At 74.8% G+C, this 228,334-nt stretch carries 199 protein-coding genes and 2 pseudogenes (2 of these 201 only partly in view); 109 read left to right on the forward strand and 92 right to left on the reverse strand.

Annotation, left to right across the window (positions count from 1 at the left end):
* From RVR_RS01200 to RVR_RS01210, 3 genes are all read right to left on the reverse strand, one after another.
* Positions 1–109: the start of a non-ribosomal peptide synthase/polyketide synthase gene (locus RVR_RS01200; protein WP_202231993.1), read on the reverse strand. It extends 23,966 nt beyond the left edge of the window; 109 of the gene's 24,075 nt are visible here — the first part of the coding sequence; it begins with the start codon at positions 107–109; the stop codon falls past the left edge of the window.
* A 102-nt stretch (positions 110–211) separates the two neighbouring features.
* Positions 212–2,524, reverse strand: a complete 2,313-nt coding sequence (locus RVR_RS01205) for an ABC transporter ATP-binding protein/permease (protein ID WP_237404500.1) — start codon at positions 2,522–2,524, stop codon at positions 212–214.
* Positions 2,525–2,721: 197 nt separating this feature from the next.
* Positions 2,722–3,027: a DUF5132 domain-containing protein gene (locus RVR_RS01210; protein WP_237404501.1), complete on the reverse strand. Its 306-nt coding sequence runs from the start codon at positions 3,025–3,027 to the stop codon at positions 2,722–2,724.
* 500 nt (positions 3,028–3,527) lie between these two features.
* Between RVR_RS01210 and RVR_RS01215 the strand changes: the two genes are divergently transcribed.
* The 6 genes from RVR_RS01215 (at position 3,528) to RVR_RS01240 (ending at position 11,669) form a co-directional block, all read left to right on the forward strand.
* Positions 3,528–5,108 carry an ABC transporter substrate-binding protein gene (locus RVR_RS01215; RefSeq protein ID WP_202231994.1) on the forward strand — a complete coding sequence of 527 codons (1,581 nt, stop codon included), beginning with the start codon at positions 3,528–3,530 and terminating at the stop codon, positions 5,106–5,108.
* A gap of 11 nt (positions 5,109–5,119) precedes the next feature.
* Positions 5,120–6,088 carry an ABC transporter permease gene (locus RVR_RS01220; protein WP_202231995.1) on the forward strand — a complete coding sequence of 323 codons (969 nt, stop codon included), beginning with the start codon at positions 5,120–5,122 and terminating at the stop codon, positions 6,086–6,088.
* Between the two features lie 2 nt (positions 6,089–6,090).
* Positions 6,091–7,956: a dipeptide/oligopeptide/nickel ABC transporter permease/ATP-binding protein gene (locus RVR_RS01225; protein ID WP_237404502.1), complete on the forward strand. Its 1,866-nt coding sequence runs from the start codon at positions 6,091–6,093 to the stop codon at positions 7,954–7,956.
* Entirely contained in the window at positions 7,953–8,771 is an 819-nt protein-coding gene (locus RVR_RS01230; RefSeq protein WP_202231996.1) for an ABC transporter ATP-binding protein, read from the forward strand. The genes RVR_RS01225 and RVR_RS01230 overlap by 4 nt, the downstream gene beginning before the upstream one ends.
* Positions 8,772–9,101: 330 nt before the next feature.
* A complete protein-coding gene (locus RVR_RS01235; protein WP_237404503.1) occupies positions 9,102–10,136 on the forward strand; it encodes a 3-oxoacyl-ACP synthase III family protein in 1,035 nt (344 codons plus the stop codon).
* A gap of 192 nt (positions 10,137–10,328) precedes the next feature.
* On the forward strand, positions 10,329–11,669 hold the full coding sequence (locus tag RVR_RS01240; protein WP_202231998.1) for a type I glutamate--ammonia ligase: 1,341 nt from the start codon (positions 10,329–10,331) through the stop codon (positions 11,667–11,669).
* 71 nt (positions 11,670–11,740) lie between these two features.
* Here the strand turns inward: RVR_RS01240 and RVR_RS01245 are convergent, their stop codons facing one another.
* From RVR_RS01245 to RVR_RS01255, 3 genes are all read right to left on the reverse strand, one after another.
* Positions 11,741–12,268, reverse strand: coding sequence for a GNAT family N-acetyltransferase (locus RVR_RS01245; RefSeq protein ID WP_202231999.1), 528 nt, complete (start codon positions 12,266–12,268; stop codon positions 11,741–11,743).
* On the reverse strand, positions 12,265–13,485 hold the full coding sequence (locus RVR_RS01250) for a type III PLP-dependent enzyme domain-containing protein (RefSeq protein WP_202232000.1): 1,221 nt from the start codon (positions 13,483–13,485) through the stop codon (positions 12,265–12,267). Before RVR_RS01250 ends, RVR_RS01245 begins: the two co-directional genes overlap by 4 nt.
* 368 nt (positions 13,486–13,853) lie before the next feature.
* Entirely contained in the window at positions 13,854–14,444 is a 591-nt protein-coding gene (locus RVR_RS01255; RefSeq protein ID WP_202232001.1) for a TetR/AcrR family transcriptional regulator, read from the reverse strand.
* 184 nt (positions 14,445–14,628) lie between these two features.
* Here RVR_RS01255 and RVR_RS01260 point away from each other — a divergent pair, with 184 nt between their 5' ends.
* On the forward strand, positions 14,629–15,606 hold the full coding sequence (locus tag RVR_RS01260; RefSeq protein ID WP_202232002.1) for an alpha/beta fold hydrolase: 978 nt from the start codon (positions 14,629–14,631) through the stop codon (positions 15,604–15,606).
* 33 nt (positions 15,607–15,639) lie between these two features.
* Positions 15,640–16,212, forward strand: coding sequence for a PH domain-containing protein (locus tag RVR_RS01265; protein ID WP_202232003.1), 573 nt, complete (start codon positions 15,640–15,642; stop codon positions 16,210–16,212).
* Between the two features lie 113 nt (positions 16,213–16,325).
* Here the strand turns inward: RVR_RS01265 and RVR_RS01270 are convergent, their stop codons facing one another.
* Entirely contained in the window at positions 16,326–17,927 is a 1,602-nt protein-coding gene (locus RVR_RS01270; protein WP_202232004.1) for a CYTH and CHAD domain-containing protein, read from the reverse strand.
* A 206-nt stretch (positions 17,928–18,133) separates the two neighbouring features.
* Here RVR_RS01270 and RVR_RS01275 point away from each other — a divergent pair, with 206 nt between their 5' ends.
* Positions 18,134–19,324, forward strand: a complete 1,191-nt coding sequence (locus RVR_RS01275) for a zinc-dependent alcohol dehydrogenase (protein WP_202232005.1) — start codon at positions 18,134–18,136, stop codon at positions 19,322–19,324.
* 151 nt (positions 19,325–19,475) lie between these two features.
* Positions 19,476–19,703, forward strand: a complete 228-nt coding sequence (locus tag RVR_RS01280; protein ID WP_202232006.1) for a hypothetical protein — start codon at positions 19,476–19,478, stop codon at positions 19,701–19,703.
* A 100-nt stretch (positions 19,704–19,803) separates the two neighbouring features.
* On the opposite strand, the gene RVR_RS01285 is transcribed toward RVR_RS01280, so the two are convergent.
* Positions 19,804–20,655: a LysR family transcriptional regulator gene (locus RVR_RS01285; protein WP_202232007.1), complete on the reverse strand. Its 852-nt coding sequence runs from the start codon at positions 20,653–20,655 to the stop codon at positions 19,804–19,806.
* A gap of 443 nt (positions 20,656–21,098) precedes the next feature.
* Here RVR_RS01285 and RVR_RS01290 point away from each other — a divergent pair, with 443 nt between their 5' ends.
* The 9 genes from RVR_RS01290 (at position 21,099) to RVR_RS01330 (ending at position 31,379) form a co-directional block, all read left to right on the forward strand.
* Complete coding sequence (locus tag RVR_RS01290; RefSeq protein WP_202232008.1) at positions 21,099–21,968, forward strand: alpha/beta hydrolase; 870 nt, start codon at positions 21,099–21,101, stop codon at positions 21,966–21,968.
* Positions 21,965–22,843: a sulfurtransferase gene (locus RVR_RS01295; protein WP_202232009.1), complete on the forward strand. Its 879-nt coding sequence runs from the start codon at positions 21,965–21,967 to the stop codon at positions 22,841–22,843. Before RVR_RS01290 ends, RVR_RS01295 begins: the two co-directional genes overlap by 4 nt.
* 321 nt (positions 22,844–23,164) lie before the next feature.
* Positions 23,165–24,145 carry a transporter substrate-binding domain-containing protein gene (locus tag RVR_RS01300; RefSeq protein ID WP_202232010.1) on the forward strand — a complete coding sequence of 327 codons (981 nt, stop codon included), beginning with the start codon at positions 23,165–23,167 and terminating at the stop codon, positions 24,143–24,145.
* Positions 24,146–24,220: 75 nt separating this feature from the next.
* Positions 24,221–25,171 (forward strand): amino acid ABC transporter permease, encoded by a 951-nt coding sequence (locus tag RVR_RS01305; RefSeq protein ID WP_202232011.1) that lies wholly within the window; start codon positions 24,221–24,223, stop codon positions 25,169–25,171.
* A 1-nt stretch (position 25,172) separates the two neighbouring features.
* The gene (locus RVR_RS01310; RefSeq protein WP_272933050.1) at positions 25,173–26,060 is read left to right on the forward strand and encodes an amino acid ABC transporter ATP-binding protein; all 888 of its coding nucleotides are present in this window, start codon (positions 25,173–25,175) and stop codon (positions 26,058–26,060) included.
* Positions 26,061–26,072: 12 nt separating this feature from the next.
* Positions 26,073–27,458 carry a CapA family protein gene (locus tag RVR_RS01315; RefSeq protein WP_202232012.1) on the forward strand — a complete coding sequence of 462 codons (1,386 nt, stop codon included), beginning with the start codon at positions 26,073–26,075 and terminating at the stop codon, positions 27,456–27,458.
* Positions 27,455–29,008: a carboxylesterase family protein gene (locus tag RVR_RS01320; RefSeq protein ID WP_202232013.1), complete on the forward strand. Its 1,554-nt coding sequence runs from the start codon at positions 27,455–27,457 to the stop codon at positions 29,006–29,008. Before RVR_RS01315 ends, RVR_RS01320 begins: the two co-directional genes overlap by 4 nt.
* Positions 29,005–29,970, forward strand: coding sequence for an NAD(P)-dependent oxidoreductase (locus tag RVR_RS01325; protein ID WP_202232014.1), 966 nt, complete (start codon positions 29,005–29,007; stop codon positions 29,968–29,970). Before RVR_RS01320 ends, RVR_RS01325 begins: the two co-directional genes overlap by 4 nt.
* A complete protein-coding gene (locus RVR_RS01330; protein WP_202232015.1) occupies positions 29,967–31,379 on the forward strand; it encodes an FAD-binding oxidoreductase in 1,413 nt (470 codons plus the stop codon). The genes RVR_RS01325 and RVR_RS01330 overlap by 4 nt, the downstream gene beginning before the upstream one ends.
* A gap of 161 nt (positions 31,380–31,540) precedes the next feature.
* Here RVR_RS01330 and RVR_RS01335 read toward each other — a convergent pair.
* Both RVR_RS01335 and RVR_RS01340 read right to left on the reverse strand, forming a co-directional pair.
* A pseudogene (locus tag RVR_RS01335) lies at positions 31,541–32,665 on the reverse strand (protein kinase family protein).
* A gap of 78 nt (positions 32,666–32,743) precedes the next feature.
* Positions 32,744–32,998, reverse strand: a complete 255-nt coding sequence (locus RVR_RS01340; RefSeq protein WP_202232016.1) for a hypothetical protein — start codon at positions 32,996–32,998, stop codon at positions 32,744–32,746.
* Positions 32,999–33,119: 121 nt separating this feature from the next.
* Here RVR_RS01340 and RVR_RS01345 point away from each other — a divergent pair, with 121 nt between their 5' ends.
* Positions 33,120–33,500 carry a VOC family protein gene (locus tag RVR_RS01345; protein WP_202232017.1) on the forward strand — a complete coding sequence of 127 codons (381 nt, stop codon included), beginning with the start codon at positions 33,120–33,122 and terminating at the stop codon, positions 33,498–33,500.
* A gap of 142 nt (positions 33,501–33,642) precedes the next feature.
* On the opposite strand, the gene RVR_RS01350 is transcribed toward RVR_RS01345, so the two are convergent.
* The 8 genes and pseudogenes from RVR_RS01350 to RVR_RS01385 form a co-directional block, all read right to left on the reverse strand.
* Complete coding sequence (locus tag RVR_RS01350; protein WP_202232018.1) at positions 33,643–34,461, reverse strand: class I SAM-dependent methyltransferase; 819 nt, start codon at positions 34,459–34,461, stop codon at positions 33,643–33,645.
* Positions 34,458–35,087 (reverse strand): TIGR04282 family arsenosugar biosynthesis glycosyltransferase, encoded by a 630-nt coding sequence (locus tag RVR_RS01355; RefSeq protein ID WP_202232019.1) that lies wholly within the window; start codon positions 35,085–35,087, stop codon positions 34,458–34,460. Before RVR_RS01355 ends, RVR_RS01350 begins: the two co-directional genes overlap by 4 nt.
* Before the next feature lie 302 nt (positions 35,088–35,389).
* A pseudogene (locus tag RVR_RS01360) lies at positions 35,390–36,073 on the reverse strand (glycosyltransferase family 2 protein); the annotation flags it as partial.
* Positions 36,074–36,663: 590 nt separating this feature from the next.
* Positions 36,664–37,740 (reverse strand): NAD-dependent epimerase/dehydratase family protein, encoded by a 1,077-nt coding sequence (locus tag RVR_RS01365; protein WP_202232020.1) that lies wholly within the window; start codon positions 37,738–37,740, stop codon positions 36,664–36,666.
* A gap of 181 nt (positions 37,741–37,921) precedes the next feature.
* Positions 37,922–39,616, reverse strand: coding sequence for a hypothetical protein (locus RVR_RS01370; RefSeq protein ID WP_202238302.1), 1,695 nt, complete (start codon positions 39,614–39,616; stop codon positions 37,922–37,924).
* Positions 39,617–39,729: 113 nt separating this feature from the next.
* Positions 39,730–40,371 carry a hypothetical protein gene (locus RVR_RS01375; RefSeq protein ID WP_430393090.1) on the reverse strand — a complete coding sequence of 214 codons (642 nt, stop codon included), beginning with the start codon at positions 40,369–40,371 and terminating at the stop codon, positions 39,730–39,732.
* Positions 40,368–41,765: a molybdopterin-dependent oxidoreductase gene (locus tag RVR_RS01380; protein WP_202232021.1), complete on the reverse strand. Its 1,398-nt coding sequence runs from the start codon at positions 41,763–41,765 to the stop codon at positions 40,368–40,370. The genes RVR_RS01375 and RVR_RS01380 overlap by 4 nt, the downstream gene beginning before the upstream one ends.
* 148 nt (positions 41,766–41,913) lie before the next feature.
* Positions 41,914–43,068, reverse strand: coding sequence for a spore photoproduct lyase family protein (locus RVR_RS01385; RefSeq protein ID WP_202238304.1), 1,155 nt, complete (start codon positions 43,066–43,068; stop codon positions 41,914–41,916).
* Positions 43,069–43,372: 304 nt separating this feature from the next.
* Between RVR_RS01385 and RVR_RS01390 the strand changes: the two genes are divergently transcribed.
* The 3 genes from RVR_RS01390 (at position 43,373) to RVR_RS01400 (ending at position 46,334) form a co-directional block, all read left to right on the forward strand.
* Entirely contained in the window at positions 43,373–43,921 is a 549-nt protein-coding gene (locus tag RVR_RS01390; protein WP_202232022.1) for a hypothetical protein, read from the forward strand.
* 147 nt (positions 43,922–44,068) lie between these two features.
* On the forward strand, positions 44,069–45,325 hold the full coding sequence (locus RVR_RS01395; RefSeq protein WP_202232023.1) for a sensor histidine kinase: 1,257 nt from the start codon (positions 44,069–44,071) through the stop codon (positions 45,323–45,325).
* 205 nt (positions 45,326–45,530) lie between these two features.
* Positions 45,531–46,334 (forward strand): response regulator transcription factor, encoded by an 804-nt coding sequence (locus RVR_RS01400; protein ID WP_202232024.1) that lies wholly within the window; start codon positions 45,531–45,533, stop codon positions 46,332–46,334.
* A gap of 45 nt (positions 46,335–46,379) precedes the next feature.
* Here the strand turns inward: RVR_RS01400 and RVR_RS01405 are convergent, their stop codons facing one another.
* Positions 46,380–46,658 (reverse strand): hypothetical protein, encoded by a 279-nt coding sequence (locus RVR_RS01405; protein ID WP_202232025.1) that lies wholly within the window; start codon positions 46,656–46,658, stop codon positions 46,380–46,382.
* 499 nt (positions 46,659–47,157) lie between these two features.
* On the opposite strand from RVR_RS01405, the gene RVR_RS38510 reads away from it, so the two are divergent.
* Positions 47,158–48,741, forward strand: a complete 1,584-nt coding sequence (locus RVR_RS38510; protein WP_202232026.1) for an alpha/beta hydrolase-fold protein — start codon at positions 47,158–47,160, stop codon at positions 48,739–48,741.
* A gap of 153 nt (positions 48,742–48,894) precedes the next feature.
* Here the strand turns inward: RVR_RS38510 and RVR_RS01415 are convergent, their stop codons facing one another.
* Entirely contained in the window at positions 48,895–49,344 is a 450-nt protein-coding gene (locus RVR_RS01415; RefSeq protein WP_202232027.1) for a MarR family winged helix-turn-helix transcriptional regulator, read from the reverse strand.
* A 104-nt stretch (positions 49,345–49,448) separates the two neighbouring features.
* On the opposite strand from RVR_RS01415, the gene RVR_RS01420 reads away from it, so the two are divergent.
* Positions 49,449–50,783 (forward strand): aminomethyltransferase family protein, encoded by a 1,335-nt coding sequence (locus tag RVR_RS01420; protein WP_202232028.1) that lies wholly within the window; start codon positions 49,449–49,451, stop codon positions 50,781–50,783.
* A gap of 20 nt (positions 50,784–50,803) precedes the next feature.
* Here RVR_RS01420 and RVR_RS01425 read toward each other — a convergent pair whose 3' ends face one another.
* A complete protein-coding gene (locus RVR_RS01425) occupies positions 50,804–51,715 on the reverse strand; it encodes an XRE family transcriptional regulator (RefSeq protein ID WP_237404504.1) in 912 nt (303 codons plus the stop codon).
* A 634-nt stretch (positions 51,716–52,349) separates the two neighbouring features.
* Here RVR_RS01425 and RVR_RS01430 point away from each other — a divergent pair.
* Both RVR_RS01430 and RVR_RS01435 read left to right on the forward strand, forming a co-directional pair.
* Complete coding sequence (locus tag RVR_RS01430) at positions 52,350–52,892, forward strand: hypothetical protein (RefSeq protein ID WP_202232030.1); 543 nt, start codon at positions 52,350–52,352, stop codon at positions 52,890–52,892.
* Between the two features lie 163 nt (positions 52,893–53,055).
* Entirely contained in the window at positions 53,056–53,634 is a 579-nt protein-coding gene (locus RVR_RS01435; RefSeq protein ID WP_202232031.1) for a GNAT family N-acetyltransferase, read from the forward strand.
* 38 nt (positions 53,635–53,672) lie between these two features.
* Here the strand turns inward: RVR_RS01435 and RVR_RS01440 are convergent, their stop codons facing one another.
* Positions 53,673–54,560 (reverse strand): UbiA family prenyltransferase, encoded by an 888-nt coding sequence (locus tag RVR_RS01440; RefSeq protein ID WP_237404505.1) that lies wholly within the window; start codon positions 54,558–54,560, stop codon positions 53,673–53,675.
* A gap of 158 nt (positions 54,561–54,718) precedes the next feature.
* On the opposite strand from RVR_RS01440, the gene RVR_RS01445 reads away from it, so the two are divergent.
* The 3 genes from RVR_RS01445 to RVR_RS01455 are packed head-to-tail and all read left to right on the forward strand — an operon-like array spanning position 54,719 to position 57,364.
* Complete coding sequence (locus tag RVR_RS01445; protein ID WP_202232033.1) at positions 54,719–55,792, forward strand: type III polyketide synthase; 1,074 nt, start codon at positions 54,719–54,721, stop codon at positions 55,790–55,792.
* Between the two features lie 7 nt (positions 55,793–55,799).
* Complete coding sequence (locus RVR_RS01450; RefSeq protein WP_202232034.1) at positions 55,800–56,351, forward strand: isoprenylcysteine carboxyl methyltransferase family protein; 552 nt, start codon at positions 55,800–55,802, stop codon at positions 56,349–56,351.
* A complete protein-coding gene (locus RVR_RS01455) occupies positions 56,348–57,364 on the forward strand; it encodes an NAD(P)/FAD-dependent oxidoreductase (protein WP_202232035.1) in 1,017 nt (338 codons plus the stop codon). Before RVR_RS01450 ends, RVR_RS01455 begins: the two co-directional genes overlap by 4 nt.
* 156 nt (positions 57,365–57,520) lie before the next feature.
* On the opposite strand, the gene RVR_RS01460 is transcribed toward RVR_RS01455, so the two are convergent.
* The 3 genes from RVR_RS01460 to RVR_RS01470 form a co-directional block, all read right to left on the reverse strand.
* Positions 57,521–59,143, reverse strand: a complete 1,623-nt coding sequence (locus tag RVR_RS01460; protein WP_202232036.1) for a phytoene desaturase family protein — start codon at positions 59,141–59,143, stop codon at positions 57,521–57,523.
* A 112-nt stretch (positions 59,144–59,255) separates the two neighbouring features.
* On the reverse strand, positions 59,256–59,723 hold the full coding sequence (locus tag RVR_RS01465) for an SRPBCC family protein (protein ID WP_202232037.1): 468 nt from the start codon (positions 59,721–59,723) through the stop codon (positions 59,256–59,258).
* A 360-nt stretch (positions 59,724–60,083) separates the two neighbouring features.
* Positions 60,084–60,746 carry a type III effector protein gene (locus RVR_RS01470; RefSeq protein ID WP_202238305.1) on the reverse strand — a complete coding sequence of 221 codons (663 nt, stop codon included), beginning with the start codon at positions 60,744–60,746 and terminating at the stop codon, positions 60,084–60,086.
* Positions 60,747–60,871: 125 nt separating this feature from the next.
* Between RVR_RS01470 and RVR_RS01475 the strand changes: the two genes are divergently transcribed.
* The 4 genes from RVR_RS01475 to RVR_RS01485 all read left to right on the forward strand — a co-directional run bounded on the left by RVR_RS01475 (position 60,872) and on the right by RVR_RS01485 (position 62,751).
* Positions 60,872–61,300 (forward strand): Hsp20/alpha crystallin family protein, encoded by a 429-nt coding sequence (locus tag RVR_RS01475; RefSeq protein ID WP_202232038.1) that lies wholly within the window; start codon positions 60,872–60,874, stop codon positions 61,298–61,300.
* Positions 61,301–61,489: 189 nt separating this feature from the next.
* Positions 61,490–61,924 (forward strand): DUF2267 domain-containing protein, encoded by a 435-nt coding sequence (locus RVR_RS01480; protein ID WP_202232039.1) that lies wholly within the window; start codon positions 61,490–61,492, stop codon positions 61,922–61,924.
* 306 nt (positions 61,925–62,230) lie between these two features.
* Positions 62,231–62,359: an LPFR motif small protein gene (locus tag RVR_RS38515; protein ID WP_272933051.1), complete on the forward strand. Its 129-nt coding sequence runs from the start codon at positions 62,231–62,233 to the stop codon at positions 62,357–62,359.
* Between the two features lie 98 nt (positions 62,360–62,457).
* Positions 62,458–62,751, forward strand: coding sequence for a DUF8129 domain-containing protein (locus RVR_RS01485; RefSeq protein ID WP_237404506.1), 294 nt, complete (start codon positions 62,458–62,460; stop codon positions 62,749–62,751).
* 305 nt (positions 62,752–63,056) lie between these two features.
* Here the strand turns inward: RVR_RS01485 and nrfD are convergent, their stop codons facing one another.
* From nrfD to RVR_RS01505, 4 genes are all read right to left on the reverse strand, one after another.
* Positions 63,057–64,118, reverse strand: a complete 1,062-nt coding sequence (gene nrfD / locus RVR_RS01490; RefSeq protein WP_202232040.1) for an NrfD/PsrC family molybdoenzyme membrane anchor subunit — start codon at positions 64,116–64,118, stop codon at positions 63,057–63,059.
* Entirely contained in the window at positions 64,115–65,164 is a 1,050-nt protein-coding gene (locus RVR_RS01495) for a 4Fe-4S dicluster domain-containing protein (protein WP_202232041.1), read from the reverse strand. Before RVR_RS01495 ends, nrfD begins: the two co-directional genes overlap by 4 nt.
* Positions 65,161–68,424: a formate dehydrogenase gene (gene fdh / locus RVR_RS01500; RefSeq protein WP_202232042.1), complete on the reverse strand. Its 3,264-nt coding sequence runs from the start codon at positions 68,422–68,424 to the stop codon at positions 65,161–65,163. Before fdh ends, RVR_RS01495 begins: the two co-directional genes overlap by 4 nt.
* A gap of 360 nt (positions 68,425–68,784) precedes the next feature.
* A complete protein-coding gene (locus tag RVR_RS01505) occupies positions 68,785–69,501 on the reverse strand; it encodes a DUF2470 domain-containing protein (protein ID WP_202232043.1) in 717 nt (238 codons plus the stop codon).
* Between the two features lie 290 nt (positions 69,502–69,791).
* Here RVR_RS01505 and RVR_RS01510 point away from each other — a divergent pair, with 290 nt between their 5' ends.
* Positions 69,792–71,594: a sensor histidine kinase gene (locus RVR_RS01510; protein ID WP_237404507.1), complete on the forward strand. Its 1,803-nt coding sequence runs from the start codon at positions 69,792–69,794 to the stop codon at positions 71,592–71,594.
* 17 nt (positions 71,595–71,611) lie between these two features.
* On the opposite strand, the gene rraA is transcribed toward RVR_RS01510, so the two are convergent.
* The 6 genes from rraA to RVR_RS01540 are packed head-to-tail and all read right to left on the reverse strand — an operon-like array spanning position 71,612 to position 78,673.
* Positions 71,612–72,094: a ribonuclease E activity regulator RraA gene (gene rraA / locus RVR_RS01515; RefSeq protein ID WP_202232044.1), complete on the reverse strand. Its 483-nt coding sequence runs from the start codon at positions 72,092–72,094 to the stop codon at positions 71,612–71,614.
* The gene (locus RVR_RS01520; RefSeq protein ID WP_202232045.1) at positions 72,084–73,802 is read right to left on the reverse strand and encodes a thiamine pyrophosphate-binding protein; all 1,719 of its coding nucleotides are present in this window, start codon (positions 73,800–73,802) and stop codon (positions 72,084–72,086) included. The genes rraA and RVR_RS01520 overlap by 11 nt, the downstream gene beginning before the upstream one ends.
* Before the next feature lie 53 nt (positions 73,803–73,855).
* Positions 73,856–74,605 (reverse strand): SDR family NAD(P)-dependent oxidoreductase, encoded by a 750-nt coding sequence (locus tag RVR_RS01525; protein WP_202232046.1) that lies wholly within the window; start codon positions 74,603–74,605, stop codon positions 73,856–73,858.
* A gap of 38 nt (positions 74,606–74,643) precedes the next feature.
* Positions 74,644–75,792, reverse strand: a complete 1,149-nt coding sequence (locus RVR_RS01530; protein WP_202232047.1) for an ABC transporter ATP-binding protein — start codon at positions 75,790–75,792, stop codon at positions 74,644–74,646.
* Positions 75,789–77,549 carry an ABC transporter permease gene (locus tag RVR_RS01535; RefSeq protein ID WP_202232048.1) on the reverse strand — a complete coding sequence of 587 codons (1,761 nt, stop codon included), beginning with the start codon at positions 77,547–77,549 and terminating at the stop codon, positions 75,789–75,791. The genes RVR_RS01530 and RVR_RS01535 overlap by 4 nt, the downstream gene beginning before the upstream one ends.
* Positions 77,546–78,673, reverse strand: coding sequence for an extracellular solute-binding protein (locus RVR_RS01540; RefSeq protein WP_202232049.1), 1,128 nt, complete (start codon positions 78,671–78,673; stop codon positions 77,546–77,548). Before RVR_RS01540 ends, RVR_RS01535 begins: the two co-directional genes overlap by 4 nt.
* Positions 78,674–79,270: 597 nt before the next feature.
* On the opposite strand from RVR_RS01540, the gene RVR_RS01545 reads away from it, so the two are divergent.
* The 3 genes from RVR_RS01545 to RVR_RS01555 all read left to right on the forward strand — a co-directional run bounded on the left by RVR_RS01545 (position 79,271) and on the right by RVR_RS01555 (position 83,352).
* Positions 79,271–80,665, forward strand: a complete 1,395-nt coding sequence (locus tag RVR_RS01545; protein WP_202232050.1) for a CapA family protein — start codon at positions 79,271–79,273, stop codon at positions 80,663–80,665.
* 140 nt (positions 80,666–80,805) lie between these two features.
* Positions 80,806–81,834 carry a LysR family transcriptional regulator gene (locus tag RVR_RS01550; protein WP_202232051.1) on the forward strand — a complete coding sequence of 343 codons (1,029 nt, stop codon included), beginning with the start codon at positions 80,806–80,808 and terminating at the stop codon, positions 81,832–81,834.
* 291 nt (positions 81,835–82,125) lie between these two features.
* A complete protein-coding gene (locus RVR_RS01555) occupies positions 82,126–83,352 on the forward strand; it encodes an SMP-30/gluconolactonase/LRE family protein (protein ID WP_202232052.1) in 1,227 nt (408 codons plus the stop codon).
* A gap of 83 nt (positions 83,353–83,435) precedes the next feature.
* On the opposite strand, the gene RVR_RS01560 is transcribed toward RVR_RS01555, so the two are convergent.
* On the reverse strand, positions 83,436–84,278 hold the full coding sequence (locus RVR_RS01560) for an SDR family oxidoreductase (protein WP_202232053.1): 843 nt from the start codon (positions 84,276–84,278) through the stop codon (positions 83,436–83,438).
* A gap of 146 nt (positions 84,279–84,424) precedes the next feature.
* On the opposite strand from RVR_RS01560, the gene RVR_RS01565 reads away from it, so the two are divergent.
* Complete coding sequence (locus RVR_RS01565; protein WP_202232054.1) at positions 84,425–84,865, forward strand: MerR family transcriptional regulator; 441 nt, start codon at positions 84,425–84,427, stop codon at positions 84,863–84,865.
* Between the two features lie 201 nt (positions 84,866–85,066).
* Complete coding sequence (locus tag RVR_RS01570) at positions 85,067–86,644, forward strand: hypothetical protein (RefSeq protein WP_202232055.1); 1,578 nt, start codon at positions 85,067–85,069, stop codon at positions 86,642–86,644.
* A gap of 141 nt (positions 86,645–86,785) precedes the next feature.
* Here the strand turns inward: RVR_RS01570 and RVR_RS01575 are convergent, their stop codons facing one another.
* The gene (locus RVR_RS01575; RefSeq protein WP_202232056.1) at positions 86,786–87,358 is read right to left on the reverse strand and encodes a hemerythrin domain-containing protein; all 573 of its coding nucleotides are present in this window, start codon (positions 87,356–87,358) and stop codon (positions 86,786–86,788) included.
* A gap of 451 nt (positions 87,359–87,809) precedes the next feature.
* Between RVR_RS01575 and RVR_RS01580 the strand changes: the two genes are divergently transcribed.
* Entirely contained in the window at positions 87,810–88,178 is a 369-nt protein-coding gene (locus tag RVR_RS01580) for a VOC family protein (RefSeq protein WP_202232057.1), read from the forward strand.
* Between the two features lie 66 nt (positions 88,179–88,244).
* Here the strand turns inward: RVR_RS01580 and RVR_RS01585 are convergent, their stop codons facing one another.
* Both RVR_RS01585 and RVR_RS01590 read right to left on the reverse strand, forming a co-directional pair.
* Complete coding sequence (locus tag RVR_RS01585; RefSeq protein WP_202232058.1) at positions 88,245–89,267, reverse strand: SDR family NAD(P)-dependent oxidoreductase; 1,023 nt, start codon at positions 89,265–89,267, stop codon at positions 88,245–88,247.
* A 111-nt stretch (positions 89,268–89,378) separates the two neighbouring features.
* Positions 89,379–89,804: a helix-turn-helix transcriptional regulator gene (locus RVR_RS01590; RefSeq protein ID WP_202232059.1), complete on the reverse strand. Its 426-nt coding sequence runs from the start codon at positions 89,802–89,804 to the stop codon at positions 89,379–89,381.
* 122 nt (positions 89,805–89,926) lie between these two features.
* Here RVR_RS01590 and RVR_RS01595 point away from each other — a divergent pair, with 122 nt between their 5' ends.
* Both RVR_RS01595 and RVR_RS01600 read left to right on the forward strand, forming a co-directional pair.
* Positions 89,927–90,397 (forward strand): STAS domain-containing protein, encoded by a 471-nt coding sequence (locus RVR_RS01595; protein ID WP_202232060.1) that lies wholly within the window; start codon positions 89,927–89,929, stop codon positions 90,395–90,397.
* Between the two features lie 95 nt (positions 90,398–90,492).
* A complete protein-coding gene (locus tag RVR_RS01600) occupies positions 90,493–90,996 on the forward strand; it encodes a DUF6328 family protein (RefSeq protein WP_202232061.1) in 504 nt (167 codons plus the stop codon).
* A gap of 88 nt (positions 90,997–91,084) precedes the next feature.
* On the opposite strand, the gene RVR_RS01605 is transcribed toward RVR_RS01600, so the two are convergent.
* A complete protein-coding gene (locus tag RVR_RS01605; RefSeq protein ID WP_202232062.1) occupies positions 91,085–92,077 on the reverse strand; it encodes a Rieske (2Fe-2S) protein in 993 nt (330 codons plus the stop codon).
* Between the two features lie 290 nt (positions 92,078–92,367).
* On the opposite strand from RVR_RS01605, the gene RVR_RS38520 reads away from it, so the two are divergent.
* The 7 genes from RVR_RS38520 to RVR_RS01640 are packed head-to-tail and all read left to right on the forward strand — an operon-like array spanning position 92,368 to position 97,020.
* The gene (locus RVR_RS38520) at positions 92,368–93,048 is read left to right on the forward strand and encodes a hypothetical protein (protein WP_202232063.1); all 681 of its coding nucleotides are present in this window, start codon (positions 92,368–92,370) and stop codon (positions 93,046–93,048) included.
* Entirely contained in the window at positions 93,045–93,341 is a 297-nt protein-coding gene (locus RVR_RS01615; protein ID WP_202232064.1) for an MrpF/PhaF family protein, read from the forward strand. Before RVR_RS38520 ends, RVR_RS01615 begins: the two co-directional genes overlap by 4 nt.
* 57 nt (positions 93,342–93,398) lie before the next feature.
* Positions 93,399–93,725 (forward strand): monovalent cation/H(+) antiporter subunit G, encoded by a 327-nt coding sequence (locus tag RVR_RS01620; RefSeq protein WP_202232065.1) that lies wholly within the window; start codon positions 93,399–93,401, stop codon positions 93,723–93,725.
* Positions 93,710–94,117 carry a hydrogenase subunit MbhD domain-containing protein gene (locus RVR_RS38830; RefSeq protein ID WP_202232066.1) on the forward strand — a complete coding sequence of 136 codons (408 nt, stop codon included), beginning with the start codon at positions 93,710–93,712 and terminating at the stop codon, positions 94,115–94,117. The genes RVR_RS01620 and RVR_RS38830 overlap by 16 nt, the downstream gene beginning before the upstream one ends.
* Entirely contained in the window at positions 94,114–94,860 is a 747-nt protein-coding gene (locus RVR_RS01630) for an MnhB domain-containing protein (protein ID WP_202232067.1), read from the forward strand. Before RVR_RS38830 ends, RVR_RS01630 begins: the two co-directional genes overlap by 4 nt.
* Complete coding sequence (locus RVR_RS01635) at positions 94,860–95,207, forward strand: sodium:proton antiporter (RefSeq protein WP_202232068.1); 348 nt, start codon at positions 94,860–94,862, stop codon at positions 95,205–95,207. The genes RVR_RS01630 and RVR_RS01635 overlap by 1 nt, the downstream gene beginning before the upstream one ends.
* Before the next feature lie 4 nt (positions 95,208–95,211).
* Positions 95,212–97,020, forward strand: coding sequence for a complex I subunit 5 family protein (locus tag RVR_RS01640; protein ID WP_202232069.1), 1,809 nt, complete (start codon positions 95,212–95,214; stop codon positions 97,018–97,020).
* Positions 97,021–97,062: 42 nt separating this feature from the next.
* On the opposite strand, the gene RVR_RS01645 is transcribed toward RVR_RS01640, so the two are convergent.
* The 12 genes from RVR_RS01645 to RVR_RS01700 all read right to left on the reverse strand — a co-directional run bounded on the left by RVR_RS01645 (position 97,063) and on the right by RVR_RS01700 (position 108,917).
* Complete coding sequence (locus tag RVR_RS01645; protein ID WP_202232070.1) at positions 97,063–98,076, reverse strand: iron-containing redox enzyme family protein; 1,014 nt, start codon at positions 98,074–98,076, stop codon at positions 97,063–97,065.
* Positions 98,063–98,362, reverse strand: a complete 300-nt coding sequence (locus tag RVR_RS01650; protein WP_202232071.1) for a CDGSH iron-sulfur domain-containing protein — start codon at positions 98,360–98,362, stop codon at positions 98,063–98,065. Before RVR_RS01650 ends, RVR_RS01645 begins: the two co-directional genes overlap by 14 nt.
* Positions 98,363–98,699: 337 nt before the next feature.
* A complete protein-coding gene (locus RVR_RS01655) occupies positions 98,700–99,386 on the reverse strand; it encodes a HemK2/MTQ2 family protein methyltransferase (RefSeq protein ID WP_202232072.1) in 687 nt (228 codons plus the stop codon).
* A gap of 57 nt (positions 99,387–99,443) precedes the next feature.
* The gene (locus RVR_RS01660; protein WP_202232073.1) at positions 99,444–100,406 is read right to left on the reverse strand and encodes a TIGR03557 family F420-dependent LLM class oxidoreductase; all 963 of its coding nucleotides are present in this window, start codon (positions 100,404–100,406) and stop codon (positions 99,444–99,446) included.
* Positions 100,403–101,161 (reverse strand): HAD family hydrolase, encoded by a 759-nt coding sequence (locus RVR_RS01665; protein WP_202232074.1) that lies wholly within the window; start codon positions 101,159–101,161, stop codon positions 100,403–100,405. Before RVR_RS01665 ends, RVR_RS01660 begins: the two co-directional genes overlap by 4 nt.
* 181 nt (positions 101,162–101,342) lie before the next feature.
* Positions 101,343–101,957 (reverse strand): flavodoxin family protein, encoded by a 615-nt coding sequence (locus tag RVR_RS01670; protein ID WP_202232075.1) that lies wholly within the window; start codon positions 101,955–101,957, stop codon positions 101,343–101,345.
* 172 nt (positions 101,958–102,129) lie between these two features.
* The gene (locus RVR_RS01675; protein ID WP_202232076.1) at positions 102,130–102,675 is read right to left on the reverse strand and encodes a cysteine hydrolase family protein; all 546 of its coding nucleotides are present in this window, start codon (positions 102,673–102,675) and stop codon (positions 102,130–102,132) included.
* Positions 102,676–102,788: 113 nt separating this feature from the next.
* Positions 102,789–103,895 (reverse strand): carboxylate-amine ligase, encoded by a 1,107-nt coding sequence (locus RVR_RS01680; protein WP_202232077.1) that lies wholly within the window; start codon positions 103,893–103,895, stop codon positions 102,789–102,791.
* Positions 103,896–103,946: 51 nt separating this feature from the next.
* A complete protein-coding gene (locus tag RVR_RS01685) occupies positions 103,947–104,996 on the reverse strand; it encodes an enolase C-terminal domain-like protein (RefSeq protein WP_202238307.1) in 1,050 nt (349 codons plus the stop codon).
* A gap of 116 nt (positions 104,997–105,112) precedes the next feature.
* Positions 105,113–106,936, reverse strand: a complete 1,824-nt coding sequence (locus RVR_RS01690) for a thiamine pyrophosphate-requiring protein (RefSeq protein WP_202232078.1) — start codon at positions 106,934–106,936, stop codon at positions 105,113–105,115.
* Positions 106,937–107,188: 252 nt separating this feature from the next.
* A complete protein-coding gene (locus tag RVR_RS01695; protein WP_430393091.1) occupies positions 107,189–108,424 on the reverse strand; it encodes a PP2C family protein-serine/threonine phosphatase in 1,236 nt (411 codons plus the stop codon).
* 169 nt (positions 108,425–108,593) lie between these two features.
* Positions 108,594–108,917, reverse strand: a complete 324-nt coding sequence (locus RVR_RS01700) for a plasmid stabilization protein (RefSeq protein ID WP_202232079.1) — start codon at positions 108,915–108,917, stop codon at positions 108,594–108,596.
* A gap of 360 nt (positions 108,918–109,277) precedes the next feature.
* On the opposite strand from RVR_RS01700, the gene RVR_RS01705 reads away from it, so the two are divergent.
* From RVR_RS01705 to RVR_RS01720, 4 genes are all read left to right on the forward strand, one after another.
* Positions 109,278–110,615: a PP2C family protein-serine/threonine phosphatase gene (locus RVR_RS01705; RefSeq protein ID WP_237404508.1), complete on the forward strand. Its 1,338-nt coding sequence runs from the start codon at positions 109,278–109,280 to the stop codon at positions 110,613–110,615.
* A 257-nt stretch (positions 110,616–110,872) separates the two neighbouring features.
* Positions 110,873–111,589 carry a hypothetical protein gene (locus RVR_RS01710; RefSeq protein ID WP_202232080.1) on the forward strand — a complete coding sequence of 239 codons (717 nt, stop codon included), beginning with the start codon at positions 110,873–110,875 and terminating at the stop codon, positions 111,587–111,589.
* A gap of 7 nt (positions 111,590–111,596) precedes the next feature.
* Positions 111,597–112,568 (forward strand): SRPBCC family protein, encoded by a 972-nt coding sequence (locus RVR_RS01715; protein WP_202232081.1) that lies wholly within the window; start codon positions 111,597–111,599, stop codon positions 112,566–112,568.
* The gene (locus RVR_RS01720) at positions 112,568–113,491 is read left to right on the forward strand and encodes a hypothetical protein (RefSeq protein ID WP_202232082.1); all 924 of its coding nucleotides are present in this window, start codon (positions 112,568–112,570) and stop codon (positions 113,489–113,491) included. The genes RVR_RS01715 and RVR_RS01720 overlap by 1 nt, the downstream gene beginning before the upstream one ends.
* Before the next feature lie 70 nt (positions 113,492–113,561).
* Here the strand turns inward: RVR_RS01720 and RVR_RS01725 are convergent, their stop codons facing one another.
* Positions 113,562–115,535 carry a lamin tail domain-containing protein gene (locus tag RVR_RS01725; RefSeq protein ID WP_237404509.1) on the reverse strand — a complete coding sequence of 658 codons (1,974 nt, stop codon included), beginning with the start codon at positions 115,533–115,535 and terminating at the stop codon, positions 113,562–113,564.
* A 109-nt stretch (positions 115,536–115,644) separates the two neighbouring features.
* On the opposite strand from RVR_RS01725, the gene RVR_RS01730 reads away from it, so the two are divergent.
* On the forward strand, positions 115,645–116,583 hold the full coding sequence (locus tag RVR_RS01730) for a hypothetical protein (protein ID WP_202232083.1): 939 nt from the start codon (positions 115,645–115,647) through the stop codon (positions 116,581–116,583).
* Positions 116,584–116,816: 233 nt separating this feature from the next.
* Here RVR_RS01730 and RVR_RS01735 read toward each other — a convergent pair whose 3' ends face one another.
* From RVR_RS01735 to RVR_RS01780, 10 genes are all read right to left on the reverse strand, one after another.
* The gene (locus RVR_RS01735; protein WP_202232084.1) at positions 116,817–117,638 is read right to left on the reverse strand and encodes a 2-phosphosulfolactate phosphatase; all 822 of its coding nucleotides are present in this window, start codon (positions 117,636–117,638) and stop codon (positions 116,817–116,819) included.
* Positions 117,639–117,697: 59 nt separating this feature from the next.
* On the reverse strand, positions 117,698–118,621 hold the full coding sequence (locus tag RVR_RS01740; RefSeq protein ID WP_202232085.1) for a putative PEP-binding protein: 924 nt from the start codon (positions 118,619–118,621) through the stop codon (positions 117,698–117,700).
* Between the two features lie 29 nt (positions 118,622–118,650).
* Positions 118,651–119,319, reverse strand: coding sequence for a hypothetical protein (locus tag RVR_RS01745; RefSeq protein WP_202232086.1), 669 nt, complete (start codon positions 119,317–119,319; stop codon positions 118,651–118,653).
* Between the two features lie 2 nt (positions 119,320–119,321).
* Entirely contained in the window at positions 119,322–120,503 is a 1,182-nt protein-coding gene (locus tag RVR_RS01750; protein ID WP_202232087.1) for a hypothetical protein, read from the reverse strand.
* Positions 120,503–121,882 carry a PLP-dependent transferase gene (locus RVR_RS01755; protein WP_202232088.1) on the reverse strand — a complete coding sequence of 460 codons (1,380 nt, stop codon included), beginning with the start codon at positions 121,880–121,882 and terminating at the stop codon, positions 120,503–120,505. The genes RVR_RS01750 and RVR_RS01755 overlap by 1 nt, the downstream gene beginning before the upstream one ends.
* Positions 121,879–122,664, reverse strand: coding sequence for a hypothetical protein (locus tag RVR_RS01760; RefSeq protein WP_202232089.1), 786 nt, complete (start codon positions 122,662–122,664; stop codon positions 121,879–121,881). The genes RVR_RS01755 and RVR_RS01760 overlap by 4 nt, the downstream gene beginning before the upstream one ends.
* Before the next feature lie 6 nt (positions 122,665–122,670).
* On the reverse strand, positions 122,671–123,483 hold the full coding sequence (locus RVR_RS01765) for a hypothetical protein (protein WP_202232090.1): 813 nt from the start codon (positions 123,481–123,483) through the stop codon (positions 122,671–122,673).
* Positions 123,484–123,562: 79 nt separating this feature from the next.
* Positions 123,563–124,411, reverse strand: coding sequence for a hypothetical protein (locus RVR_RS01770; RefSeq protein ID WP_202232091.1), 849 nt, complete (start codon positions 124,409–124,411; stop codon positions 123,563–123,565).
* Complete coding sequence (locus tag RVR_RS01775) at positions 124,408–125,439, reverse strand: PLP-dependent cysteine synthase family protein (protein ID WP_202232092.1); 1,032 nt, start codon at positions 125,437–125,439, stop codon at positions 124,408–124,410. Before RVR_RS01775 ends, RVR_RS01770 begins: the two co-directional genes overlap by 4 nt.
* Before the next feature lie 124 nt (positions 125,440–125,563).
* Entirely contained in the window at positions 125,564–126,400 is an 837-nt protein-coding gene (locus RVR_RS01780) for a hypothetical protein (RefSeq protein WP_202232093.1), read from the reverse strand.
* A 406-nt stretch (positions 126,401–126,806) separates the two neighbouring features.
* Between RVR_RS01780 and RVR_RS01785 the strand changes: the two genes are divergently transcribed.
* From RVR_RS01785 to RVR_RS01815, 7 genes are all read left to right on the forward strand, one after another.
* Positions 126,807–127,193: a transposase gene (locus tag RVR_RS01785; protein WP_202232094.1), complete on the forward strand. Its 387-nt coding sequence runs from the start codon at positions 126,807–126,809 to the stop codon at positions 127,191–127,193.
* 557 nt (positions 127,194–127,750) lie between these two features.
* A complete protein-coding gene (locus tag RVR_RS01790) occupies positions 127,751–128,698 on the forward strand; it encodes an ABC transporter ATP-binding protein (protein WP_237404510.1) in 948 nt (315 codons plus the stop codon).
* Positions 128,695–129,510 carry an ABC transporter permease gene (locus RVR_RS01795; RefSeq protein WP_202232095.1) on the forward strand — a complete coding sequence of 272 codons (816 nt, stop codon included), beginning with the start codon at positions 128,695–128,697 and terminating at the stop codon, positions 129,508–129,510. The genes RVR_RS01790 and RVR_RS01795 overlap by 4 nt, the downstream gene beginning before the upstream one ends.
* Positions 129,497–130,279, forward strand: coding sequence for an ABC transporter permease (locus tag RVR_RS01800; protein ID WP_202232096.1), 783 nt, complete (start codon positions 129,497–129,499; stop codon positions 130,277–130,279). The genes RVR_RS01795 and RVR_RS01800 overlap by 14 nt, the downstream gene beginning before the upstream one ends.
* Entirely contained in the window at positions 130,272–131,747 is a 1,476-nt protein-coding gene (locus RVR_RS01805; RefSeq protein WP_202232097.1) for a TldD/PmbA family protein, read from the forward strand. Before RVR_RS01800 ends, RVR_RS01805 begins: the two co-directional genes overlap by 8 nt.
* Position 131,748: 1 nt before the next feature.
* A complete protein-coding gene (locus tag RVR_RS01810) occupies positions 131,749–133,155 on the forward strand; it encodes a metallopeptidase TldD-related protein (protein ID WP_202232098.1) in 1,407 nt (468 codons plus the stop codon).
* Complete coding sequence (locus RVR_RS01815; RefSeq protein WP_202232099.1) at positions 133,140–134,225, forward strand: nucleotidyltransferase domain-containing protein; 1,086 nt, start codon at positions 133,140–133,142, stop codon at positions 134,223–134,225. The genes RVR_RS01810 and RVR_RS01815 overlap by 16 nt, the downstream gene beginning before the upstream one ends.
* A gap of 470 nt (positions 134,226–134,695) precedes the next feature.
* On the opposite strand, the gene RVR_RS01820 is transcribed toward RVR_RS01815, so the two are convergent.
* A complete protein-coding gene (locus RVR_RS01820) occupies positions 134,696–135,937 on the reverse strand; it encodes a PP2C family protein-serine/threonine phosphatase (protein ID WP_202232100.1) in 1,242 nt (413 codons plus the stop codon).
* Between the two features lie 252 nt (positions 135,938–136,189).
* Between RVR_RS01820 and RVR_RS01825 the strand changes: the two genes are divergently transcribed.
* A complete protein-coding gene (locus tag RVR_RS01825) occupies positions 136,190–137,398 on the forward strand; it encodes an ROK family transcriptional regulator (protein ID WP_202232101.1) in 1,209 nt (402 codons plus the stop codon).
* 49 nt (positions 137,399–137,447) lie between these two features.
* Here the strand turns inward: RVR_RS01825 and RVR_RS01830 are convergent, their stop codons facing one another.
* Positions 137,448–138,830 (reverse strand): alpha/beta hydrolase-fold protein, encoded by a 1,383-nt coding sequence (locus tag RVR_RS01830; RefSeq protein WP_202232102.1) that lies wholly within the window; start codon positions 138,828–138,830, stop codon positions 137,448–137,450.
* 530 nt (positions 138,831–139,360) lie between these two features.
* On the opposite strand from RVR_RS01830, the gene RVR_RS01835 reads away from it, so the two are divergent.
* Positions 139,361–140,989, forward strand: a complete 1,629-nt coding sequence (locus RVR_RS01835; RefSeq protein WP_202232103.1) for an alpha/beta hydrolase-fold protein — start codon at positions 139,361–139,363, stop codon at positions 140,987–140,989.
* Between the two features lie 81 nt (positions 140,990–141,070).
* On the opposite strand, the gene RVR_RS01840 is transcribed toward RVR_RS01835, so the two are convergent.
* Positions 141,071–142,600: an alpha/beta hydrolase-fold protein gene (locus tag RVR_RS01840; RefSeq protein ID WP_202232104.1), complete on the reverse strand. Its 1,530-nt coding sequence runs from the start codon at positions 142,598–142,600 to the stop codon at positions 141,071–141,073.
* Between the two features lie 347 nt (positions 142,601–142,947).
* A complete protein-coding gene (locus tag RVR_RS01845; RefSeq protein WP_237404511.1) occupies positions 142,948–143,646 on the reverse strand; it encodes a GntR family transcriptional regulator in 699 nt (232 codons plus the stop codon).
* 263 nt (positions 143,647–143,909) lie between these two features.
* On the opposite strand from RVR_RS01845, the gene RVR_RS01850 reads away from it, so the two are divergent.
* From RVR_RS01850 to RVR_RS01900, 11 genes are all read left to right on the forward strand, one after another.
* Positions 143,910–144,068, forward strand: coding sequence for a hypothetical protein (locus tag RVR_RS01850; RefSeq protein WP_202232105.1), 159 nt, complete (start codon positions 143,910–143,912; stop codon positions 144,066–144,068).
* A gap of 209 nt (positions 144,069–144,277) precedes the next feature.
* On the forward strand, positions 144,278–145,162 hold the full coding sequence (locus tag RVR_RS01855; protein WP_202232106.1) for an amidohydrolase family protein: 885 nt from the start codon (positions 144,278–144,280) through the stop codon (positions 145,160–145,162).
* On the forward strand, positions 145,155–146,060 hold the full coding sequence (locus RVR_RS01860) for a substrate-binding domain-containing protein (protein ID WP_202232107.1): 906 nt from the start codon (positions 145,155–145,157) through the stop codon (positions 146,058–146,060). Before RVR_RS01855 ends, RVR_RS01860 begins: the two co-directional genes overlap by 8 nt.
* Before the next feature lie 103 nt (positions 146,061–146,163).
* A complete protein-coding gene (locus RVR_RS01865; protein WP_202232108.1) occupies positions 146,164–147,090 on the forward strand; it encodes an alpha/beta fold hydrolase in 927 nt (308 codons plus the stop codon).
* A 48-nt stretch (positions 147,091–147,138) separates the two neighbouring features.
* Complete coding sequence (locus RVR_RS01870) at positions 147,139–147,984, forward strand: ABC transporter ATP-binding protein (RefSeq protein WP_202232109.1); 846 nt, start codon at positions 147,139–147,141, stop codon at positions 147,982–147,984.
* 12 nt (positions 147,985–147,996) lie between these two features.
* The gene (locus RVR_RS01875; RefSeq protein WP_202232110.1) at positions 147,997–148,863 is read left to right on the forward strand and encodes an ABC transporter permease; all 867 of its coding nucleotides are present in this window, start codon (positions 147,997–147,999) and stop codon (positions 148,861–148,863) included.
* A 77-nt stretch (positions 148,864–148,940) separates the two neighbouring features.
* Complete coding sequence (locus RVR_RS01880; RefSeq protein WP_202232111.1) at positions 148,941–149,954, forward strand: ABC transporter substrate-binding protein; 1,014 nt, start codon at positions 148,941–148,943, stop codon at positions 149,952–149,954.
* A gap of 69 nt (positions 149,955–150,023) precedes the next feature.
* Positions 150,024–151,106: an Ldh family oxidoreductase gene (locus RVR_RS01885; RefSeq protein WP_202232112.1), complete on the forward strand. Its 1,083-nt coding sequence runs from the start codon at positions 150,024–150,026 to the stop codon at positions 151,104–151,106.
* 7 nt (positions 151,107–151,113) lie between these two features.
* On the forward strand, positions 151,114–151,605 hold the full coding sequence (locus tag RVR_RS01890; RefSeq protein ID WP_237404512.1) for a cupin domain-containing protein: 492 nt from the start codon (positions 151,114–151,116) through the stop codon (positions 151,603–151,605).
* Positions 151,595–152,170 (forward strand): carboxymuconolactone decarboxylase family protein, encoded by a 576-nt coding sequence (locus RVR_RS01895; protein ID WP_202232113.1) that lies wholly within the window; start codon positions 151,595–151,597, stop codon positions 152,168–152,170. Before RVR_RS01890 ends, RVR_RS01895 begins: the two co-directional genes overlap by 11 nt.
* A gap of 55 nt (positions 152,171–152,225) precedes the next feature.
* Positions 152,226–153,683: an aldehyde dehydrogenase family protein gene (locus RVR_RS01900; RefSeq protein WP_202232114.1), complete on the forward strand. Its 1,458-nt coding sequence runs from the start codon at positions 152,226–152,228 to the stop codon at positions 153,681–153,683.
* A gap of 91 nt (positions 153,684–153,774) precedes the next feature.
* Here the strand turns inward: RVR_RS01900 and RVR_RS01905 are convergent, their stop codons facing one another.
* Positions 153,775–156,549 carry a ricin-type beta-trefoil lectin domain protein gene (locus RVR_RS01905; protein ID WP_202232115.1) on the reverse strand — a complete coding sequence of 925 codons (2,775 nt, stop codon included), beginning with the start codon at positions 156,547–156,549 and terminating at the stop codon, positions 153,775–153,777.
* A gap of 265 nt (positions 156,550–156,814) precedes the next feature.
* On the opposite strand from RVR_RS01905, the gene RVR_RS01910 reads away from it, so the two are divergent.
* Complete coding sequence (locus RVR_RS01910) at positions 156,815–157,399, forward strand: nuclear transport factor 2 family protein (RefSeq protein WP_202232116.1); 585 nt, start codon at positions 156,815–156,817, stop codon at positions 157,397–157,399.
* A 54-nt stretch (positions 157,400–157,453) separates the two neighbouring features.
* Here RVR_RS01910 and RVR_RS01915 read toward each other — a convergent pair whose 3' ends face one another.
* Both RVR_RS01915 and RVR_RS01920 read right to left on the reverse strand, forming a co-directional pair.
* A complete protein-coding gene (locus tag RVR_RS01915) occupies positions 157,454–158,170 on the reverse strand; it encodes a response regulator (RefSeq protein WP_202232117.1) in 717 nt (238 codons plus the stop codon).
* Positions 158,171–158,330: 160 nt separating this feature from the next.
* A complete protein-coding gene (locus RVR_RS01920) occupies positions 158,331–159,425 on the reverse strand; it encodes a nitroreductase family protein (protein ID WP_202232118.1) in 1,095 nt (364 codons plus the stop codon).
* Positions 159,426–159,707: 282 nt separating this feature from the next.
* On the opposite strand from RVR_RS01920, the gene RVR_RS01925 reads away from it, so the two are divergent.
* From RVR_RS01925 to RVR_RS01935, 3 genes are all read left to right on the forward strand, one after another.
* Positions 159,708–160,313: an Rv1733c family protein gene (locus tag RVR_RS01925; protein WP_202232119.1), complete on the forward strand. Its 606-nt coding sequence runs from the start codon at positions 159,708–159,710 to the stop codon at positions 160,311–160,313.
* A 328-nt stretch (positions 160,314–160,641) separates the two neighbouring features.
* Complete coding sequence (locus tag RVR_RS01930; RefSeq protein WP_202232120.1) at positions 160,642–161,313, forward strand: helix-turn-helix domain-containing protein; 672 nt, start codon at positions 160,642–160,644, stop codon at positions 161,311–161,313.
* The gene (locus RVR_RS01935) at positions 161,310–163,796 is read left to right on the forward strand and encodes a glycoside hydrolase family 65 protein (RefSeq protein ID WP_202232121.1); all 2,487 of its coding nucleotides are present in this window, start codon (positions 161,310–161,312) and stop codon (positions 163,794–163,796) included. Before RVR_RS01930 ends, RVR_RS01935 begins: the two co-directional genes overlap by 4 nt.
* 55 nt (positions 163,797–163,851) lie before the next feature.
* On the opposite strand, the gene RVR_RS01940 is transcribed toward RVR_RS01935, so the two are convergent.
* Both RVR_RS01940 and RVR_RS01945 read right to left on the reverse strand, forming a co-directional pair.
* Positions 163,852–165,549, reverse strand: a complete 1,698-nt coding sequence (locus RVR_RS01940; protein WP_202232122.1) for a GAF domain-containing sensor histidine kinase — start codon at positions 165,547–165,549, stop codon at positions 163,852–163,854.
* A 273-nt stretch (positions 165,550–165,822) separates the two neighbouring features.
* Positions 165,823–166,488, reverse strand: coding sequence for a CBS domain-containing protein (locus tag RVR_RS01945; protein ID WP_202238314.1), 666 nt, complete (start codon positions 166,486–166,488; stop codon positions 165,823–165,825).
* Between the two features lie 345 nt (positions 166,489–166,833).
* On the opposite strand from RVR_RS01945, the gene RVR_RS01950 reads away from it, so the two are divergent.
* The 6 genes from RVR_RS01950 to RVR_RS01975 all read left to right on the forward strand — a co-directional run bounded on the left by RVR_RS01950 (position 166,834) and on the right by RVR_RS01975 (position 174,078).
* Entirely contained in the window at positions 166,834–167,895 is a 1,062-nt protein-coding gene (locus RVR_RS01950) for a formylglycine-generating enzyme family protein (protein ID WP_202232123.1), read from the forward strand.
* A gap of 195 nt (positions 167,896–168,090) precedes the next feature.
* A complete protein-coding gene (locus RVR_RS01955) occupies positions 168,091–169,698 on the forward strand; it encodes an ROK family transcriptional regulator (RefSeq protein ID WP_202232124.1) in 1,608 nt (535 codons plus the stop codon).
* 26 nt (positions 169,699–169,724) lie between these two features.
* Positions 169,725–170,642, forward strand: coding sequence for an ABC transporter permease (locus RVR_RS01960; RefSeq protein WP_430393210.1), 918 nt, complete (start codon positions 169,725–169,727; stop codon positions 170,640–170,642).
* Positions 170,639–171,466, forward strand: a complete 828-nt coding sequence (locus tag RVR_RS01965) for an ABC transporter ATP-binding protein (protein WP_202232125.1) — start codon at positions 170,639–170,641, stop codon at positions 171,464–171,466. The genes RVR_RS01960 and RVR_RS01965 overlap by 4 nt, the downstream gene beginning before the upstream one ends.
* Positions 171,467–171,619: 153 nt before the next feature.
* Entirely contained in the window at positions 171,620–172,612 is a 993-nt protein-coding gene (locus tag RVR_RS01970) for an aliphatic sulfonate ABC transporter substrate-binding protein (RefSeq protein WP_202232126.1), read from the forward strand.
* Positions 172,609–174,078 carry a sulfatase family protein gene (locus RVR_RS01975; RefSeq protein WP_202232127.1) on the forward strand — a complete coding sequence of 490 codons (1,470 nt, stop codon included), beginning with the start codon at positions 172,609–172,611 and terminating at the stop codon, positions 174,076–174,078. The genes RVR_RS01970 and RVR_RS01975 overlap by 4 nt, the downstream gene beginning before the upstream one ends.
* Before the next feature lie 115 nt (positions 174,079–174,193).
* Here the strand turns inward: RVR_RS01975 and RVR_RS01980 are convergent, their stop codons facing one another.
* Entirely contained in the window at positions 174,194–175,255 is a 1,062-nt protein-coding gene (locus RVR_RS01980; protein WP_202232128.1) for a DUF5134 domain-containing protein, read from the reverse strand.
* Positions 175,252–176,724, reverse strand: a complete 1,473-nt coding sequence (locus tag RVR_RS01985; protein WP_202232129.1) for a PepSY-associated TM helix domain-containing protein — start codon at positions 176,722–176,724, stop codon at positions 175,252–175,254. The genes RVR_RS01980 and RVR_RS01985 overlap by 4 nt, the downstream gene beginning before the upstream one ends.
* A gap of 604 nt (positions 176,725–177,328) precedes the next feature.
* Here RVR_RS01985 and RVR_RS37265 point away from each other — a divergent pair.
* Positions 177,329–178,933: a ricin-type beta-trefoil lectin domain protein gene (locus RVR_RS37265; RefSeq protein ID WP_237404515.1), complete on the forward strand. Its 1,605-nt coding sequence runs from the start codon at positions 177,329–177,331 to the stop codon at positions 178,931–178,933.
* Between the two features lie 129 nt (positions 178,934–179,062).
* Here the strand turns inward: RVR_RS37265 and RVR_RS01995 are convergent, their stop codons facing one another.
* Entirely contained in the window at positions 179,063–179,632 is a 570-nt protein-coding gene (locus RVR_RS01995) for a TetR/AcrR family transcriptional regulator (RefSeq protein WP_202232130.1), read from the reverse strand.
* Positions 179,633–179,718: 86 nt separating this feature from the next.
* Here RVR_RS01995 and RVR_RS02000 point away from each other — a divergent pair, with 86 nt between their 5' ends.
* The gene (locus tag RVR_RS02000) at positions 179,719–180,651 is read left to right on the forward strand and encodes an NADP-dependent oxidoreductase (RefSeq protein WP_202232131.1); all 933 of its coding nucleotides are present in this window, start codon (positions 179,719–179,721) and stop codon (positions 180,649–180,651) included.
* Here the strand turns inward: RVR_RS02000 and RVR_RS02005 are convergent.
* The 5 genes from RVR_RS02005 to RVR_RS02025 are packed head-to-tail and all read right to left on the reverse strand — an operon-like array spanning position 180,638 to position 185,905.
* A complete protein-coding gene (locus RVR_RS02005; protein ID WP_202232132.1) occupies positions 180,638–181,513 on the reverse strand; it encodes an STM4011 family radical SAM protein in 876 nt (291 codons plus the stop codon). The genes RVR_RS02000 and RVR_RS02005 overlap by 14 nt on opposite strands.
* A gap of 4 nt (positions 181,514–181,517) precedes the next feature.
* Positions 181,518–182,864 carry an STM4012 family radical SAM protein gene (locus RVR_RS02010; protein WP_202232133.1) on the reverse strand — a complete coding sequence of 449 codons (1,347 nt, stop codon included), beginning with the start codon at positions 182,862–182,864 and terminating at the stop codon, positions 181,518–181,520.
* The gene (locus RVR_RS02015) at positions 182,861–183,676 is read right to left on the reverse strand and encodes an STM4013/SEN3800 family hydrolase (RefSeq protein ID WP_202238317.1); all 816 of its coding nucleotides are present in this window, start codon (positions 183,674–183,676) and stop codon (positions 182,861–182,863) included. The genes RVR_RS02010 and RVR_RS02015 overlap by 4 nt, the downstream gene beginning before the upstream one ends.
* Before the next feature lie 7 nt (positions 183,677–183,683).
* Positions 183,684–184,946 (reverse strand): STM4014 family protein, encoded by a 1,263-nt coding sequence (locus RVR_RS02020; protein WP_202238318.1) that lies wholly within the window; start codon positions 184,944–184,946, stop codon positions 183,684–183,686.
* Positions 184,946–185,905: an STM4015 family protein gene (locus tag RVR_RS02025; protein WP_202232134.1), complete on the reverse strand. Its 960-nt coding sequence runs from the start codon at positions 185,903–185,905 to the stop codon at positions 184,946–184,948. Before RVR_RS02025 ends, RVR_RS02020 begins: the two co-directional genes overlap by 1 nt.
* Positions 185,906–186,159: 254 nt before the next feature.
* Between RVR_RS02025 and RVR_RS02030 the strand changes: the two genes are divergently transcribed.
* Together RVR_RS02030 and RVR_RS02035 are read left to right on the forward strand one after the other, a co-directional pair.
* The gene (locus RVR_RS02030; protein WP_202232135.1) at positions 186,160–186,486 is read left to right on the forward strand and encodes a hypothetical protein; all 327 of its coding nucleotides are present in this window, start codon (positions 186,160–186,162) and stop codon (positions 186,484–186,486) included.
* Between the two features lie 374 nt (positions 186,487–186,860).
* Positions 186,861–187,964 carry a DUF6745 domain-containing protein gene (locus RVR_RS02035; protein ID WP_202238319.1) on the forward strand — a complete coding sequence of 368 codons (1,104 nt, stop codon included), beginning with the start codon at positions 186,861–186,863 and terminating at the stop codon, positions 187,962–187,964.
* A gap of 90 nt (positions 187,965–188,054) precedes the next feature.
* Here RVR_RS02035 and RVR_RS02040 read toward each other — a convergent pair whose 3' ends face one another.
* Entirely contained in the window at positions 188,055–188,570 is a 516-nt protein-coding gene (locus RVR_RS02040) for a PaaI family thioesterase (protein WP_202232136.1), read from the reverse strand.
* 68 nt (positions 188,571–188,638) lie between these two features.
* Here RVR_RS02040 and RVR_RS02045 point away from each other — a divergent pair, with 68 nt between their 5' ends.
* Positions 188,639–189,976 carry an aminotransferase-like domain-containing protein gene (locus tag RVR_RS02045; protein WP_202232137.1) on the forward strand — a complete coding sequence of 446 codons (1,338 nt, stop codon included), beginning with the start codon at positions 188,639–188,641 and terminating at the stop codon, positions 189,974–189,976.
* A gap of 221 nt (positions 189,977–190,197) precedes the next feature.
* Here the strand turns inward: RVR_RS02045 and RVR_RS02050 are convergent, their stop codons facing one another.
* Positions 190,198–191,166 carry an LLM class F420-dependent oxidoreductase gene (locus RVR_RS02050; protein ID WP_202232138.1) on the reverse strand — a complete coding sequence of 323 codons (969 nt, stop codon included), beginning with the start codon at positions 191,164–191,166 and terminating at the stop codon, positions 190,198–190,200.
* Positions 191,167–191,172: 6 nt separating this feature from the next.
* Positions 191,173–192,120: a non-homologous end-joining DNA ligase gene (gene ligD / locus RVR_RS02055; RefSeq protein WP_202232139.1), complete on the reverse strand. Its 948-nt coding sequence runs from the start codon at positions 192,118–192,120 to the stop codon at positions 191,173–191,175.
* Positions 192,121–192,381: 261 nt separating this feature from the next.
* Here ligD and RVR_RS02060 point away from each other — a divergent pair, with 261 nt between their 5' ends.
* Entirely contained in the window at positions 192,382–192,918 is a 537-nt protein-coding gene (locus tag RVR_RS02060) for a type 1 glutamine amidotransferase domain-containing protein (protein WP_202232140.1), read from the forward strand.
* Between the two features lie 102 nt (positions 192,919–193,020).
* Here RVR_RS02060 and RVR_RS02065 read toward each other — a convergent pair whose 3' ends face one another.
* From RVR_RS02065 to RVR_RS02075, 3 genes are all read right to left on the reverse strand, one after another.
* Positions 193,021–194,151: an SGNH/GDSL hydrolase family protein gene (locus tag RVR_RS02065; RefSeq protein ID WP_202232141.1), complete on the reverse strand. Its 1,131-nt coding sequence runs from the start codon at positions 194,149–194,151 to the stop codon at positions 193,021–193,023.
* A 343-nt stretch (positions 194,152–194,494) separates the two neighbouring features.
* Positions 194,495–197,035 carry a CBM35 domain-containing protein gene (locus RVR_RS02070; protein WP_202232142.1) on the reverse strand — a complete coding sequence of 847 codons (2,541 nt, stop codon included), beginning with the start codon at positions 197,033–197,035 and terminating at the stop codon, positions 194,495–194,497.
* Between the two features lie 490 nt (positions 197,036–197,525).
* Positions 197,526–198,563, reverse strand: coding sequence for an acetylxylan esterase (locus tag RVR_RS02075; protein ID WP_202232143.1), 1,038 nt, complete (start codon positions 198,561–198,563; stop codon positions 197,526–197,528).
* A 417-nt stretch (positions 198,564–198,980) separates the two neighbouring features.
* Here RVR_RS02075 and RVR_RS02080 point away from each other — a divergent pair, with 417 nt between their 5' ends.
* From RVR_RS02080 to RVR_RS02100, 5 genes are all read left to right on the forward strand, one after another.
* The gene (locus tag RVR_RS02080; protein WP_202232144.1) at positions 198,981–199,997 is read left to right on the forward strand and encodes an acetylxylan esterase; all 1,017 of its coding nucleotides are present in this window, start codon (positions 198,981–198,983) and stop codon (positions 199,995–199,997) included.
* The gene (locus tag RVR_RS02085; RefSeq protein WP_202232145.1) at positions 199,987–202,356 is read left to right on the forward strand and encodes an FAD-dependent oxidoreductase; all 2,370 of its coding nucleotides are present in this window, start codon (positions 199,987–199,989) and stop codon (positions 202,354–202,356) included. The genes RVR_RS02080 and RVR_RS02085 overlap by 11 nt, the downstream gene beginning before the upstream one ends.
* A gap of 269 nt (positions 202,357–202,625) precedes the next feature.
* Positions 202,626–203,636: a heavy metal-binding domain-containing protein gene (locus RVR_RS02090; RefSeq protein WP_202232146.1), complete on the forward strand. Its 1,011-nt coding sequence runs from the start codon at positions 202,626–202,628 to the stop codon at positions 203,634–203,636.
* A 156-nt stretch (positions 203,637–203,792) separates the two neighbouring features.
* A complete protein-coding gene (locus RVR_RS02095; RefSeq protein WP_202232147.1) occupies positions 203,793–204,623 on the forward strand; it encodes a heavy metal-binding domain-containing protein in 831 nt (276 codons plus the stop codon).
* A 61-nt stretch (positions 204,624–204,684) separates the two neighbouring features.
* The gene (locus RVR_RS02100; protein ID WP_202232148.1) at positions 204,685–205,134 is read left to right on the forward strand and encodes a hypothetical protein; all 450 of its coding nucleotides are present in this window, start codon (positions 204,685–204,687) and stop codon (positions 205,132–205,134) included.
* A gap of 59 nt (positions 205,135–205,193) precedes the next feature.
* On the opposite strand, the gene RVR_RS02105 is transcribed toward RVR_RS02100, so the two are convergent.
* The gene (locus tag RVR_RS02105) at positions 205,194–206,642 is read right to left on the reverse strand and encodes a glycoside hydrolase family 43 protein (protein ID WP_202232149.1); all 1,449 of its coding nucleotides are present in this window, start codon (positions 206,640–206,642) and stop codon (positions 205,194–205,196) included.
* Between the two features lie 193 nt (positions 206,643–206,835).
* Here RVR_RS02105 and RVR_RS02110 point away from each other — a divergent pair, with 193 nt between their 5' ends.
* Positions 206,836–207,423: a hypothetical protein gene (locus tag RVR_RS02110; RefSeq protein ID WP_202232150.1), complete on the forward strand. Its 588-nt coding sequence runs from the start codon at positions 206,836–206,838 to the stop codon at positions 207,421–207,423.
* A gap of 52 nt (positions 207,424–207,475) precedes the next feature.
* Here RVR_RS02110 and RVR_RS02115 read toward each other — a convergent pair whose 3' ends face one another.
* Positions 207,476–207,973: a hypothetical protein gene (locus RVR_RS02115; protein WP_202232151.1), complete on the reverse strand. Its 498-nt coding sequence runs from the start codon at positions 207,971–207,973 to the stop codon at positions 207,476–207,478.
* Between the two features lie 426 nt (positions 207,974–208,399).
* Here RVR_RS02115 and RVR_RS02120 point away from each other — a divergent pair, with 426 nt between their 5' ends.
* The 3 genes from RVR_RS02120 (at position 208,400) to RVR_RS02130 (ending at position 211,779) form a co-directional block, all read left to right on the forward strand.
* Positions 208,400–209,335, forward strand: coding sequence for a LysR family transcriptional regulator (locus RVR_RS02120; RefSeq protein WP_202232152.1), 936 nt, complete (start codon positions 208,400–208,402; stop codon positions 209,333–209,335).
* Between the two features lie 99 nt (positions 209,336–209,434).
* Positions 209,435–210,013: a MarR family winged helix-turn-helix transcriptional regulator gene (locus RVR_RS02125; protein WP_202232153.1), complete on the forward strand. Its 579-nt coding sequence runs from the start codon at positions 209,435–209,437 to the stop codon at positions 210,011–210,013.
* On the forward strand, positions 210,010–211,779 hold the full coding sequence (locus tag RVR_RS02130) for an MDR family MFS transporter (protein WP_202232154.1): 1,770 nt from the start codon (positions 210,010–210,012) through the stop codon (positions 211,777–211,779). The genes RVR_RS02125 and RVR_RS02130 overlap by 4 nt, the downstream gene beginning before the upstream one ends.
* Positions 211,780–211,939: 160 nt before the next feature.
* Here the strand turns inward: RVR_RS02130 and RVR_RS02135 are convergent, their stop codons facing one another.
* Positions 211,940–213,871 (reverse strand): Xaa-Pro dipeptidyl-peptidase, encoded by a 1,932-nt coding sequence (locus tag RVR_RS02135; protein WP_237405206.1) that lies wholly within the window; start codon positions 213,869–213,871, stop codon positions 211,940–211,942.
* Between the two features lie 350 nt (positions 213,872–214,221).
* Between RVR_RS02135 and RVR_RS02140 the strand changes: the two genes are divergently transcribed.
* The 7 genes from RVR_RS02140 to RVR_RS02170 all read left to right on the forward strand — a co-directional run bounded on the left by RVR_RS02140 (position 214,222) and on the right by RVR_RS02170 (position 223,242).
* On the forward strand, positions 214,222–215,187 hold the full coding sequence (locus tag RVR_RS02140; protein WP_202232155.1) for a hypothetical protein: 966 nt from the start codon (positions 214,222–214,224) through the stop codon (positions 215,185–215,187).
* A 187-nt stretch (positions 215,188–215,374) separates the two neighbouring features.
* Positions 215,375–216,667, forward strand: a complete 1,293-nt coding sequence (locus RVR_RS02145) for an ABC transporter substrate-binding protein (protein WP_430393092.1) — start codon at positions 215,375–215,377, stop codon at positions 216,665–216,667.
* Entirely contained in the window at positions 216,664–217,566 is a 903-nt protein-coding gene (locus RVR_RS02150; protein ID WP_202232157.1) for a carbohydrate ABC transporter permease, read from the forward strand. Before RVR_RS02145 ends, RVR_RS02150 begins: the two co-directional genes overlap by 4 nt.
* A 53-nt stretch (positions 217,567–217,619) precedes the next feature.
* Positions 217,620–218,384: a carbohydrate ABC transporter permease gene (locus RVR_RS02155; RefSeq protein ID WP_202238321.1), complete on the forward strand. Its 765-nt coding sequence runs from the start codon at positions 217,620–217,622 to the stop codon at positions 218,382–218,384.
* Positions 218,385–218,429: 45 nt separating this feature from the next.
* The gene (gene yicI, locus RVR_RS02160) at positions 218,430–220,706 is read left to right on the forward strand and encodes an alpha-xylosidase (RefSeq protein WP_202232158.1); all 2,277 of its coding nucleotides are present in this window, start codon (positions 218,430–218,432) and stop codon (positions 220,704–220,706) included.
* 41 nt (positions 220,707–220,747) lie between these two features.
* Positions 220,748–221,755 (forward strand): LacI family DNA-binding transcriptional regulator, encoded by a 1,008-nt coding sequence (locus RVR_RS02165; protein ID WP_202232159.1) that lies wholly within the window; start codon positions 220,748–220,750, stop codon positions 221,753–221,755.
* 221 nt (positions 221,756–221,976) lie between these two features.
* Positions 221,977–223,242 (forward strand): MFS transporter, encoded by a 1,266-nt coding sequence (locus RVR_RS02170; protein ID WP_202232160.1) that lies wholly within the window; start codon positions 221,977–221,979, stop codon positions 223,240–223,242.
* A 78-nt stretch (positions 223,243–223,320) separates the two neighbouring features.
* Here RVR_RS02170 and RVR_RS02175 read toward each other — a convergent pair whose 3' ends face one another.
* From RVR_RS02175 to RVR_RS02185, 3 genes are read right to left on the reverse strand one after another with little or no spacing between them, the layout of a single operon-like run.
* On the reverse strand, positions 223,321–224,118 hold the full coding sequence (locus RVR_RS02175; protein WP_202238322.1) for an FAD:protein FMN transferase: 798 nt from the start codon (positions 224,116–224,118) through the stop codon (positions 223,321–223,323).
* 46 nt (positions 224,119–224,164) lie between these two features.
* A complete protein-coding gene (locus RVR_RS02180) occupies positions 224,165–224,638 on the reverse strand; it encodes an FMN-binding protein (protein WP_202232161.1) in 474 nt (157 codons plus the stop codon).
* 7 nt (positions 224,639–224,645) lie between these two features.
* Positions 224,646–226,010, reverse strand: coding sequence for a ferredoxin reductase family protein (locus tag RVR_RS02185; protein WP_202232162.1), 1,365 nt, complete (start codon positions 226,008–226,010; stop codon positions 224,646–224,648).
* A 151-nt stretch (positions 226,011–226,161) separates the two neighbouring features.
* Here RVR_RS02185 and RVR_RS02190 point away from each other — a divergent pair, with 151 nt between their 5' ends.
* Both RVR_RS02190 and RVR_RS02195 read left to right on the forward strand, forming a co-directional pair.
* Entirely contained in the window at positions 226,162–226,905 is a 744-nt protein-coding gene (locus tag RVR_RS02190; RefSeq protein ID WP_202232163.1) for a response regulator transcription factor, read from the forward strand.
* Positions 226,902–228,334, forward strand: partial view of a sensor histidine kinase gene (locus tag RVR_RS02195; protein ID WP_237404516.1) — the 5' portion only. Its footprint extends 73 nt past the window's final position; the window shows 1,433 of its 1,506 coding nt (coding positions 1–1,433); its start codon is at positions 226,902–226,904; its stop codon lies off the right edge, out of view. Before RVR_RS02190 ends, RVR_RS02195 begins: the two co-directional genes overlap by 4 nt.

The raw sequence follows: 228,334 nt of genomic DNA on the forward strand, positions 1-228,334 counted from the left end.
ACTCACCGACGCGGTAGCCGGGGATCGGGGTCCGGGAGCTCTGCTCGGCGAGCCAGATCTCCCGCTGGGCCGCGGTCAGGGGCAGGGCGTCTCCGTCGCGACGGGACATGGGGGTTCCTCCAGAAGTGTGGGTGGGCGGGCGCGCGGGGGCGCGCCGGGCCGCGGCCGGTCGCGGTGGCGTCACGCGATCGGCGGGGGACGGCTTCCGCGGTCAGACGGCGAGTGCGCCGGCCTGGATCTGCCAGAGGGACGCGTAGTGTCCGTGCCGGGCGAGGAGTTCGTCGTGGGTGCCCTGTTCGGCGACGATCCCGCCCTTGTCCATGACGTAGATCCGGTCGGCCTGGCGGACCGTGGAGAGGCGGTGTGCGATGACGATCATCGTCCGGTCCGCCGCGAAGCTGCGCAGCGCGCGCTGGATGGCGGCCTCGGTCTCGTTGTCCACGGCGGAGGTGGCCTCGTCGAGGATGACGACCGGCGAGTCCCGCAGGATCGTGCGGGCCAGGGCGATGCGCTGCCGCTGGCCGCCGGAGAGCGAGGCGCCGCGTTCGCCGATCAGCGTGTCGTAGCCGTCCGGCAGCGCCGCGACGAAGGTGTGCGCCTCGGCCATGGCGGCGGCCCGGACCACGGCCTCGTCCGAGGCGTCGAACCTGCCGTAGCGGATGTTGTCGGCGATGGTCCCGTCGAAGAGGAACGGGTCCTGGGCGACGAAGCCGATGGCGTGGCGCAGGCTGCGGCGCCGCAGGTCGCGGATGTCGCGTCCGTCGAGCAGGACCCTGCCGGAGTCCGCGTCCTGGAAGCGCATCAGCAGCTTGGCGATCGACGTCTTGCCCGAGCCGGTGGCGCCCACCAGGGCGGTCACCCGGCCGGCCGGGATGGTCAGGGAGAGGTCCTCCAGTGCCGCGGGCCGGCCGGGGTAGGCGAAGGTGACGCGGTCGAGGACGATCTCGCCCCGCACGTCGGGGAGGTCGAGCGTCCCGTCGCCGGCGTCGGTCTCGACGGGCAGGGCGCGCAGTCGCCGGACCCGGTCGTAGCAGGCGAGGGTGCGCTGGTACTGGTCGGCGATGCCGCCGAGCCGGCTCATCCGCATCAGCAGCATCTGGGGCAGTCCGATCAGCGGGCTGAACACCTCGAAGCGCAGGGTGCCGCCCAGCACCGCGCGGCCGCCGACCAGCAGGGTGCCGGCCATCGACGCGGTGGTGCAGGCGCGCACGGTCTCGGCGTGGCGGGTCGTGTCCCGGTCGCTGTGCCGGCTGCTGGCCTGCGCCGCCTCGCTGAGGTCGTCGATGCGTGCGGCCTCGAAGTCCTCGGTGCAGAAGCTCTTGACGGTCGCGCCGGCCTCCAGCGAGTTGATCACCTGGCTGCCCAGCCTGGCCCGGCGCTCGCCGGTGCGGGCGTAGCCGGCCGCGGACTTGTCCTGGTGGCGCAGCGACAGCCAGGCGATGACCGGGATCGGCAGGAACGCGATCCACGCGATCTGGGGTGCCAGCAGGAGGAAGGCGGGCACCAGGATCAGCAGGCTGGTGGCGAGTTGCAGCACGTCGTTGGCCGGGCCCGCGAAGAAGGCGCCGAGTTGGCCGACGTCGTTGGTGAGGGTGCCGGCCACCCGGCTGGTCCGCTCGCCCTCCAGGTGCCGCGGTGCGAGGTGCTGGACGTGCCGGTAGGTGCGGCTGCGCCAGTCGTGTTCGATGTCCTGGCCGAGTCGGCGCCACTGGAGGTTCGAGGCGTACGACAGGCCGGCCACCGCCGCGCAGGCCGCGGCCACCAGCCCGGCCAGGCCGCACAGTTGGGCGCCGGCCGCGGTCAGGCCGAGTCGGGCCAGCGGAGCCGCCTCGCCCTTGATGAGGACCAGGCCGGTCCAGCCGAGGAAGGTGCCGAGCGCCATCTCCGCGGCCTGGCAGGCGATGGACAGGGCCGCGGCCCGGTACAGGCGGCGCCGGTGCGGTCCGACGATCTCCACCAGCGGGTGGCGCCCGGCACCGGGCCCGACGGCGTCACGGGAGGTGTCGACCGCCCTGCGCCAGTCCCTCCGCAGGACGAGCGCGGTCGCCGCGACGACCGCGCCCACCGCCGCCAACTGCCTGCTCGGCGCCGACCCCTTGGCCAGCGCGACGCCGACCGCGACCGCGCAGCCGATCCCGCCGCCGACGGCGAGCACCGGGCGGGCGGACCGGCCGCGGCCGGTCCGCGGCGGCGGGGAGGCCGCCGGGGTCCGGGGCGGGCCCGGACGTGCTGCGCGGGCCGTCCCCGCCGCGACCAGGGCGACGGCGGTGCGCACCATCCGCCCGATGTCCGTGGCCGGCATCCGTGCGTCGTGCCGGACCAGCACCCCGCCGGTCACCGGGTTGGCCTGCACGTCGGTGATCCCGGGAACGCGGCCCAGCGCGGCGGCGAGGGTCTCGGCCGCCCGGGGCCGCCCGCGCACCAGCTCGACGTCCCAGCGCTGGCGGCCCGGCGTGACCGAGCGCGGGCTCGCGCCTCGTTCCACGGACCGGAATCCGGCGGCGGCGCCCAGTAGCGATGGCATGTGTACGATCACCTGTTTTACGGGGGTCGCCGAAGACCGTCACGTGCACGACGGAACACTGCGGCGAGGTCGGGGAGTTCTGGAGGGGGAAGGTGCCGGCGGCGGGCGTACCCGCCGACGGCCGCCGCCCGCGTGCGGCGCGCCGCATCCGATCGGCGTGCGCGTCCGGCGGCGGCCGCCCGGTCCGTGACGGACCGTCAGTGCGCCTTCGCGGCGGCGGCGCGGGGCTTGGGTGCCTTCGCTCCCCCGGCGGCGTGGCCGGCGGACTCCTCCACGGCGCGGTTTCCGGCGTCGGCGGCCGCGATCTGGGCGGCCACCACGTCGGCGGTCACCTCGGCCGCGAGGTCGTTGATGTTCTCCCCGACCTCGTGGGCCGCCTTCTTCACCTCCATCGCGATGCCGACGGACGTCTTGACGACTCCGCTCACCAGCGGCCTGAGCAGGCGCTTGGCCAGCGGCGCGACGATGAGACCCACCAGGAAGGGCGGTACGACGGGCGGCATGATGCTCCATCCTTTCTACGGACACGCATGACAGGGAACCCGGAAACGGCGAATGCCGGAGCAGCGCACGGCCGGGCGGAGGGAAGCATCCCCTTCCGACGTCCGGAATTCCTCTGACGACGCGAATTCCCGGACATCGGAACCCGCCATCCGATCCCGTTGATCACCGTAGTCGAACCGCGCCCGCTTGAGCCAAATGACCGACGCCGAGTTCACTCGTGCGAGTGTTCATACCCTTACCGCGTGACCTGAATCCCGGCGCACCCGAACGCCAATTCTCATGATGAGCTGATGAATTGCGGCCCCTGAGCCCCACGCCCGCGTCAGCCCGGTGAGGACGGCCGGGACACCCCTCGTACAGGTGAATCCCAGCCGCCCGCCCCACCCGCCCCGAACAGGCCCCGGCCAGCGGCCACGCGGTGCGCGGCGAGGCCGACGCGTCCGCGGCGCAGGGCGGCCGGCCCCTCACACGACCGGGCCCCGGTGGCACCATGGCCCGCATGCCCCGACGCACCCCGGCGGTCGTCCTGGCGGCCGCCCTCGTCGCCTCGGCCCCCGCGCTGGGCGGCTGCGGCGACGGCGCCTCCTCCACGAGCACTCCCCTGGTGGACCACGGCACCGTCCGGATCGCGGAGTCCAGCGAGACGCCGAGTTTCGACCCGTACTCCGCCTTCGGCGCCTCCCAGGCCCGCTACGCCTACGACTCGCTGGTCGACCTCTCCCCCGACGGCTCGCTGGTCACCGGCCTGGCCGCTTCCTGGCGGGCCACGTCCACCACCGCCGCCTTCGTCCTGCGCCCGGGCGTCACCTGTTCCGACGGCACCCCCCTCACCGCCTCGGCGGTGGCCCGGGCCCTCACCTACGCCGACGACCCGGCCCGCCAACTCGCCGGCGCCCGGACCGTCCTGCCGGACGTCCCGTTCACCGCGAGCGCCGACGACCGGACCGGGACGGTGTCGACGACCACCGCGTCCCCGTACCCGTTCCTCACCCGCACCGTCGGGCTGCTGCCGATCGTCTGCCCGGCCGGACTCGACCGGCCCGGCTCGCTGGCGCGCACCACCCAGGGCACCGGCCCGTACGTGCTGACCCGCTACACCCCCGGCGGGCCCTACGAGTTCACCGTCCGCGACGGGTACTCCTGGGGGCCGGCCGGGGCGACCACCGCCGCGCGCGGGCTGCCCGCCCACCTCGTCGTCTCCGTGGTGCCCCAGTCCTCCACGGCGGCCAACCTGCTGCTGACCGGAGGCGTCGAGATCGCGGACGTGACCGGTCCCGACCGCGCCCGGCTCGGCGGCCACGGCCTGTCCCGCACCGACGTCGCCACCGTGATCGGGCTGACCTTCTTCAACCAGCGGCCCGGCCGACCGCTGGCCGACCCGGCCCTGCGCCGCGCCATGGTCTCCGCCCTCGACCGCCGGGCGCTCGCCAACGTCGCCGTCGGGGGCCGTGGCAGCCCCGCGACCGACTTCGGCGCCGAGGGCGCGCTCTGCCACGCCGACCTCGCCGACGCCAACCTGCCCGCCCTCGACGCCCCCGCCGCCCTGCGGGCTGCCGGCTGGACCCGCTCCGGAGACGGCCCGCTGCGCAAGGACGGCCGACGGCTGAAGCTCCGCCTCGTCACCAGCCCCGACCTCGGCCCCACCCTGCCGTCGGTGGCCGAGCTGATGGCCCGGGAGTGGACGGCGCTGGGCGCCCACGTCGAACTGGTCGGCGAGAGCCTGCCCGCCCTCGTCAACGCGATGTACCGCAGCGCCGACTTCGACGTGGTGGTCGGCAGCACCCCGGGCTTCGCCCTGCCGGTCGGCTTCGTCCCCTTCTTCTCCGGCCCCACCACCGCCGAGGGCCTCAACTTCGCGGGCGTGTCCAACCCCGCGTACGACGCGCTGGTCGCGAAGGCGCTCCGCGAGACCGACACGGCGGGCTGCGGCACCTGGAACCGGGCCGCCGCCGCGCTCCTCCGCTCCGCCGACGCGCTGCCGATCGCCGACGGCCGCAGCGGCGTCTACGGCCACCGGACCACCTTCGCCACCTCCTTCGGCGGCCAGATCGTCCCCACCAGCATCCGCCTCCACCAGTGACCGGACCCGCCATGCCCGCAACCCGACCGCCGCGGCACCCCTGGGCGGTGTTCCTCGGCCGCCGCGTCCTGCGACTGCTCCTGTCCCTCGGGGTGGTGCTCACCGCGTCGTTCTCGATGATCCGCCTCGTGCCCGGAGATCCGGTCCGGGCCGCGCTCGGTGTCGACGCCGCCCCCGACCTGGTGGCCGCCCGCCGGCACGCCCTCGGGCTCGACGCGCCGTTCGCGTCCCAGTACCGCCACTACCTGCTGGGCCTCCTGCACGGCGACCTCGGCACCTCGCTGGTCACCGGGACACCGGTCGCGGAGCTGGTCCGCAGCAGGCTGCCGGCCACCCTGGAGATCTCCGGACTCGCCTTCCTGGCCACCCTCGCCGTCGCCCTGCCCGGCGGCCTGCTGGCCGCCGTCCGCACCCGCGAGGGCCGCCGCCCGCGCACCGAGCTGGTGTTCACCGCGGTCACCGCCGGCGTGGCCGGCGTGCCGGACTTCGTCCTGGCCGCCGGGCTCACCGCGCTGCTGGCCGTCGGCCTCCGGGTGTTCCCGGTGGCCGGAGCGGCCGGCGCCGGGTCCTTCGTCCTGCCGGTCCTCGCGCTCTCCCTCGCCCCCACCGCCGTCCTGCTGCGCATCGTCCGGGTGGAGGCGCTGAAGGTCCTGGACGAGGACTACCTGCGCACCGCCCGCAGCAAACGGCTGTCCCCCGCCCGCCGCCACCTCCGGCACGCGGCGCCCAACACCGCCACCGCGGCGCTCACCGTCGCCGGGAGCCTGCTGCCCGCCCTGATCGCGGGCACCGTGCTGGTCGAGAAGGTCTTCGCCTGGCCCGGCATCGGCTCGGCCATGGCCCAGTCCGTGGTCGCGCAGGACTACCCGGTGGTCCAGGCGATGGTGCTGGTGCTCGGCACCACCCTGCTGCTCGCCGGCCTCCTGGTCGACGTGCTGCTCGCCTTGCTCGACCCCCGTTCGGCGATCCGGGAGATGTGAGCATGCGCCTTCCCCGCGGCCGGCGGCGCTCGCCCCTGGCCTGGACCACGGCGGTCATGATGGCCTCCCTCGTCGTGCTCGCACTGGTCGGCCCGCTCGTCTGGGGCGCCGCGGCCGACCGGCCCGACCCCGCGGCGGTGCTCCAGGGGCCGTCCGCGCACCACCCGTTCGGCACCGACGGCCTCGGCCGCGACCTGCTCGCCCGGGTACTGACGGCCACCCGCCCCTCCCTGCTGTTCGCGCTGGCGGCGGTCCTGCTCGGCGCCGGCCCGGGGGTCCTCCTCGGGGCGTGCACCGCCGTCCTCGGCCGGCGCGGCCGCCGGCTGACCGCCGGTCTGATCAACCTCCTGCTCGCCTTCCCGGCACTCCTGGTCGCGATGTTCCTCGCGGTCGTGTGCGGGGCGGGCGCCGCGGGGGCGGTGCTGGCCCTCGCGGCCGCGGGAGTGCCCGGCTTCGCCCGGCTCGCCCAGACCCTCGCCGCCGGGGTCGCGGGCACCGACCACCTGGCCTCGGCGCGCGTCCTCGGCCTGCGGCGCCACCGGCTGCTGTGGCGCCACGTCCTGCCCCACATCGCGGAGCCGCTGCTGCTGAGCGCCACCACGGCGGCGGGCACCACCCTGGTCGCGCTCTCCGGCCTGAGCTTCCTCGGCCTGGGCGTCCAACCGCCCGGCTACGACTGGGGGCTGCTGCTCAGTCAGGGACTCGACCGGATCTACGCCGACCCGCTGCCGGCGCTGGCCCCGGGCCTGGCCGTCCTCTACGCGGCCCTGGCCTTCCAGTTGCTGGGCGAGGTCCTCGCCGGAAGCGCGGCCAGGCGCCCCCCGGCCCCTCCGGTGCCCTCCCCGGCGCCCGCCCCGAGCGGCCCCGCCGAGGAGGGCCTGGTCCTCCAGGTCGAGGACCTCGGCGTCGAACTCCCCACCCCGGACGGCACCATCCGGCCGGTGCGCGGCGTGAGCCTGTCGGTCCGGGCGGGCGAGGCCGTCGGGCTCGTCGGCGAGTCGGGTTCGGGCAAGTCGCTGACCGCGCTCGCCGTCGCCGACCTGCTCCCGTACGGCGCCCGGGTGTCGCGGCGCACCCTGCGCCTGCTCGGCGCGGACCTCGCCGCCCTGACCTCCAGGGAGCGGGACCGGCACCTCGCGACGGGGCTGGCGATGATCTTCCAGAACCCCGCCTCGGCGCTCAACCCGACCTTGAGGATCGGCACCCAGCTCACCGAGACGGTCCGGGCCCACCGCGGGGCGAGCCGGGCGGTGGCCGCGGCGCAGGCCGCCGACGCCCTGCGCCGGGTCGCCCTGCCCCCGGAGCTGCTGCGCGCGCGTCCCCACCAGCTCTCCGGCGGCCAGCGCCAGCGCGTGATGATCGCGGCCGCCCTGATGGTGCGGCCCGGGCTGATCATCGCCGACGAACCGACCACGGCGCTCGACGCCACCGTGCAGCGGCAGATCACCAAGCTGCTCACCGACATCCGGCGGGAGACCTCCACCGCGGTGCTGTTCGTCAGCCACGACATCGCGCTCGTGGGCGAGTTCTGCGAACGGGTCCTGGTGATGTACGCGGGCACCGTCGTCGAGGAGCTGCCCGCCGGCCGCCTCGCCGACGGTGCCCGGCACCCCTACACGCGGGCCCTGGTCGACTCGGTGCCCGACCTCGCCGCCGACCGCGGGCAGCCGCTGCGGACCATCGGGGGCGCGCCGCCCGACCCGCTCACGCCCGCCCCGGGCTGCCCGTTCGAGCCGCGCTGCCCGCACCGCCGGGACGGCTGCGCCGAGCAGGCTCCCCCGTTGGCGGAGCTCGACGCCGGCCACCGTGTCGCCTGCTGGCACCCGCTCCCGGTGGCGGCGGTCCCTGAGCGGGCCACCGCGTCATGACCGCCCTTCAGGTCACCGGCCTCACCGTCCGCCACCCCGGCGCCCGCGACCGCCCCGCCGCCGTGGACGGCGTCTCGCTGGAGGTCGCCGCCGGCACGACCCTCGGCCTGGTGGGCGAGTCCGGCTCCGGGAAGTCCAGCCTGGCCCGCGCGATCGTCGGCCTCGTCCCCGCGCACGCCGGCCGGGTCCTGGTCGACGGGTGGGAGGTGCGCACCCGTACCGTCCGCGACCGGCGCCGGCTCGGCCGCCTCGTCCAGGTCGTCCTCCAGGACCCGGACACCGCGCTCGACCCGCGGATGACGGCCCGTCGGACGCTGATCGAGGCCGCCACCGCCTTCCGCCGCGTGGACCGGGCCGCCCGCGCCGGGCGCGTCACCGAACTCCTCGGCCTGGTCGGCCTGGACCCCGCGCTCGCCGACCGGCTGCCGCGGCAGCTTTCCGGCGGGCAGCGCCAGCGGGTCGCCCTCGCCCGGGCGCTGGCCGTCGAGCCGGGCCTGCTGATCGCCGACGAGATCACCTCGGCGCTCGACGCCTCGGTACAGGCCGGCGTCCTCAACACCGTCCGCGCACTCCAGCACCGGCTCGGCCTGTCCGTGCTGTTCATCGGCCACAACCTGCCGGCGGTCTGCCACGTCTCCGACACGGTGGCGGTCATGCGGCACGGCCGGATCGTCGAGACCGCCCCCACCGCGACGATCCTGCGTGCGCCGCGGCACCCCTACACCCGGACGCTGCTCGCCTCCGTCCCGTCCCTGCGCGCCCCGTCGCCCCGGATCGCCGGGCAGCGCGCCCGGCCGCCCCGGCCGAACGCCTGATCGGGCGGAGCCGTTCCCGCGCGGCGGGTCCGCGGCCGGCCGCGGGGCTCCCGGCGCGGGGCGGGAATCCGGCACGGCGCGCAGCCGGAAACAAAGGAATTCCCCGCCCCGGCGTCAACCAGCCGGGAATTCCTCACGCTCACGGATGACAAAGCGATCTTCACATCGGATTCCCGTGAGACGATGCGGCGGCATCGGCATGCGAACCGCCCGGCGGCGCCGGGGAATTCCCCGACCGTTCCGGGGCATTCACGAGCCGGTGGCGAAAGGAAGGAGAAAGACCATGGGAACCCTTCGAGGTGCGCCGATCGCGGCCGGGCGGAGCGTGGCGTGACCCTCGCCCTGGACCAGACCCTCTTCCACCAGACCGGCGTCGGCCTGTCCGTGCCGTTCGCCGTCGCCGGGACGGGGATGCACCTGCCCCCGGCGGTCGTCACCAACCAGGACCTCACGCGCACCCTGGACACCAGCGACGAGTGGATCACCAGCCGTACCGGCATCCGCGAACGCCGCCGCCTGGCCCCGCACCTGGCGACCTCCGACATGTGCGTCGCCGCCGCCCGCCCGGCCCTCGACGCCGCCGGCACCGAGGCATCCCGGCTGGACGCGGTCATCGTCGCCACCTACACCGGGGACCAGCCGCTCGTGTCGACCGCGCTGATCGTCAAGGACGCCCTCGGGGCGCACCGCGCCCTGGCCCTGGACGTCACGCAGGCCGCCTGCGCCTCCGGCATCCAGGCCATGCTGATCGCGGCGCACCTCCTCCAGAACCCCTCCATCACCACCGTCCTCCTTCTGGCCGCCGACTGCGCCTCCAGGGTCGCCGACCCCGCCGACCGCACCACCGGGGTCTTCTTCGGCGACGCCGCGGCGGCCGCCGTCCTCGCCCGCACCGACACCCCCGGAGCCGGGCTGCTCTCCTACAGCCTGGGCTCCCAGCTCTCCTACGACGTCCAGATCCCCGCCGGGGGCTCCCGGCGGCCCGCCGGCCCGGACACCGTCGCCGCCGGAGACCACTACCTGTCGATGGACGGTCGCGCCGTCTGGGACACCGCGACCACGCGCCTGCCCGAGAGCATCGCCGGCGCCGCCCACCGGGCCGGCGTGCCGGTCGACCGGATCCGCCACTTCTTCCTCCACCAGGCCAACCTGAACATCATCAGCGAGACCATGGCGGCCCTGGACGTCCCCCGGGACCGTGCCCCCGTCACCATCGACCGGCTGGGCAACACCGGGTCGGCCGGCCTGTTCACCGCGCTCCACACCACCCACACCGAAGGGGGCCTCCTGCCCGGGGACACCTACGTGCTGTCCGGGATCGGCGCGGGTTTCCAGTGGGGGACCCTCTGTCTGCGGCACGCCTGACCGCACCACGGGTCCGGCAGCCCTCCCGCGGTTCCCCCGTGGTTCCCCCGCGCCTTCCCCGGGCGCGCGTCCCCCGGCCCTCGCTCCCCGGTCCGCGCCCCGCGTCACGTCGCCGCCGCGGCCGCTCACGGACGGGTGAACCCCGGGCCGATTCCGGGCGCCCCACCCGCCGCGAGCACCAGCATGGACCGCATGACCACCACGCACTCCCGGGCCGAACGGGCCGCCCAGGCCCGGGCCGCCGAATCCCAGCTCGCCGCCGAGGGAATCGACGGGGTGGTGTTCGGCTGGGTCGACAACGCCGGGCTCACCCGGGTCAAGTCCGTCCCCCTCGCCCAGCTCGTTCCCGCCGCCGAGTACGGTGTCGGGGCCGCGCCCTGCTTCGACCTCGCGCTGGCGGACGACTCCTTCGCCACCACGCCGTCCGGCACCGGCCCGACGGGCGACCTGCGCCTCGTACCCGACCTCGACCGGCTCACCCCGCTTGCCGCCCAGCCCGGCTGGGCCTGGGCCCCGGCCGACCGCTACGCCCAGGACGGCACCCCGCACCCGGGATGCCAGCGCGGTTTCGCCCGGCGGTGCGCGGAGGCCGTCGAACGGCGCGGGCTGTCGGTGCGGGCGGGGATCGAGGTGGAGTGGGTGGTGGCCGACGCCGCCGGGACCCCGGCGACGGTCGCGCCCGCGTACGGCATGTCCCGCTTCGTCGAGCACTCGGACTACCTGCGCGAGGTGCTGCGCGCCCTCACCGGGCAGGGGCTGACCGTGCTGCAACTCCACCCCGAGTACGCCGCGGGGCAGTTCGAGGTCTCGGTCGCCGCCGAGGGGCCCGTCGAGGCCGCCGACACCACCATGCTGGTGCGCCACACCGTTCGCGCGGTCTCCGCCCGGCACGGCCTGCGGGTCTCGTACGCCCCCGTCTTCTCCGAGGACGCGCTCGGCAACGGCGGCCACCTCCATCTCAGCCTGTGGCGACAGGGCCGGAACCTCGGCCACGGCGGGCCCGGCCGGCACGGACTGCACCCGGAGGCCGAGCAGTTCCTCGCGGGCGTGCTGTCCGAACTGCCCGCGCTGCTCGCCCTCGGCGCGCCCAGCGCCGCCTCCTACCTCCGCCTGGTCCCCTCCCGGTTCGCGGGGGCCTACCGCTGCTGGGGACTGGAGAACCGCGAGGCGGCGCTGCGGCTGATCACCGGTTCCACCGCCGGACAGGCCAACGCCGAGGTCAAGTGCTTCGACGCGGCCGCCAACCCGTACCTGGTGGTCGGCGGCGTGCTGGCCGCGGGGCTCGCCGGACTCGACGCCGGGCTGGCCCTCCCGCCCGAGACCCGGACCGACCCCGCCACCCTCGACACCGCCGAGCGCCTCCCGGCGAGCCTGCCCGAGGCGACCGACGCGTACGAGAAGTCCGCCCCGCTGCGCAGGGCGCTCGGCCGCGAGCTGTACGAGGCGGTGCTGGCGGTGCGGCGGGCGGAGGCGGAGCGGTTCGCGATGCACTCGGACGCGGACGTCATCGAGGCGGTGCGCTGGCGCCACTGACAAGGCGCCGGCCGCGTCCCTCCCGCGCGCGGCGACGGACCGGTGCGGCGACCGGTCGGCCGCGCAGGGGTTCAGGAGGACAGGCGGGCCGTACCGGTGGGGTCGGGCTCCAGCGGCCGCGCCATGTAGACCGCCTCGGCGCCGTAGCTCGCGGGGAGCCCTGCCTCGGGCCGGACCCGGTAGCCCAGCGCGGTCCACAGCGCCCGCGAGCCCTGCACGGCGACCAGGGAGAGCGTCCGGTGGCCGGCCGCCCGCCCCGCCTCCTCCAGTCGCCGCTGCATCCGGCGGGCCAGGCCCCGGCCCCGCGCCCGCTCGGCGATCGCCAGGTCGTGGAGGTGCAGGTTGTCCCACCGCCCCGCGGCCTCCTCGGCGGCGCTCAGGTCCGGACAGCGCAGCAACGGGTAGGGCAGCGCCAGCAGGTACCCGGCGAAGCCGCCCGCGTGCTCCAGCACGAAGCAGGTCGAGGGCGAGGCACGCTGCCGGGAGCGCAGGTACTCCTCCCCCTCGGACAGGCCGCTCGCCGCGTAGGCGCGTTCCTCCAGCGCGACCACCTCGCTCCAGTCGTCCTCGCGGAGCAGCCGGATCCGGGTGCCGTTCACGCCCCTCCTCCGACCGGGGCGGCGCCTCCGACACAGGTGTACGGCAGCGGCGTGAAGCCGTTGAACCCCGCGGTGGCGTAGGCCGCGGCGTACGCGCCGCAGGAGTGGACCCACACCGGCTCGCCGGAGGAGATCGCGCGCGGGACCCGTACCGGGCCCTCCGGGGCGTAGGCGTCGTCGCTGTCACAGGTCGGACCGGCCACCACGGCGTCGGTGAACGGCCCGGCCGGGTGGGTCGGGAACTCCAGCCGGTACTGCAACTGGTCCATCTCGTAGAGGCCGTTGAACTTCCCGCAGCTGAGGTAGAGCCAGTCCTCGCGGGTGCCGTCGAGCCGGTGGCGGGAGGTGAGCCGGGCGACATGGGCGCGGATCGCGCCGTGGTCGGCCACCAAGTGGCGGCCGGGCTCGATCAGGAAGGCCGGCGGGGCGGCGTTGAGACCGCGCAGCCGCTCCATGCCCGCGCGGATCACCGTGAACATCCCGTCCAGCGGCGGGTCCAGGGGCCGGCCGCGCCGGTCGAGCACGCCGAGCGCGGGCAGTCCCCCGCCGAGGTTGATCCGGTCCGGGACGATGCCGCGCCGGTTGAGCGCCTCCAGGGACGCGGCCAGCGTGTCGAACGCCTCGGCCCAGGCTCCGGCCGTCATCTGCTGGGAGCCCACGTGCACCGACAGGCCGGAGGGCACCAGCCCGGCGTCCCGAGCCGCGCCGAGCACCGAGGGGACATCCTCGGGCGCGCAGCCGAACTTGCGGCTCAGGCCCCACAGGGCGCCGGCGCCGCTGGTCGCGATCCGACAGAACACCCTCGCGCCGGGGGCGTGCGCGGCGATCGCGGCGACGTCCTGGGGACTGTCCGTGGCGAAGTCGCGCACCCCGAGCCGGTGGGCCCGGACGATGTCGCGGTCGGACTTGACGGTGTTGCCGTAGTGGATCAGCTCGGGTGCCACCCCGGTGCGCAGCGCCTGCGCGATCTCCTGGGGGCTGGCCGCGTCGAACCCGGAGCCGAGCCGGGCGAGGTGGCCGAGCACCTCGTCCACCGGGCATGCCTTCATCGCGAACCGGACGAGGGCTCCGGGCAGTTCGGAGCACAGGGCGGAGTACTGGCGGCCGATGCCGTCCAGGTCGTAGACGACGGTGTCCTCGGCGGCAGCCGCGAGCGCGTCCCGCAGAGCGGAGCGGCCGTGTGCCGGGGAGCGGACGGACTGGGCGGGCAGGGACATCGTGACCGACGCGGTCGGGGTACGGTCACCGGTCCGGTCGCGGTCGGCGCTCCTGTCGCGGCCGCCGGTTGTGCCGCGGTGGGCTGTCCGGTCGCGGTCGCCGGTTGTTTCGCGGTCGGCGGTCCGACGCTGCTCGGCGGTCTGCCGCGGTGCCGCGCTCCGACGCGTGCCGGTGGCCTGAGGCCTCACGTGTGAACTTCCCCTCCGAAGGGACGACGGGCGCCGAAGGGCCTCGGCGCCCACGCGGTGAACGAGGGGATACCAAGATCGGTTATGACGTCCGCGTCGGATTCACCCGACGCCGCCTGGGCGCCGCCACCTCCTCGCGGGGATCGCGGACGGACCGCGGGGTCCGCCGGCCGGGGCTCTCAGCCGTCGGCGCGCAGGGTCCGCGCGAGCGCGCCGAGGGCCACCTCGACCACGGCGCGCAACTGCTCCGTGTCCGTTCCGGCTCTGCTCATGACGGCGAGGGACTGGTTCACGGCCGCGAGGTGGACCGCGAGGGGCCCGGCCGCCTCGTCGGGCAGCCGGGCGGCCGTGAGGGCGGCGCGCAGGCGGGTGTGCTGGAAGCCGATCGCCTCCCGTACACGGGCCGCGACGCCCGGGCTCAGCGCGGGGGTCGCCATGACGGTCTGGGCCACCAGGCAGCCGTCGGGCAGGGCGGGGTCCGCGATCCGTTCCAGGGTGACGTCGAAGAACGCCCGCGCGGCCGCAAGGGGCCGGTCGGCGGCGCAGGACAGCGCGGCGTCGTACCTGTCCCCGTAGCGCGTGGTGTAGCGCTCCAGGCAGCGCAGGAAGAGCGTGTCCTTGTCGCCGAGGGAGGAGTAGATGGAGCTGCGGTTGAGCCCGGTCGCGCGGGACAGGTCGTCCACCGACGTGTCCGCGTAGCCGGCCCGCCAGAACTGGATCATCGCGGCGTCGAGCGCCGTGGCGACGTCGAACCGCTTCTTGCCCGCCATGCCGCTCCTCGCTCTCGCTCGCCCTTCCCGGGTGAGGCCATCCTCCCATCTTGAACCATCCAGTTCAAGATGGGTTAGGGTGAGGCGTGGTCACGGCCCGGCCCCGCGGGTCTCAGGCGCACCCCGCCACCCCGCACCCCCGCACCCCCGCACCCCCGCACCCCCGCACCCGTGGAGGAGAACCATGAAGGCCCCCGCAAGCACCTCCGGCGCCTCCCGCACCTCCGGCAACCCGGTGGGCGACCTGCCGCTGCCCGACCTGGCCGGATTCGCCCACCGCTGGGTCGACGCGGACGGCGTCCGGCTCCACGCCGTCGAAGGGGGTCGGCCGGACGGTCCGGCGGTCGTGCTGCTCGCCGGGTTCCCGCAGACCTGGTGGGCATGGCACAAGGTGATACCGAAGCTGGCCGACCGGTTCCGCGTCCTCGCGATCGACCTGCCGGGCCAGGGCCACTCCGAACGGCCGGACATCAGCTACGACACGCACACGGTCGCCGCGCACGTCCACGCCGCGGTCGAGGCGCTCGGCGTCCGGACGTACTGGCTGGCCGCCCACGACATCGGCGCGTGGGTCGCCTTCTCCCTCGCCCTGAAGCACCCGGGCCGGCTGCGCGGCCTGGCCCTGCTCGACGCCGGCATCCCGGGCATCACGCTCCCCGACGCCGTTCCGACCGACCCCGCGCTGGCGTGGAAGACCTGGCACTTCGCCTTCCACCTCGTGCCCGACCTGCCGGAGGTACTGCTCACCGGCCGCGAACGGGAGTACGTCCGCTCGTTCCTGGAGGCCAAGGCCCTCTCCTCCGACGCCTTCGACGACGCCGACGTCGAGCGGTACGCGGCGTCCGTGGCAGCCGGCGGCGGCCTGAGCGCCTCCCTGGCCTACTACCGGCACGCCGCCGAGTCGGCGCGCGCGAACCGCCGGGCGCTGGAACGGCGGCGGCTAGCGGTCCCGGTCCTCGGGATCTCCGGCAGCCACGGCTCCATCCCCGACATGGCGGCTTCCGTCCGGCCGTGGGCCGACCACGTCACCGGGACCGTCGTGCCGCAGGCGGGCCACTTCATCCCGGACGAGCAGCCCGGCGCCGTCGCCGCCGCACTGACGGCCTTCGCCACCGAGGACCGGCACGGGAAGCGGCCCGCTCCCAAGTCCCCGACCCGCTGAGGACGTTCGAGGACCGCCGGTAGGGTGCGTGCCGTGGACGAACTGAGTTTCCGGGGGAAAGACCGGTACCACCTGTCCTGGCCGCATGTCCTCGCGGTCGGGGGCGGGGCGGCCGTCGAAGGAGTCGTCGCCTTCTCCAAGCTCGGCGCGACGGGATTCTGCTGGGTGCTGGGAGGGACGGGTGCGCTCGTCGGGGTCATCCTCTGCCTGGTGCTGCGCAGTTGGACCAGGGTCGGGGCCGGCGGGGTGGCCCTCTGCTGGGGTCTCGGGCGTGGTCGCGCCTACTCCTGGCAGGAGGTCAGGTGGATCGACGTGCGGGAGACCAGGAGCCAGTACGGGAACGTGCGCGTGGCCCGGCTCACTCTGGCGAACGGGCGGCGCCGCTCCCTGCCGGCGCTCCAGGACAGCAGTTCCCACCCCAACCCGGGGTTCGACACCGACTACGCGCGCATCCTGCGCTGGTGGAGGTCGGCCACCGAGCCCGCCGCGCGCTTCGAGCCGCAGCGGCGGTTGCGGAGCCGGGTGACGCCGGCGTGGGCCGGGATCATCCTCGCTGCGCTGATCACGGCCGTCGTCGGAGTCGTCGCCGTCGCGCTGGAGAACTGAACCGCCGGGCCGGGCGGGGAGGGCGCCGGGTGGCGTCGCCGGGCGTGGGGGCGTACGGCCAGGTGGCCGGGTCGCCCAGTGGTGGCCAGGTCGCCCGGTGGTGACCGGCTCGCTCAGTACGGACGCAGCCGCTTCCAGGCGGACGGCAGGGCTTCCAGCGCCGCGGCCGCGCGGCGGTCCTGCTCGGCCTGGAGCCGGCCGTAGCCGTAGGTGTCCGCCCCCTCGCGGTGGGCGTCCCGCGCCAGGCCGGGGAGTTCGGCCCTGGCCACGGCGGCGTCCTGGTGGGCGCCGAGCACGCCCTGTACGGCCTTGGCCCGCTTGCGGTACCGCTTCGCCCGCTTGCCGGCGTAGGGCAGCGCCGTCTCCGCGGCGTGCCGTGCCCTGCGGACCGCCTTGCGGGTCCGGTGGATCGCCTGCTCGCGAGCGGGCCCCTCGGGAGCGCGTCCCGCGGCCCTCATCCGCCGCACGAGGCGGTCGTGGTCGCGGCCGACGACCTTGCGCAGGTGCTTCGCCGCGGGCCGGCCGCCCTTCCCCGGCCGCAAGGGGGGTTCGGCCCGCAGCCCGTCGAGCGCGTCCAGCAGGGCGTAGTAGCGGGGCCGCTCCAGCCAGGCGACCGCGGCGCGGTGCGCCTCGGCGTGCCGCCCCGCCTCCTGCTCGGCGATGCGGCGGGCGAGCGCGGGATGATCGGGCCCGGTCAGGCCGGCCGCCTGCGCGGGCAGGTCCGCGGCCAGCACCTCGTGGTCCCTGGCTCCGGCGAGCGCCCGGGTGAGCCGGCGCAGGTCGTCGGCGACGGGGTCGGTACGCCGCCGGTCGAGCAGGGACCGGTTGTCGCGCAGCAGGTTGCGCAGGCGGCGGCTGGTGGTGCGCATCCGGTGCACCGCGTCGGGCTCGTCGGCCCGCACCGCCGCGTCGGTCTCCAGGAGGACGTCGATCTGGCGCGACAGCCGGCGCATGACGCACTCCCCGGCCGAGCCGGGGCGCGGGCGGGGCGGCGTGTCGGGTTCCGCCGGCAGGGACAGCGCGGCGCCCAGCGCGTGGTCGAGCTTGCCGGTCCGGGCGGGCCGGCTCCACCCGTGGGCGCGCAGCCAGCCGTCGGCGGCGCGCAGCAGCGCGTCGTCGCCCCGGTCCTTCTCCACCTCGACCTCGGACCAGTGCACGACCCGGGTGCTCGTGCCGCCGTGCGCCTTGGCTGCCCCGTCCACCCCGGCGGCCCCGTCCGCGCCCTCCGGGTCGGCGGGCGGCGCGGCCGCGGTACGGAGCCGTTCCACGTCGAGGACGTGCGCGTCGACCTCGTCCTGGGCGACCTCCGCGAGGGTGCGGCCGCTGCGGTCCAGCAGCAGGTGGCGCTGCCGGTGGGTGCGCAGGTGGGCGACCGGTCCCAGCGGGCGGCCCCTGGTGTAGGCCAGGACCCTGCGTTCCAGCTCGCGGGGCACCTTTCCGGGCCGGCCCGCCCGCAGGGGCGCGTGGACCTCGCGCCTGCCGCCGTCCGCGGGCAGCTTGAGGTGCCAGCCCTCGTCGTGGCCGCCGCTGCGGCGGCGCAGGGTGATGCCGCGGGAGAGCAGCCGCAGTCCGGCGGTGTCGTAGTAGACGGCGTCGAGTTCCTCGCGCGGCGCCTCCACCACCTTCCTCACCTTCGGCAGCGAGCGCAGGCGGGCGGGCTCCAGCGGGCCAGCGCCTTCGAGGGTCACTTCCTGTTCGAGAGGGGTTGCCGTCATGGTGTTCGCCTTCCCGGGCGCGGGCGGTCCGAACACCGCCGGCGGACCGTTGCGCGTGCACGGAAGGGCCGCGCGCCGACCGCCTCCGGGTGCGGGCCCTCCCCGCCGGATCCGCCCGGGGGGCTGTTTCGGTTCCGGGTATCGGGACACCCGGGTCGGGAAGCGCGCACGAGGGGACGATCCGACCCGTAGGAGAAGGAGCCGTCATGCGAGCCACCGTCTGGCACGGCAAACGCGACGTCCGCGTCGACAACGTCCCGGACCCCTCCGTCCAGGAACCCACCGACGCCGTCATCCGCGTCACCAGCTCCGGGCTGTGCGGTTCCGACCTGCATCTCTACGAGGTCCTGACACCGTTCATGACCGCCGGGGACATCCTCGGGCACGAGCCGATGGGCATCGTGGAGGAGGTCGGGCCCGCGGTGGGGGGCCTCGCGGTGGGGGACCGCGTCGTGGTGCCGTTCCAGATCGCCTGCGGCACCTGCTGGATGTGCCGCCGGGGCCTGCCCACCCAGTGCGAGACCACCCAGGTCACCGAGCACGGCATGGGAGCCCGCCTGTTCGGCTACACCAAGCTGTACGGGGCCGTGCCCGGGGCGCAGGCGGAGTACCTGCGCGTGCCGCAGGCGCAGTTCGGTCCGATCAAGGTGCCCGAGGGACCCCCTGACGACCGCTTCGTCTACCTCTCCGACGTCCTGCCCACCGCCTGGCAGGCCGTGAAGTACGCCGACGTCCCGGCCGGCGGCTCCCTCGCGGTCCTCGGCCTCGGACCCATCGGTGCCATGGCCTGCCGCGTCGCCCACCACCTGGGCGCGGAGACGGTGATCGGGATCGACCGCGTGCCCGAGCGCCTCGCCCGCGCCAAGCAGGACGGCACGATCGTCCTCGACCTCGACTCGTTCGACTCCGCCGCCGAGCTGACCGACACCGTCCGCCAGCTCACCGACGGACGGGGACCCGACAGCGTGGTCGACGCGGTGGGCACCGAGGCGCACGGCAGCCCCGTCGCCAAGGCGGTCCAGAGCGCCGCCGCCCTCCTGCCGCAGGAGTGGGCGGCGAAACTGACCCAGACGGCGGGCGTGGACCGGCTCGGAGCCCTCCACCTGGCCATCGGCCTGGTCAGGAGGGGCGGCACCGTCTCGATCAGCGGCGTCTACGGCGGAGCCGCGGACACGCTGCCGATGCTCACCCTGTTCGACAAGCAGCTCACCCTGCGCATGGGCCAGGCCAACGTCCGCCGCTGGAGCGACGACATCCTCCCCCTCCTCACCGACGACGACCCCCTGGGCGTCGACGACTTCGCCACCCACCACCTCCCGCTGGACAGGGCACCGGACGCCTACCGGATGTTCCAGAAGAAGGAGGACGGCGCCATCAAGATCCTCTTCACGCCCTGAGGGACGGCCCCGTGGTGGCGCCCGGGGCGGCGGCGGTGACGTTCACCGGATGTTCACACCTCGCCGGTGCGCGCCTTGAGAAGCCGGGTACGCGATCCGCGCCGGGCCTTCGTCCGCCCGCCCTCCTACCCGTGCCGAAGGGGTCCTTCATGTGATCATCGTCGCCGTACTCGTGCTGCCCGCCGCGGGATTCCTGCTGCTCGGGATGGACCGGATCGAGGAGTGGTTGTCCCGTCCCCCCGCCGATGCCCTCCAGCCGGACACCGCCGTCGCGGCCGCCCCGCGGACCGGCCTGCACCTGGTGCCCCGCAGTCCCCACGACCCCGAGGAAGCACTCGGCGGGACGGAACCCGCCGAGAAGCGGCGGCACGCCGCCTGACCGCCCGTACCCGGACCGGGGGCGCTCACCCCGCGGGCGTCCCGAAGCCGGAGCGCGGGCGTCCCGGAGCCGGAGCGCGGGCGGATCCGTGGCGCCGGCGTCACGCCAGGACGGCGCGGACGGTGTCGACCACCGTCGCCACGAGCCGGTCCGTCGCCCCTGCGCGCGCCCCTATGTGCAGGGGCTCGGGCGGTGCCGGGGGCAGGTCGTCCCGCCGCTCAAGGCCCTCCGGGGGGCGGCCGACGTCGGCGATCAGCGCGACGCCCACGCCGGCCCGCACCGCGTGCAGGACGCCGGCGAGATGGCCGGCCTGGCCGACGATCGTCACGCGGCGGCCGGCCTCCGCCAGGGTGCGCAGCGCCTGGCGGCGGATGGTGCAGGGGTCGTCGATGACGACCAGCGGCAACGGATGCGCGTCCGGGGGCGGTTCCCAGCCGGGCGCGGCGTACCAGGCCAGGGGCAGGTCGCCGACGTAGTGGCTCTTCGGGCCGCGGGCGGCGCCGATCAGCAGCGCCACGTCGAGGGTCCGCTGTCCGAGCGCGTCGGCGAGCCTGCTGCCCCGGTCGATCCGGAAGGTGACCTGGCAGTCGGAGAAGGCGGCGCCGAGGGCCTGGTTGATCCTGGGCAGCAGCCGGTCCGCGGCGTGCTCGGTCGAGCCGACGCCGATCGTGGGCAGGTCGCGCCGGGCCGAGCCGAGGCGTTCGAGCGCGTTGTCGTGCGCCTGGAGGATGACGCGGGCCTCGGCCAGCAGGATCTCGCCGTCGGGGGTGAACCCGGTTCCGCGGCCCCGGCGTTCCACCAGCGGGCGGCCCAGCGCGTTCTCCAGCCGGCGCACGTGCTGGCTGACCGTCGGCTGCGCCAGCCGCAGCGACTCGGCGGCACGGTGGAACCCGCCGCAGTCCGCGATGGCGGTGAAACTGCGCAGGGCGGGGATGTCGAGGACCGTCGGCATGGCCCGACCCTAGCAGAACCGATCGCAATTCATGATCGATGGACATTACGAATCCATATTGGACATTGCCGATGTTGTCGATCATTCTTACGGCTATGACCACGTTGCAGCACGAGGAGACCGCCGGTACGCCCGGCGGGCGGGGCACGGCCCCCTCGTCGCTGCCGGCTGCGTCCCCCTGCCTGACCAAGCGTCGGGTCATCGACTTCGGAACGGCGACGTCGAGCGCGTGTCGCTGTAGGTGACCGCCGCCGCCCGGCCCCTCGAACGGCACGGGCGCACCGGCGGTCCGGCGGCCGATGACGCCTCCTCGTTGTCCTTTCTCCGAGCTCTCCTTCCGCTGTCGGGCGGAACCGCTCCTCTCCCCCGTACAGGTGTGTCCGCCGCCGGTCCGCGCTCTCGCGGCCGCCGGCCGGGCACCGGACGAGAAACCAGGAACCCCCGTGAGCGCTGCCCCGACCGATCACCCCCTCGCCGCCTGGGACAACCCGCCGGCCATCGCACCCCGCGGCACCGTGATCGTGGTGCCGGGACGGGGCGAACACCCCGCGCTGTACGGCCGCTTCGGGCAGCGGATCAGCGCGGACGCCTACCTCGTCCGGGCGGTGGGCGACCCCGCGCAGGACCCCGACGCGGTCGCCGCGCAGATCCGGGCGCTGCTCAACGATCCGGCGCTGCCCGCCCCGCGGGTCCTGGCCGGCTCCGATGGCGGCGCCCTGTTCGCGGTGGCCCTGGCGGCCGGCGGTGCCGACGTCGACGGGCTCGTCCTGGCCGGGCTGCCGGTCACCGGCGCACCCGCGGCCCCGCCCGGCGAGGGGTCGTCCGAGATCGAGGCGCGCACCAGTTGTCCGACCCATGGCCGGCTGCTCGGCTCGGACCCCGGTTTCCGTCCCGGCGCCCTGAACGAGCCGCTGCCCGACGCGTGGTTCGACGCGGCCGACCTGTCCCGCGTCACGGTTCCGGTGCTCGGTCTGCACGGCCGGTCCGACACCGTCAGCCCCTTCGACGCGGCGCGCGAGCGCTACGCGGAGGGCGCGAACGTGGAGCTGTACGCCCTCGCCGAGGGCCCGCACGACGCGCTCAACGACCGCAACCACCGGGTGGCCGCGGCCACGGTGCTGCTGTTCCTGGAGCGGCTGCGGCTCGGCGCCGCGCTGCCCGAGATCGCGGTCCGCGAGCTGCCCGGGCCCGGCCCCGCGTCCACGCCCGGGCCCGTACCCACGCCCGGCACCACCCCCGCGGCCGCCACCGCGGCCGCCACCGTGCCCGCGGCCGGGTCCGCGGCCGGCTCCGGCGAGGTGAGCGGAAGATGACCGGCACCGACACCACCCGGCGGACCGTCCTGACCACGGCCGCCGAGCTGGAGCGGGACCTCGCCAGCCCGGCGCCGCCGGTGCTGCTCGACGTCCGGTGGGCCGTCGGCGCCACCGACGGCCGGCCGCGCTACCGCGCGGGCCACCTGCCCGGGGCCCGCTTCGTGGACCTGGAGACGGAGCTGGCCGCACCGCCGGCGCCCGCCCTAGGCCGGCATCCGCTGCCGTCCGCGGACCGGCTCCAGGCGGCGGCACGAGGGTGGGGCGTACGGGCGGACAGCCGGGTCGTCGTCTATGACGACACCTCCGGGCTGGCCGCCGCGCGTGCCTGGTGGCTGCTGCGGTGGGGCGGCGTCGGCGACGTCCGGCTCCTCGACGGCGGCCTCGGCGCCTGGACCCGGGCCGGCGGCCCGCTGGAGAGCGGCGAGCCCGCCCCGGCCGCGCCGGGGGACGTCGAACTCGCCGGCGGCCTCCTGCCGGTGCTCGACGCCCCCGGCGCGGCCCGCCTGGCCGAGCAGGGCGTCCTGCTCGACGCCCGCGCGGCCGAGCGGTACCGCGGGGAGGTCGAGCCGGTCGACGCCAAGGCCGGTCACGTCCCCGGCGCGGTCAGCGCCCCGACCACGGACAACCTCGCCGCGACCGGGGAGTTCCTGGACACCCCCGCGCTGCGGGAGCGCTTCCGGCACCTCGGCGCCACCGGCACGTCCGACGTCGGGGTGTACTGCGGCTCGGGCGTCACCGCCGCCCACGAGATCGCCGCCCTCGCGGCGGCGGGCGTCCACGCCGCGCTCTACGCCGGTTCGTGGAGCCAGTGGATCGGCGATCCCGACCGCCCGGTGGTGCTCGGCCCGACCCCGCAGGGCGGTCCCTCATGACGGTGTGACGCCCCCGATCCCGTGCGGGTGCCGCCTCCCCCGGCCCGCCCGAGCGCTCGGCGCACCCGGCGCCGCGGCCGCGGAGACCGCCGGGACGGCGTTCCCGCTCGGCGCGTGCACGTACGGGTCCGGCCGCCGTCCGCCGCTGCGACCGGTCCGGCGGCCGCCGCTCGACCCGGACCTCCCGCGGCCCGGCCCGCTCCCCGCGCGCGGCCGGCCCCCGCGCGGGGCGGTGCCGGGGTCCCGCGCCGCCGACCATCGCGGCGCACCGGGCCGCCACCTCCGCGCCCCTTCTTCCAGACCCCAGAAACGGAACCACCGATGAGCCCCTCCCCCGCACGCCACCGCCGCCTCCTCGTCCTTCCCGCGATCGCGGCGACGATGGCGGCCGTCCTGTCGGCCTGCAGCTCCAGCAGCTCCGGCAGCGGCGACACCCCGAGCGCCGCCTCCAGCGCGGGTGCCTCGTCCGGCTCGTACGCGAGCCTTCAGCAGATGGTCCCCGGCTCGTACAAGTCGGCCGGCACCATCCATCTCGCCACCGACTTCGCCGAGCCGCCGCTGATGTTCGCCAAGGGCACGTCCCAGCCGGGGCTGGTGTTCTCCGTCACGGAGGAGGCCGCGAAGCGTCTGGGGCTGACGGTCACGCCCGTGCTGATCGCCGACTCCAGCACCTGGCCGACCGCGCTGAGCGCCAAGCGGGTGGACATGCTGCCCACGTTCAACGACACCACCGAGCGCCAGCAGGCCGGCTACACGTTCGTCGACTGGGCCTACAACTCGATCGTCTTCGACGTGCCGAAGGGCAACCCGAAGAAGATCACCGGCTGGGACTCGGTCTGCGGCAGGACGATCGGCATGATCGCCGGCACCACCCAGGTGGCGATCACCAACGCCGAGAGCGCCCGCTGCGTCGCCGACGGCGACCCGAAGATCAACGTGCGCACCTACAGCGGCGGCACGCAGACCCTCGCCGCCCTCCAGAGCGGACAGATCGACGCCCAGATCGGCAGCGGCCTGAGCTCGCCGTACGCCGCCGAGCACGGCGCCAGCTACGAGGTCGTGTCGAACTTCCAGACCTACGCCCAGAACATGGGCTTCGGGTTCCGCAAGGACGACGCGGCGCTGGCCGACGCGCTGGCCGCCTCGCTCAACTCGATGATCAAGGACGGAACCTACCAGAAGCTGTTCCAGCAGTACGGCCTGTCGTCCAGCGCGAAGACCTCGGTCACCCGGGACAAGGCCGCGTCCGCCGTGCCGTCGGTGGCGCCGTCTCCGGCGCCCTCGGTGCTGACCGCCGGCTGACCGAGGCCGAGCGGGCGGGGCGGGCCGGCGGCCGGCTCCGGCCGGCCCCGACGCCCCATCGAGAAAGGGTCCACCATGACCGACACCGTTCCCCCGCAGCCGGCGGCCGCGCGCCGGCGGGAGGAGCTGTCCGCGCCGCCCGAGCGCTCCCGGCACCTGGGCCAGGTGGTCGCGTTCCTCGTCACGGCCGTCATCGCCTGGAAGGTCGTCGCGTTCGTGGCGGCCGATCCCAAGCTCACCTGGGGCGTGTGGCGGAAGTACCTCTTCAGCGGCGAGGTGCTGCACGGCCTGGTGACGACGGTCGAACTGTCCGTCATCGCGATGGCGGCGGGCATCGTGCTGGGCGTGGCGGTGGCGCTGATGCGGCTGTCGGCCAACCGCTACCTGCGCACCGTGAGCTGGATGTACGTGTGGGTGATCCGCTCGGTGCCGCTGCTGTTGCAGATCCTGATCATCGGCAACCTGGGCCTCTTCTTCGACACCGTCCACCTCACGGTGCCCCTGGTCCACCTGACCCTGGTGGACCAGCCGACGAACAAGGTGTTCACGCCCTTCGTCGCCTCCGTCGTCGCGCTGTCGATCAACGAGGCGCCGTACATGGCGGAGATCGTGCGGGGCGGCATCCTCTCGGTCGCCGGCGGGCAGACCGAGGCGGCCGAGGCCCTGGCGATGACCCGCGCCCAGACGATGCGGCACGTGGTCCTGCCGCAGGCGCTGCGCACGATCATCCCGCCGACCGGCAACCAGGTCGTGAACATGCTCAAGGCCACCAGCCTCGTCTCGGTGGTGGCCGGCGGCGACCTGCTCACGGTGACCACCAACCTGGCGGCCAACAACTTCCGCACCCTGGAGATGCTCTTCGTGGCGACCTTCTGGTACCTCGTGCTCACGGTGCTGGCCACCGCCGGGCAGAGCCTGCTGGAGCGGCGCTCGAACCGCTCCCGGCGGCAGGCCGAGGTCCGCGGCGGCAACGACCGGGCGGCGGCCGAGCTGGAGCTCATGACGATCGACGGGGGAGGTCGCTGACATGGCACCGGAGAAGTCGCCGGGCACGGCGGAGCCCCTGCTGGTCGTCGCGGGGCTGGAGAAGCGCTTCGGCCACACCCAGGTGCTGCGCGGCATCGACCTGGAGGTGCACCGCGGCGAGACGCTCGGCGTGATCGGGCCCTCGGGATCGGGCAAGAGCACGCTGCTGCGCTGCGTCAACCGCCTGGTCGACTACGAGGGCGGCGGCGTCTGGCTCGACGGGCGACTGCTCGGCCAGGAGCTGCACCGCGGCCGGCGGCGCAAGCTGCCGCACCGCCGGCTGGCCGCCCAGCGCCGCGCGGTCGGCATGGTCTTCCAGCACTTCCACCTCTTCGAGAACCACACCGTGCTGGGCAACCTGTGCCTGGCCCCGCAGCTCGTGCACAAGCGGAGCAGGGCCGAGACCGAGGCGCACGCCCGCGAGCTGCTCACGCGGGTCGGCCTGGCCGACAAGGCCGACCGCTACCCGTCCCAGCTCTCCGGCGGCCAGCAGCAGCGGGTCGCCATCGCCCGCGCGCTGACCATGCGGCCCGACCTGCTGCTCTTCGACGAGCCGACCTCCGCGCTCGACCCGGAGACGGTCGGCGAGGTGCTCGCCGTCATGCGCGACCTCGCCGACTCCGGCATGACGATGGTGGTCGTCACCCACGAGATCGGGTTCGTCCGCGAGGCGGCCGACCGTATCGCCGTCATGGACGACGGCCGGATCATCGAGCTCGGCGCCCCCTCCCAGGTCCTGGACACCCCGGCCCACGAACGCACGCGCCGCTTCCTGCGGCGCCTCGCGCCCGCGGCGTCCCCGAGCACCCCCGCGCAGCAGCCCGTACCCGCGCCCGCCGCCGGCGCCGAGCCCGCCGTCCGCGCCCGTCCCGACACCCCCTCACGCTAGGAGCCGCACCGCATGCGAATCGTCGCCGGTGGAGACGCGATCTTCGCCAGCCGTGGACTGGCCGACCGGCTGGACCCCGAGCTGGTCGACCTGATGACGAAGGCCGACGCGACCTTCGCCAACGCCGAGTTCTGCTGCCCGCGCGTCGGGACGCCGCCGATGCCGCGCAAGTTCCCGATGGGCAACCACGCCTGGGTGCTCGACGAGCTGCGTTCCGTCGGCGTCAACCTGCTCTCGACCGCCAACAACCACTCGGCCGACTTCGGGCCGCAGGGCGTGCTCGACACGATCGCGGCGTGCGAGGAGCGCGGCCTCGCCTTCGCCGGGACCGGGCGCAGCCTGACCGAGGCCCGCGCGGCGTCCTTCCTCGACACCCGCGCCGGGCGGGTCGCCCTCGTCGCGGCCTCGTCCACGCGCTCGTACGAGTTCCTCGCCGGTGAGGCGGGGCTCGACGTGGCGGCACGCGCCGGACTCAACCCCCTGCGCTGGGGGCAGGCGTACGTGCTTCCCGAGGAGCAGTTCGCCCAACTGCGCGCGATCGACGAGCTGTTGGGCACCGCCGCGGCCCACCGGGAGACCGACCGGGTGGAGGTGCGGCCCGATCCGGGGCCGGACGTGTTCGAGTTCGGTTCGGTCTTCGAGGGGCACGTCCGGATCGAGCGGGGCGCGCGCCCCGATGTCCGGTACTGGTGCGACGCCGGCGACCTCGCCTCGATCGTGGCCTCGGTCCGCGACGCCGCCCGGCGCGCGGAGGTCGTCCTGGTGAGCCTGCACTGCCACGAGGGCGTCGAGGACGGCTGGTACCACGACCGGTCCGCCTCCTTCGTCGAGCACGCCGCGCGGGCCTGCATCGACGCGGGGGCGACCGCCTTCCTCGGGCACGGCCCCCACATGCTGCGCGGTGTCGAGTTCCACCGCGGCCGGCCGATCTTCTACTCCCTGGGCAGCCTGCTCTACGAGTTCGAGATGGGCGAACGGCTGACCCCCGAGAACTACGCGGGCTACGGGCTCGGCCCGGACTCCCGGCCCTCCGACCTGCATCGGGGCAGGGCCCGCGACGAGGAGGGAACCCCGACCGGCTTCTACGGCGAGGCCCGGTTCAGCCGGGGCGCGCTGGCCGTGCTCGACATCGACGACACCGGCCGCGCCGCGGGCGACCACCCGGGCGGCGAAGGGCCGAGGGTCCGGGTCGAACTGGTCCCCACCGACCTCGGGCTCAACCGCGCCACGCCCTCCCGCCGGGGCATCCCGAGCCGCCCGGCGCCCGAGGAGGCCGCGGACGGCGTCGCCGAACTCGCCCGGATGAGCGCCGCTTTCGGCACGCGGGTGGACTGGGACGCCGAGCGGGGCGTGGCCACGCTGCGGCCCGGGACCGGCGCCGCGGGGGCCGCCCGATGACCGCCACCCGACGCCGGCCCCCCGGCGACCCCGCCGCACCGGTGATCGCCACCGGCGCCGGGGCGGTGCGCGGGCGGACCCGTGACGGGGTCACGCGCTTCCGCCGCATCCCCTACGCCGTGGCGCCGGTCGGGCCGCTGCGCTTCAAGGCGCCCGTCGCGCACCCCGGCTGGTCCGGGGTGCGCGACGCCACCACGCCCGGCCCGGTGGGCCAGCACGCGCCCGACTGGCTGGACACCCGGGTCGTGCGCGGCCACCCGCTGGTGGAGGACCCGCTCTACGTCAACGTGACGACGCCGGTGCCGGAACGCGGCGCGGGTTTGCCGGTGCTGGTCTGGATCCATGGCGGCGGCCTGATCTTCGGCTCGCCCAACGACCCCGACGACGAGCCGACCGCCACCGCGGCGTCCGGTGTCGTGGTGGTGTCCCTGTCCTACCGGCTGGGCCTGGAGGGCTTCATGCCGGTGGGCGGCGGTGACGACAACCGCGGGCTGCGCGACGTCCTCGCCGCGCTGGAGTGGGTCGCCGAGGAGATCGAGGCGTTCGGCGGCGATCCGTCCCGCGTGACGATCGCCGGCGTCTCGGCGGGGGGCTCCCTCGTGCTGGCGCTGCTGACGCTCCCGGCGGCCGGACGGCTGTTCCACGCGGCGATCAGCATGTCGGGGGCGCAGGAGTGCCTCTCCACGGCGGCGGCCGCACAGGCCAGCACGTCGGCGTTCGAGCGCTACACCGGCACCGAGGCGAGCCTCGACGGCCTGCGCGACGTCTCCCCCGCCGAACTCCTCGCCTGGAGCCGGACCCCCGCCGTGCGCCACCAGCCCGACCGCGCGCTGTGGATCGGGGTGCACCAGGACGGCGAGGCCGTGCCGGAGGACGTCGTCGAAGCGCTGGTCGCGGGGCGCGGGGCGCACGTGCCGGCGGTCCTCGCCTTCACGCGTGAGGAGAACGCGCACCGCAAGTGGGTGCCGGCCGCGTCCCTCGGTCCGGCGCGGGTGGCGTGGGAGCTCGGCCAGGTCGGTGTGCCGGCCGAGGCGACCGCCCGCTACCGGGCGCTCCACCCCGGGCTCGACGACGGCCGGCTGGTCGGCAGGGCCCGGGCCGAGACCAGCTTCCACGCGTTCGCGCTGCGGATCGCCGACGCGCGGGCCGCACGGGCGGGCGGGACGACTTGGGTGAGCCAGTTCGAGTGGACCGGGCCGGGCAGCGGCGCCACGGACGGGGTCGCCGCCCACGGTGCCGACGTCGCGCACTGGTTCGGCAACGGCGCGGCCGCCGGTGCCGCTCCGGGCTCGGTCTCCGGCCGGATGCAGGGGTCGCTGCGCGGCTTCCTGCACCGGCGCGATCCCGGCTGGGCGCCCTACGCCCCGCCCGATCGTGTCGTCCGCCGCTGGGACGACCCCGTACGCGACGAGCACGACCCGCTGGCGGACCTGCGCGCGTTCTGGGCCGGCCGCGACATCACCTGCCACTGGGCGGCGCCGGTCGACACCGACCGCGTCGAGGTCCGGCCGGGCGGCACGCGGGAGCCGTCGACCGGAGGCCGGCCGTGACGCGCGTCCTGACCACCGTCCAGGGGTTCGTCACGCAGTGCCCGGGCGCCGTGGAGCGGCTCGGCGCGGCCGGGTTCGACGTGGTCGAGCTCCCGTCGGCGGACGTCGACCGCCGCGACGACCTCGCCGACGTGGCCCACGTGATCGCCACCGGCGACCGGTGGGACGCGGCCCGGCTCGACCGGTTCCCGCGGCTGCGCCTGCTGCACCGCTTCGGCACCGGCTACGAGCGGATCGACCTGGCCGCGGCCGCCGCCCGGGGCGTGACGGTCAGCTACGCCCCGGGCGGCAACGCGCCGGCCGTCGCGGAGGCGACCGTCGCGATGATGATCACCGCTCTGCGGGGCCTGCACGAGATGGCCTCGGCCCTGGACCGCGGGCGGTGGGCGCCTCGCGCGGGCGGCGAGTTGTCGGGCCGGACCGTCGGTCTGTACGGCTTCGGCGCGGTCGCGCAGTCGGTCGCCCGGCTGCTGTCCGGCTTCGACGTCGAGTTGCTGGCCTGCACGCGCACGCCGGTCCCGGCCCTGGCCGGGAAGCTGGGCGTCACGCTGGTCCGCCCCGACGTCCTGCGCGCGCGCAGCGACGTCCTGAGCCTGCACCTGCCGGCCGTCCCGCGGGCCCCCGCGCTGGTGGACGCCGCGTTCCTGGCCGGGCTCCGCCCCGGTGCGGTCCTGGTGAACACCGCGCGGGGCGCGCTGATCGACGAGGGAGCCCTGCTGGCCGCGCTGGAGTCCGGGCGGCTGGCGGGTGCCGCCCTCGACGTGTTCGCCCGCGAGCCCGCCGAGCCGGGAGACCCGCTCCTGTCGCATCCCGCCGTCTACGCGCTGCCGCACGTGGGCGCCTCCAGCCACGAGACGTTCACCCGCAACGGCCGGACCGCCGCCGAGGCGGTGCTCGCCGCCGCCGCCGGACGCACGCCGCGCCATCCCCTCGCCGTGCCCGAGACCCAGGAGGCCCCGTGACCACCGAGGGCCCGGCCCTGCTCGACGGCCTGCGGGCGGTGCTTGCGGCGAACGACGTCATCACCGACCCCGACCTCGTGGAGACGCACCGCCACGACCGGGCGCCGGGCCTCGGCGCCGGGCATCCGCTCGCCGTCGTACGGCCGCGCACCACCGGGCAGGTGGCCGCAGTGGTGCGCCTGGCCGTCGAGCACGGCGTGCCGATCGTGCCGCGCGGCGCGGGCTCCGGGCTGTCGGGCGGGTCGAACGCCGTCGAGGGCGCGCTGAGCGTGGTGCTCGACCGGATGGACGCGATCGTGGAGATCGACCCGGTCGACGGCGTCGCCGTCGTGCAGCCCGGGGTGCTCAACGGCCGCCTGCGGGCGGCGGCCCGCGAGCACGGCCTCTGGTACGCGCCCGACCCCGCGAGCAGCGAGTTCTGCTCGATCGGCGGCAACGTCGCCACCAACGCGGGCGGGCTGTGCTGCGTGAAGTACGGCGTGACCCGCGACTGCGTGCTCGCGCTGGAGGTGGTGCTGCCGGACGGCTCCGTCACCCGGCTCGGCCACCGCTCGATCAAGGGCGTGGCCGGCTACGACCTGACCGGGTTGTTCGTGGGCAGCGAGGGGACGCTCGGCCTGATCACCGAGGCGACCGTACGGCTGCTCCCGCTGCCGGCCCCGGCGCGCACCGTCGTCGGCGTCCTGCCCTCGCTGGAGGCGGCCTCGGCGGCGGTGGGCACGATCGTCACGGCGATGCGGCCGAGCCTGCTGGAGCTGCTGGACCGCACCACGATGCGCGTCGTGGAGGAGTACCGGCCGCTCGGGCTCGACACCGGGGCCGCGGCGCTGCTCATCGGCCAGACCGACCAGCCCGGCGAGGCCGGGCGCGAGGAGGCCGTCCTGCTGGAGCGGGCCATGCGCGAGGCGGGCGCCACCGAGGTGGTGTCGTCCTCGGACCCGGCCGAGTCGGAGCTGCTGCTCGCCGCCCGCCGCCTGGCCTATCCGGCCTACGAACGCCTGGGCCGGCTGTTCCTGGAGGACGTGGCCGTGCCGCGCGGCCGGCTCGGCGAGCTGATCGCCCGGGTCGAGGCGCTCTCCGCCGACGGGCTGACCATCGGTACGTTCGGCCACGCCGGCGACGGGAACCTCCACCCCACGGTGGTGGCCCGGGCCGGGGACGAGGGCGCTCTCGCCGCGGCCTCCGCCGCCTTCGAGGCGATCATGGACGCCGCCCTGGAACTGGGCGGCACGGTGACGGGCGAACACGGGGTCGGCCTGCTGAAACGCGGCGGCCTCGCCCGGGAGCTCGACGCCGCCAACCGCCGGCTCCAGCGCGACATCAAGCGCGCCCTCGACCCGCGCGGCCTGTTCAACCCGGGAAAGGCGCTCGCCGCGGAGCCGCCCCGCCCCCGGGCGCCCCGCCCCTGACAGCACCCCGGTGACCGACACGGCCCGTTGCCGGCTTTGCCGGGACCCCGACGACGCGACCGCCTTCGAGCCGCGCCACGTGCCGCGATGTCCGGAAGCGTCGACGCGTTGCAGGACGCGGCCCCCTCCACCCGCAGCCGTGACCGCCCGGGGCGGCTCCGCTACGGCGAAGCGCACGTCCGCGCGAGGGCGCGCCGGACCTCGGCGGCGGGGAACGGGGTGCGCTTGCTCCGTGTGAGGAGGCGGTGGTGGAAGTCGTCCACGACGAGGGCGTGCCGGGCGTGCCGGTCGACGACCGCGCTGATGTCGGCGGGAACGCCGTCGGGTCTGCGCCCCTCCACCCACGCGCGCAGGAACGCTCCGTGCTCGCTGCCGCCCCGGACGCTGTCCGGCAGATGGTGGCGAAGCAGGTGGCCCAGAGCACGGCAGCGGTCGTACACCAGATGGTCGGCGAGGAACCCGGCCTCCTGTGTGGAGAGTTCGAACGCGCGGCTCGACGCGAGGCCGAAGTCCGCGAAGTAGACCCGCCGGCCGTCGGTGAGCAGGTTGGCGAAGTGCGCGTCGAAGTGGACCAGCCCGCGCGCGCTCATGAACTCCGTTCCCCTGAGCAGCTCGTCCTCGACCCACCGGTAGGACGGGGCTCCCGGTGGGTCCGGCCGGGCCGCGTCCCGCCTCCGCCCGAGCAGGTCGGCGAGCGTCTGGGGCACGTACTCCAGGAAGAGCACCAGGCTGAAGGCGGACCGGCCGATGGCCTCCAGCCGACGGCGCACGGCCGGCGACCCGTCCCAGTGGGCGACGGCGCCCTCGATGCCGCCGAACTCGTCGGCGAAGCCGCTGGGAGCACGGTCGGGCAGGATCCGCCAGTGCTACAGGAGGGGGAACCCCGCGTACTCGTCCTTCAGGACCCAGCCCGTGGTCATGAGGTGGGCCGCCAGCTCGCGCCAGGCGCCGAACCCCGCCGACCCCACTCCGTACTGGTAGAAGAGGGGGAGCTCGAAGACGTTCGCGGTCGACCGTCGGTGCTCCGGCCGCAACTCGGTGTCGGTCAGGGGGACCCGCTTGACGAAGACCCGCCGCCCCTCGACGTCCATCTCCGCCGCCCGCCCGCCGATACCGGAGCCGAGTCCCGGCGCGGCGGCCACGGCGTCCGCGAGGCGCCGATCGCTGAACAGGGACAGCCGTGCTCCCACGGTCGCGTACGCGAAGACGCGCGCGGCGTGATCCGACGAGGTCTCCTCCTTTGTCGGGGGCTCCAGCGGAGCATCAGGACTCACACCGCAGATCATGCCAGCCGGCCTCACCTCCGCCCCGGGACAATCCGCCGGCAACCGCGGGCGGGGTGGGGACCGGGGCTGGCGGGTGGGCTACGGCCGGTCGGTGGAGCGGAGTCGGTGGAGGCAGCCGAGGGGGTCGGGGCGGGCGTCGTCCTTGCCGTGGTCGCCCTCGGCCGACGCGCCCTCGGGGCAGTCGGGGTTGCGGCAGGTGCCGGGCTCCCACACGGGGACGACGATGCCCATCGTCTTGTACCGGGTGACCTCCTCCGCCACGGGCCGGCCGCAGACGGGGCACGCGGGCCCGGTGTCCGGGTCCGCCGCACGCTGGCTTCCGGCCGTACCCATATGTCCATGATACGTACCTTTCGCCCCTCCTCGCGGGCCCCGGCGGGCGCCTGGCGTCCGGCCCGCGACCGCCGCGCGCCCCGGCCGACCCACCGGCCCCGGCGCCCCGAGAAAGGCACCCGTGCACCGGAGCCGTGGCCACGCCCTGGTCATCGACGCCCGGGAGTCAACCGCCGCCGAGGCGGCGGACTTCCGGGCGGCGGCCCTGGGCGCCACCGCCCGCCCGTTCCCGCCGGCACCGCAGTTCACCACGCACCACCGGGCCCTGCCGGGTCTGGTCGCCGCCGTCCAGGCGGTCGACGACACCCCGCGGACGCACCTGGACGTCGAGACCGACGACGTGGTGGCGGAGACCGCGCGCCTGACCGCGCTGGGCGCCGAGGAGGTCTCGCGGTGGCAGGAGCGCCGCGTGCTGCGGGCACCCGGCGGTCACCTGCTCCGCGTCCTGCCCGTGGAGAGCGACGCCGGTGCCTTCCGGGCGCAGGGCAGGGTCTGGCCCTGACCGCGCACGGGGCGGCGTGAACCCGTCGCACGCGGCGCACCGCGCGCCCGTACGCCGCCGCCCGCCCTGCCGATCGTCCGGTCGCAGCCACCCGCCGCGCGGGACCGGCCCGCCCGACGGAACCGGCCCGCCCGACGGGCCATCAGGCCGGCAGGCCCCCGACGGCCGGGCGGAGTTGGAGGAAGTGGCGGTCGCCGTGGTGCCAGGCGCGGGTCGTCGTCCATCCCGCCCGGCCGGCGTGGCGGCGCAGCGCCGCGGGGCCGACGCGCGCCCACGGGAACGGGCTGCCGACGCCGCCGCGGCCGTCGTCGAGGCGCACCTCGCACCGCTCGTCCACGTCCACGGCCGCGGCTTCGGCGACCAGGCTGCCGCCGGGAGCGAGCAGGGCGGCGACGCGGTGCAGCAGCGCCGCGGGGTCGCCGCCGATGCCGATGTTGCCGTCGAGGAGGAGCACGGTGTTCCACCCGCCTTCCTCGGGCAGCGGGTGGAAGACGGAGCGGCACAGGGCGGCACCGCCGCGCAGGACGGTCCGGGCCACCGCGGCGGGGCTGACGTCGACGCCGAGGGCGCGGTGGCCGCGACCGGACAGGGCGGCCACCAGCCGGCCGGGCCCGCAGCCGATGTCCAGGACGGCGCCGCTGCACTGCGCGAGCACGCTCTCGTCGGTGGCGTCGGCGTCGGCGAGCCACCGGTCGAGGTCGAGCGGCAGCAGCCAGCCGTCGGGCCGGCGCAGGAAGAGCGGGCCGGCTCCCGCGCGCAGCGCACGGGCGTACGCGTCGTCGCCCCACGTCGGTCCGGTCGGGACGGTGCCGGCGGCCGCCGGACCACCGGGGCCGCCCGCCCGGTCGGAGGCGGGACGCGGCCCGCCCAGTCGCCCGGCCGGTCGCCCGGCCGACTGCCCGCCTCCTCGGGCGGCCGCGGCCGGGGCGCCGGCCACCGTGCCCGTCGTCGTGCCGCTCATCGCGCCCCCTCGGGCACGCCGGTGATGCTGCGGTACAGGGCGGCGAACCGGGTCGCCGGGGCGAGGGCGGCGACCTCGAGCGCGTCGGCGGCGGTGTCCACGTCACGCAGTTCCGGCAGCCGGCCCGTGCGCAGCCCCGCGGCACGCAGCCGCGCCTCCAGGAGCGCGCCCGTCCGCGGCTGCGACATCGGCACGCCGAGCAGCAGCGACGGGTCGGGAACGGCGAGTCCCAGCGCCCAGAAGCCGCCGTCCGCGGCCGGCCCGAACCAGGCGTCGTGGTCGGTGAAGTCCGCACCCGCGCACAGGAGTTCGGGGGTGACCTGCGGGGTGTCCATGCCGATCAGCAGCGCGGGTCCCGTGCAGTCGGCGAACGCCGCGGCGAGCCGCTGGTCCAGGCCGCCGCCGACCTGCGGAAGGACCGTGAACCCCGGCGGCAGCCAGGGCCCCGGTTCGCCCGCGAGGACCAGGACCCGCCGGGCGGCGGGTACGGCGGCCAGCGCGGCGAGCGAGTCGGCCAGCGCGGCCCGCGCCAGCTCCGCCGCCTCCTGTGGTGAGAAGGGCGGCGTCAGGCGGGTCTTGACCCGGCCGGGCACCGGCTCCTTCGCGATGATCATCAGGTCGGTCATCGCGCGCGCCCTCCCCCGGCGGTGTCCGCGCCCGAGCGAGCGGGCGCGACCGGACCGTGCGGCGCCCCGGGGTGGGGCGGTTCGCCGGGGTGGGACGGTTCGCCGCGGTCGAACAGCGCCGCCTCGCCGTGCGCCGCCGCGTCCCCGAGGCGCGCAGCTCCCGTGCCGGTGCCGCCCTCACAGGTGCGGCGCCGACCGTGGGACCCGTACTCGCCGCCCGGCCGGTCCGCCGTGGCCGGCGCGGGAGCGGGCACCGGCGCCGGAGGGGCGGAGGACGCCGGACGCGCCGGTCGGGCGTGCGCCAGGGGCGCCGTGGCGGGCTCCGCGAGCACCTTCCGCATGTCCCGGACCGCGTGCCAGGTGCCGCGCCAGGTCCCGGTCACCTTCGACGTGCCGGTACGCGGCAGGTACGGCACGTCCGTCTCGCGCACCCGCCAGCCGGCGTCGGCGGCGCGCACCACCATCTGGAGGGGGTAGCCGCTGCGCCGGTCGGTGAGGTCGAGGGCGAGCAGCGCCTCCCGGCGGGCGGCCCGCATCGGACCGAGGTCGCGCAGGCGCAGCCCCGTACGGCGGCGCAGCAGGTGGGAGAGTGCCGCGTTGCCGGCCCGCGCGTGCGCCGGCCAGGCACCGCGGCCGACCGGGCGGCGCCGGCCCAGCACCAGGTCGGTGCGGCCGGCGGCGATCTCCCGGACGAACCCGGTCAGCAGCCCGGGGTCGAGGGAGGCGTCGCAGTCGCAGAAGCACACGGTGGCGGCGGTGGCGGCGAGCAGGCCCGCGTGGCAGGCGGCGCCGAAGCCGCGCCGCGGCTCGTGCACCACCGTCGCCCCGAGCGCGCGGGCGACCTCGGCGGAGCCGTCGTCCGAGCCGTTGTCCACGACCACGGCCCGCCAGCCGGCGGGGATCCGTTCGAGGACCCAGGGCAGGGCGGCGGCCTCGTTGAGGCAGGGCAGGACGACATCGACGGAATCAGCAGTCACCTGCGCCACCGTAGTGATCGGATGCCGTCGTGACGGCCGGCAGACCCTTACGAAACGCGGACGGGCCGCGCCCTCCCCCGTCGCCGCCCGCGCCGGCCCGCGCCACGCGCCGAGCCCCCGGGCGGGCCGTCCGCACGCGCCGACCCGACCGGCGCGCGGCGCCCACCCGGCGTTCCGGCGCACCGGGCCTCCCTCCGCGTCGTCCTGACGGCCCGACAGCCCGCGCGCGCCGCCACCCGCGCCGCCACCCGCGCCGCGCGCCGGGCCGGAAGGCGGGCGGCCCCGACGCGCCGACGCGACCCTCCGGCGGCCCACACGTCCCGACCCGTCCGGCCCCGGGGCCGGTCCGGCGGATCGTGCCGGGCTCACGACGCCCGGCACCGCACCTCCCGGCGTGGTCGAACCATCCGTGGACCACCCGGTGCGAGGACAGGTCCGCGCCGTGCGGTGCACGGCACCGGACGCCGCGGGCCCGACCGGCACGATCCGCCGGACCGTCCCTGGCGCGGCGGCACGCCTCGGCCCGACAGGCCCGCCGGGCCGAGGAGTTGGCCCGGTGTCCGGCTCGGCGCGCACCGGCCTCGCTCCCGCCGGCGCCCTCACCGCGCCCCCGCACCGTCCGCCGCGCGCTGCGGGGCGCGGGCGAAGTCGGCCATGCCGTCGGTGAAACCGACGCGCGGCCGCCAACCGAGTTCGGCGCGCAGCCGGGCCGAGGAGGCGGTGATGTGGCGGACGTCGCCGAGGCGGAACTCGCCGGTGACGCGGGGCGCCGGTCCGCCGCTGGCGTCGGCGAGCGCGGCGGCCATCTCGCCGACGGTGTGCGGGGTGCCGCTGCCGGCGTTGTACGCGCGGTAGGAGCCGGGCGGGCGGGCGGCGACGGCCTCCAGCGCGGCCACGTTCGCGGCGGCGATGTCCGTGACGTGGACGAAGTCGCGCCGCTGCCCGCCGTCCTCGAAGACCCGGGGTGCCTGCCCGCGCGCGAGGGACGAGCGGAAGAAGGACGCCACGCCCGCGTAGGGGGTGTCGCGCGGCATCCCGGGGCCGTACACGTTGTGGTAGCGCAGTCCGGCGGCGCGGCCCCCGGTGGAGCGCGCCCAGGCGGACGCCAGGTGTTCCTGGGCGAGTTTGGTGGCGGCGTAGACGTTCCGCGGGTCGGCCGGGGTGTCCTCGTCGACCAGCCCGGGGAGCAGGGCGGCCCCGCAGCGGGGGCAGGGCGGTTCGAAGCGCCCCGCGGCGAGGTCCGCGGCCGATCGGGGGCCGGGCGCCACCCGGCCGTGCCGCGGGCAGTCGTACCGTCCCTCCCCGTAGACGACCATCGAGGCGGCCAGCACCAGGTGCCGTACGCCGGCCCGCGCCATCTCGGCCAACAGGACGGCGGTGCCGAGGTCGTTGCAGCCCGCGTACGCCGGGGCGTCGGCGAAGTCCTTGCCGAGGCCGACCATCGCCGCCTGGTGGCACACGGCGTCGATCCCCCGCAGCGCCCGTGCGACGGCCTCGGCGTCGCGGACGTCGTCCCGGAGGAACTCCGCGGTGCCCGGCGGAGGCCGGTCGGGCACCGTGGCGTGGGCGGCGGGCAGCAGGACGTCCAGGACCACGGCTTCGTGTCCTCGGGAGGCCAGGGCGGCGACGATGTGCGAGCCGATGAAGCCCGCGCCGCCGGTGACGAGTACGCGCATGCCACGACCCTAGGAGCCGCTGGTCCCGGCACCCGTGGCATCGGCGCGCACGCCAGCGTTTCGTAAGAACTCGGCGCCGCCCCCGGTAGGCGGACGCGCCGCCGGACCACCGACGGACCACCGCCGGACCACCGCCGGAGCCGGACCGCTGCCGGACCGGCGGGCGCGGGCGTGTGCCGGGCTACCAGTACGTGAGCAGCAGGTGGTTGAGCAGCAGCGCGAGGACGGCCTGCGCGGCGAGCCACGCGCGGCGGTCGCCTGCGGGCAGCAGGGCGGCGCCGGCCGGCAGCCACAGGGTGAAGGGCAGCCAGATGCGCTCGGTCTCGGCCTTGCTCATCCCCGACAGGTCGGCGGCGAGGACGGCCAGGACCATGGCGACGGTGAGCAGGACGACCGGGTCGAGGCGTTCGGCCAGCCGGAGCAGGCCGCGCGGACGCGCGCCCCCCGCGACGCCGCTTCCCGTACCGCCGGGACCGCGGGGACCGCCGGAACCGCCGGAAACACCGGGACCGCCGCCCCCCGGTCCGCCCGCGCGCACACCGCCCGGCAGGGCCGCGGCGGACCGGCGCAGACCCGCGAAGGACGCCAGACCGGCGGCGGCCACCACCGTGCCGATGTCGCCGAACAGCCAGTAGGCGTACGGTCGGACGCCTCCCGCGCCCTGGTAGTAGCGCACCTTCAGCAGCCGGTAGGCGTCCCACCAGTCGAACCCGGCGAGCGTGAAGCAGACCGGCACGACCAGGAACCCCAGCAGGGCGGCCGGGACGGGCCGCAGGGTGCGGCCCCGCCACAGGACCGCCGCCACGGGGACGGCCAGCAGGACCAGCCCGTAGGAGAGGTACACGGCGAGGCCGAACAGCGTCCCGGCGCCGAACGCGGCCGTCAGGCGCCGGAACCGGCCGGTCGCGGTGACGCAGAGGGCGAGGAGCGCGAGCGTCCAGGCGGCGACGGCGGCGAAGTACCCGTCCGCCGACGCGCCGACCCAGACCGCGCCCGGGGTGAGCACCAGGAAGGGCGCGGCGGCCCGCGCCCGGTCCTCCGCGCCGAGGGCGCGCAGCGCGACCAGGGCGGCCGCCGCGACCGACGCGCCGGTGGTGATGCAGAAGGCGCCGGCCCAGCCGCCACCGCCCAGTCCGATCCGGTCCAGGCCGACGAACGTCATGACGGCGGCGGCGGGGTGGCCGGCGACGTGGGCGTTCCAGTGGCCCGGTGAGTCGATGAGGATGTGGCCGGTGTAGCCGCGCAGGGCGGCGCCCGCGTCCCGGAAGCGGGGCACCTCGACGAGGTACTCGTTGCGGCTCGCGAGCCGGTGGGCGACCCCGCGCCACCAGCCGTCCACCAGCGCGAGCGACCACGTCCACGCCATGGCCGCGGCCCAGGCGGCCCACGGCAGCGCCCGCCACGGCAGCCGGGCCGCGACCTGTGGCCCGTAGGCGACGGCCAGGACGGCGACGGCGATCGCGGCGGGGGTCCCGGGGCCCACGTGCGGGTCCCACAGGGCGAGCAGCGGCGGCCAGGGCGCGCGCAGCGTTCCGCTGCGGTGCTCGATCACGCTGCCCACGACGGCGACGACCGCGAACAGCGCGGCGGCCGCGACCGCGGCGGCGACGTCCGCCCGGCGGCCGGCGACGGTGCGCCGTTCGCCGCGCGCGCGACGTCCGGGGCCACCGGAGTCCTCGTCGGAAGGCGCCGGAAGGCCGGTCCGGTCGCCGACCGGGCGGTCCTCGCAGGGGGCGCGGTCCTCGCAGGAGCCGTCCTTGGAAGGGCGGCCGTCCGAGGGCGGATCGGGGGCGGGCGGATCGGCGGCGGGCGGATCGGCGGCGGGTGAACGGGCCCCGGCGGCCTCGCCGGAAGGAGTCTGGCGCACCCGCGCCATCGTAGGGAGCGCGCGGCGCCGTACCCGGGGAGCGCCGGGTGACGTCATGGTTTCGTCATATCCTGCCGTCCGTTCGGCGGCCCTCGCGGACCGACCGGTGGTCCGCCGCGGGTTCACCGGGCCCGCCGCAGGGTGCGCCACCAGCGCAGGGCGAGGACCGCGGCCGAGGCGGCGAACAGCGCGGCGGTGAGCAGCAGCCAGCGGCCGGGGAACACGCCGGGGTCCAGGTCGGTCCCGGCCCGGTAGTGGGTCCGCGCTCCGCTGATCAGCGGCCAGTAGACGAGCAGCAGGAGCAGCGACAGCAGGGCCGGAACCCGGACGTGGTGCAGGACCGCCAGGCGCAGGGCGGCCGAACGCCCGGTCCGGCCGTGGTCGCTGCCGCCGGGCTCATTGCCGCCGGGCACGCTACCGCCGGTGTCGGTGCGGCCGGGCTCGCTGCGGCCGGGCCTGACCGGGAGGCGCAACGCCTTGTGCAGGGCCCAGTCCGCGCACGCGTACAGCGGCAGCAGCACCAGGTCGTGCACCAGGGCCGCGCCCACCACCCACTTCGCCACGTCGGCCCCGTCGCGCGCCAGCAGCCGGACCCCGGCGTACCCGCACACGGCGAAGGAGGCGAGCAGGACCAGCAGGTGCGCGGGCGGGGCGCCGTACAGCGTGCGGAACCGGTCGGCCCAGGTCCGCAGGCGGCGCGCGCGGGGGCGGTGGCGGTCGGCGCCCTGCCGGTGCGGGCGCGCGCCGGGCGCGGGGGCGCTCACGCGTCGTCCTGCGGGAAGGTCGTGGCGCCGAAGGTCAGCCGGTGCACCCACTTCGTGTTCATCACGCCGGGCGCGTCCGGCACGATCACCCGGGCGGGATAGCCGTGGTCCGGTGAGAGGTCGGCGCCGTTGACCCGCAGCGCGAGCAGGGCGCGGGGGTCGCGGACCTGGTTGTCGCGCAGGGCGACCGCCCGGAAGGACCCGGCCAGTTGGACCGACTCCACGAACACGCCGGGCGGGTCCGAGGGGTGGCCCACCAGGGCGGCGAGGTCGGCCAGCCGGACGCCCTCCCAGTGCTGGTCGTCGCTGGACCAGCCCTCGACACAGGCGATGGGCAGCGCGGAGGTGTGCTGGGCCAGCGCCCGCACCTCGTCGAGGGTCAGCTCCACGCGCCGGCCGCGGGTGGAGCTGTGCACCACCAGCCGCCAGCCCTCGCCGACGTCCTGCGCGCGGACGCGGGCCAGCGCGGCGGTCTTGTTGATCGGGAAGCCGTTCGGACCGGAGCCGGGGTTCCGCCCGTGCGGGGCCAGCAGCGCGGTCCGGCGCAGCGGTCCGCCGATGCTCTGGCCGGCGGTCACCAGGAACAGCACCAGCGAGCCCAGTCCCACCAGCCCGAGCGCGCCGCGCCGCGACATGGTCGGCGGCGCGGGATGTGCGGGGACCAGTCCGCTGTCGTCGGCCGGTTCGGGCACGGTACGGGCGGTGGGCGTGCGCAGCTCCGCGCGGAGGTCGCGGCCGCGCAGGGACCGTACGGTCCGGGGCAGCCGCAGCGCGACGTGGGCGGCGAGCGCGCCGGAGAACACCCAGGCGCCGTAGAAGTGCAGCGGGTAGAACGACCCCGGGAAGACGTAGTCGAGCTGCACGTTCAGGATGCCCGTCACGAACTCGAACAGGCCGCCGCCGACCAGCAGGAGCAGCGACAGCCGCTCCAGGGCGTGCGCGGCCGACCGGACCGGCGGCAGCGTGAACAGCTTCGGCACCACCGACCAGAGCTTGGCCAGGAGGACCGGCACCAGCACGATCCCGAGCGTGACGTGCACGCCCTGGGTGACCCGGTACAGCCAGTACGGGTGGGTCGGCCACGGGAACAGGAAGAAGCCCAGCAGGCCCTTGTCCGGGGTCTTGTCGTTGATCCGCGACAGGTCCGGGTTGTAGGCGGCGTACGACAGCAGGCCGGTGAGGAACAGCACCGGGAGGCCCACCAGCAGCACGGCCCCGAAGACCGACGTCAGCCACGGGCCGCGCAGCGGGCTGCGCCACGGACCGGGCGGGACGGCGGGAAGGCGGCGGGCCTGCCGGGCCACGCGCGCGCGGAACGACGTGCGCCGGTCGGCGTGTTCCGCCCCCTCGCGGGAGGCGGGCGGCTCGGGTGGGGGGCTCGGGGAGCTGTCCATACGCCCGGACTGTAGGTCCGGGAAGGTGCCGGTGAGCCGCAGCGACCCATGACGAAACCATGACGTCGTGCCGCCGGGCGCGGGACGGTTCGCGGGCACCGGCGCCCCGCACGCCTGGCGAGGAGCCCGGCGTCGGCCGGACAGGCCCCTAGAAGGCGTAGCGGACGCGCAGCCAGGGGGCGTGGGCGGCGATCAGCTCGCCGAGCCGGACCACCGCGGCGTGCTTCACCGGGGCGCGGTAGCGGAGGTTGGTGCCGCCGTTCTGCGAGTGCTTGGTCTCCTGGGCGGCGGGCTGCCACAGCACGTCCTCGGCGCGCGGGTGCCAGCCCAGGTTGACCTCGTGGAGCTCCTCGTTGTGGGTGAGCATGATCACCTCCGCGGCCGCCTGCGCCTTGACGGCCGCGGGCAGCACGTCGTCCATGTGCCGGAGCAGGTCCGCCCAGTCGGCCTGCCACCCGGGCCGCAGCACCACCGGGGAGAGGTTGAAGTGCACCTCGTAGCCGGCTTCGAGCAGGTCGCCGGCCGCCGCGATGCGGTCGGGCACGGGGCTGGTGCGGATGTCCAGCAGGCGGGAGTCGCGCGGCGGCATCACCGACAGCCGTACCCGGGTCCGGCCGCGCGGGTCGTAGGCGAGCAGGGCCGGGTTGACGAACTTGGTCGCGAACGACGCCTTCGCGGTGGGCCAGTGGCGGAAGGCCGCGACGAGGTCGAGGGTGTTGTCGCAGATCAGCGCGTCGGCGGAGCAGTCCCCGTTCTCGCCGATGTCGTACACCCAGGCCGCGGGGTCGCACTGGTTCGGCTCCCGTTTGCGGCCCTGGCGCGCGATGTGGCGGCCGAGGTGGCCGATGACGTCCCCGGGGTTGGTGAAGACGGTGACGGGGTTGGCGTAGCCCTTGCGCCTCGGCACGTAGCAGTAGGCGCACGCCATCGCGCAGCCGTTGGACAGGCCGGGGGCGATCCAGTCGGCGGAGCGCCCGTTGGGGCGGACCGTGAAGGTCTTGCGCACCCCCAGCACCAGTACCTCGGACTTCACCCGGACCCAGCGGGCCACGTTCCCCTCGTTGCCGTGCAGGTGCGGGATCCGCCAGTGCGAGGCGACCTCGACGACCCGTGCCCGCGGGAACCGGGCCAGGATCTCGAGGCCCCGCGGCGAGGCCGCCGCCTCCGGCTCCGCGTGGATCTCGCGGACGTCCAGCAGCCCGCGGGCGGCCGGGAGCGCGGGCTCGGCCGGTGGCGGCGTGCGGGGGCCGGCACCCGGGTCGAGGGCGTCCAGCTCGAAGAGCGCGTCGGGGCGCGGCGGCACGTCGGACCACCGCGGCTCCTCGGACCACCGCGGCTGGTCGGGGCGAGGCGTCACACGGCCCACCGGGACCGCCCGAGCCGTTCGCGGCGCGTGCTCCTGAGCCGTTCGCGGCGCGTGACCCGCGCGCGAGGGGTGGATGCCGTCACGTGATCACCCTACGGCGCCGACCGGCGCCGGCACGCGCGTACGCACCGGCGGTGCGGGGACCGCGGCGAGGAGTGGAGAAGGGTGGAGAGGGGATCTCCACCCGGGTTCCACCCGTGGGTCGAGGTCATGGAGCCCGCCGGAGCGGATGCTCGATGCCATGACCACCACCGACTGGATCATCGACATCGTCCTCGTGCTCATCGTCTTCCGCCAGATGCGCGAGGAGCGGCTGACCGCGCGGACCGTGCTGCTGCCGCTGGCCATCATCGGCTGGGCGGCGGTCAACTACCTGCACCCCGTCCCCACCGCCGGCAACGACCTGCTGCTGGCGGGCCTGTTCGCCGCCGCGGGCGTCGTCTTCGGCCTCTTCGGCGGCCTGCTCACCCGCGTCCGGCTCGCCGACGGCCAGGTACGGGTCCGCGCCTCCGTCGGCGCGGCCGCCCTGTGGGTGGCCAGCATGGGCTTCCGCCTCGGCTTCGCCGTGTGGTCCTCGCACGCCTCCGGCGCCGCCCACGTCGCCCACTTCTCCTCCGCCCACGACATCACCAGCGCCCAGGCATGGGTCGTGGCCCTCATCCTGATGGCCTTCGGCGAGGTCGTGGTCCGGCTGGGCACCATCGTCCTCCGCGGACAGCGCCTGCTCGCCCGCGCCCGCCGGGAGGAAACCGCCCCCGCACCGCAGGCCCGGCCCGGAGCGTACGTCTGAGCAGGACCGCGTCCGTCCCCCCCGCGGGCCGCGCCCCGGCGCCGGCTGCGGGGGGACGCGGGCGTGTGCGTAGGGTGCGCAGCGGTGGGCCGCGCGGTCGGCAGGGCGAGGGCGGCCCCCGTGGGGGCCGGTGGACGGAGAGCGGGAATGGCGAACACCTGGTTGGTGGCGGGGCCGGACCGCCGTCGTTTCACCGGCCGGGCCCTGGGGGCCGCGGCCGTCATGGTGCTGTGCATGGCGGTGTCGGTGGTCGCCGCGCCCGGGGCGGCGACCAAGGCGGCCGTCGGCGTGCTGGGGTTCCTCGCCGAGCTGGGCATGGTGCTCAGCCGCCGGATACTGCCGGCGGACCGGGCGGTGTGGGGCGTCCTGCTGACCATCGGCAGCGGCTTCGCCATCACGCTGCTGGCGCCCATCGGGCTGGGCGAGATCCCGGTCCTCGTCGGGGCGGCGGTGCTCCCGCTGTGCGTGCCGCCGGGGCCGGTGCGCAGCGCGGGTGTCGCGGTGGTCGCCGTCGGTTTCGGCGTCGCGATCATGGTGATCTCGGGCAGCGCGACCGGTCTGCTGGCGGCCGTCGGGGCGTGGTTCATCGCCGACCGGACGGCCGAGCACGCCGAGTTGCTGGCCGAGCGGGACCGGGTGGTGGCGCTGCTCGCCGAGGTCGAGGCCAACCGGCTGGCCCGGCAGGAGGCCGCCGCCGCCGAGGAGCGCGGCCGGATCGCCCGCGAGATGCACGACGTGCTGGCGCACAGCCTGGCCGGCCTGAACCTCCAGCTCCAGGCGGTACGGGCGGTGGCCGCGCGCGAGGGCGCGTCGCCGGCGCTGACCGGCCCGCTGGAACGGGCGGCGGAACTGGCCCGCGAGGGCGTTCAGGAGGCCCGCGCGGCGGTCGGCGCGCTGCGGGCCGGGCCGTCGCGCGGCGTGGACGACCTCGGGACACTGGTCCACGGTTTCCCCGGCGGCGCCCGGCTGCGGGTCACCGGCCGGCCCGGCCTGTTGTCCCCGGAGGCGGGGCACGCGGTGTACCGGGCCGTCCAGGAGGCGCTGACCAACGCGGCGCGGTACGCCACCGGCAGCGTCGTGGAGGTCAACGTGGCCTGGGACGCGGGCGAGGTCCGGGTGGCCGTGCGCGACCACGGCCTGCCCGCCGGACGCGACCCGTCCGGGGTGCAGGGCAGCGGCAGCGGGCTGCGGGGCATGGCCGAGCGGATCGGGCGGGCCGGCGGCACCGTGGCCGCGGGGCCGGTTCCCGGCGGCCCGGGCTGGCGGGTGACGCTGCGCGTGCCGGTGGCCCCGGCCGCCGCCACCGGGCCGGGGGCGGGACCCGCGGAAGGGCCGGGGGCGGGGCCGGTGGAGGGATCGGTGGAGGGATCGGCGGAGGGATCGGCGGACGGGCCGCCGACGTAGGGCGGGGGCCGTACGGCAAGCGGGGCCCTACGGCTGGCAGGGCCGGGCCGGACGAGGGGCCGGCCGGCGAGGCGGGGAGTCCCGCGGCCGGCCACCAGGTGGGTGGCGGCTCCGCCGGTGGCCGGGCGCGGGAGGATGGGGGCGTGACCGCCTCGGCCGCTCCAGCGGGCCGTGACGGCAGGAGGAAGACGAGGAAGAGGGACGCGTGACGATTCGGGTGCTGGTCGCGGACGACCAGGCGGTGGTGCGTGACGGCGTGGTGCTGCTGCTGACCCTGGCCGAGGACATCGAGGTGGTCGGGCAGGCGGGCGACGGCCGGGAGGCCCTGCGGCTGGCGACCGAGCAGACGCCCGACGTCGCCCTGGTGGACCTGCGGATGCCCGGCCTGGACGGGGCGCAGGTGACCGGGGCCATCCTGGGCGCGGGCCTCGGCACCCGGGTGCTGATCCTGACCACGTACGCCGACGACGACGCCGTCCTCCCCGCGCTGCGGGCCGGCGCCGCGGGCTACCTGACCAAGGACGCCACCGGCGAGGCGGTGCTCGCCGCGGTCCGTGACGTGGCCGCCGGGCGGACCGTCCTCGACCCCGCCGTCCAGCGCCGGCTGGTCCAGCTCGTCGTGGAGGAGCCGGCGGCGGGGGCGGCACGGGCGGCGACCGGGGCGGGGCCGTACCCCGGGGGCGGGGGCGGGGCCTGGGCCGCACCGGCCACCGCGACCGCCGGCGCCTCGGCCGTCGTCCCCGTTCCCGCGCCCGCCGCGTCCGCCGCGGCGCAGGCGGCCGGGACCGTTCTCCCGCCGGAGGCCGAGGGCCTGACCCGCCGTGAGGTGGACGTGGTCCGGCTGGTGGCCAGAGGGCTCAACAACCGTCAGGTCGCCCGTGAGATGGTCGTCAGCCAGGCCACCGTCAAGACCCACCTCAACCACGCTCTGTCCAAGCTGGCGTTGGACGACCGGGGCGCGCTCATCGCCTGGGCGTGGCGCAACCGGCTGGTGACCGCCGACCAGTAGCCGACCAGTAGCGGTGCCTGCGGGGTGGCGTGCCGCCCGCTCCTCTCAGCCCTTGCAGGTGGGGTCGGCCATCACCACGGGAGCCGCGTCGCGGGTGGTCACGAAGGCGCGGAACCCGGGGGCGCCGGCCACGCACTTGGTCGCGATGTTGGCGAACTGGTCGGGGAAGTTGGTCACGTTCGCGGGGCTGTCGTCACCGCGGTGGTTGGCCACGGGCGAGTCCCCGGTCCCCCGTTTGTCGCTGGAGCACCCGGCCACGGCGGGTATCGCGATGAGCGCCAGCAGCGCGGCCGCCACGAACCTCGTCACACGTCGTTGCTTCATCAGACCCTCGCTTCGCTCGCCCCCCGCAGTTGCAGTGAACGACATGCCCCCGGCCCGTCCGGTTCCCGCCGCCGGCCGTCCGCCGCGCACCCGACGTCCGGTGAGAGGTACAGACAGGGCCCGGCGACGGGTCCGCCGCTCGCTGAGCAGCGCCGACGACCGTCGCACCCATTGACGTTCCGGTTACAAGCAGGTTAGAAATGGCGACACCGAACGCAAGAATGCCTTCATCTCTTGAATTCAGTGCTCTCGCCATCCCCCCTCACTTCCCGTCAGCGGCGCACAACTCCGCTGGCAGCGAAGGTTGAGAGCCCTCCCCTGGTCACCCGTCAGCGCGCGCGGATCGTCTGGCTGCCGTTCAGAGTGCGAACGGAATGACTCGACGGCGAACCGGCGGACACGACGCCGGCACCCACCCTCTCCCCGAGTCGGCACCCGGAATCCGGCCGCCAGGAACACGACGGGATGGCACGCGGCACCTACAGAACGAGGATGAGACATGTCCAAGGCACCACGCAGAATCACGTTGCTGGTCGCACTGTCCCTGACCGCGGCGCTGGGCGTCGCCCTCCTGCCCGGGTCGGCGGACGCACGGGCCAAGGCACCCGAGGCGCTGGGGGCCACGGTCACCCACACCAAGAAGGGCCCGACGGGCTACGAGGTGACGTTCCGTATCAAGGACGCCTCGGCCACCTCGATGCGCATCAAGGGCGCGTGGTCCTTCGCGTCGACGGCCTCCTCCAGCACGGACCCGACGAACGCGGCGCCCATCCCCGCGGCGCAGTGGCAGCCCGGCGACTTCGCGCTCCAGTCGCCCGACATGCCCAGCGAGAACTGGCCCGTGGCCGACATGACCGAGGACGCCAGGACCGGGATCTGGTCGTACACGGTCCCGCTGCCCTCGGGCACCTTCGACTACCAGTTCTACCCGGACTGCACGGCGGCGGCCCCCGCGCTCAGCGGCTGCACCGCCGAGACCGATCCCACCGTTCCGGCGTGGAGCTCGGCCGCCGGGGCGTCGCCGGCGGTGTTCTCCCAGGTCTACGTGCCCTCGGACGCCAAGTTCGGCACCACCGACTCCTCCTTGCAGGCCGACGCCCCCAAGGGCGAGCAGGGCCGGATCACCGACGTCAGCTACCCGACCGCCAACACCAGCACCGGCACCCACCCGCTGGCGGTCTACACCCCCGCCGGCTACGACCCCAAGCGCTCCACCCCCTACCCGGTGTTCGTCCTGAGCCACGGCGGCGGCGAGAACGAGGCCGCCTGGCCCACCCGCGGCCGGCTCCAGCAGATCGTCGACAACCTCGTCGCGCAGGGCAGGATGCAGCCCGCGATCGTCGTCATGCCCGACGGCTCGGGGCTGACCAAGGGCACGGTCTACACCCAGGAGATCACCGACAACGTCCTGCCGTACGTCGAGAAGCACTACGACGTCAGCACCAGCGCCAGCGGCCGCGCCTTCGCCGGCACCTCCGCCTACGGCACCCAGGCCAACAACTTCCTGTTCCAGCAGACCACCGAGTTCGGGTACGTCGGCGCGTGGTCGCCGGCCTCCGGAGCGCCGGCCGTGACCGTCACCGGCAGCGGCAACACCCCGGTCGACCCCGCCTACACCAACCCCCAGCTCAAGCAGGTCCTCGGCATCCACCTCGCCATCGGCCAGGAGGACCTGGGCGGCAACGCCCCGATGATGACCGCCACCACCGAGCGCGAGGGCATGATCAACGCCGGCGTCCCCTTCACCTACTACTCCACCGGCGGCGGCCACACCTGGACCTTCTGGCAGTCCGCCCTGGCCGACTTCCTCACCCGCACCGGCTTCCGCACCACCTCCACCGCGGCCACCGCGGGCACGACGTCCCTCACCGCGACAGTGACCGCCTCCACCGCTGAGCCCGCCGCCCCGACCGGCACCGTGCAGTTCAAGGTCGACGGCGCCGACCTCGGCAAGCCCGTCGCCGTCAGGAACGGCAAGGCCACCCTCTCCGCCCGCACCGCCGCCGGAGCCACGGTCACGGCCGTGTACAGCGGCGACCGCTACTACAACGCCAGCACCTCGGCGGCGGCCTCGCGCCTCTAGCCTCCGCCCGGCCGCTGCGCCCGGCCGCTCCGCCCGGCCGTCCCTCGCACCGCTTCATCCGGCCGCTCCGCTCCCGTGCCAGGTGCCCGGGAGCGGAGCGGCCGCGTCGGTGTCCGCCCCCGGACGCCGGCCACGCGGGGCGGCCCGTACGCGTCATCGCGGGGTCGGCGGGTCGATCGTGTCGGTGACTGTGCCGAGCAGCCGGAGGAGTTGCGCGGCCTCGGCGGACGAGAGGCCCGCTGTCACCTCGGTGTTCACCTCCGTCATCGCCTGACGGCCCTTGGCGACGCCGGCCGCTCCCGTGGCGGTGAGTTCGTGGAGCACGACGCGGCCGTGGACGGGGTGGGGTCTGCGGCGCACCCATTCCACCTTCTCCAGGCGGCTCAGCGCCGTCCCCACGCTCTGCGGCGCGATGTGGAAGTTCCTGGACAGGTCCGCGGCCGACAGCGGTCCCAACTCGTCCAGGTGTACCGCCAGGCCGAGTTGGGTCGCCGTGACGCCGAACTCGTCCAGGGCCTCCTGCACCCGCCGGTGCACCGCGTTCTGGGCGCGCCACAGCACATGGGTCAACGCGCCGTCCCACGGCGTCAGGGCGTCGTTCACGACCGGTCTCCTTCTCGCGGCTTGTTAACAGACACCTTCTATGTTGTCATACGTCTGTCATCTAGTGGCCCGTGTCCACGCGAGCCAGGACGAGAGGATCAGCCATGCCCACTCCCAGCCTCCAGGACGGCATCGACAAGGCGGGCTCCGCCGTGCGCCTCCGCTGGACCGACGCACCGCAGGCGTGGACCCCTCCGGTCGTCCGGCCGGAGTACTCCGGCTGGCAGAAGGAACAGGCGGCCTGGAAGGACGGCGTCGCGCTCATGGACCTCTCGTACCACATGTGGGACACCTTTGTGACGGGGCCGGACGCCACCCGCATGCTCCGCGAGCTGAGCGCCAACGACTACGAGCGCTTCGCGGTCAACCAGGCCAAGCAGCTCGTCGTGGTCAACGAGAACGGCTACCTCGTCGGCGACGCCATCCTCCTGCGCCGCGGCGAGCAGGACTACGTGATCACCGGCCGCCCCACCGTCCAGAACTGGCTCACCTACCAGGCCCAGCAGCGCGGCTACGACGTCTCCCTGACCAGCGACCCCGACTGCTCCCGCGACCCCGCCCACATCCCGCCCTTCTTCCGCTACCAGGTCCAGGGGCCCTACGCCCAGCAGTTGATCGAGTCCGCCTTCGGGGGCCCGCTGCCGGAGACCCGGTTCTTCCACGCCTCCGACGTCACCCTGGCCGGGAAGACATTCCGCGCGCTGCGCCACGGCATGGCCGGCCAGCCCGGCTACGAGTTCATCGGGGACCACGCCGACCACACGCCGGTCAAGGAGGCCCTGATGCGGGCCGGGGAAGAGTTCGGGCTCGAACGCGTGGGCTCGCTCGCCTACCCGACCGCCCAGGCCGAAGGCGGCTGGATCCCGGCCCCGATCCCGGCGATCTACGACGACAGCGCCTCCCAGCGGGCCTACCGCTCCTGGCTGCCGCTCCACACCCCGGACGGCATGCAGCCCCTGAACGGCAGCTTCTACTCGCCGGAGATCTCCGACTACTACGTCACCCCGTACGAACTCGGCTACGGCCGGTCGATCTCCTTCCAGCACGACTTCCTCGGCCGCGACGCGCTGCGCGCCCTGAAGGACGCCGGCCGCCGCCACAAGGTGACGCTGGTGATGGACGCCGGCGACGTGGCCGCCGCCCTCGGCGCGGACCACGGCGCCGTCAACACCCTGGCGAAGCAGCGGGTCGAGAGCGACGGCACGCTGGTCGGGACCACCGAGTACACGGCGTTCAGCGACCCCTACGGCACCATGCTCTCCCTGGCCCTGGTCTCCCAGGACCAGGCCGCACCGGGCACCGAGGTGACGGTGGTGTGGGGCAACCACCCCGGCGGGGACACCGCTCCCGACGCGGACCTCGGACTGCCCCGCATCCGCGCGACCGTACAGCCCTGCCCCTACAACGAGTTCGCCCGCACCGGCTACCGCCAGGACTGAGCAGCGCGGCCCGAGGCCGCCTACGACGCGGGCCGGACCGTGCCGACCCGGAGGTACTTCGCGAACTCGATGTCGGTGAGGAGCGCGGAGGTGCCGGTCGGGTCGCCCGGCGGCTTCGATCCGTAGGCGGACATGAAGGCGAACTCGTCGGCGTTCTTCACGTCGTAGGCGCCGTACTCCTGCAGCGCTTTCGCCACCATCCGCTCGTACGGCTTGAGGGTGGTGTCGGCGTCGATGTCGTACGCCGGGTCGAGCCAGACGAACTGGCCCTCGCGCCAGCGGCCTTGGTCCCGGCCGTCGCTTCCCACCGCCGGGAAGACGTACCGGGCGTTGTTGTCGGGGGCGCCGAAGCTCAACGCGTGATCGATCCGGCCCGCCTTCCAGTCCGCTCCGGTGATCATCCCGGCGAGGCGGGACAGTCCGCTCCCGGTGGCCTGTCCCGCCTCGACGGCCGACGCGCCCCGGGTGTCGGTCACCGCTCCCCACTCACAACTCGGCCGGCCGGACTGCACCTCGATCCTCCAGCATTCCACCGCCCGCCCGTCCGGTGTGATCACCACCGTCCATTCACGTTTCGGCACCTTCCACGACGCGTCCCAGGGGAAGCCGACGCCCGTGAACGGGTCGGCGCCCCAGTCGCCGACGTGCTCGCGCGCGGTGACGTGGTAGGTCGGGGTGCTCGCCGCGGCCCGGTACACCGGCAGGCCGGCCGTGCCGGCGGACACCTGCGCCCGGCCCGCGGCGAGCAGGTCGCCCACCAGCTCCGCGGAGTCGGACGACAACTCGGCCCGCGGGCGCCGCCGGTTGAAGACGTCGTCCGCGGCGAAGTAGCGGGACGACGCGGCGGGGCCCGGGGACGGTCGCCGGTGCGACGGCCGGTCGGCGAGCAGGACCCCGGCGGCCACCAGCACGAGCGCTGTCGCTCCCGTCACCACGACGACCGGCCACCGGCGGCCCGTTGCCGGCGGTGGGTTCGGTGGAGTCGGTGCCGGCGGTGGCGGCGGTGGCGGCGGTGGCGGCGTCGAGGACGGCGTGGCCGTCTCCGCGGACGGCCGCGCCGACGGCGTGTCGAGTGCGTCCCTCGCCGCGCGCCAGCGCCGTTCCCATTCTCCCCGGTCCCCGCCGCAGGCTTCGGCGTATGCCAACGCGACGTCCAGGGACGGCAGTTCCGCGCCCTGCGCGGCCGCGGACAGGTCGCCGGACGACCGCCCCGTGCGCGCGGACATCTGACGGTGCGTCGGACTGCCGGCCGAGGTGCGCAGCGCCCGTAACTCGGAGGCGAACCGCCGCGCCGGATCATCCGCCGGGTCCTCCGACGGGTAAGGTGAGGTTGCGGACACCTGCTCGCCCTCCAAGCCCCATGGCCCCTGATCGCCCTCGGTCATGTGCGGGACGATTCCTCCGATTCTAGGGGTGATGTCCGACAGTCGGCGTTTCCGCGTCGTTCCCCGCCGGCCCTCCGGCCGCGCGCGTCCCCGCGACCCCTTTTCGCCGGGCCTGCCCCTCTGGACCGCCTGATCCGGGAAACCACCTCCCGCGAGCGGCGCCCGGCACGAGGATGGACCCATGGACCAGGGGTGGGCGGCCCTCGCGGGGGCCGGAGTCGGCGTCCTCGGCTCGCTGTGCACCGCGTGGCTGACGTCCGGTCAGGCCCGACGGCAGGCGCGCGACCAGGGGACGGCCGATCACGGCCGGGAGCTGAGGAGCGAGCGCCGCGAGGTGTACCTCGCCTTCATGGAGGCCGCGGAGCCGGTCGACGCCGTGCTGCACCGCGTCGCCCACCAGGACGGCGTACCGGAGGCGGTCCGGTCCGCTCCGCCTCCGGCCGGCGCGCTGCGCGAGGCCGTCGACGAACTGGGTACGGCCGTGCACACCCTCTACAAGGCACAGGCCCGCCTCGACCTCATGGGGCCGGAGGCCGTGGCCGTGGACGCGGTGAACGTGTGGTCGGACGTGCGGTCCCTGCGGACGTACCTCGAACGGGTGCTCCAGGGCGAGCTGCCGGCCGACGGCTACCGCGCCGGCCTGGAACGCGTGGTGGACGCGGTGGAGGGGAGCCGGGAGAGGTTCGCCCGGCGCGCCCGCGAGGTGATGGAGACCGCACCGTGAGATCGCCCCGCGAGGCCGTCCGGGGGCGGGACCGCATCCGGCCGGCGACCTCCCGCCGGTGGCTCCCGAACCCCCTCCCCGCTCCGGGTGCGCGGGGGGAACGGCCGAAGGCCGGGCGCCGTGAGCCCGGCAGGATCCGCCGGACAGGCTCTAGAATCACGGGATGGTCACGCTCACGACGTCCAGACTGGTCCTGCGCCGCTGGCGCGAGGAGGACGTCGCGCCCATGGCCGCCGTCCACGCCGACCCCGAGGTCATGCGGTGGATCCGGGACGGCGGCGTCCGCGACGAGCGGCAGACCCGCGACGGGATCCGGGCGTGGGAGAGCGAGTGGGAGTCGCGGGGCTTCGGCCTGTTCGCCGTGGAAATCCGGGCCACCGGCGAGTTGGCCGGGTTCACCGGCCTCTCGGTGCCCTCCTTCCTGCCGGAGGTGATGCCGGCGGTGGAGGTCGGCTGGCGGCTGGGGCGCTCCCACTGGGGACAGGGCCTGGCCACCGAGGCGGCCAGGGCCGCCGTGCGGTTCGGGTTCGAGGAGCGGGGGTTGCGGCGGATCGTCAGCATCACCCAGGTGGGCAACGTCGCCTCCGAGCGCGTCATCGTGAAGCTGGGGATGCTCCCGGTCCGCGAGACCGTCGCCCCCGCCGGCGGCCGTCGCGTCAGGGTGTACGCCTTGACGTCGGACCGGTACGCCGCCGACCGGGCACCGCGCCGGTCCGGCCCGCCCCCTGCCCCCGATCGCTGACACCGACGGGGCAGGGCGGAGCGGCGGCGCCGAGGCCGTCAGGCCAGCGCGCCACCGTTCAGCAGGAGCAGTGCCACGGAGGTCGCCGCCATCGCCAGGGTGGTGAGGAACGGCAGCCGGCTGCGCGCGTCCCCGCCCGCCGAGCGGACCGTGGCGAGCGCGAGCATCCCCGTCACGGCGAGCGCCGCCCAGCCGGTGCGGCCGACCGGTCCGGGCGGGCCGAGGACGAGGGCCACGGCCGCGGCCAGCAGCGGCACCGGCGCCAGCAGCCGGCTGCGGCGGCATCCGAGTCGCTGGGGCAGGCCGCGCACGCCCGCGGCCAGGTCCGCGTCGATGTCCGGCAGCACGTTCGTGACGTGCGCGCCCACGCCCAGGAGCGCGGCCGCCGCCACCGCCCACCCCGGCGGGCCCGGATGCCCGGGCAGCCCGAGCGTCACGAACGCGGGCAGCAGCCCGAACCCGACCGCGTACGGCAGCCAGGACCACGCGGTGCGCTTCACCCCCAGGTTGTACGCCCATGCCGCGGCCACGCCCGCCAGGTGGGCGGCGCCCGCGGCGGGTCCGCAGGCCAGCGAGGCCGCGACGCACACCGCGAGCGCCACGCGGGCCGCGACCGCCGCGTCACGCGGCCGCGGCGCCCCGGCCACCAGGGGCTTGTCGGTACGCCCGGCCGCCCGGTCGCGCGCCACGTCCACGACGTCGTTGCACCAGCCGACCGACGCCTGCCCGCTCAGCACCGCCGCCACGACCAGGGCGCACCCGCCGACGCCGCGCCCCGAGGCTGCCGCGAGCGCCGTCACCAGCACGGTCACCGCGACGGTGGGCTCCGGGTGGCACGCCCTGACCAGGCCCCGCAGGCTCCCGCGACCGGCCCCGGTTCCCGCCCCCGACCCGCCGCCGGCCCCGCTTCGCGCATCCACCGCCACGCCGGCAACGCTAGGCACCCCTCCCCCGCCGCTCGCGGCGGCTCGCCGGGCCGCCGCGAGCGTCACCCTCGGGGAGCCCGTTCGTCGTACAACCGAAGCTTTCCTCCGATACGGCCGCGTCCGGCCCGACATGACACCTTTCTTCCTATGCTGGGCGGATGAGTCGCATCGTGGGCGTCCACGGCGTGCTGCCGCCGTACCGGTACACGCAGCACGAGATCAGGGACGCCCTCGCGGAGATGGGCGGGCGGGGCACGGAGGGCCGCGGGGTGCTGGACCGCGTCCACGCCGCGTCCGGCGTGCGCAGCAGGCACCTGGCGCTGCCGTTGGAGCGGTACCGCACGCTCGGCGGGTTCGGGGAGGCCAACGCCGCGTACGTGAGCGCGGCGACGGAGTTGGCGGAGGAAGCCGTCCGGGGCGCACTGCGCCGCGCGGACATCCCGCCCTCCGCCGTGGAGTTGGTGGTGTCGACGTCGGTGACGGGCCTGGCCGTGCCGTCGATCGAGGCGCGCCTGGCCGGCCGCTGGGGCCTGCCGGCGCACGTGAAGCGCGTCCCGGTCTTCGGGCTGGGCTGCGTCGCGGGGGCCGCGGGTCTCGCCCGGGTGCACGACTACCTCGAAGGGCACCCCGAGGGCGTCGCGGTGCTGCTCTGCGTGGAGTTGTGCTCGCTGACGGTGCAGCGCGGCGACGCGTCCGCGGCGAACGTGGTGGCGGGCTCCCTCTTCGGCGACGGCGCCGCCGCGCTCGTGGCGGTCGGCCGGGCGCATCCGGCGGCGCGGGCGCGGCGCTCCGAGCGGGGCCCGGAGACCGTGGCGACCCGCAGCCGCCTCTACCCCGACACCGAGCACCTCCTCGGCTGGGACGTCACCGACAGCGGCTTCCGGATCGTCCTGGGCAGCGACCTGCCGGACACGGTGCTGCGCCGTCTCGGGCCGGAGGTACGGCGGTTCCTGGCCGACCACGACCTGAAGCCGGCGGACGTCACCGGCTGGATCTGCCACCCGGGCGGCCCGAAGGTCCTGGAGGCGGTGCGGGCGGGGCTCGATCTGCCCGCACGCGCGCTGGAGTCGGCACGGCGGTCGCTCGCGGAGGTCGGCAACCTCTCCTCCGCGTCCGTGCTGCACGTCCTGCGCGACACCCTCGACCGGTGCCCGCCGCTGGCCGGGACGCCCGGCCTCATGCTCGCGATGGGCCCGGGCTTCAGTTCCGAACTCGTCCTCCTGCGCTGGTAGGCCGCCGATGCCGTCGTCCTCGCCGTACACCCTGCTGGTGCTCCTGGTCGCCGCCGAGCGGCTGGCCGAGCTGGTCACCGCGCGGCGCAACGCGGCGTGGAGCCGCGCCCGCGGCGGCACCGAGCACGGCCGCGGCCACTACCCGGTGATGGTGCTGCTGCACACCGGGCTGCTGGCCGGGTGCCTGCTGGAGACGGGGTGGGGCGGGCGGCCGTTCGTGCCGGCGCTCGGCTGGCCGATGCTGCTGACGGTGCTGGCCGCGCAGGCGTTGCGCTGGTGGTGCGTGCGCACCCTCGGGCCGCGCTGGAACACCCGGGTGATCGTGGTGCCGGGGCTGCCGCTGGTCGGCGGCGGACCGTACCGGCTGATGAGCCATCCCAACTACCTCGCCGTCGTGGTGGAGGGGGCCGCACTGCCGCTGGTGCACGGCGCCTGGATCACCGCGATCGGCTTCACCCTCCTCGACGCCCCGCTGCTCGCGGTCCGGCTGCGCTGCGAGAACGCGGCGCTGGCGGCCGCGCCCGGTACGGTGCCCGCGCCCGCGGGGGCGGCTGCGTGATCGACCTGCTCGTCGTCGGCGGCGGACCGGCCGGACTGGCCACCGCGATCCACGCGGCGCGGGCCGGGCTCGACGTGGCGGTGGCCGAGCCCCGGCCGGGACCGGTCGACAAGGCGTGCGGGGAGGGGCTGATGCCCGGGGCCGTCCGCGCCCTCGCCGAACTCGGGGTGCCCCTCGGCGGGCGCCCGCTGCGCGGTATCCGCTACGTCGACGCCCGGCACGAAGCCGAGGCGCACTTCCGCGCCGAGCCCGGACGGGGGGTGCGGCGCACCGAGCTGCACGCCGCGCTCGCCGCACGGGCGGCCCGACTCGGCGTCCCCGTGGTGCCGTTGCGCGTGGACGGGGTGCGGCAGGGACCGGACGGCGTGCACGCGGGCGGGCTGGCGGCGCGGTATCTCGCCGCGGCGGACGGCCTGCACTCCCCCATCCGGCGCTCCCTGGGCCTGTCCGGGCCGCCCGCACCGGCGCCGGGCCGCTACGGCCTGCGCCGGCACTTCGCGGTGCCGCCGTGGACCGACTGCGTCGAGGTGCACTGGTCCGCCCGCGCGGAGGCGTACGTCACGCCCGTCGGGCCCGACCTGGTCGGCGTCGCGCTCCTCACCCGCGACCGCGCGCCCTTCGACCGCCAGCTCGCGGCGTTCCCCGCGCTCGCCGCCCGCCTGCCCGCGGTCGCGGCCACCCCCACCCGCGGCGCCGGACCGCTGCGACAGCCGGTCCGGGCCCGCGTCCTCGGCCGGGTCCTGCTCGTCGGCGACGCCGCGGGGTACGTCGACGCCCTCACCGGTGAGGGCGTCCTTCTCGCCGTACGGGGCGCCGCGGAGCTCGTACGGTGCGTGCGGGCGGGCCGGCCGGAGGCGTACGAGCGCGCGTGGCGCACCATGTCCCGCCGGCACCGCGCGCTGACGGCCCTGCTGCTGCGGGCCCGCGGCACCCCGGGGCTCGGCCCCCGCATCGTGCCGGCCGCGGCGCGCTTCCCGGCGCTGTTCACCGCGGTCGTCAACCAGCTCGCGTGACCTGAGCCGGGCCCGGCCCCGACGCCGCCGCGCGCAGCGCGCCGCTGCGTGCCGAAGGGGCGCGGGCCCGATCCGGGGGGGCGGGCCCGATCCGGGCGCCGGCCTGATATCGCAGGGCTTCTCCCGCGGCGCGGTCCAGCCTTCCCGCGGCGCGGTTCAGCCGCCGTCGTCGCGGGCACGCCGGCCGGCGGCGCGGCGCACGCAGCCGAGCACGGCCCGGACCGCGGGGCCGCGCAGGGCGGCGCGGGCGGCGTTGGCCCCGGGCGCGCCGTGGACGCCGCCGCCCGGGTGCGCGGCGGAGGACGCGAGGTACAGGCCCTCGACGGGGGTCTCTGGGCGGCCGCTCCCGGGGGTGGGGCGGAAAAGGAGCTGCTGGTGCAGGGCGGTGGTGCCGCCGTTGATCGCGCCGCCCCGCAGGTTGGCGTCCATCGCCTGGAGCGTCGGCGGCGCGAGGATGCGGCGGCCGCGGACGCGGTCCTGGAAGCCGGGGGCGTACCGCGCGACGCGGGCTTCGAGCCGGTCGGCCATCGCCTCCTGCTCGCGCCGGTCCCACGCGCCGGTCAGACCGTCGTCCCCCGCGTCGCCCCGGACGTCCTGGGGGACGTGCGTGTAGGCCCACGCGGCCTCGGTGCCCTCCGGGGAACGGGTGCGGTCGGCGGTGGTCATCTGCCCGAACAGGGCGAAGGGCCGGTCGGGCACGTGCCGGGTGGCGATCTGCGCCGCGAACCGGGTCAGGTCGTCCACGCCGTCCGCGAGGTGGACGGTGCCGGCCGACGCGGCGCCCTCGGCGGCCCACGGCACCGGCCCGTCCAGGGCCCAGTCGACCTTGAAGGTGGAGAAGTCCCACTGGAATCCCCGCCGCAGGTCCGCCAGCAGGCGCGGCGGCAGGTGCTCGGCGGCCACCAGGTGCGTGAACAGGGCGGGCGCGGACACGTCGGCGAGCACCGCGCGCCGGGCCCGTACGGCGTCGCCGGCCGCGGTCCGCACCCCGACCGCCCGGCCGTCGCGCACCACGACCTCGGTGACGCGCCGGCCGCAGCGTACGGCGCCGCCGCGGTGCTCCAGCCGGCGCACGAGCGCGCCGGTCAGCGCGGACGCGCCGCCGACCGGGACCGGGAAGCCGACCTGCTGGGCGAGCATCGACATCAACCAGCCGAAGCCGCCCCCGAGCGCGGACTCCGGCGACAGGTCGGCGTGCAGGGCGTTGCCGGCCACCAGCAGCCGGCCGCCTTCCCCGGCGAAGTGCTCCTCGCCGAACCGCCGGGCCGGCAGCAGGACCTGCCGCGCCAACCGCACGCCCCCGGCCGCGCGCGCCCTCGTGAGCAGCCGCATCCCGGCGCGCACCGGGGGGAAGGGCGTGAACAGGCAGTCCAGCAGGTCGGCTCCCACGCGGTTCCAGATGGCGCACAACTCCCGCCAGGCGTCCCCGTCGCCGGGTGCGAAGGCGTCGAGGCCCGCCGCGGTGGCGTCCGGGTCGCGGTCGAGCACGGCGCACCGGCCGTCGGGCAGGGGGTGGGCGAGCACGCGCGGCGCGTGGCTCCAGCGCAGCCCCTCGTCCTCCGGACGGAGGGCGCGCAGTACGGGGGAGGCGGCGGCCAGCGGGTAGAACGCGCTGAACACGTCGGTGACGAAGGCGGGATCGACCTCCCGGTCGCTGCGCACCGCGCCGCCCGGCTCCGGCTGCTCCTCCAGGACCTCCACGCTCCAGCCGGCGTCCGCCAGCAGGTTCGCGGCGACCAGGCCGTTGGGTCCCGCCCCGATGACCACGGCGTCCACCATGACGTGCTCCTGTTCCTCCGGAGGTCCCCCGGAAGCGGACGGCGGGTCCGCCGGGGGACGCGCGGCGGCCTCCCCGGGAGCGGACAGCGGGTTGCCCGGGAGCGGACGGGGGTCAGTGCGGGGACTGCCCGGCCTCCAGCGGCGGCCCGGACCGCTCGACGGTATACGCCAGCCGCTTGAGCATGCGGCGGTGCCGGAGCTGGAGGAACACGTCGAAGGCGGCGTTGTGCAGCGTGCCGGCGGTGCCCCGCAGGGGGTGTTCGTCGAGCGTCACGAGGCTGTCCCGCTCCCCCCACGGGCGGACGTCCACCGCGATCCTGGCGGTGCCCAGCGGTCCGCTGTGCGCCTCCAGTTCCAGCACATGGGGCTCCTCGCAGCGCCGGACCACGGTGCGCCCTCCGCCCTTCCAGGGGCCGAGCGCCACTTCGTAGCTCAGGTCCGCGCCGACCCTCGGCCAGTCGCCGCGACCGGGCGCGGAGCCTGTCACTCCGACGACCCAGTCGTCGTAGCGGGCCGGGTCGGCCAGCACGGCCCATACCTGCCCCGGTGGCCGCTCGATGAGCTGGTGCCGCCTCGCCATGGGTCCTCCCGGAGCGGCGATCGCCTGACGATCCGACGATGCCGCGGACGTCCGTGGAACGTGCAACGTGGTGCCCGAGCCCTCGGGCCTGTCCGGCGGAGCCCGCCGGGCGGCCCCTGGGCCGGCTCCCCGCGGCGGCCGCGCGCTCCCCCGTGGCCGCGTCCTTCCAGCGTAGGGCCGCTCCCACAGGATCGCGCGGCGAGTCCCGTCGGGGGGCGGGGCGGCCCCGGGCGGGGGCGGACGACCCCGCCGACAGGCACCCGGGGGATCACTCCGGGCAGCCCGGCAGACCGCCCGGGCGTCCGGCTCCACGCGGGTCGCGCGGAGCGCGGGCCCGCCCGGCGGGCGGACCCGCGGCCCTCACCGGTCGGGGTCGGCGGGGGGCGGCGCGGTGGAGGCCGTGAGGGCCTCGTCGAGACGCGCGGCGAGGCGGGGATGGGGGCCCGCCAGGTGGGCGCGGGCAGCGTGCAGGGGGGCGAGGAGCGCGGCGGGGTCGTCCTGGGCCAGCGCCTCGTCGAGCCGGCCGACGGGAGGCCCGGCCGCGGGCGGGAGGTCGGCGAGGGCGGTGATCTGCCCGGCGATGCGGCGCAGCTCCGCCGCATTGCGGCGGGCCCAGCCGGCGCTGGCGCGGTCGGCCGCGCGGCGGTCGCGGGTGGCCTGGACCCGCTGCTCGCCGGTGGCTCCGGCCGGCCCGGGCCGGTTGCGCAGATAACGGCGCTCGGCCGCCTGCCTACTGGCCACGCCGAGGGGGTGGGCGAGCTCGGCCCAACTGGCCCCGGCGCCGCGAGCCGTCTCGATCAGGCCGGTCTCCCACCCGGCGAGCTGCTCCCGGACCTGGCGCAGCAGGAGGAGGGAGGCCAGTGCCTGTTCCGGGGCGGTCGCGGCCACGGCGGCACCGGATGCCTCCCCCCGGGCGGTGCGCAGCGCGTCGTCGATGGCCTCCAGCGCCGCCGCGGCCGCCAGGAACGAGGCCGGCCCCTGGGCGTCCGAGAGGGACGGGGGCGGTTGGTCGGGCTCAGGCATGTCCACTTCTCCCTGCGTCATCGTCTCGACGACATCGCGTTTGTCATCCATTGGATGACATGGTACAACGGAATCGTTGAAGCGCATTGGCAGTTACTGCCCGAACCTTCTGGAGGTGTTTCGCGATGTTGATGCGCACCGACCCGTTCCGCGAACTCGACCGGCTGGCCCAGCAGCTCACCGGACCCGGAACCTGGTCACGTCCCTCCGCGATGCCGATGGACGCCTACCGCGAGGGCGACACGTACGTGGTGTCCTTCGACCTCCCGGGCGTCAGCACCGAGGCGATCGACATCGACGTCGAGCGGAACATGCTGACCGTCAAGGCCGAGCGCCGGCCGACCTCGAAGCGGGACGACGTGCAGATGGACCTGTCGGAGCGGCCCCTCGGCGTCTTCTCCCGCCAGTTGGTGCTGGCCGACACCCTCGACACCGAGCACATCGAGGCGGACTACGAAGCCGGGGTGCTGACGCTGCGCATCCCGATCGCCGAGCGCGCCAAGCCCCGCAAGGTCGCCGTCGGCGACGGCTCGCGCAGGCAGATCCCCGGCTGAGCCCGGCCCTCCGCACCCCGCAGGAGGGCGGGCCCGCGCGCTCCGGCCCGCCCTCCGCACCCCCGACGTCCCCGGTGCCCGTTCCCCCGAGGAACGGGCACCGCACCACGACCACGACCGCCCCCCCGGGTCGGACCGCCCCGCGCGGGCCGCGGCCGGGCACGGCGGCAGAAAGGCACCCCCGCAGAGATGTCCGCCCGGCACGCACCGCTCCCGCAGTCGTCCGTCACGACGTACGACCAGATGCTGGAGAGGGTCCGTTACGCAGGCGCCTACCCGACCCGGGCACGCGCCGAGGAAGCCGTCCACCTCGTCCTGTCGGGGCTCGGCCGGCAGCTCACCGGAGTCGAGCGCTCCGAACTGGCCGCCCGGCTGCCCGAGGAGGCCGCCCGCGTCCTCACCGCACAGGCTCCCGACTCCCGTCCCCTGACCGGCTGGGGATTCGTCAAGAGCCTGGCCACCCGCGCCGGCGCGGGGCTCGCCACGACCCGCTGGGACACCGGCTCCGTCCTCACCACCGTCGCGGACGCCGCCGGCCCCGACCTCCTCACGCGCATCCTGCGCCGGCTCCCCGGCGGCTACGCCCTCCTGTTCGGCCGCGCGGAACTCACCCAGGCCGCCTGACCGGTGGCCGCGGGCCGTGCCGCACGCCGCCGCGGGCCCGCGCACCCGCTTCGGAGCCTGCCGCCCCACGCGCCCCTACGCTTCCGGGGCGGGCGATGCCGACCGCCGCGCGGGCCCTCGGGGCCCTGTGTGCCGTGCCGGGTCCGGGCACGCCCGCGTGGGCGCCTCGGACACCGCGCGGTTCCGGGTGGTGACGATCCGGGTCCGGGCACGCCCGTGTGGGCGGCCCCACCGCGGGTAGGCGCGGGGAGTACGCCCGCCGGGCAGCCGGGTCCGGCCGGGCGTTCCGACCCGAGGAGGCCGGCCATGCTCAAGGCCATCGGCGATGTACTCGCGAAGATCGGGGGAGCCGTCGCCACCGTGGTGACGCTGCCCTTCCGTGCCCTCGCCCGCCTGTTCGGCGGAGCGTCGGACACCGCGCACGGCCATCACTGACCGTGGGCACCGGGCCGCGCCGCGAGAGCGCCGGCCACGCCCCGCCACGGCGACGCGCGCTCCGCGCCGCCGGGCCCCGACGCCGCAGGAGAGAGGTGATGCCGATGGACCGGTGCGAGGACGAGCCCCGACTCCCCGCCCCGCACGACCTGCCGATCGCCGGCTACGACCGTCTCCCCCGGGTCGCCATCGAGGCGCGCGTGGCGCGCCTCGACCGCGGCCAGGTGGAAGCGCTGCTCCGCTACGAGGGCGAGCACGCCGACCGCACCCCCGTGCTGCGGCTGCTGACCCGCAGGCTGCGGGAGTTGCGGGACGACAGCCATGACGCGGACGCGCCCGGCGGGTACGGCCCACCGCCGCGCCGCACCGTCCCGGGCAGCAGGACCCCATGAGCCCCGCTCTCCGCGACGCGCCCCCTGACGCCGCGACCTCCACCCACCGCACGCGCGCCGCCGCCTGAGCGGCTGAGGGCGAACCCCCGCACCGGCCGCCAACTGCCAGGAGCCACCCGCGCGTCCGCCGCGGCCCACCCGACGCGCCCGCCCGCGCCGCCCCGCCTCCCCACCTGCGCGGCCCGCCCCGCCCGCGCCCGCGCGGCCTCGTCCACCCGTCCGGCCCGAGAACGCGCCACCCCCGGCCTCCGGCCGCACACGTTCACCCCGTGAAGGCGCCACTCCACCGCCCCCGCGGGCGGCCCTCACTCCGCCGTGCTCGCGGCGGCGGCCTCCTCGGCCCGGCGGCGGAGGCGTTCGCGCTGCGGGAGCACCGTGTACTTGGGGTCGTCGGCCGACGCCACGCCCGCGTGGAAGACACCGAAGCGCGTGCAGGCCGAGGCCGCCAGCAGCAGCGCGCCGCTCAGCGCCGCCGCCGAGCGGCTGCGGCGGGCGCGCAGGACCGCGCCCGCCGCCCCCGCCGCGGACAGCGCGGTCGCCGCACGCATCAACCGTCCGCCGCGTCCGTGCCGGTAGGGCTCGGCGATCATGCCGAGCCTGCGTTCCATGGTGACGACGGCGGCGGTCTCCACCGCGGTGCCGAGCAGCGCGCCCGCGACGGCGGGGGCGTTCTCGCCGACGGGCGAGGCCAGCAGCGCCATCCCCGAGGCGGCCAGCGTGGCGGAACCGGTGAACACGAAGGGCAGTTCGCGGTACCCGTCGTGCCAGGCCGGGACGGCGGTGTCGGCGGCGAGCACCGCCGTGTACGCGGCGACGGCGGACCCGAGCAGCGCCGCGGACCCGGTGGCGGCGCGCCCCAGGCGCGGCAACCGTCCGGTCAGGTCCAGCACGGCGGCGGCGCCCGCGGCGGGCCCGTAGGCGGACAGCAGCCAGGAGCCGACGCTCATGGGCGAGGTGGGGCGCAGCACCCGCAGCATGTGGGCGAACCGGGCCGGGCGGCCGAGGTCGTGGACGAGCGCGGCGGCCGAGCCGGTGACGGCGGCCAGGGAGGACACCTTGAGCGCGCGGGCCATGACGGGGCGGCCGGTGGCCCCGGCGCCGGCCGCGACGACGGAGCCGGCGCCGGCGAGGCCGCCGAGGAAGAAGTAGCCGGCGATGTCCCGAGCCCGCCAGGTCGGCCGTTTGATGATCGGCCTGCCGTAGTAGGAGGTGAACTCGGCGCCGGGCACCATGAGTTCCTCTCCCCCGCGGCCGCGGCGGCGGCCGCGCGCCAGGGGGGCCGTGGTCGCGGTGCCCTGGCCGCCGGGTGCCTGCCGGCCGGGGCGTTCGCCGTGGACGCCGTCCCGGCGGACGGAGGATCTGCTCATCGAGGTCCCTTCCGGTGGGTGCCGCAGGCGGCGAAGACGGCGGCCAGGCCGCCGAGCAGCGACGCGGCGGCGTACCCGGCCTGCCGCCACATGGCCGGCAGGTCCCGGGTGGTGACGACCGGGTCGGGCGGCAGGCCGTAGACCTCGGGCGCGTCCAGCAGCAGGAAGAAGGCGCCGTCGCCGCCGACGCCGTCGCCGGGGTCCGCGCCGTAGAGGGCGGCTTCCGGCACGCCCGCCGCGTGCAGTTGGTCGACGCGGGCGGCGGCGCGCCGCCTCAGCTCGTCGAGCGGCCCGAACTGGATGGACTCGGTGGGGCACGCCTTGGCACAGGCGGGTTCCATGCCGGCGCCGAGCCGGTCGTAGCACAGGGTGCACTTGAAGACGCGGCCGTCCTGTTCGCGCTGGCCGATGACGCCGTAGGGGCAGGCGGGCACGCAGTAGCCGCAGCCGTTGCAGATGTCCTGCTGCACCACCACCGTGCCGAACTCGGTGCGGAACAGGGCACCGGTGGGGCACACGTCGAGGCAGGCTGCGTGCGTGCAGTGCTTGCACACGTCGGAGGACATCAGCCAGCGCAGTTCGGTGCGGCCGTCGGGCGACGGCGGCGCCGGTGCGGCGCCGGCCGCGGAATCCGCCGCCCGCGCCGGGAGGTCGGGCGCGCCGGCCGCGGCGGGCTGCCCGGCGGCCAGGGCGAACACGTCGACGCCGCTGTGGTCGGGCGCGGCCGCCGGGTCCACCGGCCGGTCGGCCGCGTCCGCGGGGGCGGGCGGTCCGAGCGGGCGGCTCTGCTCGACGAACGCCACGTGCCGCCACGAGTCGGCGCTCAGCCCCTGGGTGTTGTCGTAGGACATGCCGGTCAGGGCGAGGCCGTCCTCGGGAACGGCGTTCCACTCCTTGCAGGCCACCTCGCACGCCTTGCAGCCGATGCACACGGAGGTGTCGGTGAAGAAGCCGACCCTCGGCGGGTGGTCGGGGCCGTGGCCCGCGTCCCCGGCCGGGTCGGGCTCGGCTCCGGCGAGCAGGTTGCGACCGATGATCGAACTCATCCCGTCACCTCCGTTCCGGTGCCCCCGGTCGTCCCGGCGCGCCGCCGGTAGGAGGCGATCAGGTCGAGCAGTTCCGGACCGCGGGGGCGGCGCCCCGGGCGGATGTCGGCGGTCAGCGCCTTGACCTCCTGGATGTGCACGTTGGGGTCGAGCGCGATCGCGGTCAGCTCGTTGGCCGCGTCGCCGGTGCTGTAGCCGTTCGGCCCCCAGTGGTAGGGCAGTCCGATCTGGTGGATCGTCCGGCCGCCGACGCGCAGCGGGGTCATCCGCTCGGTGACCAGCACCCGTGCCTCGATGGCGCCGCGGGCGGTCACCAGCGTGGCCCAGCCGGAGTGCTCCAGGCGGCGTTCGGCGGCGAGTTCCGGGGAGACCTCGCAGAACATCTCCGGCTGGAGCTCGGCCAGGTACGGGGACCAGCGGGTCATGCCGCCGGCGGTGAAGTGCTCGGTGAGGCGGTAGGTCGTCACCACGTACGGGAAGACGTCCGCGCCCGGGTCCCGCCCGCTGGGGTGGAAGCGGTTCTGCTCGCGGGAGGGGACCCGGCGCACGGGGTTGCGCTGCTGGTCCGGGTGGACGGGGTTGCGCACCGGCGAGTCCTGCGGCTCGTAGTGCGCGGGCAGCGGCCCGTCGACCAGCCCGGCGGCGGCGAACAGCCAGCCCTTGCCGTCGGCCTGCATGATGAACGGGTCGGCGCCGCCGAGCGCGTCGGGTCCGGTGGCGCCCTCCGGCGGGCGGTGGGAGGGCGGCCGGTCGGCGATGAAGTCGGGCACGTCGTGGCCGGTCCACCTGCCCTGCTCGCCGTCCCACCACACGTACGCCTTGCGCTCGCTCCAGGGCCGCCCCTCGGGGTCGGCGGAGGCCCGGTTGTACAGGATGCGGCGGTTCGCCGGCCAGGCCCACGCCCATTCGGCCGCCACCCAGTCCTGTTCGGTGTGCGGCTTGCGGCGGGCGGCCTGGTTGACGCCGTCGGCGTAGACGCCGCAGTAGATCCAGCAGCCGCACGCGGTCGAACCGTCGTCCTTCAGCTCGGTGGAGGCCGACAGGTGCCCGCCGTCCGGGCCGCGGCCGTTGATCTCGGCGAGGACGGCCTCGGCGCTGGGCTCGGCCAGCTCCCCTTGCGTGGGGTAGTCCCAGGCCAGGTCCATGAACTGGCGGTCGGCCGGGTCGGTGGACCAGGCCAGGCGGTCCCTGACCAGGCGGCCCAGGTGGTAGACGAACCACAGGTCGCTGCGGGCGTCGCCGTCGGGCTCCTTGGCGGGGTGGTGCCACTGGAGCATCCGGTTGGTGTTGGTGAAGGACCCGGCCTTCTCGACGTGGGCGGCCGCCGGGAAGAAGAACACCTCGGTGCCGATGTCCTGCGTGCGCAGCTCGCCGGTCTCGATCTCCGGGCCGTCCTTCCACCACGTCGCGGACTCGATCAGGGAGAAGTCCCGGACCACCAGCCAGTCCAGCCGCGCCATGCCCAGCCGCTGCATCCGGGCGTTGGCGGAGCCGACCGCGGGGTTCTCGCCCAGGACGAAGTAGCCCTTGCACACGCCTTCGAGCTGGGCCAGGACCGTGTCGTAGGTGCTGTGCGAGCCGGTCAGCCGCGGCAGGTGGCCGAAGCAGAAGTCGTTCCGGGCCGTGGCCGCGTCGCCGTAGTACGCCTTCAGCAGGCTCACCATGTACGCGCGCATGTCGCCCCAGAAGCCCTTGTCGGTCCGCACCGCCTCCACGAAGGTGTCCAGGTCCTGGTGGGCGTGCGCGTGCGGCATCGGGAGGTAGCCCGGCAGCAGGTTGAACAGGGTGGGGATGTCGCTGCTGCCCTGGATGCTGGCGTGGCCGCGCAGGGCCTGGATACCGCCCCCGGGGCGGCCGATGTTGCCCAGCAGCAACTGGAGGACGCAGGCGGCCCGGATGTACTGGGCGCCGACGGTGTGCTGGGTCCAGCCGACGGCGTAGACGAACTCGGTGGTGCGCTCGCGGCCGGAGTTCTCCACCAGGGCGCGGCAGACCTCCGCGAAGGTCTCCCGCGGGATGCCGCAGACCTCCTCGACCATCTGCGGGGTGTAGCGGGCGTAGTGGCGCTTGAGGATCTGGTAGACGCAGCGCGGGTGGCTCAGCGTCGGGTCGCGGTGCGGCTCGGGCGCGACCCGGGGCCCGCCCGAGCCGTGCGACTCCGAGCCCCCCGCGGCGGCCCGCGCCCTGTCCTGCCCGGTGCGCCGAGCGTCCTGGGGGTCGCGTTCGCCCGAGGCGGCCTGGACGTCACCGCCTTCGTACTGCCAGGTCTCCGTGTCGTAGTGGCCGGTCTCCTCGTCGAGCCCGGAGAAGACGCCGCCGAGGTCCTCGGTGTCCTGGAAGTCCTCCCGGATGATCGTGGAGGCGTTGGTGTAGGCGAGGACGTACTCGCGGAAGTCCGAGCCGGTCTGGAGGACGTGGTTGATGAGGGCGCCGAGGAAGGCGATGTCGCTGCCGGCCCGGATCGGCACGTGCAGGTCGGCCAGCGCGCTGGTGCGGGTGAACCGCGGATCGACGTGGATCACCTTCGCGCCGCGCGCCTTGGCCTCCATCACCCACTGGAAGCCGACCGGGTGCGCCTCGGCGAAGTTGGAGCCCTCGATGACGATGCAGTCGGCGTTCTGAAGGTCCTGGAGGAACGTGGTGGCGCCGCCGCGCCCGAAGGAGGTGCCGAGGCCGGCGACGGTCGCGCTGTGGCAGACCCGCGCCTGGTTCTCCACCTGGATCACACCGAGCCCGGTGAAGAGCTTCTTGATCAGGTAGTTCTCCTCGTTGTCCAGCGTCGCGCCGCCGAGGCTGGCGATGCCCAGGGTGCGGTTGACGCGCACCCCGTCCACCTCGTCCTGCCAGTTCTCCCGGCGGGTGCGCACGACCCGGTCGGCGACCATCTCCATGGCCGTCTCCAGGTCCAGCCGTTCCCAGTCGGTGGCGTGCGGCCGGCGGTAGAGCACCTCGTACCGCCGCGCGTCGCCGGTGGTGAGCTGGAGGGTCGCGGAGCCCTTGGGGCACAGCCGGCCGCGGCTGACCGGCGAGTCCGGGTCACCCTCGATCTGCACGATCCGGTCGTCCTTGACGTAGACGTTCTGCGCGCAGCCCACCGCGCAGTACGGGCAGACGGACTTCACCACCCGGTCGGCGTCCTCGGTCCTGGCGGTGAGCGCGCGGGTGCGCGGCGACGCGGCGGCGGCCCCCCGCCCGAGCGGGTCGTCGCCGGTGAGCTGCCGGTACACCGGCCAGTCCTGGAGCCAGGTGCGTACGCCCATGAGGTCCTGCTTCCCTCCGTGCGCGGAAGTGGCGCCCCCCGCGCCGGGACGGCGACGGAGCGGTGCGGCGCCCCCGGGTGCCTTCGGCCGGCGCCCCGCGCGTGACGGCCGCCGGGCCGGTCGGTGCGGGGGTTCCCCCTCCCTGGTACCACGGGGGATGCCCCGGCCGCCCGGTGGGCGCCGCCGCCCGGCGGAGGCGCGGGGGCCGTTCAGGCGGTCGGCCCGACGGATGCGGCGACGCGCCAGGAGGGGCGGCGCAGCAGGAAGGGGCGGCGCAGCCGGGAGGGGCGGGACCGCAGGCGGGCGGGGCGCGTCGCGCGGGCCGGCCCGCGGCCGCGCGAGGGCCCCGCGGGCGGCCGTTCAGGCCAGGCCGCGGGGGCGGTGCCCCTGGGCGAGCAGGGCGTGCAGGTGGTGGCCGAGGTCGTCCGGGTCCGACAGCGGGCGGAGGAACCGCAGGCGGACGTCCTGCCGGCGGCGGCCGTAGTCCAGCCGCAGGACGATCCCGTACCGGTCGAGCGCCAGCGGGGTGACGCGCGTGACGCCCAGGAGCTGGCGGGTGTTCAGCAGGCGGGCCAGCGCCTCCACATGGTCCTGGTGGTCCTCGGCCAGGTGCAGCAGCAGCCGGGCCTCGGCGGTGGCGAGCGGGTCCGGCAGCGCGGTGGCCAGGGCCCGGGGCGCGACCAGGGCCGTCGCCCGGCCCTCGGTGGTGAGCCCGACCTGGCGGAGGTCGGCGCGCAACCGCACGGTTCCCGCGGGGCCGGGTTCCGGCGCGTACAGGCGGGCCAGGACGCGCACCTGCGCGCGGACCCGGACCGCCACCGGGACCGGCGCGACGTCGGTCCACTCCAGCACCGCCGGCATGCCGCCCGGCCCCGCGGCCCGGGCCTCGCCGGCCAGGTGGCAGTCGGCGGGCAGGCGCAGCCGGGTCCCGGCGCCGAACTCCACGGCCGCGCCGACCATCACCTCCTCGCACGCCCACACGGTCGTCGCGCTGAGCGAGTCGGCGGCCGCGAGGACGGTCCGCACCCTCTCGGCAGGCGTCGGTTCGCACACGGTGGCCGTCTTGAAGACGCTCACACATCCCTCCCAGGAAGTTAGGCAAGCCTTACCTTACTTATGCGGTGGGCATCCTGCCAGTACCGGAGGCCGCGCAATGGCCCGCCCCATTTCCCCGACCCGATTCCCCGCGCCGATTCCTCGCGCCGCTCCCCGCGGGGATCCCCGCGCGGATTCCCGCGACAGGACGGCGCCCGGACTCCCCGGCCGCCCGCGGCAGTTCGCCGAACAGCCGCGTGACGGCCCGGGGCAGCCGATAGCGTGGGACCGGCACCAGGTGTCGGGTCGGCTCGGCGGCGAGGGAGGGGACCGTGCCTGCGGATCGGACCACTGCGGGCGGGCAGTTGCCGCGGCTGCGACTCGACGAGCTGCTGGAGGAGCTCCAGGTCAGGATCGACGCCGTGCGGGGCACCCGGGACCGCGTCCACACCCTGCTCGAAGCGGTGCTGTCCGTCGGACGGGACCTGGACCTCCGCCAGGTGCTGCGGCGCATCGTGGAGACGGCCGCGGCGCTGGTGGACGCGGAGTACGGCGCGCTGGGCGTGATCGGCGAGGACGACCGGCTCGCGGAGTTCCTGACCGTGGGCGTCTCCCCGCAGCAGGCCGAGGCGATCGGCCCGCTGCCGTCGGGCCACGGCATCCTCGGCGAACTCATCCGCCACCCCGCGCCCTTGCGGCTGCGGGAGCTGTCCGAGCACCCGGCGTCCCACGGCTTCCCTGCGCACCACCCGCCGATGCACTCCTTCCTCGGCGTGCCCGTCCGGGTGCGGGAGGAGGTCTTCGGCAACCTCTACCTGACCGGGAAGCGCGGCGGGCGGGAGTTCGACGGCGAGGACGAGACGCTGCTGTCGACGCTCGCGGTCGCCGCAGGCGTGGCGATCGAGAACGCCCGGCTCTACAAGGCGGCCCGCGACGGCCAGCAGTGGATGTCGGCCAACGCCGAGGTGGTCGGCGCGCTGCTGTCGGGGGCGGACGAGAGGGAGGTCCTGCGGCTGATCGCGGAGCACGGGCGCCGCAACCTCGACGCGGACCTCGCCGTCGTGGCACTGCCGGTGAGCGGGACCGGCGACCTCCAGGAGGTGATCGCCGTCGGCGTGGACGCGGACGCGCACCGGGGCCTGGTGCTGCCGCGTGAGGGCAGCTTCATGGGGGCCGCGATGCAGGCGCGGCAGCCCCTGACCACCCGCCGGATCGCGACGGACCCGCGGGCGAGCGCGGGCCCGCCCCGCTGGGCCGGTCTCGGCCCCGTGGTCGCGGTGCCGATGGTCACCGACGACGGGGTGCGCGGCGCGCTGCTGCTGGGCCGCGCGGCCGGCTCGGCGGCCTTCACCGAGGCCGAGACGTCGCCGCTGCTCGGCTTCGCCGGCCAGGCCGCGCTCGCGCTGGAACTGGCCGAACGCCGCCGCGCCGCCGAGCAGGTGGCGCTCCTGGAGGACCGCGACCGGATCGCCCGGGACCTGCACGACCTGGCCATCCAGCGGCTGTTCGCCACCGGCATGACGCTCCAGAGCGCCCTGCGCTTCGTCGAGCACCCGGAGGCGGAGGAGCGCCTGGTGCGCGCGGTGGACGACCTCGACGAGACGATCAAGATCATCCGCTCGACGATCTTCGGCCTGCGGGCACGGGACGCCGGGCCCGGCGGGCACGGCCTGCGGGCCCGGGTCTCCGCCGCTGTCGAACAGGCCGCCCGGCCGCTCGGGTTCACGCCCGCCCTGCGGATGGAGGGGCTGATCGACACCGACGTGCCCGCGCCGGCGGCCGACGAGGCCCTCGCCGTGGTCACCGAGGCCCTGTCCAATGTCGCCCGCCACGCGCACGCCCGCTCCGGGGAGGTCTCGCTCGTCGCCGGCTCCGGTGTGCTGACCGTCAGCGTGACCGACGACGGCGTCGGAACCCCGGAGGGCGGGCGCCGCAGCGGCCTGCGCAACCTCGCCGAACGGGCCGAACACCTCGGCGGGGAGATGACACTCGGCGCCGGGGCGGGCGGGGGCACCCGCCTGGTGTGGCGCGTGCCGACCGCCGGGCCCGCGGCAACCCCTCCCCCGACCACCCCTTCCCCGACCGCCCGGGCCGCGGCAACCCCTCCCCCGACCGCCCGGGCCGACGGCCCCTGACCGTGGCCCGGGCGCGGTCAGGGAAGGACCACGACGCCGTCCTCGTCGACGTACACGGTGGCGCCGGGCCGGAAGGTGACGCCGCCGAAGGAGACCTCGCCGTCGCGCCGGCCGGTGCCCTGCTTGCCGCTCCGCAGGGGGTTGGAGCCCAGTGCGGCGACGCCGAGCGGCAGCCGGCGCAGCAGGGCGGTGTCGCGGACCGCGCCGTTGACCACGACCCCGGCCCAGCCGTTGGCCAGCGCCACCTCGGCCATCTGGTCGCCCATCAGGGCGCAGCGCAGCGAGCCGCCGCCGTCCACGACGAGCACCCGGCCCGCGCCGGGTTCGGACATCGCCTGGCGGGCCAGGACGTTGTCGTCCTCGCACCGCACGGTCGCGACGGTCCCGCGGAAGGCGCGGTGCCCGCCGTACAGCGTGAACTGGCCGGTGCAGGCGCCGATCGTTCCCTCGTGCGCGTCGCAGAGGTCGGCGGTGGACCAGGACGTCGGGTCAGCGGGCACGGGTGTCTCCTCCGGTGGCGGGCGTGCGGCGGCCGATGCCGGCCGGGACGGGGATCTGCCGCCAGCGCAGGTGCCGGCTCCGGACGGCGCGGGCGGTGCGGATCTCGACGACGGCGGTACGGGCGGCGAGCGCGTCCCGTGCGGCGTCGGGCAGTTCGGCGAGGTCGGTGACGAGCCGGCCCACGGCGCCCATGGCGGTGGCGATCCCGGCGATCCCGGGGGTCGGCACGACCGCGAGGTCGCCCCGGCCCGGGCCGGGGCCGAGCCGGTGGTACTCGGTGCCCAGCGCCTCGTCGTTGAGGACGAAGGTGGTGAGGTGCGCCCCGGCGCGGGCGGCGGTGTCGAGGTCCTGGGCGTGCATCATGAACCCGGCGTCGCCCTCGACGAGGACGACGTGGCGCTCCGGGGCGCCGAGGGCGACGCCCACGGCGGTGGTCAGGCCCTGGCCGATCGAGCCGAAGCCCTGGGCCAGGTGGAAGGAGCGCGGGGCGGCCGCCCGCAGCAGGGCCGACGCGAAGCCGGAGCAGTGGCCGTTGCTCACCACGATCACGGCGTCGTCGGGCAGCAGCGGGTCGAGGGCGAGGACCGCGTGGCGGGGATCGACCGTGCCGGGCGCGGGCTCGGGCGCGTAGCCGGCCAGTTCGTCGCTCCAGCACTCCGGCAGCGCACGCGCGGGCCGGAACCACGGCCGCGCCGGGGCCTCGTCCCGCAGCGCGTCGAGGAGCAGGGTGAGGGTGGCGCGGACCTCGCCGCGTACCGGCGCGTCGTCGGGGGCGGTCTCCGCGCCCGGGGCGGGCAGGACGTCGAGCCTGACCAGCCGGGCGTCGGGGAAGAGCGTGCCGGAGCGGGTGGTGCTGGCGCCGGCGCTCGACCCGAGGGCGAGGACGAGGTCGGCGTCGCGGAAGACCGGCTCGGCGTCCGGGTGGGACAGCCCGCCGGCGATGCCGAGGTCGAGCGGGTGGCCGTCGAACAGGCCCTTCGCCGGCAGCGTCGTCGCCAGTGCCGCGCCGGTCAGCTCGGCGAGTTCGGTGACGAGCGCGGCGGCGTCGCCGGCCGTCACACCGCGCCCGGCGAGCAGCACGGGGCGTGCGGCGTGCCGCAGTTCCTCGCGCAGCCGGGCCGCGGCGGCCCGGTTGGCGGCGTCGTCGACCAGGGCGGCGGGAGCGGGGTCGGGGACGCCGGCGGGGACGCCGTCGGGAGCGGGTACGGCGGGCGCCTTCACGTCCGCCTCGATCAGGTCCGCGGGGATGCCGACGACGACCGGGCGGCGGTCGCGGGCGGCCTCGGCGATCGCCGCCGCCACGACGGCGCCGGCGTCCTCCCGCGCGGTCACCGCCCGGTAGCCGGCCTCGCACGCCTCGACCAGGCGGCGCTGGTCGAACCGCTGGGCGCCCCGGTAGCCGGTGGGGGTCTCGCCGGCGAGCAGCACCAGCGGCGAGCGGTTGCGGGCGGCGACCAGCAGCGACGTGGCGGTGTGGCTGAGGCCGGGGCCGTGGGTGACCGAGCAGATGCCCACCCGGCCCGAGGACCAGCCGTAGCCCTCGGCCATCGCGACCGCGGCGCTCTCGTGGCGCACCTCGACGATCTCGACGCCCGCGTCCGCCAGCGCGAGCACGAGGTGCATGTTGCCGTCACCCATCAGGGTGAACACATGCGTGGTGCCGTGGTCGGCGATCACGCGGGAGACGGATTGGGCATGGGTCTGCACGGTGGTGCACCTTCTTCGTGTCGTCGGGCCCGGACGGCGGGCTCCGGTGCGGTTCAGAGCTGGTACCGGCGCAGACCGCCGTCGCAGGCGATCACCGTGCCGGTGACGTAGGAGGCGAGCGGCGAGCACAGGAAGACCGCCAGCGCCGCCAGTTCCTCGGGGCGGCCGTAGCGCCCGAGCGGGATCTCCCGCGCGTGTTCGGTGCGCTGCCGCTCGGTGTAGTTGCGGGACATCTGCTCGGTGAGGATGCGGCCGGGCGCGATGCAGTTCACGGTGACGCCGTGCGGGCCGACGTCGCGGGACAGCCCCTTGGACCAGGCGTGCACCGCGGCCTTCGCGGAGAACTCCGGGCTCATGCGGGGCGGTTCGGACTTGCCGGTGATGTTGACGACACGGCCCCAGCCGCGGGCGGCCATGTCCGGCACCAGTTGCGCGGCGAGTCGGCGCTGCTGGGTGAAGTTGAGCCGCATCGCGAGGTCCCAGTGCTCTTCCGTGGCGCCCTCGCGGGGCGACCGGTGCCCGCCCGCGCTGTTCACCAGGATGTCGACGTCGCCCAGGCCCAGGCGGGCCTGCTGCGCGACGCGCTCGGCGGCGTCCTGTGCCGTAACGTCCTGCGCGATGGTCACCGGGCGGGCGGCGCCGCGCCCGGCGAGTTCGTCGGCGAGCAGGTCGAGGGACTCCTGGCGGCGGGCGACGAGTGCCAGCCGCACCCCCTCGGCGGCCAGGAGCGTGGCGATGGCGCGCCCGATGCCGGCGCTCGCCCCGGTGACGACCGCGGTCTTGTCCTTGAGCTGGTGGTCCATGGCTTCCTTTCGTGCGGCGCGGGATCGAGGCGGGCGGGTCAGCCGACCGGCTGCCAGTGCGGGGCGCCGGCGCCGCGGTCCTCGCGCAGCGCGACGTTCACCATGTCGCCGCGTTCGACGCCGGTCAGCCGGCCGTCGAGGTCGATCCGGACCTCGCTGCCGCCCGCCGTGCAGGTCACCTCGGTGCGGTTGCCGAGGAACTCCACGACGCTGACGGTCGCGGGGAACTCGTCGGTGCCGGGCAGTCCGGCCGGCGCCAGGCGCAGCGCCTCCGGGCGGACGAGGACGTCGATCTCCTGCCCGGGTGCCGCGTCGTGGGTGCCGACCGCGATCGGCACCCGGGGGGCGCCCTCGACACCGGTGAGTTGGGCCGTCGGCGATCCGCCGGTCTCGGTGACCACCGCGCGCAGCACGTTGACCGGGCCGAGCGCCTCGGCGACGAAGCGGTTGACGGGCTCGTCGTAGAGGGTGCCGGGCGGTCCGACCTGCTGCACCACGCCGTCCCGCAGCACGATGACCCGGTCGGACAGGGCGAGCGCCTCGGCGCGGTCGTGCGTGACGTACAGGGTGGTCAGGCCGAGGGTGCGCTGGAGGGTGTGGATCTCGGTGCGCATCCGGGCCCGCAGTTCGGAGTCCAGGTTGCTCAGCGGCTCGTCGAGCAGGAGCAGCCGCGGGCGGGTGGCGAGTCCGCGGGCGAGCACCACGCGCTGCTGCTGCCCGCCGCTGAGCTGGCTGGCCGACCGGCTGCCGTAGCCGCCGAGGCCGACGAGCTCCAGCACCTCCTCGACGCGGTGGACGATCTCCGGCTTGGGGACCTTCTGGGCGCGCAGGCCGTAGGCGATGTTCTGGAACACCGTCATGTGCGGCCACAGCGCGTAGGACTGGAAGACCATGTTGAGGGAGCGGTGCTCCGGGCGGACGTGGGTGCGCCCGTCGGCGACCAGTCGGCCGTCGATCGAAATCGATCCGCCGGCCGCCCGGTGCAGGCCCGCCACGCAGCGCAGCGTCGTGGTCTTCCCGCAGCCGCTGGGACCGAGCAGGGTGACGAACTCCCCTTCCTGGATGCGGAAGGACACCCCGTTGACGACGCGGTTGGTGCCGTGCTCGGCGATGAGGCCGTCGACGTCGAGGATCGCCGGGCCCGCCGGCGCCGCCGCGGTCGCCGGTTGAAGGTGCTGAGGCTTCATGACGCTTTCTTCCTGTCGGGGTTGAGGACGAGCCGGAGGATGCCCATCCCGACGAACATGACGACGACCTGGAGCACGCCGACGGCCGCGGCCTTGGTCAGCGCGCTCTCGGAGTAGTTCCAGGCGACGACCGACAGCACGTTGGAGTCGGGCGAGTAGAGGACCACCGCGACGTTCAGTTCGCGCAGCGCCAGCACGAAGATCAGGGTGAACGCCGAGAAGACCGACGGCCGGATCAGCGGCAGCAGCACCGACCACACCGTCCGCAGCCGGGAGGCACCGCACACCAGCGACGCCTCCTCCAGGGTCGGGTCGATCTGGTGGAAGCCGTTGGAGATCAGCCGCACCGCGTGGGTCAGCGAGATCGACACGAGCCCGATGGCGATGATCGGCAGGGTCAGGTAGAGCGGGGTGCGGATGAACAGCAGCAGCACGCCCATGCCCATGACCAGGCCGGGCAGCGCGAGCGGCGCCGTGGCGATGTAGACCATCGCGCCGCTGGTCGGCATGCGCAGCCGGTCGGACAGGTAGACGACGGCCAGGCCGATGGCGATGCAGACCACCGGCACCACCACGGCGAGGATCACCGAGTGGAGCGTCGCGGTGCGGATCTCGCCGGTGTCGATGGTGTTCCACAGGTTGGCGAAGGACAGGTGCATGTCGCCGATGGACGGGGCGAGGTACTTCGACAGCGACATGAGCACCAGGGCGGCGAACGGGATCACGAACGCCACCAGTCCGTAGCCGGCCGTCAGCACCCACACCACGGCCGCGGTGCCGCGCCGGACCCGGATCCGGCCGTCGCGGTGCCCGCGGCCGCCGACCGAGACGTACCGGCCGCTGCTGCGGACGGTGCGCTGGTAGAGGTAGAGGCCGACCAGGCAGGTGATCAGCAGTTCCGCGCTGATCGAGGCGCCCAGCGGGATGTCCTGCACGTCGCCGTAGAGCGCCTTGTAGACCTCCACCGACAGCGGCTGGAAGGCGCCGCCCTGCCCGAGGATGCTCGGCACCGTGAACTCGCCCATCGACAGGATCGCGACGAACAGCGCCGAGGACAGGATCGCCGGGCGGATCATCGGCAGCGAGATGCGCAGCGTGGTGGACAGCAGGTTGCGCCCGTTGACGAGGGACGCCTCCTCCAGCGTGGGGTCCATCCCGCGCATCGCCGCGGAGACGAAGAAGTACGAGTAGGGCACGAAGTGCGTGACGAGCACGAAGACCATGCCGCCGACGGAGAGGACGTCCGGCTGGAGCCAGCCGGGGACGTGGGCGTCGTGCAGGTAGCGGTTGAGCACGCCGGTCTGCGGGGTGGCCAGCCAGATCCAGGCCACCGCGGTCACGAACGGCGCGACGAACAGCGACCCGATGCACAGCACCTCGCGCACCCGGCTGCCGCGCATCTGCAGCCGCGTGGTGCTCCACGCGAGCGCGGTGCCGATCACCGTGGTCAGGGCCGCGACGACGAGCGCGAAGACGATCGTCTCGCCGAGCAGCCTGAGCATGTGGGCGGTGGTGAAGACCTCCCGGGCGGCCGAGAAGTCGAACCCCGAGCCGAGGTCGGTGGGCTGGCTGAGCACCGAGGCCACCACGACGTAGAGCACCGGCCCCAGCACGAGCACCGCCAGCGCCGCCCAGGTCAGCGGGAGCAGGGCGAGGCCGGAGCGCGAGGCGGCCGGGGCGGCCGGCGGGGCGCCGGAATCGCGCGGCGCGGCGGGGGCGGGTGCCGGGGCGCCGGTGAGGTCGCCGACGGCGCTCATGACTGCACCCCGAAGACGGAGTTCCACTTTTTCAGGAAGGTCTGGAGCTTGTCGTCCTGGAGCCGCGGGTCGGTGCGCCACTCCAGCCACGGCTGCGCCACCGGCCGGTACCAGGGCTCGTCGGCGTAACTGGTGTTGTCCGTCCAGCCCTTGGCCGACGACTCGCCGCCGGTGGACTTCGTCATCGCCTGCTGGCCGGCGAGCGTGGCGGTCCACTCGCTCCACAGCCGGGCCGCGGCCGGGTGCGGGGCGGAGCTGGGGATGGCCTGCATGAACTGGGTGGCGTTCATCCGCGACAGCGAGGAGAAGCGCACCGGCGCGCCCTCGGCCGCCAGCGGTCCGAAGATCGACTCCTCACCGAAGTCCGTGGCGTAGTAGGTGCCGGCCGAGACCTGCTGGGAGATGGAGGCGATGCTGTCGGTGATGGCCGGCTTCTGCTTGGCGAGCTTCTCCAGGTACGACCAGCCGTACTGCGAGCCGAGGTTGTAGACGAGGTTGGCGTAGTACGCCATGCCGGAGCCGCCGTTGGACGGCGAGATCAGCATGATCTTCCCCTTGAGCGCCGGGTCGAGCAGCGCGTTCCACGGGTCGGCGGCGAGTTCGCGCTGGACCGCGGCCGGCGTGGTCTTGGTGTTCCACGCGACGCCGCCGTTGGACTGGTAGAGCGGGTAGAGGTAGCCGGGCACCACCCGGTCGCCCGGATACAGGTCCGCGGCCTGCGGGGTGTAGTGGGCGATCCACTTCTGCCGGCGGAAGCCCTCCAACTGGGAGAGGTTGCTGGTCTCCAGCACGTCCGCCTTGTTGCGGCCGGCCTGCTGCTGGGTCTGGAACGTGGTGCCCAGCGTCGCGCTCGACAGCCGGAGGATCTTCACCTTGACGCCGTACTTCTTCGTGAACGCGGCCGTCCAGCCCTTCATCTGGTCGGCCTGGATGGCGGTGTAGACGGTCAGCGTCCCCTCCGAGCGCGCCGTCTTCACCAGCGCCGCCAGGTCGGACGTGGACGTGAGCTTGGCGGCCTTCTTGGACGCCGGGGACAGGTTCGGTCCGCCGCACGCGGCGAGGACGGCCGAGCAGACCCCCACCGCGACCGCCGCGAGGGCACGTCGTCTCCAGAGTGTTGTCACCTGCGCTACTTCCCATCTGATCGATACGGGGACGCCCGTCCTCCGGGGCCGAGCGGGCGGGCCGGCTCGGCGCGGGACGCGCGGGCCGGCCGCCGGCGTGGCCGGGACGGGCAGCGGGCACCGGGTCGCGGAGGTGCGGGGTCGCCGCGGTCGCGTCGCCGGCCCTCGGCCCTCGGCCGTCGGCGCGGGGCCCGGACCGGCCGGGTGGCGGCCCGTCCTGCGTCGGGCGGGGTTTCGGCAACGTTCTCCCCGTGTTTCGCCGAGGTGTTGCGACGAACGAAACCGTCGGATTCGACGAGCGGTCAACCTAGAGACGCTGAGGTGGTGAGAAGCGCGGCTAATCACCCCGACCCGACGCGTGACGCAGGTCACTGCGCGGCAGGGGCCGTGACCACGGCGGATGCGCACCGGGCCGCCCGGCGCCGTGGCCAGGGGTGATCAGCGCGGCCTTTTCACCCCATCACCGAACGCTGCTTGACGCCTCCCCCCGGGGCGGCGGTTGATGGGTGAGGCCGCCGGCCCGCGCACCGCTCCAGCGGATGTCGCCGCCGTTGCCGGCCCTTGCAGCCGAACCGCCTACAGGTCACGAGGTCCCAGATGTCACGCAGCAAGAAGTGGTCCGTCGCGCTCGCCGGAGAGTGCATGGTGACCCGCCCGTTCGCCATGCACGACGAGCCCGAGTTCCTCTCCGTCCTGGAGAAGCTCCGGTCCAGCGACGTCACCTACGCCCACGTCGAGACCAACTTCGGCCACTTCGGTGAAGTGGACGCCCCCTCGCGCGGCGACCAGATCGGCAGCTACTTCCTCACCGACCCGCAGGTCGCCCACGACCTGCGCTGGGCGGGCGTGGACATCGCGTCGCTGGCCAACAACCACAGCTTCGACTTCGGGGCCAAGGGCCTGCTGTCCACGATCCGCCACTGCGACGCGGCGCAGATCGCGCACGCCGGCACCGGCCAGGACCTGGAGGAGGCGCGCGAGCCGGGCTACCTGGAGACCCGCAACGGCCGCGTCGCGCTGGTGTCGACCAGCTCGGGCAACAAGTCGCACGAGTGGGCGAGCCTGCCCAAGGCCACCCTCCCGGGCCGCCCCGGGGTGAACTCGCTGCGGCCGATCACCCGCTTCGTGGTGGACGAGGACGCCGCGGCCAAGCTGCGCGACATCGGCGGCAAACTCGGCATCCTGCGCGAGACCGGCATGAACGTCGAGGGGAGCAGCGGCCTGCTCATGAAGGCCGGCGAGGGCGAGTTCAGCCTCGCCATGCCGAGCGACCAGTCCACCACGGGCTCCAACATCTTCAAGGTCGCCGACCGCTTCGACGTCACCACCAGCAGCGACCGGCGGGACCTCGCCGGCAACCTCCGGGCGGTCGAGGAGGCCCGGATCATGGCCGACCTGGTGCTGGTGGCGCACCACTGCAGCATCTCCGAGGGCGGGCGCGGCGACCGGCCGCCGACCTTCATGCGGGACTTCGCCCACGCGGCCATCGACGCCGGGGCGGACATCTTCGTCGGCCACGGGTGGCACAAGACGCTGGGCATAGAGATCTACCGGGGCAAGCCGATCTTCTACGGCGTCGGCAACTTCTTCGCGCAGTCCGAGTTCGTCCGCCGCGTGCCCTTCGACGCGTACGAGTCGTGGAACCACGACACGGACCGGCTGCCCACGCTCACCCCGGCCGCGCACCCGCTGCACCCGGGCCTCACCGCGGGGAACCGGACCTGGTGGAGCTCGGCGGTGATCAACCTCGTCCTGGAGGACGGGCAGGTGCGCGAGATCGAGCTGCACCCCGTGGAGCTCGGCCGGGAGGTCAGCAAGGAGGCGCCGCTGCGCCGCTCCGTGGGCGGCGGCGACCGCCCGCTGACCGACGGGCGCCCGCTCACCGCCACCGGCGAGGACGCCGAGCAGATCCTCCAGCGGTACCAGCGGCTGTCCGCGGACTTCGGCACCACCGTCGTGATCGAGGACGGTATCGGGCGGATCAAGATCTGACGGAGCACTGCCCGGGGTCTGGTCCGCGCGGTGCCCCGCCCATATGGTGCACTCAGTGCGTACCAGACTCCCGCGGGGACCCGTGGGAGGCGATGTGCGGACACCACCCCGGACCGGACCGGCGGCGAAAGGAGCAGGTCATGGCCGAGCGGCAGAACCCGCACCGCCAGCAGATGCTCCGCGGCCTCAGCTTCGACCAGTTGTTCGCCGTCCGGACGATCGCGAGCGCCGGGTCCTTCCGCGAGGCCAGCAAGATCCTCTGCCTGACCCAGCCGGCGATCTCCCAGCGCGTCCAGCACATCGAGCACATCCTGGGGTCGCCGATCTTCGACCGGCACTCCGGGGTCGGGGTGAGCCTCACCGACGTCGGCCGCACCTTCCTCGACTTCTGCGACCGCTCGCTGCTGGACCTGGACCGGCTCTGCTCCGACATGGCGCAGAACGAGGAGCCGGAGAGCGAGTCCACGCTGAGCATCACCGCCCCGTCCGACAGCATCCAGTACTTCATCATCCGGCTGCTGCCGGTGCTGCGCGCCCGCTTCCCCCACCGGCAGGTGCGGGTCACCCAGTCGGGGTCGCGCGGCGAGAGCATGCAGATGATGCGCAGCGGGGCGGCCGACGTGGCCTTCTACCGGGTGCCGCTGGACCCGGCGCTGTCGGTCGTCGCGATCATGGACGAGAAGCTGCACCTGGTGGCCGCCCCCGGCCACGAGATCCTGCGCGTCCCCGCCGAACAGCGGGCCGCGGCGCTGGGCGCCTACTCGTTCGCCACCTACATCCCGTCCATGCGCTCGCGTCACCTCGTGGAGCGGTGGTCGCTCAAGATCGGCGCCAGGCTGCGGGTGGACATCGAGTCCCAGGGTCTGGACGTGATGAAGCAGGCGGCCGTGAGCGGTTCCGCGCTCACGGTGCTGCCGAGCACGTCCATCGGCGAGGAGCTGAAGGACGGCCGCCTGGTGGTGGTCGACGTCGACGGCATGCCGCTGGTGCGGGCCACCGCCATCGCGGTCCGCCCCGGTGACGAACGGCGCGCGGCCATCCAGGAGTTCATCGACCTGCTGGTCCGCATCAGCCGGGCCTCGACCGACCCGTCCATGCCCGGCTTCCGCTGGGCGAGCGACGCGAAGGTCGGCGGGGGTGCCGCGCCGCCGGCGGCCGCGGCGGTGTGACCGCGCCGCGCGGGCACACGGTTCCCTCCCCTCGGGCGTCCGACCGAGACTGCCCTGACGGGGTGCGCGTCCAGTCGTGACGCGCCGCCGGCCCGGACGAACCGGGTCGGGCCGGACGAACCGGGTCGGACGAACCGGGTCGGACGAACCGGGCCGGACGAACCGGGCCGGCGACAACGCCGGAACAGCACACGGAAAGCGATGACGCCGGTCCGCCCTGCCTTGCCGCGGGCGCGGCCGGTCGCACGTGCGGGACACCCATCGAGTCCACCGTGGAAATCGAGGCAGTCAATGGAGTTCATCACGCGTCGCCGGTTCCTCTCCACCGCGGGCGCCGTGGCCGCGGGCGCGGCCGGTGCGGCCGCACTCGCCGGCTGCGGGTCCGACGCGAAGCCGAAGGCGGCCGCGACGGCCAGGACGGCCACCACGGCCGCCACCAAGGACCCCGAACCGACGCTGACGGTCGCCGCGAAATCGCCCTGGATGGCCAACCAGGTGGCGCTGACCAGCACGAACACCCTCTTCCTCGGCCTTCCGCGCTTCCCCGGCCACGAGACGACCCCCTCGGTCGCACGGCGGGAGCCGGACGGGACCGTGGCGGCCTTCCCGGGCAACTCCTGGAACGCGTGGAAGGCCGGGGACGACGGGCGGAACAGCTTCGTCTACGTCAACTCCGTGCACGTCTTCGCCGACGACACGGTGTGGTGCGTCGACCAGGGCGGGCTGCGCGCGGACTCGGCGCCGAAGGAGCTGTCCACCCCGAAGCCCGGGGCGCAGAAGATCGTCCAGTTCGACCCGCGGAGCGGAAAGGCGCTGCGGGTGCTGCGGTTCGGCGACGACATCCTTCCGACCGGAGCGCAGCTCAACGACCTGCGCATCCACGGCACCACCCTGTACGCGACGGACTCCGGGCTCGGCGCCCTCATCGTGCACGACCTGGCGACCGGAAGGACCGCGCGCCGCCTCTCCGGGTACCCGCAGATGCTGGGCGTGGCGGCGCCGGCCGCGACCACCGCGCCGGGGAAGACGCAGAGCAGGCACAAGACGCCCAAGAGCGACATGATCGAGCTCACCGGAGACGGCGCGTGGCTGTACTGGGCGGCGCCCACCGGGCCGTTCTACCGCGTCGCGACCGATCTCCTGCGCGACGCGACCGTCTCCGACGCGCACCTGGCCGCGCACGTCCAGCACGTGGCGGACATACCGCTGTCCGGCGGCTGCGCGATCGACACGCTCGGCAACCTCTACCTGTCGGACATCGACAACAAGCGGATCGTGCTCCTGACGCCGTCGGGCCGCAGGACCGTCCTGGCCGCGAACCCCGGGCTGGTGAGCCCCGACGGGTCGTTCATCGGGGCCGACCGCCGGCTGTACGTCCCCGCGCCGCAGACCGAGCGGACCGAGCTGTTCGGCAACCCGAAGGACCTGACGGTGAAGCCGTTCCTCGTCTACTCCCTGCCGCTGCCGGCGGAGTTCGACGGGGTGAAGCTGGGGGACGCCGTGACCGGTCAGGGGTGACGGACCGCCGGGCGGCCCGGCTCGGGAGTGCGGCCCGGGGCTGGGCCCGCCCGAGGCAGGTCTCCTCCCCCCTCCCGACCGGGTCAGACGCGGTCGTCGTGCGCCACGGAGCGCGCCACCTCGCGATGGGACTCGTGCTCGGCCAGGCGCGCGGTCAGCGCCGCGCGGACGTCGTCGAAGGTGTCGGGGCCGAGCGGCAGCCGCAGCGGCGCCGCGCCCGAGTCCACGAGGTCGACCATCGCCGCGGCGATCTTGCGCGGGTCGTTGGGCAGGCCGAAGGAGCCGTCGGCGATCGCGCGGCGCACGTCGCCGGCCGGGGTGCCGTCGTACTCCGGCATGGTCGGCGCGGTGTCGAGCGAGCCGCCGAAGCCGGTCGGTGTCGCCCCGGGCTCCACGATGGTCAGGCCGATGCCGAACGGGGCGATCTCGCGGGCGACGGTCTCGCAGAAGCCCTCGATGCCCCACTTCGAGGCGTGGTAGTAGCCGAAGTTGGGGTAGGTGGCCTGGCCGCCGGCGGTCGAGACCTGGAGGATCCGGCCGTGCCCCTGCGCGCGCAGGTACGGCAGCGCCGCGCGGATGACGTGGATCGAGCCGAGCAGGTTGGTGTCGATCACCCGCCGGATCTGCTCGTCGGCGGCTTCCTCGACGGAGGCGAAGACGCCGTAGCCGGCGTTGTTCACGATCACGTCGATCGTGCCGAGCGCCGTGAAGGCGTCGGCCACGACCCGGTGCACCCGCGCGGTGTCGGTGACGTCCAGCCGCGTGACCCACAGACGGTCGCCGTGCTCGGCGCGCAGGTCGTCCAGCGCCTCGGGCCAGCGCAGCGTCGCGGCGACCCGGTCGCCGCGGGCCAGCAGGAGTTCGGTGAGCAGGCGCCCGAAGCCGGAGGAGGTGCCGGTGATGAACCAGGTGGTGGGTGTGGGCATGATGCCCCTTCCTTTGGTCGCCATCAGGTATGGGCGGCATATCCGGTGAAAGCTCCGCCGAGCAGCGGTTTCGCCGGGGTCCGCCGGTATCGTCCGAGACCCTAGGAGTTCCAGTCGACTCGAAGTCAAGCTCGTAGACTGGCGGCATGACCACCGCGGAGAGCACGTTCACCATCGGCGAGGTCAGCGAGCTGACCGGCCTGACCACGTACACCCTGCGCTTCTACGAGCAGGAGGGGCTGTTCTTCGCGCCCGTGCGGCGCAACGCGGCCGGGCGCCGGACCTTCACCCAGGACGAGGTGGAGTGGCTGAAGGTGTGCACGAAGCTGCGCTCGTCCGGCATGCCCCTGCCCGACATCCAGCGGTACGCCCAGCTCGCCCGCGAGGGGGCGGGGAACGAGGCCGAGCGGTTCGAGATCCTGCGCCGCCACGAGGCGCGGGTGCAGCAGCAGGTCGCCGACCTTCAGGCGGCCCTCGGCGTGATCCACCACAAGGTCGAGCTGTACGCACGCCACCTCGCCGCCGGCACCGCCGACACGCTGTGGCGCGACGGCCCGGAGTGCGAACCGGTCCCCGACCCCGGGTAGCGGCCGTCCGGCCGATCGTGCGGTCCGCCGTCCGCCTCCCCCTCCTGCCGGGAGGCGGTTCCGCACCCGCTCCGGGGCGTACGCGCCGCTCCCCGCGGCGCGTACGGAAGTCGCCGCGCGGTGTTTCCCCGCCGCTCCCGCTGCGTTCGCCCGGCCTGGTTAGCGTCCTCACGCCCGGTCAGGCACAGGAGAGGCGCGTCCATGAGCACCCCGGTCCACCGCACGTCCGCACCGCAGGCCGGAGGTGCGCCGAGGCCGGGACGGCCGCGCCAGGACCGCGGCCGCTCCACCGGCCTGCCCGGCACCACGTCGCAGCGCGCCCTCCTCGCGGTCCAGGCCGGCGCCGGCAACCGGGCCGCGGTCGCGCTGGTGCAGCGGGCTCGGGGCGAGGGCGGCGGGAGGGCGCCGGGGGGAGGCGAGGCCGCCGGCGCCTCGCGGAGCTACCGCGACCGGATCGCCGCGGTCCTCGACCGGCTCAAGAAGAACTTCGAGTTCCTCGACACCTTCGTCAAGGGCGTCCAGGTCCCCGCGAACGCGGGCTTCTCCCAGCACGCCTCCGCCACCGCCGACGAGGGCCTGAAGCACACCGCCGGCGCCTCGGGCGGCGCCGCCGGCGCGGAAAGCCTCGTCGCGGAGAGCGTCGGCGCCCTGCTGGGCGGCGTGGAGGCGGCCAAGGCCCGGCAGGACGCGAGGAAGCACCGGCACGGGGCGGCGTTCCACGGCGCCGCCAAGAAGTTCAGGTCCAAGGCCGCCGAGGCGGCGATCAGCGCGGCGAGCGCGGGCAACAACGCGCTGAGCGCCGCCAAGGAGCTGACCAAGGCGGAGCAGGCGCTGCACGCCGCGAGCGCGGCGGAGGCCGGCGGTGTCGGATCCAGCGTGGTCGGGGCGGTGAAGGGAGCGCGGGCGGCGCGCCGCGTCGGGCTGACCGCCCGCAAGTACCGTGCCCTCAAAGGCATCGAGAAGCCCGCGCGGACCGAGGAGGAGGCGCTCGCCCGGCTGAGCCGGGCGAAGCAGAACGCCGAGTGGGCCGCGGCCGAGGCGTTCGTCGCGATGGACGCCCACTGGGACCACGACGGCGACGACCGGCTGGACCGCATCTCCGACGCCATCGACACGGCCCTCGCGGCCATGGGCGACGCCCGCGACGCCGCCCGGGACTTCCGGCAGGCCGAGGACGTGAACTCCCTGGACACGGTGCTCACGTACGCGCTCGGCAAGCAGCGCCACAAGATCGGCAAGCAGGCGCTCACCGCCGTGGGCGAGTCGACCAAGGCCGCGGGCGGCATCGTGACGGCGGTGGCCGCCACGGCGGGCGGGGCCGGGCTCGCGAGCAACCCCGTCGGCTGGGGTCTGGCCGCGGGCGCGGCCGGCCTCATCCTCGGTGTCACCGCCTACAAGGCGGGGCGCGCGGGGGTCAAGCGGTACGACGGGGCCCGCCACCCCGAGCGCTGGGCCGAGGACGGCGCGGCCCCGGCGGCCGGGCCCGCCTCCCGCGAGAACGCGCTCAAGGAGGCCCTGAAGTTCTGGAAGAAGGTGCAGAACGGCGAGCGCCAGGCCATGGCCCGCAGGATCTACGCGCTGGCCGCGGGCCCGGACATCCGGGGCAGCGGCGACACGGCGGCCGGGATGCGGGAGTCGGCCAGGTCCCTCCTGGTCGCCCTCAAGGCGGGCCCGGACCACCAGCGCCTGACCCCGGAGGCGTGGGCGGCCTCCCTCAACGACCCGTCGAAGAGCTCCGCGTGGGTCAAGGAGATCGCCGAGCAGTTGTCCTCGGCGTGAGCCCGGGCCCCGCCCGGCGGGCCCGCCGCGGCACGGGGCCTCCTCCCCCGAGGAGCACGGCACCCGCCGCGCGGACCGGGTGTCAGGGTTCCCGGCCCGCGCGGCGGGTGCGGTTCCGCCGCGCCGCGCGCGCGGCGGGTCTCAGCGGGTCATCGCGTCGCGCACCTTGTCCGTCATGGCCGCGAAGGGGCCGGTCAGGGCCAGGGCGACGGGCTTGCCCGCGGCGGCCGGGTGGGGGTGGGTGGGCGCCATCCGCTCGGCCCTCGCCAGCCGCTCCCCCATGGTGTGCCGCTGCTCGGCGGTGCACTCGCGCAGGATCGAGGGGAACTCGTCGCTCTCCTCGTGGTCGGCGTGCTCGCCGACGGCCCTCTCGAACTCCTCGACGACCGCATCGAACTCGGCGCTGTCCACGTCCATGTGTTCCAGCCGCTTGAGCATCCGGGTGGCCTCGGCCTCCTCGGAGTTGCGCGCCTCGGTCTCCCCTTCGCCCGCCGTCCGCTTCGCGACCGGCCGGACGATCAGTTCCTCGGCGACCTCGTGGACCGCCAGCAGGGCGCGCAGCTCGTCGAACGCCTGACGTCGCACGTCGCCGCGGGTGGCGCGGACGGACGCGAACAGGTCGCGGATGCGCGCGTGCTGGGTCAGCAGGACCGCGACCACGTCGCCGTCGGGAAGGCGGGCCGCCGCTGTCCGTTCGATGGTGGCGGAACTCATGATCTGCTCCCTCGAAAGATGACGTTGACCTTCGTACGGCCTGCGCCTCACCACTGTCGCCCAGGGCAAACACCACGCCCGCGACGAATTCCAACTCCGCGACGGCGTACGGCCCGACGGCATACGGCGCGACGACGTACGGCGCGACGACGTACGGCGCGACGACGTACGGCGCGACGACGTACGGCGCGACGGCATACGGCAGGAGACCGCGCCCGAGGGCGACCGGGGAGAGCGTCCGGGAGAAGCCGCCGCCCTGCGGACCCCTGGGCACCGGCCGGCCGCCCGGCGCCGGGCCGGGACGAGCCGGACGGTAGGGCTGTCGCGCTCGAACAGCCGCGCGCCCGCGCGCAGTTGCGCCCACGGGTGCTTGGCCGCGCCGCCCGGCCGGGCGAAGCTGGTGGCGGGCGGTCCGCCGGGCCGCCCGCCACCGGAACGGAAGAGGGACGTCATGCGTGTCACCGGATTCGACCACCTGGTCCTCAACGTCGCGGACGTGGAGCGGTCCCTGCGGTTCTACTGCGGAACCCTCGGCCTGGCGCCGGTCCGCGTCGAGGAGTGGCGGGAGGGCCGGGCGCCGTTCCCGTCCGTCCGGGTCAGCGCCGAGACGATCATCGACCTGGTCGCGCACGAGCGGGCGGGCAGCAACGTCGACCACTTCTGCCTGGTGGTCGAGCCGCTCGACTGGGCGGAGGCGGCCGCGTCGGGGGGCCTGGACGTGGTCGAGGGCCCGGGGCCGCGGTTCGGCGCGCGCGGCACCGCCACCTCGGTGTACGTCCGCGACCCGGACGGCAACGTCATCGAGCTGCGGTACTACTGACGGCGCCTGCCGCCGCGCGGTACCGCGCGGCGGCGGGCCGGTCGGGTGCGGCGGCGGGCGGCCGGGTCAGGCGTGGCGGCGGCGCTCGTTGAAGGCGTCGGCGGCCCGGTCGTTCAGGGCGCTGCCCCATGCCCGCAGCCTGCGCAGCACGGGATGCGCGACGGCGGGTTCGACGTCCCGCCCCTGCGCCGGTTCCGGGTGCGGGGTGTCCGGCCCGCCGGAGGGCAGCACGCGGGCGGCGAGCGCCGTCGCCCGGACGGTCAGCGCCGGGGCGACGCCGTGTGCGAGGTCCGCGGCCCTGGCCGCGGGCGTGAGCACCAGCCGGGTGCGGCGGCGCGCGACGGCGCGCACGATCCGGCGCGCCGCCCGCTCGGCGTCCATCGACAGCACCGGGGTGCCGGCGAGCGCCGAGAACCACGCGAACTCCGCGCCCCGGTCGCCGCCGAACTCGGCGGCCAGATGGGACCCGGTGCGCATCAGCCCCGGATGGACGGCGGTCACGCTCACCTGCTCCTCCTCCGCCCGCAGCCCCTCCGCGAGCGCGGCCACCGCGGACTTCGCGCAGGCGTAGGGCACCAGGTGCGGCGGGGTGACGAGACCGCCGACCGAGCCGATCAGGGCGAGCCGGCCACCGCCGGCGCTGCGGCGCAGGTAGGGCAGCGACTCCAGGGCGGTGTGCACCGAGCCCATGAACATCGTGTCGACCGCCGCGCGGAACTCGTCCGCGCCGATCGCCTCGACGGGGGCGACCTGGATGATGCCGGCGTTCGCGATCACGACGTCGAGTCCGCCGTGCGCCTCGGCCGCCGACCGTACGAGGTCCCGTACGGCCTCCCGGTCGGTCACGTCGCACACCTGGGTCCGTACCCGCGCCGTCGGGTGCCGGCCGCTCAGCCGGCCGCCGGCCTCGGCCAGCTCCTCCCGGTCGCGGGCCGCGACGGTCACGTCGCAGCCGAGGTCGACCAGCCGCTCGGCCAGCAGCAGGCCGAGGCCGCGGGAGCCGCCGGTGACCACCGCCGACCGCCCGGCGAGCGCGGACTCCGCACGGTCGCGGTCCTGACGGTTCCGGGGGTTCCGGGCCTGGCTCATGGTGTGACCTCTCACGACAGCGGATGCCGGGTACACGGCGGGGAACCTCCGGGTACCCGCATCCGCGCCGGACTACCACGGGACACGGCGCCGGGCCGGTGGGGCCGCCGGTCACCTCGTGTCGGCGCGCGCCTCCGCGTCGGCGTCCACGTCGTCGGTGTCGGCTTCCGCGTCGTGGGTGCCGGCGTCGTGGGTACCCGCGTCGTCGGTGCCCGGGTCGGCAGCGGCGTCGTCCGTGTCGGACTCCAGGGCCAGCACGGCGAGCAGGTCGGCGACCGTCGGGCCGGAGTCGGCCGGGTGCCGGAGCGGCGTGCCCGGCGCGATCTCGTAGCGGTTCGAGCGCCCGCTGCGGGTGTGGGAGAGGTACCCGGCCCCTTCCAGGTCCGCGATGATCTTCTGCACGGCGCGCTCGGTCAGCAGACAGCGGGCGGCGATGTCCCGCACCCGCACTCCGGGATCACGGGCGATGGTCGCCAGCACCCTGGCGTGGTTGGTCAGGAAGGTCCAGGTAGGGCGTGAGTCGGCTGGTTCGGACACCACCTCACCATACGACGTCGAATTCACGTCACTCAAGACACGAACTGTGTTTCGTGTATTTATTGACGTACTCGCGGTGGGCGGGCAAGCTCTTGGGTACAGCGTGCGGTGCAAGAGGAGGTATGTCGTTGACCGTCACCCAGCCCTGGCCGGCCGCGAGCGGTAGGACGCGTGCGCACGGCGGCGGGACCCCGCCGAGGACCGCCACCTTCCAGGACTACGACTCCGGCCTCGCGGTCCGCACCCTGGAGAGCGCGGGCCGCACCCGGGCCGCCGTCTCCGGTGAGATCGACCTGGCCACCGCGCCGTTGGCGGGCGACATCCTCACGAGCTGCCTCGCGCTCTCCCCCGCGGGCCTGGACCTCGACCTCGGCGGTGTCGGGTTCTTCGACTGCGCGGGGCTGAACATGCTGCTGCGGCTGCGGGCCCGGGCGATCGACCTCGGCGTCGAGGTGACGGTCTCCGCGATGGCGCCCTGTGTCCTCCGCATACTCCGGTTGTCCGGGACCGGCGAGCTGTTCGCCGGGCCGGCCGAGACCGCGGGCCACGACCCGCGCGTCGTCCGCCCGGCCCGCCCCGCGCACCCCGCATGATCTCCGCCCGTACGGGCACCCGACCGCCACGGGAGGCCCCGTAGGGGCGCGGCCTCCCCGGTCCCGGGCCGTACGGCGAAGGAGAGCCAGCAGCGATGAACGCCTCCGACCGGCAGCCGCCCCAGGACGCCGGGCGGCACGAGAGCGCGGAGGAGCGCGCCGACCGCAGGTGGGGTGACCTCCTCCAGGAGCTGCGCGTCGCCCAGACCGGCGTGCAGATCCTCTTCGGCTTCCTGCTCACCGTGGTCTTCCAGCCGCGCTTCACCTCGCTGTCCGACACCGACCGGCACATCTACGTGGCCACGGTCGTGCTGGGCGCCGCCACCACCGGCGCCCTCGTCGGACCGGTCGCCATGCACCGCCTCCTCACCGGGCGGCGGCTGAAACCGGAGACGGTCACGCTCGCCTCGCGGCTGACCCTGCTGGGCCTGTGCCTCCTGCTGTGCACCATGACGTCGTCGCTCCTGCTGGTGCTGCGCGTCGCGATCCACGACCCGGGCGCCGCGTGGCTGGTCGGCGTGCTCGTCGCCTGGTTCGTCCTGTGCTGGATCGTGCTGCCGCTGTGGGCCCGGCACCGCAGCGAGGACCCGAAGCACTGACACCACCGGCCCGGCCGGGACGCGCCTCACGTCCCCGGCCGGGCCGCCCACCCGCCTGCCCCCCGCCTGCCGCCCGCTCACCTGCCGCTCACCCGCCGGAGGGTCCTGCCCCCTCGGCGGAGGACGCGGCCTCCTCGTCGGACGGCGCCGCCTCCTCCGCCGGGGACGCGGCCGCGAGCCTCACCCACACCCGGTCGTCCCGCACGCGCGTCTCGAAGCAGGGCTGCGGGGCCGTGGCCGGGCCCGTGACGTTCCAGCCGTCCGACAGCCGGAAGGTGCTGCCGTGCCACGGGCAGCGGACGCAGCCGTCGGTGATCTCCCCCTCGGACAGCGGTCCGCCCAGGTGGCTGCACCGGTCGGCCAGGGCGGACAGGGTGCCGTCGGCGTCGCGCACCACCAGGACCGCGGTCTCGCCGACGAGCCGGCGCACCGGGCGCCCCGCCGGGAAGCCCGCGAGCGGGCCGACGTCCTGCCAGCCGGGCGGGGTGATCCGGGCCGTGGCCTCGCTGTGGTTGGCTCCGGCCGCCTGGTGGTAGGCCAGGTGGCCGCCCAGCGCGCCGCTCACCGCCAGGGCGACCAGCCCGGCCGCGGCCTGCTTCCGTCCGCGGTGGCCGGTCAGCCGGGAGGCCAGCGAGACGGTGTAGCAGGAGGTGGCGACCACGTTCAGCAGCGCGTGCGCCAGCCCGACGCGGGCCTGCTCGTCCTCCAGCTCGGCCCAGTCCACCAGGCCGGCGGCGGCCGCGGGTGCCGCCCCGGCCACCCCGAGGGCCACCAGCACCCCGGCGCTCCGCCGCCCGCCCGGGGTCCAGTCCAGCACCGCGGACGACATCCACGCGCCCATCGGCACCTGCACGAGCAGCGGGTGCACCGGGTGGCCGAGCCAGCGGCCGTGCAGGAGGTCGCGGAGACCGCCCAGCGGGACCGCGCGCACCCCCTTCCTCAGCACGCCGATCGCGCCGTCCAGCGCCGTGGTGCGCTCCAGCCGGCTGACGGCGTCGGCGACGCGGCCGGGCCGGGCCCGGTCCGGCGCCCAACGCAGAAGCGGCTGTGCCAGGGTCGTCGTCGCGCTCAACCGTGTCATGCCCCCGAGTGTGCGGTCGGCGCCGCGCTCCCGCCCCTCGTCGGCGGCGCGGCGGGGCGCTCCGGGACGGGACCTGCCACCCCGCCGGCCGGCGGGAACCGCGCGCGGGCCCCGGTGTGGCCGCGCGTTGCCGGGGTACGCGGCCCCGCAACGAGGGCCGGGCGGTATCCCGCACGCCGGGCCGCTGCTGTTCGGGTGATGTCCGGCGCGGCGGAGGAGCGCGCGGGAGACCGGCCCCGGCGCGCTTCGAGAATGCACACAGCGGGCGTCGACGGCGGGAGGCCGCGGGCATGGTGCGTACGGCGGTGGTCGAGGTGGCCGCCTGGTGGGCGCTGCTCGTCGCGCTCGACGTGGTGCTGATCAGCTCGGTCGGACCGGTCGAACTGCTGGTGGCCGCGGTGGCCGCGGCCGGCGGCGCCCTGGCCGCCCGCCGGGTCCGGCGGGCGGTCCGGCTCGGCCGCCCGCACGGCCGGGGCGCCCCGCGCGCGGTGGCCGCGCTGCCCTGGTCGCTCCTGCGCGGGACGGCGGTGCTGGCCCGCGCGGTGCTCCGCGGCGGGCGGCGGCCCGGCGGCGTGCGGCGCGTCGTGCTGCGCCCCGGCACCGGCGCCGGGTGGGCGGGCCTGCTGCTGGCGGCCTCCGCGGACACGTGCGTGCTCACCGTCGACGAGGACCGCCGGGCGGGAGCCGGTGCGGGCGCGGACACCGGTACGGACGGCGCGTCCGGCGCCGAATCCGGGACAGGGTCCGGGTCCGATGCGGGGTCCGACGTCGGGGCCGGGACAAGGTCCGGGTCCGACGCGGGGTCCGGCGCCGAGTCCGGGACAAGGTCCGGGTCCGACGCCGCGTCCGATGCCGGGTCCGGGTCCGACGCCGTCAGCGGCCGCCCTGGCACGACGGTGCGGGTGCACACCCTGAGCCGCGGCCCCGGCGCGGTGGAGCGCGCGCTCGGCGGGCCGGGCGGTCGCCGGTGAACGCCTGGACGCTCGCGGCGCTGGTGCTGCTCGCCGGTGCGGGTCCCGCCTGCCTGTGGGGCGCCGCGGCCGGTTCGGCGGTGCGGCGGCTGCTCGCCCTGTCGCTGCTGTCCACCGTGGTGGGCGCGGTGTTCCTCGTGCTTCCCCAGGGGTACGGCCGGTCGTCGTACCAGGACCTGGCGCTGGTGCTGGCGGTGCTGTCGCCGGCCGGGACGCTCGTCTTCACCCGGTTCGTCGTGGCGGAGAGGAGCGGGGCCGTTGAGCAGGAGAGGAAGCGGCGTTCCGACGGCTGACCCGCGGGCACCGGACGGGGCCCGCCCCCGGTGTGCGGGGCCCGCCGGGGAGAGCGGATGACGGCCGGTCACGTGGTGGCGCTGACCCTGCTGTGGGCGGGCGTGGCCTGCGTACTGCTGTCGGCGGCGGCCCTGGTGCGGCTGGACGGGACGGCGGCGCGCCTGCACGCGCTGGCCGCCTCCTCGGGCCTGGGCGTCCCGCTGATCGCCGTCGCGGTCGCCGTCGACCAGGGGCCCGGGCGCGCGGCGGTCAGGACGCTGTTCATCGGGCTGGTCTTCGCCGCGGGCGGCACCGCCGCCACGATCGCGGTCGGGAAGGCCGCCTGGGAGTCCGGCGAGGAGAGCGAAGAGGACGAGGAGGAGCAGCGGTGGACACGGCCCTGATCGGCGTCGCGCTCGGTTTCGTGGTGGTGGCCGCCACGCTGGCGGTGCTGTGCCGCGAGCCGGTGCGGCAGGCGGTACTGCTCGGAGTCCTCGGGCTGGCCCTGGCCGTGCTGTTCGCGGTCCTCCAGGCGCCCGACGTGGCGCTGTCGCAGGTCGCGGTGGGCACCGTACTGACGCCGCTGCTCGTCCTGCTGACGGTCCGCAAGGTCAGACGGCGGTCGGTCCCCCGCGCCGCGGTCCCCGCGGCCACAGGCGGGTCCGGGAACGGCGGCCCCGGCCCGTCCGGCGGCGGCCCGTCCGGCGGCGGCCTCCCCGATGACGGGCCGTCCGGCGCCGGGCCTTCGGGCGGCGGGTCCTCCCGCGGCGGGCCGCACGGCGGGAGCGGGTCGTGAGCGCGCGGACGCGGCTGCTGCTGTTCGCGGTCTCCGCGCTGGCCCTCGGGATCTGCTTCGCCCTGTCCTGCCGCGAACTGCCCCGCTTCGGCGGCGCGTCGCACCCCTACGGCGACCGCGCCGTGGCCGCGGCCCTGAGCCGCCGCACCGCGAACGTGATCTCGTCGGTCAACTTCGACCTGCGCGGCTTCGACACGCTCGGCGAGGAGTCGATCCTGTTCGCCACCGTCATGGGCGCGACGCTGCTGCTGCGCCTGGCCCGCGACGAGCGCCAGCACGCCGCCGCGTCCGAGGACGTCCTGCCCACCACACGGCTGCTGGGGACGGTACTGCTCCCGATCACCGTGCTGGTCGGTGTCTACGTCGTCGCGCACGGCCAGCTCAGCCCCGGGGGCGGCTTCCAGGGCGGGGTCGTCCTGGCCACCGCGCTCCACCTGGGCTACGTGGCGGCCGACTACCGGGTGCTGCGGCGGCTGCGGCCGCTGGCCGTGCTGGACGTGGCCGACTCGCTCGCGGCCGCGTCCTTCACGGCGATGGGCGTCGCCGGCCTCGCGGCGGGCGGCGCGTTCCTGAAGAACGTCCTCCCGCTGGGCACCTTCGACCAGATCACCTCGGGCGGCATGGTGCCGCTGTTCAACGCCGCCGTCGGCGTCGAGGTGGCGTCCGGGCTCATCGTGCTGGTCGCCCACTTCCTCGACCAGGCCGTCGAGGTCACCGGCACCGGAACACAGGAGGATGTCTGATGGGTGTGTGGGCCTACCTGGCCGCGGGCTGGATCCTGCTGGTCGCGCTGTACGGGCTGGTGACCAGCAGGAACCTGATCCACGCGATCGGCTGCCTGGCCGTGGCGCAGTCCTCGACGTACGTGCTGCTGCTCACCGTCGGCTACCGCGACCACGGCACCGCGCCGGTGTTCTCCGACCTCCGGCCCGGCTCGCGCCCGGTGGTGGACCCGGTGGTGCAGGCGCTCGCGCTCACCGACATCGTCGTCGGCGCGACCGTCACCGCGCTGCTGCTGGCGCTGACGATCCAGTTGCGCAAGCGGCACGGCACGGTCGATCCGCAGGCCCTGACCGCGTTGCGGGGCTGACCCGGTGACGGACGCGGCCCTGCTGCCGCTGGCCGTCGCGATCCCGCTGCTCGGCGCGCCGCTGCTGGCCGTCGCGGGCCGGGTGCTGCCGCGCGCCGGGTGCGACGCCCTGGCCACCGGGGCGGCCGCGGCCGACGTGGTGTGCCTGGCGCTGCTGTGGTCGCACCTGCACGGCGTGGCCGTCGCGCGCGTCGGCGGGTGGCCGGCCCGGATCGGGGTCGTGCTCGCCGCGGACCGGACCGGCGCGGGCCTGGCCCTGCTCGCCGCGTGCCTGGTGCTCGCGGTGCTCGGCTACTCCTGGCGGTACTTCGACGAGCCGAGCGGCGAACGCGCGGGCCTGTTCCCCGCGATGGTGCTGACGTTCCAGGCCGGCATGGTCGGCTTCGCGCTGACCGGCGACCTGTTCAACGCGTTCGTGTGGTTCGAGCTGATGGGCGCCGCGGGCTACGCGCTGACCGGCTACCGCATCGAGGACCCGCGCCCGTTGCAGGGCGCCCTGACCTTCGGGATCGTCAACTCCCTCGCGGCGTACTGCTCGCTGCTGGGCATCGGCCTGCTGTACGCCCGGACCGGCCAGCTCGACCTCGCCGCCATGGGGCGGTCGCTGGCGGGCCACCCCACCGACCTGCTGACGGTGACCGGGTTCGTGCTGGTGGTCACCGCCATGCTGGTCAAGGCGGCGGTGGTGCCCTTCCACTTCTGGCTGCCCGACGCGCACGCCGTCGCCCCCACCCCGGTGTGCATGCTGCTGTCCGGCGCGATGGTCGAGCTGGGCGTCTACGGCGTCGGCCGGGTGTACTGGACCGTCTTCGCCGGCGCCGGCGGCGTCCCGCACGACGCGTTCCGCCACACCTTCACCGCGCTCGGCGTGCTCACCGCGCTCGTCGGCTCCGTGATGTGCTGGCAGCAGCGGCACATCAAGCGCATGCTCGCGTACTCCACGGTCGGCCACGTCGGGCTGTTCGTGGTGGGGATCGCCCTGCTCACGCCGGACGGCGCGGCCGGCACGGCGGTCTACGTCGCCGCGCACGCCTGCGCGAAGGCCGCGCTGTTCGGCCTCACCGGGGTGCTGCTCGACCGCTACGGCTCCGTCGACGAGCACGGGCTGCACGGACGCGGCCGCGAACTGCGGCTGGTGGGCGTGCTGTTCGTGCTCGGCGCGCTCGCCCTGGCCGGGCTGCCGCCGTTCGGCACCGGGCTGGGCAAGGCGCTCGGCGAGACGGCCGCGGGCCACGCGCAGCCCTGGCTGCCGGCGGTGTACGTGCTCACCTCCGCGCTCACCGGCGGGGCGGTGCTGCGGGTCGCGCTGCGGGTCTTCTGGGGAGCCGGTGCGGCCCCGGCGCAGCGCCCCGGCGAGGCCGAGATCAGCGGTGAGGGCGAGGAGCCCGAGATCCGGATGCCGGGACGGGCCCTGCCGCCGATGATGCTCGCCGTGCCGGCGGTGCTGCTCGGGCTCTGCGCGGTCGTGGGCTGCCTGCCCGCGGTGGGGCGCGCGATCGCCGCGGGGGCGGGCGTGTACACCGACCCGGCGGCCTACCGGGCGGCCGTCCTCGGCACGGCCGCGTCCCCGGCGCCGCACGTCGCGTCGGCGTGGACCGCGGACGGCCTGCTGCTGGGCGCGGTGTCCGCCGCGGCGGCGGCCGCGGCGGCCTGCCTGGCGGTCCTGCGGCCGTTCCGGCTGCCCTGCCACCGGGCGGTGCGCCGCGCGCTGACCGGGCTGCGCAGGCTGCACTCCGGCCACCTGGGCGACTACGTCGCCTGGCTCACCTTCGGCGTGGCGGTGCTGTGCGCGGTGATGGCCGCGCAGACCTGAGGCGGCACGCCGGGCGGAGGACCGGGCGGGACCGGGCCGCGCTCACAGCGGGCGGCGCAGCGCCGACCGGTCCGCGCGCCAGGCCGCCAGCAGGTGCGCGGCGAGGCGGTCCGCCAGGAAGACGGTGGTGTCGGCGCCGAACGCGACGTCGGCCGCCAGCCCCGGCTCGTCGGCGAGCAGACCGCCGACCACCTCGTGGCGTACGACCTGTTCGTGGACCGCGTCGGCCTCAACGTGCTCGGTGTAGAAGCGCACCGCGGCGGGGCCGGCGTCGGTGCGGCGCATGGCGGCGGCGAGCCGGCGGGAGGCGGGCGAGGAGGTGACCTCGACGCAGCCGAAGTGGCCGACGAGCGCGCCCCGCAGGTCCCGGCGCAGGCCGAACAGGGTCATCAGGTTGACGTCGGCGAGCATCGGCGCGGGCGCGTGCTCGACGTAACGGCCGTAGACGGTGTCGAGGCCGAGGTCGGCCATCAGGTCGGCGAAGAGCCGGGCGTGCACGTTCTCCGCGCGTCCGGCGCCGAACTCGTCGTACTCGATGGCGACCATGCCGGCCTTCGCCCGACCGCGCAGCCGGGGGATGACCCAGGCGTGCGGGTCCGCCTCCTTGAGGTGGTAGAGCGAGCGCAGCGCCGCGTACTCGCGCACCTGGCGCGCGTCGCCGTCGTGTTCGAGGTGGTACGGCACGCTGGAGCCGTGGTCGGCGCTCTCCACGAGCAGGTCGGCGAACGCCTCGTCGGGGGTGCGGCCGGGCACGTCGGTGTGCAGGGCGCGCAGGAAGCGCTGCTCCATCGCCGCCCGCAGCGGGGCGAGCAGCGGGGACCACTCCATGTCGTCGGCGACGGCGGCGAAGCCCCGGTAGTGCAGCTCGTACAGGACGTACAGCGCCAGTTGCAGGTCCTCGCCGTAGGGGTCGTCGGTCGTGTGGGCCAGCAGCAGGTCCCGCGGGCCGGGGGGCCGGTCGGCGGTCAGTGCCTCCAGCACCGCCTGGGACAACCGGCCGCGGGGAGCGGGCAGTTCGGGGGCGGTGAGGGTGCCGGCGGGTTCACGTGTCCGCACGGGGCGGGCCTCCTTCGGGCGGGTCGGCGGGGCGGTGGGGCCCCGCTGCGGGTTCGGTGTGCTCCTCCGGGACCGGGGCGCCCGCGGAGGGCGCGGGGCGGGCGCGGTCCGGCGCGGGCGGGCGCCGGCGGCGCCGGTGGCTGGTGTCGCACCACGGCGCGGTGCGGGTACGGCGGCAGGTGCAGATCGCGACCATGAAGCGGTCGCTGGACGCCACCGTGCCGTCCTCGCGGACCACCTCGACCGGGCCCTCCACGAGGATCGGCCCGTCCCGCTCGACGGTCACCCGCCGGGGCCGGGGGCGCTCGGACCCGTCGGACGGGGCGCCGGCCGGTGCCTCGTTGCCGCGGGGCTGCTCGCCGCCGGCGCGGTCGGTACCGGCCCGGTCGGTCGGGGGGCGATCGGCGCGGGGGCGGTCGGTACCGGCCCGGGGGCCGTCGCCGGCCCCCGCCTCCGGAGGCGGGCCCGCGGGGTCAACGGACGCGCCGGGCGCGAAGAAGCGGGAATCGGGCGCATCCGCCCCGCCACGTCCGGGCGCGTCGGGCCCGTCCGGCCCACCCGGCGCGGACGCGCGCGCCGCCCGTCCGCCCGGGTCGGGCCCACCCGGTACGGGGCCTCGGGCGTCAGGTTCGCTCGGCACGGATGACCACCAACTCCTCGTACTCGTCGGCCGGTCCGACCAGGCCCCGGGCGCGCAGCCACGGCAGGCGGCGGTGCAGCACCGGCCCGAACGGCACGTGGTCGCGGGCCACGACCTCGGCGGCGAGCCCGCCGGCCCGCAGCCGGCGCAGGCTCGCCTCGACGCCGCACAGCCCGGAGTGGACCATCAACAACACGCCCGTCGGCCGCAGCAGGGCGGGGGCGTCGGCGCACAGCCGGTCCACCACGTGCCGGCCGTCGTGTCCGGCGTCCCACGCCCGTGCGGCGCCGCCGGACGGCGGCGCGTGGGGCGCGGGCACGTACGGCGGGTTGGTGACGACGACGTCGAAGGTGCGGCCGCCGCGCTCCCCCGCCAGGTCGCCGCGGCGCACCCGGACGCGCTGCCGCTGGCGGGCGGCGTTGGCCCGCGCGGTGAGCACCGCCCGCCAGGAGACGTCGGTGGCCGCGACCCGGGCGCCCATGCGGGCGGCGAGCACCGCCAGCGCCCCGCTGCCGGTCCCGATGTCGAGCACGTCCGCGCCGTCCAGCGGTCTTTCGGCCCGCAGCGCGCGCCCCAGCAGACGGGTGTCGGCCTGCGGGGCGTAGACACCCGGCAGGGTCCACAGCGCGCGGGGGCGGCGGTGGGGAAGGGAGACGGTCTCGGTAGCCACAGGGGACCTCCCGATGGGGGGTGGGGGCGCGGCCGGCGGGTGCGCACGCGCCTGCGGTCAGGGGGCGTCGGACAGTTCGGGCAGCACCTCGGTGCGGTAGAAGTCGAAGAACTGCCGCTGGTCGGGGCCGATCTGGTTGACGTAGACCTCGTCGAACCCGGCGTCGGCGTAGGCGCGGACGGTCCGCGCGTGGGCGTCGGCGTCGTCGCCGCAGGTGACCGCGTCGGCGACCATCTCCTCGGTGACGAGGGTGCTCGCCTGCTGGAAGTGTTCGGGGGTCGGCAGGATCTGGGGCAGCTCGCCGGGCAGTTGCTCGTTCGGCCACAGCCGGTGGACGGTCCGCACGGCGCGCTCGCGGTCGGTGTCCCAGCAGACCTTCACTCCCCCGACCACCGGCTTGGTACCGCCGCCGGCCCGGCGGAACTGCTCAACCAGGTCGGTGTCGGGCGCCATCGTCACGAAGCCGTCCCCGATCCGGCCGGCCAGCGCGGCGGCCTGCGGGCCGAACCCGGAGACGTACAGCGGGGCCGGCTGCTCGGGCACGGTGTACAGCCGGGCGTTCTGCACCGTGTAGTGGGCGCCGTGGTGGGTGACCCGGTCCCCGGTGAAGAGCTTCCTGATGACCTGGACGGCCTCTTCGAGCATCTCCAGGCGCTCGGGGGCCTCCGGCCAGGTGTCGCCGAGGACGTGCTCGTTGAGCGCCTCGCCGCTGCCGACGCCGAAGCGGAAGCGTCCGCCGGTCAGCACCCCGGCGGTGGCGGCCGCCTGCGCGTTGATCGCCGGGTGCAGCCGCACCGTCGGGCACGTCACCAGGGTGGTGATCGGCAGGGACGTGACCTGCGACAGCGCGCCGATCACGGACCAGACGAACGAGCCCTCGCCCTGCTCGTCGTTCCAGGGGTGGAAGTGGTCGGAGATCGCGAGTGCCCCGAACCCGGCCTGCTCGGCCATGCGGGCCTGTTCCAGCAGCTCGCCGGGGGCGAACTCCTCCGACGACAGGAAGTAGCCGTAGGTCGTCATCGGTGCTCCTCCTTCGTGTCCGCCGAGCGCCGGCCGGCGGGGGCGGGAACGGGGGCGGGGACGGCGGCCAGGGGGCTGTCGTCGAGCGCGGACAGCAGGTCCGCCGGGCCGTCGTAGACGCGCTCCGCGCCCGCGTCGACCAGTTCGGCGCGGGAGAAGGCGCCGCCGCTGAGCACGCCGAGGCAGCGCACGCCGGCCTTGCCCGCGGACTGCGCGTCCCAGACCGCGTCCCCGACGAAGACCGCGCGGTCCGCGGCCACACCGGCCTTGTCCAGCGCCTGCCGGACCAGGTCGGGCGCCGGTTTGCTGGCGTCCACGTCGTCGGCCGTGGTGGTGGCGAAGAGCACGTCGGCCACACCGAGCGCGTCGGTCATCACCTCCGCCTCGCCGCTCTTGGCCGACGAGGCGAGCACCACCCGCCAGCCGCGGTCGACGCAGGCGCGGACCAGGTCCGCGGCGCCGTCCAGCGGCGCGAGCCGTGACCAGTACTGCGCGTACAGCGCGTCGTGGGCGGCGCTGAGCCCCTCGTCGCCGCCGTGGTCGCGGTCCTCGCCCAGCAGCGCGTCCAGCAGGTGGTCGCTCCCCATGCCGACGCACCGGTGGACGCGGGTCATCGCCACCGCGTGGCCGCCCTGCCGCAGCGCCTCCCACCAGCAGACGGTGTGCAGGTGCACGGTGTCCATCAGGGTGCCGTCCACGTCGAAGAGCACGGCGGCGGCCTCCCCGGGCCGATCGGTGCTCTCGGTGCCGCTCATGGTGTGGCCTCCGGTTCCTCGTCGCTTGCCGGTGACGGAGCGGGCGCTCACGTCCGGCGCGCCTCCGGCGCGGGTGATGGGGGTGCGGGTCCGGGCCGGCGGAGCGGCGGGACCGCGGATCGCGGGCCTCGGACCGCGGGCAATGGGCCACGGGCCGGACCGCGGGCCTCGGACCGCGGCCTCAGGCCGACGGGTAGGGCCGGTCGCGCAGCGCGCGGGCCAGGTGCGCGGTGTTGGCCGCCAGGGTCCTCGTGGTGGAGGCGACCGCCTCGGGCACCTTCTCCAGGTCCTGGTAGTCCGTGCCCTGCATGGCCTCGCCGACCCAGTACGTCTCGGCACCGGCGGCGAGGGAGAAGCCGACGTCGTTCAAACCCTGGAAGAGGTCCGCGCCGACCTTGTGGGCGCCGTCCTCGTTGCCGACCACGCACACCGCGGCGGCCTTGCCGTAGGTGAGCTGCCGGCCCTCGTCGTCGGTCTCGGACAGCTCGCCGTCCAGCCGCTCCAGCACGCGCTGGGCGACGCTGCACGGGTGGCCGAGCCAGATCGGCGTGGAGAGCACCAGGATGTCGGCGGCGAGCATCTTCTCCCTGATCGAGGGCCACGCGTCGCCCTCTCCCATGTCGACCGCGACGCCGGACCGCACGTCGTGGTCCGCGATCCGGACCGCCTCTCCGGTGACGCCGTGTGCGTGCAGGGCCTCCAGCGTCTGCTCGGCCAGCACCTGGGAGCTGGACCGGGCCGGGGAGGGGTTGAGGGTGCAAACCAGCGCCAAAGCCTTCAAATCCGTGTTCGCCATGTCCGGTCGGCTACCCCGCTGACGGAAATGACACGTGGCGGGCGCGATCGATCGGCTCGGACGGCGCGATCAGGGCACGGACGGTGCGGACACGGTCACCGGCGGCGACCCCCGCAGGACAGCCGCGGGCAGCGCTCCCCCGCTCCCCGGCTCCCCCGAAACGCCCGGCGCCTCACCACGCGAGGTCCGCCGCCCGCACCAGCCGCGCGCCCATGTTGCGTTCCATCATCCGCAGCGCCGGCTCCGCCAGGTCGCGCTGGATGGGGGCCACCGCGTCGCGCACCACCGTGACGTCGAAGTGGCGGATGTGCGCGTCGAGGGCGGAGTAGAGCACGCACTGCTCGGTCACCTGTCCGCACAGCACCACGTGCCCGACGCCGGTCTGCTGGAGCAGGTACTCCAGAGGGGTCTGGTAGAAGATCGAGTGCCGGGCCTTCACCACGAACAGCGAGTCGGCGTCGGGCAGGACGGGCTCGACCAGCTCCGGGTGCGCGCCGCCGAGCGCGGTCTCCACCAGCTCGTCGTGGTGCGAGCGCCAGCGGCCGAAGTTGTCGTTGACGTAGACGACGTCCACGCCCGCCTCCCGTGCCGAGGCCAGCGCGCGGCGCACCCCCGGCAGGGCCTCCCGCACCGCGTTGACCAACAGCTCGGCGTCGGGGTGGTCGTAGGTGTTGATCATGTCGATGACCACGAGTGCGGACTGCCGGTCGGTACCCATAGTCCGCATGGTCGCTCCCCCCGCCCGGTGCCGCGACCGCGCCGGGGCCCCGGTACGTCTCCGGGACCTGGTCGCCGGGGCCGGACCGGTCTCCGCGGGGATGACCCGGTAGGTCAGGCGGGGCGGTCCTCGGAGATCAGGGCGAGCACGGCCGCCATGCCGCCCTCCCGCTCGGCGGCCCGCTGCCGGTCGGCGCCGGTGCCCTTGTCGAGGAAGCGCCGTACCCCGGCGGCGACCTGCTCGGCGTCGCCGGACTCCTTGAGCGCGGCCGAGGTGTGGTCGAGCAGGGCGCGCACCACGTCCGCCGCGTCGGCCTGGGTGCCGTGCCGGGGGTCCACCAGGGTTCCGGACAGCCCGTGCCGCGCGGCGTGCCACTCGGCGGCGTGCATGACGCTCGCCGGCGGGTCGAGCGCCCGTTCGGCGTGCTGCGCCTCCCGGATCGCGGTGCTGACCAGCGCCCGGGCCAGACCGGCGATGGTCACCGCGTCCTCGACGTCCAACTGCACGTCGGGGGCCCGCACCTCGAGGGTCGGGTAGCGCTCGGAGAGGCGCGCGAGCCAGTAGAGCTGCTTGCGGTCGGGGATCACACCGGTGGCCGTCAGCGCCTCGACCCGCTCGTCGTAGTCGGCGGCGTCGGCGACGAACGGCGGGGAGCCGCTGACCGGCCACCGTCCGAACACGACGGTGCGCCAACTGCTGAACCCGGTGTCCTGGCCCTGCCAGAACGGGGAGTTGCCGCCGAGGGCGAGCAGGACGGGCAGCCAGGGCCGGACCCGGCCCAGCGCGGACGCCCCCACCGAACGGCTCGGCACGGCCACGTGGATGTGCATGCCGCAGATGAGCTGTTCGTCGACCAGGCGGCGCGCCTCGGCGTGCATCTTCTGGTAGCGCCGCTCGCGGGTCACCGGCACGTCCCGCCACGCGGGCGTCGGCAGGCCGCCCACGGCGGCAAGGTGGCAGCCCGCGCGGTCGGCGGCGCCCGTGACCGCCTCCCGCAGCCGCGTCAGGTGGTCGCGGACCTCGTCCAGGCTGCCGCACACCGGCGTGGCGATCTCCATCTGGGCCTGGAGGAGTTCCCTGTCGACCTCCTCGTGTCCCAGTCCGGACTCGATCCTGGCGTCGTCGTGCACCCGCTGGGCGCACGGCGCCGGCAGACCCGTCTCCTGCTCCAGGAGCAGGTACTCCTCCTCGACGCCCAGCGTCACCTCGTCCTCTCCCATGGCCCTCGTCTACCCGCCGTTCCCGCGGGCATGGGTCTGGGGACGGCCCCGTCAGCCCGACCGGTACCGCTCGGCGCGGTCGGCCCGCAGGGCCATGCCGTGTCCCGGCTCGCCCCCGGCGCCGGGCCGCACGGCGCCGCCCGAGGGGTCCAGTCCGCCGGAGAAGAGCAGGTTCTCGATCCGCACGTGGTCGTGGAACCACTCCAGGTGGCGGAGGTTGGGCACGGCCGCCGCGGCGTGGGCGTGCAGGTGGGGGGCGCAGTGCCCGGAGACCTGCGTGCCGTGCGCCTCGGCGAGGGCGGCGACCCGCAGCCACACGGTGATCCCGCCGCAGCGGGTGACGTCGGCCTGGAGGCAGTCGACGGCGCCCGCGGCGAGCAGGTGGCGGAAGTACGGGAGCGTGTAGCCGTACTCGCCGGCGGTGACGTCGGGCAGCACGGCGGCGCGGACCTGCGCGAGGCCGGCCGGGTGGTCGGAGGAGACGGGCTCCTCGAACCAGGTGACGCCCTCCGCGTCGAGGTGCCGCGCGAGGCGGACGGCCTGCTTGGCGGTGTAGGCGCCGTTGGCGTCCACGTAGAGTTCGGCGCCCTCACCGATGGTGCGCCTGGCTCGGCTGACGCGCTCCAGGTCGCGGGCCGGCTCACTCCCCCAGGACTCGCCGATCTTGATCTTCACCCGGGGGATGCCCGACCCGGCGGTCCAGTCGCGCAGTTGGCGCTCCTGGTCCCGGTCGCCGTACGTCGTGAACCCGCCGCTGCCGTAGACGGGGACCTCGCTGCGGGCCGTGCCGAGCAGGTGGACCAGCGGCAGGCCCAGCAGGCGGGCCTTGAGGTCCCACAGGGCGATGTCCACCGCGGAGATCGCGTGCGCGGCGATGCCGGGCCGGGCGGCGTTGCGCACCGCCCGGCTCATGGCCTCGTTGGCGGCGGGCACGTCCCAGGCGGAGCGGCCGGTGACGACGCCGGCGAGGTGGTCGCGGATCACCCCTGCCGCGGCGGGCGAGCCGTAGGTCCAGCCGAGCCCCTGAGCGCCGCCGGCCCGGACGTGCGCGACCACGACGGTGGTGGCGTCCCAGGCCAGTGTCCCGTCCGCCTCGGGCATCTCGGTGGGGACGGTGAGGACGGCCGTCTCCACCGCCTGCACGACCGGCGGGTCACCGGGCGCGGGCGCCGCGCCGGCGGCCCCGGCGCCCGGCCGGCCCGCCGCGGCGCCGGCGCTCACTCCTCGTCCCCGGCCCCCGGCCGGTCGTCGCGGTGGCGGCGGCCGGGGAGCATCTCCTGGACCTTCGCCTTGAACCCCTGCTTCACCATGTCGGCGCGGTCGGGGTCGCCGTGCAGGACGGAGGAGGCCGCGGCCTCGATCTGGTCGAGCGAGGCGTGCGGGGGGATCGGCGGCACGGCCGGGTCGGTCCGGAAGTCGATGACGTAGGGCCGGTCGGCGGCCAGCGCGCGCTGCCAGGCGCCGCGCACCTCGCCGGGCTCCTCGACGCGCTCACCGCCGAGGCCGATCGACCGGGCGAAGTCGGCGTAGCGCACGTCGGGCAGGGACTGGGACGCCTCAAACTGCGGCGCCCCCTCCATGGCGCGCATCTCCCAGGTGACCTGGTTGAGGTCCTGGTTGTTCAGCACCGCGACGACCAGGCGCGGGTCGCGCCACTGCGGGTGGTACTTGGCCGCGGTGATCAGCTCGGCCATGCCGTTCATCTGCATGGCGCCGTCGCCGACGATGGCCAGCGCGGGCCGGTCCGGATGGGCGAACTTCGCGCCGATCACGTACGGCACGCCCGGGCCCATGGTGGCCAGGGTGCCGGACAGCGATCCGCGCATGGCGCCGCGCATCCGCAGGTGCCGGGCGTACCAGTTGGCCGAGGAACCGGAGTCCGCGGCCAGCATGACGTCCTCGGGCAGCAGTTCGTCCAGGGCGTGCACGACGTACTCGGGGTTGATCGGGTCGGCGTCCACCGCGGCCCGGCGCTGCATGACCTCCCACCACCGGGCGGTGTCCTTCTCGATCTTCCTCCGCCACGCGCCGTGCTTCTTCTCCTTCAGCAGCGGGATGAGCGCCTTGAGCGTCTGCGCCGCGTCGCCGACGAGGTTGACCTCGAACGGGTAGCGCAGCCCCACCATGAACGGGTCGATGTCGATCTGCACCGCCCGGGCCTGGTCCAGGTCCGGCAGGAACTGGGTGTAGGGGAAGCTGGAGCCGATGACCAGGAGCGTGTCGCAGCCCTGCATCAGCTCGTAGGAGGGGCGGGTGCCCAGCAGTCCGATGGAGCCGGTGACGTAGGGCAGTTCGTCGGACAGGGCGTCCTTGCCGAGCAGTGCCTTGGCGACGCCGGCGCCGAGCAGGTCGGCGACCTGCTCCACCTCGGCGCGCGCGCCGCGCGCCCCCTGGCCGACGAGGACGGCCACCTTCTCGCCGGCGTTGAGCACCTCGGCCGCGTGGCCGAGGTCGGCGGCCGAGGGGGTGGGGGCGTAGGAGGAGACGCCGAGGCTGGAGGGCACCATCTTGAAGGCGTGCGTCGGCGCGGAGTAGTCGAGTTCCTGCACGTCGGCGGGGATGATGACGGCGGTGACGGTGCGCCGGGCGTACGCGGTGCGCATCGCACGGTCGATGACGTTGGGCAGTTGCTCGGGGACGGTGACCATCTCGCAGAACTCGGAGGCCACGTCCTTGTAGAGGCTGAGCAGGTCCACCTCCTGCTGGTAGGAGCCGCCCATGGCGCTGCGGTTGGTCTGGCCGACGATCGCGACGACCGGCACGTGGTCGAGCTTCGCGTCGTACAGGCCGTTGAGCAGGTGGATCGCGCCGGGGCCGGACGTGGCCGCGCAGACTCCCACCTTGCCGGAGAACTTGGCGTAGCCGACGGCCTCGAAGGCGGCCATCTCCTCGTGGCGGGCCTGGACGAACTCCGGTTTGTCATCGGCCCGCCCCCAGGCGGCGAGCAGGCCGTTGATGCCGTCGCCGGCGTAGGCGAAGATCTGCTCCACGTCCCACTCACGCAGACGCTGCAGGACGTAGTCGGACACCTTGATCGACACGGGGTTCGTCCTTTCTGTCTTTCTGTGCACGGGGGTTCGGAGGGCTTGCCGGGGCTTCGGGGACCGGCCCGGAAGGGACAGGACCCGGATCAGCCACGGCCGCGCCGCGCGGTCCTCGGCCCGTTCCCCGGTGACGGCGACCGCGGCCGGTGGGCGCCGCCGCCCCGACGGGTGGAAGGTTCCGGACGGGCGGGAGGTCTTCGAGGGGCGCCTGACACCGTGACCAGGAAGGCGCCCTGGTGACGGCGAGGGCTACGGCTTCGAGCGGGCGGCCGAGGCCTGGCGGGTGTCGGCTCCGGAGCTGACGTGTCGCTCGATCACCTGGGGGCCGTGCCAGTCCAGGCACATCACCGTGGCGTCGTCTTCGAGCCGGCCGCCGGCGGCGTCCAGGACCGCGGACGTCAGCATCAGCGCGGTCTCCCGCGGGTGCAGGTCCCGTGTGCGTTCCAGCAGGGCGGGCAGGTCGACCGTCTCCGCGTGCCGTTCGAGCATGCCGTCGGTGAACATGAGCAGGCGGTCGCCGGGGCGCAGGTCGATGTCCTGGACACGGTAGGGGGGGTGGGGCGCGGGGACGGACAGCCCGAAGGGATGGTCTATCTCGCAGGTGATCGCTTCCGCGACCCCTTCGCGCATGCGCAGCGGCCAGGGATGGCCGGCGTTGACGAGCCGGGCCCGCCCGGTGTGGAGGTCGATGCGCAGCAGCTGACCGGTGGCGTGACCGGCTCCGTGGTCGGACAGGGCCTGGTCGGCCCGCCGGGCCTGCTCGGCCAGGTCGACTCCTGCGCGGCGGGCGCCGCGCAGGGCGCCCACCAGGACCGTGGCGGCCAGGGCGGCGTCGATGTCGTGGCCCATCGGGTCGGTCACGGACACGTGCAGCGTGCCGCGGTCCAAGGCGTAGTCGAAGGTGTCGCCGCTCAGGTCCTCCGAGGGCTCCAGGCTCCCGCACAGCGTGAACTGCGCGGCCTCGCAGGACAGCGACGTCGGCAGCAGCTGGTACTGGATCTCCGCGGCCAGGGTGGGCGGCCTGGAGCGTTTGCCCCAGGTGTACAGATCGGTGAACCGCCCGTTGGCGATCACGATGTAGGCCAGGATGTGGGCTGCTTCCCCGATCTCGGCGAGGACGTCCTCGCCGAGGTCGCTCGGCAGGAGCAGTTCGAGCAGCCCGATGGCATCCCCCCGGTTGGTGACCGGAACGATCACCCGCTGTTCCCGGCCGAACGCCTCCTGATGGAGCCGCTGGGTGCGGATCACCTGTTCGTAGACGCTGCCCGGGAGGGGGATACGCTCCGCTTCCCGCCCGTCCCGCCCGGCGTCGGTGGTGGACAGCCGTGCCACCGCCTTCCCCGTCAGGTCCACGATGAGGAAGGAGACCTTCGTCGCCTCGAACCGCCGCCGCAGGTCGTCCGCGACGACGTCGACGGCATCCACCGGGGCCGCGGTCTCCGCCGCCGTCAGCAGCCGGGGAAGTCCGCTGTGGCCATCTCTCACGACCGGCTCCCTTCCCCCCTCCTCCTACCAGCTTCGGAAACTTCGCGGTGGGCGTCAATCCGTGACCGGCCGCCCCGGTCTCCGGTCCCACTTCCCGGTGTCGGGGTCCGGTGGGCGGTTCCTGGCGACGTGGGTCCGACGGGGGCCCTTGTGGGTCCCGGAGGTGTGCTCAGCGGCCCAGGGCCCTGCTCAGCTCGGCCTTGGTCATGTGCGAGCGGCCCTTGACGTTGCGCTGCCTCGCCTCGTTGTAGAGCTGGTCCCTGGTCGGGCCCTGGGCGCCGGAGTGGGAGCGCCGGCCGCCCCGCCGGGAGGACGACATGTCCCGGGTGGAGGTGCGGCTGGCGGTCTTCGACTCGCCCGCGCGCGCCCGCTCCTTGTTCACCGTCCGCGCGGCGATCTCCTTCGCCCGGCCGGGCGACTCTCCGCGCTCGCGCGCGCTGTCCTTGATGTGCTCGTACTGGCGTTCGCGCTTGGCGTTCGCACCTCGGGGCATGACTGCCACCTTTCCCACTCTCGGTTCGGCACGGGCGCACCGCCCCGCCCCAGGGCCCGCGACACGGTTCGGGTGCCCACGAAGGCGGGGCGCATTCCTCCCCGAGCGGCGTGATCCGCCGAGTCGCCGTGCCGGGTCCACGGCGCCCCCAGCGGTGGGGCGCGTGGGGCCGAACGCCACTGCCGGACCGGTCCCTCGCCCGCACCCGGTACGACTGCCGGGGGCGGACGGCCGCGGCGCGCGGGGACGCGGACATCCGCGCCCCGGCGTCCGCGCGGGGGGCGCGGACGCCGGGGCGCCGATACCGTGGAGGGAGAGGGTGCGGGTCGACCAGCTCACCACGAGAAGAGGCGCCGGATCATGAGCACCGATGCGCGGACGCGGGTGCTGGGCGAGCTGATCACGGCCAGCCACCTGATGACGCTGGAGCAGGTCCCCCGCACGGTCAGCGCGTACGCGGCGCGGGCCGGGTGGCCGGGCGTGCTGATCTACGTGAGCGACCTCCAGCAGGACCAGTTGTACCTCCTGACCGGCCCCGGCGGTGCCTCGGACGACTCGGACGACTCGGGCGACTCGGGCGGGGAGGCCGAGGGCGCGCCCGCTGAGCTGGCGGTCGAGGGCACCGTGGCGGGCCGCGCCTTCCAGATCGGCGAGGTGCTGCCCGCCTCGGCGTCCTCGACCGGCCAGTGGTGGATACCGCTGCTGGACGGCAGCGAGCGCTTGGGGGTACTGCGGGTCGGCCTGCCCGGTGCGGCCGTCGAGGCCGACGCGGACGTCGGCGCGCTCGCGGGCCTGGTCGCGCTGCTGTTGGTCAGCAAGCGCGGCACCAGTGACTCGTACGGGCGGCTGGTACGCCGGCGGCGCATGGAGGTGGCCGCGGAGATGGAGTGGCGCCTCATGCCGCCGCGGACCTTCGCCGCCGACCGGGTGCTGATCAGCGCGATCATGGAGCCTGCGTACGAGATCAGCGGTGACGCCTTCGACTACGCGGTGTCCGGCGACACCGTGCACCTGTCGGTCTTCGACGCGATGGGCCACGACACCGCCGCCGGCCTCACCGCGAACCTGGCCGTGGCGACCTGCCGCAAGTACCGCCGCCAGGGCGCCGACCTCGGGCAGACCGCTGACCGGATCGAGCAGACGCTGACCGAGCAGTTCGGCACCAGTCGCTACACCACCGGCATCCTGGCCGAACTGAGCATGGCCACCGGCACGTTGTCGTGGACCAGCCGCGGCCACCACCCGCCGGTGGTCATCCGGGGCCGCCGCACCATCGTCCCCCTCGCCTGCCCGCCCGCCGGACCGATGGGCACCGGCCTGGGACTGCCCACCACGATCTGCCACGACCGGCTGGAGCCCGGCGACCGGCTGCTGTTCTTCACCGACGGCATCACCGAGGCCCGCAACGACCGGGGGGAGGAGTTCGGGCTCGACCGCCTGACCGACTTCCTGATCCGGCACCACGCCGACGACCTGTCCGTCCCGGAGACGCTGCGCCGACTGGTCCGCCACCACCTCGACTACCACGACGGACGGCTGCGCGACGACGCCACCGTCATGCTCGTCGAATGGCACGGCCCGACTCCCTACTCCCCTTCGGCACTCCAGGAACGTGTCGGGCTGCCCCCTTCCATCACGCCGGACGATCCGCTGGCCACCGCGTGGTCCACCCCGCCGCCCACCCCCGCGGGCAGCTGAACCCGGCCTCCTCGATGGGTCGGCGGCCGCCCGTGGCCGGGGCGCGGTCCGCCTGCCGAGCCCGGGTGTCCCTGTTCCCCCCACCAGGACCCATGCCCAGATGCGGTTCCCCGCGAGCGGAGGACACTGGAAAGGGGTGGCCAGCGCGCGCCACGCCCACGGCGCCGTCGGAGCGTACGGCGTTCGCCGCTCCGTGCACCTGATGTGCGCACGTGCTGTCCCAACCCACGCAGTCGACACCGAGAAGGCGAAGCGTGATGGGCGAACCGCAGAACATGAGCCTGGCCGCGGCCGTCGCGGGAGGCTACCTGATGGGCCGGGCGAAGAAGGGGCGGATGGCGCTGACCGCCGCGGCGCTCCTGGCCGGCAAGGGCATACGGCCCGGCGCTTTGCTGGCGGGCGGCGTGCGCAGGATTCCCGGCGTACCCGCGGGCCGCAAGGGCAAGGACAAGGACGGCGGAGACCGCTCCGACGGCGGCACGAAACGCGGGCACGGCGGCGGCCTGCTGCGCCACGCGGCGGGTTCCGTGGCAGGCCGCGGCGTCAGTGCCGCGGCCACAGCCCTGCACAAGCGGGCGCTCGCTCTCGGCAGCGGGGACGAGGATCAGGACGACGGTTCGAACCCCCGCCCCACCGATGCGCGACCGGACGGGGACGAGCAGGCCGAAGAGCGTCCCGACGCCGAATCCGGACCGCCGGCCGGCGAGCGGAAGCCCGGCGGGTCGGAAGAAACGCCCGCCCGCGCGAAACGGAACTCCGCGCCCGCCCGACGCCGGTCCGGCGGACGGCAGCCCGCGGACGGCAAGCCCGAGGCGAAGAAGCCCGCACAGCAGAAGAGGGCGGAGAAGGCGGCGCCGACGAGCTCGTCGTCGACGCGCGCCGCGACGGCGAGGAAGCCGCGCCCCGCCGCCACGACCGGGACCGGCAGCGGCCGACCCGGGAAGTCCACCCCGCGTACCCGACGGGAGAGGTGACCCACCCATGGCGACAGACCAGAAGCCCGAGGCGACCGAACCGGCCCCGCTGGCGCTGCTCCGGCGAGAACTGGGGCGCTACGTCAGCGCCCGCGCCAAGAAGGCGGCCCGCGCTGCCGGCGGCAAGCTGACCGACGCGACCGACCGGCTCATGGACGTCGACGAGGACAGCGGCACCGTACCGAAGGTCGGCAAGCGGGTCCTGCACGGCGAGTCGCCCGCCGCGGCGATCGCCGCCGAGAAGGGCCAGGACCTCAAGAGCGGTGTCACCGGCAAGATCAAGGACGCCGTGTCCGGGGGCGGCGGCTCGGACGGAGGTTCGGGCGGCGGCGGTTCGGGTGGCGGCGACGCGTCCATCGACGTCAAGGCCACGAACATCGTCGAGGTGATCGACGTCGGCGTCCCGCTGCGCACGGCGTACGACCACTGGACCGAGTACGAGAACTTCAGCGGTTTCACCAAGGGCGTCCGGCAGGCCGAACGGGGCGAGGAGGCCACCAGCGAGTGGACGGTCAAGGTCGGCCCGTCCACCCGGAAGTGGAAGGCCACCGTGCAGGAACAGCTTCCCGACGACCGCATCGTCTGGACGTCGGAAGGGGCGCTGGGGACCACACAGGGCGCCGTCAGCTTCCACGAGATCGCCCCGACGCTCACCAGGATCATCCTCGTCCTCGTCTACTACCCGACCGGCATCGTGGAGAAGACGGGCAACCTCTGGCGCGCCCAGGGCCGCCGCGCCCGACTGGACTTCAAGAACTTCCAGCGGTACGTGACCTTCGCCGAGGAGGAGGCCGAGGGCTGGCGCGGCGAGATCCGCGAGGGTGAGGTCGTGCAGAGCCACGAGGAGGCGATGGAGCAGGAGCAGGACGAGGGAGAGGGAGAGGATGAGGAGGAGGACACGGACGAGACGGACGAGGACGAGGACGAGACGCCCGACGAAGAGGACGAAGAGGACGATGAGGACGATGAGGACGAGTGATGATCTCCGGTGACAGCAGGGCCGAAGCGGGCCGGCACGCCTCGTCGGAGACGACGGTACGTGACGCGCGCGCTTCCGACGGCGATCCGGACGTGCTGCTCGATGTCCCCGACCTGCATGTCGACCGGATCCAGCTCGACGTGCAGGACCTACGGGCCCGGGTGGCGCTCCACGCGGAGGTGCTCGACCTGCTCAAGCTGGACGTCGGCGTGGACGCGGTGCTCGGACGGGTCCAGCTTGGCATCGACGGGGTGCAGGCCCAGGCCCTGTTGAAGGTCCGGCTCGACAACGTCGCCGAGATCATCCGCGACGTGCTGCGCACCATCGACGACAACCCGCAGATCATCGAGCAGATCACCCGCCCGGTGGGCGAGGCGGCCCGATCGGTGGGCCAGGGCGCCGGCCGCGCGGTGGGCGAGTTGGGGCAGGGCGCGGGCGAGGCGGTGCAGGACGTCGGCGCGAACGCCGGAAAGGCGGTCGGCGATGTCGGCGAGGCCGCCGGTGAGGCGGTGGACGACGCGGGCCGGGCCGCCGGCCGCGCGGTCGACGACGTCGCCGAGAGCGCCGGTGGGGCGGTCGGCGACGCGGGCGAGGCGGTGCAGGACGTCGGCGCGAACGCCGGGAAGGCGGTGGACGACGCCGGGGAAGCCGCCGGCTCCGCCGCGCGCGACGCCGCGGGCACGGCGCCGGCCGCGACCGGGGAGGCCGCCGGCACCGCGACCTCCGGCGCCGGGGACGGCAGCGGGGACCGGAACAGGGACGGGGACGACCGCCCCGACGACGGGGGCGGCGAGGGCGGCCCGGCGGAGGCCGGCCGGCACCGCGCGCCCGAGCACGCCGGCACGTCCGGACACCGCCGGCGGCCCCGTCGCCCCTCCCCCTCCCGCCACACCGCGGCCGCCCGCCGCCACGCGCGCCGGTGAGGTGCCGCGCCGAGCGGTGCGGCACCACCCCGTCCCCGCCACGGGGCGGGGACGGGCGGGGGCTACGGGGTCAGCAGGGGAAGGTGCCGCTGTAGAGGGCGTGGCCGGAGGAGGAGGTCCCGGAGCCGAACCCGTAGATCCCGTCGTCGCTCCACACCGCCTCGCGGGAGCCGGCCACGCAGGTCGAGGTCGGGGCGATCGCGAAGCCCTCCAGGTTGTCGACCGGCATGACGGTCGGGTTCGTGTACGTCACGTCCGGGACGATCGCGCCGCCGGAGCCGACCTTCAGGAAGGTGTGCGTCTCGCCGCAGGTGTTGTCGCAGGTCGCGACGATCCGCTGGGTACCCGCGTCGTAGGTCACGTCCATCACGGAGCGCTCGCCGGTGGCGACGGTGCCGAAGGTGGTGAAGGTGCCGTCCGAGTTGAGGCCGTAGACGTGCAGCGTGCCGTCCCACTCCAGGCCGGCGAAGAACAGGCCCGAACCGTGCAGCGGGTAGTTCGCGGGGTTGTAGGCGGCACCGGTGAGCGGGTCGGTCCAGCCGTTCGCGGTCAGCCAGCTGTCAGGCACGTAGCCGACGCCCTCGAAGCCCAGGTTGGCGTCGTCCTTGCTGCCGGTGTCGAGCTGCGGGAACTGCGCGGTCATGTCCCACTGGTGGATCGGCGTCAGGGTCGATCCGCTCGCGCTCGGGTCGAACTCCATGATGGTGTCCTCGGGGACCGAGTTGTCGTCGTTGTCCCGCTCCGAGGTCACGTAGAGGTGGCCGTTGGGGCCGACCGTCAGCCCCTCGGAGTCCGGCTCGCCGGAGCCGCCCGCGAACCGGATCTGCTTGCCGGTCGCGCTCCACGACGCGTCCGGGATCCACTTGCCGCCGCTCTTGACCAGCTTGAACAGCCAGTTCTTGTTCTTGGCGGCCCACAGCACGGACGGGTTCGACGGGTCGAAGGCCAGCCCGCTCAGGTCCCGGCCCTCGGGGCCGGTGGACGTGGTGAACGCGCAGACGTTGTCGGCGATCGTGACGTCCTGCCCGCCCGGCCAGGGCTGGGTGCCCGACGGCGCGGACCCCGTGCCCGAGGGCTCCTCGGGGGTGCAGCCGCTGGTCAGTGAGCCGCCGCCGCCCAGCAGTTGGCCGCCCCCGCCGCCTCCGCCTCCGCCGCTGCCCGGGCAGGAGTTGGCGGCGCCGAGCGTCGCGGTCGTGGCGGTGGCGAACCCTCCGGTGCCGTTCGCGCACCGCTGGTCCGACGGCTTGGCGCCGTCGGTCGCCCAGGTCACCGAGTCGACGGTGTCCCCGCTGCCGTCGAGCAGGAAGACCGAATCGTTGTCGCCCAGGCCGATGGTGGAGTCGAAGGTGACGTACCCGCCTGCGGGGATGCTGGTCGCGCTCGGCGAGGAGGAGGAGATCGTGGCCGCGGAGTGGCCGGTGTCCCCGTCGACGTAGCGCCAGGAGGCGAGGGAGACGGCGCTGGTGCCGCCGTTGTACAGCTCCACGGTGTCCGCGCCACTGGAGGTGACCTCGTTGATCCGCACCCTGCTCGCCGCCGGGACCGACGAGGGGCAGCCCGGGGCGTTCACGAAGCCGAACGTGGTGGCCGAGGTCTCGGTCACCCATCCACCGGTCCCGTCGCCGCCGCACCGGGCCATCGCCGGCTTAGCCTCGTCGGTGGCCCAGTCGACGCGGTCGACCACGGTGCCGCCGGAGGTGTAGAGCACCAGCGTGTCCGCGTCGCCCAGCCCCTTGGGCGAGTCGAAGGTGACGAAGCCGCCGGCCGCGATCGTGCCGGCGGACGGGCTGAACGCCTGCGGCGAGAAGCCGTTGTCGGACATCTTCCAGCCGCTGAGGCTCACCGGCGCGGAGCCGGAGTTGTACAACTCCACCGTGTCGCTGTTCGACGAGGTGACTTCGTTGATCCGTACGTTCTGGTAGCCGGCCGGGTCCGCGGCGGCCGCGGGATCGGCGGCGATCACCCCGGTGACGAGCAGTCCTGAGAGCGTCAGAGCCGAGGCGCACACTGAGGCGACGCCGGCGCGCGAGCGTGTAGTAGGCACGAGGCGGGATTCTGGCACCGCGGGCTTGCCGCGGCGTGTACTGCGGCTGAACTCCACCCGATGGGCCCGGCCGCAGATAACCGGGGCCGGGGAGGGGAAGGATGTCCGGGTGGGCGATGGCGAACTTGGGCGGAACGTCGGGCTGTTCGTGCTGATGCCGGACGCGATGGTGGTGGACGCGTGGGACGCGCTGGCCGAACGGCTCGCGCCCCTGCGGCTGGACGTCCTCGCCACGACCGCGCTGATGCTGCGGCCGCCGACGCTGGCGGCGCTCTACGCGCACGGCACCTTCAAGAAGCCGCCCGCGGCCGGGCGCCGCCCGGGGGCATGGCTGTCGTACGAACTGGGCGCACTCGACATGGCGATCCCCGCGGTCGTCCGCACCCCCTACGACGTGGACCTTCCGGGGCTGTTCGACGCCTGGAAGGGCGGCAGCTCGCACGACGGGCGGCGGGCCGGCGACCTGCGCGCGGTCTCCCCCGCGGCGCAGCGCTGCTTCTCCGTCCTGCACACGCCCGACGACGCGGCGCAGACCGCGCTCGACGTCCGCACGCTGTTCGGCGAGGCCACCGCCGCGGCGGTCGGCGGCGCCGACGCGGTCGCCCGGTGCTCCGTGGCCGACCTGCGCCGGCTGCGCATGCCGGGGATACCGCGCGGCGGTTCCGAGCCGTACGGCATGGTGCGCGGGTGTGCGGCGCGGGCGGCCGCGCTGCTCGCCTACGACCATCTGCTGGCGCCGTCGCGCCCGTGGTCCCGGTTCGCCGACCGGTGCGCCTCGGCGGCCGGGTCGGCGGAGCCGTGGTCCGTCGCCGTGGCGGGGCTGGCGGCGGAGCTGCCGCCCGCCCCGCGGCCCGCCGGACCGGGCACGATGGCCGGAACCCGTCCCCGGGCCGCGCTCCACGACGCGCTGGCCGCGCTGCTCGACCCGGCGTCCTACCGGCCGGAGACCAGCCAGGTCGTGGAGCGGGCGTTCGACGACAACGACCTCTTCCTGGACGGCTGGGAGCGCCACATGCTGCGGGTCGCCCTCTCCTTCCACACGGTCTGAGCCGGCCACAAAGTCCCAGCCGCCGCACGGTCCGGGCCGGCGGGGGCGCGATCGGTCGGCGACCGGCGCTAGGGCCTGTCCGGCGGATCGTGCCGGTCGAGCTCGCGGCGTCCGGTGCCGTACATCGCAAGGCGGAGAAACATCCTCGTACCGGGTCGTACATGGATGATTCGACAACGCAGGGAGGTGCGGTGCCGGGCGCCGCGAGCCCGGCAGGATCCGCCGGACAGGGCCTAGTCGGCAACCGGGACCGGCGGCGCGGTGAAGACCCGGCCGCTCGGATCGCCGGGCAGGCGGGTCGGCACCACGCCGCTGACGTCGACCTGGAGCGCGAGGGCCACGTCGTCGTCGAAGCCCGCCGCGACCAGTTCGCGGGCCGAGACGCAGTCGGCCAGGACGGCGGGCCCGGGCGAGCGGGCGGCCCCGGCGGCGACCTGCGCCTCGGGCGAGAGGGTGCGGCCCTCCTGGGCGAGCCGGTCGCAGATCACGCCCGCGCCGATCCAGTCCTCCAGCGAGGGGCGCATGCCCTCGACGTGCGGCTGGGTGGAACTCCAGTGCTCGCCGCACGCGACCACCGTCACGCGCCGTGCCACCTGCTCGTCGAGGAGCCGGGCGACGGCCCGCGCGCAGGCGGTCGCGTTGCGCAGCCCGCCGACCAGCAGCGCGGGGGCCGCGGCGGCGGCGCCGGCGGCCGCGGCGCCGTTGAGCGAGGTGAACAGCACGCGCTGCCCCGGCTCCGCGTGCAGCAGGCTCTGCGGGGAGAGCGAGACCTGGCCGGGCGGGACCCGGCGCCGTTTGCTCAGCGGCCGGGCTCCCATGCTGTCCGCGGCGGCCTGCAACCCGCCCATGGCGTCGATCTCGGCGCCGCTGTAGACGTGGCAGGTGAAGTCGCGCGAGACCGCGACGTCCAGCGTGGTGGAGAACGACAGCACGTCCACCACGACCACCGCGTCCCCCCGCTCGGCCGCCAGCCGGGCGCCCAACGGCCCCCACTCGACGTGGACGTGCTGATCCGGCCAGGGATCGAAGGAAGACGGGGCACCAACGTCGGTCATGGACTCGGCATCCTCAACTGCGGAAGGGGGGCGTGCGCAGGGCACCGGGCCCGCTGAGCCTAGGGGGTGGCCGTGACCGGTCGGGTGTTCTCGGCCACCGTCAGCGCGGCCTGGCGTTCGGCCAGGTCACGGTCCTGGGCCCGGGAGATCTGGCGGCGGGTGTACACCTTGGTGCGCTGCACGAAGTCCAGGTCCGGCAGGTCGGCCGCCGGAATCCCGTGCAGCTCCGGCAGGTCGGAGTAGTGCACCGAGACGTAGGGGACGCCGGCCGCCTCCGCCCGTTCCAGGACCGGACGGCCGAGGTTGCCGGCCACGCCCCACTCCGCCGACCCGTCGACGGCCTCCCCCAGGACCTCGACCGCCCGCCACACGCTCGGGTGCAGCTTCATGTCCTGGTCCTGGCGGGAGGTGCCGGTCAGCAGGGACGACAGGTCGTTGAGCCCGAGCATCAGGTTGGACGCGCCCATGGACACGAACTTCGCGGCGTCCAGCAGGGCCGACGGGATCTCGATCATCGACCCGAAGCGGTTCGGCCACCCGACCCGCTCCAGGACGTCGGTGGCGAAGCCGAGGTCGGCGGCGTCGCGCACGAACGGCATGAGCACGTGGAGGTGGGGGTGGTCGGCGGCCACCTCGGCGAGCACCCGCAGTTCCGTCTCGAACGCCTCGGGGAGTTCCAGCGCGCGGCGCAGCCCGCGGCGGCCCTTCATGAAGTCCGCCTCGTGGTAGATCCGGTCGACGCCGTCGAGGGTGTTCGCCTCCTGGGTGGTGAACTCCGACGTCCGGTACCACAGCGGACGGTCGCCGCACGCCGCGGCCACCGCGCGCAGGTAGTCCGCCAGCGCGGTGCGGGCCTCGGGCCGGGTGATGAACTGCCCGCGGTGGCGCAGCACGTACTCGCTGCGGATGAGCCCCACGGCGTCGAACAGCTCCGCGACCGCCGGGGGCGGGATCTCGCCACTGAGGGTGAGGCGCTGGCGCATGGTCGTCCTCCAAGCGGTAGGGGTCCTGCTCAGTGGTGGTAGAAGTAGGCGTCGCCGACCGGGGTCCACTCCAGGGCGGCGAAGAAGCGGTCGGAGCCCGATCCCGGTTCCAGCAGCGCGGCGGCGCCGGCGCCGCCGGCCACGGCCCGCACGCAGGCGCGGGCGACCCCGGTCCGGCGCCGTGCCGGGTCGCTGACGACGGAGCACACCAGTCGGCGGGCACCGGTGGCACCGAGCGGCGCCATCAACTGCTGGGCGCTGGCGCAGCCGGCGAGTTCGGTGCCCTGCCCCCGTCCGGCGTGCCGCCAGTCGGCGGCCGAGCGGGCGGAGGGCGGCAGCGGTGTCAGCCCGGCCGCCGTCCACAGGCCGGTCATCCGCTCCCAGCACGGACGGTCCGGCGTCTGCGTCCACACGCCTTGCGGGGGCGCCTCGGCGCCGGGCCCGCCCCAGACCGCCAGCCGGACCGGCTGCGGGGCGCGCCGCGCCGGGACCGGCAGGGGCGCGCCGAGGCTGAGCAGCCGGGTGCCGGTGAACAGCAGGCTGCCGACCCACGCCGCGCCGGCGGCGCCGAGCAGGTCGGGCCACACCAGCAGCGAGCGCTGGTGGGACTGGATGCCCGGCAGGCCGTGCAGCCAGCAGCCGGGGGGTGCGGCAGCCGGCGCCGGCACCGGCGGGCGGGAGACATGCGCACCGGGCATGGTCACTCCCCCAGCAGCGCGAAGATCTGCCGCTCGTCGAGCGCGGCGTACTGTTCCTCGGACAGCAGGCCGAGTTCCGCCAGCAGCGCGCCGGCGCGCTTCCTGGCCGCCTCGCCCGCCGCCGCGAGTCCGCCGGCGGGGTGGTGGCGGTCCAGGAGGTGCCGCGAGTCCTTCAGGTGCATCGTCTCGTCGCGGCAGACGTAGTGGAAGGCGGTGGCCGTGCGGGTGTCGCCGCGTCGGCGCGCCTCGCGCTCCAGGGCGCGCATCGGGCCGATGATGCCGAGTTCGCCGAAGAGGGTGATCTGGGTCCAGGCGTCCCAGCCGGCCATGGCCCCCCGCACCCGTATCCCGATCATGCTGCACGCGTAGCGGTACGGGTCGGTGCCGTCCTCGGCGAGCAGGGCGTGGCCGATCGCGGCGTGCCGGGCCTCGTCCCAGGCGAGCCGGGCGAGGTGGCGCAGGACTTCCAGCGGGGCCTCCTCCACCAGGTCGAACAGCGCGAGGGCGAAGGTCTCCAGGGCGTCGATCTCGTCGCGGTTGATCCGCAGCAGCTCCACGCGGTCGTCGTCGTAGGCGGACCCGGAGGACGTCCAGTCGTCGGCCCTGCGGTAGTCGCGGGTGTGCTCGAAGAGCCGGAAGCGGGCGTCGCGCGCGCCCATGGCCGGCCGCCCGACCCGGAGAGCCGATCCGGCCGCGGGGGGTGGGGCGGGGGTGTCGCCGTAGGTGTCGGTGAGCCAGCCGAAGGCGTCCCGCAGGTCGGCCAAGGCCCGGCGGCGGACGCGCTCGGTGGGGCCGTCGAGCAGCGGGTCGAAGCCGGCGGCCGCGAAGCGGTCGGCCAGCGGGCCGCACCAGCGGTGGAGCAGCGCGGGCGGACGGTCCGCGGGCGGCAGGGCCAGGTCGGCGGCGAGCCGGTCGGCCAGCGGCTCCGGGAGGGTGCGGTCCGGGGCGGAGCCCAGTTCCGCGAGCCGCTCCTCGATCGCCGCGGCCACCTCCGTCAGGGTGAACAGGGCCTCGCCGAGCGCGAGTTTGACCTCGAAGTCCGGCAGGTCGAGGATGCTCGCCGCGACGATCCGGGCGGTGGCCCACACCTCGCGGCCCAGCCGCCGCAGCGCGGCGAGTCCGGCGTCCGGATCGGTGTCCGGAAGGGGCGCGAACCGCGGCGGCCAGGGAAGCTGCGGTGCCATCAGCCGATCACCTCCCGGGCCGCCTCGGCCAGGTGGCCGGCGGCCCGCTCGACGTCCTCGGGCGGTTCGATGCCGACGCTCACCCGCGTGAAGCACTCGCCCAGACCGGTGTTGAGGGTGTCGCGCCCGTACGCCCGGCAGGTGGTGCGGGTCCAGCCGAAGCCGGCCCTCACCCCGGGGGCGCCCGTGCGCCGCGCCCAGTCGGCGACGATCGCGCGGTGCGCCTCCTCGTGGTCGCCGCCGCGGCCCTCCGGCAGGCGGACGAAGACCATGCAGCCGGACGCGCCGGCGAGCACCGCCCGGGCGGTCAGGTCGTCCCGGCCCGCCGCGCCGCTGGTGGCGTCGGTGACGAGCAGGTCGGGCGCCAGGCGGGAGAGGGTGCCGGCGAACCGCTCCCGGCGGGCGGCGTGGATCGCCAGGCGGCGCCGGCACGCGGCGACCTCGGCCGGGCGCAGGCGGTGCAGGGCCCGGCCCTGGAGCTGCTGGCCGGTCCTGCGCGCGCACAGCCTGGCCTGCGCGGCCCACTCGTCCCAGCCGTAGACCACGCCGGCGCCGGCCTGGCGGGTGAGGTACTTCATGCCGGACTCGACGTAGAGCACGTGCGGACCGGTCAGCAGCGCCGACGGCCGGACGCCGTGGCCGAGCGCCGAGCAGTCGAGCACGGTGCGCACGCCGGCGTCCCGCAGCGGTTCGAGGACCGGGACGTCGCAGCGCGGGCCGTTCAGGGCGAGTTCGGCCAGCGCGAGGGCCGGGCGGTGCTCGCCCACGGCGTCCGCCACGGCCTTCGGGTCGCGCAGGTCCGCCGCGACGATCCGCACCCCCCAGGGCGCGTAGAGCCCGTCGAGCAGGTCCCGGCTCTCGAAGTACATCCGGTCGTGGACCAGCATGCGGTCGCCGGGCCGGAGCCCGCTCGCCCGGACGGCGACGTCGAGCGCCGACATGCCGGCGTTGACGAGCACCGCCTGCTCGCTGCCGAACGCCTCGGCGGCGACCCGCTCGGCCCTGCGCCGCCGGCCGTTCTCGTAGCTGTCCCAGTACGACCGGTCGCTGCGGCCCTCCTCCTGGGCCGCGGCGTCGTCCCAGAACTCGCGCATGGAGTGGTAGGCCGCCGCGGGTTCGAAGGACGCGTCGAGGTGCGCGGCGAGCCGGTCGCGGGCGGCCCGGTAGCCGTCGAGCGCGTCGCCGAAGGGGGCGCCGCCCGCGGCCAGCGCGGCGAGTCCGGGCGGCGCGGGCAGCCGTTCGTGCCGGTACTCCGCCAGCAGGCCGGCGGCGAGGCCCGCCAGGTGCGCGGCGCTGTCGGTGGCGGCGGGGTCGGTGGCGGCGGGGTCCGTGGCGGCGGGGTCCGTGGCGGCGCTGGCACCGCCGCGTGCGGCGCTCACCGGTCGACCACGAAGAGCGTGTAGGGGAAGGGCATGCCGGGCACGTCCCGCCGGACCTGCTCGGCGGTGACGGTGCCGTAGTGGCCGAGCAGGTCGCGCCACCCGTCGACGGTGCGGTGCTGCGGGACGCAGGGGACCTCGAAGGTGTTGAGGCAGCGGTTGAAGAACTCGTCCACGTACAGGTGGAAGTCCTCGTCGTTGTCGGCGTCGAGGCAGTTCTCCACCACGACCCAGCGCTCGGCGTCGAGTTCGGCCGCCGCGTCGAGCAGCGCGACCACGTCGGGTTCGTGGTGCAGCACCGTGCTCATCAGCAGGCAGGCGTACGGCCCGGCGGGCAGTGCCAGGTCCGGCGGCACGTCGTGCACCGGGAAGGGCAGTTGCGACCAGTCGGTCTCGTAGGCGTAGGAGCGTTCGCAGCCGGTCAGCGCCTGCGACGCCAGGCCGTGGCGGAGCAGGGCGCGGCCGACGGTGAAGTCGCCGCCGAGCACGTCCAGCAGCGGACCGTGCAGGTGCTCGCCGAGCCAGCGGGCGAGGAAGTCGGAGCGCTCCTCGGCGAAGACCCGGTTCCACTCCGCCCGTACCCCACTGTCGGACAGCACGGTCGCGGTCGGGCCGAAGCCCTCCCGGTCCAGCAGGAGCCGTACCAGCCGGGCCGTTCCGGCCGGGTCCGGTACGTCGAATCCGCCGCGGCGCCAGATGTCGGTCATGCGCTCCTCGAAGACGTCGAGGAGTTTCTCGCTCGGCCGTGGCTCCGAGGACTCCTGAATGTCGATCGCGGTCATCGGTCGTCAGGCCGTGAGAGCCAGGCGGGAGGGCTGCGCGATGGCCGCGACGACCTCGTCGACCAGCCGGTCGGCCAGTCCGTCGTCGAGGTCGCGGTCGATCTCGTGCAGGAAGCCCAGCACGTAGTCGACGGTGCGGCGGTCGTAGGGCCAGCCGAACTTGGTACACAGGGTCAGCGCGGCGAAGTCCTCCGGGTGCGCGATGCCGGACGCCCACTCGCCGTACTCGCGCATGGTGCGGGACAGCATCGCGTCGGACTCCCTGGTGAAGCCGCCGGTCTCGGCGAACACCCGCGCGGCGAACTCCTCGGCGAACTCCGGGTCGGCGAAGCGGGCCAGGCTGGCGCGCAGCGCGGTCTCGCGGGGCGAGTCGGCGACGTGGCCGCCGACCCGCAGGTCGAGGGCGCACTCCACCGAGGTGTGCCCGAAGTCGCGTTCGAGGTGCGCGCGGGTGTCGTGGTCGCGGGGGTCCCGCTCGGCCAGGCCGGAGCGCAGGGCGGTGTCGATGAAGCGGTCCATCCGGTCGACCGCCAGGTGCATCTCCTGGTAGGCCCAGCCGATGCGCTGCGGGGTGGGGGTGAGCGTCGGACCGTAGTGGATGACCCAGTCGGTGATGATGTGGCCCTCGATCAGCTTGGCGGCGCGGCCGGCGGGCTGCTCCTCCTCAGGCCGGTCGACGGTCGCCCTCAGCCGGCCGTACGCCCACTCGTGGCAGTGCGCCAGGTTGGGGAAGAGGGCCAGCGCGGCGTCGTCCTCCCATACTTCGGAGCCGGCGGTGGCCGCGTGCTCCACGACGGCGAGGTGACCGATGATGTCCATGCGACGTCCTTTCGGTGGTCCGGGTGCGAATCGTGTGGTGTGCGCCGCAGCCGATCGGTGCTTCCTGCCGGAGGGGCCTTCAGGACAGGCGCGGCTCGGGGGGCTCGGGCGAGAGCGGTTCGGTGCCGGCGTGGCGCCGCCAGGCGTCTCGCAGCACCCCGACGTGCCGGTCGAGCGCTTCGGGCGCAAGCTGCGGGGTGAAGCGGACCTCGCGGTACCAGTCGCCGAAGGAGGGCTCCAGCAGCGGCAGGTAGCGCAGCCGCCACTTCCAGCGGCTGATGGACAGGCCGTGGTGGAAGATCAGCCCGTCGGCGAGGCTGTCGGCGGCCCAGCAGAGTTTGAGGTAGGCCTCGTCCGGGCGGCCGACCCGCAGGCTCGCGGGGATGCCCTTGGTCGCGTCCCGGACGTTGACCAGGGCGCAGTCGCGCTTGAACGCCTGGTAGGTGCGCCACGGTACGGCCGAGCGCACCTCCCGCAGCCGCTCGGCGCCGTGTGCGGGCACGCCGCAGCGCAGCGCGTGGAAGAGGTCGGTGCCGACCTTGACGTCCAGTCCGCCGACCCGGGTGAAGTCGGCCTCGACCGCGTCGGCGTCGCGGATGCCGTCGCCCAGGGCCCGGCAGGCGGCCAGCACGCGGTCCTCGGGCCACACCTCGATGTCGATCTCCTCGCCGCCGGCGTCGAGGTAGCTCATGGCGTAGCCGTTGGCCAGTTGTTCGGTGCGCCGCTCCGGGTGCCGCCTCTCGGCGAAGGACCGGAAGCGGTCGTCGTACGGGGTGAGGAGGACCAGGTCGACGTCCCCGCCGCTGGTCTCGAAGGGCAGCACGCTGGACCCGGTGACCAGGAGGACCTCCCCGTCGCGGCAGCCGGTGCGCTCGGCGAACCGGCGCCCCTGGGCGAGGGCGGCCTCCAGGCGGTCGGTGACGGTCATACGGCGGCCTGCGCGTCTGCCTCGGCGTCCACCTCGGTGATGCCGTGCTCCGCGCGCCAGAGCGGGTCGTAGATCGTGGAGGTGTACCGGCTGCCGCCGTCCGGGAGCATGACGACGATCGTGGCCGGCGGCCCGGTCAGCGTGCCGGCGTACCGCACCGCCGCGGCCACCGCGCAGCCGGACGACCCGCCGACCCACAGCCCTTCCTCGCGCTGGAGGCGCAGGCACATGCGGACGGAGTCCCGGTCCTCCACGTTGATCGCGTGGTCCACCAGGGACAGGTCGAGCAGCCCGGGCACGAAGTCGCCCCCGATGCCCTCGACGAGGTACGGGCCCGGCCGCGCGTGTCCGCCGCGGGCCCGGGAGGCGAGGATGCTTCCCACGGGGTCGGCGAGCACGAGCTGCGCGCCGGGGACGGCGGCCCGCAGCGCCCGGCCGACGCCGGTGAACGTGCCGCCGGTGCCCGCGCCGCTGACGAAGGCGGCGATGGCGCCGCCGGTCTGCCGGACGAGTTCGGGGCCGGTGGTCAGCTCGTGGGCCTCGGCGTTCCAGGGGTTGTTGAACTGGTCGACGTAGTAGGAGTCGGGGGTTCCCTCGGCCAGGCGGCGGGCGGTGTTGATGAAGGACCGGGGGCTGTCCGGTGGGACGTCGTAGGGGCAGCGGATGACCTCGGCCCCCCAGGCGCGCATCATCGCCTCCTTCTCCGGGCCCATCTTGCTGCTCATGGTGGTGACGAGGCGGTAGCGGCCGGCCGCGGCGGCGGCCAGGCCGACACCGGTGTTGCCCGCGGTGGCCTCGACCAGCGTGCTGCGCCCCGGGACGAGGAGTCCTGCCTCCTCGGCCCGCCGGACGATGTGGTGGCCGATCCGGTCCTTGACCGACCCGGCGGGGTTCATGAACTCGCACTTGGCCAGCAGTCGGTGCCGCAACCCGGCGCCGATGGAGGCGAGTTCGACGATCGGGGTGGTGCCGGTCGCCCGGTGGGCGGCGCTGCCGCCCGTGGTGGGCAGGGTCTCCGCAGCGGTCATGTCGGTCACTCGCTTCCCGCGGGGTCGGAATCGTGGCGAGGGTCTGGGGCGGGGTGGGGAGGGAGGTCCGGGTCGGGGTGGGAGCCCGGATGGGGAACGGGGCGGGGGCCGGTGGGGCGCACGCTCACACCGCGGGCGCGGACCGGGCGGCGGGCCAGCGCGGGGGCGGCGGATGGCCGGCGGTGAACCGGGAGATCTCCAGCGGGTAGCCGAAGCGCACGGGGTCGGCCGAGACCTCCGCGAGGGTGGCCATGACGTCGGCCATCTCCTCCTCGCCGACCCCGGCCCACACCTCGCGCAGCCAGCCGCGCAACCACTCCAACACCTCGGGTTCCTCGGTGAGTCGGAACTTCAGCGCGAGGCCGCGCAGGTGCATCTCGTCCGGCTCGGTGGAGCGGGTGAGCGCCCCGCAGTAGCGGTAGGGCTGGGTCTCGATGGGCTTGCTCGGGGTGATGACGTGCTCGGCGACCAGGTCGGTGACCCAGGCGAGGTCGGCCGCGGTGCGGCCGGCCGCCGCGCGGACCCGCTCGTGCAGCGCGCCGAGGTCGCGGCGGTCGGCCAGCCACTGGTCGATGGAGTACTCGACGATGGTGTGGGCCCAGCCGCGGCGGCTGTCGCGCTCCAGGCCCGGGCGGCGCCAGCCCCGCTCCTCGGCGCGGGTGTGGAACTCGTCGTAGCGGCGGGCGACCAGCCCCATGCGCAGATAGGCCCAGCCGCTCTTGCGGACGTGGCCGCGCCAGTGGGCGCCGTAGTGCACGACGGCGTCGCCGAGCATGTGGGCGAGCACGAGTTCCGCGCGCTTGCCCTGGCCGGCCAGGGACCACGCGTCGTTGTAGCCCCAGTCGTGGCAACTGATCAGGTCCGGCAGCATCGTCGTCATGCCGAGTTCGCCGGCCGCCAGGTCGACGTCGGGAAAGGCTCCCGACTCCGCGAGGCTCACCAGGTGTCCCAGGACGAACATGGGTCATCGGTTCCTTTCGCCCGCGTGCGCGGCGGCCGGTACCGATAACGACCGGGATAATCGGTGCTGCGTTCCGCCGGCCGGGGAAGGGAACTCCCGGCGGGCTTTGTCCGGCACATCTCGGCGAGCGCCGGTTCGTCCCGGCGGGCCTATTCGGAGTGACTTACATACCATCCGATAATCTCCCTCCGTCACCAAGGTGACTCGGTTCTTCACATCCGAACCTGGGGACCGCCGAAGACCGGCGTGCTGGTATGGCAAAGCGAGGGCGCCATCGCAATGGACGCCCGAGGAACGTTAACCGACCACTGATCGCCCGTCAACAGAACCTTTTGGTGGCCGAAAAACATGTTTCCCCAGCCCATGTCTCATGTGGAGCGGCCAGAACTGGGCATGGTTCCTCTTCATGAACGCTGATCTGTCTCAGCGGCTGGTACCGGACGCCATGTGGGACCTGGTCGTGCCGCTGCTCCCCCCGTTCACCTCCCGTCCGCAGGGCGGCGGCACCGCGCCGCTGGGCGAGCGGGCGGTGTTCACCGCCGTGGTGTACGTCCTGACCAGCGGGTGCGCCTGGCGGCACCTGCCGCAGGCGTTCGGTGTCTCACCCGCCACCGCACACCGCCGGTTCGCCTCCTGGACCACCGCCGGGCTGTGGCGCCGGCTGCACCAGGCCGTGCTGCGCGACCCCGGTGCGCGCGGCGAGTCGGGCTGGACGGAGGCCGTGGTCGACGCCGCCGCGGCAAGGGCACAGGAAAGGCATCCGACCGGAACAGAACAGGACCGACTCGGATGACGCCTGTGGAAAACCGTGAAATCCGGGTACGGACCGTTCGGACACCGCTTCCCCGCCATCCGGCACCCGTACGAAAGCAGCCACTTCCCCGCGTTCACCGTCCCGAGACCGCCCTGAAGTGCCGTAGAACGCGCCGGGAACGCACCACGTGAGACATCCTTCATGCCTTGACGGGCCCCCGATCAGCCTGGCAGGGTGTGGTACTCGTCAGGCCGCGACGGGGTGGGAAAAGCGCCCCTCGCGGGGAGAATCGGTGACATTCACGTCGACCCCGGCCGGCCCGTCCGCTGCATCGGCAACCGGACCCCGCCCGGACGTATACAAACGAATTCAGGCGGTCCGCTCCTCCGCGGTACGCAAACGCCGTTCCCGCGGACGGCCGGCGCTTCGCGCACCCGCCACGAATTCCCGCCCGGTCACAAAGAAGTTGCCCCCGCTGGTTCAACCCCTTCTCCCTGGCGCTTCGCCGCCGCCGGCTTCCCGCGTGCCCGCCCGTCGCGCGCCGCCCCGTCGGCGAGAACAGCGTCCCAGGAACGATCCCGGAGAGTGGTGAGTCGATGAACGCGATCGAAGTCAGACGATTGAGTCGTCGTTACGGCTCCGGCGCGCAGGTGCACACGGCACTCGACGACATCGAACTGGCCGTGCCGGAAGGCCAGATCATCGGACTGCTGGGAGCCAACGGCGCGGGAAAGACCACCCTCATCAAAATCCTCTCGACGCTGTTGCTGCCGAGCTCCGGCAGCGCGTCGGTGGCGGGACTGGACGTGGTCTCCGCCGCGCGCGGGGTCCGCCGGCTGGTCTCGGTGGTGTACGGCGGGGACCGCGGCTTCTACGGGCGGCTCACCGGGCGGGCCAACCTGCGGTTCTTCGCGATGCTCCAGGGCCTGTCCCGGCACCGGCTGGCCGCCAGGACCGACGCCGTGCTGGCGGAGGTCGGCATGCTGGAGGCCGCCGACCAGCGGGTGGAGACCTACTCCCGCGGCATGCGGCAGCGCCTGCACATCGCCGTCGGGATGATCGCCGAGCCACGGGTGCTGCTGCTGGACGAACCGTCCATCGGGCTCGACCCGGTCGAGGCGCAGCGATTACGCGACGCCATCGGGGCGCTGCGCGGCTCCGGCGTCACCGTGCTGATCACCACTCACCAGCTCCTCGACATCGAGAGCCTGGCGGACCGCGTGGTCATGCTGCACCGCGGCCGCATCGTCCACGACCTGTCGCTGGACCAGTTCGCCGGCCGCTCCGGCCACGTCGCCACCGTGCGGGTCACCGGGCGGGGCCGCCCGCCCACCCCGGGGGACCAGGGGCCCGGCGCCCCGCAGGTCGCCGAGGTCACCGTGTCCGGCGGGCAGTGGACGGCCGACGTGACCATCGCGCGGTGGGGGCCGGAGACCTTCCGGTGGCTGAGCGGGCAACTCGGCCCGGACACGCTGATCGACATGCGGGTGCGCTCCTCCCGCCTGGAGGACGTCTACCGGCAACTGGCCGGTGACCTGCGGTGACGGCCACCCCCGCGGCCCCCGCCGCGTCCGTGGCGCGCCGCCGCGACGGGGCCGCCGAGCTGGCGACGGTGCTGGCCACCTCCGCCCGGGTGCAGCTTGCGATGCAGCGGGCGCACCCCATGTCGATCATGCTCGGCATCGTGCAGCCCGCCGTCCTGCTCGTCATCGGGTCGTCCTCGACCCACGGCGCCGCACTCGACGGCTTCGCCCTGGCGTCCGGGCTGTCGAGCCTGTGGGGAGGCAGCATCTGGACCGCGGGCGGCATCCTGCGCCGGGAGATCGAGTACGGCACGCTGCCCCGGCTGGTCTGCTCGCCGTGGAACATCCGCTTCCTGCTGCTGGCCAAGAGCCTGGCGGCCAGCATGTTCCAGACGCTGTGCATCACCGTCACGACCGTGGGCGTGCTGGCCTGCTCCGGCCACACGATCGCCGTCCGGGCGCCCGGGGCCCTCCTGCTCGGCATCCTGGTCGCGGTGCTGTCGGCCGCCGCCCTCGGCCTTCTGCTCAGTTCCCTGTTCGTGCTGACCCGGGCCGCCGTACGCATCTCCGAGGCGCTCAGCTACCCCGTGCTCCTGCTGGGCGGCATGCTCATCCCCTCCGCCTACCTGCCCGCCTGGCTGCGGTGGCCGTCGGCCGTGGTGAGCCTGAGCTGGATCCGCCGGGTCCTGCACGGCGCGCTCACCGGCTCCACCGACCTGCCCGCCCTGGCCGCCGCGCTCGCCCTGACGGCCGGTTACGCGGCCGCCGGCTGGCTGGTCTTCGACGCGGTGCTCGACCGCGCCCGGCTGAGGGGGACCCTTGAACTTCGCTGACCTGGGTTTCCGGCTCGGCCTCGCCTGCTCCTTCGGCGGCCGCGAGTACGCGGCGGTCTACAGCCGCAAGGTGGTGCTCACCTCGGTGCTGCCGCGGGCGGTCCTCCAGGCGGTGTTCTACACCCTGCTCGGACGGCTGCTGGCCGGACCGGGCGGCACGCGGCAGGCGTTCGTCGGGGCCGTGGGCTACGCCCTGGTGACCGCGACCGTGGTGCGGCTGCCGGACGTCCTCGCCGCGGACAAGCAGGAGGGCACGGCCTTCCGGCTGCGCACCGGGGTGCTGCCGCGGCCGGTGGTCGCCGCCTGCCGGTCCTGGCCCTACCTCGCGGAGGCACTGCTGTCGGCCGCCGCCGTCGTCGCGGTCGGTTCGCTGATGGTCGGCGAGGGCTCCGTCGCACTCCAACTGCTGCGCTACGTACCGCTGTTCGTCCTGAGCACGGTCGCGCTGGCGGCCTTCGGGCTGGCCGGGGCGGCGATGTCGGTGGGCCGGCGCTCCGACGTCCTGGTCGGCAACCTGCTGGCCGCCCTCCTGCTGGCGGGCTGCCAGATCGTCACGGCCAGGCCGATCGGCTGGCTCCGGGCGGTCGGCGAGGTGCTGCCGCTGCGGCACGCGCTGGAGGGGGTCCGGGCCGGGATCGACGGCCGGAGCCCCTGGCCGCAGGCCGGCGCCGAGGCGCTGGTCGGCGCGGGCTGGTTCGCCGTGGCCGCGGTCGCCCTCAAGGTGCAGGGGCACCGGGCCGCTCGGGAAGGGACGGACGACCATGACTGACCTCCACCGCGCAGCGGGCGCCGGCGGGCTCGCGGACGCCCTGGGCGATCCGGCGCTGGCACGGCGCGTCCTGGACCGCGCGCTGGCGGGCCGGGCGGCCTGGGCCGAGGTGTACCACGAGGTGCGCACCGACGGCTCGGTCACGATGAACGACGGCGAGCGCACCAGCCGTTCGGCCAGCCTCACCGAGGGCGTCGGGCTGCGCGCCGTGGGACCGGCGGGCACCTGCAACGTCTACGGTCCCGCGCCCGACCCGGCCGCGCTGCTCCGCCTCGCGGAACGGGCCGCGGACGCCTACGACGCCCTGGCCGGCGGCGGCGCCCCGGGCGAACCGCCGACGGCGCCCGCCGGGCGCCCCGAGTCCGCCGCCCGCCTGTGGGCCGACGCCAACCCGGCCGACGCCAACCCGTGGGCCGACGCCCGCTGGGACGAGACGCTCGACCTGGGACGGCTGGAGGCGCATGCCGCGGCGGCACTCGCCGCCGCGACCGAGACGGACACGGACGGCGTACGGGTCCGGGCCACGACCTGGTCGCGTTCCGTGGTGGTCGTCAACTCGCTGGACGGGCGGGCGCGGTGGACCACGCGCGGCACCCGGTTCGCCGTGGACGCCTTCGCCCGGCGCGGCGCCGACCGGCGCAGGGGCCGCGCCAACCACTGCTCCGACCTGCCGGTCGGCGCGATCGACGCGGCGCCGGCGCAGGACGCGGGACGGCGGGCCGCGGCCCAGGCGCACCGCGTCCTGGGCACCTCGGCCGCCCCGCCGGCCGCGGTGCCCGTCGTCCTCGCGCCGGCCGCCGCGGCGCTGCTGGTCCACGAACTGCTCGGCCACCCCTGCGAGGCCGACATGGTGGCGGGCGGCACCTCGCCCCTGCGCCCCTCAGGACCAGCGCCGGCGCTCGACTCCTGCGTGACCGTGCTGGACGGCTGCCCGCCGCAGGGCGGCTGGGGCAGGGCCGACCGGGACGACGAGGGGACGCCCAACGCGGAGACGGTGGTCATCGACCGCGGTGTGCCGAGCGGGGTCCTCACCGACCGCGCGAGTGCCGAGGCCCACGGCTGGGCGCTGACCGGCAACGGCAGACGGCAGTCCTACGCGCATCCGGTACTCCCCCGGGTGAGCGGCACCCGTCTCGCGGCCGGCACGTCGTCCGCGGACGCGCTGGTGGCCGGGCTCGGCGACGGGCTGTGGGTCCTGGCCGCCCAGGGCGGATCGGTCAACGCCCGGACCGGGATGCTCACCATCGACGTCAAGGAGGCGCGGCTCGTGCGCGGCGGCGTCCCGGGCGAGCGGGTCTCCGCGACTGCGGTCGCCGCGCACGCCCGCGACGTGCTGCGCGGCATCCGGGCCGTCGCCGACGACCCGCTGACCTGCCCGATGATCTGCGGCAAGCACGGCCAGTGGATACCGGTGGCCGCGCAGGCGCCGTCCGTCCTGGTCGAACGCATGCAGACGGTGGGGGGCTGACGTGCGGGACCCCGGCACGGTGGACCCGGCCCCGCTCCAGGACGCGCTGCCCGGCGAGCGCCTGGAACTCGTCACGCGCACCGCACTGCGCCGCCGCGTGCGGATGACCGACGGCGCGGTCGACTCGGTGGGCGACGCGACGACCACCACGACCATGGTGCGCAGCGTGGCGGACGGCTCCGTCGGCTGCGCGACGACCAGCGGCTTGAGCGCGACGGCCGTCGCCGAGGCGGTGCGGGTCGCGCGCCGGCTGCGCGCGCCGGGCGTCCTCGCGCCCGCCGACGACCGGACGCCGCCGGCGCGGGACCCGGCCGCGGAGCGCGCGGCGCAGCAGGCGTGGGAGCGGGTGGTGTCCTGCGGCACCGCCGAATCGATCGCCCGGCTGCGGGAGTTGTCGGCCCGCGTGCACGGGGTGCGGCGCGCCCAGGCCACCTGGGACCAGGTCGCGCAGTTCGTGACGCTCGCCGACTCCGCCGGCCGGGTCGTCTCCTACCGGCACCCGGAGGTCACCCTCGCCCTCACGGTGGTGGCCGCGGGCCGGACCGGCCGCTCCACCGGCACCGGTGGCCGCACCGCCGCCGGCCCCGACGGGCTGGACGCGGCGGGCATCGCCGCCGAGGCCGTCGCGGAGGCAGCCGGCCGGATGCCCTCCGCCACCCGGCCGGAAGGGGCCCCGCCCCGGCGGCTCGACGCCGTGATCGCCCCGCGCGCCGCCTCCCGGCTGCTCGCCCAGATCGCCGCCGTCTTCTACGGCGACCGCGCCGACCTCGACCGCGCCGGAGCGTACGCCCCGGGCAGCCGTGTCCTCGCCGACGGGGTCGGCCTGGTCGACGACGCGGGCGCGCCCAGCGGGCTGGGCACCGTGCCGTGCGACGACGAGGGGACCCTGACCGCACGCACCGTGCTGGTGGACGACGGACGGGCCGGCGCCCTGCTGCACGACCGCAGTTCGCCCTCGCCGGGCTCCCGCAGCAGCGGCAACGGCTGGATGGTGCCCTTCGGATCGGGGGTGGGCAGCGGCATCGCGGTGGCCGGCACCCTGCTCGCGCTGCGCGGCCCGGTCCGCCCGCTCACCGACCTGCTGGGCGGGAGCGGCCCGGTGCTCTACGTCACCCGGATCGACGACGGCAGCGGCAGGGCGCTGGACGCGGCGCACGACTCGGTCCGCATGGCGCTGTCCGGCTGGCTGGTCCGGGACGGTGCGCCGTACCTCCCCGTCGCCGGTGTGTCGGTCGGCATGCGCCTGCGCGACTTCCTCGCCCGGATCGAGGGCACCTCCGACGTCCGCGAGGACTACCGCGTCGCCGCCGGCTCCACCCTGCGCAAGGGGCCGGCCGTGCACTCCACCCACATCAGCCTGCGCGACCTGCCCGTCACCTTCCAGGAGGACTCATGGCAACGCCAGTGATCCCCGGGCCCGCCGGCCCGATCGCCGACGACCTGCGCGCGCTGGCCGGCCGCGCGCTGGAGCGGTACGCGCAGGGCGAGGTGCGGATCGGGTTCGCGATGGTGTCGGGGTCGCGGGCCATGGGCCTGGGCCACGCCCTGTCCGACCTCGACCTGTACGTCGTCCGCACGGACGACGCGCCGGCCCGCGCCGGGACGTTCGCCCTCGAAGGGCAGACGATCCAGGTCACCCCGCTGGACACCGCGCGGATACGGCGCCTGGCCGCCCAGGCGGACGGGTACCGCGTCACCGCGCGGGACCGCTCCCAGCAGGACTTCACGCAGTCGGACTACAAGGTGCTGCTGCGCCTGGCCAACGGGGCGCTGCTGTACGCCGACGCCGAGCACCGCGAGCTGTTCGAGCGGCTGGACCGCGAGACGGTCCGCAGGCTGGTCGTCATGCGCCACGCCACGTACGCCGTGGAGTTGCAGGAGGACGTGCGCGGCACCGTGGAGTCCGGGGACCTGATGACCGCCATGGTCTCCTCCCAGCGCACCCTGATGCATGCCGTGGAGTGTGCTCTGGGCGGGGTGGGCGAGGTCTACGACCACGAGAAGGTCGCGCTGCGCCGGCTGGCCCGGCACCCCGGCACCGCCCACCTGCTGCCGGAGGTCTGGCGCCTGCTGCACCCCGGCGTGGCGGTGGACGCCCCCGCCGGGGAGCTGGCCGGGATCGCCCGGCGGCGCGCCCTGCTCGCCTCGCACCTGGTCGGCTACGCGGTGCTGGACGGGTGGGACGGCCCGGCGGCGCGGGTCCCGCCCTTCACGCCGGGCCAACGCGGCCCGGTCCGCCGCTACGACTACGGCTTGCTGCGCTTCGCCAACGGCATCGCCCTCACCGGCGAGGACAAGGGCGCCAGGGTGAGCGAGGCGATGGCCCGGCTGTGGCTCGCCCTGGACGGGCGGCCCTTCGACGAGATCGCCTCGTCGCCCGCGCTCCGGCCGCTCGACGCCGCACCGGCGGTGCTGGCGGGCGCCCTGGAGAAGCTGCGCGCGACGGGCGCCGTCGAACAGCCGCCGCCCGGCGCCTGAGCGCGCCGGAAGGTCTCCCGCGCCGAGGCGGCGCGGGACCCGTCGTCACCGAGAGGAGGTGGGCGTCATGGAGGACTTCGACATCGAGCAGGACGAGGACTTCGCGGGCGAGTCCAGCCTGTAGGGCGGCCCCCGCACGCGAGGTCGCGCCGCGACCGACGAGCCACGAGAGGAGGTGCCGGCCATGGAGGACTTCGACATCGAGCAGGAAGAGGACTTCGCCGCCGAGGCGAGCCTGTAAGGAGGAGGTCCCGGACGTCGAAGGCGCCCCACGACCATGGGGACGGGGCGCGCGTCACGCAGGGCCTCGGCACCGCGCAGGACGAGGACGCCGCCGCCGGGCGGGCCTCTGAAGTCGTTGTGCGGGTCGGCCGGCGCCATCGGCCGACCCGCACCACGTCCCTGCCCGGTGCGCCGGACAGGCCGGGGCCGGCGGCGGGCGGCGGACCCGGAGGCACCGGCCCTGCGTGTCAGAGCCGGACCACGATCAGGGCGATGTCGTCCGGGCCGCCCTGGGCCACGCCCAGGCGGGAGAGCAGGACGTCCGCCAGGTCGTCCGGGCCGAGGGCGGTGTGACGGGCGAGGGTGCCGCCCAGGCGCCGCAGCCCGACGTCGATGTCCTCGCCGCGCCGCTCGACGAGCCCGTCGGTGTACAGGACCAGCGTGTCGCCCCGGTCGTACGGCACCGTGGCCTGGGGGCGCGGGTGGTCGTCGAGGCGGATGCCCAGCGGCGGGTCGGTGGCCTGGTCCAGGGTGATGACGGTGCCGTCCCGCCGGCACAGCATCGGCGGAGGGTGGCCCGCGCAGGTGTACGTGATCCGCCGGGTGCGGGTGTCCACGACGGCCTTGGCCGCGGTCGTGGCCAGCGCGCCCTCGAAGGTGCGCGCGTACCGGCTCAGGACGTCCATCGCGCGGCCCGGCTCGGGGATGGCCCGCACCGCGGCGGACAGCGCGCTGCGCAGCATGCCCATCACCGCGGCGGCCTCCAGCCCGTGGCCGACGACGTCGCCGACGGCCACGGTGAAGGTGTCCTCGCTCAGGTCCACCACGTCGTACCAGTCGCCGCAGACGTTCATCGAGCGGGCGGCCGGCATGTAGCGCAGGGCGATCTCGCGGTGCCCGGCGAGGTCCGGGGAGTGCAGCATCGCCCGCTGGAGGGTGAGGGCGATCAGCCGCTCCCGGTCGTGGGCCTCGCGCAACTCGTCGTTGAACTGCTGGAGTTCCTGTGCCCGCGCGTACAGCTCGGGCCCCATCGTCTCCCCTGCCAGGGCGGTCCCGCCGGTGTCCGGGCGACGGGAGCGGGCGCGCACGAACCCGGTCACGTCCTCCACCCGGTGGATGATCCACGCCACCTCGCCGTCGGGTCCCAGCACCGGGGTGTTGATCGGCGACCACCACCGCTCCCGGAAGGCGTCGGTCCGGCCCGGCGCCGGGATGTCGTACTTCTGGACCGCCATGGTGTCGGGCCGCTTCGAGCGCAGCACCCGGCCCAGCGAGGCGCGCAGGTTGCGCACGCCGTCGGCCGCCGGGTCGGCGGGGTTGTCGGGGTGGACCTGGAAGATGTCGCGGCCCATCACCTCCTCCCGGGTGCGGCCGGTGACGCGCAGGTAGGCGTCGTTGACCTCCGCCACGACGAAGTCCGGGGCGAGCAGCAGGTACGGGCTCGGTGTGACGGCGAAGACCGCCCGGAAGTCGATCCGCGGTGCGGTCACGGCGTCTCTCCTGTCCCCGCGTAGTCGTACCGGTGGCTGCTGGTACGACTATGCGGCCCGCCGGGCGCCGCCCGCCCGACGGCGCGCCGATCACGGACGCCTCCGCCCCACCCGGGCACGCGGCCGCGGCGACGACCGCCGACGGGGGCGGGCGGAGGTGGGGGCGGGCCGGGGCGGGCGGTGGTGCAGGGCGGGGGCGGGGTTCCCGGCGGGGCGGGCGGGGGCGGTGCGAGGGCACGTAAGCTTTCGGCCATGGACGTTTCCGCCCCGGCGCCGTGGTCCGCCGTGCGCATGTCGACCGCCGACATCCGCGAGGCCAACGTCGCCGCCGTCTGCCGGACCCTGCGCGGCCACGGGGGTCTGACGCGCGCGCAGGTGGGGCGGCTGACCGGCCTGACCCGCCCCACCGTGATGGCCGTGGTGCAGCAACTGGTGGCCCAGGGGCTGGTCGTCGAGGAGGGGCAGCTCAAGGCGGCGTCCGGCGGCGGGCGGCCCGGCACCCTGCTGCACTTCCGCTCCCGCGCGCGGGTGGTGTCGGCGGTCCGGCTGCGCAACGCCCGCGTGGAGGTCACGCTCGCGGATATGGCGGGCAACGTGCTGGCCCACAGCCTGGCCCCAACGGCGCCGGAACCGGGCGACTGGACGGATCTGGTCGCCTCCTTCGCCGGCCGCATCGCCGAACTGCGCGACGCGCACCCGGACCTCGGGCCGCTGGCCGCGGTGGCCATGACGCTGCCGGGCTCGATCGACCGCGCCCGGGGGCGGTGGACCGTGGTCCGGGTCGAGGGCTGGTCGGACCTGCCGGCCGCCGACGCGCTCGCCGACGCCGTCGGCGTTCCCGTCGGCATGGTGAACGTGGTGGCCGCGACCCTGATCGGCCGGCTCGCCCAGGAGCCCGCCCCCGCGCAGTCCGCGGCGCTCGTCTACGTGGGCCACGGCGTCGGCAGCGCGGCGACCGTGGGCGGGCGCCTGATCGACGGCGCGACCGGCAGCGCCGGCGAACTCGGGCACTGCGTCCTGCCCGGGGTCGAGGCGCTGTGCCGGTGCGGGCGGCGCGGCTGCGTGGAGAGCGTGACCTCGGTGCTGCACCTGCGCCGTGAGTTCGAGCGGATCACCGGGCGGCCCGCGCCGCCGACGCTGGCCGGGATGGAGGACAGCGGCGACCCGGCGGTGCTCGCCATGCTCGAACTCGCCGCGCGCCGGCTGGCGCTCGCCGCCTCCTGGCAGGTCAACATCGTCAACCCGGAGGTCGTCTACTTCGGCGGGAACCCCTTCACCGACGGCTGCACCCGCTTCTTCGGGTGGTTCGCCGAGGAACTGCGCGCGTCGGCCTACCGGCCCAACTCCGCCGGCCTGAGCGTGCTCCCGCTCTCCTCCGGCGCGACCTTGCGGGGGGCGATCCAGGTCGCCTCGGAGCTGCTCCCCCCGTTCCTCAGGCCCGAGCTGCGCCTGGTGTGCTGACCGCGGGCCGGTGCCCCGCCGCCCGGGCGGCGGGGCACCGGCCGGTCCCTCACGCCGCGGCGGGCGGGAAGAAGGCGACCTTGGTCAGGAAGTCCCTGACCAGCAGCCGCCAGGCGTACCACGAGTGGCCGCCGTTGACGTAGTCGGGGGTGACGGGGACGCCCACCGCGGCCAGGGTGGCCACCTCGCTCGCGTGGTAGTAGTGGCTCGGGTCCTGCCAGCCGCCGCCGACCATGATCCCGGCCTTCTTCATCGCCGCGACCTGGGCCGCGCTGAGCGACGCCGCGTCCGGCAGGGTGAAGTCGCCGTTGAGCCCGGGGCTCATCACGCCGTAGTAGGCGAACACCGACGGGTCGTCGAAGAGGAACGAGTTGGTGATCGAGGCGCCGTAGCCCAGGCCGCCGATCGCCCGCTGCCCGGCCGAGGTGGACACGTGGTAGTGCGCCTCGACGTACGGGATCGCGCTGTCGACGAGGGCGGCGTCGAAGGAGGCGTAGGACGACGAGGCGGGGAAGCCCTGGGTGTTGGGCATCACCACGACCATCGGCTGGATCTCCCCGGTGGTGATCAGGTTGTCCAGGATGTTGCCGAGGTCGCCCTGCGTGCTCCAGTCCATCTCGTTGCTGCCGCCGCTGTTGAGGTACACGGTCGGGTAGGGCTTCGCGCGCTTCGGGTCGTACCCCGGCGGGGTGTAGACGGCCAGGTAGTTCCGGCCGACCGGGTCGGTGGAGGTGGGCGCCGGGTAGGCCACGTCGCGCAGGGTGCCGTGCTCGCGGCTCGGGCCCTGCCACGCCAGGTCGGCGGTGGCGAACTTCGGGTCGGAGGGGACGTAGACCTGGCTGAGGGACTCGGTGGAGCCGGTGACCTTTGTGCCCTGCTGGTTCCAGGGCTGGTTGGCCGGGTCCGACACCTCGGTGCAGCCGGTCTGGGTGGCGCTGGCGCAGTCCACGTAGAAGCCGTAGTTGAAGACGCCGGAGGGCAGCGGGACCGTGTACGACCAGATCCCGGTGTGCTTGTCCTTCGTCATGGCGGTCACCGGCCAGTTGGCCGCGGAGGAGTTGGGCGAGCCGATGGGGATGTCGCCGGGGCTCCAGTGCCCGGGGGTGGTGCCCGGCGTCTGCACCGTGGTGGTCGAGGTGCCCGCGAGCGCGGAGAGCCGGTAGGGGTCGGCGAAGTACCACTCCCCCTTGATCTGGACGGTGCGGGCCTCGGGCGCCCGGAACCGGAAGGTGACCTGGTAGCCGGTCGGGCCGGTTCCGGTGTGCACCACCTTCGGTGCCAGGGCGCTGCCGCCGGCCGCGGCGGAGTGCCCGGCACCCTTGGCGGCGGGGCCGCTCGCCGACGCGTCCGACGTCGCGCCGGTGACCAGCCAGGCGGCCAGGCCGCCCAGGCAGGCCAGCGTCGCCGCCGTCCGCCTTCCGTATCCGCGCATGGGGCATCGTTCCTTTCCTCGGCACGCGAGATCGCCGCGCACGGCGGGGCCGGTGGGCGCCTCGCCCGGGCATGAAGTCGCCTGCGACGGCGGAGCCGGGGCGGCCCCTTCGTGGGCGCCCCACCGCTCCGCCCACTACGGACAGTGAAGGTGACGGCCCGTCGTACGACGCTCGACCGTCTGACGCAGGTAAAGCTATGATTACGTAAGGAGGTTGTCAATATCCTGAGCACGCCGCGGTCGGCCGCCCGCGGCGATCGACACTTCTTGAACGGCGCGCGCCGCGCCCGGCGGACGGGCAGCAGCGGAATTACCGTCAGGACCGTTGACACCCCGACGGCACAGGCGTTTGATCTGCCGTGGCCGACGGGCCCATGGCGTCCAAGTCGTGAACACGGCGCCCTGGCCGACCCGTTGCCCCCCGGGGTGTCGTGAGACCGCTCGACCGCATGTCAGGGCCGGTCGAACGCGGTCCACGAGCCCCGCACTTCCGCGCACGATCGTTGTCAGGCCGATCGAAAGGCGAAGCAGTGACTCCAAGTCATGAACACCAGGCGCGCTCAGGTTCCCCCGCACCGCACCCCTCCTCCCCCGGCCGCTCCGGCAGGAGCCGTGCCCGGGCCGCGGCCCTGGTGGCGGCGGCCGCGACGCTGTCCGCGGCCGCCGCGCTGACCGCCGGCCCCGCCCAGGCGAGCAGCGCCGCCCCCGCGGCGAAGGCCGCCACCCTGTCCCCCCAGGTCCGGCACACCGGCTCCGGGCCCACCGGATACACCGTCACGTTCCGTTACCGCGACCCCTCGGCGAGCCGGGTGCAGATCAAGGGCGAGTGGTACTTCTCCGACGCCGCCCACTCCAGCTCCACGTCGTCCCAGGGGCTGCTGCCCACGCAGTGGACGAAGGGCGACTTCCCGATCGCGTACCCGAACGCCACCGCCGCCAACTGGCCGGTGCTGGACCTGACGCGCGGCAGCGCGGGGGTCTGGTCGCTGACCCTCCCGCTGCCGTCGGGCACCTTCACCTACGGGTTCTTCGTGAACTGCGCCGACGACACGGGCGCGGGCTGCACCGAGGTGGCCGACCCCGCCAACCCGCCGTGGAACTCCGCGGGCGGCACCAGCACCGGGTCGGTGGAGCCCGACAGCGAGGTCTACGTGCCCTCCGACCCGAGATTCGGCACCGCCGACTTCGGCTGGCAGGCCCCGGTGGCCCCGGGCCGGCGCGGTCGGCTCGTCGACGTGTCCTACCCGTCGCCGCAGTCGACCTCGCCGGCGGGCACGCACCCGCTCGCGGTGTACACCCCGCCCGGCTACGACCCGTCGCGCAAGCAGCCCTACCCCACGCTCTACCTCAGCCACGGAGGCGGCGGCCAGGAGGTCGACTGGTCCACCCAGGGCGCGGCCGGGAGCATCCTCGACAACCTCATCGCCTCCGGCAAGGTGCAGCCGATGGTCGTCGTGATGACGAACTTCAACGGCCTGCCCGACGGCAACGAGGGCTACGCCCAGGACGTCCTGCAGAACGTCATCCCCTACGTCCAGGCGCACTACCACGTCTCGGCCGACGCCGCCGACCGCGCCTTCGCGGGGCTGTCGGCGGGCGGTTCGCGCGCCAACACCCTGCTGTTCGACCACACCTCCGCCTTCGGCTACTACAGCGTGATGAGCACCGGCGGCGGGGTTCCCACCACCGTCACGCCCGCACAGGTCGCCGCGCTGGACAGCCTGTCGGGCCTCCAGGTCGGCGGCGGGCTCCAGGACCCGATCCGAGCCAACACCCTCGGGGAACAGCAGTTGCTGACCGGCGCCGGGGTGCCGTTCACCGACGACTCCGTCAACGGCGGCCACGAGTGGTACGTCTGGCGCATCCTGCTGCACGACTTCCTGGCCGGGCAGGCGTTCAAGGCCACCAGCACCTCGGTGGCCGCCGGCTCCGGCCGCGGCTCAGGCACCGTGACGGCGCGGGTCGCCGCCGCCAGCACCGGCCCGGCGCCGACCGGCACCGTCCGGTTCACCGTCGACGGACGCTCCACCACGGTCCGCCTGGTGCACGGCGCCGCGACCTTGAAGGTCGAGGTCCCGCGCGGCGGCGGCCACAGCGTGACGGCGGTCTACTCCGGCGACGCGCTGCACTCCGGCAGCCGCGCTACGGCCCGCCTGTGACCTGCTGACTCCCGGCGCCGGTGGGGCGCGCTGCCCACGGCGCCCCACCGGTCCGGGAGGAACAGGACGGCCGGCGACCGCCTACGCGGCGCTGCCGTTGTAGAGCCGGTCACCGCTGTAGACGGCGGTGACGGTGCCGGTGGTGCGGTGCGGGAGCACCACGGTGGCCGAGCCGCCGTGCAGGGCGACGGGACGGCCGAACGCCTTGCCGTCGATCCGGAACTGCACCGTGCCGGTGGCCGTCGCGGGCTGGCCGCTCGCGGAGGCCACGGTGGCGGTCGCGCTCTGCCCGTGCGTGCGCACCCCGACCGTGGTGGCCCGGAAGTCGACCCTGGTCAGGGCGTCGCGCAGCGCCTGGCGCCAGTAGGCCCAGTTGTGGCCGCCGTCGACGTTGAAGGAGGTGAAGGGCACGCCGGCGGACTTCAGCAACTGCTGCTCCGCGGTGGTGTTGCCCTGGGCGAGCCCGCCGAGGTCCTGGACGGCGACGCCGATGTGCAGGCCGAGCAGTTGCTTGAGCTGCGGGTTGGCGGCCTGCTCCGCGGTCGGCAGGCCGCGCGGCGCGGACCAGACGCTGTAGTACCCGAAGGTGGGCGTCTCGCCGAACAGCAGGTCCTGGACGACGGTGGCGCCGCCCGACAGCCCGGCGAACGCCCGGCCGGCCGCGTCGGTCTGCACGTTGAGGTGCTGCTGGACGTACGGGATGACGTCGTCGGTCATCTCGTCGTCGGTGGGGTTGTTCGGCATCACGACGACCGCCGGCTGGATCTCACCGTCGGCGATCAGGTTGTCCATGATGTTCTTCAGGTCGCCCTGGGTGGACCAGTCCATCTCGTTCCCGCCGCCGCCGTGCACCAGGTACAGCGTGGGGTAGGCCTGCTTGCGGTGGGCGTTGTAGCCGGGCGGGGTGTAGACCGACAGGTAGTTCTGGTCGGTCGGGTCCACGTGGCCGGGCGAGCTGTAGGTCAGGTGCGTCAGCGTGCCCTGGTCGCGGGAGGCTGCCGGGCCCTGCCAGGAGTAGTCCGTGGTCTTGAACCGCGGGTCCGAGGGGACGTAGACCTGGCTGCTCGGCTCGGCCGAACCGGCGGTGGTCCACGGCGGGTTGGCCGGGTCGGCCGTCGCGGTGCAGCCGGTCAGGGCCGGCGCGGCGGCGGTGCAGTCGCGGTAGAAGGCGTAGTTGAAGACGCCGGACGGCAGGGGCGTGGTGTAGGACCACACGCCGGTGCGGTCGTTCTTCGTCATCTCCGTCACCGGCCAGTTCGCGGCCGAGCCGGCGTTGGGCGTCGACAGCGGGAAGTCGCCGGGCTTCCAGTCGTAGCCGTAGCTCGGGGTCGAGTTGGTCGGGTCGGCCGCGATCTCGGCGGCCGAGGCGAAGGACCACTCCCCCTTGATCCGCTCGCTCGTCGCCGTGGGGTCGTAGATCCGGAAGGTGACCGAGTAGCCGGTCGGGCCCTTGCCGGTGTGGACGACCTGGGGGCTGAGGTCCGCGGCCGCCGGCGGTCCGGAGTGGCCGGGGGCGGTGTGGGCCTGGGCCGCGGGTGCCGCGACGAGCAGTGCGGCCGCCGCGGCCGTGCCGGCCGTGAGCCACCGGCGTCGTTGCCGTCTGAGGGTCATGGGTGTGCGCTCCTTGCGTGCGGGGCCGCCGGTCGACCGGACCGTCGGGCGGAGGCGCGGTCCCGCCGCGGACGGTCGAACGCGGTGGAGGACCGAGCGGCCGCCCGCCGGCCGGAGGACAGGCGGTTGCGGGTCACGCCGGCACACGGGCTGCGCCCGGGGCCGGCCCGTCGCCACTGCGGAGGCGGCGCGCGCCCCGACCGGAGCCGGGGCAAGCATGTCGCCTCTGTCGACGTGGAGGCGAATCTAGAGTTACGTAATGACCTTGTCAATAATCACCGGCCGGGTGTCTCCCCCGGCGCCGGGCGTGCTCTCCGCGGCGCCGCCGGCCGGTGCCGAGCGCGCCGCTACCAGCCGTTCAGTCCGTTCGGCGGGGCGCTGACCCGCAACTGCTCGATGACGCCGGCCAGTTGCGCCTCGGCCGCCGCTTCGGCGGCGTCGGGGTCGCCCGAGGTCACCGCGTCCACGATGGCCAGCAGTTGCGGCAGGGACTCCTGGGGTCGGCCGGGCCGCATGGCCAGCCGGAACTGGAAGCGCACCATCTGCGTGTTGAGCCGCTCGAGCTGGCGTCGGGCGACGGCCTGGCCGCTGAAGTCGATGATCATGTCGTGCAGCCCGCGGTTGAGCGTGGAGTACGCCTCGAAGTCCCCCTCGGCCACCGCCTTGCGCAACTGCTCGCCGACCTCGGCGAGCGCCGCGCGCTGCGCCTCGTCGGCATGCTCGGCCACCCTGCGCGCGCACAGCCGCTCCAGCGCGGAGCGGCACTCGGTGATCTGGATGGCCTCCTCGACCGAGACCACCCTGATCCGGGCGCCGCGGTTGGGCACCAGTTCCACCAGGTCGTCCGAGGCGAGGTCGAGCAGCGCCTCGCGCACCGAACTGCGCGTCACCCCCAGTCGATCGGCAAGATCCTGTTCCACCAGTCGCTGCCCCGGCACGAGTTCGCCCACCCACAGGGCGCGCCGGATCTGCTCGCCGACGTGAAGTCGCCCGGCCGCGCCCCTGATTCGAGTACTGGTCACCTGCTGCTGGCTCCTCTCGCTCACGGGCTCAGCGTGCCGCTCGTCGGGCTCAGCCCGGCGGCTCGCGGCCTCACGTCACCGTAGGGGTCGCCTGCAGGGTTGGCAATCTTATCACCGGCACTATTGTCAGCAATTCATTCAGGGGCTACGGTGCGGATCACAGCGCGGCGGGAGGACGCCCCGGCCCGCTCCTCACGAGGACATCCTGACCTGCTGCCACGACCAGCGGGCGGGACATCCTCACCGAGATTCACCAACGGCTTTCCCAAAGACGAGGAGGCTCCGCGTTGATCGTCGAGGCAAACAAGCTGCCGCAGATGGACGACCGCGGCGCCGACCACGACACCGGGCACCCCTTCGACGACACCCGCCGCCTCCGGCCGGCGGAGCCGTCATCCCCTACCTCCTTCGCGGCGAGCGCCGCGGGCACCGCCCGCGGCGTCTGACCCCGCCTCGACCACACGCCTCCGCGCACCGGGCCCCGAGCGGGTGCCCCGGCACTCCGCGGCACCCACGCCACGGCACCGCACACGCACGCGATCGAACCCGAGTGCGTCACCGGTGCGCGCAAGGAAGGAAGAACCATGTACGGACCCGGCATCGCCGCCCCGGCGACCGAGCGGGCGGACTCCCCGGCAAGGAACCGTGACCGCTCATGCTGGTGATCGACACCCACACCCACGTCATCTCGCCCGACGAGGACCGCTACCCCACCGACCCGATCGGCGGACACCGCTCCACCTGGTCACAAGACCACCCCGTCGACCTCGACGGACTCCTGCACGCCCTCGACGACGCCGGCATCGACCGCGCCGTCGTCGTCCAAGCCTCCACCGTCTACGGACACGACAACCGCTACCTCGCCGACTCCGTCGCCGCCCACCCCGACCGCCTCACCGGCGTCTACTCCCTCGACGCCACCGCACCCGACGCCGTCGACCGCATCAACCACTGGCAATCCCGCGGCCTCAACGGCTTCCGCCTGTTCACCACCGGCACCACCATGCCCGGACAAGCCGACTGGCTCGGCCACCCCGACAGCTACCCCGCCTGGGAACACGCCGAAAAACACGACATCCCCATCTGCCTCCAGATGACCATCCACGGCATCCCCGCCCTACGCACCACCCTCGACCACTACCCCCGCACCCGCGTCCTCCTCGACCACTGCGCCCGCCCCGACCTCACCGACGGACCCCCCTACCACACCTCCCAAGCCCTCCTCGACCTCGCCCAATACCCCGGCGTCCACCTCAAACTCACCCACCGCGCCCTCGACGCCGCCACCCAAGGCGCCTCCACCATCCCCGACTTCCTCACCACCCTCCACACCACCTACGGACCCTCCCGCATCATGTGGGGATCCAACTACCCCGCCGCCCAAGGCCCCCTCACCGACCTCCTCACCCAAGCCCGCACCCACCTCACCACCCTCCCCGAAACCGCCACCACCGCCATCCTCGGCGGCACCGCCAACACCTTCTACTTCCACACCCCAGCAACCCCCGCAACCGCCACCCCCGGGGCCCACCATGCCTGACACCCACCTGCGCACCGCCCTGGACACCCACCCCATCGGCACCCTCCTGCGCACCGGCACCCTCACCCACCCCGACGTCACCCTCGACTTCGCCGACGTCACCCCCATCCACCACGCCTTCGCCCCCATGGTCCGCACCCAGACCTACGACCTCAGCGAACTCGCCGTCGTCACCGCCCTCCAAGCCATCGCCCACGGCCACCCCCTCACCCTCCTACCCGTCGTGGTCGCCGCACGCTTCCAACGCAAATGCCTCATCACCCACCGCGACCACCCCCTCACCCACCCCACCCAACTCCGCGGCCTCCGCATCGGCGTCCGCTCCTACACCCAGACCACCGGCATGTGGATCCGCAGCCACCTCACCGAGGACTACGGCATCACCGCCGAAGAATCCCACTGGATCACCCAGGACGAAGCCCACGTCCCCGAACACCACGACCCCCCCTACGTCCACCGCACCCTCACCGGCAGCCTCACCGACGCCCTCCGCAACGGCACCATCGACGCCGCCGTCCTCGGCAACGACCTCCCCGAAGGCGACGAATTCCGCCCCGTCTTCGACCACCCCACCGAACGCGACCACACCTGGTACACCACCCACGGCTACGCCCCCGTCAACCACCTCGTCGCCGTCGCCAACACCACCCTCCACCACCACCCCGACGCCGTCCGCGCCGCCTACACCCTCCTCACCCGCGCCGAACACGACACCACCACCCACCAACCCCCCCACACCCCCCACCTCACCCGCTCCGGCATCGACCACCTCACCACCCCCCTCAACGAGATCGCCGACGCCTGCCACGCCCAGGGCCTCCTCCCCCGCCGCCTCACCGCCGACGAACTCCTCACCCCCGCCCACCAACTCCTCGACACCACCCCCGCCACAAGCTGAACCACAGCGGGGTCGACTCCCCGAGCCACCACCCCGAGGCCCCGCCCCGTCCGGTCCGGGCACATGCCTCTGTCACATGCACAGCACGTCCGAGAGGATTGAAATGCACACGTCCGAGAAGATCGTCACCATCTACGAGGCGCCGGAGCGCGTCAAGGACCAGTACGCCGAGGTGGACGGCTACCGCACCCACTACCTGGAGGCCGGCGACCCCGCCGCGCCGCCGCTGCTGCTGGTGCACGGCGGGTCGGTCAAGATCGGCATGGGCGTGGACCGGTGGTACCCGACGATCCTGCCGCTGTCGGAGACCTTCCACGTGTACGCCATCGACCAGCTCGGCCACGGCGACACGGACGCGCCGCGCGACCCGCGCGACCTGGGCATGGTCACCGCACGGGCCGAACACGTCATCAAGTTCATCGAGCAGCTCGGGCTGGGCCCGGTGAACCTGGTCGGCCAGTCGCAGGGCGGCTGGATCATCACCTACATCACGCTGAAGCGGCCGGAGCTGGTGGCGAACCTGGTCATCATCGACTCCGCGAGCCTGTCGGGTTCGGCGGTCGGCGGGAAGCTGCCGTTCTTCAAGGACGCGTTCCGCCCGGGCACCATGATCCCCAAGGCCGACCTCACGTCGCGCCAGGGCATCCACGACCACGTCAGCAAGTTCACCCACACCCCCGACGTCGTCACCGACGACCTGCTCGACCGTCTCGTCGCGCTGTCGGGGAAGTGGTTCCAGCGCTACCGCGACCACGACCTGGAGTTCTGGCAGGACGCCGGCTGGGACCGGCACCAGGCGATGTACTCCATCGACGGCACCTACATCAGCGAGCTGGTCCACGAACTCACGATCCCGCCGCTGCTGCTGTGCGCGAAGCAGTCGAACAAGGGGATCGACGCGAGCGTCGAGCTCTACAAGAAGATCCCCGGGGCCCAGATGCACATCATCGACAAGGCCAACCACTTCCTGTGGCTGGACCAGCCCGGCGAGGTCAACAGCCTCATCACCTGGTACCTCAGTGAGCACTAGACAGCCCGCTCGCAACCGCCGACCCCCTCGACGCAGAGGAGACATCTCATGAGCGAATCCGGGCGAACTCCGCTGCTCCAGGCGAAGAACCTCCGGCTGGGACACCGCACCGGGCGTACCCGCGAATTCGTCGTCGCCATCGATTCCATCGACCTGACGATCGACACCGGGGAGTTCATCTCCGTCGTGGGCCCGAGCGGCTGCGGAAAGACCACCTTCCTGGAGGCCGTGGCCGGGCTGGTGCCGGTCGCCTCCGGGGACCTGCTCGTCAACGGGACGCCGATCAAGGGTCCGGCCCGCAACCGGGCGATCGTCTTCCAGAGCGCGTCCCTCTTCCCCTGGCGGACGGTCGAGCAGAACGTCTGGTTCGGGCTGGAGGTCCAGGGACGCCTCGACGAGGCGGCCCGGCAGCGCACCCGGCAACTGCTGCACACCGTGGGGCTGGAGAAGTACATGAAGGCCCGGCCGGACGAGCTGTCCGGCGGCATGCGGCAGCGGGTCAACCTGGCCCGCGCGCTGGCGGTCTCCCCCGACGTGCTGCTGTTCGACGAGCCGTTCGGCGCACTCGACGCGATGACCCGGGAGTCGCTCCAGGACGAGCTGCTGCGCATCTGGCAGGCCGATCCCGACGGGCCGAAGACCACCGCGGTCTTCATCACCCACGACGTCACCGAGAGCGTCCTGCTCTCCGACCGGGTGATCGTGCTCTCGCGCAACCCGGGGCGGATCGTCGCCGACGTCGCCATCAAGGCGCCGCGGCCCCGGACCAGTGCGCAGTGGCGCCTGGACCCGAAGTTCACCGAGTACTGCTCCGAGATCCTCGACGCGCTGCATCCGGAGCAGAAAGCGGCCCGGCAGTCCGTGACCGCCACCTCAACGGAATCCAGTGTTTAGGAGCCGATCCGAATGAACGACACGGTGACGAAGACGTCCGCCGACCGGGCGGCCCCGGACGTGGACGCCGCGAAGCGGCAGAAGCCGGCGCGCGCGCCCCGCATGACGTGGTCGGACCGGCTGCGCAACCTGCAGAGCCCGCTGTACAACCTGCTGGGCATCGTGATCCTCCTCGCCGCCTGGCAGATCTGCTCGGCGACCCACCTGGTGGACCCCACGTTCGCCAGCTCGCCGTGGAAGATCCTCGTGGCCGGCAAGCACCTCTACTCCCAGGGCGACATCTACACCGCGCTCGGCCAGACCGGGAAGGAGTTCGGGATCGGCGAGCTGATATCGATCGTCGCCGGCACGATCATCGGGCTCGTCATCGGCGCCAGCCGGGTGCTCTACGACATGACGCGCGGCCTCATCGACATCCTCTACTCCGTCCCGCACGTGCTGTTCCTGCCGGTGATCATCTTCTGGTTCGGGATCGGCAGCACCTCCCGGGTGATCATCGTCATCTGGTCGGGCATCCTGCCGCTGGTCATCAACACCGTCGCCGGCAGCCGGGCCCTGAACGCCGACTACCGCCGGGTCTCCACCGCCTTCTGCACCCCGAAGCTGAAGCGCTTCTACAAGGTCGCGCTGCCGGCGAGCCTGCCGTTCATCCTCAGCGGCATCCGGCTGTCGGTCGGCCGCGGGCTGATCGGCATCATCGTCGCCGAGTTCTTCATGGGCAGCGGCGGCATCGGCTTCATGGTCCAGTTCCACATGTCGCAGCTCGACACCAGCGGCGCGATGGCCGTCATCGTCACGCTCTGCGTGGCGGCCCTGCTGCTGAACTCGTTCGTCGCCTGGTGCGAGAAGCGGTTCGCCAACTGGTCCATCAACGACTGACCGGCAGCTCCGCTCCTCCCCTCCTGCTCTCTCCACCCCTCCTCATACACAGCGCTCATTGACGAAAGGCTTCCATGATGTCTGCCGCCAGACCCACCACCAGAGGCACCCGCCGCCCCCGCCTGATGGCCGCCGGAGCGGTCGCCGCCGCGGTCACCTTCACCGTCGCCGGGTGTTCCAGCTCCTCGGGCGGATCGTCCTCGGGCGCGTCCGCGTCCCACAGCATCAACATCGTCTTCGGGTCGAACTCGGCCAGCTACACCGACCTGTTCGTCGGGATCGACCAGGGGATCTTCAAGAAGCACGGCCTCAACGTCAAGCTGACCACCCTGTCGGGCGGCGCCACCGCCTCGACCTCCGCGCTGGCCGGCGGCCACGCCGACATGGCCTACGCCCAGGGGTCGAACATCGCCTCGGCGATCCTCGAAGGCGGCAAGTTCACCGTCATCGGGATGACCCAGTCCCACTACAACCTCCAGCTCTGGACGAACCCGTCCGTCACCTCCGCCCAGGGCCTGAAGGGCAAGAAGGTCTCCTCCGGCCAGCCGGGGACGGAGAGCGACGAGGGCTGGACCGCCTACCTCGAGGCGAACGGGATGCAGCGGTCCGACGTGACGACCGTGTACACCGGCGGCGCCAACACCGGCCAGTTCACCGCGCTGGAGACCGGCGGTGTACAGGGCACGCTGAGCACGCCCCCCGACGACCTGGTGCTGCGCACCCACGGCATGCGGCTGCTGGGCGACCTGACCGACCTGCCCAACGCGACCGACTCCGTCGTGGTGTCGGACAAGTGGCTGAGCGCCAATCCGACCATCGCCAAGAGCTTCATCGAGGCCGACAAGGAAGCCCTCGAGTACGCCCGGTCGCACAAGACCGAGGCCGTCAAGAGCATCGAGAAGCACACCCGCAGCGCCAACACCGCCGACGCGACCGAGGCGTACGAGTTCTACCTCAAGGTGCTCAACCCGACCCCGGTGCTGGACGCGGCGGACATCGCCACGCTGAAGACCGCCTTCGCGACCGCCGCCAAGAGCAAGGGCAAGACGGCCCCCGCGGACATCACCCCGTACTACAAGGTCATCTCCTGACCGTACGGCGACGGGTCTGAGCCACCGAGCGCCGGACGCGTGGAACTGCGAGAGAACGGATCGATAGCTGTGGAAAGTTCAGCCGCCCTTTACGCGCTGCCCCCGCTGCGCACGTTCGTGACCGGGGTGCTGACGTCGAACGGTGTCGCGCCGAAGGACGCGGACGTCGTGGCCGAGCGGATGCTGGAGGCGGACGCCCGGGGCGTCCCCTCCCACGGGATCACCCGGCTGGCACCGTACGTGGAACGGGTGCGGGCCGGCGGGTACAACCTCGACGCGAAGCCGCGGGCCGTCCGGGAGTCGCCGGTGAGCGCGCTCGTGGACGGCGACAACGGCTTCGGCCAGGTCGTGATGACCTACGCGGCCGATCTCGCCGCGGAGAAGGCCGCCGCCTCCGGCCTGGCCTGGGTGGGGGTGCGCAACTCCAACCACGCCGGCGCGGGCGGTGTCTACGCCGCCCGCGCCCTGGAGCACGACCTGATCGGCCTGTACGGCGCGATCGGCAACGCCAACCACATGGCGCCGTGGGGCGGGGTGGCACCGCTGCTGAGCACCAACCCGCTGGCCGTGGCGATCCCGGCGGGCGAGCAGCCGCCGGTGGTGCTGGACATGGCGACCACGGTGGTCTCCTTCGGCCGGCTGAAGCTCGCCTCCCAACGCGGCGAGCAGATCCCGGACAACTGGGTGATGGACACCGCCACCGGTGAGCCGGTCACCGACCCGGCTCAGGCGATGCACGGACTGCTGCTGCCGATCGGCGGCTACAAGGGCTACGGCCTGAACCTGGTCATCGGCATGCTGGCGGGCACCCTCAACGGGGCGGCCTTCGGCAGCGAGACGATCGACTTCAACCACGACCACGCCTCGCCGACCAACACCGGGAACATGATCCTGATGGTCCGGCCCGACCTGTTCCGTCCGCTGGAGGAGTTCAAGGCCAGCGCCGACGCCCGGATCAGGGAACTGCGCGAGTCCCGCCCGGTGGACCCGGCGCGCCCGGTGCGCACGCCGGGCGACGCGTGGGAGTCCCGGCAGCGCCGCAGCAGGGAGCGGGGCGTGCCGATCGAGCCGGGCACCGTGGCGAAGCTGACCGCCCTCGGCGCGGCCCACGGCATCGCGCTGCCGGCGCCGGCCGGGGAGGACGACCGATGAGAACGACGTGCGGACCTACGAAGCGGACGATGCGATGACGGTGAACGATCGACTGGTGATGCGGCGTGCCGAGCGGACCGAGGTGACCCGCGGCGGCGCCGTCCACAGCCTGCCGTACCTCGGCGAGTGGAACTCGGAGACGGCCGTGGTCACCACCGGCCAGACCGTCTTCCAGCCCGGCGGTGAGCTGCAACTGCACAGCCACAACGTGGACGAGTCGGTCCTCGTCCTGGAAGGCGAGGCGCAGGTCCAGATCGGCGAGGAGTACACCGATCTCGTGGCCGGCGACGCGACCTGGGTGAAGGCGGGCACGCCGCACCGCTTCCTGAACCGGGGTACCGGTGTCATGCGGATCTACTGGGTCTACGCCGGGCGCACGGTGACGCGCACCCTCGCCGCGACCGGGGAGACCGTCTCGCACCTGGACGAGATGGTGCGGGGCGGGCTGGTCCCCGAACTGCCGGCCGACCGGAGCGGCGGTGCGCGCGATGACGGCTAGCCGGACGTACCGGGCCCCGCGGCCGGCGGAGCTGGACGAGGAGCAGCGCGGTGTCCGCGCGACCGTGCTGGAGGGCTCCCGGGCCCCGCAGCGCGCGCTGCTCCGCCTGGAGGACGACGAGGAGCGGCTGCTCGGCCCCTTCGGCCTGGCGCTGCTCTCTCCCGGGATCGGCAGCCGCTCGCTGGCGGTGGGGGCGGCGTTCCGCGCGGCGTCGGTACTCACCGCCCGCGGGCGGGAGATCGCGATCCTGACCGTCGCGGCGGTCACCGGGTGCTCCTACGAGCGCTACGCGCACGCGGCGGTCGGCCGGTCTGCCGGGTTGACCGAGGAGGAGGTCGCCGCGCTCCTGGACGGCCGCTTCCCCGGCCGCGACGCGGTGGAGCGGGCGGTCCACGGCATCGCCCTGGCGTACCTGGCCGCCTCCTCCGGCGAGGGCCCGGCCCTGCCGGAGGAGGCGGTGGCGGTCCTCGACGACCGCGCCCTGTACGAACTGGTCATGCTTCTCGGCCACTACCGGAGCCTCGCCCTGGCGATGGACGTGTTCGGCGTCGGGGCGCCGCGGTGACGTCCACCGGGTCGCGGGCGACGCAGAACAGACAGCACTCACACGGAAGGCAGTCATGACCGCCATCGCGGAACCGGTCCTCGGCAGGCACGGAAGCTTCGTCTCGGGTGCGGAGGTGGGCGGCGGCGCCGGGCGGTACCGCGCCGTCGTCAACCCCGCGGACGGCTCCGTGGTGGGCGAGGTGGCCGACGGCACGCCCGAGACCGTCGACGAGGCCGTACGCGCCGCCACCGACCAGGCCCGGGTGTGGCGCTCGACGCCGCCGGCCCGGCGCAGCCGCATCCTGCTCGACATCGCCGCGGCGATCAGGGCCGACGCGGAGTCGATCGCGCGCGCCGAGACGCTGGACAACGGCAAGCCGCTCGCCCAGGCCGCCTCGGACGTCGAGTCCGCGGCGAGGTACTTCGAGTTCTTCGGCGGGTACGCCGACAAGTTCAACGGCGACGCGATCCCGCTGAGCCAGGCGTACGTCTCCTACACCGTGCACGAGCCGTTCGGCGTGGTCGGCCACATCCTGCCGTGGAACGCGCCGCTCCAGCAGGCGGCCCGGGGCATCGCCCCGTGCCTGGCGGCGGGCAACGCGGTGGTGGCCAAGCCGTCGGAGGAGACACCGCTGTCGACCCTCCGGCTGGCCCGGATCGCCGTGGAGTGCGGGCTGCCCGCGGGGCTGTTCAACGTCGTCACCGGGACCGGGGCCGAGGTCGGCGCCGCGCTGTGCGCGCACCCGGACGTGCGGCGGCTCGCCTTCACCGGCTCGGTGGCCACCGGCCGCGCGGTGGCGGCGGCCGCGGCCGACCGGGTGATCCCCTCGACGCTGGAGCTGGGCGGGAAGTCCGCGAACATCGTCTTCGCGGACGCCGACCTCGACGAGGCGGTGGCCGGCGCGGTCAAGGCGTCGATGGTCAACGCCGGGCAGATCTGCTCGGCCGGCACCCGGCTGCTGGTGGACGAGCGGATCGCCGAGCGGTTCGTGGAGCTGCTGACCGCCGCGCTGGACCGCCTGTCGGTGGGGCCGGGCATCGACGACCCGGACATCGGCGCCATCACCACCCGCGACCAGTTCGAGAAGGTCAGGCGGTACATCGAGATCGGCGAGGCCGAGGGGGCCACGGCGATCCGCTGCGGCCGGGCCGTCGCCGACCGCCCCGCGGGCGGCTTCTACGTCGACCCCGTCGTGTTCGTGCAGGTGCGCAACGACATGCGGATCGCCCGGGAGGAGGTGTTCGGACCGGTGCTGGGCGTGCAGACCTTCCGCGACGAGGAGGAGGCCGTCACCCTCGCCAACGACAGCGACTACGGGCTCGCCGCCGGGGTGTGGACCGCCGACCTCGGCACCGCGCTGCGCACGGCCAGGGACCTGGAGGTCGGCCAGGTCTTCGTCAACGAGTACTTCGCCGGCGGCGTGGAGACGCCCTTCGGCGGGGTCAAGCGCAGCGGCTACGGGCGGGAGAAGGGCCTGGCCGCGATGTACGAGTACACCCAGTCGAAGTCCGTCAACATCAAGATCGGCTGACCGGGCCGGCGGGCCAGCGCGCGTTGTGCGGTGCGCGCCGGCCCCCGGTCACCGCCACAGCTCGCGGATCGCGGGTGGCGGATCGCGCCGCTCAGCCGAGGGCCCACTTCTGGTTGGCGCCGCCGGTGCAGGTCCGGATGTCCAGGGCCGTGCTGTTCGCGGTGCCCTGCCCGACGGCGTCCAGGCACTTGCCCGAGGCGGTGTTGACCACCGCGCCGTCCGCGCGGACCCGCCACTGCTGGTTGCCGCCGCCGTTGCAGTCCCAGATCTCCACCGGGCTGCCGTCGGCGGTGGCGCCGCCGGTGACGTCGAGGCACTTGGTGTCGTAGACGGTCAACTGGTTCGTGGCTGTGGAGGTCCAGGTCTGGTTGCCGCCGCCGTTGCAGTCCCACAGCGCGGGCTGGGCGCCGTTGTCCTGGCTGAGCGCGGGGACGTCCACGCAGCGGCCGGACTGCGCGCCCTTGAGCGGGCCGGAGACGCTGCCGCGGGCCCACGCCTGGTTGCTGCCGCCGTTGCACCCCCACAGCTCCAGGGGTGTGCCGGCGGCGGTGCCCTGTCCGGTGGCGTCCAGGCACGTGCCGGAGGCGGCGTTGACCACGGCGCCGTCCGCGCGGAGCGTCCACCGCTGGGCGGCGGTGCCGTCGCAGTCGCCGATCTGCACCGCGGTGCCGTCGGCGGTGGCGCCGCCGGCCGTGCCCAGGCACTTCGCGCCGGCGTACACCGTCAGTTGCCCGGACGGGGTGGCCGTCCACTGCTGGTCGGCGCCGCCGGTGCAGTCCCACAGCGCGACCTGGGTGCCGTTCGTCCGGCTGGCGGCGGGCACGTCGGCGCACAGGCCGGAGCCGCGGCCCTTGAGGATGCCGCCGATGTCGCCCGGCGGGTCGGCCGTCACCGACAGGTCGTCGAACTGGTCGGTCTGGTAGCCGGCCACGCCGATGCCGACCTGGCCGGAGGTGTAGGTGCTGTCGTGGACGCTGCCGAGCGCGGCGCCGTCCACGCTCGCTGTGATCAGGTCGCCGGAGAAGCCCAGCGCCAGCGCGTGCCAGGAACCGGTGCCGAGTGCCGCGCGGGTGCCGGAGGCCAGCGTGGTGGAGGTCCCGGCCGCGGAGGTGCGGACCAGGGACCACGCGCCGCCGTCGCCGACCCGCAGCGCGTACGCCGCCTGGTGGCTCTGCGGGCGGTTCTGGGTGCCGGCGCGGCCGAGCAGTTCGGCGGTGCCGGCCTGCCGCAGGTCGACCTCGGCCCGGACCGTGTAGTCGGTCCAGGTCGGGTCGCCGACCAGGGAGAAGGCGTCGGAGTCGTCCTGCCACTCGATCGGCCTGACCGGCGCCATCTGCTGCACGCACTGCCCGGACCGGCCGTCGGCGCACGGCTGGACCTCGAAGGCGCCCTGCATGTCGGACAGGTACCTCGCCTCGGTGCCGCCGGCGTCGCCGTCGAAGTCGTCCGTGTACGGCAGCGCGAGGGCGTGCGGGGCCGGGCCGGCGGCGGTGCCCCTGCCCTGGCCGGTGGTGGTGGTGACCGTGTAGATCCAGCCGGGCTTCATCGTGAGCGCGTACGCCCCGCCGGACGGCGTGATGTCCTGGACGTGCACGAAGTCGGTCGCGGGGCTGGGGTCGTCGACGTGGGTGGCCCAGACGTGGACGGTGCCGGTGGACAGCCCGCCCCTGACCGTGAAGTGGGCCGTCTGGTCCCCGGTGGCCGTGGTAGTCTCCAGCACGGTGGAGTAGTCGGTGCCGTCGGGCGACTTGAGGGTGACGTAGCTGCCGTTCGACTCCGCGCCGCCGAGGTGGCCGGAGGCGGAGTCGACGAACGTCCAGCCGGGCTGGGCGAACTGGGTGACCTGGGCGGTCGCCCAGGTGTTCTCGCCGATCGCGTAGCTGCCCGACCACGGCGAGGCGGCGGTGGCCAGACCCACGGTGTCGTAGGGCAGGTTGGGGTAGATCGCGGCGACCAGGGGCCAGTTGAGGTAGGCGGTCATGCGCGCGTCGGTGTAGCCGCGCACGATCGAGCGGATCAGCGCCGGGGCGCCGGAGTCCATGTCGAGCGAGCCGTTCTCGCTGGCCCACAGCGGCCTGCCGTTGTCCTCGGCCGTGGCGGTTGCCGAGCAGGTGTCGGCGCTGCCGCCGTCCCCGCCCGCACAGGGGTAGTGCGCGCCGATGACGGACACCGCGTCGTTGAACGCCGGGTCGGCGGCCATGTCGTCCGCGACCTGCCAGCCGGAGTCGTCGGCGACGAGCTGGACGCTGGTGTAGCCGGCCTGGTCCAGGGCCGCCCGCAACCGGACGTACCAGCCGGCGTCGTGGCCGCGCTCGTTCCAGCCGCCGAGGTAGCTGATGTCCAGGCCGTGCTGTTTGGCGCAGCCGAGCCAGGTGATCAGGTAGCCGATGGTGTCGTCGGACCAGAAGCCGCCGTCGATCCAGCCCGGGGCGGCCCAGGCCAGGCCGTAGAGCCTGATGGCCGGGTTGCGGGCCTTCGCCTGCTCGGCGAGCCAGAACTCGTAGCCGGCGTCGCAGTCGACGGTCCCCCTGGTGTGCTCGACGGAGGGCTCGGCGCCGTCGGTGGAGTTGGCGTCGCCGCCGATCTCCAGCTTGAGCATCTGGAGGTCGGCGCCGTAGCCGGGGGTGAACAGGTAGTCGAGGATCTGGGACCGCTGCGTGGCCGGGTAGTCCCTCAGCAGGCGGGAGTTGCCCCCGCCGCCGCTGATCGCGCCGATCCCGTCGAAGGTCCGCCCGCCCTGTCCGCCGTCCACGGTGACCGAGGTGGCGGGGGTCGCCGCGCGGGCCGGCGTGGCGATCGCGGCCAGCGCGGTGGCCAGGAGCGCGAGCACCCAGAGGGGCGCGAGGAGTCTCAACGGTCGTCGCATCGCATGGTCCTTCGCCAGTGGGGTGGGCGGGACGGGCATGAGGGGACGGAACGGTGGGGGCGCTGTGCGCGGGAGGCCCTCCCGGGCCGTGCGACAGTGTGGTGTCGTGTTGGATTGGGCGTCAAGCTCCGTACCAAGGAGACATGTTCCGACACGGACGGGCGTTCCACGGCCGTCGGCGTGGGCCGCGCGCTTCCTGCTCCGGCAACCAAGCCACGCGCCGGGCCCGTTGGACCGCGCGGTCCGTGGACCGGACACTGGGGACATGACCGCCACGCTGCAGGACCGCCAGGACATCGCCGACCTCATGACCGGATGGATCCACCGGGACCTCGCCGAGTGGGACCGGCTGCGCGCCCTGTTCCATCCGGGGGCCCGGATCGAGATCACCTGGTTCGAGGGTCCGGCCACCGACTTCGTGGACGCCTCCGCGCGCATGGGCACGTCCGACCTGCGCACCAAGCACGTCATCACGGCGCCGTACGTGACCTTCTCCGCCGACGGCACCCGGGCCGTCACGGAGACCAACGCGATCCTCGTCGGAGAGAACGCCCGGCTCGGCTTCGGCTGCACCGCCCACAACCGCTTCCTCGACCGCGTCGAGCGGCGCGACGGCGCGTGGCGCATCACCGACCGCAAGAGCGTCTACGACTTCGCGTCGTTCACCTTCGCCCGCGGCGTCGTGGACATCGACCAGGAGGCGGTCGCCCGCCACCCGGTCGAGTACGCCGCCCTGGCCCACCTGCTCGAAGCGACCGGGTTCCCGGTACGGCGGGTCTTCGCGACCAAGGGCAGCGATCTGGAGCAGGACATCAAGCGGTCGGCCGCCGAGTGGCTGCGGGAGGGCTGAACCACCGCTGCGGCGACGCCCGGAGCCCCGCGCCGCAAGGCGGGTGGCCGGGGATCAGGGGCGCCCGCGCTTCGGGCGGGTGTCGTGGGCCGGCCCCTGCGCGGCGTCCTGCGTGGCGATGACGGCCGCCTGGACGCGGCGCTCCACGCCGAGCTTGGCCAGCAGGCGCGAGACGTTGTTCTTCACCGTCTTCTCCGACAGGTACAGCCGCCTGCCGATCTGCGCGTTGGTCAGCCCCTCGCCGATCAGGCCCAGGATCTCCCGCTCCCTGGGGGTCAGCCCCGACAGCGCCTCGTTGCCGGGCTCCTCGGGCTCCTGCCCGCCGCGCAGGCTGCTCATCAGCCGCGTGGTGGTGGCCGGGTCGAGCATCGACTGCCCCGACGCGACGGTCCGCACGGCGGAGACCAGGTCCGACCCCCTGATCTGCTTCAGGACGTATCCCGCGGCGCCCGCCATGATCGCGTCCAGCAGCGCCTCGTCGTCGTCGAACGAGGTGAGCATCAGACACCCCAGGTCGGGCATGCGCGAGCGCAGCTCGCGGCAGACGGTGATCCCGTCCCCGTCCGGCAGCCGCACGTCCAGCACCGCGACGTCGGGCCGCAGCGCGGGCCCGCGGGCGAGCGCCTGCTCCGCCGTGCCGGCCTCACCGATCACCTCGATGTCGGGTTCGGCGTCCAGCAGGTCGTGCACGCCCCTGCGGACGACCTCGTGGTCGTCCAGCAGGAACACCCTGATCGGTTCGTGCGGTGTCGACCGCCGCGCGTCGCTCATGTCTCCCGGCCCTCCGCCCAGTAGTCCCCGCCCGGTGCTCCGATCATCGGGCCACGGCCGCCCCTGCCTCTAGGGCCGAACGGTCCATTCGCCCCGGACGCCGGCCGGGCCCCGCGCCGCGCGCCCCGGCCCGCCCCGCGCGTCGAGGGGGCGGCGGCCCTCACCGGCCGGGCCACTTCGGAGGCTCCAGGACGTCCCCGACCGGCCGCCTGGAGGTGGCGGCGGTCTCCGGACCGTATCCCAGCCTGAGCAGCATCTGCACGTGGCCGATCCCGCCGTGCGGGTCGTTGAGCACCCAGCGCAGCTCGCGCCACTCCAGTGCCTGGTGCAGCAGGGACGCCCGCAGGCCGTGGGCGGTCGCGAGGAGCAGCACGTGCTCCAGTCCCTGGCCGGCGCGCAGCCAGTCCGCGGGGACGTCGCGGTGCGAGGACAGCACGCCCACCACGGGGTGCGGCTCGAAGGGCTCGGGCGGCGGCCTGCGCACCGACCCCTGGGCGGAGAAGTCCCGGACGGGCATCCGCCCGGCCTCGTCGCGCGGCCCGATCGCGGAGGACGGCACCCCGTCGGCGGCCCCGTCCCGCACCCACGAGCGGCTCTCCACCCGGCGCCGCGGGTCCGCGGACTCGTACCAGTCGGCCCGCGCCGTCAGTTCGAGCAGCCGCTCGGTCTCCGCCGGGTCGGGCAGGACCAGCCGCGCCCCCTCGCGCTCGGCCGCGGACACCAGCGCCCGCAGCACGGCCGCGGGCACGGAGCGGTCGGCGAAGGGGAAGCGGTTGCTGTGCCGGCGCCACAGCGCGTCGTACAGGCCGGGGGCGGAGCCGTCGCCGGTACGGGTTCCGCCGGTGCGGGTTCCCCTCGTACGGCCCTCCGCTTCCGCGCCGTCGGCCGTCCGTTCCCGCGGCCGCCGGCTGTCGGGCTCCCGGCCGCCCGGGCCCGGGCGCACTCCGGCCAGCCGCACCGACGCGAGGTGGCCCGGGTCGGCCGGCCGGGGCAGCAGCCGGACCACGGGCTCCCAGCCGAAGTGCGCCACCGCGACGCGCAGGTTGAACACCGCGGCGCCGACCGACAGGTGCAGGGCGCGCCCGTCGGGGTCGGCGTGCCGGACCATCCGTTCCGGGGCCGCGTGCACCTCGATGGTGAGCGTGGCGGGGTCCAGCCGGTAGCGCCAGGGCTGGGAGTTGTGGATCGAGGGGGCCGCGACCGCGGCCGAGATGAGCGTGTCCAGTGTCGTCTCGTCCAGCATCGGCGTGGCCATGGCATCCTCCGTGGGGGCTCTGCTCCCTCCACGCTCCCGGAGCGGCCGGCCGGGCGGCAGGGGCCGGCCGTAGCGCGGGCCGGGGCCGTTCGGCCCTGCCGGGGCGGCCGCGGACCGCCGAGGTGGCCGCCGTACGGCCCGGGCGGGGGCGGCCGGCGGGCCTCGCGGCCGGGCGGGGGGTGCCGTTGGGCCCGGATGTCGGGCCGGCCGGACCTACTCCCGGGGCTCGGTGTCTGGGACCGTCGAGGTGATGGGCGAGCCTTCGACGAAAGGGCTTCTTCCATGGGCACGGGTCGGCAGACGAGTCCGCGGACCGGCCGGCGTCGGCGGTTCTGGCGCTGGCGGCGCAATCCGCTCAGGCGCGGGAGCGACCGCCTGGAGGCGTGGACCCGGCTCGTGGCGGGCCTGCTGCTGGTGGTGGGGGCACCGATGGCCGGGGTGGAGGCGGGGCTGTCCGTCGTGGCGGACGCCGGCCGGCTTCCCGCGGACTGGAGGCAGGTCCCGGCCGTCGTCACCCACAAGGCACCGCCGCCCACGGCCGTCACCGGTGTCGGCCCGAACGGCGAGGAGGTGCGCGCCACGGTGCGCTGGCACGAGCCGGGCCACGACTCGCGCACCGGCACCACGCTGGTGGCACCCGGTACCCCGGCCGGCACGCGCACCACCATCTGGATCGACCCCGCCGGCGCCGTGCACCAGCCGCCCGCCGACTCGCGCGGCGTGAAGTCGGAGGCGATCGCCGTCGGCCTGCTGGTCGGTTCCGGGACGGCGCTGGCGGCCTGCGGCGGCGGCGCCGCGGTGTGCTGCGCGCTGAATCGGCGGCGCGCGGCCGACCTGGACCGCGAGTGGGCGTCGGTCGGCCCGGTGTGGCGCCGGCACCGTACCTGACCCGCCGCGCTCGGGGGGCCACCGGCCGTGCGTGCGAAGGATCGGCCGCCCGGCCGCCCCACGAGGCCCACGACGCCCGCGCACCCGCGCACCGCGCCGGAGCCTCGCCGCAGCCCTGGTCTCCGTCCTGGTCGGCGTCCGGTGGGCGTCGGGCCGGGGAGGGGGGATCGGAGGTGTTGGCGGCGTCGCGCGTTGTGCGCGACGCTGGAAGGAGTACCGCCGTCCGGCGCGGGGTGCCGCCCGCGCCACCACGGGAGCCCTGACCGGCGCGGCAGGGCGGTCGCCCCGCCACCTCCCGTGAGGACGCCTCCCGTAAGGAGGAGAACGCGTGGAAGGGAACGTCGGTCCCGAGGCGCACGCCTCCGACCCGGACCTGCTGTGGCGCCACATCACCGAGCGCAGGCGCCAGCTCGGCATGACCGAGAAGGAACTCGCGAAGCAGGCGCGCATGTCGCCGCGCTACCTGCGCCAACTCGCCGCGGTCGGCACCGACTTCGATCCCGGCGGGCTGTACCGGGTCGCCGCGGCCCTGGGCGTCACCTCGCAGCAACTGCTCGCGGGCCGCGCCGACGCGCCGCCCGGCCAGGCGGACCGCGCGCCGCGGCCGGTCCTCGTCCGCCTCACCAGCAAGGAGTGCTGGGACCGGCTGGGACCGCGCGGGGTGGGGCGGGTGGTGCTGCCGGCCGATCCGGCCCCCGTCGCGTTCCCCGTCAACTACGCCGTCGACGCCGGGACGGTCGTCTACCGCACCTCCCCGCACGGCGACGCCGCCCCGCGGGACGGCACGGCCGTCTCCTTCGAGGTGGACCAGGTCGACGACAGCACGGCCCTGGGCTGGAGCGTCCTGCTCACCGGGCACGCCGAGCGTGTGGAGGACTCCCCCGAGGCCCGCCGCCTCGACGAGACCCGGCCGGCCGACCCCTGGGCCGGCGGCGACCGCCCCCTGTGGGTGCGGGTGATCCCCGCGGCCGTCAGCGGCCGCCGCATCGGACAGATGTGAGCACGGACCGCCGACCGCGCCCGCCGGTTCCGGCCGGGAGGGGTACCGCGCCCGCGCCGAACCGCTGGACCTGGTGCTACGACGGCTACGACCCCGCGCGCGAGCGGCTGCGCGAGGCGCTGTGCACGCTCGGCAACGGCTACCTGGCGACCCGCGGCGCCGCGGCGGAGTCGGTCGCGGACGGGGTCCACTACCCGGGGACCTACGCGGCGGGCTGCTACAACAGGCTGACCTCGCAGGTGGCCGGCCACGAGGTCGACAACGAGGACATGGTCAACCTGCCCAACTGGCTGCCGCTGCGGGTCCGCGCCCGGGGCGGCCCGTGGCTGTCCCCCGACACCTGCCAGGTACTCGCCCACACGCAGGAACTGGACCTGCGGCGGGGCACCCTGACGCGGCGGATGCGGCTGCGGGACCGGGACGGGCGGGAGACCGCCGTCGAGGAGACCCGCCTCGTGCACATGGGTGATCCGCACCTCGCCGGCCAGCGCGTGGAGGTGACGGCCGCCGGGTGGTCGGGCGAGCTGGAGATCGAGTCCGGGCTGGACGGGCGCGTCGTCAACGGCGGGGTGGAGCGCTACCGCGACCTGGACGGCCGCCACCTGACCGACCTGAAGGCCGGCGCGCCCCGTCCCGACACCGTCACGCTCAGCTGCCGGACGTCCGGCTCCGGCATCGGCGTGGCCATGGCCTGCCGCACCCGCGTCGTCGGCGGCCCGCCGGGCCGGGCCGAGCAGACCGCCGGGGCCGCCGAGGCCGCCCGGACCGCCGGCGGGGGGCGCGCCTCCCTCCTCCTGACGGTGCCGGTGCGCCCGGGAGCACCGGTCGCCGTGGAGAAGGCGGTCGCGGTGCACACCACCCGGGACCCCGCCATCGGCGACCCGCTGGACGCGGCGCTCGCCCGCGCCGAGCGGGCCGCCGGCTTCAGCGCCCTGTTGCGCTCGCACACCACGGCGTGGGAGGAGCTGTGGCAGCGGGCCGACCTGGAGGCGCCTGGCCGGGCGGGGCACGTGCTGCGGCTGCACCTCTTCCACGTCCTCCAGACGCTGTCCCCGCACACCGCGGCCCTGGACGTCGGGGTGCCCGCGCGGGGCCTGCACGGAGAGGCGTACCGGGGGCACGTCTTCTGGGACGAGCTGTTCGTGCTGCCGTACCTGAACCTGCACCTGCCCGAGGTCTCCCGCGCGCTCCTGCTCTACCGCCACCGCCGGCTGGGGGCCGCCTGCCGCAACGCCGCCGAGGCCGGGCGGAAGGGCGCCATGTACCCCTGGCAGAGCGGCAGCGACGGGCGGGAGGAGACGCAGCGCCTGCACCTCAACCCGCGCTCCGGCCGGTGGCTGCCCGACCACTCCCGGCTCCAGCACCACGTGGGCTCCGCGGTGGCGTACAACGTGTGGCAGTACTACCAGGCCACCGGCGACGCGGAGTTCCTGCACGGCCAGGGCGCGGAGATGCTCCTCCAGATCGCGCGCTTCTGGGCGGACGCCGCGCGGTGGGACCCGGGCCGCGCCGCGTACCGCATCGAGGGGATCGTCGGCCCGGACGAGTACCACGACGCCTATCCGGGCGCGTCCCGGCCGGGTCTGGACGACAACGCCTACACCAACGTGACGGCGGCGTGGGTGCTGTGCCGGGCCCTGGAGACCGCCGGCCTCCTCCCCGCGCCGCGCCGGGACGAGCTGTTCGAACGGATCGGGCTGGGCCGGGCCGAGCTGGAACGCTGGGAGGACGTCTCCCACCGGTTGCGGGTGCCCTTCCACGAGGGCGTCGTCAGCCAGTTCGACGGGTACGGCGAGCTGGCCGAGCTGGACTGGGACGGCTACCGGCACCGGTACGGCGACATCCGCCGCCTGGACCGCATCCTGGAGGCCGAGGGGGACAGCGTCAACGGCTACCAGGCGTCCAAGCAGGCCGACGTGCTGATGCTGGGCTACCTGTTCCCGATGCCGGAGCTGGCCGGGCTGTTCCGGCGGCTCGGGCACCGTCTCGACGAGGAGACCTGGACCGCCACCGTGGACCACTACCTGGCCCGGACCAGCCACGGGTCGACGCTGAGCGAGCTGGTCCACGGATGGGTGCTGGCGCGCTGCCGCCGGGCCGAGGCGTGGAGCCACGTGCGGCAGTCACTGCTGGGCGACGTGGCCGACGTGCAGGGCGGCACCACCGGCGAGGGCATCCACCTGGGCGCCATGGGCGGCACCCTCGACCTGGTGCAGCGGTGCCTGACGGGTCTCGAACCGCGTCTCGGCGCGCTGTGCCTGGACCCGGTGCCGCTGCCGGAGCTGTCGCGGTTCCGCCTGTCGCTGCACTACCGCGGCCACTGGGGGGTGGGCGTCACGCTGCGGTCCGGCCGGCTGCACGTGAGCGTGCCGGACTCCGACCGGGGGCCCGTCCGGATCGTGGTGGGCGGGCAGGCCCGGACGGTGGCGCCGGGTACGGCGTTCACGACGGCGTTGCCGCAGGAGGGGGCAGGGACCGACTGAGCCGGCGTACCGACGCCGCGGGCGGGGTGCGCGCAGGTCAGCCCGCGCCGGGGCGTCAGCCCGCGCCGGGGCCTTCGAGCGGCACGCTCCACCGCAGGCGGGTGCCGCCGTCGGGGGCGGGGCCGACGTGGAAGGTGCCGCCGAGGCCGTCCGCGCGCTCGGCGAGGTTGCGCAGGCCGCCGCGCGGGGCGTCCGGGGCGATGCCGACGCCGTCGTCGCGGACGGTCAGGGTGAGCGTGCCGGCGGCGACCGTGAGCCGGATCAGGACGCTGGACGCCTCGGCGTGCCGGGCGACGTTGGACAGCGCCTCGTCGAGGACGGCGACGGCCTCCTCCGCGATCGCCGCGGGCACCTGCGCGTCGATCGGCCCCTCCATCTGGAGGGACGGGGTGAAGCGCAGCCCGCCGCCGCGGCGCTCGGCCTCCCGGGCCCGCAGCCCGAAGATCGTGGTCCGGATGATCTTGATCGTCTCGTCGAGGTCGTCCACGGCCCGCATGATCCGCTCGGTGGCCTGCGGGTGGTCCACGAACCGCAGGGTGCTCTGGAGCGTCATGCCCGTCGCGAACAGCCGCTGGATCGCCATGTCGTGCAGGTCCCTGGCGATGCGGTCACGGTCCTCCAGCACCGCCACCTGCTCCGCGTCCCGCCGGCGGGCGGCCAGCTCCATCGCCAGGGCCGCCTGCCCGGCGAAGGCGAGCAGCGGGGCGGTCTCCTCCTCGCTGAAGGGGGCCGCCCGCTCCTTGCGCGCCAGCAGCAGCACGCCCCGCACCCCGTCGTCGGTGACCATGGGCACCGCCACCACCGGGCCGAGGCCGCTCCACCGCGGCGGTCCCGCGGTGACCCGGGGGTCCTGCTGGATGTCGGCGGTGGCGATCTGCTCGCCGGTGGCCAGCGCGGCGCCCATGAACGAGCCGTCCACCGGCAGCACCAGGTCGCGGTGCGCGTCGGCGTCCACGCCCAGCGCGATCGCCACGCGCAGGTCGGCACTCCCGGTGACGGGCAGCGCGAGCACGCCGAGGTCGGCGTTCAGGATGCGGCCGGCGTGGCCGACGATGCCCTCCAGCACCTCGGCCTGCGGGGCACCGGACAGCAGCGCGCGGACGATCTGCGCGTTCGCCTCCAACCAGCGCTGCCGGTCGCGGGCCGCCTGGTACAGGCGGGCGTTCTCGATCGCGACACCGGCGGCGACCGCGAGCATCCGCAGGATCGTCTCGTCCTCCGCGTCGAAGTCCGCGCCGCCGCGCTTCTCGGTGAGGTAGAGGTTGCCGAACACCTCGTCGCGCACCCGGATCGGCACGCCCAGGAAGGAGCGCATCGGCGGGTGGTCGGGCGGGAAGCCGTACGACGACGGGTGCGCGGACAGCTCCGACAGCCGCAGCGGCTGCGGCCTCCTGATCAGCTCGCCCAGGATCCCGTGCCCGGAGGGCAGCGCGCCGATCCGCCCCGCCTGCTCCTCGGACACCCCCACCGTCAGGAACTCCGACAGCCGGGTGCCCTCGATCACGCCCAGCGCGCCGTACTCGGCGTCGACCAGGGTGACCGCGGACTCCACGATGCGCCGCAGCACCTGCGACAGGTCCAGTTCGCCGCCGACGGTCAGCAGCGCCTCCAGCAGGCCGTGGACGCGGGCCCGCGTGCCGGCCACCGCGTCGGCGCGGGCCTGCATCTCGTCGAGCAGGTGGTCCAGTTCGCGCCCAGGCCGGCGGCCGTCGTCGCCAAGGCTGTTGCCCACCGCATCCTCCGCCCGTGACATCGCGACGCTGTCGCCCGCAGCCCGCACGCTAACGGCGGGCGGCGCGGCAGCCGCACACCGACAGGGGCGCCGACCGGATTCCGCCCGTGATTCCGCCCGCTCGGCGCACGCCGGTCCACCCCGCGGGGTCGGGGCCGGGTCCGGTCCGAGGGCCGGGTGCGGGTCCGGTCACAGGGCCGGGTCCGGGTCCGGTCCGAAGGCCGGGTCCGGGTCCGGTCCGAAGGCCGGGTCCGGACCCGGCCCGGGCGGCGCGCGGCGGCGCGCCGCGGTGGCTCATCCGGCGGCCGGGGCGGCCGCGTCCGCGCCCCGCAGTTCGCACTCCACCCCGACGACGCCCTCGACCGCGCGCGCCAGCCGGGCCGCGGTCGGGATCAGCCGCGGCTCCCGCACGGCGCCGGTCAGCCGGACACGCCCCTCGCGGACCTGGACCCGCGGGTCCGGATCATCCGGGAAGAGCGCCTCGACGACCTGCCCGCGCACCTCGTCGGCGATCTCCTCGTCGGTGCGCAGGAAGACCTTGAGCAGGTCGGAGCGGCTGACGATGCCGCGCAGCTTTCCTCCCGCGTCGATCACCGGCAGCCGTTTGACGCCGCGCACCGCCATGATCCGGGCGGCCTGGGCGAGCGTGGAGTCGGCGTGCACGCACACCGCGGGGGCGGTCATCAGCCGGTCGGCGGTGACGGCCCCGGTCCGTTCCACGTCGCGGGCCCGCTCCTCCCGGTCCGACCGGTCCGGGGTGGTGGCGCGGAACTCCTCCTTCGGCAGCAGGTCCGCCTCGGAGACCACGCCGACCACCCGGCCCTCGCCCTCCAGCACGGGCAGCGCGCTGACCTTCCACCGCTTCATCGTCCTGACGATCTCCTTGAAGCCGGCCTCCCTGCCGAGGGCGACCACGGTGCGGGTCATCACGTCCTCGACGGACATCGGCGAGCTGAACATGGTCTCCTCCAGCGGGGTGCCGGGCGGCGGCCCGGGAGCGGCTGCTCCGCGCACGGCAGGATCGCCGCGGGTCGGCAGCCGGGGCCGTGGCGCCCGCCTCCCCTCCATCCTCGCGCGCGGACCGGGTCCGGCGCTGGGGCCGGACGGTCCCCGGTTGGGGCCGTCCGGGGGCCGTCCGGCCCGGGCGGAAACCCCGGGGCGCCGCGTCCGTCCAGCAGGAGAGGGCCGACCCGGCCGCAGGTCAGCGGGTCGGCGCGGGCGCGGGTCGGCGGGTCGGCGCGGGCCCGGGCCGGGCACGGGCGTCGGCTTATCATGTGCGGTCGACACCGAAGTGGGGACCGCGCCATGAGTGAAGCCGAGCAGCATCCGCCGTCCTGCTGCGCCCCCGGGCGCGCGGAGGGACCCGGCGCCGGAGACGCGCCCGGAGGCCGCGGCGGGCGCCTCGCCCACGGCCCGGCCCCGTCCCCCGGCCCCGTCCTGCTCGACACGGCGGCGGGCGACGGCGAAGCGGCGGCGGGCGGCCGCGCGGAGCGCAGCGGCGGCGGCCGAGCGGCGGACGCGGACGGCTCGGTGCTGCTGCCGGGCGGCCGGTTCCTGATGGGGACGGACGACACCGAGGGGTTCGCCGCCGACGGGGAGGGGCCGGTGCGGCCGGTGACACTGCGGCCGTTCCGGATCGACGCGTGCGCGGTGACCAACGAGCGGTTCGCCGCGTTCGTCGCGGACACCGGGCACGTCACCGAAGCGGAGCGGTTCGGCTGGTCGTACGTCTTCGCCGGGTTCCTGCCCACGCACCTGCGGCGCGGGGCCGCCCGTCCCGAGCACACGCCGTGGTGGTGCGGCGTGCCGGGCGCGTGGTGGCGGGAGCCGCTCGGCCCGGGCAGCGGCCTGAACGACCTCGGCGGGCACCCGGTGGTGCACGTGTCGTGGGCGGACGCCGCCGCCTACTGCCGGTGGGCCGGGGGCCGGCTGCCGACCGAGGCGGAGTGGGAGTACGCCGCCCGCGGCGGGCTGGAGCAGCGCCGCTACCCGTGGGGCGACGAGCTGACGCCTGGCGGCGAGCACCGCTGCAACATCTGGCAGGGCCGCTTCCCCACGAGGAACACCGCCGAGGACGGGTACGAGGGCACCGCCCCCGCCGACGCCTTCGCCCCCAACGGCTTCGGCCTGTACAACATGGCGGGCAACGTCTGGGAGTGGTGCGCCGACTGGTGGACCACCGCGCACCCGGCCGGCCCGCGCGCCAACCCGACCGGTCCGGGCCGCGGCACCTCCCGGGTGATGCGCGGGGGTTCGTACCTGTGCCACCACTCCTACTGCAACCGCTACCGGGTCGCCGCGCGCACCTCCAACACGCCCGACAGCACCACGGGCAACCTCGGTTTCCGCTGTGTCCGCGACGCGTGAGCGCGGCCCGATTGTGAACCACCGTGAAGCGGATGTAACCCGCGCGATAAAGTTCGCCCGGCCGCAACACTGCTGAGGGGACGTCATATTCCCTTGTGAGCTGGGGTGTTGGGCGCCCGGCGGCTAACCGGGCGGGACCCGGTTCTTTTTTCCGGAGCATTGACGAAAAAATCCCCGGGTCCGCATCCTGTCGGCATGCAGCAACACGACGGCCTCCTGTCCCGGCTGCGCCGGGGCCACGAGCAACTGGTGCTGGACCTGCTGCGCACGCACGGGCCGCTCAGCCGCGGCGAGTTGGGGGCGCGCTGCGGTCTGTCGCGCACCACCCTGTACGACATCGTCGGCGCGCTCGTCGGCAACGGCGCGGTGGTCGCGGCGGCACCCGAGGCCGGCCCGCGCAAGCGCGGCCGTCCGGTGGAGCGCCTCGCCCTCAACCCCGAGGCCGGGCTGGCGATCGGTATCGACTTCGCGCGGCGGGCCGTGCACGTCGCGGCGGTCAACGTGGCCCACGAGGTGGTCGGCTCGGCGAGCGAGCCGCACGGGCCGGACCTGGCCTGGAGCGACCGCGTCGCCCTGGCCGAGCGCCTGATCCGCGGCCTCGCCGGCGACTCGCTCCGGTTGGACGCCCTCAGCGCGATCGGTGTGGGCGTCGTCGGCCCGGTCGTGGGGTCCCTGGACGCGGCGGAGCCGGTCGGCACGGACGACCCCGCCGCCACGGCGAGGCTCACGGACGAACCGGGCGCCCCCGCGCCGGGCCGGGCGAACGGCGTGCACGCCACGCCGGTACCGGCCGAGCCCGCCGGTCCGGCCGTCCCGCCCGCGCCGGGCGCCCCGGGCGCCGCCGGGACCGCTGCCGGGGCCACCCTCGGCGGCACGTCCGCGTCGTCCACCGCCACGTCCGCGGCCCCCGCCTCCGCCTCCGCTGCCTCCGCCGCCGTCTCCGCGACCGGCGCGGGCCGGGGTTCGATGGAGCCGGGCCCCGTCTCCCGACTGTTGGAGGAGCGCTTCAAAGTTCCGGTACTGGTGGACAACAACACGCGCCTGGCCGCGCTCGCCGAGTCGACCTGGGGCGCGGCGGCCGGTGGGACGGACGTGCTCTACCTGCGGCTGTCGCACGGCGTCGGCGGCGGGCTGATCGTCGGCGGGGCCCCGCACCGCGGCGCCTACGGCCTGTCCGGCGAGTTCGGCCACATCACGGTCGTGCCGGACGGCGCCGCCTGCGAGTGCGGCGGCTCCGGCTGCCTGGAGACGGTGGCCTCGGTGGGTGCGGTGCTCGACGCCTACCGCGCGGCGGGGGGCCGGGCCGCCGACATCGGCGACGTGACGGCCGCCGCCCGCGACGGCGAGGATCTGGCGGTCGCGGTGCTGGCCGAGGTGGGACGGCGGACCGGCACCGTGCTGGCCGCGGTGTGCCACGCGATCGGCCCCGGCGTGATCGTCCTGGGCGGCGAACTCGTGGCCGCCGGGGACGCGTTGACCGGCCCGGTCGAGCGCGAGCTGGCCGCCGGCCTGCTGCCGGTCGCCCGCGACCGCGTGGACCTGCGCCGGGCGGCGCTCGGCGAGGCGGGCGCGGCGCTGGGCGGCATCGCGCTGGTACTGCGGGATTCGCCCCAGCTTCACGACCACCCGGCGCGGCCGGCAGCGGCGGCGGCCCGGCCGCCGGCCGGGGAGCCCGTGCACGGAACCGGAACCGCCACCCCAGCGCGGAGGACCGACCCGCGGCGTACGACCGCCGCCGCAGCGGCGGCGGGCGCCGCCCCGGCGGGCACGGCCGGACGCGGCGGCCACGGAGGCACCCGATGAGCAGGCACGAACGGAGCGAGGCGACGATGGACCTGGCGACGACCGGGAAGGACGGTGAACCGTCCGCGGGGGCACCGTCGGCGGGGGCACCCTCGGCGGGGACGGGCGCGGCGGGGACGGGCGCGGCCGCCGCGGCCGGAGCGGAGGACGCCCCGCCGGCGGCGGGGGCGGCGACCGCCAGGCCGCTCGACTGGCGCCGCGGCGCGCCGCGCCTGCTGCTGAACGTGATCGCCGTCGCGGTCGGCGTGGGCCTGTGGGCGCTGCTGGCCTCCCGGGGCGTGCACGACCTGCCCGGCCCGGTCGCCGTCGCCCGCCGGGCGGGCCAGTTGCTGGGCGACGGCACCCTGGAGGACGACATCGCCGCCAGCCTGCGGCGGGTGCTCACCGGTTTCCTGCTCGGCACCGTGCTGGCGGTGGTGGTCGGCTTCCTCATGGGCTGGTACCCCATCGCCCGCGGGCTGTTCGAGCCCTACGTCCAGTTCTTCCGCACCGTCCCGCCGCTGGCCGTGATCCCGCTGGCGGTGGTCCTGATGGGGATCGGCGAGACGCCCAAGATCTTCGTGATCTTCCTGGCGGCCTTCCTGTCCAGCGTGGTGGCGACCTTCCAGGGCGTGCTCGACGTGGACCGCACCCTCGTCGACGCGGCGCGGGTGCTGGGCGCGCGGGACCGCACCATCTTCCTGAAGGTGGTCATCCCGGCGTCGGCGCCGTTCATCCTGGTCGGCATGCGGATCGGGCTGGGCGCGGCCTGGTCCACCCTGGTGGCCGCGGAGCTGATCGCCGCGCAGCAGGGCCTCGGCTTCCGGATGCAGCACGCCGAGACGTACTACGACCTCGACACGATCTTCGTGGGACTGATCACCATCGGCGTGCTGGGCCTGGTCATGGACCGGCTGCTGCTGCTGGCCGAGCGCCGTCTCACCGGTTGGCAGGAGCGACGATGACACACAAGATCTCCTTCCGGGACGCCGTCAAGACGTACCCGGTGAAAAGCGGGACGTTCACCGCGCTGGGCGGGGTGTCGCTGGACGTCGGCGAGCGGGAGTTCGTCACCGTGGTCGGCCCGTCCGGCTGCGGGAAGAGCACGCTGCTCGGGATGGCCGCGGGGCTGGTGGAGCCCACCTCGGGCGGGGTGTCCGTGGACGGCCGGCCGGTCACCGGACCGGGGCCCGACCGCGGGGTGATCTTCCAGCAGTACGCGCTGTTCCCGTGGCTGACGGTGCGCCGCAACGTGGAGTTCGGGCTGCGGCTGACCTCCATGCCGGCCGGGGAGCGCCGGGCGCGCGCGGACCACGCGATCGAGCTGGTCGGGTTGACGGACTTCGCGGACGCGCTGCCGAAGACGCTGTCCGGCGGGATGAAGCAGCGCTGCGCGATCGCCCGGGCGTACGCGGTCGATCCGGAGGTGCTGCTGATGGACGAGCCGTTCGGCGCGCTGGACGCGCTGACCCGGGTGCAGCTCCAGGACCAGTTGCTGGACACCTGGAGCAAGGAGCGGCGCACCGTCATGTTCGTCACGCACGACGTGGAGGAGGCGGTCTACCTCGCCCAGCGGGTCGTGGTGATGGCCGCCAGGCCCGGGCGGGTGCACGCCGTGGTCGACGTGGACCTGCCCTATCCCCGGACCGAGGAGATCCGGCTGTCCGCCGGGTTCGCCGCTCTGCGCAACCAGGTGTGGCAGGCCGTCTACCACCAGGCCCCGGCCGGACCGGACCCGCGGAAACCGGCGGGCGGCGACGCCCAGGCTCCGGCGGGCGCCGGCACCTGACCGGCGGCCCGCCCGGCCCCTGACCGGCACCTGACGGCGGCCCGCCCGGCCCGCCCGGCTCCCCTTCCGCCCCCGCACCCCCTTCCTCCCCGAACCCCTTCCTCCCTCCCTTCTCCCCCAAGGCTCCCCAGCCCTCCCGAAAGGACCCCCGTCATGGCCCCGATGAGCCGGCGCGGCTTCGTCACCGCACTGTCCGCGTCCGCCCTGTCACTCACCGCAGCCGCGTGCTCCTCGAACAGCTCCGGCGGCTCGGGCGGGGGCACCAAGGTCCGCTTCGGCTACATCGGCGACTTCAACGGCTCCAGCCTGCTGGCGATAGCCGACGACCAGGGGCTGTGGAAGAAGGAGGGCCTGAGCGCGAGCGTCAAGGTCTTCACGAACGGCCCGATCCAGATCCAGGCGCTGGGCTCCGGCGACCTCGACTACGGCTACATCGGCCCGGGCGCCCTGTGGCTGCCCGCCAGCGGCAAGGCGAAGCTGATCGCCGTCGACACGCTCACCTACGCCGACCGGGTCATCGCGCAGCCCGGCATCACCTCGATCGAGCAGCTCAAGGGCAGGAAGGTCGGGGTGACGGAAGGCACGTCGGGCGAGATGATCCTCGACCTGGCGCTGGACAAGGCGGGGATGAAGATCTCCGACATCAAGAAGGTGGCGATGGACCCGGCCACCATCGTGTCGGCGTTCTCCGCGGGGCAGATCGACGGAGCCGGCTTCTACTACCCGCTGATCGACACGATCAAGAAGCGCAAGCCGAAGCTGGTGGAGCTCGCCGCCGACCGGGACTTCCCCGATCACGCCTTCCCGACCGCCTTCGTCTCCGGGCCCAAGGCCGACCCGTCCCGTGACGCGAAGGTCGTCCGGGTGCTCCAGGCGGCGAACGACTGGCGGGTCGCGCACAAGGACCAGGCGATCGGCCTGTCCGCGAAGATGCTCCAGGTCACCGAGGCCCAGGTGCGCGCGGACGCGGCCAACGTCCAACTCCTCACCACCGCGCAGCTCGTGGCGAAGACGAAGGACGGCACCGTCGACACCTGGCTGAACGGCCTCGCCCGCTTCTTCGTGGGCACCGGCCAGTTGGAGAAGGCGCCGGCGCCGTCCGCCTACTACGAGGGCGCCGCCTTCACGAAGGCGTACGGCAAGTGAACATCCTGTTCCTGATGACCGACCAGCACCGGGTGGACACCCTCGGCGCGTACGGGAACCCGCACGTGGCCACCCCGCACCTGGACCGGCTGGCGGCCGGCGGCACCCGCTTCGACCGCTTCTACACGCCCACCGCGATCTGCACGCCGGCCCGGGCCAGCCTGCTCACCGGCCAGGCGCCGTTCCGCCACCGGCTGCTGGCCAACCACGAGCGCAACGTCGGCTACCTGGAGGACCTGCGCGAGGACGTCTTCACCTTCCCCGCCGCCCTCGCCGAGCGCGGCTACCAGCTCGGCCTGGTCGGCAAGTGGCACGGCGGCACCCTGCGCAACGCGGCGTCGTACGGCTTCGAGGGCCCGGATCTGGCCGGCTGGCACAACCCGGTGGACCATCCCGACTACCTCGCCTACCTCGACGCGAACGGCCTGCCGCCGTACCGCATCTCCGAGCCGGTGCGCGGCACCATGCCCAACGGCAACCCCGGCAACCTGCTGGCCGCGCGCCTGCACCAGCCGGTGGAGGCCACCTTCGAGCACTACCTGGCCACCCGGACCATCGAGCAGTTGGAGCGCTACGCCGCCACCGGCCGGCCCTTCTTCCAGGCCACCCACTTCTTCGGGCCGCACCTGCCCTACCTGCTGCCGGACGCGTACTTCGACCGGTACGACCCGGCGCTGGTCGAGCTGCCGCCCTCGATCGCCGAGACCTTCGAGGGCAAGCCGCCGGTGCAGCGCAACTACAGCGCGCACTGGACGTTCGACACGATGCCGATCGAGGTCACCCGCAAGCTCATCGCCGTGTACTGGGGCTACGTCACGCTCATCGACGAGCAGATCGGCCGCATCCTGACCCGGATGGACGAGCTGGGCCTGACCGGCACCACGTCGGTGTTCTTCACCGCCGACCACGGCGAGTTCACCGGCGCGCACCGGCTGCACGACAAGGGCCCGGCGATGTACGAGGACATCTACCGCATCCCCGGCATCGTCCGGGTGCCGGGCCAACCGCCGCAGGTCCGGGACGAGTTCGCCTCGCTCACCGACTGCACCGCGACCGTCCTGGAGCTGGCCGGCTGCGATCCGGCGCCGGCGGTGGACAGCCGCAGCCTGCTGCCGCTGGTGCGCGGCGAACGGCCCGCCTGGCGCACGGAGTTGCTCGCCGAGTTCCACGGGCACCACTTCCCCTACCCGCAGCGGATGCTCCGCGACGACCGCTACAAGCTCGTGGTGAACCCGGAGTCGGTCAACGAGCTGTACGACCTGGCGGCCGACCCCCACGAACTGTCCAACCGCTACCCGCACCCGGAGATGGCCGACGTCCGCCGCCGCCTGATGCGGAGGCTCTACGGCCTGCTGCGCGAGCGCGGCGACAACTTCTACCACTGGATGACGCCGATGTACGACATCGGCGCCTCCGACTACGACCCGAGCCTGAGCGCCTTCGAACCCGAGGGCACCACCGCCTAGGCGCGCCACGCCGCCGGTCTCGGGCCGGCGGCGCCGGGCCGGGGTGGGGCGGCGCCCGTCCGTGGTCGGGTGGACGGGCCCGGAGCGGCTACGGGCGGCGGGAGCCTGGCCGTGGTCACGTCAGGACGAGCAGCATCACCGCCATGCCGAGGGCCATCGCGCCGTGGCAGCCGACGTCCACGGACGCGTGGAGCGGCAGGGGACGGGGTGGGCGGTGACCGTGCGGGGCGGGACCCGGGGCCGGCCCTGGCGGCCGCGCGGGCGCGGCCGCTCCGGCCGGCGCGGGCACCTTCGTGCGGAGGGTCGGCGGCCGCACGGGGAGGGCGCGGGCGCCGTCGAGCGCCGAGGACAGCCACCACAGCCCCATGGCGAGGAAGCCCACGGCGAGCACGCCGGCGACGACGCGGGAGGCGCCGTGGAGGTGCATCGACATCCCCCCGCCGGACCCGGACATGTCCATCCCCGGCATGTCCGCCATCGCGGCCGGTCCGCCCGCCTCCGGACGACCGCCGCTCATGCCGCCGGGCATCGCGAGCAGCATCCACGCCATGGCGGCCGCCATCACCGCGTGCGCCACCGCGTGCGTCCACGGGTGCGGCGTCCCGTACGCCCGCGCGGCCCCGCCCTCCGGGCGCCCGCGGCGCAGCCGCCCTTCGCGGACCAGGGCCGTCGCCGGGAACCACACCGCGGCCAGCCCGAAGAACACCGCTTGCGGCGCGGCGGGCACGTCCATGCCCCACGGCCACGCCATGACCGCCATCGCGGCTCCCATCACCGCGTGCACCCCGTGCGCGATCCGCTCCCCCGCCGCACCGCCCGAGACGGCCAGGCGGTCCGGCTTCCCCGCTCGCCCGGGCCGCCCAGGCGCGGCAGCGCCGACCCGCCCCACCACGCCGGACGCCCCCGCGCCACCGCCCGGTTCGGCCCCACCGGACGATTCGGCGCCTCCGTCCGGTTCCACCTCAGCGTCCGCGGCCGCCTCCCGGCCCCCGCAGGCCGTGGCGTCCGGCGCCGCCCCGTCGGCCGCCCGAGCCGCGGCCAGGGCCGCACCCGCGTCCGTGGACTCCGGACCCCGCGCCCGGTCCCGGCCCGGGCGCAGCGCCCGGGCCGCGCCCAGCACCGTCAGCGCGCCGAAGAGGACCGTCAGTATCCAGCGCAGTCCGTGTGCCGCGATCACCGGGACACTCCCGTGACGAACCGGCGCCGGATCAGCGCGCCCACCGCGAGGTCGACCCCGAGGAAGACGAGCAGGGGCAGGCCGAGCAGCGGCAGGTAGTAGCCGAGCACCGCGGCCACCAGCAGTGCCGGGGCCAGCACCCGCCCCGGAACCCGGCGCCAGGCGCCGCGCGCGGGGGCGCGCCCCGGCAGGCGCGCCGACCCGTCCCGGCGGGTCGGCCGGCGCAGCCACCACATCCGGTAGCCGAGCAGGGCCACCGCGATGAGCCCGACCGCCAGCAGCGCCAGGACGATCTGGTTGGCGAGCCCGAAGAGCAGCCCCATGTGAGCGTCGATGCCCCAGCGGGTGAGCTTCGCGAGCACCGGGTAGTCCGCGAAGCGGAGCCGCGCGGTGACCTTCCCGGTGTGCGGGTCCACCGCCACCGAGTCCTGGCGCTCCGGCCAGTGGCGGGTGTTCTCCTTCACCGTCCACGCCGTACCGGGGGCGGCGGGCGGGGTGACGACCAGCGGGCCGCCGAGGCCCGCGCGGTGGGCGGAGGCCACCACCGTTCCGATGCCGACGCTGCGGCCGCCGCCGTGCGCCACCGGGTCCGCCGCGGGCAGGACCGTGGACACCGAGGGGCTGCCGCCCTTCAGCCTCGCCTGCAACGCACCGATGCTCGCCCCCGCGTGGTCCGACCAGGTCAGCCCGGTGGCCGACAGCCCGAGCAGGCCCGCGGACAGGCCGAGCCCCGCCACCGCGTGCCACGACAGCGTCCGGCGGCGGCCGGCGCCGCCGCGCACCCTGGGCAGCACGGTCCGGCGCAGCCGCTCCCCCTTGCGGCGCCGCGCCCCGAGCCACAGCGCGAGCCCGCCGAGCACCTCGACCCACAGCCAACTGGCGGCCAGCTCGCTGTAGTTGCGGCCGAACGCGCCGAGGTGCAGGGTGCGGTGCAGCGTGTCGAGCCAGGCGCGTACCGGCAGCCACTGCCCGTACGTGGTGAGCACGCCACGCACCTTGCCGGTGTACGGGTCGACGAACGCGGTCCGGCTGTACCCGTCGGGCAGGCCGGGCGTGCCGAGCAGCACCCGGGTGGTGTCGGTCGGCCCGGCGGGCGGGTCGACCGACTGGAGGGTGCCGCCGGGGACGGCCGCCTCGCCCGCGGCGACCTGCCGGGCCAGCGGGACGACCTGCGCGGGATTCCGCGCGGCCACGTGCAGTTCGTGCCGGTAGACGATCCCCTCGATCTGCGGCGAGGCGGTGTACACCAGCCCGGTCGTCGCGGCGACGAGCAGGAAGGGGCCGACGAGCACACCGGCGTAGAAGTGCAGCCTCCGCAGCAGCGGGCGGACCGCCGCCCAGCGGCCGCCCGGCCCGCGAACCGTCTCCCGCGTCCCCGACCCCGACCCCGTCGCTGTCGACCGGGGCGCCGGGTCCGGCGCGCCTCGCTCCCGCGTCCCCGGGTCGAGAGCTGTGTCGCTCGCTGCCATGCCGTCTCCCGCCGTGCGTTGCCGAGTCGAGGTGGGAGAGCCCAACGCGCCCACCTCTTCATACGTCGGACGTCCGGAGCGCCGAGTTCCGGCCGCCCGGACCCTTCCGGAACGGGAAGCCGCCCACCGGGCCGCCCGGGCACGGCGGAGGGGGCCCGCCCGGCGGTCCGGTCGCTCCGCCGCCGACGGCCGGGGATGGCCGGCGATGGCCGCCGGAAGGGGGAGGCGGCGCCCCGGCGTTTCCGGCCGCGGCGGGCGCCGACACCACTCCGCCATATTGACGCGTGCATGTCGGATGGCTAATTTCGATGAGCGCTCTCCGCACGGCACGTCCGCCCCTCCACACCGCGGCCGCTCCCGGCGACCCGGCTCCGCGTGCGCACGCGGGGACCCGTCCGCCGGGGACGATGTGGCGAAACCGCCGGGTCTCGACCTGACAACGTTGCCAGATCGGCGTCCGGCTCGTCCGGGCCGGCCCCAGCACCTCGCACCTCGCACGCCGGACGCCGTCCGTGGGGAGAGCGCTCCCGGTGCGCCGGCTCCCCCGTGCCCGTCCACCGCCGCGGACCGGGACCCTCGCCACCCCCACACGAACAGGTGAGACATGAAGAGATTCGTCCAGTGGGCGCTGACGCTGGCCGCGGCGGCAGGACTCGCCGCCACGTCGCCGGCCGCCGCCCACGCCCTGGCCGCTCCGGCCGACGCGGCCGGCCAGGTGACCACCGCGCACGCGTGTTCCGAGCCGCTGCGTCCCGGCGCCCCGGTCTGCTACGCGCTGGTCCGTACCGACCTGCACGCGTTGCACGACAACGCGCTCGCCCCCGACGCGACGCCGTCCGGCTACGGCCCCTCGGACCTCCAGCGGGCGTACAACCTGGCCTCCGCCGCCGCGTCGAACGGCGCCGGAGCCACCGTGGCCGTCACGGAACTGGCGGACAACCCCAACCTCGAGTCCGACCTCGCCACCTACCGCGCGCAGTACGGCCTGCCCGCGTGCACCACGGCCAACGGCTGCTTCCGGAAGGTCAACGGCAGCGGCCAGCAGGGCAACTACCCCGGCGGGGACACGGGGTGGGGCACGGAGGCGTCGCTCGACGTGGACATGGTCTCCGCGGTGTGCCCGCTGTGCCACATCCTGGTGATCGAGTCCGGCGACCTGGACTCCGCCCAGAACACGGCCGTCTCGCTCGGCGCCCACTTCATCTCCAACAGCTGGGGCACCGGCGACGGTTCGGGCGACGCGGGCGCCGACGCGGACTTCAACCACGCCGGGGTCGTGGACGTCGCCAGTTCGGGCGACGGCGGCTACGGGGTGAGCTTCCCCGCCACCTCGAAGTACGTCGTGGCCGCCGGCGGCACCAGCCTGCACCAGGCCACCGGCACCTCGCGGGGCTGGACCGAGACGGCCTGGTCGGGCTCCGGGGCGGGCTGCTCGTCGTGGGAGTCCAAGCCGAGCTGGCAGACCGACACCGGATGCGGGAGCCACCGTACGGTCGCCGACGTCTCGGCGGTCGCCGACCCCGCCACCGGTGTGGCCGTCTACGACACCTACGGGCAGGGCGGCTGGTTCGTGGTCGGCGGCACCAGCGCCTCCTCGCCGATCATCGCCTCGACCTACGCGCTCGCCGGGGCACCCGCCACGAACGCGGCGTCCGTGCTGTACAGCCACACGTCCTCGCTCAACGACGTGACGTCGGGCTCCGACGGCTCGTGCAGCCCCTCCTACCTGTGCACCGCCGCCGGCGGCTACGACGGCCCCACCGGCCTTGGCACCCCCAACGGGCTCGGCGCCTTCAACGGCAGCGGGAGCACCGGTTCGCAGACCGGTCCGATCACCGCCGGCGTCTCGTCCTCGCTGTGCGTGGACGACCGCTCCTCCAGCACCGCGAACCTCAACCCGGTGCAGATCTGGAACTGCAACGGCAGTTCCGCCCAGCAGTGGACCGTGTCCTCCGGCAACACCCTCAAGGCGCTGGGCAAGTGCCTGGACGTCGACAACTCCGGCACCGCGGACGGCACCACCGTGGACCTCTACGACTGCAACAACACCGGCGCCCAGGTCTGGCAGCCCCAGTCCAACGGCTCCCTGCTCAACCCCAACTCCGGCAAGTGCCTCGACGACCCGAACAGTTCCACCACCGAGGGCACCCAGCTCCAGCTCTGGGACTGCAACGGCACCGCCGCGCAGCACTGGAACCTCCCCGGCTGACCTGAGCGGCGGACGGCGCGCGGGACGGCGACGACGTCCCGCGCGCCCACGCGGCAGCGACTCCCCCGCCGCCGCGGCATCCCCCTTCGCGGGCCGATCCGCCGGGCGGCCGATCCGCCGGCCGGCGGGTCAGCACGCGGACGCGCAGGCCCGTACGTCGGCGAGCGCCTGCCGGGCGAGCACGCGGAAGTCCTCGCCGGAGGTCTTCCCGCTCCAGCGTTCGAAGGCGATCGCCGAGGCGAGCGCGCCGAGGTCCGCCGACACGCGGGCGGTGACCTCGGGCACCCCGCGCCGTCTGAGCGCGTCGGCCATCGACACCACGAGGGCGAGGTTCTTCAGCGCCTCGCGTTCCCGCAGTTCGGGGTTGGCGGCGATCACCACCTGCCTGCGGGCGGCGAACTCCCGGCGTTCGGCCGTGAAGACCTCCCCGCCGAGCGCGTCCAGCGCGTGGGCGACCAGGTCGAGGGGCGCCGCCGTCTCCGGCGCCGCGGCGATCGCCTCGGTGATCAGTCCGTCGACCGAGCCGCGGCCGAAGAGCACTTCCCTCTTGTCCTGGAAGTGGCGGAAGAAGGTGCTCTTGCCCAGCCCGGCCCGCCGCGCGATGTCGATCACGGTCGTGTCGTCGTACCCCCGCTCGGCGAAGAGCTCCAGCGCGGCGTGCGCGAGCCGTTCCGCGGCGTTCGGTTCCCAGCGAGCCATGGCACCCAGTGTACGGGACTCGGTCCCGTCACTCGTGTTACGGTGATGAAACCAAGTCCCATCACTCGCCCGAGGAGTCCGCACCCATGAAGCGCATCCAGTACCACCAGTACGGCGGACCGGAGGTCATGCGGCTGGAGGACTTCGAACCGGCGCCGCTCGGCGCCGACGAGGTCCTCGTCCGTGTCCACGCCGCCGCGGCCAACCCGATGGACTTCGGCATCCGCGCCGGCCGCATGAAACACGTCACCGGCCGGCGTTTCCCCCGCGCGATGGGCTACGACCTCGCGGGCGTCGTCGAGTCCGTCGGCGACCGCGTCACCCGGCTGCGGGTCGGCGACGAGGTGCTCGGCGGGACACCGATCAAGACGGCCGGGGCGTTCGCCGAGGCGGTCGTGACGCAGGAGAAGTGCCTCGTGCACAAGCCCGGGGGGCTGTCCTTCGAGGACGCCGCCGCGATCCCGACCGTCGGCATCACCGCCCTCCAGGCCCTGGTCACCAAGGGGAAGCTGCAACCGGGCCAGGCCGTGTTCGTGCACAGCTGCCTCGGCGGGGTCGGCCGCTCCGCCGTGCAGATCGCCCTCGCCCACCGGGCCACGGTCGCGGGCAGTTGCCGGGACAGCGCCGGCGCCGAGGCACGCGACCTCGGCGTCGACCCGGTCGTCGGCTTCGACGTCGATCCCGACTCGCTCGCCGGGCGGTTCGACCTCGTCCTCGTCGCCGCCGGCACGCTCCCGTTCAGAGCCGCGCGGACGATGATCAAGCCGGGCGGCCGCATCATCAGCGTGCTGCCCACCCCGGCGAACCTCGCCCGGAGCGTGCTGCCCGGGCCGTTCCGCGCCTTGATCGCCCAGCCGGTCACCGAGGATCTGGAGACGGTCGCCCGGGCCGCCGCCGAGGGGACGCTGCGGCTGCCGATCGCCCGCACCGTGCCGCTCTCGCAGGCGGTCCCGGCGCTGACCGAACTGGAGCAGGGCGGCGCCGCGACCCGGGGCAAGCTGGTCATCACACCAGGGTGAGCCGCTCCCCCGGCGCGGGGACGGTGGCCGGGATGCGTTCCAGCACACCCCCGGCGAAGACGTCGTAGAGCGGCAGGGTGTTCAGGTGGACGTAGCCGATGTGGCAGTCACAGGCGGCCAGGGGGCAGGGGCGCGGCCGCAGGGCCGCGCGGAAGCCGCCGTCGTAGAGGTTGCCGAGCGGCGCGGGCACGAAGTGGCAGCGGCGCACGGTCCCCTCGCCGTCCACCGAGACCACCGACTCCCCCGTCCGGCAGGGCAGTCCGGCGCTGGCGTGCGGGTGCCTGCTGTAGGGGAACAGGGGGTCGAGGTCCGTCCACCGGCCGGCCTCCTCGTCGGTGTACGTGTGGCCCTCGGCCGCGTTGATCCACAGGTAGACGTGGTCGGGCAGGTCGGCGCGCAACCGCCGTGCCGCGTCGAGGTGTTCGGGCCGGCCGACGACGCCCACGCTGAACCGGACACCGCGCGCGGCCAGGTCCCGGCACTTGGCGAGGAACCGGTCGTAGGGGGTCTGGCCGGGGTGGTAGGTGCACCACAGCGCGAGGGTGTCGAGGTCGGCGCCGGCCAGCCACCCGGTGCGGCCGCTGAGGTTGGTCTGGATGGCGACGCGCCGCACGTGCGGCATCAGCGACAGTCCGGTCAGGGCGTCGCGGTACCAGGAGCGGACCAGGCCCTCGCCCCACGGCGTGAACAGGATCGACAGGCGGTCGCCGGTCTGCTGCCCGGCCCAGTGGGTGAAGCGCTCCAACGCGGCGCGGTCGGCCCGCAGTTGCTCTCCGGTGTCACGGCGCTTGGCGAACGGGCAGTACGGGCAGTCGTAGTCGCAGGAGGCGAGCGGTCCGCGGTAGAGCAGGGTCAGGTCCACGCCGTCACCTCCGCTCGTAGGCGGTCATCGCGGCGCGGACGGCCGGCGAGAACAGGGCGGGGCCGATCGCGTCGGAGTGGGCCAGCCCCTCGGGGGTCAGCCGCAGCGCGGTCCCGTCGTCGGTGAGCCAGCCGCGGTCGGCGAGGCGGTCGAGCACGTCGCCGAAGTGGTCGGCCGGCGCGGCGCCGAACCGGGCGCGGTACTCCGCGTGCTCCAGGCCCGCGGCCTGGAGCAGGGACTGGAGCAGGTGGCGCCGGCGGGCCTCGTCGCCGTCGACGCGGCGGCCGGTCTCGGCGTGCGCGAAGTCGGCCGCGGGGCGGGCGACGAAGTCGTCGATGATGCCGCGGATCTGGTGCATGCCCACGGCGTAGTCGAAGGAGTAGTGCAGCCCCGAGGTGTAGGAGCGGGCGCCGCAGCCCAGGCCGATCATGCCGTCGGTCTGGCAGGCGTAGTCGTCGGCGCCCTGCGGCGGGGCGTCGGCGCGGCGGAACATCCGCATGGACTGCTGCGCGTAGCCGTGGGCGAGCAGGTGGTCGCGGCCCGCACGGTACAGCCGCAGCCGCTGCTCGTCCCAGGCCGGGTCGGCTTCCTGGGTGGCGCGGCGGCCGAGGCCGGTCAGCGGGCGGACGTAGAGCGGGTAGAGGTACAGCTCCTCGGGCCGCCAGGCGAGGGCCGCGTCCAGGGATGCGCGCCAGGTGCGCTCGGTCTGGCCGTCGATGCCGTAGATGAGGTCGATGTTGAGGACGGGTATCGCTGCGTCGCGGACGCGTCCGAGCGCGTCCTCGACGTCGGCGCGCCGCTGGGGGCGGACGGCGGCACGCGCCTCCGCGTCCACGAAGCTCTGCACGCCGAGGCTGAGCCGGGTGGTGCCGCGGTCGGCGAGCACGCCGAGGCGGTCGGCGGTGGCGGTGGCCGGGGACGCCTCCACGGACAGCGGGACGGCGCGCAGGTCGGCCCCCATGCGCCGCTCGGCGATGTCGCACAGGCGCTCCAGCTCCGCGGCGGTGAGGAAGGTGGGGGTGCCGCCGCCGAACGCGGCGGTGGCGAACCGGGCTTCGCCGTCGAGGGCGGCGCGCACCGCGCCGGCCTGCCGCTCCAGCGCGTCGAGGTAGGCGCCGGTGAGGCCGTCGGGGGCGCCGACCCGGGTGAAGAGGTTGCAGAAGCCGCAGCGGACCTCGCAGAAGGGGACGTGCAGGTAGAGCGAGAGGCTGTCCTGCGGCTCGCCCGCCCACAGGTCGCGCAGCGCGGGCCGCTCGGGCAGCGGCCGGTAGGCGGTCTTGTGCGGGTAGGCGTAGACGTAGCTCTGGTACGGGCCGCCGTCGAGGGCGGTGCGGGGTGGGGCGACGGTCATCGGTCGGCCTCCGACGGGTCGAGGAAGAAGTGGGCGTAGGGCACGGTCCACACGGACGGGTGGCCGAGCCGGTGGCCGGTGTAGCCGTCGTCGCCGTAGGCGGTGCCGTGGTCGGAGCAGACGATCGCGAAGCAGCGGCGCCTGCTGCTCGCGGCGGCGAACAGTCGCCCGATGTGCCGGTCGACGTATTCCAGTGCGGCGGCATGGGTGGCGCGGCTGTCGCCGGCCTCGCGCCCGGCGCCGGGCAGGTGGAACCAGTTCGGCTGGTGCAGGGCGGAGACGTTGACGAAGAGGAACAGCTTCCGCTCGGGCGGCAGGGCGCGCACCACGTCCTGCGCGCACGCCACCTGGTGCTCGAACGAGGTGGGCGAGGTGACGCCGAAGTCCGGTGTCCAGTGGGCTTCGTGGAAGAGGCCGGGCAGGACGGAGCCGAGCGGGCCCCGCTGGTTGAAGAAGCCGACCCCGCCGACGCAGGCGGTGTGGTAGCCGGCGGCGGCCAGGCCGGAGACGAGGTCGGGCGTGTCGTAGACGTAGGTGCCGGGCGCGGTGGTCTCGCTGCCGGCGAAGCGCGCGGCGAACAGCCGCGCGTGCGGTCCGGGGGTGGCCGGGGTCGGCAGGAAGCCGGCGAAGATCGCCTGGTGGGAGGCGTAGGTGAAGCTGCCGGGGGCGTGCCGCTCCTCCCACCGGCCGCCGGGGAGGTGGCGGGCCAGGTGCGGGATGCGGCCCTGCTCGGCCAGTTCGGCGGCGACGTCGTGGCGCAGCGTGTCCAGGGTGACCAGGAGGAGGTCGTGGCTGCCGACCACCTCGGTCATGTCCGGCTCAGCGGCCGGAGGGGAGGCGGGCATCCGTGGGTCCTTCGCGGTGCGGGGCGGGCGGGCTGTACGGGGCCGGCGGGCGCGGTGGGCGGTGCGCCCCGGCCGCCCGGCCGGAGTCGGGCGCGGGGGGCCGGCGGGGTCCGGCCCCGGCGGCCGGCTCCGCGTGCGGCCGCAGGATCTCCGCGACCTGGGCGGCGTACGTGTCCCGTCCCTCGGCGCCGCTGCCGGGCAGTCCGGTGAGGCCGGGCAGCAGGTCGCCGAAGGCGTTGACCTCGCCGACGGCGGCCCGGCGCCAGCCGACCGCCGGCAGCAGGTCCACGCCGACGCACAGGGTCCGGGGGAAGCAGGCGGCGGCCCGCTCGCACACGTCGAGCAGGTCGCTCCAGCGGGCGCCGGCCGCCTCGACCGCGGCGCGCGCGGCGTCGAGGTCGCCGCGCCGCCCGCCCAGGTGGAGGTTGGTCAGCGGGGAGCGGCTGGTGCGCACCACGGCGTGGGTGGCGCGTCCGCCGACCACGACGACCCGCAGGTCGGCGGCGCGGCCGGTCTGGGACGCCTTGGGCAGCCAGCGTTCCAGGTGCAGCCCGTCGGGGGCGAGCGCGTCCACGATCGCGGCGACGTCGGCCTCGCCGTCGTAGCGCCGCACCTTCAGGGAGTTGTGCAGGTGGCCGTCGGCGGCGCGCTCCACCGAGGTGGTGGCCCGCACCCTTCCGCCTCCGGCGGTCTCGACGGCGAGCACGCCGGAGGCGGACGAGCCGTGCGCGGGCTTCACGAACACCCGGGGCAGGCGGTGCGCGCGCATCAGCTCCCGGACGTCGTCCCACCCGCGCACCGGGGCCGCGCCGGGCCCGGACGTCGGCGACGCGGGGACGGGCACGCCGGCGGCGCGCAGGACCGCATGGCAGCGCCGCTTGTCGAACAGCACGGCGAGGTCGTCCGGGTCGTCCAGCCGGCGGCCGCCGCGCAGGCCGGCGACGGCGGCCAGGAAGCCGGCGTACCAGCGGGCGGAGCCGTCCACGCGGGTGGGGGCGTGCCCCTCCCCGCGCAGCCGGCGGTCCACCTCGTCGTCCTCCCCCGGCGAGTCGAGCCGCACGACCTCACGCGCGTCGAAGTCGGCCCCGCCGTCGCGCAGGACGTCGCGCCAGGCGACGACGCGCGGGGCGGGCAGCCCGGCGGCCCGGACGGCGTCCGCGAAGAGGGTCACGCGCCGGTTGCCGGGGTTGCCGACGACGGCCAGGCGCGGGGCGGCGCCACTCGCCGGGGAGGCCATCACTCGCCCACGGAGACGTAGCGCCAGACGGTGCCGTCGCTTTCCGTGTCCTCGTCGGCGTCGTCCTTGTCGAGGTCCAGCTCGACGCCGGCCGGGCGCAGGGTCTCGGCGAGGCGGTTCCGCATCGGCTCGCTGAGGTAGTGGTGGTGCAGGTCGAGCCTGGCGAGGTGGGTCAGCGGCTGGCCGGCGAGCAGCGCGCCGGCGCCCTCGTCGGTGAGCACACCCATGGACAGGTCCAGCTCCTCCAGCCGGGCCACGACCGGCGCCGCGGCCACCGCCGCCGCGACCGCGTCCTGCATCTCGCTGTTGCGCAGCGCCAGGTGGCGCAGGTTCGGGAAGCGGGCGCCGGACAGGATGCCCTCCAGGTCCGTCACCTCGCTGTCGCCGCCGTAGTCGGGGGTGCCGAGCCACAGGTCGAGGTGTTCCAGGGCGGGCAGGTCGCTGGCGGCGACGCCCCGCACCACCTCGGCGGGCAGCCCGCCGGTCTCCATGACCAGGCGGCGCAGGGCGGCGTGCTTCACGGCGGGGAAGACGAGGTCGGTGCCGCCGCGCACACCCAGCTCCGCCAGCTCCGGGTAGGCGTCGAGCAGCGGGGTGATGTCACCTTGGTGGATCCAGGAGATCTCGCACTCCTCCATCACCATGTCGCCGACGAACACCGCGCGCAGCGCGGGGAAGCGGTCGCGGGCACCGGTCAGCGCGTTCACCACCGGCTCGCACGAGCTGTCGTACGCCTCCTCCCAGGCACCCACGATCAGCGCCTTCACCCGGGTGGTGTCGACGGTCTCGCAGAACCGGGCGAAGGCGGCCGGCCAGTCCTCCTCGGAGTCGTAGACCTCGCCCCGGACGCGCCAGGCCACGGCGTCGGGGTCTGGCAGGTCGGCCACGGGTGCGTCGCGGCCCGGGAAGTCGTACGCGGGCAGCCCGTGCAGCTCGTCGAGGTGGTCACCGATGGTCATGCGCCTGCTCCTGGGAAGGGTCGGGTGGTGCGTGGTGACCGCAGTTCTACCAACCGGGTCCGACAACGCGCGTCCAGGGGTGTCCGGGGCGGCCCGAGGGCGGCCCCGGAGGCGGCCCGTGGCTGGCCGCACCGCCAACGTGCCCGGCGGGCGGGGCCGTTGGCGGGGGGCCGTGGTAGGCCGGTTGTCGGTGCCCGGCCCTACGGTCGTGGACGGAGGGCAGGCGCGCGGTGCGCCGCCGGAGGAGGTGTGCCGTGTACCGGCAGGGAGACGTGCTGATGGTGCCCGTGGCGGAGGAGGCGGTGCCCGCGCACGTGGCCGCGGCGCGCCGTGAGCCGCGCGACGGGCGGGGCCGGCTGGTGCTGGCGCTGGGAGAGGTCACCGGCCACGCGCACGCCGTGGTCGGGCCGGGCGAACTGGTCCGGGAGCCGGGGCCGTTCGGGCCGTTCCTGCTCCATCTCCCGCAGGGCGGGCGGGTGGTCCACGAGGAGCACGCGACGATCACGCTGCCGCGCGGCTGGTTCCGGGTGATCCGGCAGCGGGAGTACGTGCCGGGGTCGGTGCGGATCGTGGCGGACTGAGCGGGACGCGCGCGCCGGCGTGACGCGGGGACGGAGGGACACGGGGTTCCCCGCGGGCGCGGCGGCGAACACGTCGGAGGCACCGGACGGCAGGGCGGCCCGGGGGCGGCGGTGCTGCCGGGCCATGGGAAGAGCGAGTGGACGGGAAGGCGAGGAGCGCGGTGGACGTGGTGGAGACGACGGTGGAGACGGTGGGCGCGGCGGAGGCGGCGGGCCCGGGCGGCGGCGTGACGGTGGGCGGTGCCGGCCCGGAGGCAGGCTCGGGTACAGGCCCGCAGGCAGGCTCGGGCACGGGTACGGAGACCGGCACGGGTACGGAGACCGGCACGGGTACGGGGACCGCCTCGGGTGCGGAGACCGCCTCGGGTGAGGGGGTGCCGGACGAGCTGCTGCGGCGCTGGCGCGCCTGCTCCTCGGCGACCGGACCGGCCGACCGGGCCGCCGCCGAGCGCGGCATACGGCTCGCCTACACGCGCGCCGGGCTGCCGGAGCCGGAGCGGATCGTGTGGGTCGGCTCGCCCCGCGCGGCCGTCGACGTGCTGCGCGCCCTCGCCGACGCCGGGCCGAGCGTGCGCGACCGGGTGCGTACGGCGCCGTGGGCCGCCGAACGGGCGCGCCTGAACGCCGACTTGGGCGCGGCCGGGTGGTCCGCGCACTGGAGCGCGACCGGCGGCCGGCTGTGGGAGACGACGCACGCGCTGGTCGACCGCATCCGGCAGGGGGTCGTCGAGGAGCTGGCGGGCACCGGCCCGTCCGCGCCCGGGGACACGGCCTCGGGAGCATCCGGGGGCGCTGCCGGGAGCGGCCCCGCCGCGGTCGACCGCGCCGCGCGGCAGGACAGCGCCCGGGTGGAGGCCGAGGTCCGGCTGCTGCTGCTCGACGCGGTGCTCGGCCAGCACGACGCCCCCTGGCTCGCGGCCTTCCCCGCCGACCGGGCTCCGCTGGACGGACTCGCCGAGGTGTGCCGCACCGCCGGCTGGTGGTGGCCCTTCGCCCGGGTCGCGGTGGTGAGCGAGCGCCCGGTCGCCCTGCACCGCGACGAGGCCGGCCGGCTCGACCACGGCGAGGGCCCCGCGCTCGCCTACCCGGACGGCTTCGCCCTCCACGCGTGGCGCGGCATGCCGGTGTCGGCGGCGTTCCTCGCCGAGCTGCGGACGCTGACCCCGGACCGTATCCGCGCGGAGGAGAACGCCGAGCTGCGGCGGGTGATGCTGGAGTACTACGGGTACGACCGCTACCTCACCGAGTCCGGCGCCCGCCCGCTGCACCGCGACGAGACCGGCGTCCTGTGGCGGATCGACCTCGCCGGCGACGAGCCGGTGGTGATGGTGGAGGTGGTCAACTCCACTCCCGAACCGGACGGCACCCACCGCACGTACTGGCTGCGCGTCCCGCCGGCGACCCGCACGGCCCGCGCGGGCGTCGCCTGGACGTTCGGGGTGTCCGAGGAGGAGTACCGGCCGATGCGGCAGACCTGAGCGCCGTCCGCCCCGGGCGCGGCGCCCGGGGCGGACAGGGCGGACAGGACGGACGAGGTGGAGGTGGTGGACGGGGTGGACGGGATGCCGTCAGCGGCCGGCGGCCTCGTCGCCGCGCAGCGTCATCACCGCGCTGGTGACGGTGGCGACCGGCTTGCCGTCCGGGCGGCTGATCTCGCACGCGTAGTGCGTGAGGGTGCGGCCGCTGTGGGTCGGGTGGGCCCGGGCGAGGAGTTCGCCGGTCCAGGCCGGCCGCAGGAAGGTGGCCTTCAGGTCGATGCTGGTGAACGACTCCCCCGGGCCCACCAGCGTGGAGCGCGCGGTGCCGATGGCCGCGTCCGCCAGCTCGACCAGGAACCCGCCGTGCACGGTGCCCTGCTGGTTGCCGTGCAGGTCGGTGTCGGCCAGCACCCGCAGCGTGGCCGTGCCCGCGCCGACCTCGACGATCTCGAAGCCGAGCAGCCGGGAGATCGCGGTCGGGTAGCGCATGGGGGTGCGGTGGCCGGGCTCCAGGGTGCCGGCGAGCTGGCGCCGCAGGTAGTCCAGCACCGGCAGGTCCGGGGCCGCGGCGCCGGGGGCCGCGAAGTGGGTCGCGTTCTGCTCCATGCGGCCCACCCTAGGCGCCCGTTGCAGTACATTGGGACGATTGTCATGGATACAAGGTGGTCCCGCCCATGTCCCGCCCCCCGCGTTACAAGGCCGTCGTGGACGGCTTCGCCGCCGCGATCCGCTCCGGCGAACTGCCGCCGGGCACCCGCCTGCCCACCCACCGCACGCTCGCACGCGAGCACGGCATCGCGCTGGCCACCGCGACGCGGGTCTACGGCGAGCTGACCGCGGCCGGGCTCGTCGCCGGCGAGCCGGGGCGCGGCACCTTCGTCCGCGACCGGTCCGGGTACGACGGGCTCGACGCGCGCCGCATCCCGCGCGGCCGGCGCGTCGCGGACCTCTCCTTCAACCAGCCGCTCGCGCCGGGCCAGGGCGACGAGTTGCGCGAGGCGCTGCGCCGGCTGGCGGCGAGCGGCGACATCGCGTCGCTGCTCGGGCAGCACCCGGTGGGCGGCCGTGCCACCGACCGCGCGGCGGTGGCCACGCACCTGCTGGACGCGGGGCTCGACGTGCCGCCCGACGCGGTCCTGCTCACCGCGGGGGCGCAGCACGCCCTCGACACCGCGGTGCGCGCGCTGGCCCGGCCCGGCGACGTCATCGCGGTGGACGCGCTCACCTATCCCGGGATCAAGCTGGCCGCGGACGTGCACGGCGTCGAACTCGCGGCGGTGCCGCACACGGTGGAGGGCATGGACCTGGACGCGCTGGCGGCGCTCGCCGGGCGCCGCCGGCTGGCGGCGGTCTACACGATGCCGACCCTGCACAACCCGCTCGGCACCGTCGCCTCCGCCGCCCACCGCCTCGCGCTGGCGGACCTGGCGCGACGCGCCGACCTGACACTGATCGAGGACGGGACGTACGCCTTCCTGCTTCCGGGTCCGGCGCCGTTGCAGGCCCTGGCACCGGAACGCACCGTCCACCTCGCCGGGTTGTCCAAGAGCGTCGCGGCCGGGCTGCGCTTCGGCCACCTGGTCGCGCCCCCGGCGTACGTCCCGGCGCTGACCCGCGTGCTGCGCGCGTCCACCTGGGGGCTGCCGCCGCTCGTCACCGCGCTGGCGACCGGGTGGATCGCCGACGGCACCGTCCGGGGCCTTGCGGAGGACCGGCGCCAGGACGCGCGGGCCCGCCAGGAGGTGGCCCAGCGGGTGCTGGGCGGGCTCGACTACCGGGCCCATCCGGCCGCGCCGTTCGGCTGGTTGGGCCTGCCCGCGACACCCGGGCGGGCCGCGGGGGCCGCGCGTGCCCTGGCGGAACGGGGCGTGCTGGTGTCGACCTCGGACGCCTTCGCGGTCGGGACGTCCTCGCCCCGCCCGGCCCTGCGCCTCGCGCTGGCCTCACCCCGGTCGCACCTGCGCCTGGAGGACGCCCTGCGGCAGGTGCGCGCCACTGCGGCCACGCCCTGAGCGGTCCGCGCTCGGCAACCTGCCCACGGCGCGGGCAGGTTCGGACGCCCGCCGTGAAGTGGTCGCGGGTGTCGGTGGTGAGCACGTTGGGGTTCTCCAGCGCGGCGAAGTGGCCACCGCGCCCGGCGACCCGCCACCGGGGCGGGCCGGGTGTCGGTCATCGGGCCGTGGTCCCAGGGCCGTTCACGGCCGCCTGCCGGCTGCTGCCGGCCGCGCGGGCGTCACAGGGCGTCGCGCAGTGCGGGCAGCAGGGTCCGCTCGGCCCAGTCCAGGAACGGCTGCTGGTGGGCGCCGCCGATCTGGATCAGCGCGATCTCGTCGAAGCCCGCGTCGGCGTACGGGCGCACCGCGTCCACGAACGCCCCGACGTCGTCGCCGCACGGGATGGACCGGGCGACGTCCTCGGGCCGGACGAACTGCGTGGCGCCGGCGAACCCGGCGGTGCCGGGGAGCTCCGCGTTGACCTTCCACCCGTTGCCGAACCAGCGGAACTGCTCGTGCGCCCGGGCGACCGCCGCCTCGCGGTCGGGGTCGTAGCACACCGGCAACTGGCCGACCCGCGGCTTGCCCGCTCCCCCTTCGCGGTCGAACGCCTCCAGCAGGCCGCGGTCCGGCTCGGTGGCGATGACCAGGTCGGCGAGGCGCCCGGCCAGAGCGCACGACCGCGGACCGGAGACCGCCACGCCGATCGGCGGGGGCGTGTCCGGCAGGTCCCACAACCGGGCGCCGCGCACCTCGAAGTGCGGCCCGTGGTGGTCGAGTTCGGCCCCGTCGAGCAGCGCCCTGATGATGCCCACCGCCTCCTCGAACCTCTCCAGCCGCGTCGCCACCGGCGGCCAGCCGCCGCCCGCCACGTGCTCGTTGAGGTTCTCGCCGGAGCCGAGCCCGAGCCGGAAGCGGCCTTCGGACAGCAGGTGGACCGTCGCCGCCTTCTGCGCGACGACCGCCGGGTGGTAGCGGGTGGTCGGGCACGTCACGTACGTCATCAGCGGGATGCGCTCGGTGGCCTGCGCGGCCGCGCCGAGCACGCTCCACGCGTACGGCGCGTGGCCCTGCGCGTCCAGCCAGGGGGAGTAGTGGTCGGAGGTGACGGAGAAGTCGAAGCCGGCGCGTTCCGCGCCCACCACGTGTTCCACGAGGTCACGCGGTCCCGCCTGCTCGGTCATCATCGTGTAGCCGAGCTGCACCATGCCGCATCATCCTTCCGGTCGGTGGTCCGCGTCGCGCAGCGCCTCCAGCCGGCGCGCGGCCGGCCCGAGCGAGCGCCCGCGGCGCAGTGCGGTGTCCTGCCAGGGGTCGGGTCCGCGCAGGCGGGCGCCGATGTCCCGCAGGGTCCAGCGCCGTGCCGTGGTGGCCGGATCGTCCACCTCGGCCCAGGTCAGCGGCATGGCCACGGGTGCGCCGGGCCGGGCACGCACGGCGTACGGTGCGACGGAGGTCTGGGCGTAGCCGTTGCGGCCGACGTCGAGGAAGAGCCGGCCGCGCCGGGCCGCCTTGCGGGTCTCGGTGGTGAGCTGCCCGGGGTGCCGGGCCGCGAGCGTGGCGGCGACGTCGCGGGCGAAGCGCAGCACCTCGTCCGCGGGGGCGCGCCGGTCCAGCGGCACCAGCAGGTGCAGGCCGCGGGAGCCGGTGGTCATCACCGCGCAGGGCAGCCGCAGGTCGGCGAGCAGGGCGCGCAGCAGCCGGGCGCTCCCGCGCACCGGACCGAAGTCGTCCTCGGCCGGGTCGAGGTCGAAGACGAGGCGGTCGGGGTGGTGCGGCCGGTCGGCCCGGGACAGCCAGCGGTGCGGGGTGACGCACGCCTGCGACGCCGCGTACAGGAGTGTGGCGGTGTCGTCGCAGACCAGGTGGGTGAGGGTGCCGTGCTCCTTCGGCACCGTGGCGCGGTGGACCCAGTCGGGGAAGTGCCGCGGCACGTCCTTCTGCATGAAGGACCCGCCCTCGACGCCGTCCGGGCGGCGCTCCAGCATCAGCGGCCGTCCCCGCAGGTGCGGGAGCATGCGGGGCGCGACCGCGCGGTAGTACGCGACCAGGTCGGCCTTGGTGAGCCCGTCGTCGGGGAAGAGCACCTTGTCCGGCCGGTTCAGGCGTACGGTGTGCCGTCCGCCGCGCACCGTGGTCGCCGTGTCCGTCGTCGAGGCCATCAGCCGCCCTCCGCTCGTCGGCCCGCTCCGTCGCGTGGGGACGCGTCCCGTCGTGCCGCCGGCCCCGGCAGCGCACGTGCCGAAGCCGCCGACCGTCCTCGGGTACCCGGTGCCCGCGGTCCGACACGTGCGCGCCGCCGCCGGGCGGACGGCGGCGGGGGGCGGACGGCGGCGAGGGGCGGGGGCCGTTTCCGGTGCGGCGGTGTGGGTACCCGGTGGAACGCACCGGACCGAGTGAAGCCGACGAGAGGGTGTGATGTCGTGCGTGCCGCTTTCCTGACCGCTACCGAGGGTGTCGAGCAGGTGGAGCTGACCTCGCCGTGGCAGGCGTTGTCCGACAAGGGGGTGACCCCCACGCTGATCGCGCCCGAGGCGGGTGAGGTGCAGGCGTTCCGGCACCTGGACAAGGCCGACACCTTCCCGTCCGACCTGACGGTGGACGAGGCGTCGGTGGACGACTTCGACGTGCTGGTGCTGCCCGGCGGCGTGGCCAACCCCGACGCGTTGCGCCAGGACGCCAAGGCGCTCGACCTCGTGCGCGGCTTCTTCGCGGCGGGCAAGCCGGTCGCGGCGATCTGCCACGCCCCCTGGACGCTCCTGGAGGCCGACACCGTGCGCGGCCGGACCCTCACCTCGTGGCCGAGCCTGCGCACCGACCTGCTCAACGCGGGAGCCACCTGGGTGGACGAGCAGGTCGAGGTGTGCACGGCCGGGCCGAACACCCTGATCACCAGTCGCAAGCCGGACGACCTGCCGGCGTTCAACCGCGCGGTCCTCCAGGAACTCGGCGCGGCCTGAGGGGTCCGGCGGGGCCGGCCGGCCCCGACCCCACCGGCCCGTCCCGCGACGCAGGACGCCGCGGGCCGGGCCGGTGGGGTGCGGGTGGCCGGGTGAACGGGGCTACGTGACCGGGAGGGTGGTCCACTTCTGGGCGTTGGTGCCGTTGCAGTCCCACAGCCGGAGCTGGGTGTTGTCCACCGTGGAGGAGTTCGGGTCGTCCAGGCACCGCCCGGACTGCGGGTTCCGGTAGCCGCCGTCGTAAGGCTGCCAGACCTGCGAGCCGGTGCCGTTGCAGTCGTAGAGCTGCACGAGCGTGCCGTTCGCGGTGCCGCCGCCGGTGGCGTCCGCGCACTTGCCGTAGACCTGGAGGGTTCCGTCGCTGCGGCGGGTCCACCACTGCGCGTTGGTGTTGTTGCAGCCGCGCACCTCGATGGGGGTGCCGTTGTCGGTCAGGGCGTGGTCGTCGTTGAGGCACTTGCCGGCGATGCCGGAGTACACCACGCCGCTGGCGCCGGGGGCGCCGATCCAGCCGGCCGCGTCGGCGGCCTGGATACCGCTGTCGAACGCGTCGGCCATCTTCTGGTAGCCGCTGTCCTTGGGGTGCAGCGGGTCCGACAGGTCGGAGGCGGTCAGCGCGCCCATGTTGACGTAGCGGACGTGCTTGCCGGCCGCCTGCTCGTCCCGGGCGATGCCCGGCACGTCCGCGTTGAACGCCGGGCGATAGGGCTCCTCGATGGAGTTGGTCGACACGATCAGCGTGGCGAGCAGCACCGTGACGCCCGGGTCGTCGGCGGTGATCTGGTCCACCAGGGCGTGCAGCCGCTGCGTGGCGGTGGAGACCTCGTACGCCTGGTTGAGGTCGTTCGTGCCGATCATCAGCGTGATGACGTTGGGCCGGTAGATGCTGAGCGTCGAGTCGGCGATGCCGGCGATCTGGTCGATCCGCCAGCCGCGGTGGCCCTCGTTGTCCGGGTCCGCCATGGTGCCGCTCTGGAGGCCGCCGACGAAGTCGACCGTGTGGCCCTCGCCGGTGAGTTCGTCACGCAGCGGGATGCGGTAGCCGTTGCCGCTGCTGCTGCCGACACCCCAGGTGATCGAGTCGCCCAGCGGCATCACCCGCAGCGCGGCCGGTGCGGTGGCCGAGGCGGGTGCGGCCGACGGGGCCGCGGCCGACGCGTTCGGGGCGAGCGCGCCGACGGCCGCCAGGAGCGCGGCGGCTCCCGTCGCGGCCGCCGCGAGGAGTCTTCTCATCTGCTGTACTCACCTTCCGTGGGGGGCCGCGGCCGCCGCGCCGAGCGCGTCGTGCCGGCGGCCTTGGCCGGGTGGTGCCGGAGCCGCCCGCGCGTCTGCGGGCGGTGGTGCCCAGTGCTCGGTGGTACGGATCAGTGCTTCGGTGGTACCGATCGCCCGACCACCAGCGGAGTACGGGTTCGTGCGGACGGGGCCGGCGCCGGGCCGTGGTTCCCGCGGCCGGCACCGCGGACGGACCGGTCGGCGCGGCGGGCCCCCGCCCTGCGGGCGACCGTGCGGACCGGGGCTCCCCGCTGCCACGGGGCGCCCCGGTCCCGGCGCCGCCGAGGCGGCGCCGCCGGCGTCAGCGGGAGATCGCGACGACTGCCTCGTTCCCGGCGCCCGCGGTGACGGCCACGGAGAAGATCCCCGTGGACGCCGTGTAGGTGACGGCCCCGACGCTGCCGGTGGTCGCGGTGACGGTCGGCTTGCTCGGCGCGTAGCCGTGCAGCGTGACCGGCGCCTCGCCGGCGGCGAAGGAGACGGTGGTGCGCACGGTCCCGTCGTCGCTGAGGTTCTTGATGCGCTTGTCGCCGTGCGCGACGAACTTGCCCGCGTCGCCGAGGAAGGCGATCCCGGACGGCCCGACCGGCGCCACCACCCAGTAGGTGCCGGTGGAGACGGTCGCCTTGACGCTGCCGCCGGCGGCGACGAGCGCGCCGGTGCCCGCGAAGTAGTCGTAGGCGTACGCCTGCCCGCCGACGCCGGCCTCGGCCAGCGTGAAGGAGGCGCTCTGGACCGGGCCGGTGGCGATCGTGCCCTGGGTCACGCCGAGCCAGTCGATGTTGCCGCCGCTGGCGCCGGTGACGGTGGCGCGCACGGTGTTGGCGCCCTTGGCGAGCTTCGCGGTCAGCCCGACGACGGTCCAGGTGGTCCACCATCCGGTCGAGGGGAACGACAGGGTCTGCGCGGCGGCGCCGTTGACCGAGACCGCCAGCGGGCGGTCGGTGAACGAGGCGTTGGCGTAGCGGAACTGGAGGGTGTAGGTGCCGGCCGCGGGCGCGGTCACCGTCCACTGGACGTAGTCGCCGGTGTCGTGCTGGAAGTCGGCGTAACCGCTGCCGGTGTAGCCGGAGTTGTCGGTGCCGACCGTCGCACCGGACAGGGTGGCGCTCTCGGCCTGGTAGACCTGCTGCGGGGCCGGGGTCTGGCGGGCGTAGGCGAAGACGTAGCCGTAGCCGAGGCCGCCGGCGTGCTGGACGTGGGTGGTCGCCACCATCGCGGGCAGCTTCCCGGCCGCCTCGGCGACGTAGGTCGCGTCCGTGGGGACGATCGGCGAGTCCGGCTTGACGATGATCCCGTCGGCGCGGGCCACCTGGAAGAGGTTCTCGGCGTTGACCTTGCCCAGCGCGTCGCCGACGCCCACCGGCCCCGCGGACAGGTTGGCCAGCAGCAGGTTGTTGGTCTCGCCGCTCATGAACACGTCGACCCAGGGCCAGATCCCCAGCGACGCGGCGAACTGCGAGTCGTACAGGAACATGTCCCACTTGGGCCTGTCGAAGCGGTCGTCGCTGACCCGGATCGTGGTGAGGTTCGGGTAGCGGACGCTTTGCAGGTAGTCGCGCGGCAGCGCCATGCAGTACTGGAGGTCCATGCCGTTGGCCGCCGCCTGGTGGGCCATGTTGTCGAAGAAGGCGTCGGCGTCGGTGAGGTTCTCGGCGGGCTTGGCGTTGTTGCACAGCCAGTCCTGCTCGTAGACCACGACGCCGCCCTCCTTGAGGTAGGCCATGATCTCCTGCCACCACCCCGGGTCGATGACCACGTTGCCGGAGAACGCGTAGTCGTCGTGGTACGGGCTGGACTTGTCCATCCACCGGGCGTGCGTGACCAGCGGCATGCCGAGGTCCTTGCGGAACGCGGCGAGGCCGTCGGGGAACAGTTCCGCGTCCGCCTCGTAGAGTGAGGTGCCGTCGGGCAGGTCGTTCCAGTCGCCGTTCGGGCCCTTGGGGTACCACCAGCTGTCGAGCTGCATGTAGCCCATCGGGATCTTCTGCGCGGCCCACTCGTCGCGCACCGCGAGGAGGGTGCCGGTGTAGCCCTTGGACGCGTCGAACTTGTAGTAGTAGTCGGCGCCGTTGTCGGTCCAGTAGCCCAGGGTGCTCAGCACGATGCCCGTGTCGTTGGCCGGCACCGTCTTGCCCGCGAGCGTGCGCACCGCGTTGCCCCAGGCGCGGTAGGCGGCGCCGACGCCGTCCTTCGTGGTCAGGATCGTCTTGCGGGTGTAGCCGGCCGGCAGGCTGCCGACGGCGCTGACCACGCCCGCCGCGATCGCCCCGCTGGACGCCTTGCTGGTCTGCGCCTCCTGGAAGTGGTCGGCGGCCGAGAGCACGAAGGTGTTGCCCGCGTCGTCGAAGAAGACCCACGGGCTGTCGGACGCGCCCGCGAAGGTGTTGAACTGGGGCCGCCCGAAGCAGTCGCTGTGGCTCAACTGGTGGGCCAGGGACGGGTAGGAGGTGAAGGTGGGGAAGGGCGAGGCGTTCGCCGCGGCCTTCACGTAGGTGTCGGTGAACACCACCGCGGAGGCGCTGTCGTAGACGCGGATGCCGCCCTTGCGGGCGCCCGACTGGAAGGTGAAGGTCGTCTCGGTGTACGTCCCGAGGGCGTCCGATCCGGAGGCGGTGGCGATGCCGGTGGCGGCGCCGACCGAACCGCCGAAGCTCCAGCCCAGCGCGCTCGCCGTGACCTTCCAGGCGCCCGACGCGCTCACCGTCCCGCTCAGGACGTGCGGCTTCGCCGCCGCGCCGTCGGCGCTCGCCCGCGCCACCCCGCCGGCCAGCGGCAGGGCCAGGGCGGCCGAGCCGACTCCGGCGGCCCTGATGAAGACGCGACGGCTGATTCCGGTCATGGGGTGCTCCTCGTCTCGTTGCGGGGCAGCGACGTGCGCGCGGCGCGGAGGCAAGCGGCCGTGTTCGCTGAGGTGCTGAGGTTCGCTGAGGTGCTGGGGAAGTGCGCGTGACGGTGGTGCGCAGGTGAACGCCGCACAGAGGACGGCGGCGGTGCCCGTCCGGTACGGGGAGGCTGCGGCTCATCCCGGTGGGGGGATGACGCTCAGTGTGCAGCGGTGCGCGTTTTCAGGTCAAGACGCGCGACGAAGAAACACGGGCGACATCGGTTCACCCATGTGAAGAGGAAGCCGGAGAGTGTCCCTCTCCCACGTTGTAATCGCGCTCTCAACCCACTCAGGTTCATACTGTCGTTCGGCGTTCATGTACGCGACCGTTGTGGAGGCTCCTCCGCGGCCGCGCCGCCCCTCGCCCGCGCCGCGGCCCCCGGGATGCCGCGCCCCTTCCGTCCCGCCCGCACCACCCGGCGGTCACGGATCGTCACCTTGGACGTCAGGGGGCGGTGCGGGCGAAGAAGGCGCGGATCGCGGACCGGAGCAGGGCGTGCTGGGCCGCGTCGTCGGGGTGGTCGAAGTAGTGGCCGAACGGCATGACGTACAACTCCTTCGGCCCGGCGAGGTTGTTGAAGACCGCGAACTGGCCGGGCGGGGGGACGTACGCGTCGAAGAGGGCCGCACCGACGTGGACCGGGATGCGCAGGTGGCGGGCGGCGGTGGCCGCGTCGAAGTAGGCGACGACGTCCAGGACGGACGGGTCGCAGAGGTACCGCTCGCGCACGTGGGAACCGCTGCCCAGGCACTCCAGGCCGACCCGCAGGAGGTGGTTGCCGAAGCTCGGCACGGTGAGCTGGCCGGAGGTGAACCGCTCGTCCCACGGCAGCGCCAGCGCGCCGATGCCGCCGCCGAAACTGGTGCCCTGGAAGTCCAGCCGCAGGCTCCGGGTGGCCGGCACCAGTTCGTGCAGCGCCGTCACGGCGCACCACACGTCCGCGGCGCACCCGCCGTGCACGTACGTCCCGCGCGACGCGATCCCCTGGAGGACGTGCGGAGTGCCGATGTCCGGCATCTCGCTGAGCGCGGGCAGCCCGCGCAGGCACGGCTGCACCGCCGCCACGCCGTCGATCGGCAGCCGCGGGTCCGGCGCCGCCCGGCCGCCGTAGCCGTGCGCCACCACCGCGGCGCGACTCGGCTCGGCGTCGGCCGGCAGCGTGAGCCAGCCGCCCAGCCGCACCCCGCCGAGCGAGGTGTAGCTGATCCGGTACGCCACCAGGGCGGGGCCGTCCGGGGCGCCGCCACCCGCGGACCCGTCGTCCGGGCCGGCGCCGCGCCGCCAGCCGTCGTCCAGGCGCTCCTCGATCCGCGCGTCCACCCGGACTTCGCGGCACCGCTCGTACAGGTCCCGCCAGAACGCGGCGAAGTCGTCGGGCTCGTTGTCCGGACCGGGCACCGCGGTGAGCGCGTCGAGGTCGTGGCCGTAGGTCGGGTCGAAGGGGTACGGGTGCGTTCGGGGCGGCATCGGGCGGCGCGCCATCGGTGTCTCCGTGAGGGGTCGGGCGGCCCGGGCGGGCCGGCTGCGGCATGTCCGTCGGCGTCCCCGGCGGCTCCCGGGCAGACGCGTACCCGGCCGCTTCCGGCGGGTCGCCGCACCCCCGGGACGACCTCGCCGGCAGGCGGACGCCCCGCGGCACGCTGCCAGAAAGCGCACTCTCCATGCAAACCCTCCCCGGCTTCTGGACTGCGCCATTGACATGGAAAGCGCTTACTCCTAGCGTTCCGGGGCGGGCGCACCGCGCCCGGACCACCGCCTGCCCGAAGCCCGTCCGCCACCCGCCGCCGCGCCCGCGCGCCGCCCGTCCCGCCACCCGCCCGGAGCCGTCCGTCCGCGGTCGCCCTCCCCCGGGCGCCCGCCCCCGGACGCGTCGGCGCCGCACCCGACAGAGAGTCGCTGATGCCCGCATTCGACCTGCCGCTGGAAGAACTCCGCCGGTACCGCCCCGAGCAGCCGGAGCCCGACGACTTCGACGCCTTCTGGACCGGCACCCTCGAAGAGGCCCGCGCGGTGCCCGTCGGGGCCCGCTTCGCCCCGTTCGAGGCGCCGTTGAGCGGGGTGGAGGTGTTCGACGCCACGTTCGCCGGGTACGGCGGCCACCCGGTGAAGGGCTGGCTGCTGCTGCCGGCGGGCGGCGAGGGTCCGCTGCCGGCGGTGGTGAAGTACATCGGCTACAACGGCGGCCGCGGCCTGCCGCACGAGCACCTGCTGTGGCCCGCGGCCGGCTTCGCCTGCCTCGTGATGGACTCCCGCGGCCAGGGCAGCGGCGGCTCGGTCGGCGACACCCCGGACCCGGTGGGCAGCGCCCCCGCGCACCCCGGCCAGATGACCCGCGGGATCGGCGACCGGGACGGCTACTACTACCGGCGGCTGTTCACCGACGCAGTCCGCGCGGTGGAGGCGGTGCGCGCTCACCCGCGGGTGGACCCCTCCCGCGTCGCGGTGACCGGCGGCAGCCAGGGCGGCGGCATCACCCTGGCCGTGGCCGGACTGGTGCCCGGCCTCGCCGCGGTGGCGGTGGACGTGCCGTTCCTGTGCCACTTCCCGCGCGCCCTGCGCGTCGCCGGGAGCGGTCCGTACCGCGAGATCGCCGCCTACCTGCGCGCGCACCGCGATCACGTCGACGCCGCCTTCCGCACGCTGGCGTACTTCGACGGGGCCCACTTCGCCGCGCGCGCCACCGCGCCCGCGCTGTTCTCCGTCGCCCTGGAGGACACCACCTGCCCGCCCTCCACGGTCTTCGCGGCCTACAACTCCTACCGCGGCGCCGACAAGGCGATCGAGGTCTACCCGTTCAACGACCACGAGGGCGGCGGTCCCTTCCAGACGCTGCGCCAGCTCGAGTGGCTGCCGGCGCGGTGCGCGGGCCCGGCGACGGCGGGCGTCGCGGTGACGGGGGCCGGCCGTGCGCACTGAAGAGCGTGACCACGACGTCGTGGTGGTCGGCGGCGGGCTGGCCGGGGTGTGCGCGGCGGTGGCCGCGGCGCGCCTGGGCCGCAGCGTGGCGCTGGTGCACAACCGGCCGGTGCTGGGCGGGAACTCCAGCAGCGAGGTGCGGGTGTGGGTGTGCGGGGCGACCGCGCACGGCGTGCACCGCTACGCGCGGGAGACCGGCATCATGGGCGAGCTGTACACCGAGAACCAGTACCGCAACCCCGAGGGCAACCCGCACTACTGGGACCAGGTCGTCCTGGACGCGGTGCTGGCCGAGCCGCTGGTCGACCTGTACCTGAACACCGACGTGCGGGAGGTCGCGGCGGACGGGCCGCAGGAGGCGCGGACCGTGCGGTCCGTCACCGGGTGGACCATGGGCGCCGAGCGCACCACGGTCTTCCGTGCCGCCCAGTTCCTGGACTGCACCGGCGACGGCCTGGTCGGGCACCTGGCCGGCGCCCGCTACCGGATCGGCCGCGAGGCGCGCTCACAGTACGGCGAGAGCTGGGCCCCGGAGGTCGCCGACGAGGCGCTGCTGGGCTCCACGATCCTGTTCTCCACCAAGGACGCCGGCCGCCCGGTGAAGTTCGTCGCGCCCTCCTACGCCAAGGACCTGGCCACCACGCCGATCCTGCGCAACCGGGTGCTGCGCACCGGGGACAACGGCTGCGACTACTGGTGGATCGAGTGGGGCGGCGAGCTGGACACCGTCCACGACAACGAGCGCATCCGCGACGAACTCCAGTCGGTGGTCATGGGCGTGTGGGACCACATCAAGAACTCCGGCGAGTTCGACGCGGCGAACCTGACGCTGGAGTGGGCCGGGTCGCTGCCCGGCAAGCGCGAGTACCGGCGGTTCGTCGGCGACCACACGCTGACCCAGCAGGACATCCTCGGACAGCGGCAGTTCGCCGACCGCGTCGCCTTCGGCGGCTGGTCGGTGGACCTGCACCCGGTGCAGGGGATGTACGCCGAGGAGCCCGGCGCCCGCCAGCGGTACGCCGACGGGGTCTTCCACATCCCCCTGCGCTGCCTGTACTCCGCCAACGTCACCAACCTGCTGTTCGCCGGGCGGAACATCTCCGCGACCCACATCGCGTTCGGCGCCACCCGCGTCATGGCGACCTGCGCGACGCTCGGCGAGGCCGCCGGCACCGCCGCCGCGCTGTGCGCCGAGCACCGGCTCACCCCACGGGAACTCGCCCACGACCGCGCCGGCCTGGTCGCCCAGACGCTGCTGCGCCAGGACGCCTCGGTGATCGGCGTCCGCAACACCGACCCCGGCGACCTGGCCCGCGGCGCCCGGGTCACCGCCTCCTCCACCCAGGACGTCCTCGGCACCCCGCGGGGCGGGGCGCGGGCGGACGGCGCCGCACCGGAGGGAGTGCGGCCGGAGGACGCCGGGGCGGACGGGGCGCGGGCGGAGGACGCCGGGGCGGACGGGGCGCGGGCGGAACCGTACCCGCTCGCCCGGGACGTCGCGCTGCTGCTGCCGGCCGACCCCGCGCTGGACGCGGTGGAACTGCTGGCCCGCACGCGCGAACCCGGGGGCGCCGAGCTGACGGTGGAGCTGTGGGGCACCGGACTCCCGGAGAACGGGGTCCCCGCCGACCACCTGGCCACCGTCACGGTGCCGGTGCCGCCCGGCGGGCCGCACTGGGTCCGCGCGCGGTTCGACCACCGGCCGGCGCGGCCGCACAACGTCGTGGTCGTGGTCCGCGCCCGCCGGGACACGGACCTGTACCTGGGGGACGGGCGGGTGGACGGCGTGCTGTCGCTGCGCCGCCGGGCCGAGGGCGACGCAGCGGTGGACCACGACATCCCCGAGGAGGACGGGCAGAACGTGCTGGAGTGGTCGGCCCGCGAGCTGCGCCGCCGCTCGTTCTGCTTCCACGCCGAGCCGCCCACCGCCGCGTTCGCGCCGGACCGCGCCGTCGGCGGCTACCAGCGGCCGTACGGCGGGCCCCAGATGTGGTCCTCGGCCGAGCTGGCCGATCCCGCGGACGCGGACGAGTGGCTCCAGTTGGAGTGGGACGGGCCCGTCGTCCTGCGCACCGTCCAGGTGGTGTTCGACGACGACGTGGACGAGTACCTCAACAACCTGCACCGGCACCGCACCCCGTTCGAGGTCATGCCGGAACTCGTCAGGGACTACCGGGTGCTGGTGCGCGGCGAGGACGGGCGGTGGCGGACGGTGGAGACGGTCCGCGGCAACCGGCGCCGCCACCGCGTCCACCGCCTCGCCGAGCCGGTGCGGGCCGGCGCGCTGCGGATCGCGGTGGACGCCGTCCACGGCGCGCGGCACGCCCACGTGGTCGCGGTCCGCGCGTACGAGGAGTAGGCGCGCACGAGGGGTCGGCGCGGACGGGTGCACCGGCGCGGAGGAGGGATCGGCGCGGACGGGAGGGGCCCGGGCGGCCGGCCCCGAGGCCGCGGTGGGCGAGGGCACCGAGCCGGCCGGCCGGGGCCGGCGGACCGGAGGCACGTACCGGGCGGCGCCCCCGGTCGCGGGAACCGGGGGCGCCACGGGCCCGTCTACGGCTGCGGCGGGAGCAGGCCCTAAGGTTCAGGGCAGAGCATCGCGGCTCGCCTACGGGAGACGGGGGACCCATGTCCGTGCCATGGAGCAGTGAGGGCCTACCGCCCGCCGCGGCGGGTCGGCTGTCCTCGGCCGGGGACAGCGGGACGTGGACGTCCGCGCTGTCCACCGGCGAGTTCGCCGCGATCCGCTCGGTCGGCTTCCGGCCGGTCGGGCAGGTGATGGGGTCGGCGGTCTTCCGCATCGGGCGCAGCGGCAGGTTCTGGGGCTACCACGACTGCCAGTTCGCCGCGGCGCGCTACCGCTACCGCAGCGCCGCGCGCTTCGACGCGCCGGTCGCGCTGTCGGGGAACGGCTCGCCGTCGCGCCCGCTCGTCGAGGTCTTCGACCGGGCCCGGCGGACCGCGCTGACCCGGATGACGGCGGAGTGCCGGGCGCTGGGGGGCGACGGCGTGGTGGCCGCCGCGCTGACCATGGCGCCGTTCACCGGGCGGGCGGACTGCCTGGAGTTCAAGGTGATCGGCACCGCGGTGCGCGCCGAGGGCGAGCGGCACGCCGAGCAGCCGTTCACCTCGCATCTGGACGGGCAGGGCTTCGCGAAGCTGCTGGCCGCCGGGTGGGTACCGGTCGAGTTGCTGGTCGGCATGTCGATCGGCATCCGCCACGACGACTACCGGACCACCGCGCAGACGTACTCCTGGTCCAATGTCGAGGTGCGCGGCTGGAGCGACCTGGTGCACGCGGTCCGCGCCGACGCGCGGCAGCAGTTGAGGGCACAGGGCGCCCGGCGCGGCGGGGACGGGATCGTGATGGCCGACAGCGAGCTGCGGGTGTGGTCGGAGACGTGCCTGCTGTCCGGCGACAACGAGCAGGAGGACCACATCGCGGAGGCGACGATGGTGGGCAGCAGCATCGCGCGGTTCCGGGTCCGCACGCCGCCGCCGCGCACGCTGTCGGTGATGCCGCTGGGCGACCGGGGGGCGAAGCTGCGCCGACGGCTGGCCACGGTGGCGATGAGTCCGTACGCGGACCGCGCGCAGTACCAGCGGCTGGTCGAGGAGATCAGCGAACTGGACGGTTAGGGCCTTTCGTCCGGCTCTCCACGACGTCCCGCGACGCACCGCCTCCCACCCGGCCGCACCGCCGCACCGCCGCACCGCCGCACCGCCGCACCGCCGCACCGCCGCACCGCCGGGACTTTCCACCGTACGACCGCACGTCTCACGAGGGGTACTGACATGACGAACCAGCAGCCGGGCGCCGAGGGCGTTCCCGCCGACGCGATGCGCAGGTTGTCGGAGCTGGCGCCCGGCCGCCCGGGGTCGATCTTCACCAGCGACCTGTCGGTGAACGAGTTCCTGCTGGTGCGCGAGGCGGGCTTCAAGCCCATCGGCCTGGTGCTCGGCAGTTCGATCTACCACGTCGGCATGCAGTTGGGCCGCTGGAGCAGGAACCAGGAGCTGGAAACCCTCAGCCAGGCGATGTACCACGCCCGGGAGCTGGCGATGACCCGGATGGAGGCCGAGGCGGCGGCGCTGGGCGCGGACGGCATCGTCGGCGTCCGGCTGACCGTCGAGGCGCGGGAGTTCGGCAAGGACGTCGCGGAGTTCATCGCGATCGGCACCGCGGTCAGCGGCGACACCGCTCCTCCCGGGGGCGGCACCTGGCGCAACAACAAGGGCCAGCCGTTCACCTCGGACCTGTCGGGGCAGGACTTCTGGACGCTGATCCGGGCCGGTTACGCGCCGCTGGGCATGGTGATGGGAAGCTGCGTCTACCACGTCGCGCACCAGAAGATGGGCTCGGTGATGTCGAACATGGGCCGCAACGTGGAGATCGAGCAGTTCACCCAGGCGCTGTACGACGCGAGGGAGCTGGCGATGGCGCGGATGCAGGCGGAGGCGGAGGCGCTGCACGCCGAAGGCGTGGTCGGGGTGCGGCTCGATGCGCACAACCACCGCTGGGGCGGCCACACCACGGAGTTCTTCTCGATCGGCACGGCGGTGCGGCCGCTGCGGCCGGACCACGAGATCGAGCGGCCCACCATGGTGCTCGGCCTCGACGGTTGAGCAGGCGGGCATCCGGCGGGCATCCGGCGGACCCTACGACATCTCGGAGGTGGGAAGGACGATGAGCGGGCAGGACGCGGTCCCGGCGCTGCCGGGCGACGAGGGCGGGCCGGGTTCCGGCGCGTCGATCGACATGCTGGCGGCCGCGCTGCGGCGTGACGCGGCGGACCTGGAGCTGTACGCGAAGGTGCTCACGGAGTCGCTGGCGGACGCGCTGCCGGCCGGTTCGGTGACCGCGGAGCGCAGGCGCGGCGTCGGCGACCGGCTGGCCGGCCGCGCGGGCCGGGTGGAGCGGCTCGACGTCGCCCTGGACGACCGGCGGCTGAGCCTCACGCTGGCGCACGGCCGCCCGCAGGGCGAGGTGGCCACGGTGGTGCGCGGCGTGGTCCTGTCCCGCACGCCGGTGCCGCTGGACACGTGGGTCGCCGAGTTGGCCGCGGCGCTGTCGGCGCGGGCCCGGTCCGACGCCCGGGCCCGCGCCGCCCTCGAACGGCTGGTCCTGGGCGGCTGACCGCGCGGTCGGCCGCCCGGGGGCGGGGCCGCCGGGTACGGGCGGCCCGGCCCCGCCGGTCAGTTGGAGTAGACCTCCGCGCGGTCGACCGAGACGTACGCGGCACTGGAGGCGGCGTCCTTGGTGCCGGTCACCCGGACGCGCAGCGTGTGCTTGCCGTACGCGAGTTCGGGGCTGACGTAGTTCACCTGCTCGCCCGTGCGGATCGCCCCGTAGTAGTCGGCGGTGGTCTCGGCGCCGCCGTCCACGGAGAAGGCGGCGATGCCGTTGCCGGTGTCGCGCACCGACAGCAGGGCGATGCGGGTGCCGGTGAACGTGTAGGTGGCGGTGGCGCCGGCGGTCGCGCTCCAGTGGTCGTCGCCCCAGAAGCACTGGACGCCGCAGCCGGTGCCGGAGTTCCAGCCGCCGGTGTAGGCGACGGAGCCCGAACCGCTGGTGGTGTTGGTGTCGTTGATCCAGTACGGGCCGCCGCCGGGGTCGCCGGAGGGCAGGTCCTGGGTGGCGCCGGCCGCGAGCGGCGAGCCGAAGTTCGGCGTGCCGTCGGCGTTCCAGTTGATCTTCTGGGCGCGGGTCGTGCGGCCGTCGTAGGTGTAGGAGGACGTGTTCTTGCCGTGGTAGACGATCCAGTCCTGGGTGCCGTCGGGGCTCTTGAAGAATCCGTTGGAGCCCGGGCCCCACACGCCCGTGGAGTCGTTGCGGGAGAAGACCGCCCCCGCGTGCTGGGTCCAGTTGCCCGGCGTCAGCGGATCGGCGCTCTGCGGGAGGGACTTCATCCAGAGCTGGTAGTCCGGCAGGCCCGTGTCGCACGTGGAGTACACCAGGTAGGTGGTGCCCGCGTGCTGGAGGATCGAGGGGGCCTCGCGGATGGTGGAGCAGCCGCCGTCGGAGGGCAGGTAGACCCGGTTGCCGGAGACCGTCCAGGGGTTGGACATCGGGGCGATGTAGATCAGGTTGTGGCCCTCGGCACCGGCGCCGGACCACAGGACGTAGAGGCTGTTGTCGCTCTGCCGCAGCAGCACCGGGTCGATGGCCCACTGGTCGGGGGCGTTCGGCGGTTGCAGCTCGGCCTTGAAGTGGTACGGGCCGAGCGGGTTCGTGCCCGTGGACTCGACGACGTAGAGGCGGTGGTTGTCGTCCACCCCGTTGTCGGCGGTGTAGTAGATGTACCAGTGCCCGTCGATCAGGTAGAAGGAGGGCGCCCAGACCTGCTGGTTGCGCGAGGCGTCGGTGTCCTTCCAGACGGTGGTGCGGGGCGCGGTGAGCAGTTCCCCGAGGGTCGGGGCGACCGCGATGCGCACCGCGTCGCCCTCGGTGGCGGCCAGGTAGTAGTTGCCCTGGTAGTAGGTCATGTAGGGGTCGGGGCTGGTGCCGAGCGGGTTGCGGAAGGTGCCGGTGGCGGCGTGCGCGCTCGACGGTTTCAGGCCCATGCAGCACAGCGCGGTGAGCAGCAGGACCAGGACGATGTTCCCGAGGGATCGGAGCGGCGGGCCGGACGCTTCGCGGGGCATGGGCGCCTCCTTGGATAGACGGTGGTGGGGGGTGGACACGTCTGATCGCGGTCGAGCCGAGCCGACTTTACAACGTTGCACACAGCGCGCGACAGCTCCTTGCACCCTCCTGCCGCCCCCTCCCCCGGCGCCGGCGCGGTTCCGGTGCGGCGGACGGGCTCCCCGCGCCGGCGCCGGCTCGTAGGCTTCGGGCGTGACCAGTCGCAGCCGCACAGCCGATCTGCTGGCGGGCCCCGTGGTGGTTCTCGCGGCGGCCGCAACCCTCTGCCGCACCCTGCTCGTCGAGGAGGCGCGGCCGGCGCCCTCCATGTACCCGCGGGTGCCCGCGCCGGAGGGCCTGCTCGACAGGGAGAAGGAGTACCTGGCCTGGTTGGACTCCTACGTCACCTGGCTGGTCCGCGTCGCCCGCTCGCACCAGAGGCGCTTCACGGCGCTGACCTGCGCGGCGGGGCTGTCCGCGCTGGCGATCCCCTTCGCCGTCGCCGTGCGGGCACCGGCCTGGGTCCCCGCCCTCCTCGGCCTGGCCACCGCTGCCTGCCAGTTCCTGCTGGTCACGTGGCAGGACCAGAAGCTGTACGTCCTGATCCACGAGCAGTCCGTCCGGCTCCAGAGGCTGCGGCGGGACTTCGGCTTCGACACGGAATCCGCCGGCGACGGCCGGAGCATGCGCAGGCGCTACACCGAGTTCCGCCGGGCCGTGGAGAGCGTCAAGGAGGAGAGCGGGGCCGCCGTCTTCCGGATCAAGGGCCAGGAGCCGCCGCAGCCGCCGTCCACCGGGTGACGGCGGCGGTTCCCGCGCGACGGCCGCCGACCGGTCGGCGCGCGGCGGACGTTCAGTCGTCCTCGGGCCGCGTCCGGGCGTCCACGCCCGGCGCGGTGTGCACCGCCGCCGTACGGCCGCAGGCACGGCAGCCGGGCTCCCCCGCCGCCCGGCCGGGTTCCGCCAGGCCGCTGCACACCGCGCACTGGAGCAGCGCGCAGGAGTCGCAACGGAACCCGCCGCCGGTCCGCACCAGCCCGAACAGGTCGTCGTGGGCGGGGTACACCGTCGCGGCGCCCTGTGTCCGGTCGTGGGACGGGACCTGGTAGGGCACCACGGTGTGCTCGCACCAGGCGCAACGGGTGCTCGACGGCGTCAGCGTGACGTTCGGGACGCGGGCACCCCACTCGATCGGGGCGCCGTCGGCCTCGTGGAAGAGGTGGAAGAGGTGGACCAGGTCGCGGCCGAAGGTGCCCTCGGGGGTCTCGACGACGGTGTACACCAACTCGTCCCTGACCGGTGTCCGGCGCAGGAACTCCATCGCCGCCGCCCGGTCCGGCCCGCTGTGCACGTGGCAGGTTCCCCGGGCGTTCCGCTCGGTCCGCAGGAAGCGCACGCCGTCCGCGACGGCCGCGCCCTTCTCCCGCCTGGTGAATCGCGTGCGCCGGCCCCCTGTACGTCTTCGGGTACGTCCTCGCGGCGGATGACACCGATGCTCCTCCGCGATCTGTCGGACCGTCAACTCCCGTCACCCGTACGGTTCAGCCACCCCGTTCGCGTGCCGCCCACCGCCGGCCGGGCAGGATTGAGGGAAGGCCGTAAGGGCTGTCCCGTGATCCCCGGCGGATCAGCGTGCGGCGTCAGATGCGGTGGATCGCACGGCGGAGGGTCGTCCTCATACCAGGCCGTATATGGATGGGCCCGACAACGAAGCGAGGGGCCGTAGCTGACGCCGCACGCCCGTCGGGGGCTACGGGGCAGCCCTTAGGGTGTCCGCATGGATCTCGACACCGTGCGGACCTTCGTCGCGGCCGCCGACGCCGGGCGGTTCCATGAGGCCGCCGCCGAACTGGCGGTCACCCAGCAGGCCGTGTCCAAGCGGATCGCCGCGTTGGAGCGCGACCTCGGGGTCCGGCTGTTCACCCGCACCGCCCGCGGCGCGGACCTCACCATCGACGGCCAGGCGTTCCTGCCGCACGCGCGCGAACTGCTGCGCGTCGCCGAGCGCGCCGCGGCCTCGGTGGGCGCCGGGCGCCGGCAGCTCCGGGTGGACGTCCTCACCTCGCGCGGCGCGGGGTCGGGACTGATGCGCGACTTCCACCGTACGCACCCGGAGGTCGAACTCGACGTGCTGATGCTCTTCGACATCGACACCGCCGTCGCCTCGATCCGGTCCGGCGCGATCGACGCGTCCTTCCGGGCCGTCACCGTGCCCGGCCGGCCCCTGCCGGAGGACGTCGTGTCGGCCCGGGTGCTCGACGAGCCGCTCGAACTGCTCACCGGACCCGGCCACGCGCTGGCCGGCGCACGGTCGGTGACCGTCGCCCGACTGGCCGGGCACCGGATCTGGATGCCCGGCATCGTCCCCGGCACCGAGTGGGCCGCCTACTACGACGCACTGCTCGCCGCGTACGACCTGTCCATCGAGGCCACCGGCCCCAACTTCGGCTCCGACGCGCTGCTCGACACCATCGCTGACACCCCCGCGCTGGCGACCTTCACGGGCGCCCGCACCCGCCTGGTCTGGCCCGCCGGGTACGGGCTGCGCCGCATCCCGGTGACCGACCCGACGCCGGTGTACCCGCACTCCCTGCTCTGGCACCGGGACAACCCGCATCCGGCGCTGGCCGCCCTGCGCGCCCACCTGGCCGCCGCGGCCCCGGCCCGCGGCGCGCCCGGCACCTGGACCCCGGCCTGGGCGGCGCCGCACTGACGCCCCCGCCCGTCCGGCCCCTCCGCCCGCGCCGGGCTTTACTTGCGTACGCCAAGCACTTTCGGTATACAAGTACCTGAGACGTGGAGGTGGGCACTCGTGGTGGACGAGAGCGGCACGGAGCCCGGCGCCGGGCACAGCGGCGCGGACTGCGGCATCGACGCGGCGGCACCCGGCCCCGGCGTGACGTCGGTCGCGGACGCCGTGGTCGAACTGCTGCGGACCGTACGGCGGTCCAAGGCGAGGCTGCTGGCCGCGGCGAGCGACGACGTCGACTCGGCGACCCAGATCCTGCTGCGGACCGCGGCGGCCGAGGGGCCGCTGCGGGCCAGCGCGCTGGCCGCCAGCGTCCAGTCGGACCTGTCGACGGTCAGCCGCCAGGTCGCCGCGCTGGTGGGCCGCGGGCTGCTGGAGCGCCGCGCCGACCCGGTGGACGGCAGGGCCAGCCTGCTGGTGGTGACCGACTCCGGCCAGGCCGTGATCGCCGAGCACGAGAAGGCCCGGACGGCCTTCTTCGCGGAGGTGGTCGGCGACTGGTCGCCCGAGGAGTGCGGCCGGTTCGCCCGGATGCTGGAACGGTTCACCGCCGCCTACGACACGACTCACGCACATTGGATGACCGAGGCGGCGCTGGTCCGAGCCCGTAGCGGTGAAACGAAGGAAGGCATGAGCGCATGAGCGCCACCTCGCCCGGCAGGACCGGCGCGCCGTCGGAGGGCGCGCTGTCCCACCGGCAGATACTCACGATCCTGTCCGGTCTCGTCCTCGGCATGTTCCTCGCCGCGCTGGACCAGACGATCGTGTCGACCGCGATCAAGACGATAGGCAACGACCTCGACGACCTGTCCGCGCAGGCATGGGTCACCACCGCGTTCCTCATCACCTCGACGATCGCCGCACCGCTGTTCGGCAAACTGTCCGACCTCTACGGCCGCAAGCGGCTGTTCATGTTCTCGATCGTGATCTTCGTGGTCGGGTCCGCGCTGTGCGGCCTGGCCCAGTCGATGTACGAACTGGCCGCGTTCCGCGCCTTCCAGGGCATCGGGGCCGGCGGCATCATGCCGCTCGCCCTGGCCGTGATCGGCGACATCATCCCGCCGCGCGAGCGCGCCCGCTACCAGGGCTACATGATGGCGGTCTTCGCCAGCGCCTCGGTCCTCGGCCCGGTCCTGGGCGGCCTGTTCTCCGGCACCGACAGCTTCCTCGGCACCGCCGGCTGGCGCTGGATCTTCTACATCAACGTGCCCGTGGCGGCGATCGCGCTGGTCGTCATCGCCAAGGTGCTGCACCTGGACCACGTCCGCCGTGAGCGGCGCATCGACTGGTGGGGGTCGGTGCTGCTGGCCGTCGGCCTGGTGCCGCTGCTGGTCGTCGCCGAGCAGGGCCAGAGCTGGGGCTGGGCCTCGGCCGGCGCGTTCGCCTGCTACCTGACCGGCGCCGCCGGCCTCGCGCTGTTCGTCTGGGTCGAGCACCGGATGGGCGACGACGCGCTGCTGCCGCTGCGGCTCTTCCGCAGCAGCACCTTCTCGGTCGCCTCGGCCCAGGTCGCGATCATCGGCATGGCCATGTTCGGCGGCATGTCGGTGATCCCGCTCTACCTCCAGATCGTCAAGGGCGCCTCGCCGACCAAGTCCGGGCTGCTCATGCTCCCGATGGTCGCGGGACTGATGCTCGCGTCCCTCGGCTCGGGCCGGCTCATCGCGCGGACCGGCCGCTACAAGGTCTTCCCGGTGGTCGGCTCGGTCCTGATGGTGCTCGGAATGAGCGTGATGACCACGATCGGCGCGGACACGCCCCTGTGGCGGACCGACATCTACATGGCGGTCTTCGGCATCGGCCTCGGCCTGAACATGCAGAGCCTGGTCCTGGCGATGCAGAACGCCGTACCGGCCAAGGACATGGGCGTGGCCTCCGCGTCCTCGACGTTCTTCCGCTCCATCGGCGGCACGCTCGGTACCGCGATCTTCCTGTCCGTGCTCTTCTCGCAGGCCGGCTCCAAGATCGGCCACGCGTACACGAAGGCGGCGGGCGACCCGGCCTTCGTCGCGGCCGGCAGGGCCCACCCGGACCAGATCGCGGCGCTCCACCAGCACCTGGGCGGCGGGCTGGACGACACGTCCTTCCTCAACAGCCTCGCCCGGCCGATCAGCCACCCGTTCTTCGCGGGCTTCTCCTCCGCCGGCGACGTCGTCTTCACGATCGTGGCCGTGCTGCTGCTGGCGGCGATCGTGCTGTCCGTCCGCCTCAAGGAGGTGCCGCTGCGCCTGGTCTCGGGCAACCAGGCGCGCAGCCAGGCGGAGGCCCCCGGCGCGGTCCCGGCCGAGGACGCCGGCGCGCCGGCCGGAACCGCCGCCGCGCCCGGCCCGGGGCTCTCCCCCGGCACCGCCACGGTTCCCGGCACCGCGCTCGCCGCCGAGGCTCCCCCGGCCGGCCCGGCGAACTGACCCGCCGCGCCGGGCGCCGGCCGGCCCCCGCCGCGTGACGCACCGCGGCCGGGCGACCGGGGCAGGCCGACCGCAGTCGGGCGACCGCGGCCGGGCGACCGGGGAACACCTGCGCGCCGCCACCCCGGGCGGGGTGGCGGCGCGCGTCCGTGCGGGGGTGTCAGCGCAGGCGTTCGGCCGGCGACGCCGGCAGGGCCGCGGTCGGGTCGTGCCCGCGGGAGGGCGCGGTGGCCGGAGCGGCGGGCGCCGCCGCGTGCTGGCCGGAGGCGCCGTGCAGCGCGTGGGCGAGCGCCGGCAGACCTCCGACGAGCGGCAGGTTCGCGCTGGAGCGGGACAGGTCGATGCTGATCGCCGGCTTCGTGCTGGGCGCCACGATGAGCCCGTTGTCCGTGCCGGCCACGATGAGTGCGAGCCGGTGCCCGGCCGGCACCACGTGGTCGCTGGAGGCGAGCTGGAGGGTGATGGTGTACGCCTTGCCCGGCGTGAGCGAGACGCCCTTCAGCGACGGGGCGTAGTGCCCGAGGTCGGCCCAGCCGCGGCTGAACACGGTCTGCTGGACGCTCTCGGTGTCGGCCGCGGTGTCGAGGTAGCAGGCGCTGTCGCCCGAGGTGCTGTCGCCCCAGCAGGACCGGGTGCCGAGGGTGGTGATGCCCTCGCCGCCCGCCTCGTAGTCGCGGATGGTCGCCGGGCCGAGGTCGACCAGGACCGCGGACAGGTGGGCGCTGGTGGTGGACGGGGTAGCGGTGAGCGTCACCGTGCCGCCGCCCGACAGCCTCAGGTCGCTGGAGAGCACGCCGGTGGTGAAGGACGCCTTGTCGGCCGTCGCCTGGGTCGCCTGTGCGGCCCAGTCGTCCTCGCTCCGCGCCGGGTTGTCGGTGAACTTCTCCGTCCCGGTGGCAGGCGGGGCGCCGGCGCTCAGGGTGCCGAGGCCGTTCGCGGCGCCCGGCTTCAGGGCGACCTGGGTCGCGGTGGTGCCCGGCGCGGGCCAGACCGCGTCGGTCGTCCAGTGGTCGGGGGTGCGCTCGATGTCGGCCATCGGCTGGCTCTGCACGCCGTTGTCGACGTTCATCAGGTAGTGGTCGAACCACTGGTGGAGGGTGTCGACCCAGGCGGAGCGGCGGTAGTCGAACGGGTCCACGTGGCCGGTCTGCGACAGCCAGATCTTGCGCTGCACGCCGTTCGCGGCGAGCGCGTCCCACCACTGGCCGAAGTTCTTGGTGCGGACGTTGAGGTCCTGCATGCCCTGCGCGACGAAGACGCTCGCCTTCACCTTGGACGCGTTGGCGTAGTAGTCGCGGTCCTGCCAGGCGGTGGTCCAGTCGCCGTTGCGCGGCGCCCCGGTGCGCAGGGCCTGCTGTTCGGCGGAGCAGCGGGACTGCGCGCCGGAGCTCTCCACCGCGGAGGCGAGGGCGTCGGGCCCGCCGTCGTAGAGCGCCGCGCCCTGCGCGAAGTAGTAGTCGTACCAGGAGCTGATCCCGCTGATGTCCACGATGGTCTTCAGGCCGTCGACCCCGGTGGCGGCCACGCCGTTGGCGACGGTGGCGTCCCAGCTCTTGCCGATCATGCCGACCGAGCCGTTGGACCAGCCCGCCTGCGCCGTGGTGCCGCCGGTGCGCGTGGTGTACGCGGTGGCTCTGCCGTTCAGCCAGTCGATGACGGACTTGGCCGAGGTGATGTCGGACGCGCCGCCGACGTCGACGCAGCCGTCCGAGCGGTCGGTGCCGGCCAGGTCCACCAGCACCACCGCGTAGCCGCGCGGCACGAAGTAGTTGTCGTAGAAAAGCGGGAACCCGACCGGGTTGCCGCTCGTGTCGTACGTCTTGACCTGGCTCTCGTTTCCGCGGCCGCAGCAGGAGTAGTACGGGCTGGCGTCCATGATCACCGGCACCTTCTGGCCCGCGGCGGCGGGCTCGGAGGGCCTGATGATGTCGGCCGCCACGCGGTCCGTCTTCCCGTCGTGGTCGCCGTCGAGGCCGGTGTCGACCCACACCGACTGCCGGATGGCGCCGGCGTACGAGTCGACCGGCTGGCTGCCGGTGTCCAACGGGCCCGGGCGGGCGTGGGCGGCGCCCGGGGCGAGGAGGACGAACATCAGGGCGGCGAGGACCGCCGCCACGACGGACATCGAGTGGGTGCGGGACCTCCGCGTGAGTGACAGCACCCCGGGACGCTACCCTCTGACACCGCCATGACAACAGGTCGCCTTCACGCCAATGGGGACGGTTCCCGGCCAACGGGCGGGTGGGGGCGGCACGAGGCGGGCGCACGCCGCGCTCCACACAGGTGCGCGCGGACCCGCGTGCACCTGGACCGCGTCGAGCGGTCCCGCGAGCGCTTCGACCGGACCCGCGCGGACCGGGGCGGTGTCGTACCCCGCCGGTAGTCTCGCGGGCCCGGGCCGCCGTACCGTGGCGCCGCCCACCCCACCCCAGGGAGCACCAGGTGCAGTTCCTCACCCGCCTCGTCGACGGACATGTCTGCGCGTACCGGCGGGACGGCGACGACGAGGGGCCGCTGCGGCCCGTGGCGCGCTGGCGGCCGTGCGCCGGCGACGAGGTGGTCGGGCACGCCGCGGACCCCTCCCTCGGGCGCGCCTACTACACCACCCTCCACGCGGTCGTCTGCGTGGCGGCCGACGGCGGGCAGGTCTGGCGGTCGGACTTCGCGCCCCGTTCGGACGAGCGGTACGGGCACCGGCCCGGCTGCGCGCTCTCGGCGGACGGCCGCGCGCTGTGGGTCTACCGGCCGGACGCGATGGCCGGACGCGGCCGGCCCGACCAGTGGACCGTGCTGGACACCGGGACCGGCGCCGCGCTCGCGTCCGCCGACCTGGGGACCGTCGGGCACAGCGGACTCCAGTTCCTCCACCCGGCCAGCGGCGAGGTCCTGCTCGACGTGGGTGAAGGGCAGGACGGCGCGGCCGTGCACCGCGCCTCGCTCGCCGACGGCCGGATCGACCTGGTCCGCTACCCCTGGGACGACCGCTGCCTGCTCGGACTCGCGCCGGACGGACGCCACTTCATGACGGTCGACCACGCCCAGGCCGACATCGCCCTGCACACCTACCCGGACGGCGAGGTGGAGTTCACGCTGCCGGTCGCCGCCTTCGGGCACGACCCGGAGGCGGCCCGCGTCGAGTGGAGCGGCGGCTACCTGGACGCCGACACCGTGATCGTCACCCTCGTCGGCGAATCGGATGGGTACGGCGGGTCGGATGGGTCCGGCGACGAAGGCGACGAAGGCGCGGAGGAGTGGACCCGCCGCTACCTCGTCGACACCCGCACCGGCCGGGTCCGCGGGGCCTTCGACGCCCGCACCGAGGAGCTCTACGACGTCCGTCCGCTCGGCGACGGTAGCTGGCTCACCACGGCGCCCTCCGGCCACCCCGTACGCCGTTCCGCCCGGTAGCCCCGGTCCGCCCCACAGGCCCTGGCGGAGGGACCGTCGCATGGGGGCGCCCGACCGCGGTGTGTCCATGCCATTGACGTACGCCCGGCACCCCCCTACGGTTCACCGTCGAATCGCTTCGACGCGTCGCGTCGAAGCGATTCGACGGAGCGTTCGCTCCTCCTTCCGACCCCGTGGAGGTCCTTCGATGCCGAAGGCGCGCAACCGAATCGGAATGACCGCGATGGCCCTGGCCGGCGCCCTGCTCCTCGCTTCGTGCGGGAGTTCGGGCGGTTCGACGGGCGACGGCAAGACCCTCAAGCTCTGGCACTACGAAGCACCCGACAGTGCGATGGGCATCGCCTGGAACCAGGCGATCGCCGAGTTCAAGAAGGAACACCCGGGCGTCAAGGTGGAGTTCGAGGCCAAGGGCTTCGAGCAGATCCAGAAGACCGCCTCGATGGTCCTCAACTCCGACGACGCACCGGACGTCATGGAGTACAACAAGGGCAACTCCACCGCCGGCCTGCTCGCCAAGCAGGGGCTGCTCACCGACCTGACCCCCGAAGTGACCAAGTACGGCTGGGACAAGGAGCTCAGCCCCAACGTGGCCATCACCAGCCGCTACGACGCGCAGGGCGTGATGGGCTCCGGCGACTGGTACGGCGTGCCCGACTTCGGCGAGTACACGATGGTCTACTACAACAAGGACCTCTTCGCGAAGAACGGCGTCCAGGTCCCCACCACACCGGAGCAGTTCACCGCGGCGCTGGCCGCCTTCAAGGCCAAGGGCATCACCCCGCTCGCCGACGCGGGCGCGGAGTACCCGGCGCAGCAGTACTTCTACCAGCTCGCCCTGTCGAAGGCCGACCGCGCCTGGGTCGACGCCTTCCAGCTCTACAAGGGCAAGGTGGACTTCCACGACGCGGCCTGGACCTACGCGGCGAACACCTTCGCCGACTGGGTCGCCAAGGGCTACATCGCCAAGACCTCCAGCAGCGCGAAGGCGGAGGACGCCGGCGTCTCGTTCATCAACGGCAAGTACCCGATCTTCTTCTCGGGAAGCTGGTGGTACGGGCGCTTCAAGAGCGAGAACAAGTTCGCCTGGGGCTCGTTCCTGTGGCCCGGCTCGAAGCTGACCCCGGGGTCCGGCGGCAACCTGTGGGTCGTCCCGAAGAAGGCGAAGAACAAGCAACTCGCCTACGACTTCATCGACCTCACCATGCAGAAAGCGGTGCAGAACACGCTCGGCAACAACGGCGGCATCCCGGTGGCGGCCTCTCCCACGGCCGTCACCGACCCCGCCTCGAAGACCCTCATCGCGAACTTCGACAAGGTCTCCGCCGCCGACGGCCTCGCCTTCTACCCCGACTGGCCGGTCCCCGGGTTCTACGACGTGATGGTCTCCGCCGTCCAGAAGCTCATCACCGGCACCGCGAAACCGGACCAGGTGCTGGACGAGTTGCAGAAGGCGTACGACGCGGGCGTGCCGACGTCATGACGGCACGACGCCACCGCCCGGTGAACACCTACCCGCTCTACCTGGTGCCCGGGGCCATCGCCCTGCTCGCGGTCATCGTCTGCCCGTTCGCGCTGAACGTCTGGTACAGCCTGACCCGTTGGCAGGGTGTGGGCTCGCCGCACTGGGCGGGCCTGGCCAACTACCGCCAGTTGGTGCGGGACACGCAGTTCTGGCAGTCCTTCCAGCACAGCCTGGCCATGGTGGTGGCGATGGCGGTGGTCCCGACCGTGATCGGACTGGTGGTGGCCGCCGCCCTGTTCGACTTCGTCGCCAAGCACTTCGGGTCGAAGCCGGCCGCAGTGCTGCGGGCCTGCTTCTACCTGCCCCAGGTGCTGCCGATCACGGTGGCCGGCATCGTGTGGAGCTGGATCCTGGCGCCGGAGGACGGCTCGCTCAACTCGCTGCTGAAGGCGGTGGGTCTGGGCGGGCTGCGCCAGGACTGGCTGGGCGACCCGAACATCGCGCTCTACAGCGTGATGGCCGTCATGGTCTGGGTCCAACTGGGCTTCCCCGTGGTCATCTTCATGTCGGGGCTGCAACGCGTGGACCCGGCCCTGCACGAGGCCGCCGAGCTGGACGGGGCGTCCTGGTGGCAGCGCTTCTGGCACGTGACGCTGCCCCAACTGCGCCCGGAGATCCACGTGGTGCTGCTGTGGTGCACCATCGCGGCGCTCAAGGTCTTCGGCGCGGTGTACGTCCTGACCAAGGGCGGGCCGGCCGACGCCACCGAGGTGCCCTCGTACTTCTCGTTCTCGACCTTCTTCGAGAAGACCCAGGTCGGCTACGGATCGGCGATCGCGACCGTCATGACGCTGCTGATCCTCGCGCTGACCGTGGTGGGCCTGGGCTTCCAGACCCGTGCGGAGGACGCCCGGTGAGCGCGGCGAGGCGCTACCCCGCGCTGGCCGCGATCGTCCTGGGCGCCGTCCTGATGGTGCTTCCGCTGCTGGTGGTGCTCGACAACGCGCTGAAGTCGCCGGCCGACTACGCCGCCCACGGCCCGCTGTCGCTGCCGCACGGCATCCACCTGGAGAACCTGCGGAGCTTCTGGACCCGGGTGGACTTCGGCCGGATGCTCGTCAACTCCACCCTGATCTCCGGGTCGGTGGCCCTGGCGGGCGTGCTGCTGTCGGTCCTCAACGCCTACGCCATCGGCATCGGCCGGCTCCGGGGCCGTACCTGGATCCTGGCGTTCTTCGTGCTGGCGAACGTCCTGCCGCAGGAGTCGCTGGTCTACCCGCTGTACTACCTGTCCAAGCAACTCGGCCTCTACGACACCCGGTTGAGCCTGATCATCGTCTTCAGCGTGATCCAGTCGGCGTTCGGCACCTACCTGCTGTCGTCGGTGCTCGGCGCCTTCCCCCGGGAGATCGTCGAGGCGGCCAGGATCGACGGCGCCACCAGTTGGCAGGTGCTGTGGCGGATCGTGGTGCCGGTCAGCCGCTCCACGCTCGGCGTCCTGATGGTGCTCTTCTTCATCTGGACCTGGAACGAGTTCCTGCTGCCGCTGGTGATGCTCCCGTCGAACGACCACCAGACGGTCTCGGTCGCCCTCGGGGTGCTCCAGGGCCAGCGGCTGATGGACGCCACCATGACGAACGCGGCCGGCCTGCTGGGCACCCTGCCCGCCGTCGTGTTCTTCCTGGTCTTCCAGCGGACGCTGACCCGCGGCATCGCCGTGGGCTCGGTCAAGTAGCCACCGCCGGGTACCGGCGGCCCGACCAGAAGGGTCCCCCAGACGATGAAGTTCACCGACGGATACTGGCTGCTGCGCGAGGGGGTCACGGCGGCCCATCCGGCGCAGGTGCTCGACGCCACCGCCGGCGAGGGCACGCTGACCGTCCACGCGCCCACCCAGCCCGTCCGGCACCGCGGCGACCTGCTCAAGGGCCCGCTCGTCACCGTCGACTGCACCGCGCCGATGCCGGACGTGATCGGCGTGCGCGTCACCCACTTCGACGGCGGGCGGGCCGCGGGCCCGCGCTTCGCCCTGCGCACCGCCGCCCACGCACCGCAGGCGGCGGTCACCGGCGACGAGGCGACCCTCGTCTCCGGCGGGCTGAGCGTGCACTTCGCGCGCGGCGACGGCTGGGCGATGGACTTCCGCGCCGGCGGCCGCACCCTGACCGGCAGCGGCCCGAAGTCCATGGGCTTCATGCAGCCCGCCGACGGCCGCCACTACGTCCGCGAGCAGCTCCGGCTGGAGGTGGGCACCAGCGTCTACGGCCTCGGCGAGCGCTTCGGGCCGCTGGTCAGGAACGGCCAGAGCGTCGACATCTGGAACGCCGACGGCGGCACCAGCAGCGAGCAGTCCTACAAGAACATCCCGTTCTACCTCACCGACGCCGGCTACGGCGTCTTCGTGGACGACCCGGGCCGGGTCTCCTTCGAGGTCGCCTCCGAGCAGGTCTCCCGGGTCGGCTTCAGCATCGAGGGCCAGCACCTGCGGTACTACGTCATCTACGGGCCCACGCCCAAGGAGATCCTGCGCAAGTACACCGCGCTCACCGGCCGCCCGGCGCTCCCGCCGGCCTGGTCCTTCGGCCTGTGGCTGAGCACCTCCTTCACCACCTCCTACGACGAGCAGACCGTCACCGGCTTCGTGGACGGCATGGCCGCGCGCGAACTGCCCCTGTCCGTCTTCCACTTCGACTGCTTCTGGATGCGCGAGTTCAACTGGTGCGACTTCGCCTGGGACCCGAGGGTCTTCCCCGACCCGGAGGGGATGCTGCGCCGGCTGAAGGAGCGGGGGCTGAGGATCTCGCTGTGGATCAACCCCTACATCGCCCAGCGGTCACCGCTGTTCGCCGAGGGCAAGGCGGCCGGCTACCTGCTGCTGCGGCCCGACGGCGACGTGTGGCAGTGGGACCTGTGGCAACCCGGCATGGCACTGGTGGACTTCACCAACCCCGGTGCCCGCGCCTGGTACGCCGACAAGCTGCGGACGCTGCTGGCGATGGGCGTCGACTGCTTCAAGACGGACTTCGGCGAGCGGGTCCCCACCGACGTCGCGTACTTCGACGGCTCCGACCCCGAACGCATGCACAACTACTACGCGTTGCTCTACAACCGGACCGTCTTCGAGGTGCTGGCCGAGCAGCGCGGTCCGGCGGAGGCGGTGGTCTTCGCCCGCTCGGCCTCCGTCGGCAGCCAGCAGTTCCCGGTGCACTGGGGCGGCGACTGCGAGTCGACCTGGGTGTCCATGGCCGAGTCGCTGCGCGGCGGGCTGTCCCTCGGCCTGTCCGGGTTCGGCTTCTGGAGCCACGACATCGGCGGCTTCGAGGGGCGCCCGGACCCCGGACTGTTCAAGCGCTGGATCGCCTTCGGGATGCTCTCCTCGCACAGCCGGCTGCACGGCTCGTCGTCCTACCGCGCGCCCTGGCTGTTCGACGAGGAGGCGGTGGAGGTGCTGCGCGTCTTCACCCGGCTCAAGCACCGCCTGATGCCCTACCTGTACCAGGCCGCGTACGAGGCGCACACCGACGGCCTGCCGGTGATGCGCGCGATGGTGCTGGAGTTCCCCGACGACCCCGGATGCAGCCACCTGGAACGGCAGTACATGCTCGGCGGCGACCTGCTGGTGGCCCCGGTGCTCTCCCCCGCCGGGGAGGTGGCGTACTACGTGCCCGAGGGCACCTGGACGCACTTCGGCACCGGACAGGAGGTCACCGGCCCGCGCTGGGTGCGCGAGACGCACGGCTACACGAGCGTCCCGCTGCTGGTGCGGCCGGGCGCGGTGGTCCCGCTGGCGGCGGCCGACGACCGTCCGGACGACGACTGGGCCGACGGCGTGACGCTGCGGGTCTTCCGGCCGGCCGACGGCGCGCGCGCCACGGTGCGCGTCCCGCGCCCGGACGGCGGTCCCGCGCTCGTGGCGACCGTCGTCCGCGAAGGGGAGGTGCTGCGGGCGCAGCTCGCGGACGCGTCCCTGCCGTGGGGCGTGGAGGTCGCGGGCGGGCCCGCGGCCCGGGCCGCGGCCGGAACCGGTAGCCTCACCATCCGTCTGTCCGGCAGTTGAGGGAGATCCGCACGGGTGGGGCCGCCGGACGAGGGAGCGCCATGGTCAAGATCACCGACGTCGCCGCGCACGCGGGCGTCTCGCCGAGCACCGTCAGCTACGCGCTCAGCGGCAAGCGGCCGATCTCCCAGGAGACGCGGCTGCGGATCGAGCGCAGCATCCGTGAACTGGGCTACCGGCCGCACGCCGGCGCCCGGTCGCTGGCCAGCAGCAGGGCCCGGGTGCTGGCGCTGGTGCTGCCGCTGCGCCGGGGCATGCACGTGCCGGTGGTCATGCAGTTCGCGACCTCGGTGGTCACCGCCGCGCGGGACCACGACCACGACGTGCTCCTGCTCACCGGGAGCGAGGGCGAGGAGGGCCTGATCCGGGTCTCGCACAGCGCGATGGCGGACACGTTCGTCATCATGGACGTCGAGGTGGACGACCGCCGGCTGCCGCTGCTGCGGACCCTGGACCAGCCGTCGGTGCTGATCGGCTACCCGGCCGATCCGACCGGGCTGACCTGCGTCGACCTGGACTTCCGGCAGGCGGCGCAGGCGTGCGTGGACCATCTGGCCGCGCTCGGCCACCGCAGGGTCGCGCTGGTCGGCTCGCACCCGGAGGTCTACGTCCGCGGGACCGGTTTCGCGCGGCGGGTGGCCGCGGGCTTCACCGCGGCCGCCGACCGGCACGGGTTGGCGTCCTCCGTCCACCCCTGCGCCGACACCCCGGTCGCGGCGCGGGCGCTGGCCGAGCGGCTGGTGCGCGAGCAGCCGGGCCTGACCGCGGTCGTGGTCCACAACGAGCCCATCGTGCAGCCACTGGTGGAGGCGCTGACCGCGCTGGGGCTGCGGGTGCCGCAGGACGTCTCGGTCGCCGCGATCTGTCCCGACGAGATCGCGGAACCGGCCGCCACCCCGATCACGTCGGTGTCCCTCCCCACCGCGCTGGTCGGCGCCCGCGCGGTGGAGCTGCTGATGTCCAAACTCCAGGGCGCGGCCGTCCCCGAGACGACCATGCTCCCGGTCCACCTCACCGTCCGCGCCACCACCGCCCCGCCGCCCGCGTAGGCCGGCCCGCGCCGGGCGCGGGTGCGGGCCGCCCGGGCCGGGCGCACGGGTCGGCCGCCCGGGCCGGGCACACGGATCGGGGTGCCCGGATCGGCCCCCCGGCCGACCACAACAAGCCGCCGACCAGGGCCGATCCGCCGCCCGCTGCTGCTACGGTGGATCGGCTGGCGAGCTGGAAGAGCAGCGGCCGCCTGACCACGATTCCCACGGAGCCGCCACCCATGCCGTCCACACCCGCCCCCGGCGCACTCCCGCCGGCCCGGATACGCGGTGCCGTCCGCGGCACGTACATCGCCTTCGCCGGCTGCGGTCTCGCCTTCTCCAGCTGGGCCTCGCGCCTGCCGCAGGTCCGCGACCACCTGCACCTGTCGCCGGCGCGGCTCGGCCTGGTGCTGCTGGCCATCGCCGCCGGCTCGCTGATCGCGCTGCCCCTGGCCGGACCGCTGATCCACCGTGCCGGCACCAGGAACACCGTCGCCTGCATGTCGCTGCTGCTGTGCGTGGGCCTGTCGACCGTGGCGGTCGGCTACCCGCACGGCACGCTCCCGGTCGTGGTCGGGCTGTTCCTGCTGGGCCTGGGCACCGGCGCGTGGGACGTGGCGATGAACGTCCACGGGGCGCTGGTCGAGAAGCACCTCGGCCGGTCGATCATGTCCCGGTTCCACGCCGGCTACAGCCTGGGCACCGTCGCGGGCGCGCTGATCGGCGCGGGCATGGTCGCCCTGCACGTCCCGGTCACCGTGCACCTGGTCCTAGCCGCGGCCGTGATCGCGCTGGCCGTGCCCTGGGGGACCCGCTCCTTCCTGCGGGACGACGCCCCCCTCGACGACGGCCCCGACGAGCCGGCGCCCGCGCCGCGCGGCCCGCTCGCGGCGTGGCGCGAGCCGCGCACGCTGCTGATCGGCGTCTTCGTGCTCGCCTTCGCCTTCGCCGAGGGCACGGGCAACGACTGGATCGGGATCGCCACGATCGACGGCTACGGCACGTCGGCGCTGGTGGGCACCCTCTCCTTTGCGACGTTCCTGGCCACGATGACGCTCGGCCGGTGGTTCGGGCCCATGCTGCTCGACCGGCACGGCCGGGTGCCGGTGCTGCGGGTCCTGGCCGCCTTCGGCATCGCGGGGGCGCTGCTGTTCGTCTTCGCCCCCGCCACGCCGCTGGCCTTCCTCGGCACGGTGCTGTGGGGCCTGGGGGTCTCGCTGGGCTTCCCGGTCGGCATGAGCGCCGGGGCCGACGAGCCGAGGTACGCCGCCGGGCGGGTCAGCGTCATCGCGTCGATCGGCTACTGCGCGTTCCTGGCCGGGCCGCCCTCGATCGGCCTGCTCGCCGACCACCTGACGACGCTGCGCGCCCTGACCTCCGTGGCCGTCCTGCTCGGCGTCGCGGCACTGATCACCTCGGCCGTCACCCCGCCGCGGGGGGTCGTCGCCTCCTCGACGGTGCCCCGCCAGGAGCCCGCCGACCACGACAGCCGTACGGCTTCGTAGCGCCGGCGTCCGCCGACCCCGAGACGACAGCCCGGGCCCCCGCCCGCCCCTTCCCGAACCCGAACCCGACGGCAACGGCTACCGGCCGGGGCCGGGGTGCGCTGCCGGCGGCCGGGGGCGGCTCCGGTCGCCGTGCGGCCGGCCGGCGGCGTGGCCTCCGGCCACGGCCGGCGGCTCCTCGCCGAGGCCGCCGGTCCGCCAGGTGGCGCCGTCGGCGGTCACCGCGAAGGACCGCGTTCCGGGCAGCGAGCGCAGCCAGTCCCGGGCCGATCCGCCCCTCGCGTAGCCGGCGGTGGCGCAGATGTCCGCTTCCGTCAGCCCGCGGCAGACGACGGTCAGGGAGGCGAGCGCGTCGGCCGGGGGGCGCCCGGTGTGCGGGTCCACGATGTGGCAGCCGCGCTCCGCGGGTCCGGAGGTGGCGACGGCGAGTTCGCCGTCGGCGTGCACCACGGTCGCCAGCCGGCCCGGGCGCAGCGGATCGCCGACGCCGATCCGCCAGGGGCCGCCGTGCACCTGCACGTCGCCCCCGCCGTTGACGCACACCGCCTCGGCGCCCGCCGAGGCGAGCATCGCGGCCACGCGTTCCACCGCCCACCCCTTGACCAGTCCGGTCGGGTCGAAGCCGCCGCGGTAGCCGGCGCTGAACCAGCCGCCGGTGCGGCGTTCCGCGGCCTCGCACAGCCGCATCACCTCCCACACCTCGGGCGAGCACGCCGACAGCGCGAGGGTGCCGGCCGCCAGGCGGCTGATCTGGCTGCCGGGCCGGTAGGTCGAGAACGTCCCGTCCACGTGGCGCAGCCAGGCCACCGCGGCCTCCAGCGCGGCCGCCGGGCGGGGGCCGCCGCCGCGCACGTCGAAGGAGAAGACCGTGCCCATGGTGTGCTCGACCCGGCGGAGCCGGGCGCCGTCCTGGTCCGCCACCTCAGCCTCCTGCCTGGTCCAGGGCGCTCTGCAAGGACTGGATGTAGCCCTCGCTGGTGTAGGTCGCGCCCGAGACGGTGTCGATCGACGCGCTCTGCGCGGACAGCGCCTCCTGCGTGAGCTGGGGCACCGCGAAGCCGGTGATCTCCTCGTCGCGGGGGCTGCCGGTCGGTGTCTGGAGGGCGGTGACCGCGGTGATGCGGCCGGCCTTCAGGGTGACCCGGAGCTGCACCGGCCCGTAGCGGGTCTGGACGGTGTCGCCGTCCACGGTGCGGGTGCCCGTGGAGCCGGCGGCGGGCGAGGTCGCCGGCGAGGTCGCGGACGCGGACGGCGCGGGCGTGTCCGCCGCGGAGCCGCCGGCGGCGGCCGTGGCCGTGCTGTGCGGCTTGAGGCTGAGCAGGAGCAGCACGCCGGCGACGGTCACCAGGACGCTCAGCGCGATCCGCCGCAGCGGGCGGGGGGCAAGGCTGTTCACGGGCAGCTCACAGTTCGAAGGACTCGTGGTGGATGTGGCGGGCCGGCACGCCGGCCGAGCGCAGCGCCTCGTACGACGCCCGGGCCATGCCGGGCGGTCCGCACAGGTACACGTCGTGGCCGGCGATGTCGGGGAGCGCGCCGCGCAGGAAGCCGGCGGTCAGCCGGGGACTGCGGCCGTCCGCCTCGTTGAGCAGGTAGTGCAGGCGGGCACCGCGGTTGCGGGCGATCGCCTCCAGTTCGCCGCGCAGCGCCAGGTCGTCCGCGGTGCGGGCCCGGTAGATCAGGGTGAGGTCGCCCGGGCGGGCGGGCAGCGCCTCGAACAGGGCGCGCAGCGGCGTCACGCCGACCCCGCCGGCGAGCAGCAGCACCTTCTGCCGGGTCCTGCGGTCGGCGGTCAGCGCGCCGTACGGCCCCTCGGCCCAGATCCGGGTGCCCGGACGCAGCCGGGTGAGCGCCTGGCTGTGGCCGCCCACCGCCTTGACGGTGATGCGCAGCAGGTCGGGCCGCGGCGCGGTGGACAGCGAGTAGGGGCTCGCGGTCCACCACAGGCCGGGGGCCAGGAAGCGCCACCGCAGGAACTGCCCGGGCCGGGCGGGCAGATGGGCCAGGCCGCGGCCGGTCACGATCACCGAGACCACCTCGGGGGCCTCCCGCACCACCTGCGCCACGCGCAGCCGGTGCCGCAGGTTCAGCCGCAGCGGCGCCGCCACGCGGAACCAGAGCACCGCCGCGGCGGCCGCCGCGTACAGCGCGTACCAGAACGCGCGGGCGAGGGGGTGGGCGGAGAAGTCCGCGCCCAGGGCGAGCTGGTGCCAGAAGGCGAGGAACACCGCCAGGTACGTGAGCAGGTGCAGGTAGTACCAGGTCTCGTAGCGGACCCTGCGGCGCACCGCGCGGGCGGACACGACGCCGACGGCGACCAGCAGCGCGCCGCCGATGGTGCCCTTGAGCATGTCGGGGTAGGTCAGCACGACCGTGGCGGTCTCGCCGAGCACGCCGTCGTGGGCCTGCACGGCGTACCCCCACAGGACCAGGGTGACGTGCGCGAGCAGCAGGCAGACGGTGTAGCGGCCGAGCGCGGCGTGCCAGCGGGCCACCCGGTCGCTGCCCACCCCCTGTTCCAGCACCGGCACCCGGGCCATCAGGCCGACCAGCAGCGCGCAGGAGTACCCGCACAGCAGCCCGGCGATCCGGCCGGCGCCGAGCAGCCAGTCCGCGGTGCCGACCACGGAGCCGGTGTCCTGCCACCACAGGGCGAGGACCGCGGCCGCGCCCGCCCAGCAGAGCAGGAGGACCAGTGCGGCCGGGGAGCGCCGTGGGGCGGGCGCCGCGGCATGCCGCGTCGTACGCGGGCCGTAGGTGGTGGTCATGCGGACGTTTCCTTTCCTCGCCGTGCACCGCCACTGTGCGGGGGCAACCTCTCAGCCAGCTCTGAACCGGCCCTGCCGGGGGAAGCTCACAGCGGACTCAGAGGCGGCGCGGCGTGGCGGCGGGGGCGCGGGGAGGGATGCTGGAAGGACCATGGACACCGCACCGCGCGCCCGGCCCGCGCCCCTCACCCGGCCCGACGGCTCCCCGATCCGGGTGCTCGTGGTCGACGACGAACCGGACCTGACCGAGGTGGTGGCCGGGGTCCTGCGCTACGAGGGCTGGCAGGTGCGCACCGCCGGGGACGTGGCGAGCGCGCTCACCGAGGCCGCCGGATTCCGCCCCGACGCGGTGGTCCTGGACGTCATGCTGCCGGACGGGAACGGGCTGGCCGCGCTCGCCGGCCTGCGGGCGGCGCTGCCGGACGTGTGCGTGCTGTTCCTCACCGCGCGGGACTCCGTCGAGGACCGGATCGCGGGCATCACGGCCGGCGGCGACGACTACGTCACGAAGCCGTTCAGCCTGGAGGAGGTGGTGGCCCGGCTGCGCGGCCTGCTGCGCCGGGCGGGGATGACCAGGGCGCGCGACGACGCGGCGCAGCTCGTGGTCGGCGACCTCACCCTCGACGAGGACGCCCGGGAGGTGGCCCGCGGCGGCGAGCCGGTCGAGCTGTCGCCGACGGAGTTCGAGCTGCTGCGCTACCTCATGCGCAACCCGCGCCGGGTCCTGAGCAAGGCGCGGATCCTCGACCAGGTGTGGTCCTACGACTTCGGCGGCCAGGCGCACGTGGTGGAGCTGTACATCAGCTACCTGCGGCGGAAGATCGACGCGGGTCGGCCGCCGATGATCCACACCGTGCGCGGGGCGGGCTACGTGCTCAAGGCCGCGCCGCGGTGACGCGGTCCGGGCGGCTGCGCGCCGCCGCACGGCGGGTCCTGCCGCGCACCCTGCGGGCCCGGCTGACCTGCGGCCTGGTGGTGCTGCTGGCGCTCGGCTGCGCCGCGGTGGGGATCGCGGCCGTCGTCACGCTGCGCTCCTTCCTCACCCAGCGGCTCGACCAGCAGATCGCGCAGGCGGGCGGGACGTTCCCGGCGAGCCTGGAGCACCGCGGGCGCGGCGAGCCGGACGCGGACAACCCGCACGGCGACACCCGCCGGCAGACGCCGGGCACGTTCGGCGCCCGCCTGCTGGACGGGAAGGTCACCGCGGCCGGGGTGGTCCGCTCCGGTGCGGGCACCTCGGTGCGGCTGACGGCGGGCGACGAGGCGGCGATCGCCGCGGTGCCGGTGGACGGCGGCGTGCACCGGCTGCACCTGTCGGCGCTCGGCGACTACCGCGTCAAGGCGGTGGACGGCGACGACGGCGACGTGCTGGTGACCGGGCTGCCGCTGGACGGCGTGGAGGACGCCGTGACCCGGCTGCTGGCGGTGGAGGGCGGCGTCTTCGGCGGCGCGCTGCTGGTGGCGGGGGCGGCGGGCGCGTTCTGGGTGCGCTGGTCGCTGCGGCCACTGCGCCGGGTCGCGGACACCGCCACCGCGGTGACCGCGCTGCCGCTGGCCAGCGGCGAGGTGACCCTGCCGGACCGGGTGCCGGACACCGATCCGCGCACCGAGGTCGGCCGGGTCGGCATCGCGCTGAACCGGATGCTCGGCCACGTGGAGGGGGCGCTCGGGGAGCGGCACGCCAGCCAGGAGCGGCTGCGCCGTTTCGCCGCGGACGCCAGCCACGAGCTGCGCACCCCGGTCGCCTCGGTCCGCGGCCACGCCGAGCTCGCCCGGCTGCACCCGGGACCGGTGCCGCCCGGTGTGGCGCGCGCGCTCGAGCGGATCACGGCGGAGTCGGTGCGAATGGGCGGCATGGTCGACGACCTGCTGCTGCTCGCCCGGCTGGACGCCGGCCGGCCGCTGGCCGCCGAGCCGGTGGACCTGACCCGGCTGGTGCTGGACGCCGTGGACGACGCGCGCGCGGCCGGCCCGGACCACCGCTGGGAGCTGGACCTGCCGGAGGAGCCGGTCGTCGTGGCCGGCGACCCGCTGCGGCTCCAGCAGGTCGCCGGGAACCTGCTGGGCAACGCCCGCCGGCACACCCCGCCCGGCACCCGCGTCACGGTCCGGCTGCGCCAGGGCGGGGACGGCACCCGGTTCCAGGTCGAGGACGACGGCCCGGGCATTCCGGAGGGGGTGCGGGACACCGTCTTCGAGCGGTTCGCCCGCGCCGACCACACCCGTCCCGAGGGAGCGGGCGGCGGCGCGGGGCCGGAGGGTCACGGCGCCGGGCTCGGCCTGGCGATCGTCGAGGCGGTGGCGACCGCGCACGGCGGCACCGC

The sequence above is a fragment of the Streptomyces sp. SN-593 genome (assembly GCF_016756395.1).
Classification (GTDB): Bacteria; Actinomycetota; Actinomycetes; order Streptomycetales; family Streptomycetaceae; genus Actinacidiphila; species Actinacidiphila reveromycinica.

Bases quoted from the DNA above. Each gene is read 5' to 3' on its own strand.
- RVR_RS01205 (WP_237404500.1), bottom strand. From the start codon at position 2,524: ATGCCATCGCTACTGGGCGCCGCCGCCGGATTCCGGTCCGTGGAACGA.
- RVR_RS01210 (WP_237404501.1), bottom strand. From the start codon at position 3,027: ATGCCGCCCGTCGTACCGCCCTTCCTGGTGGGTCTCATCGTCGCGCCG.
- RVR_RS01215 (WP_202231994.1), top strand. From the start codon at position 3,528: ATGCCCCGACGCACCCCGGCGGTCGTCCTGGCGGCCGCCCTCGTCGCC.
- RVR_RS01220 (WP_202231995.1), top strand. From the start codon at position 5,120: ATGCCCGCAACCCGACCGCCGCGGCACCCCTGGGCGGTGTTCCTCGGC.
- RVR_RS01225 (WP_237404502.1), top strand. From the start codon at position 6,091: ATGCGCCTTCCCCGCGGCCGGCGGCGCTCGCCCCTGGCCTGGACCACG.
- RVR_RS01230 (WP_202231996.1), top strand. From the start codon at position 7,953: ATGACCGCCCTTCAGGTCACCGGCCTCACCGTCCGCCACCCCGGCGCC.
- RVR_RS01240 (WP_202231998.1), top strand. From the start codon at position 10,329: ATGACCACCACGCACTCCCGGGCCGAACGGGCCGCCCAGGCCCGGGCC.
- RVR_RS01250 (WP_202232000.1), bottom strand. From the start codon at position 13,485: ATGTCCCTGCCCGCCCAGTCCGTCCGCTCCCCGGCACACGGCCGCTCC.
- RVR_RS01255 (WP_202232001.1), bottom strand. From the start codon at position 14,444: ATGGCGGGCAAGAAGCGGTTCGACGTCGCCACGGCGCTCGACGCCGCG.
- RVR_RS01260 (WP_202232002.1), top strand. From the start codon at position 14,629: ATGAAGGCCCCCGCAAGCACCTCCGGCGCCTCCCGCACCTCCGGCAAC.
- RVR_RS01270 (WP_202232004.1), bottom strand. From the start codon at position 17,927: ATGACGGCAACCCCTCTCGAACAGGAAGTGACCCTCGAAGGCGCTGGC.
- RVR_RS01275 (WP_202232005.1), top strand. From the start codon at position 18,134: ATGCGAGCCACCGTCTGGCACGGCAAACGCGACGTCCGCGTCGACAAC.
- RVR_RS01285 (WP_202232007.1), bottom strand. From the start codon at position 20,655: ATGCCGACGGTCCTCGACATCCCCGCCCTGCGCAGTTTCACCGCCATC.
- RVR_RS01295 (WP_202232009.1), top strand. From the start codon at position 21,965: ATGACCGGCACCGACACCACCCGGCGGACCGTCCTGACCACGGCCGCC.
- RVR_RS01300 (WP_202232010.1), top strand. From the start codon at position 23,165: ATGAGCCCCTCCCCCGCACGCCACCGCCGCCTCCTCGTCCTTCCCGCG.
- RVR_RS01305 (WP_202232011.1), top strand. From the start codon at position 24,221: ATGACCGACACCGTTCCCCCGCAGCCGGCGGCCGCGCGCCGGCGGGAG.
- RVR_RS01310 (WP_272933050.1), top strand. From the start codon at position 25,173: ATGGCACCGGAGAAGTCGCCGGGCACGGCGGAGCCCCTGCTGGTCGTC.
- RVR_RS01315 (WP_202232012.1), top strand. From the start codon at position 26,073: ATGCGAATCGTCGCCGGTGGAGACGCGATCTTCGCCAGCCGTGGACTG.
- RVR_RS01320 (WP_202232013.1), top strand. From the start codon at position 27,455: ATGACCGCCACCCGACGCCGGCCCCCCGGCGACCCCGCCGCACCGGTG.
- RVR_RS01340 (WP_202232016.1), bottom strand. From the start codon at position 32,998: ATGGGTACGGCCGGAAGCCAGCGTGCGGCGGACCCGGACACCGGGCCC.
- RVR_RS01350 (WP_202232018.1), bottom strand. From the start codon at position 34,461: ATGAGCGGCACGACGACGGGCACGGTGGCCGGCGCCCCGGCCGCGGCC.
- RVR_RS01355 (WP_202232019.1), bottom strand. From the start codon at position 35,087: ATGACCGACCTGATGATCATCGCGAAGGAGCCGGTGCCCGGCCGGGTC.
- RVR_RS01365 (WP_202232020.1), bottom strand. From the start codon at position 37,740: ATGCGCGTACTCGTCACCGGCGGCGCGGGCTTCATCGGCTCGCACATC.
- RVR_RS01370 (WP_202238302.1), bottom strand. From the start codon at position 39,616: ATGGCGCGGGTGCGCCAGACTCCTTCCGGCGAGGCCGCCGGGGCCCGT.
- RVR_RS01380 (WP_202232021.1), bottom strand. From the start codon at position 41,765: ATGGACAGCTCCCCGAGCCCCCCACCCGAGCCGCCCGCCTCCCGCGAG.
- RVR_RS01390 (WP_202232022.1), top strand. From the start codon at position 43,373: ATGACCACCACCGACTGGATCATCGACATCGTCCTCGTGCTCATCGTC.
- RVR_RS01395 (WP_202232023.1), top strand. From the start codon at position 44,069: ATGGCGAACACCTGGTTGGTGGCGGGGCCGGACCGCCGTCGTTTCACC.
- RVR_RS01405 (WP_202232025.1), bottom strand. From the start codon at position 46,658: ATGAAGCAACGACGTGTGACGAGGTTCGTGGCGGCCGCGCTGCTGGCG.
- RVR_RS38510 (WP_202232026.1), top strand. From the start codon at position 47,158: ATGTCCAAGGCACCACGCAGAATCACGTTGCTGGTCGCACTGTCCCTG.
- RVR_RS01420 (WP_202232028.1), top strand. From the start codon at position 49,449: ATGCCCACTCCCAGCCTCCAGGACGGCATCGACAAGGCGGGCTCCGCC.
- RVR_RS01430 (WP_202232030.1), top strand. From the start codon at position 52,350: ATGGACCAGGGGTGGGCGGCCCTCGCGGGGGCCGGAGTCGGCGTCCTC.
- RVR_RS01435 (WP_202232031.1), top strand. From the start codon at position 53,056: ATGGTCACGCTCACGACGTCCAGACTGGTCCTGCGCCGCTGGCGCGAG.
- RVR_RS01445 (WP_202232033.1), top strand. From the start codon at position 54,719: ATGAGTCGCATCGTGGGCGTCCACGGCGTGCTGCCGCCGTACCGGTAC.
- RVR_RS01450 (WP_202232034.1), top strand. From the start codon at position 55,800: ATGCCGTCGTCCTCGCCGTACACCCTGCTGGTGCTCCTGGTCGCCGCC.
- RVR_RS01460 (WP_202232036.1), bottom strand. From the start codon at position 59,143: ATGGTGGACGCCGTGGTCATCGGGGCGGGACCCAACGGCCTGGTCGCC.
- RVR_RS01465 (WP_202232037.1), bottom strand. From the start codon at position 59,723: ATGGCGAGGCGGCACCAGCTCATCGAGCGGCCACCGGGGCAGGTATGG.
- RVR_RS01470 (WP_202238305.1), bottom strand. From the start codon at position 60,746: ATGCCTGAGCCCGACCAACCGCCCCCGTCCCTCTCGGACGCCCAGGGG.
- RVR_RS01475 (WP_202232038.1), top strand. From the start codon at position 60,872: ATGTTGATGCGCACCGACCCGTTCCGCGAACTCGACCGGCTGGCCCAG.
- RVR_RS01480 (WP_202232039.1), top strand. From the start codon at position 61,490: ATGTCCGCCCGGCACGCACCGCTCCCGCAGTCGTCCGTCACGACGTAC.
- RVR_RS38515 (WP_272933051.1), top strand. From the start codon at position 62,231: ATGCTCAAGGCCATCGGCGATGTACTCGCGAAGATCGGGGGAGCCGTC.
- RVR_RS01485 (WP_237404506.1), top strand. From the start codon at position 62,458: ATGCCGATGGACCGGTGCGAGGACGAGCCCCGACTCCCCGCCCCGCAC.
- nrfD (WP_202232040.1), bottom strand. From the start codon at position 64,118: ATGAGCAGATCCTCCGTCCGCCGGGACGGCGTCCACGGCGAACGCCCC.
- RVR_RS01495 (WP_202232041.1), bottom strand. From the start codon at position 65,164: ATGAGTTCGATCATCGGTCGCAACCTGCTCGCCGGAGCCGAGCCCGAC.
- fdh (WP_202232042.1), bottom strand. From the start codon at position 68,424: ATGGGCGTACGCACCTGGCTCCAGGACTGGCCGGTGTACCGGCAGCTC.
- RVR_RS01525 (WP_202232046.1), bottom strand. From the start codon at position 74,605: ATGGACCACCAGCTCAAGGACAAGACCGCGGTCGTCACCGGGGCGAGC.
- RVR_RS01530 (WP_202232047.1), bottom strand. From the start codon at position 75,792: ATGAAGCCTCAGCACCTTCAACCGGCGACCGCGGCGGCGCCGGCGGGC.
- RVR_RS01535 (WP_202232048.1), bottom strand. From the start codon at position 77,549: ATGAGCGCCGTCGGCGACCTCACCGGCGCCCCGGCACCCGCCCCCGCC.
- RVR_RS01545 (WP_202232050.1), top strand. From the start codon at position 79,271: ATGTCACGCAGCAAGAAGTGGTCCGTCGCGCTCGCCGGAGAGTGCATG.
- RVR_RS01550 (WP_202232051.1), top strand. From the start codon at position 80,806: ATGGCCGAGCGGCAGAACCCGCACCGCCAGCAGATGCTCCGCGGCCTC.
- RVR_RS01555 (WP_202232052.1), top strand. From the start codon at position 82,126: ATGGAGTTCATCACGCGTCGCCGGTTCCTCTCCACCGCGGGCGCCGTG.
- RVR_RS01560 (WP_202232053.1), bottom strand. From the start codon at position 84,278: ATGCCCACACCCACCACCTGGTTCATCACCGGCACCTCCTCCGGCTTC.
- RVR_RS01565 (WP_202232054.1), top strand. From the start codon at position 84,425: ATGACCACCGCGGAGAGCACGTTCACCATCGGCGAGGTCAGCGAGCTG.
- RVR_RS01570 (WP_202232055.1), top strand. From the start codon at position 85,067: ATGAGCACCCCGGTCCACCGCACGTCCGCACCGCAGGCCGGAGGTGCG.
- RVR_RS01575 (WP_202232056.1), bottom strand. From the start codon at position 87,358: ATGAGTTCCGCCACCATCGAACGGACAGCGGCGGCCCGCCTTCCCGAC.
- RVR_RS01580 (WP_202232057.1), top strand. From the start codon at position 87,810: ATGCGTGTCACCGGATTCGACCACCTGGTCCTCAACGTCGCGGACGTG.
- RVR_RS01585 (WP_202232058.1), bottom strand. From the start codon at position 89,267: ATGAGCCAGGCCCGGAACCCCCGGAACCGTCAGGACCGCGACCGTGCG.
- RVR_RS01595 (WP_202232060.1), top strand. From the start codon at position 89,927: ATGTCGTTGACCGTCACCCAGCCCTGGCCGGCCGCGAGCGGTAGGACG.
- RVR_RS01600 (WP_202232061.1), top strand. From the start codon at position 90,493: ATGAACGCCTCCGACCGGCAGCCGCCCCAGGACGCCGGGCGGCACGAG.
- RVR_RS01605 (WP_202232062.1), bottom strand. From the start codon at position 92,077: ATGACACGGTTGAGCGCGACGACGACCCTGGCACAGCCGCTTCTGCGT.
- RVR_RS38520 (WP_202232063.1), top strand. From the start codon at position 92,368: ATGGTGCGTACGGCGGTGGTCGAGGTGGCCGCCTGGTGGGCGCTGCTC.
- RVR_RS01620 (WP_202232065.1), top strand. From the start codon at position 93,399: ATGACGGCCGGTCACGTGGTGGCGCTGACCCTGCTGTGGGCGGGCGTG.
- RVR_RS01635 (WP_202232068.1), top strand. From the start codon at position 94,860: ATGGGTGTGTGGGCCTACCTGGCCGCGGGCTGGATCCTGCTGGTCGCG.
- RVR_RS01660 (WP_202232073.1), bottom strand. From the start codon at position 100,406: ATGACGACCTACGGCTACTTCCTGTCGTCGGAGGAGTTCGCCCCCGGC.
- RVR_RS01665 (WP_202232074.1), bottom strand. From the start codon at position 101,161: ATGAGCGGCACCGAGAGCACCGATCGGCCCGGGGAGGCCGCCGCCGTG.
- RVR_RS01670 (WP_202232075.1), bottom strand. From the start codon at position 101,957: ATGGCGAACACGGATTTGAAGGCTTTGGCGCTGGTTTGCACCCTCAAC.
- RVR_RS01675 (WP_202232076.1), bottom strand. From the start codon at position 102,675: ATGGGTACCGACCGGCAGTCCGCACTCGTGGTCATCGACATGATCAAC.
- RVR_RS01680 (WP_202232077.1), bottom strand. From the start codon at position 103,895: ATGGGAGAGGACGAGGTGACGCTGGGCGTCGAGGAGGAGTACCTGCTC.
- RVR_RS01685 (WP_202238307.1), bottom strand. From the start codon at position 104,996: ATGCCCGAGGCGGACGGGACACTGGCCTGGGACGCCACCACCGTCGTG.
- RVR_RS01700 (WP_202232079.1), bottom strand. From the start codon at position 108,917: ATGCCCCGAGGTGCGAACGCCAAGCGCGAACGCCAGTACGAGCACATC.
- RVR_RS01705 (WP_237404508.1), top strand. From the start codon at position 109,278: ATGAGCACCGATGCGCGGACGCGGGTGCTGGGCGAGCTGATCACGGCC.
- RVR_RS01710 (WP_202232080.1), top strand. From the start codon at position 110,873: ATGGGCGAACCGCAGAACATGAGCCTGGCCGCGGCCGTCGCGGGAGGC.
- RVR_RS01715 (WP_202232081.1), top strand. From the start codon at position 111,597: ATGGCGACAGACCAGAAGCCCGAGGCGACCGAACCGGCCCCGCTGGCG.
- RVR_RS01720 (WP_202232082.1), top strand. From the start codon at position 112,568: ATGATCTCCGGTGACAGCAGGGCCGAAGCGGGCCGGCACGCCTCGTCG.
- RVR_RS01735 (WP_202232084.1), bottom strand. From the start codon at position 117,638: ATGACCGACGTTGGTGCCCCGTCTTCCTTCGATCCCTGGCCGGATCAG.
- RVR_RS01740 (WP_202232085.1), bottom strand. From the start codon at position 118,621: ATGCGCCAGCGCCTCACCCTCAGTGGCGAGATCCCGCCCCCGGCGGTC.
- RVR_RS01745 (WP_202232086.1), bottom strand. From the start codon at position 119,319: ATGCCCGGTGCGCATGTCTCCCGCCCGCCGGTGCCGGCGCCGGCTGCC.
- RVR_RS01750 (WP_202232087.1), bottom strand. From the start codon at position 120,503: ATGGCACCGCAGCTTCCCTGGCCGCCGCGGTTCGCGCCCCTTCCGGAC.
- RVR_RS01760 (WP_202232089.1), bottom strand. From the start codon at position 122,664: ATGACCGCGATCGACATTCAGGAGTCCTCGGAGCCACGGCCGAGCGAG.
- RVR_RS01765 (WP_202232090.1), bottom strand. From the start codon at position 123,483: ATGGACATCATCGGTCACCTCGCCGTCGTGGAGCACGCGGCCACCGCC.
- RVR_RS01770 (WP_202232091.1), bottom strand. From the start codon at position 124,411: ATGACCGTCACCGACCGCCTGGAGGCCGCCCTCGCCCAGGGGCGCCGG.
- RVR_RS01775 (WP_202232092.1), bottom strand. From the start codon at position 125,439: ATGACCGCTGCGGAGACCCTGCCCACCACGGGCGGCAGCGCCGCCCAC.
- RVR_RS01780 (WP_202232093.1), bottom strand. From the start codon at position 126,400: ATGTTCGTCCTGGGACACCTGGTGAGCCTCGCGGAGTCGGGAGCCTTT.
- RVR_RS01785 (WP_202232094.1), top strand. From the start codon at position 126,807: ATGAACGCTGATCTGTCTCAGCGGCTGGTACCGGACGCCATGTGGGAC.
- RVR_RS01790 (WP_237404510.1), top strand. From the start codon at position 127,751: ATGAACGCGATCGAAGTCAGACGATTGAGTCGTCGTTACGGCTCCGGC.
- RVR_RS01805 (WP_202232097.1), top strand. From the start codon at position 130,272: ATGACTGACCTCCACCGCGCAGCGGGCGCCGGCGGGCTCGCGGACGCC.
- RVR_RS01815 (WP_202232099.1), top strand. From the start codon at position 133,140: ATGGCAACGCCAGTGATCCCCGGGCCCGCCGGCCCGATCGCCGACGAC.
- RVR_RS01825 (WP_202232101.1), top strand. From the start codon at position 136,190: ATGGACGTTTCCGCCCCGGCGCCGTGGTCCGCCGTGCGCATGTCGACC.
- RVR_RS01830 (WP_202232102.1), bottom strand. From the start codon at position 138,830: ATGCGCGGATACGGAAGGCGGACGGCGGCGACGCTGGCCTGCCTGGGC.
- RVR_RS01840 (WP_202232104.1), bottom strand. From the start codon at position 142,600: ATGACCCTCAGACGGCAACGACGCCGGTGGCTCACGGCCGGCACGGCC.
- RVR_RS01855 (WP_202232106.1), top strand. From the start codon at position 144,278: ATGCTGGTGATCGACACCCACACCCACGTCATCTCGCCCGACGAGGAC.
- RVR_RS01860 (WP_202232107.1), top strand. From the start codon at position 145,155: ATGCCTGACACCCACCTGCGCACCGCCCTGGACACCCACCCCATCGGC.
- RVR_RS01865 (WP_202232108.1), top strand. From the start codon at position 146,164: ATGCACACGTCCGAGAAGATCGTCACCATCTACGAGGCGCCGGAGCGC.
- RVR_RS01870 (WP_202232109.1), top strand. From the start codon at position 147,139: ATGAGCGAATCCGGGCGAACTCCGCTGCTCCAGGCGAAGAACCTCCGG.
- RVR_RS01875 (WP_202232110.1), top strand. From the start codon at position 147,997: ATGAACGACACGGTGACGAAGACGTCCGCCGACCGGGCGGCCCCGGAC.
- RVR_RS01880 (WP_202232111.1), top strand. From the start codon at position 148,941: ATGTCTGCCGCCAGACCCACCACCAGAGGCACCCGCCGCCCCCGCCTG.
- RVR_RS01895 (WP_202232113.1), top strand. From the start codon at position 151,595: ATGACGGCTAGCCGGACGTACCGGGCCCCGCGGCCGGCGGAGCTGGAC.
- RVR_RS01900 (WP_202232114.1), top strand. From the start codon at position 152,226: ATGACCGCCATCGCGGAACCGGTCCTCGGCAGGCACGGAAGCTTCGTC.
- RVR_RS01905 (WP_202232115.1), bottom strand. From the start codon at position 156,549: ATGCGACGACCGTTGAGACTCCTCGCGCCCCTCTGGGTGCTCGCGCTC.
- RVR_RS01910 (WP_202232116.1), top strand. From the start codon at position 156,815: ATGACCGCCACGCTGCAGGACCGCCAGGACATCGCCGACCTCATGACC.
- RVR_RS01915 (WP_202232117.1), bottom strand. From the start codon at position 158,170: ATGAGCGACGCGCGGCGGTCGACACCGCACGAACCGATCAGGGTGTTC.
- RVR_RS01920 (WP_202232118.1), bottom strand. From the start codon at position 159,425: ATGGCCACGCCGATGCTGGACGAGACGACACTGGACACGCTCATCTCG.
- RVR_RS01925 (WP_202232119.1), top strand. From the start codon at position 159,708: ATGGGCACGGGTCGGCAGACGAGTCCGCGGACCGGCCGGCGTCGGCGG.
- RVR_RS01940 (WP_202232122.1), bottom strand. From the start codon at position 165,549: ATGTCACGGGCGGAGGATGCGGTGGGCAACAGCCTTGGCGACGACGGC.
- RVR_RS01945 (WP_202238314.1), bottom strand. From the start codon at position 166,488: ATGTTCAGCTCGCCGATGTCCGTCGAGGACGTGATGACCCGCACCGTG.
- RVR_RS01950 (WP_202232123.1), top strand. From the start codon at position 166,834: ATGAGTGAAGCCGAGCAGCATCCGCCGTCCTGCTGCGCCCCCGGGCGC.
- RVR_RS01955 (WP_202232124.1), top strand. From the start codon at position 168,091: ATGCAGCAACACGACGGCCTCCTGTCCCGGCTGCGCCGGGGCCACGAG.
- RVR_RS01960 (WP_430393210.1), top strand. From the start codon at position 169,725: ATGGACCTGGCGACGACCGGGAAGGACGGTGAACCGTCCGCGGGGGCA.
- RVR_RS01965 (WP_202232125.1), top strand. From the start codon at position 170,639: ATGACACACAAGATCTCCTTCCGGGACGCCGTCAAGACGTACCCGGTG.
- RVR_RS01970 (WP_202232126.1), top strand. From the start codon at position 171,620: ATGGCCCCGATGAGCCGGCGCGGCTTCGTCACCGCACTGTCCGCGTCC.
- RVR_RS01985 (WP_202232129.1), bottom strand. From the start codon at position 176,724: ATGGCAGCGAGCGACACAGCTCTCGACCCGGGGACGCGGGAGCGAGGC.
- RVR_RS37265 (WP_237404515.1), top strand. From the start codon at position 177,329: ATGAAGAGATTCGTCCAGTGGGCGCTGACGCTGGCCGCGGCGGCAGGA.
- RVR_RS01995 (WP_202232130.1), bottom strand. From the start codon at position 179,632: ATGGCTCGCTGGGAACCGAACGCCGCGGAACGGCTCGCGCACGCCGCG.
- RVR_RS02000 (WP_202232131.1), top strand. From the start codon at position 179,719: ATGAAGCGCATCCAGTACCACCAGTACGGCGGACCGGAGGTCATGCGG.
- RVR_RS02010 (WP_202232133.1), bottom strand. From the start codon at position 182,864: ATGACCGTCGCCCCACCCCGCACCGCCCTCGACGGCGGCCCGTACCAG.
- RVR_RS02015 (WP_202238317.1), bottom strand. From the start codon at position 183,676: ATGACCGAGGTGGTCGGCAGCCACGACCTCCTCCTGGTCACCCTGGAC.
- RVR_RS02020 (WP_202238318.1), bottom strand. From the start codon at position 184,946: ATGGCCTCCCCGGCGAGTGGCGCCGCCCCGCGCCTGGCCGTCGTCGGC.
- RVR_RS02025 (WP_202232134.1), bottom strand. From the start codon at position 185,905: ATGACCATCGGTGACCACCTCGACGAGCTGCACGGGCTGCCCGCGTAC.
- RVR_RS02040 (WP_202232136.1), bottom strand. From the start codon at position 188,570: ATGGAGCAGAACGCGACCCACTTCGCGGCCCCCGGCGCCGCGGCCCCG.
- RVR_RS02045 (WP_202232137.1), top strand. From the start codon at position 188,639: ATGTCCCGCCCCCCGCGTTACAAGGCCGTCGTGGACGGCTTCGCCGCC.
- RVR_RS02050 (WP_202232138.1), bottom strand. From the start codon at position 191,166: ATGGTGCAGCTCGGCTACACGATGATGACCGAGCAGGCGGGACCGCGT.
- ligD (WP_202232139.1), bottom strand. From the start codon at position 192,120: ATGGCCTCGACGACGGACACGGCGACCACGGTGCGCGGCGGACGGCAC.
- RVR_RS02065 (WP_202232141.1), bottom strand. From the start codon at position 194,151: ATGAGAAGACTCCTCGCGGCGGCCGCGACGGGAGCCGCCGCGCTCCTG.
- RVR_RS02070 (WP_202232142.1), bottom strand. From the start codon at position 197,035: ATGACCGGAATCAGCCGTCGCGTCTTCATCAGGGCCGCCGGAGTCGGC.
- RVR_RS02075 (WP_202232143.1), bottom strand. From the start codon at position 198,563: ATGGCGCGCCGCCCGATGCCGCCCCGAACGCACCCGTACCCCTTCGAC.
- RVR_RS02080 (WP_202232144.1), top strand. From the start codon at position 198,981: ATGCCCGCATTCGACCTGCCGCTGGAAGAACTCCGCCGGTACCGCCCC.
- RVR_RS02090 (WP_202232146.1), top strand. From the start codon at position 202,626: ATGTCCGTGCCATGGAGCAGTGAGGGCCTACCGCCCGCCGCGGCGGGT.
- RVR_RS02095 (WP_202232147.1), top strand. From the start codon at position 203,793: ATGACGAACCAGCAGCCGGGCGCCGAGGGCGTTCCCGCCGACGCGATG.
- RVR_RS02100 (WP_202232148.1), top strand. From the start codon at position 204,685: ATGAGCGGGCAGGACGCGGTCCCGGCGCTGCCGGGCGACGAGGGCGGG.
- RVR_RS02105 (WP_202232149.1), bottom strand. From the start codon at position 206,642: ATGCCCCGCGAAGCGTCCGGCCCGCCGCTCCGATCCCTCGGGAACATC.
- RVR_RS02120 (WP_202232152.1), top strand. From the start codon at position 208,400: ATGGATCTCGACACCGTGCGGACCTTCGTCGCGGCCGCCGACGCCGGG.
- RVR_RS02130 (WP_202232154.1), top strand. From the start codon at position 210,010: ATGAGCGCCACCTCGCCCGGCAGGACCGGCGCGCCGTCGGAGGGCGCG.
- RVR_RS02135 (WP_237405206.1), bottom strand. From the start codon at position 213,871: ATGTTCGTCCTCCTCGCCCCGGGCGCCGCCCACGCCCGCCCGGGCCCG.
- RVR_RS02145 (WP_430393092.1), top strand. From the start codon at position 215,375: ATGCCGAAGGCGCGCAACCGAATCGGAATGACCGCGATGGCCCTGGCC.
- RVR_RS02150 (WP_202232157.1), top strand. From the start codon at position 216,664: ATGACGGCACGACGCCACCGCCCGGTGAACACCTACCCGCTCTACCTG.
- RVR_RS02155 (WP_202238321.1), top strand. From the start codon at position 217,620: ATGGTGCTTCCGCTGCTGGTGGTGCTCGACAACGCGCTGAAGTCGCCG.
- yicI (WP_202232158.1), top strand. From the start codon at position 218,430: ATGAAGTTCACCGACGGATACTGGCTGCTGCGCGAGGGGGTCACGGCG.
- RVR_RS02165 (WP_202232159.1), top strand. From the start codon at position 220,748: ATGGTCAAGATCACCGACGTCGCCGCGCACGCGGGCGTCTCGCCGAGC.
- RVR_RS02170 (WP_202232160.1), top strand. From the start codon at position 221,977: ATGCCGTCCACACCCGCCCCCGGCGCACTCCCGCCGGCCCGGATACGC.
- RVR_RS02175 (WP_202238322.1), bottom strand. From the start codon at position 224,118: ATGGGCACGGTCTTCTCCTTCGACGTGCGCGGCGGCGGCCCCCGCCCG.
- RVR_RS02185 (WP_202232162.1), bottom strand. From the start codon at position 226,010: ATGACCACCACCTACGGCCCGCGTACGACGCGGCATGCCGCGGCGCCC.
- RVR_RS02190 (WP_202232163.1), top strand. From the start codon at position 226,162: ATGGACACCGCACCGCGCGCCCGGCCCGCGCCCCTCACCCGGCCCGAC.